This window comes from Ensifer adhaerens, assembly GCF_020035535.1.
Classification (GTDB): domain Bacteria; phylum Pseudomonadota; class Alphaproteobacteria; order Rhizobiales; family Rhizobiaceae; genus Ensifer.
In genome coordinates this window covers 692,501-923,186 of sequence record NZ_CP083350.1, presented here as the reverse complement: position 1 = coordinate 923,186, position 230,686 = coordinate 692,501, and the positions used below count along the sequence as shown (strand labels likewise).

Sequence of the window (230,686 nt, the reverse complement as noted above, 5' to 3'; positions counted from 1 at the left end):
CGGCGCCGTCGGTGGTCCGAAGTGGGATGCGGTGCCTTATGAGGTTCGCCCGGAAGCCGGTCTGCTGCGTCTGCGCAAGGATCTCGAACTCTTCGCCAACCTGCGCCCGGCGATCTGCTACCCGGCGCTGGCCGCCGCTTCCTCGCTGAAGCCCGAGCTGGTCGAGGGCCTCGACATCCTGATCGTGCGCGAACTGACCGGTGGCGTCTATTTCGGTGAACCGAAGGAGATCATCGATCTCGGCAACGGCCAGAAGCGCGGCATCGACACCCAGGTCTATGACACCTACGAGATCGAGCGCATCGCCGGCGTCGCCTTCGAACTGGCCCGCACCCGGAACAACCGCGTCTGCTCGATGGAGAAGCGCAACGTCATGAAGTCGGGCGTGCTCTGGAACCAGGTGGTGACCGAGACGCACAAGGCGAAATATGCCGACGTCCAGCTCGAGCACATGCTGGCCGACGCCGGTGGCATGCAGCTGGTGCGCCAGCCCAAGCAGTTCGACGTCATCGTCACCGACAACCTGTTCGGCGACATGCTGTCGGACGTGGCCGCGATGCTCACCGGTTCGCTCGGCATGCTGCCCTCGGCCTCGCTCGGTGCACCGGACGGTGTCAGCGGCAAGCGCAAGGCGCTCTATGAGCCGGTGCATGGCTCGGCCCCGGACATTGCCGGCAAGGGCATTGCCAACCCGATCGCCATGATCGCCTCCTTCGCCATGTGCCTGCGTTATTCCTTCAACCTCACAAAGGAAGCCGACAATCTGGAAAAGGCGATCGCCAACGTGCTCGACCAGGGCATCCGCACCGGCGACATCATGGCCGAAGGGGCCAGGAGGGTCGGCACGAGCGAAATGGGCGACGCCATCCTCGCCGAGTTCGAGGCGCTGTCTGCTTAAACCAAAGCTGGCACCCGAAGGCGTCGACCCGCACCTGCCGAAAGCCACGAGAAACAAACACCTCCGGAGCGCATCCGGAGGTGTTTTTTTGCGTTTCACGACTTCGTACAAACAATTGCGCGCTGTACTGCGACGCCGCAGAGGGGAGGAGGCAACGAAATCTTCCCTCATTTCTGTGCCTTTCACAGAAATCCAGCAGGCCCAAGTCCTTGGGCCGAAAGGGTCTTTCGACCCGATAGGCGTCGGGTCGCTGGATCCCCGCCACAAGGGCGAGGATGAGGGCGATTGGCTGGCTTCTCTCGGAAATCGAAAACCTCCGGGCCGAGCAGCGGCCGTCGCCGATGATGTTGCGCCGCAAGCCAGCCAGCGGCCGCGTGGCTCAAATCGTGATGCCACCGTCAATATTGATCGCCTGCCCGGTGATGAAGGCTGCCTCGTCGGAAGCCAGGAAGGCGCAGATGGCGGCGACCTCTTCCACCGTCCCAAACCGGCCGGCCGGCTGGCGGCTGATGAAGGACCGGTAGGCCTCGTCCCGGCTTCCAAGCTTTTCGCCGAGTTCGCCGATGCGCTCTTCCAGGGAGGGCGAAGCGACAGTGCCGGGGCAGACCGAATTGCAGCGGATGCCCTGAGAAACGTAGTCAGCAGCCACCGCCTTGGTGAGACCGATGACGCCACCCTTGGCGGCGCCATAGGCGGCACGCCGCGGGAAACCCTTGATCGAGGAGGCGACCGATCCGATGGTGATGATGCTGCCGCCACCCGCCTTCATCTTCGAGATTGCGCCGGCAATGACGTTGTAGGCGCTGTCGAGCGTAATGTTCACCGAGCGCCGCCAATCGGCGGGCGAGCATTCCTCGATCGTGCCCTGATGCACGTAGCCGACCGCGTGCACCAGGATATCGACCCGGGCGAAGGCGTCGAAATAGGCACCGACCGCCACATCATCCGTCGCATCGAGCCGCGTCGTCGTGGCCCCTTCGAGCGTGGCGAGCAGCTCGGCATTGATGTCGCTGGCGTGGACCTCGGCGCCTTCAGCCATCAGTCGTTCGGCGACCGCGCGGCCGATGCCCTGGCCGGCAGCCGTGACCACGGTAATGCGCCCTGCCAAACGTCCCGTCTTTTCCTTCATGGTGAGACCCTTCTGCATGTCTAGAGGGATTGAACGACCTGACGCTGGCGGCCGAGACCGTCGATGCCGAGTTCGACCACGTCACCGGGCCCAAGATAGCGCGGCGGCTTCTTGCCCATGCCGACGCCGGGGGGCGTGCCGGTGCAGATGAGATCGCCGGGCTCCAGCACGCAGAACTCGCTCATGTAGGAGACGATGGTCGCGACGGCGAAGATCATCCGGGCAGTCGAGCCCGCCTGCATGCGCTCGCCGTTGACGTCGAGCCACATCGACAGGGCCTGCGGGTTCGGAACCTCGTCTTTCGTCACAAGCCAGGGCCCCGTCGGGCAGAAATTCGGGAAGCTCTTGCCCTTCACCCACTGGCCGCCGCGCTCCATCTGCCAGGCACGTTCGGAGACATCGTTGACGATCGTGTAGCCGAGGACATGGTCCATAGCCTCGGCGCGCGATACGTTGAGCGCCCGCTTGCCGATGACGATGCCGAGCTCGACCTCCCAGTCCAGCTTCGACATTTTCTCGGAGTGGAGAAGCGGCGCGTTCGGGCCGCAATAGGTCCCGGCTGCCTTGTTGAAGAGGATCGGTTCGGACGGCACTGGCAGTCCCGCCTCTTCCGCATGGTCGGAGTAGTTGAGGCCGACGCACCAGATCGTACCGGGCCTTGCGACCGGCGGCAGGATGTCCGCATCGACCACCGGCATCACAGGGAGCGCCGCGAAATCGGCGCCGGAGAGCACTGCCAAGACACCAGGCAAAGTCTCCGCCGCGAAGTCCTTAACGAGCGAAGACACGTCCCGCGCCTTGCCCTCGCCATCGAGGATGCAGGGCACGGCGGAGCCGTCGACGGTGAGACGCAACAATTTCATTCTCTTGGCCTTTCAGTTGCAAATAGCTGGGCGAGCGACGGCTCAGCCGACCGGAGCGGCTTCGACGGAAAGCCGATAGCGGGTGGTGAAAGCTTGATCGGGTTCGAAGGCAATCGCCGTCGCAACGCCCGATGCCGCGATTGGATTGTCGGCCGTGGAGACCGCCGGCCCGAGATCGAAGGCGGAAGCGATCGGCTCGACGCCGAGCGCCACGTGTCGCCCGTTCCAGGGATAGGCCTTGCGTCCGCGGTTGCTGAACCAGAGCAGAAGGCTCGGAAAATGTTCCTTCTGCCATCTCAGCCGGGCGCGAAACCCCTCGTCGCGGTAGTGGAGCGTAAGGCCACCATCGATACCCGTGAGCTGCAGCAGGTCCTCGGTCTCTTCGACGAGCGGCACTTTAGACGCGTCGATGGTCACACCGCGACGTGTCTCGACCTTGCCGAGCGACGGCCACTGCCGCTCAGGCGAGAACAGAGCCGCGCCCGGTTCGACATCGCCGGGAAAACTCCAGACTTGATCATAGGTAGCCGGTTCGATGGCTACCGAACCGGGGCGGCTCGAGAGCCGGAATGTCGGGTGCAGGCCGATCGGCAGGCGGCACGGACGCCGTGCTTCGATCTCCAGGGTGATGTCGACGGCGGCCGCGTAGGGGTCCGGCACGACCTGCCGGCGAAGCAAGCGGATTGGATGGTTCTCCGGATAACGGCACTCCATCGTTATCTGGCGGTCGTCGCAGGCACCCCACGCCCAATGGGCGTTGGAACTATGGCCATGCGGCACGGCGGCGCCGGCGAAACTCTCACCGTCGACGAACCAGCCTGCAGGAAGCGTGCGGCTGGCGTCGCTGCCGAAAGGCACGCAGGGCCACTCGCCACGCAATTCTTTCAAAATTTCCGGCAGTGTCTCGCGCTCGGGGTCGTTGCCCCAGGGCGCAACGTGCAAGGGGCTGACCTGGCGCCCATCCGGCAGCAGGAACAGCGTCGGGCCGAGCATGCCGCCGAGCGACTGCACCGAGAGGCAGCCATGCGCCCAGGCAAGGGCGCGCCGCGTGGTCTCCGCGCTCACCGGCTTGCCACCCCGAACCGGTTTTCCGGCATTCCGGGTACTTCGACGCGCATGGCATAGAGGCTGCCGGCGAGACGCTCGGCTGGCCCTCCCCCAGCCGTGGTGATGTAAAGCGTCTTCAGGTCGGCGCCACCGAAAGTGCAGGTGGTGATGTTGGTGACCGGCATATCGATCGCCTCGGCAAGGCTGCCATCCGGCGCAACCCGGGCAATGCAGCCACCGCCATAGCGGCAATTCCAGACGAAGCCCTCGCTGTCGATCGCCGAGCCGTCGGGCGAACCGCGATCGAAGCCGGCGAAAAAGTTCCGCTCGTCGGAAATCGAGCCGTCCGTGGCATCATAATCGAACGCATAGATTTCGTTGGCGAGCGTATCGCCGAAATAGAAGGTGCTTCGGTCCGGGCTCCAGCAGAGCGTGTTGGAAATGCCGAGGCCATGCCGCCATTCGGTGACGGCACCATCGGGCGCGATCCGGTAGAGGATGCCTTTGCCCGGCGCAACGTCGCCGAGTTGGCCATCGGGCAGGACGTTGTTCTTCATCGAGCCTACCCAGAAGTTTCCGAGGGGATCGGAGCGACCGTCATTCAGCCGCACCCGCGGCGAACCGGGCAGGACGAAGCCGTGATCCTGCCGCCGGTCCATCTTTGGCCACCACCAGATCAGCTTCGATCCAAGCGCGACGAGCAGGCGGCCGTCCTCGCCCGTCAACGAAATCGCCACCACCGGCTCGTCGAAGAGCCACGTCCTGACCGCGCATATCGCCTCGTCATAGCGGTGGATCAGAAAGCGGTTGATATCGGTCCAGTAGAGCGCCGCCTCGTCCGCCGACCAGACGGCCCCCTCACCACAGCGGTCGCCGACGGGCGCGACACAGACAAGCTCACGGGCCATCTCCGCCTCCTATTCCGCAGCAATGCTTGTCGGGATCGAACGCGCGGGGCCGAGCGCCTCGGCGTTCTGCACCAGCGCCTTCATGTAGCCGAGCGCAAAGGCCTTGCCCGCGTGCCAGGAGGCGCTGCAGGTCATGGCCGGCGTATGGTCGGGGATCATCACCCCCTGGTAGTTTTCGTCGCGCAGGATGCGGATGATCTCGGCCATGTCGATGTCGCCTTCGTCGACGAAGGTCTCGACGTAACGCGGCATCTTTCCGCGCACGTTGCGGAAATGGATGTAGCCGATGCGGCCGGAGCGGGCGAAGCGGCGGACATGCTCGTAGATGTCGCCGCCCGGCATCTCCTGCAGTGAGCCGAGGCAAAGTTCGAGCCCGTTCGACGGCGAGTCAACGATTGACATCAGCCGATCGTATTTCTCCGGACGGTTGACGAGCCGCGCCGTGCCCCGCAGTTCCTCGGCCGGCGGATCGTCCGGGTGGGCACCGAGCACGACGCCCGCCTCCTCGGCGACCGGGACGACCTCCTTCAGGAAGTGGCTGAGGCGCTCCCAGAGATCCGCCGAACTGACGGAAACGGAGGCAGCGCCGGCGACGCCGTGACGATAGCGCATGTTCCAGATCATGCCGTCCGGGATCGGCGCATCCGGGCTTGGGGCGATGCTGTTTTCGACGCCGAAGCCGACGGATTCGGCGCCGCCTCGGGCGTAGGGGCCACGGGTCCAGCCATAGACGCCGGCGAGCGAGAAATTGTAGCCGATGCAGGGAATACCGGCGCGGCCGGCGTCGCGAATGAGCTGCTTCAGCCCCTCGATCTGCTGGGCGCGCTCAGGCCCGTCGAGCAGCACGTCATGCCAGAAGCGCGGCGAGAAGTTCTCGATCGCCGCAACCTCCAGCCCGCCGGCCCTGACATCCTTCACCAGCGCCGACAGCTCTTCGTAAGTCCAGAGCCGGTCACCGGAGCAATCACCCCAGCCGCCCTGGTCGCCACTGTCGATCTTTGGATCTTTGCCGGCGAAATAGTTGGTGAGATGCGCGACCACATGGGTCGCGCCCGCCTGCAAGGCAAACTGAAAGTTATCCGGGGTGAGTTGCTCCCGGTAGAGCCCAAGGCCGATTTTCATCTTGTCGTTTCCTGTCCGATTATTTGACGCCGATGCCGGCAGTGAGGCCGCCGTCGATGCGGAAGTCCGAGCCCGTAACGAAGGCGGCGCGATCCGAGGCGAGATAAGCGACCAGCTCGGCCACCTCCTCCGGCTCGCCGATGCGGCCGATCGGGTGCGCAGCGCCGAAGCGGGCAAAGGCGTCTGTCTCGCTGACGCCCTCGCCGCCATAGGTGCGGGCCGCAAGCGACAGCAGCGGCGTGCGCACCGAGCCTGGGCTGACCGAATTGACCCGGACCTTGGCGGCCGCATGGTCGAGCGCCATGGCCCGGGTCAGCGCATGGATCGCACCCTTGGAGGCGACATAGGCCGCGACATTCTGCTGGCAGGCATGGCCCTGCACCGAGGAGATGTTGACGATCGCGCCGCCGCCGCGCTTCATCATTTCGGGAATGCCGAAGCGGCCGGTGAGATAGATCGAGCCGACATTGACCGACAGGCAGCGCGCAAAGGTCTCGGCGCTGGTGTCAAGCACCGTGCCATAGGGATGGACGGCGGCGGCGTTGACGACGATGTCCAGTCCGCCATGGCGAAGCACCGCCTCGCGCACGGCCGCCTCAACCTCTGCTTCCACGGCGACGTCCGTCAGTCGGGTCGACATCGGCAAGTCGCGCTCTTTGGCTGTGCGGTCGAAGATCTCGTTGGTGGCGACATCGTTGCCACAGGCAAGCACGGTCGCGCCCGACGAGGCAAGCCGGATCGCCGAGGCAAGCCCGATGCCGGACGTGCCGGTGACCAGCGCGATTTTTCCCTTGAATTCAGTCATGATTGTCTCCGCGATGGATCGCGATGATCCAGGCCTGCGTCGACCCGAGATCATGAGCGTGATCGTTAGTCATAAGGGGAGCGGGATGCGGACACCCCGCGCCGGTCTCAGCGCACCCGTTCCAGGACCTGGTTCAAGAGCACGGCGCCGAGGATGATCCCGCCGCGCACGACGTATTGCCAATATTCGCTGACATTCATCAGCGTCATGCCGTTGGAGATGCAGCCGAGGAACAGCACCCCGATCAGGGTGCCCCAGATGCGGCCCTTGCCGCCGAAGAGCGAGGTGCCACCGATGATCACGGCCGCGATCACGTCGAGCTCCATGCCGGTCGCCGTCGTCCCCGTGCCGGCCCCGATCTGCGAGGCGATCAGCGTGCCGGAGACGGCAGTGAGCGCGCCCGTCAGCCCCAGCGTCAGCGCCTTCACCTTCCAGATGTCGATGCCGGAAAGGCGGGCCGCTTCCATATTGCCGCCGACGGCATAAACCTCGCGGCCGAAGCTCGTGTACTTCATCAGGAAGTGCATGGCCGCGAAGGTCAGCGCGAAGATATAGACCGGGAACGGGATGCCGAAGAGGTAACCGCCGCCGAGGAAATCGAAACCGACCGGGAAGGACGACATCGGGAAGCCGCCGGTGATCAGGTTGGCGACACCGCGCAGCGCTGCGAAAAGCGCCAGCGTAGTGATGAAGGTCGGCACGTTGAACCACTGCCGGAAACGGCCGGTGAGATAGCCGAGCGAGAAGCCGAGCAGAAGTGCCACCGCGAAGCCGACGGTGACCGCGCCCCAATCACCGAACGTGTCGGTGAAACGGTCGGCGAACCAGGCAACGATGCAGCCGGCAAGTGCTGCGCCTGCGCCAACGGAGAGATCGATCTCGCCACTGATGATGACGGCGGTCATGCCGAAGGCGATGATACCGAGCATCGACACCGTGCGCAGCACGTTCAAGACGTTGCTGGTGGAGGCAAAGCCCGGTGCGACGAAGATCAGGAAGATCACCAGCGTGGCGAGAATGATCTCCATCGGGTAGGTTTTCAGAAACTTGAGCGGCGTGTTCTGCCCGCCTGTTTCCGTGGTCTGGCTCACGAGTGTCATTGCTTGGCCCCTTCCATGCACAGGCCGTAAAGTTCGGTCAGGTCGGTTTTCGTCGGATCCACCTCGGCGACGACTGCGCCGTGATGCATGACGAGGATGCGGTCGGCGACTTCCAGCACCTCCTCGAGCTCGGTCGAGACGAAAAGGCTCGCAAGGCCATCGGCGGCCTGTTGCCAGATGATGTCGAAGATCTGGCGCTTGGCCTGGACGTCGACGCCGCGGCTCGGTTCATCGAAGAACATCACCGACGGCTGCCGGTTCAGCCATTTCCCGATCACCACCTTCTGCTGGTTGCCACCCGACAGCGACGACACGGGCAGTTCCGGATCGCCGCACTTGATGTGCAGATCGGCGATCTGGCGGCGCACATGCGGCTGTTCGTGCCGGCGCGAGATGAAACCCCTGCTGGAGATCGGGCCGAGGCTCGCCATGCAGAGATTGTCGGCGGTCGAAAGCGACTGCACGAGGCCGACCTCCTTGCGATTTTCCGGCGTGTAGCCAAGCCCCGCCTTGCGCATGTCGCGCGGACTTGCGCCGGTCATGACGCGGCCATTCAGTGTGACGGAGCCGCCATCGATCCGGTCGGCGCCGAAGATCGCCCGCATCAGTTCGGTACGCCCTGCGCCGAGCAGACCGGCGATGCCGAGGATTTCGCCAGGATAGAGATCGAAGGAAACATTGTGAAAATGCCCGGAGCGGCTGAGGTCGCGCACTTCGAGCACCGGCCTGGTGCGATCGAGCGTGCGCCGTGGCGGACGCGTCGCACGGGCGGCATCGCCGAACATCATGCCGACGATCGCCGACGGCGTCGTCGCCTTCATCTCGACCGCGCCGATATAGTGGCCGTCGCGGATCACCGTGCAGGTGTCGGCAATCTCGAAAAGCTCGCTCATGCGGTGGGTGATGTAGATCATCGTCACGCCGCGGGCACGCAGGCGTTCGATCAGCGCGAAGAGCTGCTTGACCTCACGCGAGGCCAGCGCCGAGGTCGGCTCGTCCAGGAGCAGGATCGACGGGTTGAAGGACATCGCCTTGACGATCTCGACCACCTGCTGCTGGCCGACGCTGAGGGCCGAGACCGGCTGGCGGGAATCGATCGCGAGCCCCATATCGGCCAGCAATTCGCCGGCGCGCTTGTGCAGGCCCGCCCAGTCGACGACGCTGAAGCCGGCGCGTCGCTTGTGTGGCAAGCGACCGAGAAAGATGTTTTCCCCGACAGAAAGCTCCGGCACCAGCGAAAGCTCCTGGTGCACGGTGACGATGCCGGCGGCAAACGCATCGTGCGGCGAGGTGAAATGGCGATCCTCGCCATTCACGCTGATCGTGCCGGATGTCGGCTCGGTGACGCCGGCAAGAAGCTTGACGAGCGTCGACTTGCCCGAGCCGTTCTTGCCCATCAGGGCATGCACCTGGCCGGGGGCGAAGCTGTGGGTGAATTCCGAGAGGGCGACAGTCGGGCCGTAACGCTTGGTCACGGCCCGAAAGTCCAGCCGTCCCTGCACCCCTTGCAACGCGGCTGAACTCGGTTGCGAATAGCTCATGCGGATTTCCTGCTGTGCAAGACGAGGGAGTGGCGGGCGCGATGTCCCGCCGCTCGGCTGACGTCAGAACCCAATCACTTCAGGGCCTTCAGGCCTTCCTTGTAGGCCGCGACCGCCTGCGTGTCAGCGCGCGTCAGAGGCAGCACCGGCACGTTGACCTTGGTCTCGATCTTCTTGCCGTCGAGCAGGTTCTGCGCCGCTTCGATCGCCTGCTTGCCGACCTCGAGCGGCTGCTGCGCGGTCGTTGCCTGAAGCACGTTGTCGGAGTTCAAGAGCATGTTGGCGAGCTGCTCGGAACCGTCGGTGCCGAACACGAAGACCTTGCCTTCGAGGCCTGCCTTCTTGACCGCCTGCACCGCGCCGATCGTGCCGCCCTCGTTGGCGGCGTAGATCACCTGAATATCGGGATTGGCCGTCAGCATGTCGCTCGCGACGGCCAGCGCCTTTTCGGCAAGCCAGGCGTCCTGCTGGGCGACGATATCGACCTGATCATTGACGACACTCAGGAACCCGTCGACGCGGGCGTTCGACTGCTCGGGCAGGAGCGCCTTGAAGGCAAGCGTGCCGATCTTGACCTTGCCGCCGTTGCCGAGCGTCTTCAGGAAGTCGGTCGCGGCCTTGCCGGTGCCGATGCCGATATCGCGGTCCGAGCTCGTTACCGTCGCCTGGGCGACATCGCCATTGGCCGAGGTGCCGTAAGTGACGACCGTGATGCCGGCGTCACGTGCCTTCTTCAGCGCCGGCACCGAGGCATCGGCCGAGAGAGGCGCCACAACGATCGAGTTCACGCCGCGGGCAATGTAGGTGTCGATCAGTTGCGCTTCCTTCTCCAGCTTGCTGTCGCTGTTACCGGCAAGAAGCTCGTCGCCGGCAGCTTCCGCCGCCTTTTCCATGCCGATCTGGATGCCGCGGAAATACTGGTCCTGCTGGAACACGATGCCGGCGATCGCCTTGCCGCCAGCAAATGCCGCGCCCGGTGCGAAGCTGACGGTGGCAAGCAGCGCTGCAAGCGCCAGACGTTTCATGTTGCTCATATTGGTTCTCCTCCCAAGTGCCCTGTTCGTGCCGCCGGATCAACGGGCGAAAATCCGGCAAATGGTGGCCCGCACCGCCTGAAGCGCGGTCGGGCCAAATCTCCAAAAATGTTATCGTGGCTGCAGGCCGCCCGGCGGGGCATCGACGAAGCGAATGCCGAACTCCAGATGACGGCTCATCAGGTAGACATAGGCGATCCGGTCGCGGGCCCTCAGCGCCCGAATGATCTCGGCATGCGCCTCGAAGGTCGCCGCGTGCACCGGGCGCTCGGCCTTGCCGAGACGCATGACCTCCTCAATTACCGAGCGCAGCATGTGATAGGCGGCGAGCGTCGTGCGGTTGCCCGAGAGTTCGACGATCGCCGAGTGGAACTCATAGTCGCACTGTGCTGCCGCTTCGACGCTCTCGGCCTCCAGAATGCGGGCATTGATCGCATCCAGCCGGTCGAAATCGGCTTCGCGCGCTGTCAGAATGATGTGTTCACCGACACCGGTCTCGATGATGCGGCGGAAGCCCTGCAGATCGTGAAACGAGTCCGGTGAGATACCGTTGTGAAAGGCGAATAACCGGCGGATCGCTTCGCCATGGCCGCCGCTGATGACGGCGCCCACCTTCGGACGCGTCTCGACCATGCCATAGGCGCGCAGCACCTGCAGCGCCTCGCGCACGGTATTGCGGCCAGCCTGGAACTGTTCGCCGAGATCACGCTCGGTCGGCAGCGCGTCACCGATACCGAGGCCGCGCTCGGAGATCATGTCGCGGATCTGCTCAACGAGGCGATCGACGGCCGAGGTCTTTCCCGGCTCGACGGCCTCCACGCCCGACAATGCATCTTCCCGTACCGAACTGCTCACCCGCCATCCTCCCTGCGATGCTTTATTTGTTGGTCCAGATCGTATATTTCGTCAAGTGAAAATTTGAACGCTTTAGCTGAAGCGATGATTTTCGCGCGAAATCGCCGTTTCAAGGCTTGAATTGTTGGACCAATGGGACATTATTGCCGGGCGTGGTCCAACAATAGCCACGGAAGCGAGTAGGAGTTCTGCATGAGACTGATGGAAGAGTGCTTTCGCTGGTATGGGCCAAACGATCCGGTGCCGCTCGGCCACATCCGGCAGGCGGGCGCCACGGGGATCGTCTCGGCGCTGCACCACATCTATGACGGTTCGCCCTGGTCCGATGAAGCAATCCTGGAGCAGAAGGCGCTGATCGAAGCGGCCGGCATGCGCTGGAGCGTCGTCGAGAGCATTCCGGTGCACAACTCGATCAAGCTCGCGACATCAGAAAGCGCCCGCTACATCGGCTGGTACAAGGATACGCTTCGCGCCCTGGCGCGCTCGGGCATCAGCATCGTCTGCTACAATTTCATGCCGGTGGTCGATTGGACGCGCACGGAGCTGATGCAGCCCCTGGCGAACGGCGGCTATGCGCTGCGCTTCGATGCGGTCGACTTTGCCGCCTACGATCTCTTCGTGCTGAAGCGTCCGCATGTGGAGGACAGCTACTCAGAGCAGCAGATCGCCGCCGCCCGCCAGCGTCTCGACGAGATGGACCAGGCGAAAATCGACCGGATCGAGCGCAATCTGATTGCCGGTCTTCCGGCGACCGAGCGCCAATTCAACCGGGCGAGTTTCCTCGCAGCCCTCTCGGAATATGACGGCGTCACCGCCGACGCTCTGCACGCCAACCTGGCGCGGTTCCTCAGGGAGATCGTGCCGGTCGCCGAGGAAGTCGGTATCCGGCTCTGTATCCACCCGGATGACCCTGCCTTTTCCCTCTACGGTCTGCCGCGCATCGTCTCCACGCCGGCCGACGTCAGGCGCATCCTCGCCGCCGTCGACAGTCCGGCCAATGGCATCACCTTCTGCACCGGCTCCTACGGCACGCGCGCCGAAAACGATCTGCCAGCCATGGTGCGCGAGTTCGGCCCGCGCATCTACTTCGCCCACCTGCGCAATGTCCAACGCGAGGATGACGGCTCGTTCTACGAAGCCGACCATCTCGGCGGATCGAGCGATATGCCGGCGGTGATCCTTGCGCTGATGCAGGAGCAGGAGCGGCGCGTGCAGGAAAGTCGCACCGACTGGCAGATCCCGCTTCGGCCCGATCACGGACATCTGCTCGCCGACGACATCGGCAAGGAGCGGATCAATCCCGGCTATTCGCTGATCGGGCGGCTGAAGGGTCTCGCGGAAATCAGAGGCGTCATGCAGGGCATCGCGACCGCCATGGCGCATAAGGCTTGAGGGAAGAGATGATACATTTTGAAGACGATACCGCACTCTTTGCCGCCATGCGCAGCCGGCTGTTCACGGCCGTGGTTGGCGACATTCTCGACACGATGGGTCTGCAGCATCAGTTCCTGCCGCCGCAGATCAAGGCGCTTCGCGACGACATGGTCGCCGTCGGCCGCGCCATGCCGGTGCTCGAGGCCGATTTCTTCGCGACCGCTGAGGCCGGCGGCCACTCGGAATTCAGCACCAAGCCTTTTGGCTTGATGTTCCATGCGCTCGACAGCCTGAAGGAAAACGAGATCTATGTCTGTTCCGGTTCGTCGCCGCGCTACGCCGTCTGGGGCGAGTTGATGTCGACGCGGGCAATGAAACTGAAGGCAGCCGGCGCGATCTGCGACGGCTATTGCCGCGACAGCGCCGGCATTCTCGCGCTCGATTTCCCCACCTTCTGCTACGGCTCCTATGCCCAGGACCAGGGACCGCGCGGCAAGGTCGTCGACTACGGTATCCCGATCGAGATCGGCGGCATCCGCATCCGTCCGGGCGATATCCTCTTTGGCGACCGCGACGGCGTGCTCGTCATTCCGCGCGAGGCGGAGCGGGAAGCGATCGCGCTGGCGCTGGAAAAGGCCGAAACCGAAAGCAAGGTGCGCCTGGCGATCGAAGCCGGCATGAGCACCGTCGAGGCGTTCGAACGCTTCGGCGTCATGTGACAAAAGGCGGTGAGGCCCGGGAGCCGGCGCCTCACCGCAACCGGCTGAGATCCACGGGACGGTTGTTGATGATCGCCTCCATGGAGAAGAAGCCCGTGACCGTGGCGAGATCGAAGTTCGTGATGAGCTTCTGATAGAAGGCGTCGTAGCCGCCCATGCCACGGGTCACCACCTTGATCAGATAGTCCCAGTCCCCACCGATCCTGTAGAAGTCGATCACTTCCGGCAGCCGCTCGACATGCTGGCGGAATCCGTCACTCCACTCCTTGGAGTGATGACGCGTGCGGATCATGACGATCACCGTCAGATTCAGCCCCAAGGCACTGAGATCGATGTCGCAGTGCGAGCCCCGGATCATGCCGATCGACTGCAGGCGCTGCAGGCGCCGCCAGCAGGCATTTTGCGACAGCCCCACTCTCTCGGCCAGTTCACGTTGCGAGAGGCTCGAATCCTTTTGCAGCAACGTCATGATCTTCAGATCAAAACTATCGATTTTTGATAATTCGTCGATCATGTGACCCAATGTGGCGCCGCTGCTGCAGTAAGATAGGTGAATTTTTTGACCATGAAGGGGAATATAATCTCTGTCAATGTTCGCTCCGAGGAGTAAGCGAGATGATTGCCCCTGCCGTCCACCATCAGCCCTGCGAGACCCTTACACCCCTCGCCCGTTTCCGTCAGGCTTTGAACGGCCCAGGCGTGGTTTCCAACCTGCGTGACGATCTCGTCGGCGCAAAGGCGCAGATCGCCGGTCCCTATGGCATGAAGACGCTCGTCTATGCCGACTATGTCGCTTCCGGCCGGGCACTGCGCGTGATCGAAAACTTCGTGCTCGACGAAGTCCTGCCCTATTACGCCAACAGCCATACGGAAGCCTCCTATTGCGGGGGCTTCATGACCCGGATGCGCCGCGAAGCGCGCACGCTGATCGGCGAATTCTGCGGCGCGACGGCTGACCATGCGGTCATCTTCACCGGCTCCGGCGCGACCTCCGGCATCAACCGCCTCGTCAAGCTGTTCGGCGTTGCCGAAACCGTGGCGGCAGGAAAGCACGTCCGGGTCATCATCGGCCCCTATGAGCACCATTCCAACATTCTGCCCTGGCGCGAGAGCGGCGCCGAAATCGTCGAGCTCGCCGAATGCGCATCGGGCGGACCGGACCTCGGCGGTCTCGAACGGGCGCTCCGCCCTGGCGAAGCTGATCTCACCATCTGCACCCTCTCGGCTGGGTCGAACATCACCGGCATTACCAGTGACGTGGCCACGATCACCAGGATGGTCAAAACCGCCGGCGCGAAGATGATCTGGGACTATGCCGGCGCCGGCCCCTATGTTCCGATTGCCATGTCGCCCGTTTCAGGTGCCGAGATCGACGCGATCGTCGTCTCGCCGCACAAGTTCATCGGCGGCCCGGGCGCTTCCGGCATCCTGATCGTTCGCCGCGACGGCGTCACGACCGACAAGCCGACCTGGCCGGGCGGCGGCACGGTGAAATTCGTCTCGCCTGATACCCACGACTACAGCGCCAACCTCGAGGCCCGCGAGGAAGCCGGTACGCCGAATGTCGTCGGCGACATCCGCGCGGCCCTTGCCTTCATCGTCAAGCATGCGATCGGCCTTGAGCAGATGGGACGCCGCAACCGCGAGCTGGCGAAACAGGCGTTTGCCGCCTGGAAGGCCATCCCGCAACTTGAACTGCTCGGCCTTCAGGAACCGGATCGTCTGCCGATATTCTCCTTCCGCATCCGCAATGGCAAAGGTGGCTACGTCCACCAGCAGCTCGTCACCCGCATGCTGAGCGATCGCTTCGGTATCCAGGCGCGCGGCGGCTGCGCCTGCGCCGGACCCTACGTTCACCGGCTGCTGTCGATCGATCCCGAACACTCCGAACAGATCCGCCAGGCGATCCTCGCCGGCGAGGAAATCGAGAAGCCGGGTTTCACGCGGCTGAACTTCAGCGTGCTGCTGTCGGATGAAAAAGTGAAATACATCCTTGATTGCGTCACGCAGCTGGCCGCCGACGCGCCGTCCTTCGAAGCTGACTACGATTTTGACTCCGCCCGCGCGATCTTCTTCCCGTGTGCAACGGCTGAGGAGGCTCTCGCCTATGCATAAGCCCGATGTGACCGGCTTCTACGATCCCCGCACCGGCAGCATCCAATATGTCGTGGCCGATCCGGCGACGGGCAAATGCGCGATCATCGACCCGGTGCTCGATTTCGACGAGAAGTCGGGCTCGACCGCCACGCGCAATGCCGATGCGATCCTCGATCATATCTCAGCCAAGGGGCTGACCGCTGAGTGGATCCTCGACACCCATCCCCATGCAGATCACTTCTCAGCGGCGCGCTATCTCAAAGCGAAGACCGGCGCGCCGACGGCGATCGGCGAGCACGTGAAAGGCGTGCAGCGGATCTGGAAAGACATCTACAACTGGCCGGATTTCGCCTGCGACGGCTCGCAATGGGACCGGCTGTTCGTCGACGGCGAGAGCTTCCGCATCGGTGAACTCAAGGCGCGTGTCATCCATTCGCCCGGACATACGCTCGCCTCGATCTCTTATGTGATCGGCGACGCGGCCTTCATCCACGACACACTGTTCATGCCCGACAGCGGCTCGGCCCGCGCCGATTTTCCAGGCGGCAGTGCTGCCGATCTCTGGCGCTCGATCCAGGCCATTCTGGCGCTGCCGGACGAAACCCGGCTCTTTACCGGTCATGACTATTGCCCTGGCGGCCGCGAGGCGCGCTGGGAAAGCACGGTCGCCGAGCAGAGGGCCGCGAACCCGCACATCGCCGGCAAGACCGAGGCCGATTTCGTCAAACTGCGCGAGGCACGCGACCGCACCCTGCCGATGCCGAAGCTCATACTGCACGCTCTGCAGGTGAACGTGCGCGGCGGCGAGCTCCCGACCGCCGAGGACAATGGCCGGCGTTACCTGAAGATACCGCTCGACGCGCTTCCCGGCTCGGTTTGGGGGTAGCGGCATCGTGGTGGATCCCTTCCAGCAGATGTTGCTTGCGATCGGCTCCGGTTCGCTCACCGGCTTCACGCTCGGTCTGATCGGCGGCGGCGGCTCGATCCTTGCGACGCCGCTCCTGATCTATGTCGTCGGTATCCGCGACGTGCACACCGCGCTCGGCACCGGCGCGCTCGCGGTTTCGGCCAACGCCTACCTCAACCTGATCAGCCATGCGCTTCGCGGCCATCTCTGGTGGCGCTGCGCCCTGATCTTCACCGTTGCCGGCTCGCTCGGCGCTTTTTTCGGCTCTAGCCTCGGCAAACTGATCGACGGCCAGCGGCTGCTGTTCCTCTTCGGCCTGGTGATGATGTTCGTCAGCTTCGCCATGCGGAAGGTCAAATGCGACACGGCGGCGACACCGCAATCGCTTTCGCTCGGGACGCACGGCAAGACCGGCCTGACGGCCCTTTTGACCGGTACCTGTTCCGGCTTTTTCGGCATCGGCGGCGGTTTCCTCATCGTTCCCGGACTGCTGTTTGCGACCGGCATGCCGCTGATCAATGCGGTCGGCACATCGCTTCTCGCCGTCGGTACATTCGGCCTGACGACGGCGATCAACTACGCGGCCTCGGGATTGGTGGACTGGCGCATCGCCGGCTACTTCATCGCCGGCGGCATTGGTGGCGGCGTGATCGGCACCATCGTTTCCACCCGGCTCGCAACCCAGCGGGACACGCTGACCAAGATTTTCCGCGCGATCATCTTTTCCGTCAGCCTCTATGTCCTTTGGCGCAGCTACGGCGCAGTGTGATCTCCTCCACCGGCCCTTAGCCGGCGACGCTTGACCTCAAAGCCCGTTCCGATGCTATCACTGAGCATCGCCGGGATCGGCGTCAGGCGTTCTGCCCCTCTTTTCGGCCAGGACGCCGCCACGATCCAACGGGTAAGGAGCGAGGGGCCGACCATGTTCGATCTGATCATCCGCAACGCCAACCTTCCGGACGGGCGACAGGGTTTCGATGTCGGCGTCAAGGGCGGCAAGATCGCCACGATCGAGAAGGCTCTTGTCGCAACGGCCGGCGGCGAAATCGATGCCACCGGCCGCCTGCTCAGCCCGCCGTTCTGCGATCCGCATTTTCACATGGACGCGACGCTGTCGCTCGGCCTGCCGCGTATGAACGTCTCCGGCACGCTGCTGGAAGGCATCGCGCTTTGGGGCGAACTGCGCCCGTTGCTGACCAAGGAGGCGCTGGTCGAGCGGGCGCTGCGCTATTGCGACCTCGCGGTCAGCCAGGGCCTTCTTGCCATCCGCAGCCACGTCGACACGTCCGATCCGCGGCTGGTGACGGCCGAAGCGCTCTTGGAGGTGAAAGAGAAGATCGCGCCCTATATCGACCTGCAGCTCGTCGCCTTCCCGCAGGACGGCTATTTTCGCGCGGCTGACGGCGAGGCGTCACTGAACCGCGCGCTCGACATGGGCATCGGCATCGTCGGCGGCATCCCGCATTTCGAGCGCACGATGGAAGATGGCGCCCGCTCGGTGGAGGCGCTTTGCCGGATCGCCGCAGACCGTGGCCTGCCGGTCGACATGCATTGCGACGAGACCGACGATCCGATGTCGCGCCACATCGAGACGCTGGCGGCGCAAACGGTCCGCTTTGGTCTTCAAGGCCACGTCGCCGGTTCGCACCTGACCTCGATGCATTCGATGGACAACTACTACGTCTCCAAGCTCATTCCACTGATGGCGGAGGCTAAGATCAACGTGATCCCCAATCCGCTCATCAACATCATGCTGCAGGGACGCCACGACAGCTATCCGAAGCGGCGCGGCATGACGCGGGTGAAGGAATTGATGGTGGCGGGGCTCAACGTCTCCTTCGGGCACGACTGCGTCATGGATCCCTGGTACTCGATGGGATCGGGCGACATGCTAGAAGTGGCTCACATGGCCATCCATGTGACACAGATGGGCGGGATCGAGGATAAACGCAAGATCTTCGATGCCATCACCGTGAATACGGCGAAAACCATGGGCCTTGAAGGATACGGCCTCGACGTCGGCTGCAAGGCCGATCTCGTCTTGCTGCAGGCAGCCGATGTCAGTGAAGCCCTGCGGCTGAAGCCGAACCGGCTTTTCGTCATCAAGGCCGGCAAGGTCATCGCCAGGACGGCGCCGCGCATCGGCGAACTCTTCCTCGACGGGCGGCCGGCCTCCATCGACATCGGGCTGGACTATATCCCACAGGCGACGGGGCGTTGAGCATCAGAGGCGGCGGACTTCAATCCTCGAAGTCGCCGAAGACGTTCTGCAATCGGGTGAGCTGTGCAACGCGCTCACCGACTTCGTCGCCGAGCACGACGATGACGTTGCTCAAGAGCAGGTCCATGACCGCGACCGTTGTCGCGGCTCCGTCCCAGAGCGGGCCGTGCGATCCGGGCACGATGAGGCAGATGTCGGAAACTTCGGGCGCCCAAGGGCAGAATTCGTCGGTGAAGAGGATAACCTTGACGCCCGCCCGGCGCGCCTCCTCCGCCAACGGCCGCGCCTTTGCGGCGAAACGGCGAACGTCGTGCAGGAACAGCACCCGACCCTCGACGGAACCGTCGAGCAACTCGGCATAGGTGCCGTTGAGGCCGTCGACGAACTGCACTCGCGACCGGGTATAGGAAAGCTGGCTGGCGAAATATTGCGCGATGCCGCGCACGTTCTGATACGCCGCGACATAGACCTCGCTGGCGGAGATCAACGCATCGATCGCCTGCTGCCATTCCGGCGCGGTCGTCAGCTCGTAGATCATGCCGAGATTGTCGATCTGTTGCTGGATCAGACCGGCAAGCAACTTACCTTCGCGATTGTCGTCGCGAAGTCGACCAACCGATCCCTTCACCTGCCAGGCCGGATTGTTGGAGCCGTCGCGCCTGAGCTCCAGCTTCAGCTCATCGAGACCGTCGAAGCCCATGCGCCGGAGATAGCGCCCGACCGTCATCGGCGAAACCTCAAGCCGGGTCGCGATCGAGCGCGCCGTCTCGAAGGGAATATCGGCGAGATTACGCTCGATGTAGTTGGCGATGAGCTTGTCCGATTTCGAGCGCCTGAGCTCGTCGCTACGCACCAGCTTCAGGATTCGCTGTGCCACGTCCCCTCCCATTGCATGATCAGAGTGGGATGTCGGCAAGAATGCGCCGTACACCCCTCTCCGTCGCATCGCACATTTATTGCGCCGTCTTCACCTTGGTCCAGACCCGATCGAGCTGGCGCACGGCAGGGCCGAGATCTTCGAAGATCTGCAGTTTCTGCATGGTTTCCGGCGGCGGATTGATTTCCTTGCTATTCTTGATCTGCTCGGGGGTCAATTGCCGCGCCGGGACGTTGGCCGTGCCGTTCGTCTGCTGCTCGATGTTGAGCGCCGCCACTTCCGGACGGGTGTAGAACTGCATGAACTTGATGGCGTTCTCCTTGTTCGGCGCGGTCTTCAGAACGCAGATATCCTCCTGGTACATCGTCGCGCCTTCCTCCGGGATCACGTAGCCGAGATCCTTCGGATTGGCGAAGACGTCGACCATCGAGCCGACGAAAAAGTGACCGGCCGCCACGTCGCCGGCCGCGACCATCGGGCGGGTGTCATAGGTGAAGGCAGCGACATCAGGCTTCATGGCGATGATCGTATCGGCCGCCTGCTGCAATTCGGCGGGGTCGGTGGAGTTGACCTTGTGGCCATTGAGGATCAGGCCGACCGACAGCACCTCGCGCATGTCGTCGAGCAGCGTGAATTTCAGACCCTTGGCCTTCACCGTCTCGATCAGGTCGCGCCAGCCGGTCACGTCCTTGCCGAGCAATGTTCGGTTGTAGAGAATGCCGACCGTCCCGAACGCATAGGGCAGGCAATATTCGCCCTTCGGGTCGCTCTTGGCGCGCAGGAACGTCGGGTCGATGTTCTTGAAGCCCTCATAGGCGTTGATGTCGGTCTTTTCGAGCAGGTCGAGCTTGGCCATGATGTCCTGCATATGTACCGACGGGAAGACGATGTCATAGCCCGTGGCGCCGCCCTGGATTTTCGCCAGCATCTCCTCGTTGGAGGAATAGGTCGAGAGATTGACCTTGATCTGGGTCTCCTCCTCGAACTTCTTCAGCACGGCCGGATTGATGTATTCGCCCCAGTTGTAGATGTTGAGCTCGGCTGCTTGCGTCGTCCCGAACAGGGCGGTCAGCGCCGCCAGGGAAAGTGCCACAGTGCGTGCACGGGTCGCGAAAGCTCTCCTGCCTCCGCGGGTCGTCCCGTTTGTCATCGTCATTGAAATTCTCCTCTGATGGTTCTGGCCGGACGGCCTGGCACGGCCTTTGCCGGCCGCTTCCGGATCACGGCTTCTCGTGGCCGTTGACTCCGATAGGCAAATGGTATCCATATATCGAAAACGCACAAGCGTTATTTGCATAACATTTTGGGGAACAGAAGTATGCAGAATTCCATCGTCCGGCTGGTGGAGGCGAGCAAGGCCTTTGCCACTCCGGAAGGCGGCACCGTGACCGCTCTCGACCGAATCAATCTCGATGTCCGCCGCAACGAATTCCTGACCTTGCTCGGCCCTTCCGGTTGCGGCAAGACCACACTGCTGCAGGCAATCAGCGGCTTCGTCGAACTCGACGGCGGCTCGATCCTGATCGACGGCGAGGACATGACGGACCGGCCGCCCTATCGCCGCCCGGTCAACACCGTCTTTCAGAACTACGCCCTGTTTCCGCATATGACGGTCGGCGAAAACGTCGCCTATTCGCTGGAGGTCGTGGGCATTGCCAAACCGCAGCGTCGCGAAAAGGTCGCGAGCGCCCTGAAGATGGTCGGGCTCGAAGGCATGGAAGCACGCAAGCCGCGCCAGCTCTCAGGCGGCCAGCAGCAGCGGGTGGCGCTCGCCCGCGCCATCATCGCCCGGCCGAAGCTGCTGCTGCTCGACGAACCGCTGTCGGCGCTCGACAAAAACCTGCGCCAGGCGATGCAGATCGAACTCAAAACGCTGCAGGACGAGCTCGGCATCTCCTTCATTTTCGTCACCCACGACCAGCAGGAAGCGCTGACGATGTCGGATCGTGTCGCGGTACTGTCAGGTGGTCGGATCCAGCAGCTCGACACCCCACGCGCCATCTACGACCACCCGGTCAACACCTTCGTCGCGACTTTCATCGGCGCCAGCAACCTGTTCGAAGGCAGGCTCGACGGCGACCGGCTGATGACGGCCGACGGAATGGCGATCCGCCACCAGCCCTGCGACCGGAAAATCCCGACAATGGCGACGGCATTGATCCGGCCGGAGCAGTTCTTCCTCGCCGAGGACAACGCCCCCTTCCCGACGATCGACGTCGACCTCGACCAGATCGTCTTCGTCGGCTCGACCTTCGAGCTGTTCGGCCGAACCGCCGAGGGCCGAAAGGTCGTGGCCGAAGTCCCGGCCAACCGCCGCAATCTCGTCGGCACGGTCGAGCGCACCCGCAAGGCGCGTCTCGCCTATGATCCGGCCGCCGTGCACCTGATCGGCGAAAGGGAAGGTGCCTGAGATGTCGATCGCCAGCCGCCGCCGCTTTCAACTCGGCCTCCTGCTCGGGCCGGTCTCCGCCTTTCTCGCCGTCTTCTTCCTCGGCCCGCTCGCAATCATGGTCGTGACCAGCTTCCTGGCACCGGGCCTTTATGGCGGGGTGGAGTGGACCTTCTATCCGCACAATTTCGGGCGCATCCTCGGCTTCGCCGATCCGATGTTCGAGGAGTTCGATCCGATCTACATCGCGATCTTCCTGCGCTCGGTCGAGATCGCCGCGCTCACGGTGCTTGCAACCATTCTCGTATGCTATCCCGCCGCCTTCTGCATCGCCCGGCTCTCGGAGCGCTGGAAGAACTTCTGCCTGTTCCTGATCACGCTGCCCTTCTTCACCAGCCTGATCGTACGGCTTTTCGTCTGGGTGCTGATCCTGCGCCAGACCGGCCTCGTCAACGAAGTGCTTTTGTCCATCGGGCTGATCGATCGGCCGCTCGACCTGATCTACACCAAGGGCGCGATCATCCTTGGCATGACCTATGTGTTCATTCCCTTCATGTTCATGCCGGTTTACGCCAGCGTCGAGAAACTCGACTGGACGCTGGTGCGCGCCTCGCTCGATCTCGGCGCCGGCCCGGTGCGCACCTTCTGGCGCATCATCCTGCCGTTGACGGCTCCCGGCATTGCCGGCGGCGCGATCATCGTCTTCATCCCGGCGCTCGGCAACTTCGTCGTGCCGGCGGTGCTCGGCGGCGCGAAGGTGATGATGTTCGGCAATCTGATCGAGCAGCAGTTCCTCGCCGCCCGCAACTGGCCGTTCGGCGCGGCGCTGGCGATGATGGTGATGAGCGTCATGCTGATCATGATGGTCGTCCACGTGGTGCTTTCCGGTCGGCGTAGCGCCGCCGCGGCCCTGGCACGGTGAGGTGACCCATGAAGATCGCTCGATCCCTCTTTAACGGCGGCCTTGTCGCCTATACCGGCCTCTTCTTCGCCTTCATCTACATTCCGCTCGTCGTCATCGCCGTCTATTCGTTCAACGCCAATCCGGTGAACATGATGACCTGGACGGGCTTCACCACCGAATGGTACGCGCAGGTGCTCGGCTTCAAGACGAAGGTTTCCGAAAGCGCGCTCTATATCGAATCGACCGGGCAACTGCTGCAGGCGGTGTGGAACAGCCTGGTCATCGCCGCCTCCACGACCGCGATTGCGACCGTCTTCGGCACGGCGATAGCCATCGCCCTCTATCGGTTCCAATTCGTCGGCCAGCGCTTCTACCGGGTGGTGATGTTCATGCCGATGCTGATGCCGGATATCGTGCTCGGCATCGCGCTCCTGATCTTCTTCGTCAATTCCGGCATCAATCTCGGCCTGACGACGATCATCATCGGCCAGTGCACCTTCCTGATCTCCTACGTCTTCATCGTCGTCTCAGCCCGCCTTGCCGGTATGGACCGCACGCTGGAACACGCGTCAGCCGATCTCGGCGCCAACGAATGGATGACATTTCGCCGGGTGGTGCTGCCGCAGCTTTTTCCGGCGATCGTCGGCGGCGCGCTGCTCGCCTTCATCATCTCGATGGATGACCTCGTCATCACCTATTTCATCGCCGGCGTCGACGTCACCACGCTGCCGATGTTCATCTTCTCCATGCTTCGGCGCGGCATCAAACCAGAGATCAACGCCATCGCCGTGATGATGCTGACCTTCTCCTTCGTCGTCGCCTCGCTCGGCCTTTACCTTCGCTCCCGGCAGAAATGATCATGAACGACAAAAGCTCTACACCCTCCGGCGCCCGCGCCCGCGACATCGGCCTGCCCTTTTCCGGCCGCACTGGCCGCTTCAATGCCATCACCGATGTCGAAGGCATCGCCGTCGGTTTCCGCACCATCGAGGAGCAGACGCCGCGACCCGGCCGCAAACGCCCGGTGCGCACCGGCGTCACCGCAATCCTGCCGCATGTCGAATCGGAAACGCCGGTCCCGGTCTATGCCGGCGTGCACCGGTTCAACGGCAACGGCGAGATGACCGGCACCCATTGGATCGAAGACGGCGGCTTCTTCCTCGGGCCCGTGATGATCACCAACACCCACGCCGTCGGCATGACGCATCACGCCACCATCCAATGGATGCTGGAGCGCTACAAATCGACTTATGACACGGATGATTTCCTCTGGCTGATGCCCGTGGTCGCCGAGACCTATGACGGGGTCTTGAACGACATCAACGGTCAGCCGATCACCGAAGCCGACGTGCGCGCGGCACTCGACAGCGCCATGTCAGGTCCGGTTCAGGAAGGCAATTGTGGTGGCGGCACCGGCATGATCGCCTATGGCTTCAAGGGCGGCACCGGAACGGCGTCGCGCGTCGTCCAATTCGGTGGCCGCGACTACACGATCGGCACGCTGGTTCAGGCCAATCACGGCCAGCGTGACTGGCTGACCATCCGCGGCGTTCCGGTCGGCGAACACATGCGCGACGGCACGCCGCAAAGCCAGATGCAGGAGCGCGGCTCGATCATCGTCGTGATCGCCACCGACCTGCCGATGGCGCCGCATCAGTTGAAGCGTCTGGCGCGACGGGCAGCGATCGGCATCGGCCGCAACGGTACGCCCGGCGGCAACAATTCCGGCGATATCTTCCTCGCCTTTTCGACCGCCAACACACAGCCGATGGCGCACAAGGCGCCGCCGCGCCTGTCGCTGGAGATCGTCAACGACGAGTTGCTCGATCCGGTCTATCTCGCAACCGTCGACAGCGTCGAGGAAGCAGTGGTCAATGCGATGATCGCAGCGGAGGACTCCGGCGGCACGCCGCATGACCGCTTCAAGATCCAGGCGATCCGGCACGAACCGCTGATGGAGGTGATGCGGGCTTACGGCCGATAGCCGGCAGCCACCGTGACCAGAGAGCTTTCCCCGGAGCCGCTGACTTAGCCGGCGCTGGAACTCACCCGCGCCCGGCGCCAGTCGCTGGGCGCCTCTCCCACGCGCAATCGGAAAAAGCGCGAGAAATAGGCGGGATCGGCAAAGCCGATCTCATAGGCGATATCTTCGAGCGGCCGCACGGTGAAGAGCAGCAGGCGCTTTGCCTCCAGCAGGCGGCGCTCGTTGATCAGTTCCTTGACCTGCATGCCGAAGGCGTCCCGGCTGGCCTTCGCGATGAGATGCGGCGTCGTCGCCAGCGCGTCTGTGTATTTCCCGACGGTCCAGTTTTCGCGGAAGTGCACATCGATGAGCCGACGAAGTTCCGTTGCCAGCGCTGCCTCAGTCTGCTGGCCGACCGACATGGCGGATGCCAGGCGGGCGATCTGGGTCAGGACGGCGGCAACTAGGGACGCGAGCATCTGTTGGGTGCCGGCCGCGCCGCCGGCATATTCATCAGCAACGATTTCGAGCAACTCGGCAAGACGGCACCAGTCCCGGTCTTTGCCATCGCCACGGATCATCGTGGGCCTATCGAGCGCCAGCGTCGTGTTCTCCCGAATGGAGAGCAACGCTTCGTCGGCGACCGAGACGACGACGGCGTCGCTGGTCTGTGGATCGACGGAAAAGCCATGCACGATGCCGCTTGGCACGAAGCTGACGGCCGGTGCGGAAAAGTCCAATGGCCTGTCGTCGATGAAGTAGGTGCCGCGGCCGCTCAGCCAGAAGGTGATCTGCCCCATCTGGTCATGCTTGTGCGCTTTCACCTCTCCCTGATGCAGAGCTCGCCGCGCCATGACTGTCTCGACGTGGAAGAACCCCGGTTCGAGCTGTTGCTCCGGTTCGCCGTAAACGAAGAAGCTGGGGATGGTGTCGGTCATGTTTCACCGGAAAAAGTCCAAGTCATTTTGCCATTCTGTCCATGGCAGCGGACGATTTCAACGCCTAGCCTTGACGAAACTCAAGGAGGAGAAAATGAGAGCAGAGGATTTCCGCGCCGACCGGACGCGGCCCTTCACCGGCGCCGAGTATCTGGAAAGCCTGCGCGACGGGCGCGAGGTTTATATCAACGGCGAGCGCGTGCACGACGTCACCAGCCACCCCGCCATGCGCAACTCCGCCCGCTCGCTTGCAAGGCTCTATGACGCCCTGCACGATCCCGCGAAGAAGGACATCCTCACCTCGCCGACCGACACCGGCTCCGGTGGCTACACCCACAAGTATTTCCGCGTCGCCCGCTCGCCCGCCGACCTAGCCGCACAGCAGGGCGCGATCGCCGAATGGGCGCGCATGTCCTACGGCTGGATGGGCCGCACCGCCGACTACAAGGCGGCGCTGATGAACACGCTCGGCGCCAACGCCAACTGGTACGGGCCGTTCAAGGACAATGCGCTTGCCTGGCACAAACGCGCCCAGGAAGCGGCACTCTTCATGAACCACGCGATCGTCAATCCGCCGATCGACCGCCACAAGCCGGCGGATGCGGTGAAAGACGTCTTCGTCCACATCACCAAGGAAACCGATGCCGGCATCCACGTCTCCGGCGCCAAGGTGGTCGCGACCTCCTCGGCTCTGACGCACTATAATTTCCTGGCGCAAAGCTCCGCGACGGTGACGGAGGACCCCTCGCTTTCGGTCATGTTCATCGTCCCGATGAACGCGCCGGGCATCAAGATGTTTTGTCGCGTCTCCTACGAGCAGACCGCCAATGCGGTCGGCCATCCCTTCGACTATCCGCTGTCGTCGCGCTTTGACGAGAACGACGCGATCCTGGTGCTCGACAACGTCTTCGTGCCCTGGGAAGACGTGTTGGTGCTGCGCGACGCCGCCAAGATCCTCTCCTTCCACCCGGCCTCCGGCTTCATGCACGGCTATTGCTTCCAGGGCTGCACCCGTTTCGCCGTGAAGCTCGACTTCCTTGCAGGCCTGCTTGCCAAGGCCTTGAGGGCCACCGGGGGCGATGCGTTCCGCGGCAACCAGGCGGCGCTCGGCGAGGTCATCGCGCTTCGCCACATGTTCTGGAGCTTCTCCAACGCCATGGCGCACAACCCCATTCCCTGGGCCGACGGCGCCGTGCTTCCCAATCTCGAAGCCGCCCTTTCCTATCGTACCTTCATGTCGGAGGCCTATCCGCGTGTCGTCGAGACGATCCGAAAGGTCGTAGCCTCCGGCCTCATCTACCTGCCGTCCTCGGCGCGCGACTTCGGCAACCCGGAGATCGATCGTTACCTGGCGCAATATGTGCGCGGCTCGAACGACATGGGCCACATCGAGCGCATCAAGATCATGAAGCTGCTGTGGGATGCGACGGGAACGGAGTTCGGCGGACGGCATGCGCTCTACGAACTCAACTATGCCGGCGCGCCGGAGGAAGTGCGGCTGCAAGTCCTGAAGGGGGCCGAGCGCGGCGGGCGGCTGAAGGAGATGGAGGCGCTTGTCGACCAGTGCATGGCCGACTACGACGAAAACGGCTGGACCGGAAACACTTGGCTACCGCCGCTTGACGGTGGACAGCCTCTTCGCAACGCGGCCGAATGAGGTTCGCCATGGAACCGCTTGTCTCGAAGACGGAGTTTCGCAACGCCATGGCGCGGGTGTGTGCGCCGGTCAACGTCATCACCACAAACGGACCCGCCGGACGCGGCGGGTTCACCGCCACCGCCATGTGCTCGGTGACCGACGAGCCGCCAACGCTGCTCGTCTGCATGAACCGGAATTCCACCCAATGCGGGTTGTTCATCGACAACAGGCGCTTCTGCGTCAATGTGCTCAGCCACGACCACCGGGACCTCGCCGGCCATTTCGCCGGCGCGACGCAGGATATGGCGGCCCGCTATGCGGCGGCCGACTGGGTGGAGATGACCTCCGGCAGCTTCGCGGTCAAGGATGCGATCGTTTCGCTCGACTGCGAGCTCTCCGAGGCGCGGCTGCTCGGAACGCATCACATCCTGATCGGCCGCGTTGTCGGCATCCGTTCGCGCAGCGACGGCAACGCGCTGCTCTACTTCGACCGCAACTATGTGCACGTGCCGACCCAGCTCGGAAGTTTCGGCGGCTAAACAAAGGCGGAGGATCCGCCGCCCTGCCACAAACGTGGTCTCACAATGTCGGCTTTCGCCACAGAGCCGACGCAATCCACATCCACTTGCTGTTCAGCGCCTTTTGTTTTTTCCGTAAAACGCGTCTATTTGCCTGACGCGCAGTGAGAAAGGAAAACGGAATGGTGGTTGCTGAGCCAGCCGGACGGCCGACGGCGGACGCCAAAGGCAGGGAATTCGATCGCCTCGCAGCCCTTGGACACCTCGACATTCTCGACACGCCCAGGGATGAAGGCCTTGAACGCGTCGTGCGGCTGATCAAGCAGGTCTTCGCCATCGAGATCGGCATCGTCTCCCTCATCGATGCACATCGCCAATGGTACAAGGCCTGCTCCGGACTTTCGGCCGACGAGGTTCCGCGCAAAGATACGTTCTGCCGATACGTCGTCGCCTCCGACGAACCCCTGGTCGTCAACGACGCCACGAAGGACCCGCGCTTTTCACAGCATCCGGCCGTGACCGGTCCGGAACATATCCGGTTCTACGCGGGCGTCCCGCTCAAGACCAAGGACGGACACACGGTCGGAACCGTGTGCGCGATCGACCGCGCGCCGAGACACTTCACGAGCAAGGATCTGACGATCCTGACGGAACTTGCGGGCGTGGCGATGGATCGGATCGATCTGCTCCGGTCGGCCGCGACGGATGGGCTGACGGGAACGCTGACGCGACGGGCCTTCCGCGAGGAGGCGGACAAGCTGGTCTCGCTCGCCATACGGCACCAACACGACGTGTCTTGCATCGTCCTCGACGTCGACCATTTCAAGCGGGTCAACGATACGCACGGGCATGCGGCCGGGGACGACGTCTTGAGGGCCGTTGCCTCGATCTGCCAGTCCAAACTGCGGGCAAGCGACCTCTTCGGACGGCTCGGCGGCGAGGAATTCGCCATCATGCTGCCGCATGTCGACGCGACAGGCGCGCTGGCCGCTGCTGAAAAGCTGAGGGCGGCCATTGCCGCGCAAACGATCCACGGTGAATTTGGTCAGCTCGCAGTCACCGCAAGCTTCGGCACGGCCGCGCTGTCGCTCAAGAGCAGGGATATCGGCACATTGCTCGCCCAAGCGGACGCGGCGATGTATCTCGCCAAGGCCGGAGGGCGGAACCGCTGCGTCGAGTGGAGCAGCCTCGAAGTCGGCTACCCGCTAGGCCCCCGTCAGCGTGTACTGAAGGCCGGCACCATTCTTTTCGACGACAGACACTCAAAGATGGAATGCACAATCCGCTCGCTTGGTGCCGATGGTGCCGCGGTTACGGTTTCGAACTCAGCCGGTATACCGCCGGAACTCGTTCTGGTGGTCGCCGGCGATGGCTTCGAAACCAAGTGCCAGGTGGTGGCTCGGGACCGGCAGAACCTCGAACTCGCCTTCGGATAGCCGTTCAAGAGCATCGATCACTATGACTGACGAAGGGGCGCCGGTTGGGCACCCCTTCTTGCATCTTCGCGGGATGCTACTTCGCGGCAGCCTCCAGTCCCTTCGGCGACGGTTCCGCCTTGCCCTGGAACTTCTTGAACAGGAAGAAGTAGAGCTTGATGTACTGACCGACGAGAATCGCGTTCAGGATCGTGCCTTCGCGGATGAACTTGACCTCGGCGAGGAAGAGTAGACCGATACAGGCCGACAGAACCAGCAGCGTGCAGTCGAAGCCCGTCTTGATGTTGCCCCACTTCCAGCCGGTGCGCTTGAAGATCGTGTTGACGAACATGTCGATCGGCATCAGCACGAGATTGGCGCGGATCATCAGGAACAGGCCGAAGGCGAGCGCCGCGTCGGCAAAGACCAGCAATGCCACCCGGACTGGATAGGCCTCGAGCTTGATGAACTCGGTGATCCCCAGGTTGAAGTCCAGGAAGACCGCCAGCACGAAGGCCGGGATCAGCGACGCGAAGTTCTTGAGCTTGAAGTCCTTGGGCAGGACCAGATAGGTAAGAAACAGCATGATCAGTTCGAGCATGAAGTTGTAGGTGCCCTGGCTGAAGGGCGGATAGACCAGTGTCATGGTCCGCGTCAGGCTGCTCTGGGGTGAAATGCCGATGCCGGCCCGGATCGCCAGGCTGACGCCGAAGGTCAGCACATAGATGCCGACGACATACATGATCCAGCGCCGCGTCAGGCTGCCGGTATCGACGATTTCGGCTTCCGCCGCATTGTGTGCCATTGTTTCCTCCCTCGAAACGATGCGGAGCTTCTTACCCCGCCTGCCCATCGCCCCCTCAGCGATGCGCCATTTAATCCTTCGGCATGTCCGGCCATTGTCGCGGAAGCACGCCACTTTCCAAGCAGACGGACGCCGAAACGCCCGTCTGCTTTTCTGAATGGCTCTAGGCCATGAAGCGGAAGCGATGCAACGAGATGAACAGGCTGAGCAGCTTGTTGACCACCGGTTCGCCTTCGTTGCGGTTGCCGAGAGCTTCGAGCGCCGCATCGATCGCCGCGGCACTGGCCGTCAGTTGCTCGACGCTCATGTTCGCCATGACCCCGTAGATCTCGAGCGGCATGACGGCCTTCTCCACCTTGTCCTCGGTGACGATGCAGGCGCCGGCATGGGTATCGACCCGCTTGAGGCAATGGCACATCTCGGCGCTGTCCTGGCCGACGACGACGAAATAGGGCTTCGGTGCCGGCCAAAAGGTCGCCACCGCGCCATGATCGACGTGCACACCCTTGAACAGCCCGTTCACCACGTGGCGCTTGCCGTCGGCATAGCGCTGAACGACCGACAGCCGGCTCAGCTTTTTGCCCTCGTGCTCGGCAACGACCTTGCCATCCTTCAGCGCAACCCAGATCTCCTGGTAGAATTTGGCATGGCCGCGACCGTAGACATCGAACAGATAGACCTTGGCCTGCGTGCCGTCTTCCGACACCTCCAGTGGCACGATGTCCAGTTGCTCAGGGGTCAGATCGGCAAGACCGGTAACGCCGTCCTTGCACATGCCGGAATAGTCGATCTCGGCATTCTTCAGCAGCTTGCGGTCCTTTGCGACCAGTTCGCCATCCTTGAACACGTAGAGCGGATTGATCTTCGACAGGCTGTCGGTCAAGACGATATCGGCGAAGCGGCCGGGCGTCAGCGAACCGATCTTGTCTTCCATGTGGAACGAACGTGCGGTGTTGTAGGTCGCCATCTTGATCGCGTGGATCGGGTTGATGCCCATCTCGGCGCACAGCGAAATGATCCAGTCCATGTGGCCCATGGTCAGCAGGCGCTCGATCGAGATGTTGTCGGTGCACAACATGAAATTATCGGTCGGCCATTTCCGGTCGACGATGGCGCGCAGCAGCACCTTGATCACCTCGCTGCTGCCGACCCCGAACTTGATATGCGTCGGGAAGCCGTAGCGAATGCTCTTCTCGATGTCCTTCTCGTTCCAGACGTCGTGATTGTTGGAAACGCCGATGGCCGGCAGGTAGTTGAGGACCATGTCAGAGAGTGCAGTGACGCCCCAGTGGCCGTTCATGAAGCCGCCTTTGGCGCGGACCCAGGCCGCCTTGCGGAAATCGTCGTCGTTGCCGGAACTGTAGGTGAAGTGCTCGAACTCCCCGAGGCCGATCACCGGTTCCATCTTGAGTACGGCTTCCGTCACCGATGCCGCGGTCTTCTTGCCTGGCGCGAAGGCATAGAGCCGGTAGGGCAACTGCTCATAGTCCCGGAAGAGGCTTTCGGCGGCTTCGATGCCTTCCTTGCCGGCGGCGCTGAGCAGATCCAGGCATTCGGCGTAGATCGTCGTCGTGCCGCAGGGCACCATCGCCTCGGCGAGCGCGGTCGGGTGCGCGAGCTGGGATTCGAAGTGGATATGCGCGTCGATCAGGCCGGGGATCGCGTACAGGCCCTTGCCGTCGAAGACTTGCCTGACCTTCAAGACGGTCTCGTCGGGGTTCAGCGCGACGATGCGCTTGTCATAGACGAGTATGGATCCCTGATAGACGGTCTCGCCGTGGACATCGAGGATGTTGAGATTCTTCAGAAGAAGATCCGCTTCCCTCTCGCCGTTCAGGATATCGAAGATGGCGCGCACCTTTTCATAATGCGCGGCTTCAGTCTGGTTCACGAATAATCCTCCACTTTCGTAGTCGTCGGCGCCTTTTGACAAACCCGCGATCCGCGCCAGCGGTTGCGGTGTCGGCAGCACGCCCCTCGCCAACCATAAGAAGTCATTGCACCGCTTCCGAAAAGCAGTATTTTCTGATCGTATCGTTCGCTTTTCGAGAACACTAGATCCGAGGAAGACCATGCTGCATTCACGTGTGCTGCGCTATATCGACGAGGTGGCGCGCTCAGGCTCGATCCGCGGGGCGAGCGAACGGCTGAACGTTGCTGCCTCGGCCATCAACAAGCACGTGCTGCAGCTCGAGGAGGACATCGGCGAACCGCTGTTCGAGCGGCTGCCGCGCGGCCTCAGGCTGACGCCGGCCGGCGAAATCCTTGTCGCGCATGTGCGCCGGACGATGAAGGAATATAGCCAGGTCGAGGCCGAGATCCGCGATATCAAGGCGCTGCAGAGCGGCGAGGTGATCATCGCCACGATGAATGGCCTTGCCGGCGGCATCGTGCCGAAGGTCGCTGCGATCTTCGGAGCCCGCCACCCGCGTCTCAAGATCACGATCCGGGTGATGTTTGCGCGCGAGATCGTTCAGGCAGTGGCCGACGGCGAGGTCGACCTCGGCTTTGCCTTCAGTCTCCCGCCGACGCCGCAGGTGGAGACTCTCTGGAAGATGGACACCCGCCTCGGCGCGGTCGTTGCTCCGGAACATCCGCTCGCCGGCATGGAATCATTGCCGCTGGCCTACTGTCAGCCATACCCGCTGATCTTTGCGGACAAGTCGATGCAGATTCATGGCATCGTCGCCGACGCCTTCGTGCAGGCTGGGCTGACTGTCGAGCCCAGCTTTCTTACCAATTCGATCGAGGCGATGAAGTTCCTGGCCGCGGCCGGCGATGGCATCGCCTTCCTCAGCAAGTTCGATATCACCGAGGAACAGCGCAATGGCGTGCTGACCTACCTGCAGATCCGCGACCGGACCTTTGCGAAGAACGTTCTTTCCCTGGTGCAGCGGGAAAGACGCGGCCATGGCCTCGCCGCCGCGATGTTTGCCGAGGAAATCATCCGGGCTTTGCGGGCGACGATGGAATAGCCGGCTCCCCTGCTCAGGACAGATGCGGCCTCGCTCCCCTCGTCAGAGCTGGATCCAGGCGGCCTTCAGATCTGTGTATTTGTCGAGCGCGTGCAGCGACTTGTCGTGACCGTTGCCCGACTGCCTGACGCCACCGAGCGGCACCGTGTTGTCGGCGCCGCCATAGGTGTTGACGTGGACGACGCCGGCGCGGATGCCGCGCACCATGCGGTGCGCCCGCGAAAGGTTCGCGGTCCAGACGGCTGACGCCAGGCCATAGTCGGTGGCATTGGCGATCTTCAGCGCATCGGCTTCGTCGTCAAACGGGATGATAGCCAGCACCGGACCAAAGACCTCCTCCTTCGCCAGCTTCATATCGGGCAGAACGTCGAAGACTGTCGGCTGCATGTAAGTGCCGCCGGATTCTTCGAGGATACGCTTGCCGCCCCAGCGCAGCGTTGCGCCTTCCGCCTCCGCCTCGCCGACAAACTCTAGGTTCTTGGCGAGTTGGGCTTCGCTGGATATCGCACCCGCCTCGGTCGAAAGAAGCAGCGGGTCGCCGACCTTCATGGATGCAGCGATCGCTGCCACCTTGTCGGCGAAGGTTTCGTGGATGGATCGCTCGACCAGAAGCCTGGAGCCGGCGACACAAACCTGGCCGGAGTTGCGGAAGATGCCATAGGCGGAGATGCGAGCCGCCTGGTCGAGGTCCGGCGCGTCGGCAAAGACGACGTTCGGCGACTTGCCGCCGAGTTCCAGATAGACGCGCTTCAGGTTCGAGCGGGCGGAATATTCGAGCAACCGACGACCGACGCCGCCGGAGCCTGTGAAAGCCAGAACATCGATATCGCCATGGAGACCGATCGCCTCGCCCGTCGTCGTTCCGCGGCCGGTGACGACATTCAGCACGCCTTCGGGCAGGCCGGCCTCGGCGCAGATTTCGGCGAGTCTCAGCAAGCTGAGCGAGGCCCCCTCGGCCGGTTTCAGCACGACCGAGTTGCCGGCGGCAAGCGCCGGCGCGATCTTCCAGGCGCCGATCATCATCGGGAAGTTCCAGGGCACGATCGCGGCGACAACACCGATCGGTTCGCGATGCACGAGGCCGAGAATGTTTTCCGCGGTCGGGGCGATTTCGCCATAGACCTTGTCCAGCGCCTCGGCATAGTAGCGGAAGGTGCCGGCGGCACTGCCGGGCTCCGCTTTCAGCGCCATCGAGATTTCGGTGCCGTTGTCGCGTACGCCGAGAACGGCCAGTTCCAGCGCCTGCCCCTCGATGATCTCGGCAATGCGGGTAAGAACCTTTTTGCGTTGCGCCGGCGGAGCCTTCGACCAACTTCCCTTCTCGAAGGCAGCGCGCGCCGAGCGAACCGCGACATCGACATCACCGGCTGCCGCATCCGCAATCGTCGTCAGATGCCTGCCGTCGATCGGCGAGACGACATCGAGGCTTTGATCGGAGAGGCTCTCCTGCCAACGCCCCCCGATGAACAGCTTCTGCGCTGCGACGGGAAGGCTTCGCAACTGGTCGATCTTATCCTGCATGATGTCTGGTCCCGTTTGACTTGCGAGGACGGCGGCAAGCCGCCGTCCCCAAACCTGGAAGATAGGCCGATCCGGACGGAAATCCGCGCACCGGTAATCAGACCTCCTGGCCGGCGCCCAGGCGAGCGAATTCGAGCGGATTACCCGATTTCAGCGAGGCCGCGAGTGCAAGACCGATGACCCCGAAGATCACCACGAGCCCCGGCAGGAACACGGCGAGCATGCCGGTGGCGCCGGCGAGATCGCCGAAATTGGCCGCGATCGCGATGATGACGGCAACGAGGATCAAGCCGGTGATAACAGGAATGACTTTGGTAACCAGCGGGTTCGTCTCAAGCCCGGGATTGCGGCCGAAGAAGGCGACGATGGCAAAGGCGGTGAAGGCCATCAGCGTCATGACGGCGAGCGTGCCGACATTGGTGAGCCACGAGAAGAGCGCCAGCACCGGGTCCTGTCCCGTTGCCGCAAAGAGCGCGACGACGAGGACGGCAATGACGGTCTGGATCAGCGAGCCGACATGCGGGCTGTGGTAGACCGGATGCGTGACGCCGATCGAGGCGGGCAGCAGGCGTTCGCGGCCAGCGACGTAAAGGTAGCGGGCGACACCGTTGTGGAACGCCAGCACGCCGGCAAACAGGCTGGTGACGAAGAGCACGTTCATCAACGGCGGCAGCCAGCCACCGGCATAACGTTCGGCGAGGCCGAAGAGGAAGGTGGTCGGATCGGCAAGGCCCTGCAGTTCCGGCACGAGCTTGTCGGCGCCGGCGGCGTTCACCATCAGCCAGGACGTGAACATGTAGAAAACGCCGATGATCAGCACCGAGATATAGGTCGCACGCGGCACGGTCTTTTCGGGATCTCGCGCCTCTTCGCTGTAGATCGTCGTTGCCTCGAAGCCGATGAAGGCGGCGAAGCAGAAGAGAATGCCGATCGACGGCGAACCGGAGAGGATCGCTGAGGGCGTGAACGAGACCGTACCCAAACCGCCGTCGCCACCCTTGGCGAGGATCGCGACGTCGATGACGAGCACGACGAGATATTCGAGGATGACGAGGACGGTCAGCACCTTGGCGGAGAGATCGACGCGGCGGTAGCCGAGAATGCCGACTGCGGCGATGCCGACGAAGGTCCAGACCCACCAGGGCAGATCAATCCCCAAGCCGGCGAAGAGCCCCGCCGTTGCGGCTCCGAACAGGCCGAAGACGCCGATCTGCATGGCGTTATAGGCAAGAATCGCGATCATCGCCGCGGCACCGCCCATCAACCCACCGAGGCCCTGGGCCGTATAGGCATAGAAGGCACCGGCATTGCGGATGTGCCTCGCCATGGCGACATAGCCGACGGAAAATAGAAGCAGGATCGCGGTGACGATCAGGAAGGTGCCGGGAATGCCCGCACCATTTCCGAGCAGCATCGACAGTGGAACGCCGCCGGCAACCGCGGTCAGCGGTGCGGCGGCGGAAACGACGAGAAAGGTGACGGCGCCGACGCCGAGGGCGTTCTTGCGCAATTGGTTCGCCCCGGTCACGGGCGAGGGTGAATTTGTCATGGTCTTGGCTCCCCTTGCTGGCGCGAACGCCTTTTCGCCTCCGGTCCTTCTCTCCGGCGGCGGCTCCCTGAAGCGGACTTGAGGCGCGGGGCTTGCTTTTTGTCTTTGCCGCGCAAGTTGTTCGGTTCATTATTTGAACCTCAGCTTCAAATATAGACTTGCAAATTGCATCTGGCCCTGTCAAGTTATTTCGCATGTTAAGTATCTCGACCCAAAACGACCGGGAGAGCGGGTCTACCGCTCCTTAGGAGGGAACAGGCGAGAGGACTGACGGGGCGCTCGACAACGGAGGAATGGATGAGCACCATCGGTAAGGCCCTGACTTTGCTCGACGCGATCTCGCGCCTTGAGAAGGAGGCGGGCTTGAGCGATATCGCCCGCCACTGCGGGCTCGACAAGGCGACGGCCAGACGCTTCCTCGTGGAACTGGAAAAACACGGCTTCGTCGAGCAGGACATGGAAACGCGGCGTTATCGCCTCGGCGGCGCGCCGGTGCGGCTCGCCCGCATCCGCGAGACGCGCTTTCCCTATCTGAGCGTGGCGACGCCTTTTGCGCGGGAACTCGCGGGTCTTGCGGGCGAGACCGTTCACCTCTCCGAATACTCAGCCGGCCGCCTGTCGACCATTCATGTGGAGGACTCGCAGCGCGCCCATCGTGTCATCGTCGATGTCGGCAGCATCCTGCCCTTCCATGCGACGGCATCCGGCCTCGGCTTTCTCGCTTTCTGCCCGCAGAAAGACATCGACGCGACCCTGTCGGCGCCGCTGAAGGCCTTCACCGACCACACGCTGACGGACCCTGCAGCCTTGCGCCAGACGCTCGGCGAAACCCTGCGGCGCGGTTACTCGATCTGCCATCACGGGCTCGAAACCGGCGTCGTCAGCGTCGCCGCGCCGATCCGTGCGCCCGGCAGCACGCCGGTCGGCGCGATCGCGATCGCCGCACCCGCCACGCGGGCCGACAAGGAGACAGTGGAACAGATGGGCCGCGCCGCTATGGCTGCGGCAAGACGCATTTCCGAAAGACTTTTCGGGTTGGAGCAGGTTGCTGCCGATCCGCTGGCAAGGAGGGCCGGCTGATGAATGCAATGAACCGTCTCCCCAATATCCTGGTCGTGGGTACGGGAGACACCAAATGCGACGAACTCCAGTTCATGGCGTCCGTCATCCGCGAAGCCGGCGGACTGCCCGTGATGATGGATGTCAGCATCCTCGGCGATCCATCCTACCAGCCGGAGTACTCCCGCCACGACATTGCCGAAGCGGCCGGGGTCACGATCACAGCCATCGTCGAAAGTGGTGACGAACATAGCGCCATGGCGCTGATGGCAGAGGGTGCTTCCGCCCTCACCCGCTCGCTCTATGAGGCTGGTCAAGCCGATGGCGTCATCATTCTCGGCGGCTCCATGGGCACTGATCTCGCACTCGACGTTGCCGCGGCGCTACCGCTCGGCGTCCCGAAATTCATCGTCTCGACGATCGCCTATTCGCACCTCTTGCCGCCCGAACGCATCGCGCCCGACCTGATGATGATCCTCTGGGCCGGCGGGCTCTACGGCCTCAATGGCATCTGTCGTTCGGTGCTCTCCCAGGCCTGCGGTGCCGTCGTCGGTGCCGCCCGCTTCGGCACGAAGCCGGACGGATCACGACCGCTGATCGGCATGACCTCGCTCGGCTCGAGCTGCCTCAAATACATGAAACACCTGAAACCCGAGCTCGAACGCCGCGGCTATGACGTCGCCGTCTTCCATTCGACCGGCATGGGCGGCCGCGCCTTCGAGGCGATCGCTGCCGAGAAGGGTTTTACAGCCGTCTTCGACTTCTGCATCCAGGAGGTCAGCAACCACCACCATGGTACGGTCGTCACGTCAGGACCGGACCGACTGGAAAATGCCGGACGCTCCGGCATACCGCAGATCGTCGCACCCGGTGCCGTCGACATGGTCGACCTGCCCGCCTGGCAACCGGTCCCCGAAGCCTTCGCCGACCGCCCTTACCATGCCCACAACCGGCTACTCGGCTCGGTGACAACCTCGGCCGAAGGGCGGCGCGAGATCGCTCGCGTCATCGGCGGCAAACTGACCGGCACCCGCGCCGAGGTCGCCTTCATCCTGCCACTTCGGGGCATCCAGGAATGGGATCAGCCGGAGGAGCCGCTGCATGAGCCGGAAGCCCTCGACGCCTTCATCGACGAGATGCGCCGGTCTATTCCGTCAGCCGTCGCGCTGCACGAGATCGACAGCCACATCAATGCGCCTGAGTTTTCGAAGGCAGCACTCGCGATCTTCGACGATTGGGTGGCGCGCGGGATCGTGCCCGAGGGCCGGCCATGACGAACTCCATGCCCGGAACGATGACCGACAAAGCATTGATCCTCGATTTCGGCGGCGTCGTCACCCGTACGCTGTTTGAAACCCACGATGTGACTGAGCGCGCGCTCGGACTTCAGCCGGGCACGCTCACCTGGCGCGGCCCCTTCGATCCCGCAACCGATCCTCTTTGGGCCGCCATGCAGCGGCGCGAGATCACCGAACGGGACTATTGGACGACACGAACCCGCGAGGTCGGACAGTTGCTCGGCGAGGACTGGAGCGACATGAAGACCTTCGTGCAGCGTGCGCGCGGGGCCGAACCGGAACTCGTGCTTCGCCCCGAGGCACGCGACGCGATCCTGACCGCCCACAGGGCCGGCATCCGGCTCGCCATCCTCTCCAACGAGCTCGACCTGTTCTATGGCGTCGCGTTCCGCGAGCGCTTCCCGCTGATCGAGCTCTTCGAGACGATCGTAGACGCCACCTACACGAATATCCTGAAGCCCGATCCGCGCGCCTACGAACTGGTACTGAGCCAGCTCAAATTGCCGCGCGAGGCCTGCGTCTTCGTGGATGACCAGTTGAAGAACATCGAGGGTGCGCGGGCCGTCGGCCTGCCTCACGTCCATTTCGACGTCACCCGACCCGCAGAAAGCTATGCCGGAGCGCTTCAGATGCTCGGCCTTGAACTGACAGGAGCATAACCATGCGCGAAACCAACTTCCTCATCGAGAACAACGCCCGCCATCTCTGGCATCCGATGGCGCATCCGGCCGAGATGCAGGCAACTCCGCCGCGCATCATCAATGCCGGCGAAGGCGTCGAGATCGTCGACATCCATGGCAAGAAGGTGCTCGATGGGGTCGGCGGTCTCTGGAACGTCAATCTCGGCTATTCCTGCGAACCCGTGAAGGAGGCGATCCGCCGCCAGCTCGACGAGCTGCCCTACTATTCGACCTTTCGCGGCACTACCAATTCGCCGCTGATCGAGCTCTCCTACGAGCTCGCCGAATGGTTTCGCGAGGATGGACTCACCCGATCGTTCTTCACCTCGGGTGGGTCGGACTCGGTCGAGACCTGCCTCAGGCTGGCCCGCCAGTATCACAAGCTCAACGGCCAGCCGGAGCGCACCAAATTCGTTGCGCTAAAAAAAGGCTATCATGGCACCCATTTCGGCGGCGCCTCGGTCAACGGCAACGCCAATTTCCGTCGCAACTACGAGCCGCTGCTTCCGGGCGTCTTCCATCTGCCGGCACCCTACACCTATCGCAACCCCTTCGACACGACCGATGGTGCCGCCATCGCCAAGGGGATCGCACGGCTGTTCGAAGATGAGATCGCCTTCCAGGGCGCCGACACGATCGCAGCACTGATCATGGAACCGGTGCTCGGCGCAGGAGGTGTGATCGTGCCGCACGAGACCTTCATGCCGCTGATGCGCGAGATCTGCGACCGGCACGGCATCCTGCTCATCGCCGACGAGGTGATCACCGCCTTCGGCCGCACCGGCGCCTGGACAGGCTCGCGTCTCTTCGGCGTGAAACCGGATTTCATGTCGACCGCGAAGGCGATCACCAATGGCTACTATCCCTTCGGCGCCGTGATGATCGCTGAAAAGGTGGCGCAGGTGTTCGAAAGCAACAAGACGGCCACCGGATCGATCGGCCACGGCTACACCTATTCCGGCCATCCGGTCGGCGCGGCCGCAGCGCTCGCAACGCTGAAGGAGACGCGCAAACAGAACGTGGCGGCGAATGCCGGCGCGCGGGGCGTGGAACTGATGGCCGGCCTCGATGCGCTCAAGGACCGGCACGAACTGATTGGCGACGTGCGCGGCAAGGGTCTGATGTGCGCGCTCGAACTGGTCTCCGATCGCGAGAAGAAGACTGGTGCTGCGAAGGATGTGGTGCAGAAAGTCCAAGACGTGACCTATGACGCCGGCGTCATGGTGCGCACGTCAGGCGCCAATATCATCCTCTCGCCGCCGCTGATCATTACCGCGAACGACGTCGCCCGCATTCTGACGGCTCTCGATGCCGGCCTCACCGCCGCTAGAGGATAGGACCATGGCCGATAACGCGGATCTGATCGCGCGCCGCAAGCAGCTGCTCGGGCGCAACATGTCGCTGTTTTACGAGGAGCCGGTGCATCTCGTGCGTGGCGAAGGCGTCTGGCTCTATGATGCCGACGGCCGCCGCTATCTCGACTGCTACAACAATGTGCCGCATGTCGGCCATTGCCACCCGCGGGTGACGGAGGCAATCGCCTGGCAAGCATCGACCCTCAATACCCATACGCGCTACCTGCACGAGGGCATTCTCGACTATGTCGAGCGGCTGACCGGCACCTTCGATAAAAGCCTCGACACGGCGATCCTCACTTGTACCGGCAGCGAGGCGAACGATGTGGCGCTGCGCATGGCCCAAGCCGTGACCGGCAGGACCGGGGTGATCGCCACCGACCACACCTATCACGGCAACACCGCCGCCGTGTCGCAGCTTTCAACCCGCATGCCGCCGGTCGGCGGCTTCGGCGGCCATGTACGCCACGTGCCGGCGCCCGACAGCTACCGGCCACTCGGCGGCAAGCCGGGCGCTGCCTTTGCGGCGGCCTTCACTGCCGAGGTAGAGGCGGCGATCGCCTCGCTTGAGCAGAGCCCGCATGGGTTTTCCGCGCTGATCATCGATCCCTTCTTCGCCAACGAAGGATTTCCCGATTTGCCCTCCGGCTTTCTCGACGGCGCTGTCGCCGCCGTCAGAAAGGCGGGCGGTCTTGTCATCGCCGACGAAGTGCAGCCGGGCTTTGGCCGAACCGGCGGGCATATGTGGGGGCACCAGAAGGCGGGCATCGTTCCGGATATCGTCACGCTCGGAAAACCGATGGGCAATGGCCACCCGATCGGCGGCGTGGTCGCAGGCGCCGACACGCTCAACGCCTTTCGCAAGGCGTTTCGCTACTTCAACACCTTCGGCGGCAACCCCGTATCCTGCGCTGCGGCCATGGCGGTGCTGGATGTGATCGAAGACGAGAAGCTCATCGAGAACGCCGCCGATATCGGCGCCTATGCCAAGGTGGGTCTAACTCGACTTGCCGAGAAACATGGTGTGATCGGCGACATCAGGGGCAGCGGCCTGTTTTTTGGAGCCGAGCTCGTCGCCGACCGCGCCGAAAAAACGCCTGCAAGCGATCTCGCGACCAAAGTGATCAACGACATGCGGCAGCGCGGCGTGCTGATGGGCAAGCTCGGCATCCACCAATGCACGACGAAGATCCGGCCACCGATGCCCTTCACCCGCGACAATGCCGATCTCATGCTGTCGACGCTCGACGACGTGCTTTCGGGTCTGTGAGCCGACGATGGTCGCCGACCTGCCTCCGCACTTTCGCGCCGCGCTCGACAGGCGGGCCTGCCAGGCGCTCGCACACTGGGGCGTCGCCAACCAACGGCCGGAACTTCTGAAATACCGGGAAAACGCGGTGTTTAGCGTCCAGCTCGCCGATGGCCGACCGGCGGCGCTGCGGCTGCACCGCGCCGGCTATCACGGCGAGGATGCGCTCCGCTCGGAACTTCAATGGATGGCAGCGCTCGGCGATGGCGGTCTCGCTGTGCCGCAACCGGTCGCCACGGGAGGCGGACAGTTGCTCGTCGCGCTTCCGAAAGAAGGAGCGTTTACCGCGCAGCACGCCGATGTGATCGGCTGGATGGATGGCGAACCGCTGGGGGAGAGTGGGAAACCGCTAGCCCACTCGCCCGAAAGGCTCGCCCAGATCTTTTCGACACTCGGCGCCTCCATGGCCGAGATGCATACGCTCGCGGACCGCTGGATACCGCCGGACGGTTTCAGCAGGCCGTCCTGGCATGCTGACGGCCTGCTCGGCCAGCAGCCCTTGTGGGGCCGGTTCTGGGACTGCGAAGGCCTGTCTTCGGCCCAGATCGCTGCGCTTTCGGCCTTGCGGAACGATCTCGCGCTGCAGCTTGCAACGCTTCCGACTCCGGCTAAAGACTTCGGCCTCATTCACGCAGACCTGGTTCGGGAAAACGTGCTCGTCACCGAAAGCGGGGTGACCTTCATCGATTTCGACGATGCCGGCCACGGCTTTCGCCTTTTTGATATCGCCACGGCGCTTCTGAAGAACCGTCGCGAGCCGGCCTATGCCACGATTGAGGCCGCTCTCATCCTTGGCTATCGCAGCCGCCGCAACCTCACGGATGAGGCGCTCTCCTGGCTGCCGCTGTTTCTCGTGCTTCGCAGCCTCACCTATATCGGCTGGTTCGCCGCCCGGCCGGAACTACCGGGCGCGCGCGAACGCGTCCTGCGCTACGCAGACGAGACGCTGGCGCTTGCGGAAGAACAGGGCTTCAGATGACGGGGATGCTGTCGAAGCACTCAGTCGTTAAGGCTGGCGAGTTCGTCGAGCATATCGAGCAGGACTTCGACGCGCTCGTGGCCGTAGCGGGTTTCGAGCTCCTCGTAGATCGCCCGGCTTTCCGGGCTCACGTCGGCGATCACCCGCATGCCCTCCGGCGCGATCTCGAGCAGAACGCGCCTGCCGTCATCGGCGTCCTTATGCTTGGTGATCAGGCCGCGCTCCTCGAGCGAGCGAATGATGCGCGTCAGGCTCGGCGCCAGGATGAAGGCCTTGTCGGCCATCTCGGACGCATCGACCCGGCCGGCTTCGGCGAGAATGCGGATCACCCGCCACTGCTGCTCGGTGATGTCATGGCGCGCGAGCATCGGGCGGAAATGCGCCATGACGGCTTCGCGCGCCCGCAGAAGCGCGATCGGCAACGATCGGCGCGTATTGTGCGGCAAAAGGGCGTCGGGACCGAGATCGGTCTTGGTTTTCTCGCTCATGGGCGTTCTATCGGACATTTTCCTTCATTCCGCAATCGGCAGGCACGGGCAGCGCCTCGCGCTGCTTGACACCGCCATCAATTTTGTTAACGTGTTAAATATATGAGAGCGCATCGGGAGGAAAGATGCCGCATCTGACAATCGAATATTCCGGCAATCTCGACGGCCACGTCGACTTTGCAAAGCTGTGCCGTACGGTCCACGCCTCCATCCTTGGCACCGGCCTCTTCGAGCTCGGCGCCGTCAGGGTGCGCACGATCCAGAGCCGCGACTACGCGGTCGCCGACCTGTTGCCGGAGAATGGCTTCATCGACATGTCCTTCCGCATCGGCCGTGGCCGCACGGAAGCCGAAAAGAAATCGACGGGTGACGCCATATTCCAGGCCGTCAGCGACGAACTTTCCGAGCTTTTCGCCACGCCGCATTTCGCCCTCAGCCTCGAGATCCGCGAGATCGATCCGGATCTGAGCTGGAAGAAAAACGCCATTCACCCCAGGCTGCGCGCCGCCAAGGGCTGAGCGCACCCCTCCACAAATACACAGCAGCGCGCGGCGAAAGCCTGCGCCAGCATCGGAGAACACCATGTCCAAGCTCGATGAAAACCTCGCCAAGGCGGAACGCTACCTTGCCCGCTTTAAGAGCGAAGGCGTGCTCAACCATATCAACGGTGAGGCCGTTCCTTCGCTTGATGGCGAGACCTTCGAGACGGTCTCCCCGATCGACCTGAAGCCGCTGGCGAAGATCGCGCGCGGCAAGGCAGCCGATATCGACCGCGCCGCGAAGGCAGCGAAAGCGGCCTTCGCCGAATGGGCGTCCATGCCCGGCGATACGCGCAAGAAGCTGCTGCATAAAATTGCCGATGCGATCGTTGCGCGCGCCGAGGAGATCGCCTTCGTCGAATGCATGGACACTGGACAGTCGCTGAAGTTCATGGCCAAGGCGGCGCTGCGCGGTGCGGAAAACTTCCGCTTCTTCGCTGACCGGGCGCCGGAAGCGCGCGACGGCAAGGTGCTGCGCGCCTCTGGCCAGATCAACATGACGACGCGCGTGCCGATCGGCCCGGTCGGCATCATCACCCCCTGGAACACGCCGTTCATGCTCTCGACCTGGAAGATCGCCCCGGCGCTCGCCGCCGGCTGCACGGTCGTCCACAAGCCGGCGGAATTCTCGCCGCTGACCGCACGGCTGCTGGTGGAGATCGCCGAGGAGGCAGGCCTGCCGAAAGGTGTCTGGAACCTGGTCAACGGTTTCGGCGAAGACGCCGGCCGGGCGCTGACCGAACACCCCGATATCAAGGCGATCGGCTTCGTCGGCGAAAGCCGCACCGGCTCGATGATCATGAAGCAGGGTGCCGACACGCTGAAGCGCGTCCACTTCGAACTCGGCGGCAAGAACCCTGTCATCGTCTTTGCCGACGCCGATCTGGAGCGCGCTGCCGATGCCGCCGTCTTCATGATCTATTCGCTGAACGGCGAACGCTGCACCTCGTCCTCGCGGCTCCTGGTCGAGAACAGCATCTACGACCGGTTCACGGCCCTCGTTGCCGAGAAAGCCAAGCGCATCAAGGTCGGCCATCCGCTCGACCCCGAAACCGTCGTCGGCCCGCTCATCCATCCGGTCCATGAGAAGAAGGTGCTCGACTACATCCGCATCGGCCGCGAGGAGGGTGCGACGGTTGCAGCCGGCGGCGAGAAGTTCGCCGGTCCCGGCGGCGGCTGCTACGTGACCCCGACGCTCTTTACCGGCGCCAACAACGGCATGCGCATTGCCCAGGAGGAAATCTTCGGGCCGGTGCTGACCGCCATCCCCTTCAAGGACGAGGCGGAGGCGCTGGCGCTTGCCAACGACACGCAATACGGCCTGACCGGCTATCTCTGGACCTCGGACGTTACCCGCGCCTTCCGCTTTACCGACAACCTCGAAGCCGGGATGATCTGGGTGAACTCGGAAAACGTGCGCCACTTGCCGACGCCGTTCGGCGGCGTCAAGAGTTCGGGCATCGGCCGCGACGGCGGCGACTGGTCGTTCGATTTTTACATGGAAACCAAGAACATCGCCTTTGCCAGCTCGGCGCACGCGATCGCCAAGCTCGGCGGCTGAGCGCGCTGGCAGACATCTGGAGGAGACATCAATGCCCTTGCCGAAACCGAACCTTCACCCGCCCTTCAACATCGTGCGGCTGAGCCATGTGGAGCTCGCGGTCACCGATCTTGCCAAATCGCGCGCCTTCTATGTCGACGTGCTTGGCCTGCAGGTTACCGACGAGACGGCGGACACCATCTATCTGCGAGCGATGGAGGAGCGCGGCCACCACTGCATCATCCTCAAGAAGGCCGCAACGGCAGAGGCACGCGACCTCGGCTTCAAGATCTATGGCGACGAGGACCTCGACAAGGCAGCCCACTTCTTTAAAGGCAAGGACCTGCCGGTCGAGTGGATCGAGCGTCCCTATCAGTCGCGGACCTTCCGGACCCGCGACCCGCAGGGCATCCCGCTCGAATTCTATTCAAAGATGGACCGCCTGCCGCCGATCCACCAGAAATACGCGCTCTATCGCGGCGTGAAGCCGTTGCGCATCGACCACTTCAACTGCTTCTCGCCCAATGTCGACGAGGCGGTCGCCTTCTACAACGAGATCGGTTTCCGTGTGACAGAATATACCGCCGACGAGGAGACGGGGCGCCTCTGGGCCGCCTGGACCCACCGCAAGGGCGGCGTACACGACATCGCCTTTACCAACGGCCGCGGGCCGCGGCTGCATCACACCGCCTTCTGGGTGCCGACGCCGCTCAACATCATCGACCTGCTCGACCTGATGTCGACGTCCGGCTGGCTCGCCAACATCGAGCGCGGCCCGGGCCGGCATGGCATCTCCAACGCCTTCTTCCTCTATGTCCGCGACCCGGACGGCCACCGCATCGAGATCTATTGCTCCGACTACCAGACCGTCGACCCGGATCTGGAGCCGATCAAATGGGATCTGAAGGACCCGCAGCGCCAGACGCTCTGGGGCGCGCCGGCACCGAAATCCTGGTTCGAGGAAGGCAGCGCCTTTGCTGGTGCTGAGGCGAGGGACTCGATCCTCAAGGCGCAACCGATCATCGCGCCGTGATGATTGGAAACAGGGCGCACATCTAAGGCTGACGGAGGAACAGGGTGGACCAGAAGAGTTTTGGAGAATGGTCGCTGAAGGCGGCGAAATGGGGCGCCGACTACCGCGCGTCGCTGCGGGATCGTCCGGTGCGGGCACAGACGGCACCGGGCGCCATCGCCGCCCAGATACCGGCGCAGCCGCCGCGGACCGGTGAGGACATGCAGGCGATTTTCGAGGACTTCGAGAAGATCATCGTGCCCGGCATGACCCATTGGCAGCATCCGCGTTTCTTCGCCTATTTTCCGGCCAACGCCGCACCGGTTTCCGTCGTTGCCGAATATCTCGTCACCGCCATGGCGGCGCAGTGCATGCTCTGGCAGACCTCGCCGGCGGCGACCGAGCTTGAGACGAAAGTGCTCGACTGGCTGCGCCAGGCGATCGGCTTGCCCGAAGGCTTCTCCGGCGTGATCCAGGATTCAGCCTCCTCGGCGACGCTCTCGGCCGTGCTTGTCATGCGCGAGAAGGCACTGGCCTGGCAGGGCAACAAGAAGGGCCTCGCCAGCCAGCCACAGCTGCGCATCTATTCCTCCGATCAGGTTCACACCTCGATCGACCGGGCGATCTGGGTCTCGGGCGTCGGCGAGGAAAACCTCGTGCGCATCCCGGCGAAGGGACCGCGACGCGCGATGGACTGCCAGGCACTCGAAGCGGCGATCCTTAAGGACAAGGCGGCGGGCCTCATGCCGGCCGGCGTCATCGCCTGCACCGGCGGCACCAGCACTGGCGCCTGCGACGACATCGCCGAGGTCGTGCGGGTCGCCCATACGCACGGTCTCTATGTCCATGTCGATGCCGCCTGGGCCGGTGCCGCGATGATCTGCGAGGAGTTTCGCGAGCTCTGGGCGGGCGTCGAGCAGGCGGATTCGATCGTCTTCAATCCGCACAAGTGGCTCGGCGCACAGTTCGACTGCTCGGCGCATTTCATCCGCAGCCCGGATGATCTGGTGAAGACGCTGGCGATCCAGCCGGAATACCTAAAGACCCACGGCCGCGACGGCATCATCAACTATTCCGAATGGACGATCCCGCTCGGCCGGCGTTTCCGCGCGCTGAAACTCTGGTTCCTACTGCGCTTCCACGGCCTCGAAGGACTGCAGATGATGATCCGAAACCATGTGCGCTGGTCGGAGCAACTGGCGCAACGGCTGAGCAGCCACAAGGATTTCGAGATCGTCACGCCGCCGATGCTGTCGCTGTTTTCGTTCCGTCATCGCAGCCAGGGCGATGCGGACGCCCATAACATCGCGCTGGTCAACGCGATCAATGACGACGGCCGTATCTACCTGACCCAGACCCGCGTCGACGGCCACGTCGCAATCCGCTTCCAGGCCGGCCAGTTCGACATGACGGAGGAAGACGCCGACACCGCCTTCGAGGTGATCACCGAAGTCGCCGCCGCGCTGAACAAACACCAGCAGAACACGGAGGCCGCTCTATGAACCATCCCCGTTTCGTAAGCTTTTCGGCCGGCGGAAAAACCGGCTACGGTCTCGTTTCCGGCGATGGGATCATCGACCTTTCGAAGCGGCATGGAACGACGTGGCCGACGTTGCGTGAAGTGATCGAAGCCGGCGCCCTTGCCCGGCTTGCCGATGAAGCAGCGGGGCTGATGCCCGAGCTTTCGCTCGACGAGATCCGCTACGAGATCCCGGTGCCGGCGCCGGAAAAAATCATCTGCGTCGGCGTCAACTTCCCCGACCGCAACGAAGAATACAAGGACGGCCAGGCGGCACCTTCCAATCCTTCGCTTTTCATCCGTTTTCCGCGCTCCTTCACCGGGCACGGCCAGCCGCTGATCCGCCCGCCCGAAAGCCTTCAGCTCGATTATGAAGGCGAGATCGTCATCGTCATCGGCAAGGGCGGCCGACGCATTCCTGAGGCGAGCGCACTCGACCATATCGCGGCACTTTCGCTCTCAAACGAAGGCACGATCCGCGACTGGGTGCGCCACGCCAAGTTCAATGTCACCCAGGGCAAGAATTTTGACCGCACCGGCTCGATCGGCCCCTGGCTGGTGCCTTTCACCGACGAGGCCCAGCTTGCCGACATCAAGCTCGAAACCCGGGTCAACGGTGAGGTGCGCCAGCAGGACCGCACCAGCCGGATGATCTTCTCCTTCCGCAAGATCATCAACTACGTCTCGACGTTTACGGCGCTGGTTCCCGGCGACGTTATCGTCACCGGCACGCCGACCGGGGCCGGCGCCCGCTTCGATCCGCCGATCTGGCTGAAGCCGGGCGATATCGTCGAGGTCGAGGCCGAGGGCATCGGCACGCTCATCAACCCTGTCGCGGACGAGGCCTGAACCATGCTCGACAAGAACCAGATCGAGGCGGCCGCGACGGTACTCGATACCGCCGAACGCGACCGCGTCCAGACCGGACTGCTGTCGCTCAGGCACCCCGAGATGACCATGGACGACGCCTATGCGGTGCAGGCCGCCTGGGTGAAGAAGAAGATCGCCGGGGGACGCCGGGTGATCGGCTGGAAGATCGGCCTCACCTCCAAGGCGATGCAATATGCGCTCAACATCGACATCCCGGATTCGGGTGTGCTCTTCGACGACATGCTGTTTGAGGACGGCGCGCGCATTCCGGGCAATCGTTTCATTCAGCCGCGCATCGAGGCCGAGATCGCCTTCGTGATGAAGGCGCCGCTCGCGGGCCCCAGCGTCACCGTCTTCGACGTCTTGAACGCCACCGACTATGTGACGCCGGCGCTCGAAATCCTCGATACGCGGATCCTGCGCGTCGATCCGGAAACGAAGAAGGCGCGCACGATCGTCGATACCATTTCGGACAATGCCGCCAATGCCGGCATTGTGCTCGGCGGCCGGCAGATGCGGCCCGATGCGGTCGACATGCGCTGGATGGGCGCGATCGTCTCGCGCAATGCCGAGGTCGAAGAGACAGGACTGGGCGCCGGCGTGCTCAACCACCCGGCCCGCGGCATCGCCTGGCTCGCCAATCGCCTGGCGCTCTACGGCGACCGTATCGAGACCGGCCAGATCGTGCTTGCCGGCTCCTTCATCCGCCCGGTCGAGGCCCGCCACGGCGACACCATTGTCGCCGATTTCGGCCCGTCCGGCACCGTCAGCTGCTTCTTCGAATAGGACCGACCATGCCCGCTCCGCGCAATCCGTTCAAACAGGCCCTCGCCGAGAAGCGTCCGCAGATCGGCCTCTGGCTGGCGCTCGCCAATCCCTATACGGCCGAGATCTGCGGCGGTGCCGGGTTCGACTGGCTGCTGCTGGACGCCGAGCATGCGCCGAACGACTTGCCGCTTCTGGCGACACAGCTCCAGGCGCTTTCGGCCTCGCCGAGCCATGCCATCGTCCGACCGCCCATCGGCGAGACCTGGATGATCAAGCAGATCCTCGACATCGGCGCGCAGACGCTTCTGGTGCCGATGGTTGAAAGCGCCGAGCAGGCCCGCGCCCTGGTGCGCGCCGTCCGCTACCCGCCACACGGCGTGCGCGGCGTCGGCGCGGCCCTTGCCCGAGCCTCCGCCTTCAACCGCATCCCGGATTATCTGCAGACAGCCAATGAGGAGACCTGCCTGCTCGTGCAGATCGAAAGCCGGGCCGGGCTTGCCGCCCTCGACGAGATCGCCACGACCGACGGCGTCGACGGCGTCTTCATCGGGCCGGCGGATCTGGCAGCCGACATGGGCTTCCTCGGCAAGCCGGGCGCGCCCGAGGTTCAACAGGCAGTCGAAGCGGCGCTTATTCGCATCCAGTCGCACGGCAAGGCGGCCGGTATTCTCACCTCCGACCACGCGCTCGCACGCCGCTATCTCGAGCTCGGCGCCACCTTCGTCGCCGTCGGCAACGACGTGAGCCTGCTGGTTGGTGCAACGTCCAAGCTCGCCGCGGAGTTCAAGGGTAATAGTGGCGATGCCGGAACGACGGGGCGTTCGGGCGGGACTTACTAGGATACCGGCGATCTCGTGCCGCCGCCCGATAGACGGAGCCAAGCACTAAACATCATCGACTCTAGATTCAATCTCTATGATTAAATCTGATTAAAGGAGATGCACATGGAAACGAAAGTGCTAACGGCGCACGTTCCGCTGTCGCTTGCAGAAAAGGTGGATCAGCTTGCGGCTCGCCTGGAGCCACGCGGCTGGATCATCAAGCAGGCGCTTGCGACCTGGGTCAACCAGGAAGAAGAGCGACGCCGTTTGACGCTTGAGGCGCTTGCCGATGGCGATGCCGGAAACGTCATCGATCATCAGGCCATGCAGGCCTGGGCCGACAGCCTCGATAGCGACAAACCGCTCCCCGTTCCGCAATGATGGAACTGAAATGGACGGCAAAGGCCTCGTCCGATTTGCGGCGCCTTTTCGAATTCCTGGCGCCCGTCAACAGGAGGGGGCGGCACGGACGGTGCAGTCCCTGATTTCCGCGCCGTCCCATCTGATCGAACAGCCTCGCCTCGGGGAACGCCTGGACGAATTCGCGCCCCGCGAAGTTCGTCGCTTGCTCGTTGGACACTAAGAGATGCGCTACGAGATAAAGCAGTCAACGACCTTTATCTTGCGCATCTGGCACACACGCGAAGACCGCTGAGCCAAGATGTTTCCGCTCGACACACCGCCACCGAATCCAGTTTGAGGAATCATGACGCGGGAGTATAGCGGTCTGACGCCCATCTTCATTGGATTCCCGCCATGACCGATACCGTTCTCGACCGCTTCCTTCGTTATGTCGTCATCGACACCCAGTCTGACGCCAGGTCGAAGACCCAGCCTTCCACGGAAAAGCAGAAGAACCTCGGGCGGGTGCTCGTCGAGGAATTGCTGGCGATCGGCCTTGCCGACGCGCATCTCGATGAAAACGGCTATGTGTACGCTACAATTCCTTCGAACGTGGAAAAGCCGGTGCCGGTTATCTGCTGGTGCTCGCACATGGACACGGCGCCGGATTTCACTGGCACCAACGTCAAGCCGCAGATCGTCCGCAACTATCAGGGCGGCGATATCAGGCTCACGGGCGATCCGCAGCAAGTGATCCGGGTCGCCGACCATCCGGTCCTCAACGACCAGATCGGCAATGACATCGTTACGACCGACGGCACGACGCTGCTCGGCGCCGACGACAAGGCCGGTCTTGCCGAGATCGTCACAGCCGCGCAGGTCCTCATCGACAATCCCGATATCAAACACGGCACGATCAAGCTCCTCTTCACCACCGACGAGGAGATCGGCCGCGGTGTCGACAAGGTCGACTTGAAGAAGCTCGGCGCCGAGTTCTGCTATACGGTCGACGGCGAAACCGCCGGTCATATCGAGGACGAGACCTTCTCCGCCGATGGCGTCGAGATCGTCATTCATGGCGTCGCCATCCATCCGGGCTTTGCCAAGGACAAGATGGAAAACGCCATCAAGATCGCCGGCAATATCATTAGCCGGCTGCCGCGCGAGGTTTCGCCCGAGGGCACCGAGGGCCGCAACGGCTTCGTGCATCCAACCGGCGTGTCCGGCTCCATGGACAAGGCCCAGCTCGGCCTTATCGTACGCGATTTCGACGAAGCCGGCTTGGCCTCTAAGGAAACGATGCTCGAAGGCATCGTCAAGGACGTCATGGCGGCCTATCCGGGCTCGACCTACAGTTTCGAAGTCAAGCAGCAATATCGCAACATGAAGGCCATCCTCGACCGTCACCCGGAGATCGTCGAGAATGCCATCGAGGCGATCCGCCGCGCCGGCATGCAGCCGGTGCGCGGCAGTATTCGCGGCGGCACCGACGGCTCGCGGCTCTCCTTCATGGGCCTGCCGTCTGCCAACCTTTTTGCCGGCGGTCATGCTTTCCACTCACCGCTAGAATGGGTCAGCCACCAGGACATGGAGCGGAGCGTGAAGACGCTGGTCGAACTGGCAAAGATCTGGGCGGAGCGCGCCTGAGATAATTCCAGAAAACGGACGGCTCGGGCGTCGCAGACAGCCGCCCTTTTCTCCAAGGGAGACGACCGATAGCCACGAGGCGAGCGAGGACCAGGCGATGAGGACGGCGCGAGGCTCCAAACGCGCGTCGGCAAAGGCCGCTTCGCTCGCGACCAACCCGCCAACCTTCGAGCACATCGTCACCGGCGTCAACGAGACCTTCCTCTGGCGTCTCGACAACTACCCTTGGGAGCGCAATGTCTGGAACTTCCATCCGGAGATCGAGATCCATCTCATCCGGAACGCCTCGGGCCTTGCCTTCGTCGGCGATCATATCGGCCAGTTCGGGCCGGGCTATCTGACCGTCATCGGCAGCAACCTGCCGCATGACTGGGTGACGGTCACGGAACCCGGCGAGGTGATCGAAGGACGCGATATCGTCATCCAGTTTCACCCGGACCGGATGCGCGAAATCACCGACACACTGCCAGAATTCGCAGAGCTCGAAGCGTTCTTCACCCGAGCCGAACGCGGCCTGGTGTTTCATGGTGACGCCTGCACCAAGGGCGCGGATCTGATCGAACGCATGGGCAACCTGAAAGGGCTTTCGCGCCTCACGCTGTTCATCCAGTTGCTCGATCTTCTGGTCAACACCGAGGAATACGAGCTGCTCTCCTCGCCGGAGTTCGCGCCGGAACTCGACCAGCAGTCGCTCGACGTGCTGCGCGGCGCGCTGGCCTTCATCTACGAGAACATTGCCACGGAAATCCACCTTGCCGACCTCGCCAGACGCGCCGGCATGAGCGAGACTGCGTTTTCCCGTTTCTTCAAGAAGAACACCGGCAACACCTTTACCGACCACGTCAACAAGCTGCGTATCTGGCAGGCGTGCAAGCTCTTGGCCGAAACCGACATGCCGATCACAGACATCTGCTTCGAGGTCGGCTACCTCAACATCTCCAATTTCAATCGCACCTTCCTCAGGCAGCACAAGATGACGCCATCGGCCTACCGGCGTCTGACAGGGCAGCGCCGTACTTCCCGTTCTTAGGTGGAGCTTTCGGGGGAGGCAACGATGAATCCTTGCATTTGCTGCGTTGCAAATAGTCTTCCAAGAGCAGAATTGCGCATGAAAGTATAGAATCGGCGCATCGCGCACGCTAGTTCGGTGCGCCACAGAGCCTATCATCGAACCCAGCGAAACGGTTCGCTATGAGGAAAAACGCACCGGATCTGAGGAGTATCCGGCGCGCATCGCAGACCTGGGGAGGTCTTTTCACAATGACAAAAGCCAAGACGCTCGTTTCGAGCATCGCCTTCGCATGCTTTTTTTCCACTGGCCTGACGACGCTTGCGGTCGCTGCCGAATGCTCGGGCACGATCAAGGTGCTCGCCCAGCCGCGCGACGGGCTGACGCTTCTCGAGGACTACAAGTCCGAGTTCGAGACGCTATCCGGCGGCGCGTCCTTCGAGATCGACTATCTCAACGAAAACGACCGGCGCGCCAAGACCAAGGCCGACGCCTCGACCATCGGCAAGTACAACGTCTACTACATCGACGAAGCCAACGTGGCGCTCTTCGCCTCGGCCGGCTGGGTCGCGCCGCTCATGGATTATTATCCAGCGGACTACGACTATGCCGATTTCGATCCCGGCCGGCAGAAGGTTGCGACCTATGACGGCAAGGTCTGGTTTGCGCCGATCACCGGCGGCGGCGACCTGATGGTCTACCGCAAGGACCTGCTGGAAGCGGCTGGCATCACGCCGCCGAAGACGCTCGACGAATACATCGCCGCGGTGAAGAAGCTCAACCGGCCCGACCAGGGCATCTACGGCACGGCGCTGCGCGGCCAGCGTGGTTCCGGCGCCAATGTCTGGCGCTGGATGCCCTTCTTCAAGGGGTTCGGCGGCAACTGGTTCGACGGCAAGACGCCCGTCTTCGACGGCGAACAGGCGGTCAAGGCGACCGAAACCTATCTCGAACTCTTCAAGTACTCGGCACCGGGCAGCCAGACTGGCGGTTGGGACGAGGCGGTCGGTGCTTTTACCTCCGGCCAGGTGGCGATGCTGATCGAATCCACCCCGCTCGTCGGCATGGCGATTGATCCGAAGTCCTCCAAAGTGGCGGGCAAGGTCGGCTACCTGCCGCCTCCGGCACCACTGACGGGCGGCGGCTACGGCCATGGTCTCGCGATCGGCATGAAGGCCAACAAGGACGAGGCCTCCAAGGCCTGCGCCGGTCTGTTCGTAGCTTGGGCGACATCGAAGGAAAACGAGGCCCGGCGGCTCGAAGCTGGACAGTTTAGCGAACTCAATCGCACCAGCATCATGACCAGCCCGAAATTCGCCGAACTCTACGGCCCCGATCTCGGCCAGGCGCTCGCCGATACCGGCAAGGTCACCGCCGTCAACTTCTGGCAGAACCCGCAATGGCCTGATCTTGGCGACCGCTGGGGTATCATCCTCGAAGAGCTGATCACCGGAACGCGCACCGACATCAAGGAAGGCCTCGACGAGCTCGACGGCTTTGCCAAGGACCTGGTTGCCCGCAGCCAGTAAGCCACTTCCTCCCAAGGGGCCATCGGTCGGTAACGCCGCCGGTGGCCCACACCATCGGGAGCGCCTCTCGCGCTCAGCCGTAGGACATCATCACATGAAGCAGAAAAACAGCCTGCCGGCGGTCTTCCTCACCCCGGCCATGGGGATCCTCGCCGTGCTCGCTCTCGTGCCGACGGCCTATGCGATCTACATATCCTTCCAGAACCGGGAGCTCAGCCGTCCGGACGGCAGCTTCGTCGGATTCGCCAACTATATCGACCTCTTCTCGGACCGCCGCTTCGTCAACGCCATCGGCGTCTCGCTCACCTGGGAAGCGGTGACCGTCGGAATGACCCTCGTCATCGCCGTTGGCCTCGGCATTCTGCTCTTCGAATGCGTGTCGCCGCGCACGCGCAATCTGCTGGCGCTGTTGTTTCTGGTGCCCGTGATCCTGCCGCGGGTTTCGGCCGCCTTCGTCTGGAAGTTCGCCTTCCATCCCCTCTATGGCATCGCCACCTATCCCTATAAGGCGATCACCGGTCAGCCGCTCGACCTGCTCTCCAATCCGGCAACGGCACTTGCGACGGTTGCATTGGTCGACGTCTGGCAATGGGGACTGTTCTTCGCCGTCATCGTGCTGAAGCTCCTGGAAACGCTGCCGCCCCAGCCGTTCGAAGCCGCCCGCCTCGACCACGCTCGCACCTGGGAAGTCTACGCCTTCATCGCGCTGCCTATGCTGAAGGCGCCGCTGATCTCGCTCGCCTTCGTCAAGATGATCGAGTCGCTGCGCGCCTTCGACCTGATCTACGTCATGACGCGCGGCGGCCCCGGGATCACGACCGAAACGCTCGATATGTACGCCTTCTCGCAGGGTTTCATCGAGTCCGGCCGCATTTCCTACGCGTCCAGCATGGCGGTTCTGATGATGATCGCCACGTCGATCGCCTTCACCTTCATCTGGAAGAGGGTTCAGTGATGACCGCCCACGCCCTTGGCCGCCTCTTTGGCCGATTGATCCTTGCCGCCGCCGCCTTCTCGGCCGTGTTTCCGATGTTCTGGACCGCGCTCAACGCCTTCAAGAACCGCGTCGACATCGTGACGCCGACACCGCTTTTCTTCTTCGAGCCGACATTCGACAACTTCGCCTATGTGCTCGGTCGCGAAAGCGTCTTTGCCGGTCTCGTCAATTCGCTGCTGATTTCGGGCGCCTCGGTGCTGATCGGTGCCACCTTTGGCCTGCCCGCCGCCTATGCCATCGCGCGCTATCCCAACCGCTGGTCGCGCGACATCCAGTTCTTCGTTCTGTCGCTGCGCTTCCTGCCGCCTGTGGCGATCGCCATTCCGCTGATGGTGATCTGGCTCGATTTCGGCCTCTATGACACCCGCCTGTCGATGATCGTCACCTATTCGCTGCTGACGCTCGCGACCGTCATCTGGCTGAGCGTCCCGGCCTTCGCCCGGGTGCCGAAGGAAGTCGAGGAGGCCGCCCGCGTCGATGGCTATGGCCCCTACGCGATCTTCTTCCTCATCGCTCTGCCCATAGCACTGCGGTCGCTCATCGGCGCCGTCGCCTTTGCCTTCGTGCTCGTCTGGAACGAGTTCCTGATCGCGCTGATGCTGACGACGTCGGACGCGAAGACATTGCCGATCGTCGCCTCGGAGCTGACGCAGCTCGGCCGCGATGTGCCCTGGGGCATCCTCAACGCGTCCGTCGTGCTGCTCTCCATCCCTCCGCTGCTCTTCATCGGGGTTCTAAGCGGCATGCTCAACAGCGCCTTCAAGCGCAAGACCCAATGAACACCAAGACTGCGAAAACCAAGACACTGAAAACAAGGAAATCCTTCATGCAAGCGTTGGTCCTCGAGCAAAAAGGCGTGCTCTCGCTCCGCGAGATCGATCTTCCGCTGGAACTCGGCCCCGATGACGTCAAGATCGCCATCCACACGGTCGGCGTCTGCGGCAGCGACGTGCATTATTACACCCATGGCGCCATCGGCCCCTATGTGGTGCGCGAGCCGATGGTGCTCGGCCACGAAGCCGCCGGCACCGTGGTCGCGCTCGGCAGCAATGTCAAAACGCTCGACGTTGGTGACCGCGTCTGCATGGAACCGGGAGTTCCCGATCTTTCGTCCCGCGCCTCCAAGCTCGGCATCTACAATGTCGATCCCAAGGTGCGCTTCTGGGCGACGCCGCCAGTACACGGGGTGCTGGCGCCCTTCGCCATCCATCCGGCCGCCTTCACCTACAAGCTTCCGGACAACGTCTCCTTTGCCGAAGGCGCCATGGTCGAACCCTTCGCGATCGGCATGCAGGCCGCCGCCCGCGCCCGGATCGCACCCGGCGATGTCGCCGCGGTGATCGGCTGCGGGCCAATCGGCATCATGGTGGCGCTTGCAGCCCTTGCCGGCGGCTGCAGCCGCGTCTTCATCTCCGATTTCAGCGCCGAGAAACTGGCGATCGCCGCGCAATATCCGGGCATCACCCCGGTCAACATCGCCGAGCGCTCCTTTGCCGATGTGATTGCCACTGAAACCGACGGCTGGGGCGCCGATGTCGTCTTCGAGGCAAGCGGCAGTGCCAAGGCGTTCTTCGGTATCTTCGATCTCGTTCGCCCGGGCGGTGCCATCGTGCTGGTCGGTCTGCCGATCGAGGCCGTCCAGTTCGACGTACCGGGCGCGATCTCAAAGGAGATCCGCATCGAAACAGTGTTCCGATACGCCAACATCTTCGATCGTGCGCTGCAGTTGATCGCGTCGGGCAAGGTCGACCTGAAGCCGCTGATCACCGACACGTTCCGGTTCGAAGACAGCATTCGGGCTTTCGAACGTGCTGCTTCCGCGCGGCCGACCGACATCAAGCTGCAGATCCGCATGGACAGTGGGAAGGATTGAGCCATGGCGAACATCGTCTGTTCCAACGTCGACAAGCAATACGGTGCCGTTGATGTCATCAGGGATTTCAACCTCGATGTCGCCGATCACGAATTCATCGTGTTTCTCGGCCCATCCGGCTGCGGCAAGTCTACGCTTCTGCGCATGATTGCCGGTCTTGAGGACATCTCCGGCGGCACTGTCTCGATCGGTGGCCGGACAGTGAACGACCTGCCGCCGCGCGACCGCGGCGTCGCCATGGTCTTCCAGAACTATGCGCTCTACCCGCACATGACGATCTACGACAACATCGCCTTCGGGCTGAAGCGCATGAAAGTCTCAAAGGCGGAGATCGACACCCGGATCCGCACTGTTTCGGCAACGCTCGGCCTCGAGCCCTATCTCGCCCGCAAGCCGACCGAATTGTCCGGCGGCCAGCAGCAGCGCGTCGCGATCGCCCGCGCGATGATCAAGACGCCGCGCGTCTTCCTCTTTGACGAGCCGCTGTCCAATCTCGATGCCAAGCTGCGCAATCACATGCGTGTCGAGATCGCGCGGCTGCACCAGAAGCTGAAGACCACGACGATCTATGTGACGCACGATCAGTTGGAGGCGATGACGCTCGCCGACAGGATCGTCTTGATGAAGGGCGGGGCGATCGAACAGGTCGGCACGCCCGCAGAAATCTACGAGCGGCCCCGCACCCTGTTCGTTGCCGGTTTCATCGGCACGCCCAACATGAACTTCATCGACGTCACGGCCGAGAAGACCGAAGGCGGCTGGTTACTGCGCAGCGCCGGCGGCAACTTCGTGGTCTCGGATGAAAAATTCGCGCTGCGCCATGGCCAGCAACTGGTGCTCGGTATCCGCCCCGCCGATCTCAAGATCGCGGATGCGGGCTCCAGTCACATGTCGGGCATTGCCGATCTCGTCGAGTTTCACGGCAACGACGCGCTGGTGACGTTCCTTTTCGCCGGCAAGGAAATCGGCGCTCTGGTCAAGGCGGGCGGGAGCCCGAAACCCGGCGATGCCGTGTCCTTCTCGATCGAACCGGAGAGCCTGCATCTGTTTGACCGCGAAAGCGGCATCTCCCTGCTGAAATCCTGAGCCGGTTTCAGCTTGGATTGGCGAATGAGGCGGCCGAGAAAGGTCCGGCCGTCATCATCGTAAAATCGAAAGGCGCGCGAACGTCGGCATCGAGCACATATTGCCGATGAACCCGAAGGAAATCGCGCTTGATCCTGCGATAGCGTTCCGGCGAAAGCATGTGCCTGAGCCGTATGAAGACGATCGGCGGCTGCGGCGCATCAGGGTATCCGGCGAGTGCGACGACCCGGCATCGGTAGAAATTGATCGCATCCGTCAGGCATTGGACGTCGAACCAGAAGATTTCCTTCACACGGGCAATGGCGCCGACGCGGGTCCGAAGAACCTCGGCATTGCGCAACAGCGCACATTGCAGGATCGCGCCGCCGAGGGTGACGAAGATGATCCGTTTCCGCTCGAACAAATCCGGTTCCCTTTCCACCAAGGCGCCGATGACCTGTGTGGCAACGCTGGCGCCCATACTGTGGGAGGTGATGACATATTCGTCAGCCGGCTCGCTGAGGGCTGCCCGCGCGGATGCCAAGCCCTCTTCAACCCATTGTTTCAAATACTGTTTTTCGAATCTGGCAACAGCAACGGCCAGTTCCCAGTCGGAAAAGAGATGTAGGGCATGCCATCTCTCGGTCCAGGGGAGAAAGAGCTTGAAGAAGGCGACATAAGCAACGATTGCGCTCAGGGCTAGAACTGGAGGATCCAGCCCAAGCCAGTAGGGAGCGGTGGCGATCAGCAGGCTCAGCCCCATCCCGATCGCGATGAGCAGGAACGGGAAGAGGAAGAACAACCCGAAGCGCCACGCATGCCGGAAGTAGGACAAGGCACCGCCTTCCCAGACCACGCGCGCGGCGTTCAGGTAGCCCGCTGCCATTCTGTGCAACGTCGACCGGCCGTTCAGCCTTCTCACGATTTCATTGTGATCGAAGACGTAGACGCGGGTCATCGTTCGCCAATCGACGCCTTGACTGTCCACGTCGAAGTAGCGGCTGGGCCCCTCGATCTGTACCGGCCCCACCTCGACCTCGAAGTCGTAAAGCTTGGCGGTCTTTTCCGCCGATCGTTTGTAGCGTGCCTGGTGCTTGACGGCATCCAGAGGCTCAAAGCCCGGAAAGTGCAGCACAATTCGTCTCGTGACGTGCCCGGAAGGTTTGTCGAATGACAAGTGGATGATCTTTCAATAGGCGCAAAACGCCCGCCCTCGCCTCCCCCGAAGAAAGCAAGAGCGGGCGCTCGAAGAGCGCCGGGTGGTCCCAGCCTGCCGGAGAGGTCAACAATCTCGGTGTCGAGAATATGGCCGAAGGAAGCGATATATCTGTGCCGGCAAGATTTTTTGATGCGGCCGATCCGAGATGCGACTTCCGCCTGCACGCTGGAGGCGCTGTCTGAACCCGCTAGTTTCGGTCTTTATGGGTTCCCTATGCGCAGGTCCCAACTTCCCATGCGATTTCCTATCTTGGTTCGCGCTAACAGCAACCGGCGCAAATGCCGCATTGGTCCCCGATGGCTCCGCCTTCTTAGCGCCGTTTTTCGATGGCTTGAGACGCGCCGTGCCGCCGGGAACATCGCCCAACTGCGGCACGCACCAGCATCACAGAGCGCGATCTGACTGCGGCCGGTGGACGACGATCCGTGATGCGTCTGCAGGCAACGACCAAGCAACGGCATAGAAGCCTCGGTACCGGCCCTCCCCGGTTCCGGAAACGTCTTATAACGAGCGAGACAATGAAATTCAGGAACGGGTTCAAACTCACCGCCAAAGCGAGCCGCCGCCTGCCGACCGAATATTTCATGCTGGCGGATATCGAATTCGAAGGGGCTGTCATCGGATATCTCGCCGGCCGACCCATCCGCGAGTCTGTGTCCGACCGCGACGGCCTGCGCTACCGTTTCGTCGGCGTAGCACCGCGCCTGCCTGGCGGCGGATTTGACGTGCTGGCGCTCCGCGCCGGCGAATGGATCGTATTGCCAGGTCTGGTCTATGCGGCCGATGCCAAAGAAGGTGCGTCGCGGAACAAAGCGAACCGCGCTGCCTGACGGCTGATCGCCTGAGGATCACGACGCATCGTTTTCGGGCCCCGCCGCTCACAACTTCGATCGCGCAGCGTTTTTCCTGACGGATTCAAATATTGCCTCGATTTGGGGCCTGCAGGAGCCTGTCCGCTCTGCTGTAGACTTCCGCTTCGATAGCGTCGGCGGTGCTCCCAACGGCGATACCGGCCGCGGCGTTGTGAAAGACGTCCGCAAGGAACTGGGCCTTCAACAGGTTATCAGTCGCTCGAATTTCGACGAAAGCGTAACACAGAACTCTCAGGATCGTTTTGTATGAGCCACGCTTGTCGTGGTCGTTCTGCAAATCTTCGTCCAATGCAGATGCCTTTATTGTCCTGATCCGTCTGTGAATTCGCGTCCGGCGGTCAGCGCCGCGCCCTCGCAATGTCCCTGTAATCTTGCAGCCTTAGCAACCGGTATCTCGCTGCACCACTCTGGTCTCACGATCGATCATGAGGAGCGGCAGCTCATTGAACGACTGCAGGCTTTTGCGCTTCCGCAAGGACGCTCGGGGCCGCGGAAAACCGGGATCCGTCATGTTCTTCAGCAAGGGGCGCCGCGCCCTCGCATGCCTCGTCGCCGCCACCATTTTTCTGACCGGTTGCGCTTCCGACGCGATGAAAACCTATATCGGCCAACCGGTCGAATCCGTCATCATCGATTACGGTCCGCCCACCAACATTCTTGATCTCAGTTGGAACGAGCGGGCCTACCAATGGCGCAAGATCTCTACGAATGTCGTCTCCGGCACGTCGAGCGGTGAAATCAGAGACACTCGGCGCGGAATGCGCTACGAGGAGTACACGACGCCGGGCTATGTCGAGGAACAGGAGTGCTTCTACACCTTCTATGCCCGGATGCAGCAAGGCCGCTGGTACATCACCAACTTCCGTCAGCCGAAGCTGGAATGTGAATGATGGCTGCCGCCTCTCTCACGGGGCGGATGGAAATTATCATAACCGTTTGAATTCATATATATATTCCGCTCAAAGATACGAGCGATCGGGAGAACTGGCATGCGCATTCTGCTGCTGGAAGACGAGCCGGAGATGGCCTCGGCCCTGAAGGCGGCGCTGGAGCGGCGCCAGGTAATCGTCGACCACGTCTCGACGCTGGCCGATGCCGAGGCCGTCGCGGAACTCTGGCCCTATGACGTCGTCGTGCTCGATCGCCGCGTCCCGGATGGCGAGGGCCTTGACCTCATACCGAAACTGCGCAGTCTCGGGGTCGGGGCACCGATATTGATGCTGACGGCCTTGGGGTCGATCAACGACCGGGTCGCCGGGCTCGATGCCGGTGCCGACGACTATCTGTCCAAGCCGTTTGCCGTCGAAGAGCTGATGGCCCGGCTGCGGGCGCTCGCCCGCCGCCCGGTCTCATTGAAAGCCGAGCAGACCAAGGTCGGAAGGCTTATCTACGACTTCCACCACCGTGAAGCCGCAGTGGATGACAAGCCGCTCGATCTCCTGCGCAGAGAACGCCTTGCGCTCGAAGCCTTGATGCGTCGCCCCGGCCGAACCGTGCTCAGGGCGACTTTAGAGGAATCGGTCTACGCCATGGACGACGAGATCGAGTCCAATGCGCTCGACTCGCATCTGTCGCGCCTGCGCCGCAAGCTCGATGACGTCGGTGCCGGCGTCGAGATCAGAGCCATCCGCAACCTCGGCTATCTCCTGCGCGCTACGACATGACGAAAGCTCGGCCCCGCTCGCTACAATGGGTGCTCGTGCGCCGCCTCATCCTGCTTCAGGCGGCAACCCTGTTTGTCTTCATCGGCCTGCTTTTCGTTGCGCTCTTCATTGCCCAACCGCGCCTCGTCGTCGAAAACGAAGCAGCTTTGGATATTCTCTACCGTGCGGTCGGGCGCGATGCGGACGGCACCCTGATGGTGCGGAAAACCGAAGAGTTGGGCGATCTTCGGCAATCCTATCCCAACCTGTGGTTCGTCATCCGAGATATGGCAGGCCAGGTCCTGCAAGAGGGAGATGTTCCCGCCCCCTATTTGGAAAAAGGCGGCGATCTGCTCCAGCGCGTAGAGGGAGCCTCACTGCTGTTCGACGACGGTGGCAAACTACCGGACGCCATCCTGCGGAACGTCGACACCGATGCCGGCCGGGTTCAGATCATCACCTCGACCGTTTCGTCGCGTCGTGACGATGGCCCGCTGGATGTACAGATCGGCATCAACATCGACGTCGCGCGCGACCTCGACGGCAAGACGGCATGGACCGAGGTGGTGCCGATGATCGCGCTGCTCATCCTCTGCTTTCTGCTGCCGATCATTCTGGTCATGGGCGTAACCACGCTGGTCACGGCGCCGGCCGTCGTTCGGCGCTCCCTGGCGAGCCTCATCTCGACGGCCGACCAGGCCGGCCGCATCGACATCGACAATCGCGCGGTTCAACTCGAAACCGAAAAGGTACCGACCGAGATCGCACCTTTAGTGCAGGCCTTCAACAAGGCGCTGGCGCGGCTAGGCGAGGGGTATGACCAGCGCAACCGATTTCTCACCGACGCTGCACACGAGTTGCGTACCCCGATCGCGATCCTCAGAACCCGTGCCGAACTTCTGCAGGAAGCCCCTGAAAGTGCGCGTTTGAGGCTGGATATCGAGCGTCTTTCGCATCTCGCCCAACAACTCCTCGACCGGCAGGTGCTCGAGCACGCCGGTGGCGCCCTAGAGGTGGTGGATCTCGTTGCGATGGCAAGAACCATCGCTGCTGACTTTGCGCCGCTGGCGTTCGAGGCCGGCTACGAGCTTGCTTTCGAAACCGCGGTGCCGAACGTGCCCGTCAACGCGCGGCCACGCCAGATCGAGCAGGCCGTCGCCAATCTCCTGCGCAATGCCATCGAGCATGGCGGCGGCACCGGCACGATCACCGTGCTGGTCAATGCCGAGCGCGGCCTCGAAATCCAGGACGAAGGCCCCGGAATTCCTGCAGAGGAGCGCGAGCGCGTTTTCGAGCCTTTCTATCGCTTGCGTCCACGCTCTACCGGCGCCGGTCTAGGGCTCAACCTGGCACGGGAGATCGCCCGCCTGCACGGCGGTCGGATCGACATCCTTGCCGGCCCGTGGCGGGGTGCTCGTGTTCGGTTGCAATTGCCACTTCTTGACGGCGGACGCTCGGCGCAGCAATCGGTACCGGCATCCGTTTAACCTGCCACCTGACCGTTTTCTCAAAAGCTTTCGGCTTCCCCCTTATCAAGGCGCCGCTGATGCTCCACATTTGCAACGACACATCGCGAACGTTCGCCGGAAGAACGGCTGAGAGTTCGACCAGAATGGAGAATTGCAAATGCAGATGTCTTCGCAAGCCCCCTCGCCTTCGCTTGAGGAAGGACACTGGCCGGCTCGACGCCGGAGCGTGCTCGACTGGCTGATCATCGAAACGCGTAACGAGCGGTTCATCGACAACATCCTCGTTGAAATGTGCGAGCGGCTGCAGGCAGCCGGCGTCCCGGTTGCGCGTGCGACGTTGCATTTCCGGATCAATCATCCGCAGTGGCTCGGCGCCCGTATCCTCTGGCGCAAGGGTTTGGCCGAGGGTGAAATCGACCTCTACGACTATGGCACCCAGAACACCGCGCTCTACCTCAATAGCCCGCTCTATGTAATCAACAATGGCGGCGCGGAGGTTCGCACGAACCTGGAGGCCCTGACGGACGAGCATTCCCAAAACTCGCTCTATGTCGACCTGAAGGCCGAAGGCCTGACCGAATACATAGCCTGGCCGCTCGAACACACGCTTGGCAAACGCCATGTCGTCACCTTCGCCACCGACCGAAAGGGCGGATTCGAGGAAGAGCACGTCGCCTTTCTCTTGGATCTTCTACCCGCTTTGGCCCTCGTCAGCGAAATCCGGTTGAAAAACCGGTTCGTGCGGACGCTGCTCGAAACCTATGTCGGCCCACATGCCAGCGAACAGATTCTTGCCGGCGCCACGACACGTGGCAGCGGCGTTACCGTCGGCGCAGCTATTCTGATCTGCGACCTGCGAAACTTCACCAAGCTCTCGGATCTTTGGCCGCGCGACGACGTGATCGATCTGCTCAATGCCTATTTCGACGCGATGTCGGAACCGATCGAGCGGCATGGCGGCGAGATCCTCAAATTCATGGGCGATGGCCTGCTGGCGATCTTTCCGCTCAGCAACCCGAATGCCGCCGAAAACCTGCTGCAGGCGATCCGCGAGGCGGAAGCGGCAATCGCTCTTCTCAACAAGGACAACCTCGAAAAGGGCCGCGAGCCCTTTGGTTACGGGATCGGAGTCCATGTTGGTGACGTGATGTACGGCAATATCGGCTCACGCCGCCGGCTGGACTTCACGGTGATCGGCCCCGCGGTCAATATCGCCTCCCGGCTTGAGAGCCTGACCAAGGAAACGAAACGACCGGTGCTTCTGTCGCGGGCCTTCGTGGAGATGGCCGGATGCGCATCCAGCATGGAGCATCTCGGCTCCTATCCCGTCAGAGGGATAGGCGAGCCGATCGAGGTCTTTGCCTTTTCCGGCAACGGCCCGGCCCCTGTCTTGCGCGTCGTTGGAGAGTAGCCCGTTGTCCGCGGACAACTGTCGGACCCGAAATAGAAAAATGTGTTAGCCGGCTACCCGATCGGGCTCGGCGCGAACTGGGCAACGAGTTCGTGGCGATCGCCGGGATAGGTCAGCCGGACATGCGTCACCGGCGCACGGCCGCTCCAAGTGCGGCGCTCGATGACCAGGCAGGCGGTGCCGGTCGAAATGTCGAGCGCCTGGGCCGCCAGTTTGTTCGCCGCAACCGCCCGAATGCGGTGTTCCGCCGTACTCCACGGCACCTTGCCGAGCAGCCACGAACCAGGCGCCGCAGTTTCAAACAGTTCCGCCTCCGCCTCCGGCACCGCCGCCAGGCTGATCAGGCGTTCCTCGAAACAAAACGGACGCCCGCCGGCAAAATGCCGACACGTAACATCGAGCAGCCTCGCCGATGTCGGAAGATCCAGCCGTTCGACGTCGCGGGTCTCCACACTGCGAAGCTTTCGCTCGTCCAGACGAAAACTGTAGTCGAGCCCCAGAGATTGGACTTCGAGCTTGACGTCGTGGATTTCCATGACCGCCGACTGAACCTGCGGAAAGGTGACATAGCTGCCCGACTTGCGTCTGCGCTCGATCAATCCGCGCTTGACCAGTTCGGTCAGCGCCTTGTTCACGGTCATCCGTGAGCAGCCGTATTGTTCCGTCAGTTCGTGTTCGAATGGAATTCGGTGGCCCGGCGGCCATTCTCCGGAGAGGATGCGCCCCTCCACGTCCCCGAGTATCCGCTGATGCAAGGATAAGGGCTGCCCTTGATTGTCGACAGCACCGTCAGGATGATCGTTCGAACCGGTTCGGTCTTGCTTGGTGTCCATGACACCGAACTTAATCATTTCGCGGCGGCGAAACAGCCCTTCTCTCGCTGTTTCGCGCTTTTCCACCATGGCCGCGGACACTTCGCTCGATGTTGACAGCTGTCAACGTCCGCAATTCACTCACCAGATGATCAATAGAGGAGATGCCAAGGCGTCAGGAATGCTCGCGCCCACTCCTGATTGCGATCAGACTCTTCACAGTCGGCTTTCTCAACCGGAACCGCCGGCGCAATCTCCACTCTCGATTGCCGCGTCGCCTTCGGCGGCGGCGGCGCCAGATAACCAAGGGTCATTCCACCTAGATAGAACATATCGGACCTTCTCGCGTCACGCCTCTGATGAACACAATCGTGACACAATCAGCCCGCCTGTCAATAGTCTATAAATTCTATACTCTTTTAGAGCTTCTTTTATCGCCTGCGAAGACGGCAGCGAACGCCACCGACGCTTGCCGCGATCACGCAGTTGTCCGCGGACAACCGGGTGCCAAAACCAGCTCATTAGCCGCCAAAACAGGCCCCTGGGTATAAATCGCTATGCGTTTGTAAATCCGAACCGAATCGGAGCATAGTGCATCTGCGCATATTGTTCCGATATGACGATATTTGCGCAGTTTTCGGGGAACCCAATGTTGCAACAGAAAATTCAAGGTCACGACGAACAGGAGCATCTGCCGACGCTTCTGGCTGCCGATGCTTTGGAACTGGCACATCAGTTGCAGCAGCATCAAAAAAAGATCTTTCCTCCACAGGCCCAAAAGGCAATGCGCCTCTTCAGCCCTGCCGAGGCCGCCGCCTTCATTGGAATCGGTGAAGGCTATCTGAGGCAGGTGGCTTCAGAGGGCCACGGCCCGGCGCCCTTGTCAAACGGTCGGCGGATGTATGCGGTCGAAGATATTGAGCGCATCCGTCGCGTTCTCGACGACGGCGGCAAATCCGGGAAATACATCCCGCACCGTCGCGGCGACGAGAAGCTTCAGGTCATATCGGTCATGAATTTCAAGGGTGGATCGGCGAAGACGACGACATCCGCTCACCTTGCCCAATATCTGGCCCTTCGCGGCTATCGCACCCTGGCGATCGACCTTGATCCACAGGCTTCGCTCTCTGCCCTCTTCGGCCATCAGCCGGAACTGGACGTTGGCGAAGGCGAAACGCTTTACGGCGCGATCCGTTACGACGAGCCGCGGCCGATCGCCGACATCGTCCGTTCGACCTACACGGCGAACCTTCACCTCATCCCCGGCAATCTCGAGCTCATGGAATTCGAGCACGAGACCCCGAAGGCGATGATGATGGGTGGTGCCGCCGAGACCCTGTTTTTCGCACGCATTGGCGACGTTTTGGCGGAAATCGAGAGTTTCTACGATATCGTCGTCATCGACTGCCCGCCGCAGCTCGGCTTTCTCACCATGTCGGCGCTCTGCGCCGCAACGTCCGTTCTCATCACCGTGCATCCGCAAATGCTCGACGTCATGTCGATGTCGCAGTTCCTGTCGATGACGAGCGAATTGATGAGTGTCGTCGAGAAAGCCGGAGGCCGCACAAGCTACGACTGGATGCGCTATCTCGGCACGCGATTCGAGCCGAATGACGGTCCGCAGAGCCAGATGACCGGCTTCATGCGTGCCATTTTCGGCAATCGCATGCTGCAGAGCGCGATGGTGAAGTCGACAGCTATCTCCGATGCCGGCGTGACGAAGCAGACGCTCTATGAAGTCGAGCGCTCGCAATTCGTCCGCGGCACCTACGACCGCGCCATGGATTCTCTGAACCAGGTCAATGGCGAGATCGAAGAACTGATCCGCCAGGTTTGGGGGAGGAAGTAATCCATGGCCCGCAAGAATCTGATTGGAATTACGGACGACACCGCCGGCAACGACGCGAAAGCGGAACGCTTGGCCAAAGGCCGGCCAATCGCCGGTCTGAGTGTGGGCGCGCGGCCAGCAAGTGCCGTCGGCGGCATCACTCGTTCGCTTTCGAACATCACTCAGAAAGTTGAGCGCGCCCAGGAACTGGAGCGCCAACTTGCTGAAGGATTGACGATCGTCGATCTCGATCCCGCACTCATCGACGCTTCATTCATCGTCGATCGCCTCGAGATCGGGGCAGATGCGCAATCCGCACTCGCAGAACAGATACGCGAGCACGGTCAACAGGTTCCGATCCTCGTGCGTCCGCATCCGGAAACCGATGGACGCTACCAGGTCGCTTACGGCCATCGCCGATTGGCCGCCGCGCGCTCGCTCGGCGGCAAGGTGCGCGCAGTTGTCCGCGATCTCAGCGATGAACAGTTGGTCGTCTCCCAGGGGCAGGAAAACAACACCCGAACGGATCTGTCATTCATCGAGCGGTCGCTCTTTGCCACTCGCCTTGAGGACCGCGGTTTTTCCCGTGAGATCATCATGTCCTCGCTCGGCGTCGATAAGGCCGCACTTTCCAAGATGATTTCCGTCGTTCGTCGGCTACCGACCACACTGATTGAGGCGATTGGGCCGGCACCGTCGGTCGGTCGTCGCCGTTGGTTCGACCTCGCCGAACTGCTTGCCGAAGCAGGAAAATGCGAAGCTGCCGACGTCTTTGTCAAAGACAACCAATTCCAGGCGGCGGGAAGCGATCAGCGTTTTGATGCGCTTTGCGCCTTCCTGAGCACCTCCAGGGCGCGCACCAGAGCCATCGCATGGGTAGCGCCCGACGATACAACCCCGGTCCGGATCCGCGAAACGGATGGCGAGACAACGCTGTCCTTCAACAGGAAGAAGGCGCCGGGTTTCGCAGATTTCGTGAGGCAGAGGCTCAAATCTCTGTACCTCGAATATCAAGAGGAAACAGGAGACTAAACAGAGCAAAAGAAAAAGGCTTCCGAACGACTAGCGCTGCGGAAACCCTTCTCTCGTGTAGCAACTAGAGAATCCCATTTCCGCGAATCGGTGTCAAGAGTTTTCAACGTCGTTTCGGCGAACGAATTTCTTTTGCCTTGAAAAAGGTGAAGGCGAATGGATTGTGGGATTGTCACGACGCCCTTCGGGCGGCGGGCGATGTCGCTTGGGATGTTGGCACACCAACTTTCCAGCGCTTCGGCCGTCGACGAAGGCAAGGTCGACAAATGGAAATTATTTCGAACGGTTTGCGCCACCAAGTCGAGCCTTGGGGTTTCCGATCGTTCGCTTGCCGTCTTGAACGCATTGCTGTCGTTCTACCCGAAGACGGAAATTGCGGCAGCGGACGGCCTCGTAGTGTTTCCGTCTAATGCTCAGCTGTCTCTGAGAACCCACGGCATGGCCGAGACGACGCTCCGGCGGCATCTTGCCACACTGGTCGAGGCTGGCCTCATTCTCCGGCGCGATAGCCCGAACGGTAAGCGTTACGCGCGCCGCGACCGCAAGGGGGCGATCGGCCAGGCATTCGGGTTCGATCTTGCTCCGTTGCTCTCTCGCGCAGCCGAGTTCGAAGCCGAGGCCGCTCGTCTGGAAGCAGACCGGCGATATCTTCAGATGATGCGGGAACGCATGAGCCTCTGCCGCCGTGACGTTGCCAAGCTGGTCGATCTGTTGCGCCCATCTGACCTCGCCTATGCAGAAGAGGCGGAAACGCGCTGCCAGGCTGCCTATATGTCGCTCTCGCGCAAGCCCTCCATCGCTGAGATCGAACGCCTCCTTCCGGTTCTCGTCCAGCTACAGGACGAATTGACTAATCGTCTGGAAAATCTACTGAAAACACAAAATACGGCTGCCAATGAACGCCAAAATGAGCGGCACATACAGAATTCAGAATCCGATTATCTTTCTGAATCTGAACCGGCTGATGAGAGAGCGGGGGTGAGATCTTCGCCCAATGCCTCGACGGGTGTAGCGGAGATGGATCAGAATGCGGATGATCTGCCTGCAGGTATCGAAACATCGTCGCCGCCGGCACGTCTTAGGCACCAGCCCGCGTCCCCTGCCCTAAACTCTCCAGCACCGCTGCCGCTGGTCTTGAAAGCCTGCCCGCAAATCCGCGACTACGGCCCATCCGGTCGTGTCGACAGCTGGCGCGATCTCATCACAGCCACAACCGTCGTCAAAAACATGCTAGGGATCAGCCCAGACGCCTACAACGACGCCTGCGCTACACTGGGGCCGGAAACAACCGCGACAGTGCTGGCCTGCCTTCTGGAGCGAGCTGAGCACATACATTCAGCCGGCGCCTATCTGCGTGACCTTACGCGTCGTGCAAAGAACCAATCGTTCGCGGTCTCGGCAATGCTATCGGCACGCTTACGTGCCCAGGCTTCCGGTGTTGCATGAATGGAGGATGACGACCGATATCGCTGGGACTGAGATGGGCTTTTAATGCGGCTACTTCGATTGCGGCAGCGACGTCTTGTATAAGGCGGACAAATGAAGGAGACTGGATATGCAAGGATTCGTTGATATCTCTGCGATATTCTAGGGTCAGAGATTCAATTTGAATCATCACCATCTCCTAGAAAACATTGATGTTTTATCCCTTCCGGAAGGAAAGGGGCAGTTTTCTTCCGTCTCCCGGATTGAGCTAACTTCAACCCTACAACGTAGCGGCTCGCATGCGTAGTCTTCGCTCAGAACAGGACAATCGGTCTGCTGCAGCGGCGCTGCTTGGGATGGAGTTCGAACGTCGATTCTGGTCCTAAGGATATCGGATTTGGGCTCCTGCTTTTCTGAACGCCGGTGTTGGCAACTGAGAGATGCGGGCTATGGATGCGAAGAGATTTCGGACCCGGCGGGAATGAGAAAAGCTTCAAATCAGCCAGCGGAATTTTTCCGGACGAGATCTGCGATAGATCGGTTCCCAGATCTGAGGCCGAGATTTTGGATCGATCCGTCGCTCACTTTCCGACACGAAGTTTGATGCGTGAAGCCAGCCGCGAGTTTTCGACGATGCTTGGTGCAGTCACAATTCAGTAAAGAGGCGCCGGAAAGGCGCACTAAGGCTAGGGTGCTCGCATCGGCCATGCCAGGACAATCAATATCGGAAGCGGTGGCACCTCCTCTGTTGGAGAGCGCCAAGTCGAGCAGATGCACGCTTTGCTCAATCGCCTCGTATGGCGCACGACGCTATTCCCTTCGTTCGCGTCGAACAGGCTTGCAAGGGCCAAATCCGGTACGGGGGCTAATGCACAGCACAAGGGCGGGCATCTATAAGATGCCGCAACAGCTCAGTACATTTGAGCGAGGTCTCTGGGGAAGTTTGAAAGAAGCGCTGGCGCAGGCAGAACGCAGCCTTGACAGCGCAGACGATCAAGGAAGTTGATCAAACCGATCTTGCGATCGCGCACCTTGCCCGCCAGGAAACGGGTACCAAGGCATGAGTGGCAGCCCAAAGAGCGAGCGTTGACAGCTGTCAACAATCGACCCATGTGGGACATGAGAGTGACGGGGTCACTCACCTCAAGAGGCCTTGCTCCGGGCCCAAACCAGGCGCACGATACACTCCACGTATGCCGATGTAAGGGGGCCTGGATGCCCTGGCCGATGCGACGCGTCACCCGCCATACTGGCTAGACGCTATCCAAATTAATGTAGATATATAGGTCTGACATCCTGCATCTGTGACGGAAACGAATATCGTGTTACGTTCCGTTTCTGCGTCAACATCCTTAGTTTGAAATGCGATACAAGCTTCCCGATCCCTATCATCCGATGCTCCTTCGGCTGCTGATTTCGGCGGAAGATAGCTTGGCGCGACTGGACGAACGAACAAACCGCCATGCGGTGGAAGATGGTTTTCGGGAACGCGGCCACTTCTTTGACGCTGCCGCTGCGCTTTGGGTTGCCGGTGAACTCGTCCATGTCGAGGATCTCGTGCTGCACGATGCCCATATGGATGCCCGTGCCCCAACGCATGAATTGACGATTGCTCATTCGGTCATACGCGCGCGGCGGCGCATCTGGCTCGGCGAACCTGACTGGGCACTTTCAGCCCACGGCCTTGCGGCCATTCGGGGAGAGCAGGTCGCCCCCGCCAATGCCAGCGGTACCTCTGCCGAGACACAACAACTGGAGCCGACGTCTTCTGCCGTGGATAGAAGCCGGATTGAAGCGGACGAAGAGGAAGACGCCAATCCGATGGCTGCCGAGTTTGCGGCGATCGATGCGGCGATCGCTCGGTCACAACAACTGCTGGAAGCGCACGACAAGGATGTGCTCGAAGTCGCCGAGCGTGCGGCCCAGGTGACTGCACAGGAACCAATGGGACAGTTGGGCCTGCTCTTTGATGAGGATTGGGACGAAGACGCTCGGATCGACGAATGGCGCCAGGTGGTGGCGACGGCAGATCAATTGCCGGCCAGCCTGGGTGCTGCGCTTCTCTTCGACGCCTGGGAGCGGATCGAACCACTGCGGCGGCAGCACTGGTTGGGCTCGCTGCTCGTTGGCGCCTATCTGAGATCACGCGGTAAGGTGACTTCGCATCTTCTCACCTTCAATGCCGGCCAGAAGGTCGTGCGCCATGAGCGACGGCGTTCGCAGGATCCCGTGACGCGATGGAGCGCATTTCTGGAAGCGATGACGCTAACGGCGGATTTGGGCCTCAAGGAACTCGACCGACTGTCGTTGGCAAAGACGCAGATGGAGATGCGTATCCGCGATCGGCGATCCAACAGCAGCCTGCCGGCGCTGATCGAGTTGGTTCTATCACGACCGATCGTTTCTGCCGCGCTGGTTGCCCAGCATGTCGGCGTCACGCCACGCGGCGCATTGAACCTCGTGCGCGAACTTGGTATTCGCGAAATGACCGGCCGCGGACGCTACCGCGGCTGGGGTGTGCTCTAGGCGTCGGCGGCATGCCCAACGGGCATGCTCGCCATCAGCCCATGGTGATCAGGATCAGCAGCACGAAGACGGTTGGAACGAGAGCCAGCGCCGGGATGATGATCGCCGGGTAGCCGAAGGCGACGATCGCGAGCAGCCAGATCAATGCGCAGTTGATCAGAAACAGCACCTTTGCCGTCTGTGATCCCTGTATGGCTTCCTTCAGCATCCAGCCGAACACCGGCACGTTATAGACAAGTCTTGCAATCATTGTGGTTCCTTTCCTGGGGGCAGTCCGGGTGGGGATGGACTGTCGGAGGTCGTCAGTTTTGGGGACGTGCACCGCTGCCCGATCGCTGCCGCGTGAAGCCGGCAGCTGCTTCGAGGCGTTCGGGATCGAGCAAGCGCATGGATTTCGGATGGCTGAAATCGATCAGGCCCTCGCGCTTGAAGCGATTGAGACAGCGGCTGACGGTCTCGACGGTAAGGCCGAGCCAGTCGGCAAGATCTGCCCGTGTGAGATGGAGGTGGAAGCTCAAGCGGGCAGGGACGGCGTTCCGGCCGCCGTGATTGAACAGGCGCGATAGCTCGACCAATGCACTTGCTACCTTCTCAGCGGCAGTCTTGCGACCGAGCAAGGTGGCATGCGCCTGCAACCGATGCAGCGTCGTCTTCAATTCACTGGCGATCGCCGGATTGGTCGCGTGAAGCTCGGCATCGCCCAGGGATTCGATACGGGCAATGCTCAGGGTCTCCGCCGTGGCGATGTTGCGTCCATCGACCGTAAAGCCGAAGAGCCGGCCGGGACCGAGCACATCGGTGATCTGCCGGCGACCGTCGTCGAGCAGTTGAGAGAGAACGATACAGCCGTCGAGCACGCGAAAGAGCGAGCGATTGCGGCCGCCTTCAAAGAGCAGCGTGAAGTTTTCACCGACCACGCGGCTGCGCGCAGGAAGCCGCTGCAGGCGGGGCAACGCAAGGGGAGGGGCCACAATAGGGGCGGCAGCGGATTGAGTTTCGGGCATGGGAGATGTCCGCATTGCGGATACGTGGAGGCTTGGCGCCTCGTTGCCATCCGACATCGAAGAAGGGCGTTGACAGCTGTCAACGCAGGTTCAAAGCCTGGAAACGGCCTTGGGTGGTCCTCGTGGACTGGCATTTGGGGAATGAACCTGCGGCCCCGGCTGTACCGCTATCGCCACGACCGTTGGCGATAGGCTCCCTTGCAGGCGCTCGCCGACAGTGTCGTCCGGTAGCGTTAGCAGCGTCCAGAAAAACCGGCAGGCACTGCAGACGTGCTTCTGCGTCGGCTTTTCGTTGCCATCCCCGTCAGGGCCGGCTTGACAGAAGTCCGGTAGCGATCCGTCTGGAAGGGCGTAGAGCACGTAGTCGGATGCCGGGATCGGAGAGGAGGCAAAAGCCGGGCTAAGGTGAGCGAAACCCAGCAGGAAAAGAGCCATGGCGCACAGCGTGCGCATGGCCTTGTCCCATCTCGATTTCGTGCGACGTGTCATCGCTTGGGTTCGCTCTCGTCTCTTTCTTCGCTGAGGCAGAGATAGGCGAGCGGCTTGACAAACCTCAATGTGGCAAACCGCGCAGGGGCAGAATGCCGCAGTTAAGAGAACGCGGCGCATCCGGGTGGATGCGCCGCGTATTAACATATTGATATATATTGATAATGTCGAGAAAATGGCTGGCAGGGATCAGTCTTCCTCGACAAAAACCTCCTGGCGCTTGGCCTTTACACTCGGCAGGAACACGACGATGAGCACCAGGGCCGCAATCAGAAGCAGGATGGCGCTGATAGGCCTTGTAACGAAGGTCGTCGGGTCGCCGCGCGACAGGATCATGGCCCGGCGAAGGTTTTCCTCAAGCAGCGGCCCGAGCACGAAGCCGAGCAGCAGCGGCGCCGGTTCGCAGCGCAGCTTCAACAGCAGGTAGCCGACGAGGCCGAAGAAGGCGACGGCATAGAGGTCGTAGACGTTGGAGTTGACGCTGTAGACGCCGATCGAGCAGAACGCCATGATGATCGGGAACAGCACGTAGTAGGGGATCTTGAGCAGCTTCACCCAGAGCCCGATCAGGGGCAGGTTCAGGACCACCAGCATCAGGTTGCCGATCCACATCGAGGCAATGATGCCCCAGAAGAGCGCCGGCTGCTCGGTGGCGACGTTCGGACCGGGTACGATGCCCTGGATGATCATCGCGCCGATCATCAAAGCCATGACCGGGTTGGCCGGTATGCCGAGGGTCAGGAGCGGAATGAACGAGGTTTGGGCGCCGGCATTGTTGGCGCTTTCCGGCCCAGCGACGCCAGCGATGGCGCCATGGCCGAACTCTTCAGGACGATCAGAGACCCGCTTCTCCACCGTATAGGAGGCGAAGGCGGCAAGGATCGCACCGCCACCCGGCAGGATGCCGAGCGCCGAGCCGATGATGGTGCCGCGCACGATCGGCGCGAACATGCGCTTGAAGTCGTCACGGGTCGGCATCAGGTCGGTGACCTTCGCCATCAGCACTTCGCGGGTGCGCTCGTTTTCGAGGTTGCGCAGGATCTCGGCGATGCCGAAGACGCCGACCGCAAGCGCCACGAAGTTCAGCCCGTCGGCGTATTCGCGGATGCCGAGGGTGAAGCGCGGCGTACCGGAGTAGATATCGGTGCCGACCAGCCCGAGCAGCAGGCCGAGTGCTACCATGGCCAGGGCTTTGGTGATCGAGCCATGGGCGAGTGCGATCGAGGAAACGAGGCCGACGATCATCAGCGAGAAGTATTCGGCTGCGCCGAATTTCAGCGCGATCTCGGTCAGTGGTGGCGCGAAGACGGCAACTAGGAAGGTCGAGACGGTGCCGGCGAAGAATGAGCCGAGTGCCGCGATGGCAAGCGCTGCGCCGGCGCGGCCTTTGCGGGCCATCTGGTAGCCGTCGATTGCAGTGACCGCCGAGGAGGATTCACCCGGCATGTTGATCAGGATCGCGGTGGTCGAACCACCATACTGGGCGCCGTAGTAGATGCCGGCCAGCATGATCAGCGACGAGACCGGCTCAAGCTGGAAGGTGATCGGCAGCAGCATGGCGATGGTCGCCGTGGCGCCAATGCCTGGAAGCACGCCAATCAAGGTGCCGAGCAGAACGCCGATCAGGCAGAAGAGCAGGTTGGCAGGGGATGCGGCGGTCGCAAAACCGAGGGCGAGATTGCTGAAGAGTTCCATCGGGCGTCTCCTAGAACCGGACCCAAGGGCCAATGAGCTGGAACGGCAAGCCCAGGCCATAGCTGAACACCGCGACCGAGAAGGCCGTGAGCGTCAGGGAAAGCGCCAGTGCCATGAGCGGCTTCATCCGACCGGATGCGAAACAGGCGATCAGCGCCGTGAAGAACAGCGCCGGCACGAAGCCGAGGCCGCGGACCGTGAGACCGAAGAAGACGGGCGCCGGCAGGATGAAGGCCATGCCGCGCAGCGCGATCGGGCCTATGGGCTCGCCCTGGACACGGGTGGACTGCACGAGGATCACGATGCCGAGCAGCGTCAGAATGAGCGAGAGGACCAGCGGGAAATAGCCAGGGCCCATGCGAAAGGCGGTGCCCAGCTCGAGATTGAAAGCCTGCCAGGCGAAGCACAGCCCGACCGCTGTCAATATCCCGCCGCAGAGCGCATTGGTGGTGTCGAAGGAGAGTGATTTCATCGTGTCCCCATATGTTCTGGCGGGGCAGCCGGCCGAGGCGTGTCTGACGGCCTCCCGCATTGGCGTTGCCGGCTTTATGCCGGGTTCGCGCATTGGGCGGCAGGTTGACAGCTGTCAACGGCAGTTGACGGCGTTTGATCCCTCTCCGGGCACCGTCACAGCAGTCCCAATGTCAGAGACGCCGCGCTCCCGGGTGAACCGGCGCGCGGCGCGGCGAGCGGGTCTATCAGTCGGCGTATTGGCCGGCTGCTTCGATTACCGGCTTCCAGCGTGCGATTTCGCCTTCAAGCTTCGCCTTCAGCGCGGCCGGTGTGGCATCGGCTTCCGACGAGGGCTCCGTGCCGAGTTCGCCGAAGCGGGCGACGACGTTCGGATCCTTGAGCGCAACCTGCAGCGACTTGGACAGGCGTTCGGTGACTTCGGCCGGCGTGCCCTTCGGGGCATAGATGCCGTGCCAGATGCCGACCTGAAGGTTAGGCAGACCGGCTTCGGCGGTTGTCGGCAGATCCGGGAATACCTTCAGGCGCTCGGGCGAGGTGACGGCATAGGCCTTGATCGTGCCGCCCTGGATCTGCTTCGTGGTGTTGGTCGTCTGGTCGCACATGATGTCGACCTGGCCACCGAGAAGATCGGTCATCGCGGGACCAGTCCCCTTGTAAGGTACGGTCGTCAGTGGCGTCTCGACGGCGCTCATGAACATCATGCCGCAGAGATGCGAGGCGGCGCCGATACCGGCATTGGCGACGGTGACCGTGTCCTTGTTCGCCTTGACGTAGTCGACGAGACCTTTCAGGTCGGTCGGCTCAAGGTCCTTGCGTGCGACGATGGTCATGGGCACCTCGGTGACGAGGCCGACATATTCGAAGGAGTTCAGCGTGTCATAGGCGAGCTTGCGATAAAGGGTGGCGCTCGTTGCCATGCCGATATGGTGCAGCAGCACGGTGTAGCCATCCGGATCGGCCTGTGCGACGCGGCCGGCGCCAAGCGTGCCGCCAGCGCCGCCGACGTTCTCGACGATGATCTGCTGGCCGAGATCCTTGGACATGGATTCAGCGACCAGGCGCGCAACCGTATCCGTCGGGCCACCGGCGGAGAAGGGCACGACCATGGTGATCGAGCGTTCGGGGTAGGTTTGTGCATTGGCGGAAACGGCGAAAAGCGACAGGGCGGCAACAGCGCCGAACAGGGCATTCAGGGTTTTCATCTCTTCCTCCCGGATGAAACATCGGCCCGCCGGCAAGGTTTCCTCCCGCGCCGGTTCTGGGTGCCCCATTTGCAAACGCAAACTTTGCGCAGACAACGGCTTAGGGGGGGCACGGCGCGTATTTGTCCGGCGCGGGCTTTGATTTGGGTGGATTTGGAAACATGCGGCCAATCGCATGGGTGGATTTCCACCCATCACCGGTGATGCGGTGTGCCCGTTTGTGTTCAAGGACGCGCGGATGCCCTCGCTTGTTTCCAGTGTCCGGGTGTGTTGCACTACCCCCGGGGGAGGCCGAGCCTTCACAGTGAGCACTCGCCCATGGGAATGGTTGGATGCGCAAACTGGCCGCTGTTCTTTGTATCGATATCGCCGGCTACAGCAAGCTGATGGGGCGCGATGAGGCCGGTACCCTCGCCCGCGTCAAGGCGGCCTTTGCGGCATTCGATCCGACGCTTGCGCAGCACCACGGCCGCGTCGTCAAGCTGATGGGCGACGGCGCCCTGATCGAGTTCGCAAGCGCGGTCGACGCGACCGTCTGCGCGATGGCGCTTCATGGGGTGGCCACGGCGACCGATCCGTTGCTCCGCTTTCGCATGGGGCTGAACCTGGGTGATGTGATCGTCGAAGACGGTGATCTCTTTGGGGAAGGGGTCAATATCGCGGCGCGGCTGCAGACGCTTGCCGAGCCCGGCGGCATCATCCTCTCCGAAGCGGTCCGGGAGCACGTCGCCGGAAAGCTGAACATCAGACTCGATGATCTCGGGCCGATGTCCCTCAAGAACATCGAGCGTCCCGTCCGCGCTTTCGCCGTCCAACCCGGGGTGCCGGCAGAGGCGAAAGGAAAGCGCGAACGGATCGGTATCTGTGTCCTGCCCTTCACCAATATGAGCGGCGATCCGGAGCAGGACTATTTCAGCGCGGGCGTGACCGAGGACATCATCATCGACCTCAGCAAGCTCTCGGCGCTCTCGGTCGTCTCGCGGGCGACCTCTTTCGGTTTGAAGGCACAGCGCGCGCGGGTCGTCGCGCAGCAACTGAACGTCGCCTACATCCTCGAAGGCAGCGTGCGCAAGGCCGGTGATCGGATCCGCCTGGCGGCGCAGCTGATCGATGGGGCAAACGAGGCAACGGTCTGGGCCGAGCGCTTCGACCGAGACATCAAGGACGTGTTGTTGCTGCAGTCGGACCTGGCGAGCGCCGTCGTCGAGGCGCTCCGGCTTCAGCTCCTGCCGGCGGAGCGCCAGGCATTGGAGCGCAAGGCGCCGACCGATCCGGAGGCGTACAAGCTCTTCCTCCTGGCGCGCGAATACAACATCACAGGATCCGAAAGACACCTGCCGCTGATCATCCGGCTCTGCCGCCGCGTGACCGAGCTGGAGCCCGCCAATGCACGGGCCTGGGCCCTTCTTGGCGAAACCCTCAATCGTCTCGGGCGCAGCATCGGTGGTGGGGAAACGGGCGAGCTGGAAATCGATCGCGCTCTCGAACTCGACCCCGGCCTCGCCAGCGCTCATGCCGCAAAGGCGTTGCAGTTTTTATACCGGGGACAGTTTGGGGAGGCGGAGCGGCAATGCGCCATTGCGCTGCAGCTTGAGCCAGACGACTACGCCACCAATCTCGCCGCCGGGCGAACCTTCATCATGCAGCGCCGCTACGATGACGCCATTCGCCACTTCGAGCGGGCCGCAGCGCTGGCGCCAGCGGACTACAACGCCGCGGCCATGGCGATCCAATGTTACCAGGGCAAGGGCGACGAACAGGCGGCACGGGAGGCCTGTCGCCGGGCTCTGGCCAGGATCGAGCGCATCGTCGCGGCCGAACCGGATCATAGCGGCGCAATCGGGCACGGTGCCGGTATCCTCGCCCTCCTTGGTGATCGCGAGAGGGCCAGCGAATGGGCATCGCGGGCCAGTCTGCTGGAGCCTGACAATATCCAGCTGCAGGCAAACCTGGTTTGTGCCTGGGCGATCAGCGGCGACGCGGAAGCGGCTCTGGAAGCGCTCGAGGGCATAGCGCTGAAGATGAGTCGGGAGCTGCTGGTGTGGATGGAAAACGACAATGACCTGGACAGTCTGCGTTCACTACCGCGCTTCGCACAGGTCATGCGCGCAGTGAGGGCCCGCTTCGGGAGACTACCCTCGTCTGAAAGGGATGCGCTGAATGAGGATTCGGTATAGCCCCGAGGCCGAACGTATTCACCCGAGATCGCGGTGATGTGGCGCCGCTTCCAGTCGCGCAGTCAAAGACCGGTGCGTTGCCGCAGATAGGCGATTTCCTCGCTGGTCAGGCTGCGGCTCCCACCCTTCGGCAAATCGCCAAGAGCGATCGTTCCGATCGAAACCCGCAGCAGACGCAGCACCTCGAAGCCGAGCGCATCGAGCATGCGACGGATCTGGCGGTTGCGGCCCTCCTCGAGTTCCACTTCGATCCACGTGTTCTTGTCGCCACCCCGGAGGTGAACGGCGCGGGCGGCATGCAGCATCTCGCCGCCTTCCTCGATGCCGGCAACCATCTGTCCGAGATGAGCGTCACCGATCTGCCCGGCAATCTGCACGTGGTAGACCTTGCCGAGATGCGTTTCAGGATCGAGCAGGCGCTGGGCGAGCACCGTGTCGTTGGTGAAAAGCAGAAGGCCCTCGCTTGCCTTGTCGAGGCGGCCGACGGGCGACAGGAACGCGGTGTCGCTATCGCTCAGGCAATCGAACACGGTTGGCCGGCCTTCCGGGTCGTGGCGGGTGGTCACCAGTCCACGCGGCTTGTTCAGCATCAGATAGATCTTCTGTTCGGCAAGCACCGGCTTGCCATCGACGGTGATGCGATCCTTGTCGATGTCGACCCACTGCGAAAGGTCCGCGACCTTGCGCCCACCGACGCTGACGCGTCCTTCGAGCACAAGCTTTTCGGCCTGCGTGCGCGAACAGTAGCCGAGCTTTGAAAGCGCACGGGCAACCGTCACGCGCTTGCCGGCATCTGCCACGGGGCGGCGGCCGGTATCTCGAGCGGCTGTGGGTCGCTTTTGCTTCACGCTGTGGTCTTCCGGTTTCTGGTCATGTGGCTGCCGTTGCCGAGCATTTTGCTTAGCATTGCCGCCCTCGGTCGCGGCATCAGCCGATCTTCGTGTAGTCGATCCGTCGGGCAAGCCAGCAGCCGATGGTGAGGCCGGCCACGTTGCCTTGCGGATCACGCCGCACAAGCACGGTCCAGTCTCCCGGTGCCGGTGCGTCCATCGAGCGCTTGCAGCGAAGCAGCCAGACGTCTTCGGCCAGCGGTCGCATGGCGAGCATCGCGCCGGTGCCTAGCACACCGTCGAAGCCGCCGTAGAAGACGCCATTGGTGGAGACGATATCGAGATGGGCGTCGAGCTCAGCCGAAAGATAGCGGCCGGCGATATCGGGAAGGGCTGTCCCGGAGACGCGGTCGGCGCTCACCGTCAGATTTTCGCGAGGCCGTTCCATGCGTATCGAAGCGCCCTGCTGTGTCAGCGTCACTGCAGCCGAACGGGCGCTGCCGTCGGCGCTGACGGAGAGCGTTTCGGGAGAGGTCGCAAACCGCAGCTCGACGCGGGACGGTCCGGCAGTCCTGGTGACCAGGGCGAGGCCCGTTTCCGGATCGAGATAGCTTCCGGTGTTCTCAGCGTCCCAGCTTCCGGATGCGGCCTCGGCATCCGTGTGGCCGAGAGCGACCTTCATCAACGCCACGGCCGCCGCATGGGCATCGCCTTCGTGATTGAACATCACCATGACCGAGAGGCGTTCTGCGGGGGCATAGAGCCTGCGGCAGCGGAAACCGCGTAGCGCGCCACCGTGGCCGCTGATGGCCGCATCGCCGATCGTCTCGTGTGCGAGGCCGAAACCGTACGGTGCCGGGCGGCCATCCGCATAGCTCTGCGGGGCAGCGAGGCGGCGGTAGAGTCCGTCCGCGTCGTCACGCGTCCTGTCGATGAAACGCTCCCAGGCCAGCATGTCGTCAAGCGAGGCGGAAACACCGGCGTCGCCTGCCCAGTAGATGCGGTTGAGCGCCTCGAAATAGCCCGTCGTCTCGTTGCCTTCGTAGCCGACGATACCGTCCGGCGGCAGGCTCGTGTCCGGTGTCAGGGCGGCTGTCTGCATCGCCGCGGGATCGAAGACCGAGCGCTGATAGAGTTCCGCCATCGAGCGGCCGGTATGCTCCTCGATGAGGTCGGCGAGAATGCGGAAGTTGCCGTTGGAATAGGAATAGCGGGTGCCGGGCTCGAAATGCGTCGAGCGCGCCCTGGAGAGCAGCGGTCGGGCATCCTCGCGCCGGAAGATGCCGTCGTGGCTGGCGCCTTGCAGCACCGTCAACGCCCAGTAGTCGCGAAGTCCGGACTGGTTGTGGCAGAGGTGCGCAGCGGTCGGGCGCTTGCCTTCAAGCAAGGGGAGATAGGCGTCGAGTGCGCGGTCGAGCTTTTGCGGATGGCCGATCGTATCCAGCAGAACGGCGCAGGTCAGTTGCTTGGTGACCGAGCAGATCGGGATCCGCGTCGCCATCGTCATCGGCTTGCGAGCCGCCAGGTCGGCATAGCCCCAGGCATGTCGGAAGAGGACCTCCCCATCCCTGACCACGCCGGCAACGCCGCCCGGTCCCGGGTAGTGTTGCGGCAAGGCCGCGATGGCGCGTTCAAGGACGGAAAGATCAGGAGTGTTCATGGCGCTGAAGGATCGATCGGACGGAGGGCAGGGGGCGAATTTACATCGTTCGTATCGCCCCCTCCTTCCGCATGCAATGCCTGCGGCTCCACGGTCGTATCAGCCGGCGCCTGCCTGCGCGTGATAGAGGCGGCTATAGGCGCCCTTGGCGGCGAGCAGCGTTTCATGCGGCCCCTGCTCGCGAATGCCACTGCCGTCGACGACGACGATGCGATCGGCATCGCGGATCGTTGCCAGCCGGTGCGCGATGATCAGCGTGGTGCGGCCCTTGGAGAGTTCGGCCAGCGACTGCTGGATCGCCCTTTCCGTTTCGGTATCGAGCGCCGAGGTTGCTTCGTCGAGGATGAGGATCGCCGGGTTCTTGAGGAACATGCGGGCGATTGCCAGCCTCTGCTTCTGTCCGCCGGAGAGCTTTACACCGCGCTCGCCGATCACGGTGTCCATGCCCTCCGGCAAGGCCTGGATCATGCCGTCGAGCTTGGCGCGCCGCGCGGCATCAAGGATGTCCTCTTCGCTGGCCCCGAGCCGTCCATAGGCGATGTTGTCGCGGATCGTGCCGGCAAAGAGGAAGACGTCCTGCTGCACGATGCCGATCTGGCCGCGCAGCGACGAAAGCGTGATGTCGCGAATGTCGATGCCATCGACAGTGATCGAACCTTCGCTGACCTCGTAAAAGCGCGGCAGCAGCGAGCAGATGGTCGTCTTGCCGGCGCCTGACGGGCCGACGAAGGCGATGGTCTCGCCGGCATGGATCGCGAGGTCGATGTTCTGGATAATCGGCTTTTCGGCGCTGTAGCCGAACGAGACGCCGCGATAGGTGATGTCGCCCTTGAGTCCGGCGACGTCGGCAGCACCCGGCCGGTCCTCGATATCGGGTTCGGTCTCCATCAGTTCGAGGAAGCGTTTGAAGCCGGCGATGCCCTTGGGATAGGTCTCGATGACCGAATTGATCTTTTCGACCGGTCGGAAGAACACGCCGACCAAAAGCAGGAAGCTGACGAAGCCGCCGTTCGTCAGTTCGCCCGTCAGCACGAAATAGCAGCCGGTGATCATCACTATCAACTGCGTCAGCCGCATGCTCATGTAGCTGAGCGACGTGCTGGCAGCCATGATGCGATAGGCTTCGAGCTTGGTACGGCGGTAGTTCTGGTTGTCGGTCTCGAACAGGCTGCGCTCATGCGCCTCGTTGGCGAAGGCCTGCACCACCCGCATGCCGCCGACATTCTCCTCGATGCGGGCGTTGAAGTCGCCGATCCGGCCGTAGAGGCTGCGGAAATTGCGGGTCATTCGCCCGCCATAACGGCTGGTGACCCAGGCCGTCAGCGGCACCACGGCGGCGGTGATCAGCGCCAGTTGCCAATGCACCATCAGCATCAGCAACAGCGCGCCGATGAAGGTCATGATCGCGATGAACAGATCTTCCGGCCCGTGGTGGGCGACTTCGCCGATTTCTTCCAGGTCCTTCGTCAGGCGGCCGACCAGATGGCCAGTCTTCTGATTGTCGAAGTACGAGAAGGAGAGCTTCTGCAGATGGTCGAAGGCCATCCGTCGCATGTCCGTCTCGATGTTGATGCCCAGCATGTGGCCCCAATAGGTGACCGTCGCCATCAGGCCCGTATTGAGCAGATAGACGAGCAGAAGACCGGCCGAGGACAAGAGGATCAGCGTCCATTCCTGGCTTGGCAAGAGCTGGTCGACGAACAGCTTCACCGCGATCGGGAAGCCGAGTTCAAGCAGGCCGGACAAGACGGCGCAGGAAAAGTCGAGAATGAACAGGCCGCGATAGGGGCGGTAAAACGCGAAGAAACGCTTCAACATGGAGGTGCACTCACTGGGGGGCGGCGACCGAGGGTCGGTATAAATATGAATTCCAATGTCATGTTTTGTGCCGGAAACCAACCCAGAAAAGCGGAAAACCGTGTCTTGTATTTGACGGGGGCGACATCTTCCGTCTCGTAAAAGGTCAATCGGTATTTGTCGGGGTCGGCGGGAAGGAAACGTTAACCATAAGCTTCGTAGAAAAGGAAATCACCAGAGTGCTTCGCCTTCGATCGGGGACATCGGAGGCGTGTGGGGCGCTCGATTTATCGACAAGCGTGAGGCGTCTTCATGCGTTCGCGTCAACGCACGAAGCTCCAGGGGGCGAATGAGACGATGGCAGCCAATCAATCAGTAAAAGCCACGGAATCCGATGTGAGCACGATCGTTCCGTTTCCGGTGGCAAGGAGATTGACCGCCATCCGCAGCGCCGCCGCCGAGCTTGAAGATCTGCATGGCGCCGAAGCCCTGCAATTCTGGCGCCGCCGCTGCCGCGCCCTTGCCGACGAACTGTTTGCCTGCGGCTGCTCGGAAGAGGAAGTCCGCCGGCAGGTGATGGACTTCCAGGGTGAGGTTCAGGCCGAGCTACAGCACCGCCACCTCTCGCGCGTCTCTCAGGGCGTGATGAGCCAGTAACGGCTCGCTTCTTCAGTTTATCGGCAGTTCCGGATCCCAGGTGAAGAGTTCCTTTGCCCGGGCAATGCCGCGCAGCGCGAAACGGCCCAGCGACACCGCATGGACCTGATGTTCCGGCGGGCAGGCTTCGACGAAATCAGACGACATGATCATGTGCCGCTCGACCGACCGGCACATTGAGGAGATGCGGCTTACTTCGTTGACCGCCGGGCCGACGACGGTGAAATCAAGCCGAGTCTGGCTGCCGATATTGCCATAGAACACTTCGCCGATATGAAGCCCGAGATAGACCTCGGTGGTCGGCTTGCCTTCGTCCTGCCGGCGGGCATCGAGTTCCGCGAGCATACGGCGCAACTGCCGTTCGGCGGCGATTGCGTTGGCGCAGGCGGTTCCCGGGTCGTCGGCATTGAAGATCGCCAGAACACCATCGCCGATCAGCTTCAGCACGCTACCGCCATGGTCGTGAATGGCGGTGATCACGGTTCCCGAATAATCGTTGAGAAGCGGGATGATCTCGTCGGGTGCCGCGGTGTCGGAGATGCGCGTATAGCCGCGCAGGTCGGAAAACCACATGACTGTTTCGATGCGTTCGGCCGAACCGCGAGCAATGCTGCCCTTGACGACGCGCTGGCCGGCGTCGGCCCCGAGATAGACATCGGCAAGCGTGCTGATGATGCGCACGCATGAGCCGGCCTTCACCGCCAGCGCAAGCGTCGGCAGCAGGATCCGGAGCGCTGCGATGTCGTCCTCGCTGAAGCCGCCGTCGCTCCGCGTCGTCCAATAGGAATAGAAACAGTCCATCTCGCCGACGCGGCCCTGGTCGGTGAAGTGGTGGATCATGCTGACGCAGTCGGTGTGGCCCTCGTCCTTCAGCCGGTCGAGGATGTTGTAGGTCGTGCCTTCGTCGGCCGAAAGCCGGATGCGGCGCTCGGCAGTCCGGTCGCGCAGCATGTGGTAGAAGATCGAGTTCTGCCAGTTCAGCAGCGCCTCGCCCGTGGTCGTCGAACCATATTGGATGACCTCCGGGGTGATGTCGCTTTCATCGTTCCACTGAAAGGCGCGTCCCTCGAATTCGGGATGCAGCGTATCGATCAGCCCGAGCGCGCGGGCAAGGTCGAGACCGGCTGCCCGGCATTGCTCGCAGAAGCCGGCAAACAGCTCCGGCTCGTCCAGTCCCTTCAGGCCCTGTTCTGAAAGCCAGAGCACGATATCGCGTAGCTGTTGGTCGTTCATGGCGCATCCCGCTCGGCCGAGGTCGACTGCCTGATGATGTGGTGCACCATCCATAGCCGAACCAGGGCTCAGAGCGAAAGATGCAGTTTGCCCGCCTCGCTTTCCGCCGGCACGGCGCAACAGATGAGCGCTTCGCCTTCGGCGACCGGGAAGGAGGGCTGCGAGGGATAGGTTACCTTGCCCTCCAGCACCGGTGTCCGGCAGGTGCCGCAACTGCCGTTGCGGCAGCCGTATTCCGGGTTCAATCCTCGCGCCTCTGCCAGATCGAGCAAGGTGCCTTCGCCCGGCTGCCAGCGCGCCTCCTTGCTCGACTTGGCAAAGACGACGTGAACGGGGGCACTGGCCGCCGGCTCCATCGCCGGGGCAGAACCGCCGTCTGGCCGCCGAGTCAACGACGACAGCCCGAAGGCTTCCGCATGGATGCGAGCATCGGCGATGTTGAGCGCACGCAGACCGTCATAGAGCGCCTGCGTGAAGGTTGCCGGGCCGCAGAGATAGAAGTCGTAGTCGTCGAAGGGCAAGGCGGCCTTCAGGTGGCTGAGATCGATGCGGCCGGCGACGTCATAATCCTGCCCTTCGGTCGCGGTCTCCGGCTGGCTGAGGGCGCGTATGAGACGAATATTGCCTTGCCCCTCCTCGACCAGCGCGCCGATCTCCCGGTCGAAGGCGCGCTCCTCAAGGGTGCGGGCGGCCTGGAAAAGCCAGGTCGGACGCGTGCGGCGCTTGCGGCGGCCCTCGTGGACAATGTGCTGCAGCATCGCAATCATAGGGGTGATGCCGACGCCGGCGCCGATCAGTACCGCCGGCCGCCGCTGCGTGCCATCGATGGTGAAGCTGCCGGCCGGCGCACGCGCCTCGATCCGGTCGCCCGGTTTCAGCTGGTGCAGGTGCCGAGAGACGGTGCCGTCCTTCTTGACGCTGATGCGATAGAGCGCATCGGTCGGAGCGGAAGAGAGCGTATAGCTTCTGACAACAGCCTTGCCGTCCGCATCGATCTTCAGCCGGATTGGCAGGTGCTGGCCGGCCTGATGTGCCATCAGGCCTAGGCCATCGTCAGGCGCGAGGTAGAGCGAGCGGATCGTCGAGCTTTCCTCTTCGATGCGCGCAACCCGGAACGGCCGCCATTCCTCGGCCAGGGCTGCGGCCTGCAGGCGCACCTTCGCCTGTCCCCAATCGCCCGTCGTCAGCAGGCTGGGCGACCAACCGCCCTCCTCGAAAGCCCAGCGAAGCGGCAGGCCATCCTGGCGATAGACGACCCGTTCAGGCCGGAATCGCCAGAGGCGTTCCGCGCCCTGGAACGCGGCGACCTCGGGCGAAGACAGGATGACCTCGGCGCTGCCGGTCAACTGCAGCATGTCGCCGGTCGCAAAGTCCACGAACAGCAGGCCGGCGCGTGGATTGACCATGAAGTTGCCGAGCGTGTTGAAGAACAGATTGCCGGAGAAATCGGGGATCGTGAGAACGTCATCTTCGCCGATCTCGACGAAGCCGGCCTTGCCGCCGCGATGGGAGACATCGACCTGCCGCTCACCGGTCTCACGATCGACATAGGAGGCGACGAAGAAGGTGTCGGCATTGGCGATGATCTCCCGGGCGGGATCATCGAGACCCGCGCTGCGGATCGGCCGTTGCGATGCCGGTTGATAAGGATCGCGGGAGAAGGAAAACTGCCGAAGCTGGATATATTGCGGGCAGTTGCCGAAGCTCTGGCGTACGCGAATGGTGAAACCGTCGTCGCCGTCGCGCAGGACCGCGCCGTTGAGCCGGTTCCGGCGCCGGGTTTCAAGCTGGATTCCAAGCATGCCAATCGAGTGTGCGTCGTCCATGCCGGCATCTGCCGGATCATCGGGATCACGGGGTAGACGGACGTCGAGGTTCCAGGCATCGGGTGCCCGCATGAAGCCGGGGCCCGCTGCGCGCATCGTCGCCCAGACGTCGCCCTTGGCATCGACGGCGCCGAAGACGGCGAACGGCAGCATCGGGAAGAACTGCTGGTGCTGCTCGGGCATGAAGCTGCGGACGAAATTGCGCCCCGTCGCATCCATGCGCTCGGCGACGCCGAGGCTGCGCTGGATGGCGAGTTCGCCCTCGTGCCAGGGAGAGTCCGGCCGCTTCGGTTGTGCATTGTCCGGCATGATCTGAAACCTCGTTGGGGGAGGGCCCGGGACAGCATGGTCGCCCCGGACCGGTTCGTCAGGCGGCGAGGCCGACGGCCGTCTTCTGGAAGCCGACGAAGCCGGGCAGACGCTCGATGCGGGCAAGCCAGCCACGGACCTGGGGGTAGTCGGAGAGATCGACATTGCCTTCTGGCGCGGCGGAGACGTAGCTATAAAGGGAAACGTCGGCGATGGTCGGCCGGGCGCCGAGCAGGAAGTCGCGGCCGTTCAGTTCCGCATCGATTTGCGCCAGCACGCGATGCGCCCGGGCGATGGCCTCTTCCGCCCGCAGATTGGCGCCGAACACCGTGACGAGCCGGGCAGCCGCCGGACCGAAGGCGATATCGCCGGCGGCAACCGAGAGCCATTTCTGCACCTTGGCGGCCAAGGCCGGATCTTCCGGCAGCCAATCGATGCGGCCGAGCTTCTTGGCGAGATACACGAGGATTGCGTTGCTGTCGGCGATAACGGTGCCGTCATCGTCGAGAACCGGAACCTGGCCGAAGGGGTTGAGCTTCAGGAACTCCGGCTCCTTGTGCGCCCGGGCCTTGAGATCGACGTCGACCAGTTCGTGCGGCACGCCGAGCAGCGACAGGAAGAGCTGAGCCCGGTGCGAGTGGCCGGACAGCGGATGGCGATAGAGTTTCATGGGAGATGTCCCTCGAAGAGCATGAGAACCGTCGCGGCCCTCCGACGGTTCGGGATGAACCGCCTTCGAGATCAATCTATGACTTTCCAATTTTTGGCAGTAGACTGCAGAAATGATAGTCTGATTCCCGTTTTTTGGAAGGAAGCATGGATCGTCTCGACGCCATGGGGGTTCTGCTTGCTGTCATCGACGGCGGCAGCCTGTCGGCGGCATCGCGACAGCTCAAGATGCCGCTTGCCACGGTCAGCCGGAAGGTCTCGGAGCTCGAGGCGCATCTGGGCGCCCAGCTGATCACCCGCACGAACCGCAAGATCCTTTTGACCGAAGCCGGCCGCGCCTATGTCGAGGCCGCAAAGGAAATCCTGGCGCGGGTCGAGGAGGCGGAAAGGGTGGCTGCCGGCGAATATAGTGCCGTGAAGGGCGATCTGACCATCTCCGCCCCGATTGTCTTCGGCCGCCTGCACGTCCTTCCCGTCGTCGTGGACTTCCTGAAGGCCCATCCCCAGGTCGACATGCGGCTGGCGCTGGGCGACCGTTTTGCCAATCTCGTTGACGACCATATCGACGTGGCACTTCGGATCGGCAACCTTCCCGACAGCAATCTGGTGGCGACCAAGCTCGGCTCGGTCCGCCGCGTGGTCTATGCAAGCCCCGGCTATGTCGCGCAGCACGGCGCGCCCGGCCATCCGAGCGAACTCGCCGAGCACGACTGCATCACCTTCGAAAACGTCACGGCCGCCCATGTCTGGCGCTTCCTCGACGATGGGCGCGAACTGGCGGCGCCGATCCGGTCGCGGCTGATCGTCAACACGGCGGAATCGGCAGTCGATGCCGCCATCGCCGGCCTCGGCCTGACACGGGTGCTTTCCTATCAGGTGGCGCGTCCGGTTTCTGAAGGGTTGCTCGTTCCGTTGCTGGAGGTGTTCGAGCACCCGCCGCTGCCGGTGCAGCTGGTTTATCTGCCGCAGGGTCTGGTGCCGATGAAGCTCAGGGCCTTCGTGGATTTTGCGGTGCCGCGGCTGCGCGGGGTCCTGCGCTGAAGCGCGCTACGCTCTTTGCGTCACACACGTCAGCCGCCGGTTCCGCGCCTTACTCAATCCCCTTGCGGACGCTCGCCAGCGGTTGGTCGGACATGGCGCGCATAGGTTCGTCCGACGCGAATTTCGCTGCCGTCGGAGAGGAGGGCGATGAGGGCTGCGAAGGGGGCCTGCTTCAACCCGACGATACAGTCACGTCGCACGATAGAGCTGCGGTGAAGCCTTAGAAACGCCGCCGGGTCGAGGCGGCGTTCGAGCGAAGCCAGGCTTTCGTGATGCAGATAGGACCGGCCCTCGATGTGAATGCGGACATAGTCGCGCTCCGCCTGGAAACGCACGACCCGCTCGAGCGCAATGCGAACGAATTCGCCGCGGGATTTGATCCACAGATCGGCCGATTGGGTTTCGTGTTTGCGCAGCGCCTGTCGCAAAGCCTGCACGGTTTCGTTGAGCTCCAACACGCGTTCGGTGCTGGTGCGGGCCGCGATCGTCACACGCGCCCGCTCGATCGCGGTGCGCAGGCGGCTGGCTTCGATCGGCTTGGTGACATAGTCGACGGCGGCGGCCTCGAAGGCGCGAAGCGCATAGTGATCGAAGGCGGTCACGAAGACGACCGCAGGCGCGTTGCTGCCCACCTGCTCCAGGATGTCGAAGCCGGTGCCGCCGGGCATCTGGATATCGAGCAGGATGACATCCGGCTGCAGTTCGGCGATCAGGCTGCAGGCTTGCTGGACGTTTCCGGCCGTTCCCAGCACTTCGACACCTGGCAATGCGCCGAGCAACCGCAGCAAGCGTCGCCTGGCGAGCGGTTCATCGTCGATGATGAGGACCGAGAGAGGAATTGTCTGGATTTCGTTCATGCAAGCCTCAGCGGCATTGTGATCGCTGCTCTGAAACGCCTCGGCGTTACGAGCCCGGATACACAGGCGCCGACCCCGGGAAAGCGTGCCTCGACGCGATCTGCGACATTCTTGAGGCCGATCCCGGTGCCGGAGGTCTGGCGCCGCACCGCATCGGCCTCTGCGGCGATATCGTTCTCGACGGTGATTTCGATGGCGTGGCCGACTTTGGCCGCGCTGATGACGATCTCGACCTGTTCGGGCGAACGGCCGACGCCATGCTTGACGGCGTTTTCGATGAGCGGCTGCAGGATCAGGCTCGGCACCAGCGCCTCTTCCAGGCCGCTGGCAATGTCCATCCTGAGCTTCATCCGGTCGGAGTAGCGCTCGCCTTCGATGTGAAGGTAGCCGGCTTGCAGGGCGAGTTCATCCGCAAGCCTCACGTCGTGCAACGGATCGAGTTCGAGCGTCGTGCGCAGAAAGTTGGAAAGCGACATCACCATGCGTGTCGCAGCAACGGTCTGCCCTTCCTCGATCAGTCCGGTGATGGAGTTCAGCGTGTTGAACAGGAAATGCGGATTGACCTGGTAGCGCAGCGCCCGCATTTGCGCGGCGAGTGCCTCTTCGCGCGTGATCGCCAGGCGGCGCTCGCGTTCGCGCAGCTCGAAACTGTAGAGCAGTGCGACGAAGAAGAACGACCACCCCACGAACGTCGCCATGCTGTAGACGAGCGTATACCCAATGCTGGTCCAGTCGACCGTGATCGGATCGGGGCGCAGGATGAGAAGATAGAGCATGAAGTCGACGCCGGTATTGGCAAAGGCGGCCACGAGGGAGGTCGCAAAGCCGACGACGATCTTGATGGCGATGTGCTGATATCGGACGCTGAACATCGCCGCGGCGATGCCATAGGAAAGGGTCATGCCGCAGATCATCAGCAGCAGTTTGCCCGGCGCCGACATGATCGGATCGATCCCGAGTATGCCCCACAGGATGCTGCTGATGAGGAATTCGACGAACCAGTAGAGGAAGCCGAGCCAGAGCGTCGCGCGCCGGACGCTGGCGACATAGGCGCCTTCGTCCGCTGATTTCGGTTCATCCTGTGGTTTCATGCCATTTTTATGGTTCAAGCGGGCGCCGATGTCGATTGCCGTTCGTCGGCGAAATCGAGCCGTTTGCAGAAAGCCCCAGCGCTTCGGTGCTGTTCGCGGGATGCGAGTGTCGGTTCGCATGCGCGGTTGCTGCTTCGAACCAGGCTCAGGTCATAGGACCCGCAAGGGCATGGTGGTCGATGCGCGACATCGGCACGGAGCCACCACACCGGACGTGAAGGGCCCATTTCCGGAGACATGCATTGATGCAGTCGGCGACGTTCTTGAGCCCGGTGCCGGCCGAAGGAAAGCGTCGCCCGGCGAACACATGCGGCATACGCCGTTTCATCCACTGAAACCGTGCCATTCGTTCGCGCCATGCAAGGTTTTCTCCGCCAAGGTGTCACGCTTGTCGATTGACGCTCGTCGGCGAAATCAAGCCGTTTGCAGAAAGACATAGCCCTTCAGCGTTGCAATTTGCCGTTTGCAGAAAGCCGAATTCTCCCTCTTCGCGAGCTTGCTATAGCCGGCCCATGACCCGCGCTTTCCCAGCGAATCCATTCGCTTGGGGGTGGTGCGCCCATCGATGCAAAGGAAAAGGGGCAGACATTGAATACCTGTGCGAAGGCGGACGTTTTGAGGATCAACCTTCTGAGTTCGACGGCGCTCGGTCGCGCCGGCCTGCTCTCTCTGGCTCTGGCCGCCGTGCCGTTTGTGCCGTCGCCGGCCAAGGCTGTCGATCTGGTCATTCCCAATGATACGACCTGGTCCAGCGACCATACGGTGAACGGCAAGCTGGTGGTTCGCGGAGGACCGGCCGGCGCGACGCTGACGATCAACAACGGTGCCAAGGTTGAAAGCACCCACGGTTACATCGCGGACGGCAGAGGCTCGGTTGCCACCGTCGTCGTTTCCGGTCCTGGTTCGTCCTGGGACATCGTCGATGCCAATCCCAACGGCTATCGCGCGCTCTTCATCGGCGGGTTCGAAAACGGCATCTATGGTGGCAAGGGCACGTTGATCGTGGAAAACGGCGGCAAGGTCTCTGCCAAGGAAACCTATGTCGGTTCCCTGCAGGAGGGCGATGGAACGCTCGTCGTGCGCGGTGCCGGTTCCATGCTCACCACCGATTATCTGGGTATCGCCGACGGTGCGCTGACCCTCAACACCGCCACGGTCCGGATCGAGAATGGCGGCCTCGTCAATTCCAAGACGGCCTACTTCGAAAACGGCACGGTTCTGGTGACCGGCGAGAATTCGCGTTGGGTCAACACGGGCGAGCTCACGATCGGCGACAGCTTCACCGTCGAGAAGGGCGCTGTCGTTTCGACCAATACCGCGGTGCTCGAGGAGAATGAAAGCACGGACACCATCCAGGCCGTCATCGATGGCGCGGGCAGCGAGCTCAAGGTTGCCGATACGTTGACGATCGGCGACAGCGGCAGGGTCAATCTATCCATCGCCAACGGCGCCAAGCTTTCGGTTGGTGGCGACATCGTGCTTTCGGGCGTCGGCGGCATCAACAATGAGGGCATGGGAAATCTGACGATCGGCGGAAAGGTCGATCTCAACAACATCGCCGAGCCCATCGCCCAACAGGCACAGGCGGCAGGCACGGTCAATTCTTCTGCCAAGATCGATTTCGGCCCGCGCAGAGGCTACGTCAATTTCAACCATACGAACACGGGCTATGAGTTCGCCAACGCGATGGTCGGCAAGGGCACGATCACCAACTTCTCGGGCGAGACCATCGTCGGCGGTGACCTGTCGAAGTTCTATGGCAAGGTGAATGTCGCCGGCGGCAAGCTGGTCCTGAAAAGCAACCTCGACACGATCGATAACGACCCGGATAACGGCCCGTTGGATTACAGCGAAACGCGGTTCGAAGTCACCGGTGGCACGCTCATCGTCGATGGTGAGACGGGACGGGTACAGGGTGATCGCTTCTACACCAACGAGGTGAACGTGTTCGGCGAGATGAACCGCATACGCGATCCGAACTCGACCTCTTTCGGCAGGCTCGGTGGCTCCGGCACGGTTGGCGACACGTTTATCGACAAGAATGCGATCATTTCCCCCGGCAACAATTCGACCGGCACGCTGACGATTATGGGCCGGCTGGATATGGCCGGCGGTTCGATCTACGAGGCTGACATTGCCGGCGACGGCCGCTCCGACTGGATCGTCGTCAAGAGCATAGGCACCAACGAAAACACCGGCATCGCCAAGATCGGCAGCGGTACCAATGTTCAGGTCACCGCCCTCGACGCCAACACCAGCTACAAGACTGGCCAGACCTACACGATCCTGACCGCCGACCGGGCGATTGAGGGCAAGTTCGCCGAAGCGATCTCGAAGTCTGCCTTCCTCGAAGTCTCACTCGACCAGAAGGAAAAGCAGCTCGATCTGAAGATCAAGGTCAAGAACGGCGGTACGAATCCCGGCGGGGAGCCGAAGCCCGGCGAACCCAAACCCGGTGAACCCAAGCCCGGTGAGCCGAAACCCGGCGAACCCGAGCCCGGCGTCTTCGAAGGCGAGGCTTCGACAGGCAATCAGCGGCGGACGGCGCTCGCCCTCAATACGCTTGGCCAGAATGGTCCGTCGCTCGCGCTCTACAACTCCCTTATCCTGCTCGATGGCGATGCTGCGCGTCGTGCCTTCGACCAGCTGTCCGGCGAGGTCCATGCTTCGGCGCAGACGGCGTTGATCAATGACAGCAGCCTGTTGCGCAATGCCGCCAACAACCGCATTCGCGACGCTTTCGGCGATGTCGGGGCCGCGAGTGTTCCGGTTCTTGGCTACGGCCCGGAGGACAAGATCACCACCGGTGCCGTCGCCGCCGTCAACGCCGTTCCTGCCGCGCCGCCGGCGATGGTCGGCTGGGGCCAGGTGTTCGGCTCCTGGACCAACACGGACGGCAACGGCAATGCTGGCGGCCTCGACCAGTCGACCGGCGGTTTCATCACCGGCTTTGATGCCGCGGTTTCGGATAACGCGCTCGTGGGCATCATGGCCGGCTACAGCCGCACCAACTTCGATGTCGACAACCGTGCTTCAAGCGGTGACAGCGACAACTACCACCTGGGTGTCTATAGCGGTGGCCATTGGGGCGATGTCGCGCTCAGGTCGGGCCTTGCCTACACCTGGCATTCGATCAACACCTCGCGCAGCGTTGCCTTCCCCGGTTTCTCCGACCAACTGAAGGCCGATTATGACGCGGGCACCTTCCAGGCTTTCGGCGAAGTCGGTTACCGCATCGACCTGCCGAGCGTGGCGCTCGAGCCCTTCGCAAACCTCGCCTATGTCAGCCTGCACACCGATGGCTTCACCGAGCGCGGTGCCGCGGCGGCACTCTCGAGCAAGAGCAACACGACCGACACGACCTTCACGACGCTCGGTTTGCGCGCTTCTGCTCCGCTCAGCCTCGGTACGACAGACGCGAAGATGCGCGGCATGCTCGGCTGGCAGCACGCCTTTGGCGACACGACGCCGTTCTCGACCATGGCATTCGGTACGGGCAGCGCCTTCTCGGTGGCCGGTACGCCGATTGCCGAAGATGCGGCGATCATCGAGGCCGGCATCGATTTCGCACTGACCGGCAATACGAGCCTCGGTATCACCTATACCGGGCAGTTCGGCTCCGGCACGACGCAGAACGCGGTCGATGCCAAGCTTGATGTGCGCTTCTGATGCGCCGGCTCGTCTGGCTATCGACAGTGCTGATGGCGACATTCGTCGCCATCAGCACGCTTTACGGAGAGGACGCGGCGGCCGGCAAGGCTGCCGCGCCGTCCGAGCTTTCCGAAACCTACGAGGACTGGAGCGTCGCCTGCGCCGAGGTGGAGGGCAAGAAGCATTGCATCCTGTCGCAGCGACAGTTTCACAAGAGCGGCCAGCACGTGCTGACGCTCGAGCTTCGGCCGGCGGAAAACGCCGGTCTGGCGGGGAGCCTCGCGCTTCCCTTTGGCCTCTATCTCGAAAAGGGCGTCACCCTCGGTGTCGATGACGCGACCGGCGGCAAGCCGACTCCCTTCCGCACCTGCCTGCCCATCGGCTGCATCGTTTCGTTGACGTTTACCGAAGGGACGGTCGCACTGCTGCGCAGCGGAACGGCGCTGAAGATCGGCGCCTTTGCGAGCGATACGGAAAAGGACGTGGCATTCTCGGTGTCGCTCAAGGGCTTTGCCGCGGCCTTGGATCGCGTGCTTGTGCTCTCCGGCAAGGCGTAAGCCGCGACCTTGCGTGATGCTCGATGGCTGCGAATGCGCATTCAGGGTGCGGTGGGTTCGTCCCACCCGCCTTTTAGGGCTGCATCGACCGAGCACACCAGGCCTGCGGGGTGGTAGCTGATCTCGACCTGGCCATTCAGTTCGGCCGCCAACAGGGTTTGAATCAGGCGCGAACCGAACCCCTTGCGCGATGGCTGCTCTACCCGCGGCCCGCCGGATTCCTGCCAACGCAGCGTCAGCCGGGTCGGCGTACCCGCCTGCAGCGACCACATGATCGAGACCTGCCCGTCCCCCGTCGAAAGGGCGCCGTATTTGGCGGCATTTGTGGCGAGCTCGTGCAGCGCCAGGGACAGCGACACCACCATCCGCGGCGGTACCTGAATCTGCGGACCGGAGACGACAAACCGCTCCTGCGAGTAGGGGGAGATCGCCTGGTTGATGATCGCCTGCAGCTCCGCCCGTTCCCAGTTTCCGTGGGTTAGAAGGTCGTGAGCCCGCGCCATCGAAACCAACCGCGCTTCGAAGGCCTGCACCTCTCCGGCGTCGGTCGCATCGCTGCGACCGAGCGTCTGCCGGGCAATGGCCAGCACGGTCGCAAACACATTCTTGACGCGGTGGTTCAGTTCGCCGACCAGGACGGTCTGAAGGCGCTCCGCCTCCTTCCGCACGGTTATGTCGTGGGCCAGTTTCGAGGCGCCGACGATGCTGCCATAGGCGTCGTAGATCGGCGAGACGCTGAGCAGGACATCGACGCTTCGCCCATCCTTGTGGAGCCGTTTGGTCTCGTATGGCTCGACCTTGAGGCCAGCGTTGACCTGCCTGAGGATGGCCGGCTCCTCGTCGATGCGATCCTCGGGAACGAGCGTCATGACGGAGCGGCCGACCATTTCCTCGGCCGAATAGCCGTAGAGCCTTTCGGCCCCGGCGTTCCACGTCGTGATCCTCATCCTGAGATCGATGCCGAGAATGGCGTCGTTGGAGGACGCGATGATCGCCGCAAGGCGACGCTCGACCTCCTGGGCCCGCTTGCGCTCGGTGATGTCGACGATGACGGCCGCCGCCTCGCGAAAATTGCCGCGCTCGTCGCGAAGCGCCGAGACGGAACTCGTCACCCAGACGAGACTGCCGTCCTTGCGCAAATAGCGCTTCTCGATTTCGTAGCTTTGGCCGGTGCTCGCCATCGTCTTGAACCGGCGGGCGCTTTCGGCGACGTCTTCGGGAAAGGTGATGTCGTGCATCCGCATCGTCAGCAGTTCGGCTTCGCTATAGCCGACGATTTCGCAGAAGCGATTGTTGACCAGCAGGAAGCGTCCAGTCAGGTCCATCTGGCCGATGCCGGCGGCCGACTGTGAGAAGATGGCGCGCAGCCGCTCCTCGTTGGCCTGCAGCGCGGCTTCGAACCTCACGCGCTCCGTCGTTTCGTTGACGATGCAGAAAACGCCCCGCACCTTCTGTTCCTCGTCGCGAACGGGCGAATACGAAATATCGAAATAGGCCGTTTCGGGATAACCGTGACGCTCGATGTAGAACGGACGATCTTTCGCGACCACCGTTTCGCCGCGCTCCAGCACGCGCCGCAACAAAGGTTCGAGGTCGCTCCAGAGTTCTCCCCAGTTTTCGCGGGCCGGCCGCCCCAGCGCCCCCGGGTGCTTGTCTCCGATGGTGGGCGCATAGGCGTCATTATAGAGGGCGACGAACTCCTCGCCCCAGAACATCACGATCTGCGCTTGCGCCGGCAACATGATGTCGACCGCAGCCGCCAGGCATGGCGGCCAGTCCTCCATCGGGCCCAGCGGGCTATCGACCCAGCGGTAAGAGTGGATCAATCGATCCATTTCTCCTGTTGCTATGGAAGGGGCGCTGCTGTGCAGGGTCAGGTTCCTCGCTTGAATGGCCCGTGCACTTCAACCCTTTGAGAAACCTAGGTCAATACGCAAAATGAAATGCTGGCAGGCGCAGCTGGCGCAATGTGTCCATGGCGCGCACCGGCCCTTCAATGGGCGCCCCCTGCACCGGCGCCGCCAAGCCGGATCTTCCGGGTAAGGAGCAGGGCGATGGCGGCGAGTGCCAACACGGTGCCGATGACCGCGAAGGTATCGCTGAACCCCAGTATCAGGGCCTGACGGTGGACCGTCGCGCCGATTGCTGCGATCGCCTTGTGTTGCGCAACGGCGGCATCGGACACGCCATGCGCCATGAAATGCTGTGTCAGATCACCGATCCTGTCGCGCACCTCGTCGCGGTAGAGCGTCACGTTCTGGCCGATGATGTTGGAGTGAAACTGTTCCCGCTTGGTCAGCACCGTCGCGAGCATCGCCGTGCCGACCGCGCCGCCGAGGTTGCGCAGCATGTTCGACAGGCCGGAGGCCGCGGCTGCTTCGCTCGGCGCAATGCCGGCGGTCGTGATCACTGTGATCGGCGTCAGCACCAGCGCCTGGCCGATGGCGCGCACGATATTGGGCAGGAAGAGCTGATCGCCGGCGCTGTCGAGTGACAGGGTCGTGTTCATGAAACAGCTGGCCGCAAAGATGCTGATGCCGACGAAGCCGATGTAGCGGGCGTCGAAGCGCTTCATCAGCGCCGGCACGAGCGGAATGATGAGTAGCTGCGGCAAGCCGGTCCAGGCCAGTACGAAACCGATCTGCTCGGCATTGTAACGCTGAACCTGACCCAGATACTGCGGCAGGATGTAGACGGTGCCGAACAGCGCCACGCCGACCAGAACATTGACGAGAACGCCGACGCCGAAGTTGCGCTGTTTCAGCAGGCGCAGCTGGACCAGCGGCCTTTCGACCTTGAACTCGATGACGACGAAGGCGGCCAGAAACAGGGCTGCGATCAGGGCGAGCTTGACAATGAACGGCGACTGAAACCAGTCGTCCTTGTTGCCTTCCTCGAGCACGGTCTGCAGTGTCGCAAGGCCGATCGCCATGGTGACGATGCCGGCCCAGTCGCCCTGCCGCAGCAGCGGCAGGTTCATGGGTTTCTTTTCGAGCGTGAGGTAGAGCGCAACCACCATGACGATGCTCGGCGGCGTGTTGACGAAGAAGATCGACTGCCAGCCGTAGTTCTCGGTCAGATAGCCGCCGATGGTGGGACCGATCGCCGGCGCAAACGTGACGGACAGCGCAAACAGCGCCAGGCCCAACGGTTGCTGCGCCTTCGGTAGCCGGGTCAGCACCATGGTGAAGGCCATGGGGATGAGCACGCCGCCGGCAAAGCCCTGCAGGCCGCGCAGCACGATCATCGAGCCGAGGTCATGGGCGAAGGCGCAAGCCGCGGAAAAGATGGGGAACAGTACGGCATTCGCCAGGATGTAGCGTCGGAACGAAAACACGCGGCTCAGATAGTCGGTAAGCGGGATCACCACGATCTCGCCGATGAGATAGGAGGTCGATATCCAGGCACCGTTGTCGACACCGGTGCCGATGCCGCCTTCGATATTCAGCAGCGAGGCGTTGGTGATCTGGATGTTCAGGATCGCCATGAACGCGCCGATCAACCCCGCAAGCACTGCGATCCAGGCCGTCGTGTTTGCTTTTTCGGACCGGGCATCCGCAACCGGCAGTATGCCGGGAGACGCCGTGTGTGCAATGGTGGACATCATACCCTCCCGCCATGTCTGGCCGGTGCGATGGGCTTCTCGCCGCCCTCAATAGGTGCCTGGCGTTGTCGATGCGACCTCGGTGGCGGTCTGCTTGATATCGATCGTCGGATAGACCGACATGCCTGGGCGCAAGGTCACCGATCGCGGGCCGCCGTGGTCAAGGACGATCTTGACCGGGATGCGCTGCACCACCTTCGTGAAGTTGCCCGTCGCATTGTCGGGCGGCAGCAGTGCAAATTCCTGCCCGCTCGCCGGCGAGATGCTGTCGACGTGACCCTCGAAGACCTGTCCGGGGAAAGTGTCCACTTCGATCGTCACCGCCTGGCCGGGATGGACGTCGGTGAGTTGGGTTTCCTTGTAGTTGGCGACGATGTACGCCGCTTCCGTCGGAACGACCGCCATCAGCTGCGTGCCGGCCTGCACATATTGGCCCACCCGCAGGGTGCGATTGCCGATCACGCCGTCGATGGGGGCGGAAAGGGCGGTGTAGGATAGGTTCAGGCGGGCCTGGCTCCGCGTCGCCTTGGCGCTGTCGAGTGCGGCCTTCGCCTGCGCGACCTCGGCCTTGATCACGTCGAGTTGCTTGGTCTCATTGGCAAGTGCCGCCGTGTCACGCGTGACCGCGGCACGGGCGGCTGTAATGCGCGAGGCTGCCTGTTGGGCATTCTGGATGGTGCCGAAGCCCTGTCTGGCAAGCTCGGAGTAGCGCTTGTCGTCCTGCTCGGCAAAGGTCTGGTCGGCCTTGTCGGCCTCGACGGTCGCCTTGGCGGCATCGATGGCGGATTGCTGAGCCACCAGGGCCGACAGCTTGTTGGCGATGTTGGCTTCTGCTGCCTCGACCTCGGCCATGGCCCGTTCGAGGCTCACCTTGAAGTCGCGATCGTCGATACGGGCGAGGATCTGCCCTGCCTTTACCCGTTCGTTGTCGGCCACGAGGACTTCGGCGATGTGGCCGGAGACCTTGGGCGCTATCGTCGTGCTGTCAGCCTTCACATAGGCGTCGTCGGTCGACACCTGGAAGCGGCCTGTCGTCCAGTACCCCCACCCGAAATCGGCGGTGGCGGCGAGCGCGGCGACGGCCACGGAGGCGAAGAGCAGGCCACGCAACCGCCGCTTCCCGGGCATGTTCTCGGCTGGCGCTACGGCAGGCGGGATCGCCGGCAGCTCCTCCGGCGACCGGAGGGACGGCATTGCCTCCGCGGTGGGCGACGGGCTTGCGATGATCGCGACTGGCGTGTGCTGGTTCATGACCGGTTCCTTTCCCCGGTGCGGCAGGCGCTCCAAAACGCCGTTCGCCAAATTAGGAAAACTATTGCTTTCTAAAATGCGCGCAAGGAACCTGCTTGTCAATAAAATTTGGAAAGCTGCGGTATTCCTTAATTCGAAAGCTCCGATGCGGCGCCTGTGAGAGCGCGTGCGCCTGACCTGACCCAAGCGGGATCAGGGCGCGACAGCCAAGCAAGGCCGGCAAAGCAACCGACTTTGCCGACCTCTTTAACCCTCGCGACCAACTTGGCGTCTCAATTCTCCGCCCCCGGCGGAGATCACGTCTGCGTGTTGCCCTACGCCGATGCCGCGATTGCGGCTCTTGTTCCGGCAAGGTCCCGGTAGCCCGCACCCGGATGCGGCGCTGCGAGCCTTGGCCCGACGCGGAAGAGCTTTTCCCTGAGGGTGCCCTCGCGATAGTCGGTCTTGTAGACGCCGCGCTTCTGCAACTCCGGCACCAGCAGATCGACGGCGTCTTCGAAGGTCTCGGGCGTTACCGCATAGGCGAGGTTGAAACCATCGACATCCGTGTCCTCGACCCACTCCTGCAGCAGGTCTGCGACGGTGGAGGGCGAGCCGACAAAGACCGGTCCGAAGCCGCCGATGCCCACCCACTCGGCCATCTCGCGAACGGTCCAGATCCGGTCCGGATCGATGGTCGTGAAGGTTTCGACGGCCGATTGCACCGCGTTTGTGTAGCGGTGACGCAGAGGCTCGTCCGGGGCGAACTGGCCGAAGTCGATGCCCGTCCAGCCGGAGATCAGCGCCAGCGCGCCCTCGTAGGAGACGTGGCTGCGGTATTCGTCGAACTTCTTCTTCGCCTCGGCATCGGTTTCCCCGAGGATCACCGTCTGCAGATTGAAGGCGAGGATTTCGCGCGGGTTGCGGCCGGCGCGCAGAGCCGCGTCCCGGACGTTGGCGACGTAGCGCTTGAGCACCGCCTTCGAGGGTGCGGCGACGAAGATGCATTCGGCATGTGCCCCGGCGAAGTCCTTGCCCCGGCTTGAGGAGCCCGCCTGGTAGAGCACCGGCGTGCGTTGCGGCGACGGTTCGCTGAGGTGGATGCCGGGAACGGTGAAATGGCGGCCGCGGTGATTGACCGGGTGCACCTTGTCGGGATGCGTGAAGATGCCGGTTGCCCGGTCGCGCACGACAGCACTGTCTTCCCAGCTCCCTTCCCAGAGCTTGTAGCAAACCTCCAGATATTCCTCGGCCAGATCATACCGGTCGTCATGGCGCGCCTGCTGCGCCTGGCCGACATTGAGGGCGCCGCTGTTAAGGTAGGAGGTGACGATGTTCCAGCCGATCCGCCCCTTGGTCAGATGGTCGAGTGTCGAGATGCGGCGGGCGAAGGTGTAGGGATGCTCGAAGGAAAGCGAAGCCGTCAGGCCGAAGCCGAGATGGGCGGTTTCGTAGGCCATCGTCGGCACGAGCTGTAATGGATCGTTGACCGGGACCTGGGCCGAATGGCGAAGAGCTGCGTCTGCGTTGCCGTTCAGCACGTCGTAGACCCCAAGCACGTCGGCGATGAATAGCCCGTCGAACTTGCCGCGCTCGAGCGTCTTTGCCAGGTTCACCCAGTAATCGAGATCCTTGTAGCGCGAGGACTGATCGCGAGGGTGGGTCCAGAGCCCCGGCGACTGATGGCCGACGCAACTCATGTCAAAGGCATTCAGCCGGATTTCGCGACTCATGGAGCTCTCCTGCGGACAAGGTTGGGCATCGCCCGAAACGCAACTACGCCTCGGGCCGTTTGTGCACGGTCGATGGGATCAAAGCGCGCCGTTCTTCGGCGGCTTGACGCCGTTCAGGTGGTAGTTGCCGACGACGTGATGTTTCCAGCGCACCGGGTCGTGCAGCGTGTGGGTGCGGGCGTTGCGCCAATGCCGGTCGAGATTGAGGTCGATCTTCGTCGATGCGGTTCCTGAGAGTTCGAACAGTGTGTTGCTCGCTTCGAGCGCGATTTCGGTCGTCAGAACCTTCGCCGCGGCGACGGCAAGCGTTGCCTCGACGACGCTTTCCTCGGTGCCGTTGATCTGGGCGACGTCGACCTTCTTGCCGGCGCGCTCGACGGTTGCCGTTGCTGCTTCCAGGCGGATGGCAAGCTGGCCGATGCGGGCGATCGTCAGGGGATCGTCGGCAGCACGCTCGACGCCACTGTCCATCCAGGGGCGCGCATGGTTGCGCACGAAATCAAGCGTTTCGGCAAAGGCTGCCCTGGCGATGCCGAGGTCGATGCCGGCGTGGATGATCTGGCCGACGGAGCCGATCGTCGTCGGGCGCTCGAAGCCGCGATGGTGGCGCACAACGGCATCGGCGGCGACATAGACGTTTTGCAGCACGGTTGTGCCGCTGCCGGTCGTGCGCTGGCCGAAGCCGTCCCAGTCATCGATGATCTGTAGTCCTTCGACGCCGCGCGGCAAGAAGGACATGGTCAGCTTCTCGTTCGGATCGAGGGCGAAGACCACGATCCATTCGGCGAACAGCACGCCGGTCGAATAATATTTGCGCCCGTTCAGCCGGAAGCCGGGCCCATCGGGCGTCAGCCGCGTCGCATAGTCGCCGACGGTCTTCGTGCCGCGTTCGGAAAGGGCGTTGCCGAAACGGTCGCCGGCTAGCGCACGGCCAAAGAAGAAGGCCTTCTGTTCTTCGGTGCCGTCGGTGCGCAGCGCCTCCAGAATGTAGAAATGGTTCTGCGGGATCTGACCGATCGAGGAATCAGCTTCCGAGAGGATGGCGGTGATTTCCGCCAACACCGCATTGGAGACGTCTATGCCGTCGTATTCCGGCGGCACGGTGATCGCGAGCAGGCCGGATTGCGCCAGTGCATCGAGCTCGTCGAAGGGCAGGATGCGATCGGTATCCCGTTCGTTGGCGCTCTTTGCGAACTCGGCCGCCAGTTCGCGGGCGATCGACAGCGCTTCTTCCTCGCTTTCGATCCGGTGCGCCGGGGCTCGTGTTTTCTCGGATAGCCGCGAGATCGTTCCCATGTGACTGCTCCCTGTCGATTGAGGTGCATATCAGTGAAATATCTGGTCAGATCAGGTAAGATAGTATATTCTATAGAAATTATCGATTTGAGTATTTCGTTCCTGCCGCGATGTCGACCCGGTGTTTACCTTCAGGGCTGGATCGGTAATATCGAGTCGGGGGGAGACCGTGGAACGATACCTTGGTCGAGGCACGCGACGGGTATGCGTGCCAATTTCCCGCCAAAATTGACTGCAGCTCAGGGAACTATTACCCGATTTGCGCATTGCGTCTTCGCCTGCAGTTTAACCAGTCGCGTGGCCTCAGAGTATCGGCCACCCGGCATGAACGCAAATACATGCTGACAGAATTGGCCATTCGCGTTTCCCGGCCTTTACCACTGAAGGAGACACAAATGACGAATTTCCTGCCTGCTCTACATGAAGGGCACGCCTCCATCACGCTGCAGAACCTGTTTCGCGATGCTCTGGAGGCCTATGACGACTGGGGCGCAAGCATGCCCGAGCCGCTCGTTGCGTTCGAAGGCAAGCTGCTTCCGATCAGCGATGTCTTCGAATGGATGAAACCTTGCACCGACATCATGCCGGCAAACCTCATCGGCATCGTCACGGATCGGCTGAACAAGCCCTGGAGCGGTGACGGTCCGCTCGATGAAATGACCGTGTCGACTGCGGCACGGGTCATGGCTGTCTTGACCAGACGCCAGTTGCGCGACTTCGGGCGCGGCTCGATCGAGGTTTTCGCCGAGCGTTTCAACCATCCGGTGCGCGCCAACGCCTGATCACTGATCCAGGGGGAGCGCGTTCGCGCGCTCCCCACCCATGGCGAACCGTTCGGCGATCGATTTCGTCGTGCCTTATTTTCACACCTCTTCCTTGCTGGATCGCCTTCCCGTAAATACGGGAGCTAGCTGATGTTCGAACGAACCGGGGGCGGCGTGAATTTTCGACAATTGGAAGTGCTGCGCACGCTCCTGGCGACCGGGTCGACGATCGCCGCCGCCAAGACCATGGGGCTCAGCCAGTCCGGTGTCAGCCGGCTGCTGCAACAGCTCGAGGAAGACCTCTCGCTGACGCTCTTCGCGCGCGACAAGGGCCGGCTGATCCCGACGCCTGAGGCGATGAAACTCGCCGAGGATGCCGAGCACATTCTGCTCGGGATCGACCGTTTCACCAACCTGGCGCAGGACCTGCGCAGTGGCGCCGTGGGCCCAGAGGTCGTGCGCATCGGCCTGCCGAACAGCATGTCCGAAACCTTCGCGCCGGCGATGCTGGCCGACTATGCCAAGGATTTTCCGGGCGTGCGCATCGAGACCTTCTTCGACACGACGGTCGCGATCGCCCGCCTCGTCGAGCAACGCGTCATCGACTTCGGTTTCCTGCGCTATGAGGGGCAATTGAGCGCCGGCATCGAAATGCAGCCGGTCGCGACGGGCGTTAGCGTTTGTGTGATGGAGAAGGGGCATGCGCTCGCAGCGCTCGATACGATCACGCCCAAGGAACTGCGTGGCGTCCCTCTGATTCTGATCGGCCGCCGCCGGCCGACGCGTGTCATGCTCGACGAGATCTTCCGCAAGGCCGGCGTGCCGCAAAAGGTCAAGATCGAGACCCACAGCAACAGTTCCGCCTGCGCCTACGCCGCCTATGGTCTTGGGGTCGCCATTATCAGCAGCTTCTTTGCCAATCTGCACCGCCATCTGCCGATCGAGATTCGGCCATTCTCGCCGCACCTGACTCAGGATTTTGGTGTTGCGACTGCGGCCGGCGTTCCCTTGTCGCTTGCCGCCCAGGCGATGATCGACCGCCTGAAGCGCCAGGTCGCTGCCGTTCACGAGCTGTGAGCGGCTGCGCGGATCGGCTCGCCTGAAGCATGTAACCCTCCGCTTTAGCTATATTATATTGCGCATCGAATGGCCCTTTGATGCTCGCTCGGCGTGTCATGTCCTTGTCATAGACATATGACGTTTACTCATAATATTGCGCCATTTTTTTCATTCGGTCATAGTTTCGATAACAAAAGCCGGGGGGCTGGAGAATCGCGATAACGCGTATGGCCAGCCTCAGTACGGGGAACCCATGATCAAGTTCATTCTCAATCGCGTCGTGATGGCGATACCGACGATCATTATCGTCTCGGTTGCCGTCTTCACGCTTGTCCGCCTCATTCCCGGTGATCCCGCAGCGCTGATGCTCGGCGATATGGCCGAACCGCAGCAGATTGCCGCGTTGCGCACGGAGCTCGGTCTTGATCGCAGCATCCCGGAGCAATTCGTCATCTGGGCGGGCAACATCCTCTCCGGGGATTTCGGCACCTCGATCGTCACCGGCGAGCCGGTGCTGCATCTGGTCGTCAGCCGTTTCTTCGTCAGCGCCGAGATCGTCGTCATCGCCGTGTTCCTGGCGAGCCTCATCGCGGTGCCGGCCGGCGTGATTGCCGCCTGGCGACAGAATAGCCTGACCGATCTCGCGCTCGTCGGCACGGCCACCGTGCTTTTGTCGATCCCGACCTTCTGGCTCGGTCTCCTCCTGCTGCTCGCCTTCGGCCTGAAGCTTGGCTGGCTGCCGGTGCTCGGCTACGTGCCGATCTCGGAGAATTGGAAGGCCGGTCTTCTCTATCTGGTGCTGCCGGTCATGACACTCGTCATCCACGAGATGGGCGTGATCATCCGCATGGCGCGTGCCTCAACGCTCGAAGTGCTGCGGCTCGACTACATCACCCATGCCCGTGCCAAAGGTCTCTCGGAGAGTGCTGTTCTCTGGCGCCACGCCTTCAAGAATGCCTTCGGCCCGACCTGGACGATGATCGGCCTGATCCTCGGCAATCTGCTCGGTGGCATCGCCGTCATCGAGACGGTCTTCACCATCCCCGGGCTTGGCCGACTGATGGTCGACGGCATTTTCCAGCGCGACTATCCGGTCATCCAGGGCTGCCTGCTGCTCGTCGCCTTCTCCTATGTCGTCGTCAACCTCGTGGTCGACCTTCTCTATCCTCTCTTCGATCCGCGGGTGGTGGCAGAATGAGAAAGTTCACTTTCAACGGCGTCATCGGTGGCGGCCTGATCGGCTTGCTCGTCTTCGTCGCAGCTGTCGGCCTGTTCTGGACGCCCTATGATCCGATGGCCCTCGGCTTCACGTCGCGCCTTGCAGCACCCGGTGCGGCGCACTGGCTCGGAACCGACGAGTTCGGCCGCGATGTCGCGAGCCGGCTCATGGTCGGCGCGCGCGCCAGCGTCTGGATCGGCTTCCTGACCGTCACCTTCGCGGTCGTCTTCGGTACGTTCATCGGCATCGTCAGCGGCTATGCGCGTGGCTGGGTCGATGGCGTGATCATGGCGATCAACAACGCCCTTTTGGCGTTCCCCGGCATCCTGCTTGCGCTCGGTCTGCTCGCCGTCTTCGGCGCCAACCAGTATGGCATCATCTTCGCGCTCGGCATCGCCTACACGCCGTCGATGGCGCGCGTGGTGCGCGGCGCCGTGTTGTCGCTGCGGGAGCGCGAGTTCATCGAGGCGTCGCGGGTCATGGGCAATGGCGAGATCTATACGATGCTGCGCCACATTCTGCCGAACTGCGTGGCGCCGATCACGGTGCTTGCGACCTCGATGTTCGGCTGGGCGATCCTCTCGGAAAGTGCGCTTTCCTTCCTCGGGCTCGGGGTGCCGCCACCGGCGCCCACCTGGGGCAACATGCTCGCTGCCGGCCGCCCGTTCATCGAACAGGCCGTCTGGCTTGGCTTCTTCCCTGGTCTCTGCATCGCTCTCACCCTGCTCGGCATCAACCTCCTCGGTGATGCTCTGCGCGACAAGCTCGACCCCCGCATGCGAGGCCTGAAATGACCGGCAAGACCCTCTTAAGCGTTGAAGGCCTCTCGCTGGCCGTCACCCATACCGGCAACCATGTGGTCAAGAGCGTCAGCTTCGACGTCGCTCCCGGCGAGATCGTCGGCATCGTCGGCGAAAGCGGCTCCGGCAAGACGCTCGCGACGCGGGCGATCATCGGCCTCATCCCGCCGGCGGTGCGCCATGTCGGCGGAAAGGTCCTCTATCGGGGCAACGACGTGTTCGGCATGAAGGACCGGGATCTCCGCGAGCTTCGCGGCGGCGAGGTCGGCGTCGTCTTCCAGGAGCCGATGACCTCGCTCAATCCCTCGATGACCATCGGCCGGCAGCTCGAAGAAGGGTTGATCCTGCACACCAAGATGTCGGTCGAGGAACGCCGCACCGCGATCCTCTCGATGCTTGGTCGCGTCGGCATCCGCGAGCCGGAGCGGGCGTTGACCGCCTATCCGCACGAGTTCTCCGGCGGCATGCGCCAGCGCATCATGCTGGCCTCGGTCATGCTCTTGAAGCCGGCTTTGCTGATCGCCGACGAGCCGACCACCGCGCTCGATGCGGTCGTCCAGCGCGACGTTATGGAGCTTATGGTCGAATTGACCCAGGCCGAGGGCACGGCGGTGCTTTTGATCAGCCATGACCTGCCGATGGTCGCCCGCTACACACACCGCTTCGTGGTGATGGAGAAGGGCGTCGTCGTCGAGCAGGGGCTGACGGAAGAGATCCTGCAGGCACCACAGCATCCCTATACCCGCAAGCTGCTTTCGTCGCTGCCGTACCGCGGCGCGGCGCGTGAGCTCGACATGACCCGCACGCCGATGGTTTCGGCGCGAAACATCGTGGTCGAATATCCCGGCCGCAAGGGGCTGTTTCGCAAGCACGAGCCGAAGCGTGCGCTGCACGGCGTCAGCGTCGATATCCATGTCGGTGAGGTCGTGGCGCTTGTCGGCGGCTCCGGCTCCGGCAAGACGACGCTCGGCCGCACTATAGCCGGCCTCGTCCAGCAGGCGGAAGGCGAGATCCTGTTCCAGGGGCGCGAGCGCAATGCCGACTGGCGCGACTATCGGCTCAACTGCCAGATGGTCTTCCAGGATCCCTATTCCTCGCTCGATCCACGCATGACCATTCAGGCGCTGGTCGAAGAGGCGCTGCGGCTGGTGCCGGATCTCGACACGCCGGCCAAGCGTCGCCGTGCACTCGAAACGCTTGAGGAAGTCGGACTCAGCGCCGATTTCGCCAATCGTTATCCCCATGAGCTCTCGGGGGGCCAGCGCCAGCGCGTGGCGATCGCCCGTGCGATTGCGCGGCGGCCAAAATTTTTGATCGCCGACGAGCCGGTTTCCGCGCTCGATGTTACGGTCCGGGCCCAGGTGCTGGAACTCTTCTCGAACCTGCAGAAGCGCTACGGCTTCTCGTGCCTGTTCATCAGCCACGACCTCGGCGTCGTCGAGCAGGTGGCCGATCGGGTCATCGTCATGCAGGACGGGCGCGTCATCGAGGAGGGCGACCGCGACCGGATCTTCGACGCGCCCAAGGAGCCCTACACCCGCAAGCTTCTGTCTGCGATCCCGGCGCTCGATCTCAACGAGACCGGCGGTGTCACCCTCAAATGGCGTCTGGAGGCCTGAGATGAGCAACGAACTCAAGTCTGGCGCGCTTGCGGCCGAGCTCAACGCTATCGCCGCTGCCGAACCCTTCGTCACCCGTTTCCTGGTGCGCAACCTTCAGACCGGCGAAACCATCGGTCGCGGCGAGCATGAGGAGACGCCATCGGCCAGCACCCGCAAGACCTCGATCATGATGGCAGCGCTGAAGGCGGTGGCCGAAGGGCGGCTTAGCCTCGATGAGCCGATCACTTACGAAGCACGTCTCAGCAAGGAAGTGGCGAGCGGCATGTTCCGCTACCTGACGCCCGGCATCGTCATTTCGCTGCGCGATGCCATCGTCGGCATGATGGTGCTGAGCGACAATGTCTGTACCAAAATGGTGTTCGAGCGCCTGACGCTCGAAGAGGTCGACAGCTACTGCAAGGCGCTCGGCATGGTGGGCACGCACCACCGTTTCCTCATTCCGCCGCTGGCGCTGAAGCCCGACCATTCGCTGGCCGACGTCACCACGACGACGGCCGCCGACCAGGTGATGCTCCTGGAACTGATCCTCGCCGCTGAGCATGATGCCACGGCTGCCGCCAGGCTTGGCATTACGGTCGAACTCGCCGCCTTTGCCGTGCAGACGCTGAAGAACCAGGTGCTGCGTTACGGCATCCGCTCGCGACTGCCCTTCGATACGGTCGCCGCCTGCAAGGGTGGTCGCGGCAAACGCGGCCGCATGGATGCCGGCGTCGTCTATCGCGACGGCAAGCCGCTCTATGCCATCGCCGCCTTTACAGACGGCGTGCCTGCGCTGATGTCCGACGGCACGCCCGGCTACACCATCGCGCTCGAAACGATCGGCAAGCTGTCACAGGCCTGCTGGCGCGCTTTTTGAACCACACACCAACAATCAGAAAAGAGAGAGGAACCATGAAGACCATACTTTTGGCCGGAACCATGCTGATGAGCGCGATCGCGCTCGGCCACGCACGCGACCTGACGGTCGCCCAGAGCTCGGACATCCGCAGCAACGAGCCCGGCGTCAACCGTGACGGCAACACAGACTCGGTGATCTTCCACATCGTTGAAGGTCTCGTCGGCTACGCCGAAAACGGCGAAGTGAAGCCGCTGCTCGCAAAGGGCTTCGAGGTTTCCGCCGATGGCCTGACCTATACGTTCAAGCTGCGCGACGACGTCAAGTTCCACAACGGCAAGCCGCTGACCGCGGAAGACGTGGTCTGGAACTGGAACCGCTACATGAAGCCGGAGACCAAGTGGACCTGTGCCGGCGACTTCGACGGCAGCAAGTCGATCAAGGTGACGAACGTGGCCGCAGCCGATGGATCCACCGTCACCATGAGCATCGAGCAGCCGTCCGCCGTCTTCCTCGGCCTGATGGCGCGGCCGGAATGCGGTTACACTGGTATCGTCTCGAAGGATTCCGTCGGTGCCGACGGCGCCTTTGCCGCACCCATCGGAACCGGACCGTTCAAGTGGGCCGAGTGGAAGAAGGGCGAGTATGTGCGGCTCGAAAAGTACGCCGACTACGTCTCGCCCGCCAATGAAGGCAAGCCGGACGGCATGGTCGGCTCGAAGCGGCCGCTTGTGGATGGCATCAAGTTCATGGTGATCCCGGACGCTTCGACGGTAAAGACGGGCCTCCTCTCCGGCGCGCTGGATACCGCTGAAATCTCGGCTGATCTCATCGCCGAGTTCAAGGACAGCGACACGATGCAGCTCATCGTCAAGCGCAACAACGGCAAGAACCTGCTCTACTTCCAGACCCGCGACAAGGTGCTGAGCAATGTGGCGGTGCGCCGTGCCATGGCCGAGGCGTTCGATCTCGACCAGCTCGTTGCCGCCGTCTCCAACGGCACTGGCGAAGCCAACGCGTCGATGGTCTCCGCGGACTCGATCTTCTATTCGGACGTCCAGAAAACCAAGATCCCGATGGATCTTGAAAAGGCGAAGAAGAACCTCGCCGACGCCGGCTACAAGGGCGAGCAGATCACCATCATCGCCAACAAGCGCGGCAACGTGCCGAGCTTCCCGGCTGCCGTCGTCGCCCAGGCGATGATGCAGCAGGTCGGCCTCAACGTGCAGATCGAGGTGCTCGACTACGCGACCCAGGTCGATCGCCGTCGTTCCGGCAACTATCAGGTGATTTCGCAGTCGGTCGCCCCGCGCCTCGACCCGGCACTGATGTACAGCTTCTACGTCGGAAACAAGGACAAGAACGCATCGCTGATGTGGGACAATCCGAAGGCGATCGAACTGATGAAGGCGGCTTACGTCGAGGCCGACCAGGCCAAGCGTCAGGCGATCTTCGACGAATTCCACAAGCTGATGCTCGAGGAAGTCCCGGGGATCTTCATGTACGACATGGTCGATATCTGGGGCGCCACCAAGAAGCTGCATGGTGAGCCCGTGTGGCAGTCCAACACCCGCCTTTGGGAAGTGACCCTCGACGACTGATCCGGCCTCGGCCCGATCCGACCAATGAGATGGCGGCCGCTCGGTCGCCATCTTCGATCCACCGATAGCAAAACTGATGCGACCGCGCCCCGCGCCGTTGCAAAAGGAAGATTCATGCCAAAATCATCCGCCCTGACTGCCCTTGTCGAAACCGTCGAGGCGCTGAAGCCCGAATTCGCCGCCATGAGCGATGCCATATGGGACCATGCGGAGCTGAGCTTCCACGAGGAACAGTCCGCAGCGGCCCAGACCGCCATGCTGGAGAAGTACGGGTTTCGCCTGACGCGCGGGCTCGCCGAAATCGCCACCGCCTTCGTCGGCGAGATCGGTGAGGGCGGCCCGGTGATCGCCTTCCTCGGCGAGTTCGATGCGCTGGCCGGGCTTAGCCAGGTGGCGGGCGTTGCCGAGGCGCAGGCGGCGGTCGAGGGTGGCACGGGTCATGGTTGCGGCCACAATCTGCTTGGCACCGGCTCGCTGCTCGCTGCCGTCGCGCTTGCCCGCTACCTCAAGGAGAACAGGCTGCCGGGCACGATACGCTATTACGGTTGCCCCGGCGAAGAGGGTGGTTCCGGCAAGACCTTCATGGCGCGCGCCGGCGTCTTTGCCGATGTCGACACGGCGTTGACCTGGCATCCGGCGCCCTTCAATGGCGTTCGCTCGACCAACAATCTCGCCGTCCTCGAAATCTACTACCGCTTCAAGGGCGTGGCCGCGCATGCATCGAATGGCGCCCATCTCGGCCGCAGCGCGCTCGATGCCCTGGAACTGATGAATGTCGGCGTCAACTTCCTAAGGGAGCACATGCCGCAGGATTGCCGCGTGCACTATGCGATCACCGATGCCGGCGGCAAGGCTGCAAACGTCGTTCAGGCCCGCGCCGAGGCGCTCTATCTCGTACGCGCGCCGCAGATGCCGGACGCCTTAGCGCTTGCCGCCCGCATCGACAAGATCGCCAAGGGAGCGGCGATGATGACGGAGACCGAGGTCGAGATCGTCTTCGACCGGGCGGCGACGAACCTCCTGCCCAACATCGCTCTGGAAACTGCAATCCACGAGAACATGGTGGCGCTGGGGCCGGTTCCCTTCGACGAGGCGGATATCGCGTTTGCCAAGGACATCCAGACGACGCTGACCCAGGAGGCGATCTCGAGCAGCATCCGCCTCTATCAGATCAAGGGCGACGTTTTCGCCAACAGCCGTCTCGACGGCTCGACAGGCCTGCACCTCGGCTTGCGCGACTTCGAGGGGCAGTCGCATTTTCGTGCCGGCTCGACCGATGTCGGCGATGTCAGCTGGAATACCCCGACCGCACAGTGCTGGGCGCCCGCCTGGGCGATCGGCACTGCGCCGCACACCTGGCAGGTCGTCGCGCAGGGCAAGAGCCCGGCCGCCCACAAGGCATTCGCCCACGCCGCGAAGTCATTGGCGGCCACGGGTCTCGACCTGATCCTCGATGCCGACCTGCTGGCACGTGCAAAGGCGGAGTGGCGCGAAAAAACGGAGGATAAACCCTATCAGTGCCCGATCCCGACCCACATCGGTCCCAAGCTCTGATTGCTAATTGACGGCTTTATCGAACGCCCGCGCCGCAGTCGCGGGCGTTTTCTTTTGCGAGATTGGCACCTTCGGCACATCGCTCGCATCCGCCTCCGATCGCGGCCGGACTCTTGACGCGAATCATAAGCTCGGGCATCTCTGTTACGGAGTTTTTCGAATAAGTGCTGATTGGCCGTATTTGAATATAATCTCTGTTAATGCCCTTCGGTCGCGTCGGACCGTCAGGTGCATGCAAGGAGTAGGGCGGAATGAATATGACGGCAACCCAGGCAAGGCAGGGCGCGGATCACTCCCAGGCCCGCCGTCCGGCCGACGAAGCGATCGCGGCGGATGCGCGCGCTCTTTCCGAACAGTTGAAGGCGATGCGCGAACGGCTTTTCCCGCCGACGGCGATGAAGACGCTTCGAAGCTTCACCTCCGGCGAGGCGGCCAAGCTGATCGGCGTTTCGGACGGCTATCTGCGCCAGCTTTCGCTTGCCGGAGAAGGTCCGCAGCCGGACACGGGCCTCGGCGGTCGCCGCTCCTATTCGCTGTCCGATATCAACGCGCTCCGCCGGCACTTGGCCGAACAGGCGCTTGCCAAGGGCAACGCCGCCAAGGCGCGCAGCTATCTGAAATGGCGCGACGCTGAAGCCGGCGAGCATCTGCAGGTGATCTCGGTCACCAACTTCAAAGGTGGCTCCGGCAAGACGACCTCGTCGGTCCACATTGCGCAATATCTGGCCATGACCGGTCACCGGGTGCTTGCCGTCGACCTCGACCCGCAGGCGTCGCTTTCGGCCCTCTTCGGCTACCAGCCGGAGCTCGATCTCACCGGCAACGACACGCTCTATGGCGCGATCCGCTACGATGCCGAAGCCCGCCCGCTCAAGGACATCATCCGCAAGACCTACTTCGACGGTCTCGATCTCGTTCCCGGCAATCTCGAGCTTCAGGAATTCGAACACACGACGCCGCAGGCACTCAGCGCCCGCCACAACGGCAGCGATGCCGGCCCGCTGTTCTTTGCCCGCGTGCAGACGGCGCTCGCCAGCGTCGCCGACGACTACGATGTCGTCATCATCGATTGCCCGCCGCAGCTCGGTTATCTGACGCTCTCGGCCCTTTGCGCGTCGACCTCCGTCATCGTCACCGTGCATCCGCAGATGCTCGACGTCGCGTCGATGAACCAGTTCCTCTACATGACGTCGGACCTTCTCAGTGTCGTGCGCGAAGCCGGCGGTGAACTGAACTTCGACTTCCTGCGCTATCTCGTCACCCGCTTCGAGCCGAACGACGGACCGCAGGCACAGATCGTCGGCTTCATGCGCTCGCTTTTCGGTGAGCGCGTACTGACCTCGGCCATGGTGAAGTCGACGGCGGTCTCTGATGCCGGCCTGACGAAGCAGACGCTGTACGAGGTCGGGCGCGAGAATTTCACGCGCGCCACCTACGACCGCGCGGTCGAATCGCTGAACGCCGTCAACGGCGAGATCGAAGCACTCATTCATGCAGCATGGGGGCGCTGATCGGTATGGCTGGTAACCGCAAGAACGAACTGCGCGCCCTGTTCTCCGGCAACGTTCCGCCGGCAGGACCGGCAGCATCGGCTGACGACACGCAATCTGCCGCAGCAACGAACGCCCAGCCCGGCAACCCTGCGACGACCAAGGCACCGCTTGCCGAAGTTCCCCGCGCGGCCTCCGGCGCGATCAAGGCCATGGGTCTTTCGCTCGGCAGCATCACCCGTGAGGCGGAAGAGGCGCGTGCACTGCGCGAAGCCTTGCACCAGGGCGAGCGCGTGGTCGAACTCGATCCGGACCTGATCGATGCTTCCTTCGTCGAGGACCGTCTGACCGACGGCGAAACCGATGATCCGGACTTCCTGGCCCTTGCCGACAGCATTCGCGACAGCGGACAGCAGTCGCCGATCCTTGTGCGCCCGCATCCGGAGAAGCAGGGCCGCTACCAGACGGCCTATGGCCACCGGCGCCTCAACGCGGTCCGCAGCCTCGGCATCAAGGTCAAGGCGATCGTCCGGCCGCTGACAGACGACGAGCTGGTGCTCGCGCAGGGCAAGGAGAACGCCGAGCGGCGCAATCTCTCCTTCATCGAGCGGGCGATGTTTGCCTCGGCACTTGCCGACCGCGGTTTCGATCGCAAGGTGATCGGCGAGGCGCTTGCCGTGCAGAAGAGCGAGTTGTCGCGTCTGATCCAGGTGGCCGAAGGCGTGCCGCCGGTCATCGCCCGCGCCATCGGCCCGGCGCCCAAGGTCGGCCGCGAGCGCTGGATGGCGTTCGGGGCACTGCTTGAAGACGAGGCCGCCGTTCAGGTCGCGCAGGAGGAGTGCCGCTCCCGCCGCTTCCTCGAAGCGGAAAGCGATCACCGTTTCCAGATCCTCTTCACCCGGCTGTCGCGCAAGCCGAAGCCGGAAACGGTAAAACCGGAAACGCTGGTCGATGCTGGCGGGCGGGCCTTTGCCAAGCTCAAGCGCGACGGCAAGAATGTCCGCATCGAGTTTGCCGCCGACGTCGATCCGGCCTTCATCGACGAAGTGGCCGAGTTGCTTGCCAGGCATCATGCGATGTTTGCGTCCGGCCGCGAAGGCTGACCGACTGCCGTTATTTCCGGGTCTAGTCGGGCCGGCGTGATGCTCTCACGCCGGCCCGATTCGTTTTCACAGCGAGGCTGGTAGTCTGCCACCACAGGTGGCCGGTCGAAGACGGAGACGGCGCCGTTCCCAAAGAAATATTTTCGACCGCGCGGCGTTGGCGACTGTCCGTCGCGCCCGCCTTGGCGGGCCGGGCCTTGGCGTGGCTTCCGGCCCACAGCGAGGCAACAATCGATCGCGGGTGACGGTCCGAAACGGGGCGTTGGAAGGGAGTTGTTAACCTTCATTTCCTATCGCTTAGGAGGCCCCGCGGCGATGTCTCTAGCTCTTCCAGGACCCATGCGTATTCCCAGGACAAACTTCTCACAGGCTGCTTTGCATGATGCAAACCAGGCGGATTATTTCGATGGTCCGCATGACGATGCGTTGAGCGGTATGCCCACCCATGAGGCGGACTCCGCCGACCCCTATCAGTTGTATGAGGCGCCGGCCGCCCCCCGCAGGCCAGCCAACCAGCAAACCGAAACCGTAAACCGTGCTGTCCGTCTTTACGGGCAGGGATCGGCCTATGCGCCGGCACAGGTGACGACGATGACGAGCGAACCCCTGCCGACTCTTTCCGAGATCGCCGGCCACTACGGCGATTCGACGTGGGAGAGCCATTTCTTCCTGGCGCCGAACGTGCGTTTCACCCGTACGCCGGAGCGCGAATTCATGAAGCGGCGCGCACCGCAGGTCGAGGAAAGCGAAGCGGCGAGAGAAGAAGCCTCGGCAACCGAAGTCGAAGCGGTAACCGTCGAGGTGACGGTCGAGCCTGCGCCGGTTTCCGTGGAAACCGTCGAGCCCCCTATGGCGGCTCCGGTTGAGCCGACGCAGACGGAAGCGCCGGCGACCGCCGTCGAAGATGCGCCGCAGCCCGAGGCCACACTGCCATCCTATAGTCCGTCCGAACTGTTGCGGATGCTGACGAACCAGCTGCCGACCTGGACCGCGGCGCAAAACACGATCGAACCGGCGATGCTCGAGCGTGTCGAAGCTCCGACCGATGACGGTGCAGTACTTGCGCCGGTTCTGACGCCGCCGCTCGCCGTTTCGGTGCCGGTCGCTGAGGTGCAGCCCGCGCCCGCTCAGGCCACAGCCGACGCTCCCGTCGATCAGAGCGCTGCGCATTCTGTCTTCCTGTCGGATTTCGCCTTCTTCGAATTCGGCCCGGCCGATGATGCCGAGGTTGCCGGCGCGGAAGCCGCGCATCCGAAGCCGTTTGTCGAGACGACCGCCCCGACACCGATGACACCCGTCGTCGCTCCCGCCGCCGTTGCGCCCGCCTTGGTCACGCCGCCGGCGCCCGTGCGCCCGGTTGAAATCCGCCGCATGCCGCCGACGGCGATCACCTCGTTGTTCCGCGTCGTCGACGTCCGCGGCGCAAAGCCGGAGGATGTGCCAGCACAGCAACCGCTTGCTGTCACCGCTGACGCCGTTGCCGACGTCGCGTCGGCACCCGTTGCCGTGGCTGAAGCGCCAGTGTCTGTAGCCGCTGCGGAAATCATCGAGGCCGAACCCGTCGAAATCGAGCAACCGGCGCCGGTCGCCACGAAGGCGGCGATCACCATGCCGGCGCAGGTCACCCGCGCCCCCAGCAACATGCCGGCCATCGGTTCGACCGACCGTGCTCCGAGCGCCGACGGCTACGAATTCCCATCCGAAGAGTTGTTGCAGGAAGCGCCCGTCGGCCAGGGCTTCTTCATGACGCAGGAGCAGCTGGAACAGAATGCCGGCCTGCTCGAAAGCGTGCTCGAAGATTTCGGCGTCAAGGGCGAGATCATCCATGTTCGCCCCGGCCCGGTCGTCACGCTCTATGAATTCGAGCCGGCGCCTGGCGTGAAATCGTCGCGCGTCATCAATCTTGCCGACGACATCGCCCGCTCCATGTCGGCCCTTTCGGCCCGCGTCGCTGTCGTTCCCGGCCGCAACGTCATCGGTATCGAACTGCCGAACGCCACCCGTGAGACTGTCTATTTCCGCGAGCTGATCGAATCCGTCGATTTCCGCAAGACCGGCTACAAGCTGGCGCTTTGCCTCGGCAAGACGATCGGTGGTGAGCCTGTCATTGCCGAGCTCGCGAAGATGCCGCATCTGCTGGTCGCCGGCACCACCGGCTCGGGCAAGTCGGTGGCGATCAACACCATGATCCTGTCGCTGCTCTATCGGCTGAGCCCGGACCAGTGCCGCCTGATCATGGTCGATCCGAAGATGCTCGAGCTCTCCGTCTATGACGGCATTCCGCATCTGCTCACCCCCGTCGTTACCGACCCGAAGAAGGCGGTCATGGCGCTGAAGTGGGCCGTGCGCGAGATGGAAGATCGTTATCGCAAGATGTCGCGGCTCGGTGTCCGCAATATCGACGGCTACAACCAGCGCGCCGCCGCCGCCCGTGAAAAGGGTGAGCCAGTGATGTGCACGGTCCAGACCGGCTTCGAGAAGGGCACCGGCGAGCCGTTGTTCGAGCAGCAGGAAATGGATCTGGCGCCGATGCCCTACATCGTCGTCATCGTCGACGAGATGGCCGATCTGATGATGGTCGCCGGCAAGGAGATCGAAGGCGCGATCCAGCGCCTGGCGCAGATGGCGCGTGCGGCCGGTATCCACCTGATCATGGCGACGCAGCGTCCTTCGGTCGACGTCATTACCGGCACGATCAAGGCGAACTTCCCGACCCGCATCTCGTTCCAGGTGACCTCGAAGATCGACAGCCGCACGATCCTTGGCGAACAGGGCGCCGAACAGCTGCTCGGCCAGGGCGACATGCTGCACATGCAAGGCGGCGGACGCATCGCCCGTGTCCACGGTCCCTTCGTTTCCGACCTCGAAGTCGAACACGTGGTCGCGCATCTGAAGACCCAGGGGCGTCCGGAATACCTCGAGACCGTCACGGCCGACGAGGAGGAAGAAGAGCCCGAAGAAGAGACGCCGGTCTTCGACAAGAGCGCGCTTGCCTCCGAAGACGGCAACGAGCTCTACGACCAGGCGGTCAAGGTGGTCTTGCGCGACAAGAAGTGCTCGACGTCCTACATCCAGCGCCGCCTCGGCGTCGGTTACAACCGTGCCGCTTCGCTGGTCGAGCGCATGGAGAAGGAAGGCCTCGTCGGCCCGGCAAACCATGTCGGCAAGCGCGAGATCATCTACGGCAACCGCGATCACATGAGCGCGCCCGACAACGACGACATGGATTGAGGGATTCCGCCCTTGGGCGAACCTCAGGCTTGAACAAAAACCGGCCGCGAAGCCCGCGCTTCGCGGCCTTTTGTTTGCGTGGAAGCTGCAGAGACGGAAGTGACGGCGCAACATATGGCGCGAGCGTGACCTACTTCACCGCGAACGCAGCGTCTGAAATTCTGGGTCGGGCTCCCCAATCCTGCTCGGTCATGGCATCAAAACTGCCGTAGTATAGCTCGTCATCGCAGTTCCAGACGCAGAGAATCGGAACGTTGCCGCTAACGAGAGCGAGACCGACGACGGTACTATTCGCATCGATGATCTTGCTTGTCGCCTCGATCGTTCGCTCTGTGGCGGGGAACCGGTCGAGCAACTGGTGGACCTCAACGGCCCCCCATTCCGCCATGCCATATGGACCCTCAGGAGGGCGGTCGTCGACCGGTCGGAGAACTCGATGCGAAGAGAGATCGGATTGGTCCAATTCAAGACCACATTGAAGCTGAACAAATTCGCGCTGATCTATTGTATCTTCATTCCGGCGATGACGAAGGCGGCGTAGTAGTTGGGCCCGTAGTGGACCCGCAGGCCGGGTGCGCCATTTTCCCGGCCGCGGCGGCTTGATGGAATTTTGTCGACGGCCCGTCGGTTCGGTGCCGCAAGGGCAAGGTGGAAATCCGGCCCCTCGTCCTTCCCGGCGGAGCTTGATCGCCAGCTTGTCCCCGCCCCCTGGAGCGCCATAGCCGACGACCTGGTCAGCCTCGCCCGGCCGAATGTCGTCCCAGACCCGCACATAGCCAAGCGGCGCCAATGCGGTATCGTAGAACCGGGCCGCGCGCTCGATGTCGGCGACGCCGAAGGATATATGATGAAGCGTGGCGGTCAAATCCGGTTGCTCGATAGGCTGCAACAGATACCGGACTGCGAAGGTCTGCAATTCCTTCTGAAACGAAAGGCTCTTCAAAAGGCAGCCAGGATCGCGCATGACTCTGCACGACACGGCCCGTTCTGTTCTCCTAGCGCGTATTGGGAGCAAGGCCACCCGGCATTCGCGTCCTCTCTTTAAAATAAAAACGTTTTTATTTTTCTTGAAAACGTTTTTATTGGCTGTTACCTCTATGCTCAAGGAGATGCTGACGCCTGGGAGGGTGCATGGCGACGGAGATGCACAGGGCGCGGCGCACACCGACGCCGACGATCAAGACCCTGGCCGAGATGACGGGCTATTCCATCGCCACGATCTCGAAGGCGTTGCGCGAGTCCCCCGTGGTCGCCCCGGCGACAAGAGACATCATCTACAAGGCGGCGCGGGAGGTCGGCTACCAGGCGAACGCCCGTGGCATGGCACTGCGTACCGGCAAGAGCTTTCAAGCCGCGGTGCTGATGCCGGTGACTGCCGCGCGCGATTATGAATGGGACGGCGTCGAATACACCCAGACCTTGAGCGGCATCAGCCAGGCGCTCGACGGTACGGACTATCGCATGTCGGTGCATGTCATCCGCGACGCCGCCGACGGCGCCGAAGCGGCGCGCCGCATCGTCGATCAGGGACTTGCCGACGGGCTGATCTTCTCCGGCATTCTCGCCGAAGATCCCCGCATCGATCTGCTCGTCACCGAGCACTTTCCCTTCGTCTCCATGGGCCGCTGCCGCAAGGATCTCGACTATGCCCATGTCGACATCGACAACGAATGGGCCGCGCATGCGGCGACCGCGCGGCTGATCGCGGGCGGCCACCGTCGGATTGCGCTGGTCAATCCTGAGCGGCGGCTGTCCTATGCGCTCGACAGGATCGACGGCTTCGTCCGGGCGTTTCGCGAGGCAGGTCTCGACGCGCCGATGGACCTGATCGCCGAAGGCGATCTCTCGACCCATTTCGGCCGGCAAGCGGCCATTGACTTCCTGCAGGTCGAGGAGACCCCGACCGCCTTCGTCTGCATCAACGAATCCACCACGCTCGGCGTGCTCTCGGGGCTCGGCAGTCTTGGGCGCCAGATCGGCGTCGATGTCGACGTCATCGCCTATGACGATATCAATGTCAGTGCCTATTTCACGCCGCCGATCACCACCTTCTACCAGCCGATCGAGGTGCTCGGCCGCACGCTCGGGCAGTTCCTGTTGCGCCGGATGGAGGGGGACGACCCCGTGGCGCTGCGGCAGGTGTTCAGGCCAACGTTGATCGCACGGCAGCCCGACAATCTCGGCGGCCGCCTGATCCAAAGTTAATCATCCAAGGAGGAGAACCATGAAGAAACTGATGATTGCCCTGGCCATTGCGGCCCTTGCTTCGAGCGTGTCCCATGCCGCCGATCTCGGCGGCAAGCTGCTGAAGGTCGGATCCGACACCACCTCGCCGCCGATGGAGAGCATCGATCCGGCCACCGGACAGGTCGTTGGCTTCGACGTCGACGTGGTCAACGCAGTCTGCGCCAAGATCAACTGCCAGGCAGAGTTCATCACGACCGGCTGGGACGGCATCTTCGCAGCCCTCGACCAGGGCAGCTTCGATCTCGTCGCATCGGGCGTCTCGATCACCGAGGAACGCAAGAAGGCGATGGATTTTTCCGATCCCTACATTGTCAACAGCCAGGCCGTGCTGATGCGGGCTGACGATCAGGGCATCACGCTTACAGCCTTCAAGGAGGCCGGCAGAAAGCTCTCTGCCCAGGCGAACACGACCGATGCCCAGGTCGCCGAGAGTGTCGTCGGCAAGGAGAACGTCGCCGCTTACGATACGTTCAGCGCCGCCATTATCGCGCTGAAAAACAAGGACGTCGACGGCGTCGTCATCAACGGCGCCAATGCGGCCGCCTACGAGCGTGAGTTTGCCGGCGAGCTCGTCGTCGCCATCAAGGACCTGGAATCCGATCCGCTCGGCCTCGTCTTCCGCAAGGGCGACGAAAACGTCGCGGCCTTCAACGAGGGCCTGAAGATGATCAAGGACGACGGCACGCTCGACCAACTCGTCAACAAGTATTGGGGCCTGAAGTAAGTTCTCAATGCCGATCGGACCCGGAGCATGCTCCGGGTCCTCCGTCTGTCTAATCTATGCCCCCGGAGGAATGAATGTCGTTCCTGAGAAGCGTGCGTCCGAGCAATCTCATCATCCTGACCGCGCTGCCCTTCATCATCTATCTCTTCATTTCCTCCGGCGACTATCAGCGCTCGTTGAAGGCGATCCTCGGTGTCGAAAACGGCTCGTCAGCCTTCGTGCCGGGCTTTCTGGCGCTGGCGATCGCGTTCGCCTCGGGTATCGCCGTGCTCGTGCTGTCGCGCGCGAAAGCGCCGCGTCCGCGCTTGGCAAACGTGGCGGCGCTGCTCAATCTCGCTGCGGCCGCCGTTCTCGTCATCGGCCACAATATCCATCCCTTCATCGCATCCGTCGTCGCCAATGGCGTCGATCCGTTCAAGTCTACGCTGATCGTCAAGGGCATGACCCCGCGGCAACTGACCGAAGCTGCGGATCTGATGGTGCAGGGTGTCGAGGCCTGGCTGTTTCCTGCCTATTTCGCCGTTACCCTGGCTGGCCTCGGTCTCCATTTCCTGAGCGGCCGTGACGATGCCCCTTCCGATGGAAAGGCGCGGCGCGTCGCCCGCTGGATGATCGGCCTGGTCAACGGCGCCGGTCTCGTCTTCGTCTTCTTCTTCGCCCACATCGCCTTTGCGGCCGGTGTGGCGACCACCATTCGTGCGGCGATCGCCGCCTATCTTCTCGCAGCGCTCATGGGGCTCGTCTGGGTCGGGCTGCTGCAACTGCATTCGACGGTCAGGACGAGCCTCTATTTCTCGATTGCCACGCTGGTGCTGGCCGTTTCAGCCGGCTGGTTCCTCATGCAGCCGCGCGACACCTACGTGTTGGCCGGTACGCTGGACGGCAAGGTCGGTATCGTCACCAACACGCCGGCGGGCCTGATCAGCGCCGTGCGCTTCGGCCAGTATGACGGTGCACCGCAGACGGAAACACCGGTGCGCACCTTTGTCGGCCCGGCCGAGGCGCTCGCCTCGATAGCCAAGAGCGAGGGCGTTTCGGGGGCGCTGCTGCCAGCTGCTTCCGCGCCGGCTGATATGCCCGTCCTCTGGAAGACCGAGGCACTGAACGACCGCGATCGTGCCGCCGGCGTCACCGTCGCCGTCCTTGCGATCATCCTTGGCCTACTCACTTTCGGCGGCTACCTGCATCAGCGCCATCCGCTGGCGATCGGATCGGAGTTCATCGTCGACACGATCCGCGGCATTCCGATGCTGGTGATCGTGCTCTATGTCGGCCTGCCCTTGAGCGGGGCGCTGAAGGACGCGACGCAAGGGGTTCTCGATCCGCCGAACCTCATGCGCGGCATCGTCGCCATGGCGCTTGCTTATTCGGCCTATCTTGCCGAAATCTTCCGCTCGGGCATCAACGCCATCCCCGTCGGCCAGGTCGAAGCGGCACGCAGTATCGGCCTCAACCGCTGGCAGACGGCGCGCCTCGTCGTGCTGCCGCAGGCTTTCCGCATCATCATTCCACCGCTCGGCAACGAACTGATCGCGATCCTCAAGGACACGTCGCTACTGTCGATCCTGTCGATCCGCGACATCACCCAGCGCATGCGCGAGTTCCAGTCGGCAAGCTTTCTGCCGTTTGCACCCTATAACTCGGCGGCGATCTTCTACATCTTCCTGACGCTGGCCGCGGCCAGCCTCGTCAACATGATCGAGCGGAAATATGACATCAAGCACCGCTAGACCCCGCACGGTGCTGATCACTGGCACCTCCCGCGGGCTCGGCGCGGAGCTCGCGCGGCTCTACACCGAGGACGGTTGGCGGGTGGTCGCCTGCCAGCGGGGACCGGTCCCGACTGAAGGGGTGACGGATCGGCTGGCGCTGGACGTTGCCGATCCGGCATCGATCAACGCTCTGGGGCTATCGCTCCAGGGCGTCGCGATCGATCTCCTGATCAACAATGCGGCTGTGCGCGGCGATATCGGCGGCCTCGCGACGCTGGAGCCGGATGATTTTCTCGATGTGATGCGGGTCAACGCGCTAGCGCCGCTGCTGGTGACGCGGGCGCTCCTTTCGAACCTGCGCGCCGGCGAACATAGCGTCGTCGCCAATATCAGCAGCCGCGCCGGGTCGCTCGCCGAAGGCACGCTCGACGATGACGACGGCGACTATGCCTATCGCTGCTCCAAGGCGGCGCTGAACATGGCGACGGTCAAGCTCGCGCAGGATTTGAAGGCCGACGGGATCTCCGTCGTCTCGCTGCATCCCGGCTGGGTGCAGACGGACATGGGCGGCAGCGAGGCCGTCGTTTCGGTGGAAGCGAGCGCGGCCGGGCTGAAGGCGATCATCGACAGCACAGGTTTGGCCGATAGCGGCAGTTTCCGCGCCTATGACGGGCGGCGGGTTTCGTGGTGACAGGACAGGCAGGCAAAATGGCAGAGCGTGATTTGAGAACCGAGCAGGAACTGGCGATGATCCGTGCCTGGCTCAAGGAGACCTACGGCATCGATGCGAGCCTCTCGCCGCTGCCGGGTGAGCACGATCTCAATTATCGCGTCACTGCCACCGATGGTGGCGAGTTCCTGCTGAAGCTGCATGCGGCCGGTGATGCGGACGAACTCGACATGCAGGTGGCGGTGCTTGAACACCTTGCCGCCAAATCGACGGATCTGTCGATTTCCCGCGCGTTTCGCGATCGCTCCGGAGCTGTCACAAGCGGGATCGAGCTTCGCGGCCGGCGCATGGCGCGGCTTCTTTCCTGGCTGCAGGGCGATATCTGGGCCAAGGCGGCAGTGCGCAATGTCGCCAGCGCCGAGAGCCTCGGTCGCCTGCTGGCCGGGCTCGACCGCAGCCTCGAAGGGTTCGTCCATGCCGGCGCGAAGCGGTTTTATGCCTGGGACATTGGACGCGCCGACATGCACCGCAAGCATGTGGAATTGATCGACGGCGCGGACAAGCGCGCGGCAGTCGATGCGATTCTGGATCATTTCGCCACAACGGTTCTGCCGCGCCTTGCGACCTGCCCGGTGCAGGTCATTCACAACGACGCCAACGACTACAACGTGCTGCTCGACAATGACGGAATGGTCAGCGGCCTGCTCGATTTCGGCGACATGGTCGAGACCTGGCGCGTCATCGAGGTCGCCGTTGCATCGGCCTACGCGCTGATCGCTTCTGACGACCCGGTTGGCACGATTGCTGCCCTCGCCGGGGCCTACCATCAGGTCAATCCGCTAACCGAAACGGAAGTCGAGCTGGTCTTTGATCTCGTCAAGACCCGCTACGCCGTCAGCATGCGCATGGCGGCAAAGCAGATCCGCGACAATCCCGAGAATACGTATCTGCTCGTCAGCCAGGAGGATGTCTGGCGCGAGTTGAGCCGCCTGCAATGCGAAAATCGCGTGATTGCCATCGCGCGCATCCGCGATGCCTGCGGCCTTGCGCCTATCCCGCATGCCGCGGAAGTGGTTCGCTGGCTGGAAAGGAACGCGCATGAATTCGCGCCGATCGTTCGCCCTTCGGTCAAAAAGCCGAAGGTGAAGGTGTTCGATTTCTCCGCCGCCGGCCCGGAGGCCGCGCAATGGTCGAGCCTCAACGCGGCGGAAGCCGACGCCCGTATTGCGGCGCAGATCGGCAGCGACGGCGCCACCTTCGGCATCGGCCTCTATGGCGAGGACCGTGGTATCTATCAGGGCGACGCCTATGCGACGGCAATCGAGGGTGCTAGGCGCTCGGTGCACCTCGGCGTTGACATCTTCGCGCCGGCAGACGAGCCGGTCTCGGCGTCTTTTGCCGGCAAGGTCGCTTTCATTCATGACGATGCCGTCGCGCATGGTTTCGGTCCGACCGTACTTCTCGAGCACGACATCGAAAACGGCGTTCGCTTCTGGACGCTCTACGGCCACCTGTCGCGCGACAGCATTGCCAAGCTCTCCGAGGGGCAGGCGATCGCCAAGGGCGAAGTCTTCGCGGCCTTCGGTGCCGCGGACGAAAACGGCAACTGGGCGCCGCATCTGCATTTCCAGGTCGTCACTGACCATCTCGGCCTTGGCGGCCGCATGCATGGCGTCGGTGTCGGCGACCAGTGGGAGGTCTGGCGCGAGGTGAGCCCGGACCCGAGCGTGGTCCTCGGCCTTTCGGTCCCGGTTTCGGTGATCGTCCCGCGCGACAAGGCCTTTCTCGTGCGTGAGCGCCATCGTCGTATCGGCCGGTCGCTGAGCATTGCCTATAGCGCTGCACCGTTGAAGATCGTCGGCGGCGAGGGCGCGCATCTGATCGACGAGGAAGGCACGCGTTGGCTCGACATGGTCAATAATGTCTGCCACGTCGGCCATTGCCACCCGCGCGTCGTCAAAGCCGCGCAGACGCAGATGCAGCGGCTGAACACCAATTCGCGCTACCTGCACGATTCGCTGGTCGAATATTCCCGCAGGCTCGCCGCGCAGTTTCCGGACCCGCTCAACGTCTGCTTCTTCGTCAATTCCGGTAGCGAGGCGAACGACCTCGCGATCCGGCTGGCGCGTGCCTATACCGGCAATCGCGATATCATCACCGTCGACCACGCCTATCATGGCCATTTGTCGAGCCTGATCGACGTCAGCCCCTACAAATTCGCCGGCAAGGGCGGGGAGGGGCAGGCGGCGCATGTGAAGGTCGCCGAAATGCCGGATCTCTATCGCGGGCGCTTTCGCTATGGCGATGTGGATGCGGGCCTGAAATATGCCGAAGACGTGCGCAACCAGGTTGCGGCTCTCGCTGCCGCTGGTCGACGCCCGGCGCTGTTCTTCAGCGAAGGCATTCTTGGAACCGGCGGGCAGCTATCGCTGCCGGAGGGGTATCTACGCGAGGCCTATGCGCATGTGCGCGCCGCCGGTGGCCTCTGCCTTGCCGACGAGGTACAGGTCGGCTTCGGCCGTGTGGGCAGGCACATGTGGGCGCATGAACTCCAGGGCGTCGTGCCTGATATCGTCACCATGGGCAAGCCGATCGGCAACGGCCACCCGATGGCGGCGGTCGTCACGACCGAAGCGATCGCGGCCTCGTTTGCCAACGGCATGGAGTATTTCAACACCTTCGGCGGCAATCCGGTCTCGGCCGAGATCGGCCTTGCCGTGCTCGACGTCATCCGTGACGAGCGGCTGATGCATCATTGCCGCGTCGTCGGCGACAGGCTGATGGACGGTGCACGGGCACTCGCTCAAAAGCACGCGATCATCGGCGACGTCAGAGGGCACGGCCTCTTCAACGGCATCGAGCTGGTGCGTGACCGCGAAACGCAGGAGCCGGCTGCGCGTGAGCTCGATTTCGTCATTGCCGAGATGAAGCGCAAGCACCGCATTCTCCTGAGCAGCGAGGGGCCGCACCACAATGTGCTGAAGGTGAAGCCGCCGGCGCCCTTCAGTGCTGAGGATTGCGACCGTTTCCTCGATGCATTGGACGATACGCTTGGGCGGTTGGCTTCGAGATGACGTCAATTCCGGGCGGAAATCGGCTTCACATTTTTCCCGGAATTGCTCTAACCATCTGACGAAAAAGTCAAAACGGCCGCCCTCAGGTGGCCGTTTTGCTGTCTACCGTGTCTTCAGCGGTAAAATCCGATCGACGCGATTTTTCGCTTTACAAGAAAGTTAAACGTTTTTATCGTGCATATAAACGTTTAACTTTGTGCTGCGACCGGGCTGATGGTCATAGCAGTGCACCGCCGGCAGGGAGGGCCCGTTGGCAGCGATCCGCATCGACAATTTGCGCAAAGGCTTTGGTTCGCTCGAAGTCTTGAAGGGTATCAACCTCGATATCGCCGATGGCGAGTTCGTCTGCTTCCTCGGTCCGTCCGGCTGCGGCAAGAGCACGCTGCTGCGCTCGATCGCCGGTCTCGAGGATCTCGATGGTGGCTCGATCCACCTTGGTGACCGCGACATCACCGACGTCGCCTCGGCCAAGCGCGATATCGCCATGGTCTTCCAGAACTACGCGCTCTATCCGCACATGAACGTGCGCAAGAACCTGTCCTTCGGCCTGGCGCTGAACGGCATGAAGCGCGACGAGATTGATCGGCGCGTCGACAATGCTGCCGACATCCTGCGCATCAAGGAGCTGCTTGCCCGCAAGCCGCGCCAGCTCTCGGGCGGCCAGCGTCAGCGCGTGGCGATCGGCCGCGCGATCGTGCGTGAACCGAAACTCTTTCTGCTCGACGAGCCGCTGTCGAACCTCGATGCCGGGCTTCGTGTCACCATGCGCGTCGAACTGGCGGCGCTGCATGAGCGTCTCGGCGTGACGATGATCTACGTCACCCACGACCAGGTGGAAGCGATGACGCTTTCCGATCGTGTCGTGGTGCTCGACAAGGGCAAGGTCAGCCAGTTCGGCACGCCGCTCGAACTCTTCTACCAGCCGGCCAACCTTTTCGTTGCCGGCTTCATCGGTTCGCCGCGCATGAACTTCGTGACGACCGAGGTGACATCGCAGGCCGATACTTCGGTGACGCTTGCCGGCGGAGGTCTCGCCCATCCGCTCACGCTCGAAATGCTCACGGCCGCACCGGTCGCCAAGCCCAAGTCGGTGACGCTCGGCATTCGTCCGGACAAGATCGAGCTGGTTTCGGCCGAGGAAGGTCACCTCGTCGGCGATGTGCGCCTGGTCGAACGGCTCGGCACCGAAAGTCACGTCCATATCAGCCTTGAAAACGGCGGCGACATGACCGCGGTCGTGCGTGGCACGCATCCGGTTTCCGCCCGCGAGCGCGTGCACCTGCGTCTGCCGGCCGAGCATTGCCATCTGTTCGATGGCGAGGGGCAGGCGGTCGCGCGCAGGCTCGATGTCGAGACGCAGGCGCTCATCAATCAGGAAAAGGCAAAGCGGGTCGCGTAACCCGTATGAGGAGGAGAAGCATGCTTAACAGGAAGTCGATCATCGGCTCGCTGATGGTTCTGGCGATGGCCGGAACCGCAACGGCCCGCGCGGAAGAAGTGCTGCGTTTTGCGACCTGGGACACGGATGAAAGCCTGGCGATCCAGCAGGAAATCGCCAAGAAGTTCGAGGAAAAGCACCCGGGCGTGAAGGTTCAGGTCGAGCCCTACGCAGACGGCTACGATCAGAAGCTGATCGCCGCCTTCGGCGCCGGCAACCCGCCTGACGTCATGTATATGTGGAACTTCCCGCAGTACTACACGTCGCTGAAGCCGCTCGACGATCTGATCGCCAAGGACGCGGCCGAGATCAAGCCGGACGATTTCCCGAAGGGTCTGATGAACACGGTTCGTGTCGAGGGCAAGACCTACGGCATGCCGTCGGGCTTCACCACGCAAGTCGTCTTCTACAACAAGGACATGTTCGCCAAGGCCGGCGTCGAGGAGCCGAAGGACGGCTGGACCTGGGACGACCTGCGCGCCAAGGCTGCCAAGTTCCGTGACGAGCCGAACAAGGTTTACGGCTTTGCCGTCGACGCCAAGCCGGATCCGTACGACTTCGAGCAGTTCCTCTGGTCGAACGGCACGAAATACATCTCCGACGACGGCAAGCAGATCGACGGCTACATGAACAGCGATGCGGCTGCGCAGGTGCTCGACATGTTCGGCGATATGGCCAAGAAGCAGGAAGCGATCACGCTGAACCTCGGCGACGACACGTCGGGCAGCACGCTCTTCAAGGGCGGCAAGATCGCCATGTTCCAGAGCGCCATGTGGTCGAAGTCCGGCATCGATGCATCCGGCATCAAGTATGGCGTGGCGCCGCTGCCGAAGTTCGGCGACAAGACCGCGCATTCGGCGCTCGGCGTCTCGGCGATCTCGATCGCCAAGGATGCGGCCCATCCGGACCTCGCCTGGGAATTCGTCAAGTTCTTCTCGTCGCCCGAAGCCGTTGCCATGCGCGTCAACGACCTGCCGGTTCGCACCAGCGTCGCGGAAGAAAAGGGCATGACCAAGGACCCGATCTACAAGCCCTTCTTCGACATCCTCGCGACCTCCAACACCGAGACCCATGCGTTCCTGAAGAACGCCAACTGGGGCAAGGTCCAGGACAATCTCGCCCGTGCCATCGAGGCGACGATGATCGATCAGGGCAATGCCAAGCAGCATCTCGACGAGGCGGTTGCCCGCTCGAAGCGGCTGATCAAGTAAGAAAAGGGAGCCCGGGGAGATGGACATGACCTATGCAACAGCGGCGGAGCCGACGGTGGTCAAGCGCAAGCGCTCAGGCTTCGCCCGCCACATCGCGGCCTATCTGTTCATCTCCCCGTGGATTCTCGGGTTCCTGTTCTTCACGCTCGGTCCGCTCGTTTTCTCGCTGACGATGAGCTTCTATGACTGGCCTGTCGTCGGCGAGCGCAGCTTCGTCGGCCTCGAGAACTACCGCTCCATGCTCTTCGAGGACCCGCAGTTCTGGGAAAGCCTCTGGATCACGGTGAAGTTCGCGGCGATCTACGTGCCGTTCAACATCGTCATGTCGTTCCTACTGGCGCTGATGCTGCACCACATCACCTTCGCCAGCGGCTTCTTCCGCACTGCCTTCTACCTGCCGAGCGTCATTTCCGGCGTCGCGCTGGTGACGATCTGGAGCTGGATCTACAGCCGGGAATACGGCCTGCTGAACTTCATGCTGTCCTTCGTCGGCATCGAGGGGCCGAACTGGCTCGGCGACCCGAACCTGGCGATCGTCGCCATCATCATCGCCAGCCTCTGGGGGCTTGGCGGCACCATGCTGATCCTTCTGACGGGCCTGAAAGCGATCCCGAAGGAACTCTACGAGGCGGCGACGGTTTCGGGCGTTCCCGGCTGGGCGCAGATGCTGTTCATCACGCTCCCGATGCTCGGGCCGATGCTGCTCTTCACCTTCATCACCTCGATCATCTCCGCCTTCCAGCAGTTGACGATCGCGCTGCTTCTGACCAAGGGCGGCCCGCTCGGCTCCACCTATTTCTTCGCCATGTACATCTACGACAACGCCTTCAAGTATTTCGACATGGGCTACGCCGCCGCCGGCTCCTGGGTGATGTTCATCATCGTGCTTCTGCTCAGCCTCGGCGTCATGCGCTGGTCGGCCGCCTGGGTCTATTACGAAGGCGAAGTTCGCCAGAACGATGGAGAGCACAATGCGTAAGACCCTGCTCTATTCCGCGCTCATCCTGCTCTCGGCGCTGTTCATCGCGCCGTTCTACTGGACCTTCATGACGGCAATCAAAAGCTCAGCCGAGCTCTACCAGTTCCCGCCGGTCTTCTGGCCGTCGGAATGGCATTGGGAGAACTTTGCCGCCGCCTGGAACAAGCAGCCCTTCGGCACCTACCTCACCAATTCGCTGATCGTCGTGGTGCTGTCGACCATTGGCCAGCTGATCTCCTCGTCGCTCGTTGCCTATGGCTTTGCCCGGTTCCGTTTCCCCGGCCGTGACCCACTGTTTATTCTGCTGCTTGCCACCATGATGATCCCGTGGGACGTGAAAATGATCCCGCTCTACATGGAGTTCAACCTGCTCGGCTGGATCAACACGCTGAAGCCCTTGATCGTGCCCGCCTATTTCGCCGACGCCTTCTTCGTCTTCCTGCTGCGCCAGTACATCATGACCGTGCCGATGGAGATCGATGAAGCCGCGCGCATGGACGGCGCCAACGCTTTCGACATCTACTGGCGCATCCATCTGCCGCTGATGATGCCGGCCTTGGTGCTGGTCGGCACCTTCCACTTCATGAACGCCTGGAACGACTATCTCGGCCCGTTGATCTTCCTCAACGATCAGTCGAAATACACGCTGACGCTCGGGCTTTCGATGTTCAAGGGCCTGCACGAGGTGGATGTGACGTCTATCGCCGCGATCACCGTCATCCTCTGCCTGCCGCCGCTGGCACTCTTCTTCGTCGCCCAGCGCTACATCATGGATGGCGCGGTCGGCTCGTCGGTGAAGGGATAAGGGCATGCTGTTCGATATCGAATTTGTCCCCTTCAGCCGCAGGGGCCGGTTCCTGACGCTCTCGATGATGCGGGTACCGGGTCGCGACGGCGAGCGAGCGCTTTATCTGCGCCACGTTGCCGGCGGCGACGAGCGGCCGTCGCTCGGCCGCCTCTGCCGCGTCGAGTTTCTCGATGCAGCCGGGATGACCGCGACGCCCGTGCTCGTGCTTTCCCCGGAACGGCTCGATGCTCGCATCGGCGAGGGCGAGGTGACGTTTGTCATCGGCGAAGGGGAGCGGCTGCATATTGCCGGCAAGCGGGCCGGCGTGCGCTTCCATCTCGAAGGCTCGCGTTACGACTATGTCTACCGCACGCCTCAAGGCGAGGATTGCCTGGTCGCCGCGGTCGAGAACGTCAAGTTCATTCCGCGGGCTATCACCGGCAACCTGAAGGTTACCGGCGCCTGGCAGCACGATCATTCCGAAGACGTGTCCTTCGCGTTTTCGGGGGCCGGGGCTTTCGAGGGCAATGTCGATTTCTTCCGCACCGTGCCGCCTTTGGGCCGTCCGGGTCACTTCGCCGAGGCGCTTTCCGGTGCTGCGGCCGAATTCGCCGAATGGTATGCACGTGTTCCCAAGGGCGTTGAAGGCCGGGACGAGGCGCATTGTCTCGCAAGTTATCTGCTTTGGGCCAATGGCGTTCCAGCAGGTGGCGCGCTGACGCGGCCGGCGATCTACATGTCGAAGAACCACATGATCAACATCTGGAGCTGGGACAACGCCTTCTCCGCTCTCGGTGTGGCTGCCTTCGATCCGGATCTCGCCTTCGATCAGTTCGCAGCAATCTTCGACCATCAGGACGCCTCCGGCCTGCTGCCGGACTACATCAACGACCGCGACGTGCTGTTCGCCTTCACCAAGCCGCCGGTACATGGCTGGGCGGTGTCGCTGATCGCGGCTGCCGACCCGAGCTTCCTGACGGCAGAGCGCAAGTCTTACCTGCGCGACGCCATCGGCAAGCAGTTGGATTACTGGCTGACCTACGGCCGCGGGGATGCGACGAGCCTGCCGTCCTATTTCCACGGCAACGACAGCGGCTGGGACAACGCCACGTTCTTTGCCGAAGGCGGCCCGGTGATCTCGCCGGATTTGCCTGTTTTCCTGATCCTTGCCTGCGAGACGCTGGCGGATCTGCTGGAAGACGACACGGAACGCCAAGCGACGTGGCGGCGGAAAGCTGACGACCTGCAGGCGTTGCTGTTCGAGCGCCTCTGGACCGGTGAGACCTTTGGCGCGCGGCTCGCCGCGGATCCAGAGCGGATACTGCCGGGCGAAAACCTCATCCAGTTCATGCCGCTGCTGCTCGGTTCGCGTCTGACGCCTGACATGCGCGAGAAGCTTGTCGCGCGGCTCGTGGCCGGCGGTTTCATCACCGAATGGGGACCGGCAACTGAAAGCCCGAAGAGTTCCTTCTACGAGGACGACGGTTACTGGCGCGGGCCGATCTGGGCGCCGACGACGATGCTTCTGTGGGACGGTCTGCGCCGGCAAGGGAAGATTGAACTTGCGCATGAGGTCGCGGAAAAGTTCTGTTCACTTGCGAGCAAAAGCGGTATGGCCGAAAACTTCGACGCGCGCTCGGGGAGGGGCCTTCGCGATCGCGCATTCGCCTGGACATCCGCAGTCTATCTTGTGCTGGCAGCATCGCTCAGCGCTGACAACCCGTGACGAGCAGAACCGCCATGCAGAGACCGACGATCAAGACCATTGCGCAGGAGACGGGGCTTTCCATCGCCACCGTTTCCAAGGCCCTGAAGCATTCGCCTCAGGTTCGCCCGGAGACGCGCGCGATCGTAATCGAGGCGGCGGAACGCGTCGGCTACGAGCTCAACATGCATGGCGTGCAGTTGCGCACCGGCAAGACCTATCAGGTCGCAGCCATCATGACCGCGCCGGGCCCGAAGCAGAACGAATGGGAAGGCGTCGAATACGCCCAGCTCCTGAGCGGCATTTCCTGGGCGCTCGAAGACAGCCCCTATCGCGTCTCGCTCTATGCGGTCCGGAATTTTGAAGAAAGCCAGGCGGTCATCAAGCAGATCGTATCGCTGAAAAAGGCCGACGGCATCATCATCTCCGGCACGCGCGCCGACGATCCACGCATCCGCACCATGCAGGCGGCGGACTTCCCGTTCGTCACCTACGGCACCAGCATTCACAATGCGCCGCATGCCTATGTCGATGCCGACAACGAGCAGATGATCCGGGTGTCGATGGCGCGGCTCACCGAGCGCGGCCATCGCCGCATCGCGCTGCTCAATCCGCTCTCGGACCTGAGCTACGGCATCACTCGGCTCGAGGCCTACAAACATGCGCTTGAAGTCGCAGGCCTCCCCTATGATCCGGCGCTCGTCGCCCATGGCCGGCTGACGCCGGCCTTCGGCCGCGAGAACGTGCTGACCATGTCGGAGCTGAGCGATCCGCCGACCGCCTATATCTGCGCCAACGAAGCCTCCGCACTCGGCGCTTTCTCGGGCTTCCATGAGCGCGGGCTGGTGCACGGCCGTGACGCGGTGATCAACGCCACCGACGATCTCAATGTCAGCCAGTATTTCGCGCCGCCGATCACCACCTACTATCTGCCGATCAGCGAACCGAGCAGCCTGCTCGGCGCCTACATCCTCAGGCGCATGGAGGGCGAGCCGCCGGAGGCGCTGCAGACGCTTCTGATGCCGAACCTGATCGAGCGCTGCGACGACCGCTTGAACCCGAACCGTTGACGAATTTCGCGCCCAATCTGGGCGCTCTTTCATGTCTTTGAATATAAACGTTTATATTTCAAGGCCGTACTGACAAACCCGAGGCCGGACCCAACCGGCCGAGAGAATGACGAAGGACCGGACCCGTGCACATGCCCCTGACGAGATCGAACCGCTTCAACGCCAAAGAGCAGCAGACCGACATGCTGGAACTCGGCGTCTGCTACTATCCGGAGCAGTGGCCGCGCGAAAAATGGGAAGAGGATGCCCGCCGCATGGTCGAGCTCGGCCTTGCTTGGGTGCGCATCGGTGAATTCGCCTGGGCGAAGATCGAGCCCCGCTCGGGCGAGTTCCATTGGGAGTGGCTGGACGACGCCATCGAGGTACTCGGCAATGCAGGCCTCAAGGTGATCTTGGGAACGCCGACCGCCGCACCGCCGAAGTGGCTGATCGATCGCAATCCGGACATCCTGCCGGTCGACGTCAAGGGTGTGGTGCGCAAGTTCGGCGCCCGCCGCCACTATTGCTTCTCCAGCCGCCGCTACCGCATCGAGGCGGCACGCATTTCCGAAGCCATGGCCGAGCGCTATGGCAAGAACACTTTCGTCCATGCCTGGCAGACGGATAACGAGTACGGCGACCACGACACGATCTACAGCTATTCCGACGAGGCGCTGCGCGCCTTCCGCGAATGGCTCGAAGTCCGTTATGGCACGGTCGAGGAGCTGAACCGCGCCTGGGGTACGGCCTTCTGGGCGATGAACTATCTGAGCTTCGACGAGGTCGAGCTTCCGAACAACCTCGTGGAAGAGCCGAGCCCGACCCATATCGTCGACTACATCCGCTTCTCCTCCGACCAGGTGAAGAGCTTCAACAAGGCACAGGTCGACATCATCCGCAAGCATTCTCCGGGCCGCCCGGTCACGCACAATTTCATGTCGCAGAACACCGACTTCGATCACTATAAGGTCGGCGAGGACATCGATATCGCGTCATGGGACGTCTATCCGATGGGCGGTCTGCTCAACGGCCGTCTCTCGTCGGAAGACAAGGGCCGGTATCTGCGCGTCGGCGATCCGGACCAACCGGCCTTCAACCACGACCTCTACCGCGCCGTCGGCAACGGCCGCGTTTGGGTGATGGAGCAACAGCCGGGCCCGGTGAACTGGGCCTCGCACAACCAGTCGCCGGCCGACGGCATGGTTCGCCTCTGGACCTGGCTTGCCTATGCCCATGGCGTCGATATGGTCTCCTATTTCCGCTGGCGGCAGGTGCCGTTCGCGCAGGAGCAGTTCCATGCCGGCCTGCTCCTGCCGAACAGCGAGGCCGACCAGGGCTATCTCGAAGTCGCGCAGGTGGCCGAGGAGATGAAGCGTCTGCCGAAGGGTGAGCGCCGCGAGAAGGCGAAGGTCGCGATCCTGCTCGACTACAATTCGCGCTGGGCGACGCGTGCGCTGCCGCAGGGCAGCACCTATCTGGCGTCGCAGATCGCGCTCGACTGGTATTCGACGGTTGCCCGCCTTGGAGTCGACGTCGATTTCATCGGCCAGCACTCGGACCTCGACGGCTACCAGCTGGTGCTGGCACCCGACCTCGTCATTCCCGACCAGGCCTTCGTTCAGAAGCTTGCGGCCTCCGGTGCCAAGGTGCTTTTCGGACCGCGCAGCGGCAGCAAAACCGAGGACATGCACATCCCCGAGGGCCTGCCGCCGGGCCCGCTCGCCTCACTGATCGACGTCAGCGTCGCCCGCGTCGAGTCGCTGCCGGAGTTTCACGGTGAAAGTGTACTCTACGGCAACGAGACCTATCCGGCCGGCGTTTGGCGCGAAACGGTCCGCACCAACGAAACCGTGCTTGCGACCTTCGAGGGCGACTATCGCAATGGCGCTCCGGCGCTCGTCGGCAATGACAAGGCGCGCTACATGGCAACCGGCGCTCGCGGCGGGCTCCTGGACAAGGTGATTGGCGATGCGCTCGGCTGGGCCTCGGTCGAAGCGCTGGCCGATCTCGGCGATCTGCGCATCACCCGCCGCGGCAAGCTCGCTTTCGCCTTCAACTACGGCAAGACGGCCGTGGACGTGCCGGCGTCTGCGGGCGCAACCTTCCACGTCGGCGGCCGTAAGCTCGGCCCCGTCGACGTTGCGATCTGGTCGGAATAGCACAGGGCGGAGAGGCCGCTTCGAACGCTGACAGTGGTGTTTGGCGGGAGAGCCCTCAATCTGCTTCATCCTCGCCCTCGTGGCGGGGATCCAGCGACCCGACGTCCGTCGGGTCAGAGACTCTCTCGGCCCAAGTCCTTGGGCCTGCTGGATTCCTGTGACAAGCACAGGAATGACGGAGAAATTGGCTGCCTCCGGCTTTTCAATCGCTCGAATCAACGAGCCCGTCCTTACCAAAGGACGGGCTCGTTGCGTTAGACGGTATTGTTTCCGCGGTCAGACCCGCTCCAGCGCCACCGCGATGCCCTGCCCGACGCCGATGCACATGGTCGAGAGCGAATAGCGCCCGCCGGTTTCCTGCAGCTCGAGTGCTGCCGTACCAGTGATGCGGGCGCCGGACATGCCGAGCGGGTGGCCGAGCGCGATGGCGCCGCCGTTGCGGTTGACGCGCTGATCGTCGTCGGCAATGCCGAGGTCGCGAAGAACGGCAAGGCCCTGCGAGGCGAAGGCTTCGTTGAGCTCGATGACATCGAACTGCGGCTGCTTCAGCCCGAGGCGCGCCATCAGTTTCTTCGACGCTGGCGCCGGTCCCATGCCCATGATGCGTGGCGGCACGCCGGCGGCAGCACCGCCGAGAACGCGCGCGATCGGCCTGAGCCCGTACTTCTTTATGGCCGCTTCCGAGGCGATGATCAGGGCGGTCGCGCCGTCGTTGACGCCGGAGGCGTTGCCGGCCGTCACCGTGCCGCCTTCCTTTTTGAAGGGCGTGCCGAGCTTGGCGAGCGCCTCCATCGTCGTTGCGCGCGGGTGCTCGTCGCGATCGACAATGACAGGCTCGCCCTTTCGCTGTGGGATCGTCACGGCAACGATCTCCTTCGCCAGCCGGCCGTTGCCCTGCGCGGCAGCAGCCTTCGCCTGGCTGCGGACGGCGAAGGCATCCTGGTCCTCGCGGCTGACATGGAAATCCGCGGCGACGTTCTCGCCGGTCTCGGGCATGGAATCGACACCGTATTGTTTCTTCATGACCGGATTGATGAAGCGCCAGCCGATGGTCGTGTCGTAGATCTCGGCATTGCGGGAGAAGGCGGTGTCGGCCTTCGGCATCACGAAGGGTGCACGCGACATGCTTTCGACGCCCCCGGCGATCATCAGCTCGGCCTCGCCCGCCTTGATGGCGCGGGCCGCCGCGATGACCGCATCCATGCCGGAGCCGCAGAGGCGGTTGATCGTGGTCCCGGTCACGCCGACCGGTAGACCGGCCAAGAGCAGCGACATGCGCGCGACGTTGCGATTGTCCTCGCCCGCCTGGTTGGCACAGCCGAAGATCACGTCGTCGACGGCGTCCCAGTCGACGTCGGCGTTGCGTTCGAGCAGCGCCTTCAGCGGGATCGCGCCGAGATCGTCGGCCCGGACGGAGGAGAGCGAGCCGCCGAAACGGCCGATTGGGGTGCGGATGTAGTCGCAGATGAAAGCCTCGGCCATCATGCAGCCTCCTTTTTGCCCTGGTGCGCCTTCTTGGTGCGGGCATTGATGTCGCGAAGGGTGGTCAGTTCCAGGTCGGTTGGAGCCGGCGTCTCGATCACTTGATCCGCGAACTTGATCGCCCAGCCGCAATTCTCGACGATCTGCTCGCGCGTAACACCCGGATGGATGGAAACGACGGTCAGTTCCTTGGTCTGCGGATCCGGTTCGAGGATGCAGAGGTCTGTGATGACGCGGGTCGGTCCCTTGGTCTTCATGCCGAGCCGTTCGCGGTGGTCGCCACCTTCGCCATGGCCCATGGAGGTGATGAAGGGAAGCTTCTCGACAAAGCCGCGCTTTGAGAGCGCCATGGTGATGAAGATGCGGCCGCAATTGGAGGCGATCTCCGGCGCGCCGCCGCCGCCGGGGAGGCGCACTTTCGGATGGTCATAGGGGCCGACGACCGTGGTGTTGAGATTGGCGAACCTGTCGATCTGGGCGCCGCCGAGAAAGCCGGTGGTGATGCGGCCGCCCTGCAGCCAGTAACGGAACATTTCCGGCACGGAGACGGTGAAGAGGGCGGTGTCGCAGAGTTCGCCGTCGCCGATCGAAAGCGGCAGCACGTCCGGCTTGGTCCCGACCGTGCCGCTTTCGTAGATCAGCGTGATATCCGGCGCATGCGTCAGCCGCGCGACGTTGCAGGCGGCAGACGGCGCGCCGATGCCGACGAAGCAGACGTCGTCGTTGGAAAGCGCCCGGGCGGCGGCGATCGTCATCATTTCGGTGGGGGTAAAATCGCTCATCCTATCCTCCCTCAGGCCGCTTTGGCCGGTCTGCTGCCGGCATGCTTGGCGAAATCTTCCGGTCTGGAGTCGAGCACGTTTTCCTTGATCCAGGCGGTGAAGCTGTCGCGGTCGCGGGCGATCTCGTCCCAGCCAATGTAGAAGGCGTTGGAGCGCGGATAGTAGCCGTGCGCGTAGGACGGGAAGGCGCCGCCCGGAACATGGGCAACGGATGTGACCGCCCAGCTGGGCAGAACGAGGGAATTGGGCGACGGCGGGTTGAGCTCGTCGACGATCTCCTCGACCGTGACGATCGAGCGCTTGGCGGCAAGAACCGCCTCCTTCTGCACGCCGACGATGCCTTCGATCAGCACGTTGCCCTTCCTGTCGGCGCGTTGCGCATGAATGATCGTGACGTCAGGGCGGATCGCCGGCACGGCGGCGAGCACTTCGCCGGTAAACGGGCAGGTGACCGACTTGATATTAGGGTTCACCTTCGGCAGGTCGGCGCCAATGTAGCCACGCAGCGCCGCAAACGGCAGGTTGGCGGCGCCCGCTTCATAGGCATTGGCCATAGCCGCGTGGGAATGTTCCTCGATCTCCAGCGGGCGCGGCCACTGGTTTTCGACGGCGTCACGGAAGCGATGCAGCGAGCCGACGCCCGGATTGCCGCCCCAGGAAAACTTCATGCCGCGCGCCGCACCAACGCCGATCAGCTGGTCGTAGAGAATATCGGGCGTCATGCGCACGAGATAGAGGTCCTTGCGACCCTGGCGGATCACCTCATGGCCTGCGGCATAGGGGATCAGATGGGTGAAGCCTTCCATGGCGACGGTGTCGCCATCCCTGACATTGTCGCCGACGGCCTCGGCGAGCGAAACGATCTTCGCCATGTTTCCTCTCTTCGTCTGCTGTTGTGTTGGCGCCTGCGGCCTGTCTGGCGGCGACGACTAGCTCTTCCGCATGCCAATAAGCGCCGATCGTCCGGATCGGTCAAATATTTTGTGCGATATTTGACTTTTGTTCGTATATCGCACAAAATCGAATGGCGTGATTTGGGAGGCAAGGATGCGGGAAACAGATTTCGTCAGCGGTTTTGCGCGGGGCTTGACGGTGATCGAAGCCTTCGATGAAACGCGGCCGAAGCTGTCGATCGCCGAGGCGTCCAAGATCACCGGGCTTGACCGGGCGACGGTGCGCCGATCGCTGTTGACCCTCTCCGAGCTCGGCTATGCCGACTATGACGGCAAGTTCTTCGCGCTGACGCCGAAGATCCTGCGCCTCGGCCATGCCTACTTGTCAGCTACACCGCTACCGACGATCATCCAGCCCTATCTCGATCAGCTTTCGGATCGCGCCGGCCAGAGCGCCTCGGCCTCGGTGCTGGACGGAGCCGAAATCGTCTATATCGCCCGCGCCTCGCAGAAGCGGGTGATGTCGATCAACCTGACGACCGGCTCGCGCCTGCCCGCCTATTGCGCCTCCATGGGGCGAGTGTGGCTCGCAGCACTGCCGGAACAAGAGGCGCGAGAGATCCTTTCACGATCGAACCTCAAGGCGAACACGCCCTATACGAAAACGGATCCGGAGGACCTGATGGCCGAGTTCCGCCGCGTGCGCGACCAGGGCTACGCGCTGATCGATCAGGAACTGGAGCTTGGTCTCTGCTCGATTGCCGTGCCGCTCGAGAACGATCGCGGCCGGATCGTTGCGGCGCTGAACATCGGTGCGCCGGCCGCACATGTGGCCGCAGCGGAGATGGTGGAGCGCTATCTGCCGCTGCTCAAGGAGACACAGGCGGCGCTGCGTGTGGTTCTGAGATAGCACCGTCGAGCCTGGCGCTTGACCTTGCGCGCCGTCGCCCTTCTTATTCCCACTTGGCGAGTGAATTCGGGCCGGGGAGAAGAGCATCATGACCGACGACACGCATCCGCCGGAAACCAAGCTCACGACGACGAAGCGGCGCTGGGCCGCCGATGGCAAGTTCCTGACCGGAAAGGTCACCCGACCGGAAGACGAACGGCTGCCGCCGGGCCAGCATCTGGTCAAGGACTGGCCGGTACTCGACCTCGGTCAGCAGCCGATCATTCGAACGGAAAGCTGGCGGCTGGATGTTAGGGGGGTGGTCGAGCATCCCTTGTCGCTCGGCTGGGCTGATTTCAGGGCTCTGCCGCAAAGCGACAGGCTTTCGGACATGCACTGCGTCACCACCTGGTCGCGCTATGACAATCGCTGGCAGGGTGTCGCGACCCGCGACCTCTTGGACCAGGTGATGCCGAAGCCCGAGGCGAGCCACGTCATGCTGACGAGCTATGACGGCTACACGACCAATTTGCCGCTCGAGGACTTCGCCGCGGAAGATGCGATCCTGGCGACGGAGTGGGAGGGGCAGCCGATCACCCGAACCCACGGCGGGCCGATGCGGCTGATCGTTCCGCACCTCTATTTGTGGAAGAGCGCCAAGTGGCTGACGCGGATCGATTTTCGCGCCGGCGACGCCGCCGGTTTCTGGGAGAAGAACGGCTATCACATGCGCGGCGATCCGTGGCGGGAGGAGCGCTATTCCGGCGACTGATAGCATCGCCGCGCCTCAAGGTTTTGCCGGCGCCATCAGCGACTGCAGCCCTGCGAGCTGATAGCGCCAGAAGAGGTCGATCGCGACCTGAATGGATGGTGCGTCCTCGTGCGCTCCGAGCGTGTCGGCGATCGTGTCTATGGTTCTGGTGAAGGTGCGCTCGAGCATGAAGCGCATCAGCGGCGAGAGCGCTGCTTCGCCCTGGGTCTCGATCATGTATCGCGACGCAAGCCGGGTCATCTCGCGCACCATCAGGCCTCTGACATGGGCAAAGCGTGTGCCGTCCGCGCCGCGAAGCAGGATCAGGACGGCGAACCGCTGTTCGATCCAGAAGGACAGAAGGGCCCGGGCAGGCTCCGAGCCCCGGGCATCTGCCGTCAGCCAGTTGCCGATCGAGCGCAGCTCCCGCACGCGGGCGCGCAAAAGCCGCAGCAATTTCCCGGCAAGAGATGGCGTCACGACCTCATGGAACAGAGCCTCCTTGTCGGCGAAATATTTGTAGATGTTGCTGGGGCTCGTACCGGCGCGCTCCGCGACATCGGCAAGCTTTGCCTTCTCGAAGCCCTGCTCGGCGAATACCGCAGCCGCGGCCGCAATGAGCCGCTCGCGCACTTCCTGTTTCAGGCGCTGAGGCATGAGAGCCTTTCCGAAAGCGCGACCAGTCTTGGCTGCCAGGGCATAGCTTCTTCCAGCTGGAAGGCAAGCGAGAAGAGCAGCGCATCCTCGCCCGTTGCAGCGGCGAAGTGGCACCCGAGCGGCAGTCCGTCCTGCGTCCAGCAAAGCGGCACCGACATGGCCGGCCATCCGGCGAAGGAAGCCACATTGGTGAAGCCGGCGAGCCGTTCGGTGAAGGCGATGAGTTGGTCCGGATCCTCAGTCGGGCCCTCCGTCCCAAGCGGGAAGGCGGAGAAGGGAACGGTGGGCGAGAGCAGCACGTCATAGGCGGCGATCGTCCGGTTTGCCTGTGCTTCGGCGATCGCCGTCGCCCTCATGGCGTCCGCGATGGCTGCCTCCGGCAGTCGCCGCGCGCGTCGGACGAGCTCGACAGTATATGGCTCGAACAGGGCCTCGTCGAAGGCACCGCCCATCATGGCCGCGATCTGGTCGAACAGGCCGGCGAGGGCGGTGCCGGTCAGCGCGAAGAATGCCTGGCTGATTTCCCGCGCGTCGACATCGGGGCCATCGCACGCGATGACGTCGTGGCCGAGCGCCTCGCAGACCGAAATGGCGGTGTTCAGCGCGTCTTCGCCTGATGCGGAAACGCCGTGCCCGAAGGCATCGCGCCGATAGACGCCGATGCGCAGCCGCTTCCGTGATCCGCGCTTCAGGTCGTCGATCGAGGGCAGGGCTTGGGGCACGTCCTTGCGTTCCGTTGCGGCAAGCCAGGTGGCGCTGTCGCGTACCGATCGACTGACGCAATGGTCGCCGATCAGCCGCGCCGTGGGCATGGTCGGCGGCAGGCCGGCATTCACCGTGCGGTCGCGGCTCGGCTTGAAGCCGAAGAGCCCGCAGAAGGAGGAAGGCCCACGGATCGATCCGCCACCGTCGGACGCGTGGGCGATCGGCACCATGCCGGAGGCGACGGCCGCGACGGCGCCCCCCGACGATCCGCCCGTCGAAAGGGACGGGTTCCAGGGGTTCTTCGTCGCGCCATGGGCGAGTGTCTCTGTGGTGCCGAGCAGGCCGAACTCCGATGTCGTCGATTTGCCGAGGACAATCAGGCCGGCCGCGTCGAGCGCCGCGGTATATTCCGATCCGCCTTGAGCGGGTTGCCCCTTGAACAACCGGGAGCCGAAACCGGCATGGTGGCCGGGATAGCCGAGCAGGTCTTTCAGCAGTGTCGGCACGCCGGCAAAAGGCATGCCCGCCGTCGGCCGCATCTCCCGGGCTTGTTTGCGGGCAAGATCGAAGTCGCTGGAGGCAAGGACGTTGAGGTGCGGGTTCAGCCGTTCGATGCGCTTTATCGCGGCATCGACGAGTTCAAGCGGAGAGACCGCGCCGGTTGATACAAGTCGGGCCTGATCGGTTGCGTCCAGTGATGCCAGGCTTTCCAATTGGTCCGGCGAGGCTTCGCTGTTCATCGGGCGCATCGGCGCGTCTCCTTCTGACTGTGAAAAGAGAATTTCAGATTCTCTTTTCACAGTCAATGAAAGGTTGCTTCGGCCTGTGTCCGGTTGCATCCTTCGGCTTTCCGCAATGCTCGTGTAATCCGCTCCCCTCAAAGTTCGGCAATGACGTTTCAAACAAGGACGGTTGTCGATGCGGTTGGTCGTCTTGCCAATGTGGATGCTGCTGTTCGGTGCGGGCTCGAGTCATGCCGACGACAAAGGGCTGTGGATTGCGGACGATCCGCAGCGGACCGCACAGCATCTGTACGATCCCTGTCGTGATGGTCGGTTAAGTGACGGAAAACCGCGCACATGCACCGAGATCCGGCACATGTATGTCGGCAAGAGGTGGGGCGATCGGTCCGAGCCGGACTATCGCCTGGATGCATGTTCCGATGGGCGCGTCAGCGACGGCCGCCCGCGCACATGCCGCGAATTGCTGGATTGGATGGAGCGTCGTTGATGATTTCAGAGCGCCGCCGCGCCCTTGCGAAGGCCGGGTACCTGCTAAAGCGAATGTTGCGATACCTGTCCTGGCCTCTGGTGTTCTTTTCCGGGCTGTTGGGTTCGTACTTCGCCTTTGCAAGCACCCACCCGATGATCGCTTTCGCGACGGTCTATGCCGCCGCAGTCTTTGCCCTGTTCCTTCTCGAGCGCTACATCCCCTACGAGCGGCGCTGGCTCTTATCAGATGGCGAGACGGTGAACGACATCGGGCATACGCTGGCGACGAAGGGGCTGCTGCAACTGGCGGGCCTGATCGCCGCCGTCTTCCCCATGTATGCCGCCAACATCCTGCAGCCGCTTGCCGCGCTGAAGTTCGGGCTTTGGCCGGCCGATTGGCCGATGATGGTTCAGGTGGCGCTGGCGGTGGTGATCGCCGAACTGGGTCTCTATTGGGCGCATCGCATCGCCCATGAAAAGCTGTTCTTCTGGCGGTTTCACGCCCTGCATCACAGCGTCGTGCGGCTCTGGGTCATCAATACCGGCCGTTTCCACGTTGCCGATTCGCTCTTCAAGCTCGCAATGAGCCAGATCCCGCTTTATTTCCTCGGCGCGCCGCTTCATGTTTTCTGGTGGCTTGGGGCCGTTACGGCGTTCATGGGCATCCTTACGCATTGCAATGTCGATATGCGCACCGGTGTCTTCGACTATGTCTTCAGCACACCGCGCCTGCATCGCTGGCACCATTCGAAGGATCTGAGCGAAGGCAACATGAACTACGGCGAGAACGTCGTGATCTGGGATCTGATTTTCAGGACCTACTATAACCCCAACCGCCCATCCTCCACCGACATCGGCATCAAGGGGCAGATCGCGCCGGGCTTTCTGAAGCAATTGGCCCAGCCCTTTACCAAGGAAGGCGTTCGCCAGATTCTGGGTCGCCCGGGCCGAGGCTCGTGATGGCCTCGAGGCCGCACCCGATCGTCTGACCGGGTGCGGCGCTGGACGACTAGGAGGCAAAGGCCGGCTTGCGTTCGCCGATCCTCAGCACATAGTAGATCGCCCCGCCGATCGCGACGCCGAAGAACCAGCCATAGATTCCCCACCAGGCCGGCAGGACGTTGGTGAATGTCGGCAGGATCGACGAGAACAGAGCGCCGATCGCAAAGGCGACGAAGGCGCTGCCGTGCCATCCGCCCTGGAAGCGGAACTCGCCATCCTCATGGTAGAGCGCTTCGACGTTCAGTTGCCCCCTGCGGATGAGATAGTAGTCGACCATCATCACCCCGAAGATCGGCCCCATCGTCGACCCGATGAAGTTGACGAAATGCGCCGCACCCGTTTCCCAAGGGGCGAAGGGATAGAGGACGAGGGCTATCAAGGCTGCGATATAGCCGCCGCGCTTGAAGTTGATCTGCCGCGGAAAGACGTTGGCGAAATCGAAGGCGGGCGACACGAAGTTCGCCACCACGTTGATGCCAAGCGTTGCCACCGCAAAGGTGAGAGCCGCAAGCAGCGCCAGGAACCAGCTGTCGAATTTCGCCGAAATCTGGTCCGGGTGCAGCAGCACTTCGCCATAGACGGCAAAGGCGGCCGTCGTCGTCACGCCGGCAACGAGGCAGAAGGCAAGCAGATTGATCGGCAGGCCCCAGAGATTGCCCTTGCGCAGCGTCTTTACGTCCGTCGCATAACGCGAGAAGTCGCAGAAGTTCAGATAGAGCGCTGCGAAATAGGTGATCCAGGTGGCGGCGACTGCCGCAAGTGCGGGGAAGCTGCCGGGCTCCCAGGGCACGCCCGCATCCCTGGTTTTCTCGATGAGCACGTCGCGCGGAATTTCCGAGCCGAAGGAGAAGGTGCCCGATTTGACGATCAGGTAGACGGCAAGGATCAGCATCATGATCCAGACCGCGGGGCCAGCCCAGTCCTGAAACTTGCGCACGGTCTCCATGCCGCGCTGGATGATCAACAGTTGCAGCGACCAGACGACGACGTAGCAGATGACCTCGAGCGTCGAGTGGCCGAGCATGTGGCTGTTCTGGTGGAAGGCCAGCATGCTTTCGTTGCGGACGAGAAGGGCGACGATCGCGCCCGAGGCGGCGGCCGTCTGTGCGCCATACCAGAAGCAGGCGACGACGGCGCGCACCAGCGCCGGCACGTTTGCGCCGAAGGTGCCGAAGGAGGCGCGCGCGAGTACCGGGAAGGGCACACCGGTACGAACGCCCGCATTGCCGACGAGGCTCATCAGGAAGAAGATCACCAGCGATCCGATGCCGATCGCGATGACGAAGTTCACGAAGCTGCCGCAGAGCAGGAACAGACTTGCTGCGAGGTAATAGCCCCACAGGCTATGCACGTCGGATGTCCATACATTGAAGATGCTGAAAGCGCCCCAACGGCGCTCCTCGGCCGGTGCCAGATCCTCGTTATACAACGAGGGCGACGGATCGCGTACTGCCATGTCTTCCTCCGTATATCCTCCGGGTCCCCCTCGGACCCGAGCCTTGATTCTGCTCCCGTTTTGAGTCGTTGCAAAAGTCTTTTTGGATTGTATGCAATTTCCGCGCAGGGCGATGTTGTTGGCGGGTCAGGCGCCGAGCCTGTCCCGCTCTGCCAGCCGCCAGGCGCGGGGTGTCACGCCCGTCTGGCGCAGGAAGAAACGGGAGAAATAGGCGGGATCGGCGAAGCCAAGGCGGAAGCTGATTTCCTGGACGCTGGCGCGGGTGAAAACGAGTTCGCGCCGCGCCTCACCGACAAGCTTTTGCGCGATCATCTCGTGAGCGCTGAGACCGGCGATCGCGCGCGTGATCCGGTTGAGATGGGTCGGCGACAGGCCGAGCTCGCGGGCATAGGCGGCGGCCGGCCAATGCGAGCGGTGGTGCTGCTGCAAAAGCGCCTGGAAGCGCTGGACTCTTCGTTCGTTTTCACTGTCGGCTGTATCGTCCCGCTCGTCGCTCGCTTCGTCGAGGCGCGCTGTCAGCGTCAGGACGGAGGTAAGATACGCATCCAGCAGGTCTGCGCGATTGCTGCGGCTGGTCTCCCATTCCTTGGCCAAACGTGTGAGGGTCGCGGCGATATAGGCCGCATCCTCGCGGTCATCGAGCCGGGTCATATGCGGCGCCGCGAGCCAGGAGCCGAGCCGGTTGCGCTCGCCGGGTGATGTCTTCAGATGGGACGCCAGAATGGTGAAGACGAAGCCGTCGATGTTGCGCGAGAAGCGGAAGCCGTGGTTAAGCGCCGGCGGAACGGTGATGACCATAGGCGGTTCGATCATGTGCACGCCACTGCCAAAGACCGCATCGCCCGAGCCGCCGGCAATGTACAAGATCTGAAAGAAGCTCTCGTGCCGGTGCAGCCCGATTTCCCAGTGGTAGAGGCTGCTTCGTGACGGGATGGTCTCGCAATGCAGCCAGAAATCCGGCCGTTCACCGGTCTTTTCTCCATAGAGTTCGTAGGTCGGAACCGTCTTCTTCATGTCGCGCGCTCTGAAGCCATGTTCGATTTGTGCAATTTCATGTCGGCTTTGTCCATTGAGAGCGAAGCCGGCCGCGCGCAGATTTTGTCAAAAGACAATTCTGCCGAAAGACAATGCCGGAGGAGAGCATGCGCACCAAGGTCGTCATCATCGGGTCGGGTCCATCGGGGCTGCTGCTTGGGCAATTGCTGACGGAGGCCGGCATCGACAATGTCATCCTCGATCGCGTGAGCAAGGACTATATCCTCGGCCGCGTGCGCGCCGGCGTGCTGGAGGAAGGGACGGTCGGTTTGATGGATCGCGCCAGGGCCGGCGCGCGGATGCACAAGGAGGGGCTGCCGCATGACGGCTTCTCGCTCGCCTTCGACGGCCGTGACCACCGCATCGATCTGTTGCATCTCACCGGCGGCAAACGCGTGATGGTCTATGGCCAGACGGAACTGACGCGCGACCTGATGGAGCGCCGCGAACAATCCGGCGCGACGACGATCTATGAGGTCGCCCATGTCGAGCCGCATGATTTTGACGGCCATCTGCCCTACGTCACCTTTGAGAAGGATGGCGCAACCCAGCGCATCGACTGCGACTTCATCGCTGGCTGCGACGGCTTTCACGGTGTCAGCCGCAAGTCAGTGCCCGAAAAGGCGTTGCACACCTTCGAAAAGGTCTACCCCTTCGGCTGGCTCGGTATCCTCGCCGACGTGCCGCCGGTCGATCACGAACTTATTTATGCCAACCATCCGCGTGGCTTTGCGCTTTGCTCGATGCGCTCCCAGACGCGCAGCCGCTACTACATTCAATGCGCGGTGAGCGAAAAGATCGAAGACTGGTCCGACGACCGCTTCTGGGATGAGTTGCGCCGGCGGCTGCCGCAGCATCATGCCGAGGCGATGGTGACCGGACCGTCTTTCGAGAAGTCGATCGCGCCGCTCCGATCATTTGTCGCCGAGCCGATGCGTTTCGGCCGGCTCTTTCTGGTCGGCGATGCCGCCCATATCGTTCCGCCGACGGGCGCGAAGGGGCTGAATCTCGCGGCCAGCGACGTGCATTATCTCTTCGAAGGGCTGCTCGAGCACTATCAGGACCGCTCGAATGCCGGCGTCGACGCTTACTCCGCACGGGCCCTTGCGCGCGTCTGGAAGGCGGTGCGTTTCTCCTGGTGGATGACGACGATGCTGCACCGCTTTCCGGACACCGGGGATTTCGACCAGCGCATCCAGGAAGCCGAGCTCGACTACCTCACCCATTCGGTTGCCGCCGAGACGGTGCTTGCCGAGAATTATGTTGGGCTGCCGTACTGACGTTTCGCCGCGCCGTCAGTTCCACTCGTTCCTGAGCAGGCCGTAGATCGCCGTGTCCCAACGGGCGTTACCGACCTTGGCCGAGGATCGCCGCACGCCTTCCTCGCGAAAGCCGAGGCTGCGGTAGGTGCGGATTGCCGCCTCGTTGAACGTGTAGACGTTGAGTTCCAGTCGCTCGAAGGCAGGGTTGGCGAAGAAGCGGCTGGTTACCTCGCGCAGGAATGGCTGGGCGAGGCCCCGGCCGCGCATGCGCGGATTGATGGCGACCCGGCTGAGACGGCCGAGACCGTTCTGCCAATCGAGTGCTACCTGCGCATGGCCGGCAAGCTTGTCGTCGACCAGACCGGCGAACATGGACCGCCCGGGTTCGGCGCCAAAGGTTTCCGCGATCATGGCATCGAGCTGCCCCGCCTCGAGCGGGAAGGACAGGCCGGGGCCGCCCCATTGCACCAGCGCTTCGAGGTTCGAGAACCAGTCGAGCATTTCGGGAATGTGGCTTTGGGAAAAGCCTTCAACGAGAAGCGGAGAGGTCGGCATCAGGTCACCAGTCTGTCGGGCCCGCAATCTCGGTTGCCGGCCGGGGCTTGTAAAGCCGCGAATTCCGGGCATGCGGCTCAGAGTTTGGAGGCGACGTCGGTGGCCGCCTCGCGAATGGTCTGCATCAGGATGGACAGGGCCAGTGTCGGTGCCGCATCGGCGCGCATGGTAAGCCCAACCGGGCCCTTGGTCTCGCTGGTGTCGATTGGCAGGATGGCGATCGTTCCATCGTCGACGTCGCTGGCGACCACGCCGGCCGAAATGATCCAGATCGCATCGCTCGCCCGGACGAAGGCGCGGCCAAAGGCGTCGGACACGGTCTCGATCTGGTTCGGCAGGCTGGCGATGCCGTTGGTGATCAGGAAGCGCTCGACGAAAGGGCGAATGATCGAGGCGCGCGTCGGCATCAGCACCGGGAAATCCGCAAGCCGTGCAAAGGTGGAATGCGCGCCTGAAAGCAGCGGATGCCCGGCGCGCACGGCAAAAACCACTTGCTCGGAATAGAGGTGCTCGAAGGAAAAGCCCGTCATTTTCTCCGGTGCCGCAAGCCGCCCGACGACCAGATCAAGATCGCCGACGCGCAATTGCTCGAGGAGCACGGCGTTTTCGCCGGTGACGATCTTGATGCGGGCGCCGGTATCCTCCTTGAGGAAGAGCGTCATGGCGAGCGGCATGATCCGTGTCGAGACCGTCGGCAGCGCGCCGACCCTGACCGGAACGCCGTCGCCGTCGCGTTCCTGCGAGACGGAATCGAGCCCCTGCCGCAGGGCCGTCAGCGCTGCACCGGCGTGGCGCAGGAACACCTCGCCATAACGTGTTATCTTGATACCGCGCCCGTCGCGCTCGAAGACCGCGACGCCAAGTACCTCTTCGAGCTCGCGGATCGTCTTGGTTACGGCCGGTTGGCTGACATGCAGCAGTTCGGCCGCCTTCATGACGCTCTTCTGCCGGGAGACCTCGACAAAAGTCTGCAGATGGCGAAACTTGACCCGGGCGTCGATCATGGAATTCATAACCCTCAAGTTAATGAAATGCCATGAAATATCATTTTACCTAACCAGATTAAATATCCAATTTGGTGGCGGAGGAGAGAGCCCGTGCAGTTTGCCCGCATCAACGACATCACGATCCACTACCAGGTGATCGGCGCGACCGGCGACCGTCCGGTGCTGGTTTTTGCCAATTCGCTCGGCACGGATTTTCGTATCTGGCGCGACGTTATCGTCCGGCTCGCCGGCGATTATGCCATCGTCCTCTATGACAAGCGCGGCCATGGCCTCTCCGATATCGGTCCGATCCCTTACGCGATCGAGGATCACGCCAACGACCTAGCCGGCCTGCTCGATATGCTCTCGGTCAAGCAGGCGATCGTCTGCGGTCTTTCGGTCGGCGGGTTGATTGCGCAGTCGCTCTACCAGCGCCGGCCCGATCTTGTGCGTGCGCTGGTACTTTGCGACACGGCACACAAGATCGGTACGGCCGAGATGTGGGCGGCGCGCATCGCTGCCATCGAGGAACACGGCATCGAAGGGATCGCCGACGGTGTGCTCGAACGCTGGTTCACCCCGGCCTTCCGCCGGCCAGAAAACACCGCCTATGCCGGCTACCGCAACATGCTAGTGCGCCAGCCGGTGACCGGATACATCGCCACCTGCGCCGCCATCCGCGATGCCGATTACACCGAGGCCGCCGCCCGCATCGCGGTGCCCACGCTCTGTGTCGTCGGCGACCAGGACGGCTCGACGCCGCCGGATGTGGTGCTTGCGACTGCCCGCCTCATCCCGGGAGCCCGCTACGAAGTCATCCGCGATGCCGGTCACATTCCCTGCGTCGAAAACCCTGAAACCTTGACCGCGGTGCTTCGCGCCTTCTTTGAAATCGCAATGCATGGAGACAAGACCCATGAGTGACGCTTCTGCGCCCTCCGACCGCTATCGCCAGGGCATGGCCACGCGCCGGGCCGTGCTCGGCGACAATCACGTGGATCGGACGCAGTCGGGTTCCACCGAATTCGATCGCCCCTTTCAGGAGTTGATCACCGAAGCGGCCTGGGGCCATGTCTGGTCCCGGCCGACCTGGACGAAGCGCGAGCGCTCGATCGTGACGATCGCCCTGCTCGCCGCCCTCGGCCAGGACGACGAGGTGGCCATGCACGTGCGGGCGACGACCAACACCGGCGCAAGCCGCGAGGATATCTGCGAGGCGCTGCTGCATGTGGCGATCTATGCCGGCGTGCCGGCGGCCAACCACGCGATCAAGATCGCCAAGCAGGTGTTCGCCGAGATCGATGCCGGCAAGGCGGCCTGACGGGAGAAGATGATGTCCGACAGAACGAACGGAAAGCCGGAGACCGGCGCCTTCTTCCCGCGCGACCGTGAGTGGCACGCGCCGGCGCTGACGCCGGGCTACAAGACCTCGGTGCTGCGCTCGCCGCAGAAGGCGCTCCTGTCGCTCGACGGCACGATCTCGGAAATCACCGGTCCGGTCTTCGGTCATTCTATGATCGGCGAACTCGACAACGATCTGATCCACAATTTCGCGCGGGCGGGCGAAAGCGCCATCGGCGAGCGCATCATCGTTCATGGCCGGGTACTCGACGAGCGCGGGCGCGCGGTGCCGGGGGCGTTGCTGGAATTCTGGCAGGCCAATGCCGGCGGCCGATACCGCCACAAGAAGGAAAGCTATCTCGCGCCGCTCGACCCGAACTTCGGCGGCTGCGGCCGCACGATCACCGATGAAGACGGCTTTTACAGCTTCCGTACGATCAAGCCGGGCCCCTATCCCTGGCCAAATGGCGTCAACGACTGGCGTCCGGCCCACATTCATTTCTCGGTCTTCGGCCACGGTTTTGCGCAGCGTCTGATCACCCAGATGTATTTCGAGGGTGACCCGATGATCTGGAAGTGTCCGATCGTCAACACGATCCCCGATCGCCAGGCGATCGAACAACTGATCGCGCCGCTCGACTGGGCAAACACGATCCCGTTCGATGCCCGTGCTTACAAATTCGACATCGTGCTGCGCGGACGCCGCTCGACGCTGTTCGAGAACCGGCTGGAGGGCAACTGATGGTGCAGCAACTTGGATATCTCAAGGAGACGCCCTCGCAGACTGCCGGTCCCTATGTGCATATCGGGCTGACGCCGAATTTCTGCGGCATTGGCGGCGTCTATGAAACGGACCTCGGCACACGGATGGTGAACGATGAGACGCTCGGCGAGCGTATCAACATAACCGGCCGCGTGATCGATGGGGCCGGTGCGCCGCTGAAGGACGCGCTCATCGAGATCTGGCAGGCGGACGCGGCAGGTTTCCATAACTCGCCAACCGAAATGCGCGGCTCGGCGGACCCGAACTTCTCCGGCTGGGGGCGCTGTCCGACCGGCGCCGAAGACGGCGTCTTCGCCTTCGAGACCGTAAAGCCTGGGCGCGTACCGTTCAAGGACGGCCGACCGATGGCGCCGCACATCACCTTCTGGATCGTCGCTCGCGGCATCAATATCGGGCTGCACACGCGCATGTACTTCCCCGAAGAGACGGAAGCGAATGCTCTCGATCCGCTCCTCGCGCGGATTGAACATCGCCATCGCGTTGCGACGCTTGTCGCAACCGGAGCGGCGCCTAATTATGTTTTTGACATTCACCTGCAGGGTGAGAAGGAAACGGTCTTCCTCGACATCTGAACAGGAATGTCACGCCTGGACATGGGGGCTTGGATGCCCTCATGCAGCAGGTGGCATTTCGTTCGGCAAGCAGAAACGGGGAAACCATGACCTATTCCGCCTTCGACCATCCTTATCTCTCGGGGCTTCTGGGTGATGAGGCGGTTGCCGCCGAGTTTTCGGCCTCCGCCGACATCCACGCGATGCTCGCCTTCGAGGCGGCGCTGGCACGGGCGGAAGCCGTGCACGGGATCATCCCGGCGAGCGCGGCCGACCGAATTACCGAGGCTTGCCGTGCTTTCTCGCCCGATGTGATCGCGCTCAAGCGCGCCATGGGTGTGGATGGGGTGGTCGTGCCGGAACTCGTCCGGCAATTGCGCGCTGCCGTCGGTCGTGAGGTTGCCGAATATGTGCACTATGGCGCGACCAGCCAGGACGTCATCGACACCAGCCTGATGTTGCGGATGAAGGCGGTTGCCGAGCTTTTCGCCGTCCGCCTCGGCAATGTCGTCTCGGTGCTCGAAGAATGCGACAGCGAATGGGGCGATCATTCGCTGATGGGGCGGACCCGGATGCAGGCGGCAATCCCGATCACGGTATCGGACCGGCTGCGCAGCTGGATCGAGCCGCTGCTCGACCATAAGGACCGTCTTGAGGCGATGGACCGCGATCTCTTCGCCGTCCAGTTCGGAGGCGCTGCCGGGACGCTCGATAAACTTGAGGGCCGGGCCGACGACGTGCGTGCGACGCTTGCAGAAGAACTGGGGCTCGCCGATTTTCCGCAATGGCATAGCCAGCGTTCCGAGGTGGCGGACTTTGCCAATGCGCTTTCGCTGGTGACCGGCAGCCTCGGCAAGTTCGGCCAGGATATCGCGTTGATGGCGCAGCAGGGCGATGAAATCGAGCTCGCCGGTGGCGGTGCTTCCTCGGCAATGGCCCACAAGCAGAACCCGGTCGCGGCCGAGGTTCTGGTGTCATTGGCGCGGTTCAATGCGACCCAGCTCTCCGGTATGCATCATGCGCTGGTCCACGAGCAGGAACGCTCCGGGGCGGCGTGGACGCTCGAATGGCTGATCATGCCGCAGATGGCCGGGGCGACCGCGGCCGCTCTTCGCCTGGCTGCCGAACTTGCGAGCAACATACGCCGCCTCGGCAGCGCCTGAGGGCGCTGGCCGCCTGTTGCTCAGCGCGCCGCGCGCAACATCGAACGATAACGAACCTGGCTGTTCTTGAGATGCTGGCGCATGGCGCTGCGCGCCTGCTCCTCGTCGCCGTCCTGGATCGCGACGAGAATGGCCTCGTGCTCAGCGATCAGTCGCGACAACTCCTCTGACGCCAGCACGGTTTCTTCGCCGCTCTCCGATACTGCCCGGCGGGGAATGAGCGCCGTGCCCAGCATCTGCAGGAATTGGCCGAAGCGCGGGTTGTTGGTCGCCTGGGCGATCGCGAGATGGAAGTTGAAATCGGCCTCCGCAGTCGGGCGTCCTTCGGCGGCGCTCGCGCAGAAGCTGTCGAACGCCTCGACGATCTTTTCTTCCTGCGCCGGCGAGCGACGAAGGGCCGCCAGTGCGGCCGCGTCACCTTCGACTGCAGTTCTGAGCTCCAGCATTTCTATCAGCGAGGAGACGCGCGCCAGATCGATGCCGTGGAACGGCATTGCCGCCGTCGGAGCCGGTTCCAGCACGAAGACCCCGATGCCGTGCCTCGCTTCGACCAGCCCGCCGGAGCGCAGTGCCGCGATTGCTTCGCGCACGACCGTGCGGCTCACGCCGAACTCCTGGGTAAGCTGCGCCTCCGAAGGCAGGCGATCGCCCGGCTTGTAGTGCCCGCTGCTGATCTGGCCGCTGAGGGCATCCGTCATTTTGGCCACCAGCGTCCTGCCTTGTGGCGTTGTGTTGTCGGGGGCGGTGACGTTGCTCATGGGCGTGGCCGTTTCTCGAACTTGGTTTGCGTTTCTGGATACGCCATTGCCGATCCTCGGCGCAATCCACTGCCAAGGCTTGAGGCCTATTCCTCGAAGATCGGGTCATCGACGAAAGCGCCGCCCTGATAGCGCACGAGCGCGTCGCTCGGCTGCGGTTTCGGGCTATTGGCGGCAACCTTGTCGCGGAAAACCTCGGCATTGTCCTTCGGTCGCCAGCCGAGCCATCCGATGTGCGAATTGTCCCACCAGCCGGCGTCGTTGGCCGACGCGCCCCAGATGACCGGGCAGCCGAGAACGGGCGCGCGGAACACGGCCTCGGTCAGGGAGGCGAAATCGTCGTGCGAGAGCCAGGTGGAGAGCATGCGGTAGTTGACCGGTTCCGGCACGCAGGAGCCGATCCGGAGCAGGGCAGTCTCCTGGCCGAACTTGTCGAAATACATCCGGGCAAGCGCTTCGCCGAAGCATTTGGAGACGCCGTAAAGTCCGTCCGGCCGATAAGGCGCATCTGGGCCGAGCCGTTCGCTCTGCGGGTAGTAGCCGATCGTGTGGTTGGTGCTGGCGAACAGGATGCGTGGCTGATGGTGGGCGCGAGCCGCCTCGTAGAGGTTGTAGAGGCCGAGGATGTTGGCGTCGAGAATCTCCGAGAAGGGCCGCTCGACGGAGATGCCGCCGAGATGCACGATCGCATCGCAACCGGCCACGAGACTGTTGACGGCGCTGGCATCGGCGAGGTCGCACTGAACGCATTCTTCGTTTTCGGCGGGCGGATCGAGCGGCGCCCGATCAGACAGACGGATTGTCTTGGCCAGTGGCGCGAGCTTTTTACGCATGACGCGACCCAGTTGGCCCGCTGCACCGGTGATCAGAAGTCGTTCCATCGCCTGTCCTCCCTCATGCCGGCGAAAGGGCGTCCCACTCGCATTTTTCAGCATGTCATACAATATCGGCTAACATATAATACATCTTTCGCGCAATACCGGTGCGTCGCCCATGCATTGCATTCTGCGGCGATGCGTTCCGCATGCAACGTGGTCTTTGCGAGAAGAAAGCCAAATCCATCTGTCATATGACAACATATATTATGAGATATTGACATGTGTGTGATGACTTGCTTAGTAAGGCGCGTCGAGTTTTAGGGAGGCCCCCACGAAATGACCCCTGAAGAGATCAAGGCCGCGCTAGGTTCAGGCCTCCTTTCCTTCCCGGTGACGCATTTCGATGCCGAGGGCCGTTTCGCGCCGGACAGCTACCGGGCGCATGTCGAATGGCTGGCCGGCTACAGGGCGCCGGTGCTGTTTGCCGCCGGTGGCACTGGCGAGTTCTTCTCGCTGAAGCCGGACGAAATCCCCGGCATCGTCCGGGCCGCCAAGGATGTTGCCGGCGATACGGCGATCGTATCCGGCTGCGGCTACGGCACCGAGATGGCGGTCGATATCGCCCGCTCGGTCGAGCGTGTCGGCGCCGACGGCATCCTGCTTCTGCCGCACTACCTGATCGATGCGCCGCAGGAAGGTCTCTACGCCCATGTGAAGAAGATCTGCCAGTCGGTCGGCATCGGCGTCATGGTCTATAACCGCGACAACTCGGTGCTGCAGGCCGATACGCTGGCGCGTCTCTGCGACGAATGCCCGAACCTGATCGGCTTCAAGGACGGCACCGGCGATATCGGTCTGGTGCGCCAGGTCACCGCCAAGATGGGCGACCGGCTGATGTATCTCGGCGGCATGCCGACGGCCGAGCTCTTTGCCGAAGCCTATCTCGGCGCCGGCTTCACCACCTATTCGTCGGCCGTCTTCAACTTCGTGCCCGGTCTTGCCAACGAGTTCTACGCCGCCCTTCGCAGCGGCGACCGCGCCACCTGCGAGCGCATCCTCACGGATTTCTTCTATCCGTTCATGGCGATCCGCAACCGCGCCAAGGGCTATGCGGTGTCGGCGATCAAGGCGGGCGTGCGGCTGCAGGGTTTCAATGCCGGTCCGGTCCGTGCGCCGCTCAAGGACCTCAGCGACGACGAAGTCGCAATGCTCGACGCGCTGATCGGCGCAAACAAGCGCCACAAGTGAGCGCGGGGGATAGCCCATGAAGATCGTCGCCGTCCGCACCCACCTCCTCGAACATCGCCTGGCCGTGCCCTTCGAAAGCGCGTCCATGCGCTTTGATCGCCGCGCCCATGTGCTGGTGGAGATCGAATGCGACGATGGGACTATCGGCTGGGGCGAATGCCTGGGGCCGGCGCGGCCGAATGCCGCCGTGGTCGCGGCCTATTCCCCCTGGCTGATCGGTCAGGATCCGCGCCAGACGGAAAAGCTCTGGGCGATCCTCTACAATGCGCTTCGTGATCAGGGGCAGCGCGGTCTGACGATCACGGCGCTGTCCGGCATCGACATCGCGCTCTGGGACATCAAGGGCAAACACTACGGCGCCTCGGTCTCCATGCTGCTCGGCGGCCGCTGGCGCGAAAGCGTTCGCGCCTACGCCACCGGCAGCTTCAAGCGCGATGGCGTCGATCGCGTCTCCGACAATGCGTTGGAGATGGCGGAGCGGCGGGCGCAGGGCTTTCACGCCTGCAAGATCAAGATCGGTTTCGGCGTCGACGAAGACCTGCGCGTCATCCGCGCGGTGCGTGAGGCGATCGGCGACGACATGCGGCTGATGATCGACGCCAATCACGGCTACACGGTTACGGAGGCGGTCCGGCTCGGCAAGGCTGCGGCCGAGTACGACATCGACTGGTTCGAGGAGCCGGTCGTTCCGGAACAGCTTTCCGCCTATCGCGAAGTCAGGGCGGGCCAGCCGATACCGATCGCCGGCGGCGAGACCTGGCACACGCGCTACGGCATGTGGCCGGCGATCGAAAGCCGCGCCGTCGATATCGTGCAGCCGGACCTCTGCGGTTGTGGCGGATTCTCCGAAATGGCGAAGATCGCAAGCCTTGCGACCCTGCATGGCGTTCGGGTGGTTCCGCATGTCTGGGGCACCGCCGTTCACCTTGCCGCAGCACTGCAGTTCATGGCGGCGATGACGCCCGACCCGGTGCGGGTAAACCCGATCGAGCCGATCATGGAGTTCGATCGCACCGACAATCCGTTCCGGCAGGCTGTGTTGAAGACGCCGATCGAAGCGGTCAACGGCGTCGTCGCCATCCCCGACGCACCCGGTCTCGGGATCGAGATCAATCGCGACGCACTCGCCCAGTTCAAGATGCCCGAGATCGCAAAATGATCGAACGCATCCTGACCGGCCGCCCGCCTGAACCCCGCCTGCCGAAGGGCACGGTCGATACGCAGATGCACATGTACCTGCCGGGCTTCCCCTCGCTTCCGGGAGGTCCGCCTTTGCCTGTCGAACCGTTGCCGGATGCTTTGGCCTATCGCCAGGTGATGGCCTGGCTCGGCATCGACAGGGTGATCATCACCCAGGGCAACGCCCACCAGCGGGACAATGCCAATACGCTCGCCTGCGTGGCCGAGATGGGGGATACCGCGCGTGCCGTCGTCGTCATCGACGAAACCACGTCCGATGCGGACATGCGCGCACTCGGCGAAGCCGGTGCCGTCGGTGCGCGCATCATGGACCTGCCGGGTGGAGCGGTGGGGCTCGATGCGCTGGAGGCGGTCGATGCGCGGGCCCATGCTGCGGACTGGATGATCGCCGTGCAGTTCGACGGCAACAGGCTGCGCGATCACCTGCCGCGGCTGGAGCGTATGCGGTCGCGCTGGGTGTTCGATCATCACGGCAAGTTCTTTGCCGGGCTCGATCCGGATGGACCCGAGATCGTGGCGCTCCTGAAGCTGATCGATCGCGGCAATGTCTGGTTCAAGTTCGCGGGTGTCTACGAAAGTTCGCGCGCGGGTTGGCCCTATGAGGACGTGGCCGCCTTCTCGCGCAGGATCGCGGATCACGCCCCGGAACGCATCATCTGGGGCTCGAACTGGCCGCACAACATGATCCGGAAATCGGAAGATTATCCTGATGACGCGCGGCTCGCCGAACTGGTGCTCGGCTGGCTTGGCGATGACCGGGCACGGCATCTGGCCCTCGTCGAAAACCCGGAACGCCTGTTCAAACTGCCCGCCTTCGCGGCGGCGTGATTTCTGCCCGCGACGGGAGCTGGGAGGCTCCCTGTCGGGCCCGAGGACATGGAGATTTCGAATGCCGGCCCGGAGGGGCAGCAACTCGGTCTTGGGAGAGGCCGAAGCACGACTAGAGGAGGAGGAAAACATGAAGAAAATTGCAAGCATGCTTTGCGTCGCCATGGGGCTGGCGTTTGCCGGCACAGCGGCGCAGGCGCAGGAAATCACCCTGCGTTCGGCGGACATCCATCCGGACGGCTACCCGACGGTCGAGGCCGTCAAATACATGGGGCAACTGCTCTCCGAGCGCACCAACGGGCGGATCAAAGTCGAGGTCATGAACAATGGCGTGCTCGGCGGCGAGAAGGACACGATCGAGCAGACACGCTTCGGCGTCATCGACATGAACCGTGTGAACGCCGCGCCGTTCAACAACCTCGTCAAGGAGACGATGGTTCTCGGCATGCCGTTCCTGTTCCGCTCCACCGAGCACATGCACAAGACGGTGGATGGCCCGATCGGCGACGAGGTGTTGGCAGCGTTCGAGCCCCATGGTCTCATCGGCCTGGCTTTCTACGATTCGGGCGCCCGTTCCTTCTACACCACCAAAAAGCCGATCGAAAAACTGGCCGATCTCAAGGGCCTGAAGATCCGCGTGCAGCAATCCGATCTCTGGATCGCCATGATGCAGGCCTTCGGCGCCAACCCCACGCCGATGCCGATGGGTGAGGTCTACTCTTCGCTTGAGACCGGGGTCGTCGATGGCGCCGAGAACAACTGGCCGTCCTACGAGTCCGCCCGCCATTTCGAGGTCGCCAAGAACTATTCGCTCACCGAACATTCGCTCAACCCTGAAATCCTGGTCATTTCCAAGATGAGCTGGGACAAGCTTTCCCCCGAGGATCAGGCCCTGGTTCGCCAGGCGGCCAAGGACTCCGTCGGCAAGATGCGCGAGCTCTGGAGCGCCCGCGAAAAGGTCTCAGAAGAAAAGGTCCGCGCCGCCGGTGCGAACGTCATCAAGGTCGACAAGGAAGAGTTCGCCGCCGCCATGGGCCCGGTCTACGACCAGTTCGTCAGCGACCCGAAACTCAAGGACCTCCTCGAGCGGGTGAAGGCAGTCAAGTGACGGCAGTGGGGCCGGTTCCAGGATTGGAGCCGGCCTTCGCAACTGTTCATCGGATCGCCTTTGCGGAGGAGGAAGAGACATGCGTCGTTTCATGCGGGCGGTACGCCCGCTTCTCGGGGCGCTGAGCCGCGCGTCGCTCTACATTGCCGGTGCCGGCATGGTCGCCATGACATTGATCGTCGGCTGGCAGGTCTTTGCCCGCTACGTGTTGAACGACTCGCCAAGCTGGTCTGAACCCCTGGCCCTTCATCTGATGGCCTGGTTCATCATGCTGGGTGCCGCCGTCGGCGTGCGCGAAAGCGTGCATCTCGGCCTCGATGTCATCCGTCATGTGATGAAGCCCTCGGTGCAGATAGCCATGGATCTGGCGAGCCTTGGCCTGATCGTCGTCTTCGGCGCATCCATGGCCTATTACGGGCTGCTTTTGTGCGCCGGCACATGGACGGCGACGATCCCCGTTCTCGGATGGCCGGGAGGGGTCGACTTCTTTCCGCTCATTGTCGGCGGCTTGATGATTGCCCTGTTTGCTGCAGAGCGTTTCATCGATCTGGTTCTGGGTGTCGACGTCGCCGCAGACGTTGTCGTGCAGGAGATGGCCTGAATGGCTTACACTATCCTTTTCGGGGTCTTCACCCTCCTGATGTTCATCGGCATGCCGATCGCCTTCTGCCTGGGCATCGCGTCGTTTGCCACCGTGCTCTATCTCGGCCTGCCGCCGGTGGTGGTGTTCCAGCAATTGAATTCCGGCATGAACATCTTCGCCATGATGGCGATCCCGTTCTTCATTTTCGCCGGCGACCTGATGGTGCGTGGCGGCATCGCCAATCGGCTGATCCAGTTTGCCGCCGGCCTCGTCGGCCATCTGCGCGGCGGTCTCGGCCAGGTCAACATCGTCGCCTCGACGCTCTTCGGCGGCATTTCCGGTTCGGCGGTGGCGGACGCCTCGGCGGTCGGCGGTCTGATGATCCCGCAGATGGCAAAGCGCGGCTATGACCGCGACTATGCCGTCAACGTCACGGTCAACGCAGCGATCATCGCGCTGATGATCCCGCCGTCGCACAACATGATCCTCTATTCGATCGCAGCCGGCGGCAATGTCTCCGTCGCCGACCTCTTCACCGCCGGCATTATTCCGGGACTGCTACTCGCGCTGTCGCTGATGGTGACCGCCTATATCGTTGCAAGACGCAGGGGCTACCCGGCCGAGCCGTTTCCTGGCTTCGCGAAGGTCTTCTACTACCTGCTCGCATCCTTCCCCGGCATCGTCCTGATCGGCATCATCTTCGGCGGCGTGCGCTCCGGTGTCTTCACAGCCACCGAAAGCTCCTGCATTGCGGTGCTCTACGCCTTCCTGGTCGCCATGCTCGTCTATCGCGAGCTGGACTGGGCAGGCTTTATCGAGGCGGTGATGGGGGCGGTGCGGACCACTGCCATGGTGCTGCTGGTCATCGGCATGGCGGCGTCCTTCGGTTGGTTGATGGCGTTCCTGCAGGTGCAGGCGCTGATGATCAGCGCGATCGGCGCGATCTCGGAAAACCCGATCATCGTGTTGCTCGTGATCAACATCATCCTGCTGTTCCTTGGCACCTTCATGGACATGGCGCCGATGGTGATCATCTGCACGCCCGTGCTTCTTCCCGTGGTCAAGGCCTTCGGCATCGATCCCGTGCATTTCGGGGTGGTGATGATCCTCAATGCCGGCATCGGCCTCAACACACCACCGGTGGGAACGGTGCTCTTCGTCGGCTGCGCCGTCGGCGGGATTTCCATTCGCGAGGCGATGCGCACCATCTGGCCTTTCTTCGGTGCCAGCATCGCGGTGCTGTTGGCGGTGACCTACATTCCGGCCCTGTCGCTGTGGCTGCCCTCGGTCTTTCGGTGAGTTGAACCTTCGCGCTGCTTCCGGGCTCGGTCTCTCTGCCGGGCCCGAACTACGCTTGCGGTGGGCGCGCTATTCGTTTCCGTTGGCAGCCGCGCATTGCCGCTCCAGTCGTTTCAGGAAGACGCCGATTTCCTTTGCCGCCTGCAGATCGCCCTTCCGCTCCGCAACTGCTCGCCCCTCGCGCCAGACCTGGATGGCCTCCTGGTGACGGCCGAGCTTGTGCAGGATTGCGCCGCGCAGCTTCCAGGCTGCCGAATAGTCCGGGTCGAAGACGATTGCCCGCTCGGTATGGGCAAGAGCGGTATCGAGATCGGCCTCCTGAAGGCAGATGCTGCCGAGCGTGAAACGCAACAGGGCGTCATCCCTGCCGTCCTGTAAGAGCTTTTCGAGCACTTGCCGCATTGCGTCCTCCTAAGCGATCGACCGATCAGGCCGCAGGTTTGCTTGGGACGATGGTCGCATGCCCGTTGCTCAGCTGCGTCGGCAACGATCTCGCCCTGTCGAGAGACTGATATCGCAGGCGGTTCCAGATCAAGGGGTCGGCATGGGTGGAAGTCTCGGTTGCGACAATTGTTCCGACGAACAGCATGTGGTCGCCGACCTCGATCGAGGCGGTGAGCAGGCAGTCGAGCGCAGCGGCGGCTCCCAGAAGCCTTGGCCGTCCGCTCGGCCAGTCGGCCCATACGCCGATGAGGTAACGCTTGGACGCTTCGATCTTGCCGGCGAAAGCATCCGCGATCAGGTCCTGTCCCTCTGCCAGCATGGCAAGCGAGAACCCCTGTTCTGCGGCAATCAGCGCGGCAAGAGGACTGTCCGCCCTGATCGAAACGACGATCGACGGCGGGTTGGCGGAAAGCGAGAAGGTGGCCGTCACCGTGCGGCCGAGACTTTCGGCGCCCTTGCCGGCGCTTGCCACGCAGACCGTGGCGGCGAGATGCGACAGCGTGTTGGCGAACTCCGGTTTCGACACGGCCATGTCGGCGTGGGCGTCGATCTCGACGGAAAGCGGAGGTGTCTGGCGCATGGGTCTTGTTCCAACTGAGGATAACCCGTGGCGGCGGGGAGACGCCACGGGGTCTGCAGAAGCCCAGGCTCAGGCGGGGGCGAGGGGGCTGCTGCAAATTCTCTGCCAACCGATCCGCAAGCCGGTCCGGCGTCGCGGCGCTCGGCGGTCTGTCAGGCGGACTTCAATTCCGCTTCGGCGAACTCGTAGTTGGCAAGCTTGTCGAGGAAGTTCGACGTGTAGTCTGGCCGGCGGTTGCGGTAGTCGATGTAATAGGCGTGTTCCCAGACATCGAGACCGAGCAGCGCCTTGCCTTCGTTGGTGGCAACCGGATTGGAGCCGTTGGCGGTCTTCGTCACCTTGAGCTTACCGTCGGTGCCGAGCACGAGCCAGGCCCAGCCCGAGCCGAACTGGCCGGTTGCGGCCGCCTTGAAGGCATCCTTGAAGCTGGCGACGCTGCCGAAGTCTTCGGTGATCTTCTTTTCGAGCGCGCCGGGGATCTGGCCGCCCTTCGGTGAAAGGTTGTTCCAGAACAGGATGTGGTTCCAGTGCTGGCCGGCATTGTTGAAGACCGGGGCCAGTTCCGCCTTGCCGTGGCTGAGGCGGATGATCTCCTCCAGCGACAGGCCGGCGAGCGATGCGTCTTTCTCGACGAAACCGTTCAGGGCCGTGACATAGGCCTGGTGATGCTTGCCGTGATGGAACTCGATCGTCTCGGCGCTCATGCCGTTTACGGCGAGCGCACCGGGAGCATAGGGAAGGGCGGGAAGTTCGAAGGCCATGATCAATTCCTTTGCGGGCGGGACACTCTCGACGGATCACTTGTCTGCGAACGGAGGAGAGTGTATTTAGCAAGACAATTCTTTATAAATCGGCGCGCGAGAATATGTCAAGCGATCCCTTGTTAAATCTAGAGCAAAGCAGCGGCCGCACGCCGGGCGAGCGCATCAGGCTGGCGCTCAAGCTGCATGGCCCGCAGACGGCGGCTGCGCTCGGCAAACGTCTGACGATCACCGGTGAGGCCGTGCGCCAGCAGCTTGTCCGCCTTGCCGAAGATGGCTTCGTCGTCTCATGGTCGGAGGCGAAAGGTGTCGGTCGTCCCTCGCAATTCTGGGGGCTGACTGCAGCCGGCCATGCGGAGTTCCCCGATACGCATGCGGAGCTTACCGTCCAGCTCTTGCGGACGATCCGGCAGACGCTGGGCGAGGGGGCGATCGACCGGCTGATTGCAGCGCGAGAGGACGAGACCCGGCAAAACTACAGCGCGGCGATGGCGGAGAAGGCGGGCCTGCGTGAACGGGTAGACGAGTTGGTGCGGCTACGGTCACAGGAAGGCTATATGGCGGCCTGCGAGGATCCCGGCGACGGTACGCTGCTGTTCGTCGAGAACCATTGTCCGATCTGTGCCGCCGCGACCAGTTGCCAGGGCTTCTGTCGGGCGGAGTTGAGCGTGTTCCGCGCGGTGCTCGGCCCCGGTGTCGAGGTCGAGCGCGCCGAGCACATTCTCGCCGGCGCGCGCCGCTGCGCCTATATCGTCAGGCTGGTGGATCGCGCCGCCTGAACCGCCGCGACAAGGGCTGACGCAGCGCCGGGCCGAAGGCCGGCGCAGCGTCAAATCTGTTCCCGTTAGCGTGCGCCCATACGCAGGGCACCGTCGAGGCGGATGACTTCCCCGTTCAACATGCGGTTCTCACAGATGTGCTGCACGAGTGCCGCAAACTCGTCCGGTTTGCCGAGGCGCTGCGGGAAGGGCACGCTCTTGCCGAGCGAATCCTGCACGTCCTGCGGCATGCCGGCCATCATCGGCGTTTCGAAGATGCCAGGCGCAATGGCGACGACGCGGATGCCATGGCGCGCGAGTTCACGCGCAATCGGCAAGGTCATCGAGACGACGCCGCCCTTGGATGCAGCATAGGCGGCCTGGCCGATCTGGCCGTCGAAGGCTGCAACGGATGCCGTGTTGACGATGACGCCGCGCTCGCCGTCCTCGCCCGGCTCCTCCCGCTGGATCGCCTCGGAGGCAAGCCGCAGCATGTTGAAGGTGCCGATCAGGTTGATACCGACCGCGCGCGAAAAGCTCTCCAGCCGATGCGGGCCGTCGCGGCCGAGCACCTTTTCGCCGGGCGCGATGCCGGCACAGTTCACCAGTACATGGAGATGACCGAAGCGAGCCAGCGCTGCGGCAACGGCGGCGGCGCCATCCGCTTCATTGGTGACATCCGTCTTCTGGAAGAGGGCGTTGCTGCCGAGTTCCTCGGCCATCTTCTGGCCGGCCGCGGCGTTGACGTCGGCAAGGACCACGCGGGCACCCCCGCCATGCAGCCGCCGGGCGACGGCAGCGCCAAGGCCCGAACCGCCACCGGTCACGATAAAGACTTTTCCATCGATCAGCATGCAAGGCTCCTCCCGTACCGGATCGTGTTGCTACGACATAACGTCGCCGGGACGTGAAGCCAAGTGCAGTGATGTCGCGTTGTTCCGGCCCAGCCGACGAGGCTCACGTCCAGCAAGCGGCTCTCAGAAATCCGCAACGAGGTGCGGCTCGCGTTCAGGCCCGAAGCGCGGCTGGACACCGAGGAAGGAGCCGGCGCGGCTGATGATTTCCCTCACGACCGGAGCAGCGGTATGGGCTGCCTGACGCCCCCCTCTTTCGCCCGTCAGCGGCGCATCCACGATCGAAAGAACGATGTAGCGTGGGTTATCCATGGGGAAGCCGGCGAGAAATGCGTTGAAGTTGAGGTTCGTGGCGTATCGACCGTTGATGACCTTGTCGGCGGTTCCGGTCTTGCCGCCCACATGGAAGCCGGGCACCTGGGCGTGGCGGCCGGAGCCCACCTGGCCGTTGCGGTTGTAAAGATAGCGCATGTCGGCGCTCGTCGTCGCCTGCAGCACTTGCTGCGCCTGTGCCTTCGCCGTCTCAGCGGATCTCGGAAGGAATGTCGGAGAAATCAGGTTGCCACCGTTCAGGAGAGCGGCAGCGGCGACGGCGGTTTGCAGCGGTGTGGTCGCTACGCCGTGCCCGAAGGATATGGTCACCGAATTGATCTTCTTCCAGCTGCGCGGCTGCGTCGGCGTTGCTGCGCCCGGCAGCTCGGTTTCCATCTTGGAAAGAAGCCCGAGCTTGGTGAGAAAGGCCTGGTGTCCCTCGATGCCGACCATGTCCGCCACGGCGGCGGTTCCGATATTGGAGGAATACTGAAAGACCTCGGGAATGGTGAGGGGGCGATACTTGCCGCGAAAATCCTTGATGGTGAAGCCGCCCATGCGGATAGGTCGCGATGCGTCGACCACGGAGTTGAGGCTGATCTTGCCGGCGTCCAGGCCCATCGCCAGCGTGAAGCTCTTGAACGTCGAGCCCATCTCGAACGTCGCATTGCTCATCCGGTTAAACCAGCCCTTTTCGTATTCCTTGTCGACCTTGCCGTCTGGCAGTGTCCGCGAAGGCTGGTTCGGATCGTAGTCGGGCACCGAAGCCATCGCGACGACTTCACCGGTCTCCACATCCAGAACGACGGCGCCGGCGGCTTCTGCCTGATAGTCGATCATGGCGCGCGCAACCGCTTCCCGGACGATGCTCTGGACGCGAAGATCGATCGAAAGCCTGACCGGCTCGAGCGGGGTGTTGCCGGTTAATCCCGCCGCGCGGAGATCGGCAAGGCCCTGCTGATCGATGTAGCGCTCCATGCCCTGCAGGCCCTGATTGTCGACGTTGACGTGCCCGAGGATATGCGATGCCGTCGAGCCGCCCGGATAGAAGCGCCGCTTCTCCGGCCGGAAGCCGATGCCGGGAATGCCAAGCGCCAGGATGTCCGCCTGCTGGCGCGGCGTGAGCTGCCGTCTCAACCATTGGAAGGCGGTGCCGGAGCGAAGCTTCCGGTGCGTGTCGCGCCAATCGAGATTGGGGATGACGGTCGCGAGCTTCTCGACGACTTCGTCCGCATCCACGATCTTCCGCGGCTCGGCATAGAGCGACACCATGTTGACGTCGGTGGCGAGCAGCTCTCCATGCCGGTCGATGATGTCTGGGCGAGAGGCGACGGCATGGTTGGTGGCGTTGATCCACGCGGTATCGACCGGTTTTTCCAGTCCGTACTGGATCAGGCGGCCCACGATCACCAGAAAGATCACGGCAAAGCCGGCGATGATGATGCCGAGCCGTTGCCTGGCCTGTGTTCTGCGGCCCAGGGTGGTGCCGACGACCGCTCCGCTTTTGCCACTGACGTTTCGTTTCAGGGAAAAATGGGCCCGGCTTTTCAGCCGGACGGCGAGAGAGATCAATGTCATTCCGAACGCATCCAGATCTAAGCCAACCGAAGCCAAGGGATCGGTCTGCCAGGCGGCACACCGAAGGAAGGCAATCGGGCGGGTATTAAAAGAGGATAGGCTTTGCCTGTGCGGCTAAAATTGTTCGGTATTTCCTAACAACAGATTAACCCTTGCGCGTTCTGGTTGCTGTTCCACAGGCAATTGGCGGCGAGCCGCCTCGATATCGGACCACCAGCCAAGTCGGGAAGGACTTCTCGGGGTCCCCAACATGGAACGCGCAAAGCCGCAACTAGCGCTGCGCGATCGGCGTTATCTCGATGATCTTGATGCCGACGGCGTTGCTGGATTCGTCGTAGACGATCTCGCCTCGGCCGATGACCATGCCATTGACTTTGAGCTCGACCGGATCGCCGAAATTGCGGTCGAGATGGATCGTGTCATCGGGATGGAGTTTCGAGATCTGAGAGACGGTCAGCCTGGCGCGACCTATGATTGCCTCGATCGCCAGCGGGATACCCTGGACCGCTCGCTCGCTCATGACCGACCGGCTCTCAAGCGCAGGGCTCACATCGAGTTCGACCAGCTCATCCTGTAGCTTCTTGTTAATCATTCTGCACCATCCAAAGCACTGATTCACGACTCTTTAACAAAGAGTTGCGCCAGTTCGCCCTGGGTAGCAACCGTGGCTAAATGGGGGTTCTTCCTGCCTCGCAAGCGAGCGTTAACAAACAGTTAACATCCACAACGCGCGACCGGCAGAAGGCCTCAAAGCGTCACCGCGTTCCAGTTTCCGTCCCGTTTTTGGAAACCGATCATGCGGCGGCCGTTCGGCAACTTGTCGCCGAGTCGCACGACATAGACGTAGCCCTCGTACACCATCAGCCCCTGATCGCCGTTGCTATAGAGGATCTCGAAAGCTGGCGGGCTGTCCGGGGAAGCGCCTGCATCTGTCGACGGTTCGACCGCGGCCACTTCCGACGGAGCGCTTCGGGGGCCAGCGAAATAGAAGAATGACGACGCAACGGCAGCGACGCAGAGGAAGGCGCCGACCAGCGCTGGCACCAGGTGCACCTTGAAACCCTTTGGCGTCGGCTGAGGTGTGGCAACACTCACGTTCGTTCCCCGATTCGATCAATACGTCCATCGAGACCGTTCTCAGGCGAGGCCCCGGCAGCCGTTACAGACAATGCTGTTGGTGGACGGCCGGATCGGCCTTGCTGAACCGTTCCCTGCTTCAATCCGAAGAGGTCACGACCTCTCCGAATCAGCAGCATGCCCATTCGCCGGTGTCAGGGACATACGGTCCCGGTCGTTTCCACACCTTTTGAGTGTCCACAAGATCGGCCCCACTTCGCCTTCAAGTAGGGCCGATCAGATGCTTTGCCAGGGGATATGCTCCGGTGCCCTCAGGCTGCTTCGCGCTTGCCGCTCTGGATGAGCCGCAGCCATGGGGTCAGGTGGAAGACGCTCATCAGCATGTACATCACCGTCATCCCGCCGATCTGCAGTCCCTGTTCGCCGGCGCATAGCATCTGCCCGACGTCCGCGCCGCCTGCGCCGACCAGGATCGCCATCAGCGCGAAGGTCGGCGCGGCCGCAAGGGCGAGCCCGTCGGCCACCCTCCGTGCTGCCGTCCGGGGAAGGTCCCGTGCGCCGACAGAGAGGCTCGCGCTCATCGCGCCGAGCTCGCGTCCTGGCTTCGCATCGCTGCCTCGCCGGCGTCCGAGACCTCGACCCAGCGCTGATCGGGTGCAGCGCCTTCGACATAGCTGTCGTTCCAGTTCCACCACTTGTAGGTCGGGGTCTGGGGATAGCCTTCCGGAGAGTCTTCCCAGACTTCCTGCCGGCCGAGCGGCGTGATGTCGAGATAGTTCCAGGTGCCGCCCATCTGTTCGTCACCACGGTTGTTGATGAAGTAGGTCCGGAACAGCCTGTCGCCGTCGCGGAAGAACACGTTGTGGCCGTGCCACTCGTCGACACCGAAATCGAGGTCGAAGCTGTCAGTGATGGTGTACCACGGCATCGTCCAGCCCATGCGCGCCTTCAACCGCGCGATGTCCGCTTGCGGCGCGCGCGAAGTGAAGACCAGCGTGGTGTCGCGGGCATTGAGGTGGGAGAGATGCGCGACCTGGTCGGCGACCATGGAGCAGCCGCGGCAAGCGTTCTCGGGCCAGCCATGGACGCCCGGTTCGTAGAAAGCGCGATAGACGATCAACTGGTGCCGGCCGGCAAAAAGATCCAGCAGGCTCTCCCTACCCGCAGGCCCTTCGAAGACATATTCCTTCGTGACGGCCATCCATGGCATGCGCCGGCGCTCGGCAGCGAGCGCATCGCGGGCATGCGTGTGTGCCTTTTCCCTGACAAGCAGGCTCTGGCGCGCCTCTTCCCAGGCCTGTTGCGGAACCACCTGCGGCTTCGGCATGGCGGGCTGGCCGGTTGCATTCTCGACTGTCTTGTTCATGGCGTTCAATCTCCTCGTTTTTGTCGATGCCTGCATCGCGCGGCCGGAGCGCCGGAATACAGGTCATCGCGCCGTCATCGAGGGTAGTTTGGCACCGCCGATCAAATGCCGGGAGTAACAACTGTGACGGTATTATTCCGGGCGGCTCGATGGGCGCGTGTGGGGCGGCGACCCCGCCGCCCAAGAGCCTAGCTAGCCGCGGTTCGCCGGCGAAGAAACCGGCAAAAGCCTTTACCCTTCGGCAGCTGCAATCGATTGGTCGGATAGACGATTTAGACGCCGCGCTTAGCGAGCTTGTGGTGCCAGCATTCGTACGAGCTTGCCTTGGGCGCGGCGGGTTGGTGATGGAGGACGGCAAGGCGCCGAAACGCGCGCATGGCTGCCAACAGGCCCATAATTTCCCCAGAGTAAAATATCTATTCTCCGTATCGCTGATTATTCGCGATCCGGCCAGCAATAAGGTGAGGCCAGCTTCCTGATGTTCGGGAAATGCAGAAAAGGAGTTCACCATGTTCAACACCGCAACGCTTGGCCGTACGGTCGCGGTCTCCCTTGTGGCCGGCTTGCTGGGAAGTGCCGCTTTCGCGCAGGATGTCGGCAAGAGCCCCTGGGGGCAGAAGGACGAGATCGGACGCCTCAACCTGATTACGCCAGCTTCTCGCGCTGCGATCCTGTCGCGCATCGAGGGCACCGGGTCCTACGACCTTGCCGTCGAATATTTCATCGGCATGCCAAGCTGGGAGGCGGCCGGTGATCCGCCATACCAGATGTGGATGACGCACACGCCGCATGGCACGGCCGTTTCCGATCCGATGAAGGTCGGCAAGGAGATGAACCAGCATGTCAGCTATTCCGGCTCGGCCGTTTCGATGTACGCGCATATGGGCACGCATATCGATGCGCTCAATCATTTTGGCCTGAACGGCAAGATCTGGAACGGCTACGCGGCGGCCGATTACCTCGGAGACCAGGGCTGGACCGTCACGGGTGCGGAGAAATTGCCGCCGATCGTAGCGCGCGGCGTCCTGATCGATGTTGCGGCGGCGAAAGGCTTGCAGATGCTGCCGGAGAACTATCGCATCACCCGCAAGGATCTTCAGGAGGCGCTCGACAGCCAGGGCATCAAGCTTCAGGAAGGCGATGTGGCGTTGATCCGTACCGGGCGCATGCAGCATTACGAAGACAAGTCCGCCTACATGAGCAATCCGCCCGGACTCAGCATCGACGCGGCGAAGTTTCTGGTCGAAGACGGCGGCGCCATGGTCGTCGGTGCCGACAATCTGAGCTTCGAAGCGTTCCCGGCCGAAACCGCAGACAACTACATCCCGGTCCACACCTATCTCCTTGCCCAGCAGGGCGCACCGATCATCGAGCTCATCAATCTCGAAGAACTGTCGAAGGAGCGGATCTACGAGTTCGCTTTTGTCGGCGCATCGCTCAAGTTCCGCGGGGCGGATGCCGCACCGATCCGCCCTGTCGCCTTCCCGTTGCGCTAGGAACTGAGGCAGCGTGGGTGCCGTTGCCTTGAATGGCAGAACCACCCGAGGACTAAAAGGAGGCGCTGCGGATTTCCGCGGCGCCTCCTCCGTGTCATCCGGAGCGGGCGTGTTTATTGCCAGTCGTTGAAGCGCAGGCTTACTCTCGGGGAGCGACCGTCTGGGCGCTTCTGCGGTGCGCCTTTACTCGACGACGGCGGGTATCTCCGTCTCGGCGCGGCCGCGCAATGGTTTCTCCGGCATCTGATGGAACATCGCCAGCGACAATATCATGGCCGCGGTGCAAGCGGCGAAAATATAGGCGAATGGCAGGGCCGAGGCAGTCGTGGCATTGATCGTCTGGATGGCTTCGCCACCGAGCGGCAGGCCATTGCCGAGCGCGATAGCGCCGAGGATGGCAACGCCGAGGGCGCCGCCCAGCGACCGCAGGAAAGTCAGAACGCCGGTTGCGACGCCAAGATGCGTCTGGTCGACGGCGTTCTGGACGGAAATGGTTGCGACCGGAAAGGTCATGCCGGAGCCGAAACCCGCGCCCGAGGTCAGCAGCACCAGCACGGATAGGGTCGTGCGCCCGGCAAGAGCCGCCAGCGCGGCCAGACAGACAAAGCTGAGGAGGCTGCCGAGGACCGCCATCCTTTTGTAGTGGACAAGGCGCGGTATCGTCCGCGCGCTGGTCGTAGCTCCGCACACGGTGCCGAGCAGCAGGCCGAGCATGATCAGCCCCGAGCCGCCGGCGGTGAGGCCGTGGAACGACTGTGCATAAACGGGAAGATAGACGGAGAGGCCGACATTGGCGCCCTGTGCCAGAAACATTGCCAGGGTTCCGAAGCGCACGATGGGATTGCTGAGCACTTCGAGCGAGATGAGGGGTTCGGCCACACGCCGGAGGCGCAGGGCAAACGCGGTCCAAAGAACGGCCGAAGAACCGAGCAATCCGGCGATCTCCGGCGAAAGCCATGCATAGCGGCTGCCGCCCCAATTCAGAGCCAGCAGCAGAAGTGCCGTTGCCGCGACGAGCAAGGTGGCTCCCGCCCCGTCGATCCGGTGCGCCCGGGTTATGACGGGCAGCTTCTTCAGCGGATTGCTGATGATCGCCATGGCCGCAAGCCCGAGCGGAATGTTGATCCAGAAGATCAGCGACCAGTGCAAGTGCTCGGCAAAGGTACCGCCCAGCAGTGGCCCGGCGATGCTTGCCACCGCCCATGTCCCGGATATCCAGGCGGCATAACGGGCACGCTCGCGCGGCGGAACGAGATCGCCGATCACGGTTTGCGAGAGGGCAAAGAGACCGCCGCCGCCCAGGCCCTGGACCGCGCGGCCGATGATCAGCGTCAGCATGTTCGGCGCCAGCGCGCTGATCAGCGATCCCGCAAGGAAGATGATCACGGCGGCGAAGATCGTCGGCCGCCGCCCGTGAATGTCGGAAATCTTGCCGTAAAGCGGCGCCATGGCCGTCGCGGTCAGGAGATAGGCTGTCACCACCCACGGCAGATAGTCGCTGTGCCCGAGCGCCTTGCCGATCGTGGGCATGGCGGGCGCCACGATCGTCTGGTCGAGTGCGGCCAGGAGCATGGAGAGGAGCACGCCCGCGATGATGACGTTTTTTTCCTGCTCCGAGAGAGTGGGCGTCACCACAGTCGTTTCATTCGGGGGGCGTATCTCGTTCATGCAGGCGGTCCGATGCGGTCATTTCGATTTTGACGAGAGGCATTCAGAATGCCTGGGCGGGCGATAGTCAACCGTCCGAGCGGTCAGGACGTTCGCCGTTCCTTGATGGAGGCAAGCAAAGCGGCGCCGACCCGCGTTGCAGCGCGTCTAGCTACTCCGGTGCTGCGCCATCAAATTCGCCTGCAGGACCACCACGACGAGCAGGAAACCGCCGCGAATGACTGATTGCCAGTAGGCCGAAAGCGAGATCCAGCCGAGGCCGTTTTCGAAGTTCAGGATGTTGAACACCATGGCGAGCAATAGCGCGCCTGCCAAGGTGGCGCCGACGGAACCGGAACCGCCCGACAGCAGCGTGCCGCCGACGACAACGGAGGCGATCGCGAAGAGTTCCCAGCCCACACCCTCCGTCGGCTGCCCGGCGCCGAACTGCGAGGCAAGGATGACGCCGGCAAGACCGGCAAGCGTGCCTGAGGCGAGATAGACGCCGGCAAGCGCGCGCTCGACCTTCAGGCCCATCAGGCCGGCGGTCGCCTCACCGTCACCGATCGCCAAGATATGGCGGCCGATAGGAAGCTTCTCGAGCACGAGCCAGCCGAGCACATAGGCGGCAAGCGCGATCCAGGCGGGGATGGGAAAGCCGAGAGAGTCGTCCTGGCCGATCACGGTGAAACCGGTGTCGTAGGAAACCGAGACCGACTGGTTGTCGGCGAGCAAAAGGCCGGTACCATAGGCGGCAAGCATCGTCGCGAGCGTGGCGATGAAGGGCTGGATGCGCATCCTCGTGATGATGAAGCCATTGAGCGCGCCGACCGCGAAGCCGGCCGCCATGCCGCCAATGAGCCCGGCAGCCCAATGATAGGGGGAGAGCAAGGCTGCGACCACGCTTGCCATCGCCGCCGTGCCGCCGACCGACAGGTCGATGCCGCCTGTGATGATGACGAAGGCCATGCCGAGCGCGATCAAGGCGAACATCGAGTTGTAGCGCAGGAAACTCAGGATGTTGTAGGGCGACAGGAAGTTGTCGTAGCGCAGCGCCCCGAAGAGAATGAGGCCGGCGAGCGCCAGGATGACGCCGAGCCGGGCGAGGTCGCCGGAATTCTTGACCAGGAAGAGGCGAAGGATCGTTTGCATCGTGGTAGCCCCTAGTGTCTGCCGGCGCGCTGCTGGATAAAGACGGCGGTGACGATCAGCCCGGCCTTGACGATGAGCGCCGCCGCGTCCGGCACGCCGTTGGCGAGCAGCGTGTAGCGCACCAACTGAATGACGAATGCGCCGAGCACCGTGCCGATGACGTTGGCCCGCCCTCCGGTTAGAAGCGTGCCGCCGACGGCGACCGCAGCGATCGCATCGAGTTCCATGCCGAGGCCGACGAGGTTCGCGTCGCTCGCCGAGTTGCGGGCAACGACGATGAGGCCGGCCACGCCGGCAAGCGCGCCGCTTATCATGTAGACGAAGAGTTTGACCCGTTTCACCGGTATGCCGGTCAGGCGGGCGGCTTTCTCGTTGCCGCCAACGGCGATGATCTGCCGGCCGATCACGGTGTAGCGGATCATCGCGAATGCCGCCGCGACGATGACGATCATCAGCACGACCTGGGCCGGAACGCCGGCGATGCGACCGAGTGCGATGAACTGGAAGCCTTCATTTTTGAAGACCTGTAGATTGCCGTTGGTCATCACCTGGGCGATGCCACGGCCGGCGATGAACAGCACCAGCGTGGCGATGATCGGCTGGATCGAAAAGCGGGTAACGAGGAAGCCGTTGAAGAGACCGAAGAGGGCGGCGGCGGCAACCGGCAAGAGGAAGGCGAGGGTGACTGCGAGCGCCATGTTGTCCACCGGCCAGAACTGACCCATGAAGATCATCGGCGCCAGGGCGCCGGCAATCGCCATCAGCGAACCGACGGACAGGTCGATGCCGCCGGTGGCAATGACGAGCGTCATGCCGGTCGCGACGATAACGATGGTTGCAACCTGGGTCAGGTTCACATTCAGCGTCTGCAGAGACAGGAAGTTCGGCGTGACAGCGACGTTGAAGAGGATAAGCGCGAGAAAGGCGACGAAGGTGCCGTAGCGGCTCGCCAGCGTCATGAGTCGGCTACCGGACGAAAGGGTTCCCGATGGTTGTGGGGCTGGGGTCTCGATCGTCGTCATGTCATTCTTCCTGGTGGGCCATGGCGGCAAGCAGCGCCGTCTCGCTCAAATCCTTGCGCGGCAGGGTCGCGACCGACGTGCCGTCGCTCAAGACCGTCACACGGTCGGCGGCGGCGAGAAGTTCCTCAAGCTCCGACGAGATCATCAGCACGCTCAGGCCCTCGTCGGCGAGGCTGCGCAGAAGCTTCAGGATTTCCGATTTCGCGCCGATGTCGATGCCGCGCGTCGGTTCGTCGACGATCAGCACCCGCGGGTCGGTGGCAAGCCACCGGGCGAGCAGCACCTTCTGCTGGTTGCCGCCGGAGAGTTCCTTGATCGGCTGATCGGGGGAGGCGCATTTGACCCCGAGGGCGCGAATATAGCGGCTAACGATCTCGTCCTGTCGCGCACGGTCGACAATGCCCGCTTTCTTCAGCTTCGGCAGCAAGGCGAGCGTCATGTTCTCGCGGATGCTCATGTCGGGCACGATGCCGTCGATCTTTCGGTCTTCGGAAACGAGACCGATGCCGTCGGCAATCGCGTCAGCCGGTTCGCGGTAGTTGCGATCCCGTCCCTTCATGCGGATCGTGCCGCGCTCCATCCTGTCGGCGCCGAAGATCAGGCGCGCGGTTTCCGTGCGGCCGGAGCCGAGCAGGCCGGCAAGGCCGGAGATCTCGCCCTCCCGCACTTCAAGGCTGACGTCGCGCACGCGCACGCCCGCGCCGGCCTTGTCGAGTTCGAGCCGGACCGGGCGTTCAAGGGTCGCGGCTTCGGGCGCCATCGCCTGAAAGGCGGCAAGCTCCTTGCCGAGCATATGGCGCACCAGCGCCATCTTGGGCATGTCCGCCATCGGGCTTTTCGCAACCGTCTGGCCATCGCGCATGATCGTCACGCGGTCGCAGATTTCATAGAGTTCGTCGAGCCGGTGGCCGATGAAGATGACGGCGACGCCCGAGCGTTTCAGCGTGCGGATCGTCTCGAACAGAATCGCGACCTCGCGCTCGTCGAGCGAGGAGGTCGGCTCGTCCATGATGACGAGGCGGGCGCTTTGCGTCACAGCGCGGGCGATCGCCACCATCTGCCGCGTCGCCGCATCGAAATGAGCGACCGGACGATCGACGTCGATCGTCAGGTTGAAGGTTTTGAGCACCTCTTCGGCGCCGCGCCGCATGGCGCCATGGTCGATCATGCCGAAGCGTTTGGGCTCGCGGGAGAGGTAGATGTTCTCCGCCACCGAACGCTGCGGGGCGAGATTGATCTCCTGGTAGATCGTGGCGATCCCGGCGGCCTGCGCCTGCGCGGGCATCGAGAAATCGACATCCTGGCCGTCGAAGGTGATGTTGCCTTCGTCCCGGCGATAGACGCCGGTCAGGATCTTGATGAGCGTTGACTTGCCGGCGCCGTTCTGGCCGACGAGCGCCATGACCTCTGCCGCTTCGACGTCGAGCGAGGCGGATTTCAGTGCCGGAACGCCGGCGAACGCTTTGGAAATGCCCTGCATGGACAGAAGCATGGGTCTCCTCCCTATCTTCGCCATCCGCCGCCCCTGAGGCTGGGCGTCATCAGCCTACACGTGAACGGGCCGAAGGTCATGCCGGGACCGCTGTCGTCAAAAAGACGGCCGAGACGGTTGTGCCGTCCCGGCCGCAGAGGCTCGGGGAGAATGGATCAATAGGCGTTGGCGAGTTCGGCAGCCGCGTTGGAGGCGTCGTAGAACTTGTCGTCGTTGATGATCATCGCGTCGATTTTCTCGCCCTTGGCGTAGCGCATCATCGTCTCGAAGGCCTTCGGTCCGAAGCGCGGGTTGCACTCGACGACCGCGGCGATCTTGCCGTCGACGACCGCCTGCACGGCTTCCTTGCCGCCGTCGATCGACAGGACGAGAACGTCCTTGCCGGGGACCTTGCCGGCCGCTTCGAGTGCGGCGATCGCGCCGATCGCCATTTCGTCGTTATGGGCGTAGATCACGTCCGCATCCGGATGGGCCTGAAGCAGGGCTTCGGCCACCTGGCGTCCCTTGTCTCGGGCGAAATCGCCGGTCTGCGATGCGACGATCTCGAAGCCGCCGGCCGCCTTGATCGCCTCGTCAAAGCCCTTTTTGCGGTCGTTGGCGGGCGACGATCCGGTCGTGCCTTCGAGTTCGATGATCTTCGACTTGCCATTGGCGTTCTTTGCCAGCCACTCGGCAACGCGTTTGCCTTCCTCGACGAAGTTCGAGCCGATGAAGGTCAGATAGTCCTGGCCGGCCTTGGCCAGCGACGGATCGACCGAACGATCGAGCAGGATCACCGGAATGCCGGCCTTCTTGGCGGCCATGACGGCGGGGATCAGCGGCTTTTCTTCGCGCGGTGCGAGGAAGATCACGTCGACGCCCTGAGCGATCATCGAGTTGACGTCGGCGACCTGCTTGGCGGCGGAACCGGCAGCATCCGTATAGACGAGCTGGAAGCCGAGCTTTTCAGCTTCGGCCTTCATGCTGTTCGTCTGGGCGATGCGCCAGGGATTGTTGGATTCGGTCTGCGCAAAGCCGACCTTGTATTTGTCCTTCTGCTCGAGCTTCGGCACTTCGGCGATCGCGACGCCCGCAAGGGCTAGCGCGCCGACGGCCGTGGCCGCAAGCATGAAAGTACGACGCGAAATCGTAGTCATAATCGGGTTCTCCTCCCAGATTTGGCCGGTGCTCCTCTACCGGACGTGAGCATTTTGGGCTTCACATCTCCAAATCTTGCGCTAATAATATTAGCAGTCAAGGCCAAAAATTATGAGCACTTGCAAAAGCCCGCGTGCAGTGCAATGCACGCATGAGGGTAAGGAGCACGCATGGCCAAGGGAAACGGGCGCAGTCCGGAAAAAAGGGGCGAAGGTCGCCCGACGATGACGGATGTCGCCAGGATAGCCGGCGTTTCCCAGTCAAGCGTTTCCCTGGTGCTGAACGAGATGTCGGGTTCGCGCATCTCGCCCGAAACGCAGCAGAAGGTGCGCGAAGCTGCTCATAAAATCGGTTATAAATTGCCGGCGACCCGAGGCCCGGTTGCAGCGGCGCCGGCGGTCGAGAAGGACACGATCGCCTTCATCGTCGATGAAATCTCCACCAGCCCGCACCCGGTCGTCAGCCTCGACGGCATCCGCGACTATGCTTTCGAGCAAGGCATGCTGGTTTCGGCGCATGTGACCCGCTCCAATCCGGAACTCGAAGAGGCGGTGCTGCGCTCGGTCTTGAGAGACCCTTCGATCGCCGGCGTCATCTACGCAACGATCTTTACCCGTAAGGTTGCCGTGCCTGAGGCGCTGGCGCCGCTGCCGACGGTGCTTCTCAATTGCTACTGCGAACCGCGTCAACATGTGGCCGTCGTGCCGGGCGAGGTCGCCGGCGGTTTTGCCGCTACCGCACATCTGACGGCGCTCGGCCACAAGCGCATCGGTTTCATCAATGGTGAGCGCTGGATGGATGCGGCTGCGGATCGTCTCAAGGGCTACAAGCAGGCGCTTGCTTCCGCCGACATCGCCTTCGACGAGACGCTCGTGAGGGACGGCGACTGGCTGCCGCTGCGCGGCTACGAGGCCGGGCTGGACCTGCTCTCCATGCCCAACCCGCCGACCGCGATCTTCTGTGGCAACGACCTGATGGCGATCGGCGTAATGGAGGCGGCCCAGGAGAAGGGGCTGCGCGTGCCGGCCGATCTCTCGGTCATGGGCTATGACGACCAGGAACTGGCGCGCTACACCCATCCGCCGCTCTCGACGCTGGTGCTGCCCAACTACGAGATGGGGCAGAGGGTCGCGGAGATCCTGATCGACATGGCCATTCACGGCAAGCACATGCGCCCGATGACGATCAAGGTCGACGGGCCGCTGGTGGTTCGTGAAACCACCTCCGGCTGGCCCGCCCGGGCCGCCGCGGCTGGAAAGCGATAGGGCCGCCCCTTTCAGGAAATCGGACCTGCGCCGTCAGGCCTCCGGCTTATCGGCATAGGCGAGAGTGTAGGCTTCGCTGAGCGCCTCATCCAGCGAGCGTCCCGCACGATAAGGAGAAAGCGTCGCCGGTCGCACGATGCTGGTATTGAGGCGCGAACAGCGCTCGGGGGCGCCAAGGACGGTGTGCACCGGCAGGCGCTCCGCATAAACGGGCAGATCGTAGTCCTCCTCGTCGTCGACCAGGCCCTTGGACCTGATCTTGGCCGAGGCCCGTTCGATTTCCATGACGATCACCGCTGTTGCCTTGATCTCCTGCACAGTGCTCGGGCGCAGCGTTGCGGTGCGATCCGGAAAGAACCGATCCACCATCATCGTCAACGCGCGCAGCTTCTCCGTCTGGTTCTCGACCAGACGGGCGGTTCCGAACGCCATGACCGAGCGGTAATCGGCTGAGTGGTTGAAACCGGAGCGGGCAAGCACGAGGCTGTCGAGATGCGTCACCGTCAGGCAGGCCGGCTCCCCCGCGGAGAGGTTGCGCAACATGCGGCTGGCGCTGCTGCCATGCCAATAGAGGTGCCGTCCTTCCCGCCAGAAGAGCGTCGGCGTGCAGAAAGGCTGACCGTCGATGACATAGGCGACGTGGGCGAGAGCTGCCGCGTCGAGCAGTCTGTGCACGGTCTCGTGGTCATAGAAGCCACGATCATGGCGGCGCTTGACGCGGTTGACCGTATCGACGGGGTAGGTGGGAGCGGAATGTTCGGTCACGGCTGGTTCCTTTCAGGCTTGCTTCCTGAAGGTTCGCATGCGCAGACTGGTTTGAAATAGGTCCACTTCCGTTAGCCTCATGCCAACCACTTTTCATCCAAGACAGGAATCGGCCTTCCCGCCGATCGAACTCGACGGCTCGATCCGCAACCAGTCGCTTCGCGTCCATAGCGGCTTGCGCGCCGCCATCGTCGACGGGCTGCTCCCGCCCGGTTCCCGCCTGCCGTCGAGCCGCGAGCTTTCCAGCCAGCTTGGTATAAGCCGCAACATGATCGTTGCCGCCTATGAGCACCTGGTGAACGACGGGTTGATCGAAGCCCGTCACGGCTCGGGCACCTATGTCTCGTCCAGCCTGCCGACACCGCCATCCATCGCGGCGGCGCCGGATATCGCGCTGACCTTTGGCGGCCGGCCGCCCTTTGCTCTTGGCCAGACCCATGTGGAGCCGGCCTTCCTTGCGCGACTGGCCGCGGCAACCCGGCGCCATATTGCCGAAGCGAGCGCGGACGACCTTGCCTATGGCGATCCGCGCGGCAGCTTGCATTTGCGGCGACAGATCGCAGACTTCCTGGCCGTCAACCGAGGCATCCGCTGCGATCCCGGGTGCGTTGTCATCGTCAGCGGCACCCAGCACGGCCTGAGGCTCTGTGTCGATGCACTGCTTGAGCCCGGAGATTGGGCATGGGTCGAGGAACCCGGCTATGGCGCGTCGCGCTCGACACTCACGGCGGCGGGGATGCGGCCCGTACCGGTGCCGGTCGACGGGGCAGGGATCGATGTTGCCGCGGGCACTGCGCGAAACCCGCGCGCCAAGGCTGCCTATGTCACGCCTTCGCACCAGTTTCCCACCGGCGTGAAGATGGCAATGGACCGGCGTGTGGCGCTGATCGAATGGGCGGAGGCAGCCGGCGCCTGGATCTTCGAGGACGACTACGACAGCGAGTTTCGCTATTCGGGTCCGCCGCTGACGGCGCTGGCGGGACTGGCGCCGGACCGCGTCGTCTATCTCGGAACCTGCGCCAAGACGCTGTTTCCGGGGCTGCGGCTGGGCTACGTTGTGGTGCCTCCGGGAGCGTTAGAACGGGTCCTGACGCGGCGCGCCGCCTTTGACCGGTTCATGCCGGTGTTCCTGCAGAACGCCGTGGCCGATCTTCTGGCGGACGGATCGGTTGCGTCCCAATTGCGCAAGAGCCAGCGGCGCTACCGTGCCGCTCGCGATCAACTGGCCGAAATCGTCAGCGCCACGTCCCGCGGGACGCTGTGCCCGGATATCCCTGAGCAGGGCCTTCACATGATCGTCCGGCCGCGCGACGGGCTGGCGCCAGGCTTGTCGCAAGTGATCCGAGCGGAAGCGAAGATCGACGCGGTGCTATTGTGCGAAACCTTCATGCAGCGAAGCGATGCCGAAGGGCTCATCCTCGGGTTTTCGGGATATGAAACGGGTGCGCTTCGGGCTGCGGCCGCGCGACTGGGAACGGCCGCGCTCAAACTGGCCACCGGCTTTGGGCGGTAACCATCCCCCGCGGCACTTTCAAATGGCGGGCAGTACCGCCCGCACATGATCCGCAAGCGCCTTCACCGCAGATGACGGGCGCGGCTCGGCAAATTCCAGCGCAATGCCGATCGTCGGCAGCTTCGGCAATCCGGCCGAAATGATGTGCAGATCGGAGGGGACGGAGGTTCTCGTCAGGACGGCGATAGCATGGCCGGAGCGGGCAAATGCGATGAGCCCGGCGAGGCTGTTGCTTGCAAAGGCGACACGGTAACGTCGATCGATCGCTTCCATCGCGTCGCAGGCTGCCCGGTAGTCGAGCGTCGTCGGGGCCGACAAGGCAAGGGGCAGGGCGACACGGTCGAGGATTTCCGGCTGCGCAACCTTGCCGACCCACACGAAGTCTTCGGTTCGAATGACCTCGCCGTTTGCGGCGTCGGCGATTGAAACCAGCGCCAGGTCGACCTGCCGCCGCAGCAGCATCGGGCGCAACTCCGTGGTCGGAGCACAGACCATGCGCAATTCCACCTCCGGGTGCTGATCGAGAAAGCGTTCGATGATCCCTGGAAGGAAAGCGATCGAGTAATCTTCCGGGCAGCCCAGGGTGACGGAGCCCTTGAGGCCTTTGCCTTCCATCTCCGCCAGGATTTCGTCGTGCCCGGCAAGAAGGTACTCGGCATGGACCAGCAGTTTTTCACCCGCTGCCGTCAGCCGCACGCCCGATCCGGTGCGGTGGAAGAGGGCCTGTTCGAGAAAGTCCTCGAGGCGCTGCATCTGCATGCTGAGCGTCGATTGCGTTCGCCCGACCTGCTGGGAGGCAAGGCTGATGGAGCCCGTCCGCGCGATGACGGCGAAGTTCCTGAGCAGCGCAAGGTCGAGGTTTCTCATCATATCAAATTATCCGATACCGGAGCGGAATACTATCAATTTGCCTGAAACTGAAATGCCCGTTAGCCATTGAGGACCGCCAACGAGGAGCATTCTGATGTCGCTGAATTCCGATCCGGCGTTCTGGGCCGCCGCCAACAAACACCTCACGCGCTATGGCCCCGGTTTCGAGTCGATCATCGTGGATCGGGCGGAAGGAAGTTTTGTTTACGATGCGGACGGTCGTGCCATCCTGGATTTCACCTCCGGACAGATGAGTGGTGTTCTCGGCCACACCCACCCGGACATCGTTGCGACCGTCGAGCGGCAGATGCGGACAGTCGCCCATCTCTTCAGCGGCATGCTGTCGAGGCCCGTGGTCGAACTTGCCACGCGTCTTGCCGCAATTGCGCCGGGGCTCGATCGGGTTCAACTGCTGACGACCGGCGCTGAATCGAACGAGGCGGCCATTCGCATGGCCAAGCTGGTGACCGGCGGGCATGAAGTCGTCGCCTTCGCGCAGAGCTGGCATGGCATGACGGGCGCTGCCGCCTCGGCGACTTATAGCGCCGGGCGAAAGGGTTACGGTCCCGCGGCCGCCGGCTCGTTTGTAATACCGGCGCCGAATTCCTATCGGCCGCGCTTTACCCACCCGGATGGCAGCAACGACTGGCAGACGGAGCTCGATGACGCCTTCGCGCTCATCGACCGGCAGTCGACGGGCAGCCTTGCGGCGTTCATCGCCGAACCGATCCTTTCGAGCGGCGGGATCCTCGAACTTCCGCCGGGGTATCTCGCAGCACTCAAGCGCAAGTGCGAAGAACGCGGCATGCTGCTCATCCTCGACGAGGCGCAGACTGGCGTCGGCCGGACGGGGCATATGTTTGCCTTCCAGCGCGACGGCGTGACGCCGGACATTCTCACCCTGTCGAAGACCTTGGGCGCCGGACTGCCGCTTGCCGCCGTGATGACGACGGCGGAAATCGAACAGAAGGCGCATGAAAGAGGTTTCCTCTTCTATACCACCCATGTCTCCGACCCATTGCCGGCGGCGGTCGGCGTGACGGTGCTCGATGTGATCGAGCGTGATGGCCTTGTCGAACAGGCGATTGCGCGCGGCGAGCGGCTGCGCGAGGGGCTTCAATCATTGCAGCAAAGATTCGAGTGCGTCGGCGATATCAGGGGACGCGGCCTTCTTCTTGGGCTCGAAGTTGTCGCGGACCGGCAGACGAAGGCGCCGGGCTTCGAGCTCGGTGCAAGGGTTATGGAAGAAGCGATGCGGCGCGGCCTCAGCATGAACATCGTCAAGCTTCCCGGCATGGGCGGCGTGTTTCGCATTGCTCCTCCCTTGACCGTAACGCCGGAAGAAATCGATCGCGGGCTGGAGATCCTGTCGGACGCGATTGGGGTGGCGGCCAGCGCCCTCTGAGCGTGAACGGCGATCGTTTCCACCCTCGCAACCGTGCGACGGTGGAAACGTCGCCAGTGCCCGACAGCTTGTGAAGGCCCCGGATGATCATCCCAGATTTGGCGAAATCTGGCCTGAAGACAACCATAGGAAAAGCTGATAGCTGTTCTGCATCCTTGAGGGGAAATGCAAGAGGTCTGGGGCAGAACCGATGACGTCATACACTCTGACATGCGTAAACAACTCGCAGCTTTCCGGCAGTTTCGCCGTCTTCCAGAGGCCGCCCGAAACCATGGGTCCGACGGACGTCCTGTCGCTCGCCTGGTTGGCCCGGCCGACCGCGCCCGACAGCCGCGTCACCTTCGCCTGGAGCCCCGATTACTGCTTCATCTGGTCGGAGACCGGTCTGCTGCAGCCGGGGATCTCGTTTTCGGCATCGCAGGTGAAGCCGGCAGACCCCGGCGGTGAAAACCTGATTCAGCTCACCCAGGACGCAGTCGGAGCGACGACCTTCAGCAATCCGGGCGCCAGCGGGACGCCTGGGTCACTTACGATAGAACAGCTGTCGAACGTCGTCCCCAATCGGACGTCCGTTGGGATCGGAATGGCTGGATCCGGTACGTTCGTTGTGCAGGGAGCGCCGAACATGACGGCTGTCTTCACGCCGCACCCGAACTATTGGGTGGTTTTCGGCAACTACGAGATCGGAGCCGTGCTCGACTTCGAGGAGGTCACGGGCGCCGTCGAGGTCGTCTATGGTGGCTCTCTGACGTCGCGGACTGCAACGCTTGGCCTCGACAATCTCATTACCGTCGAGTGACCGTGTTTAGCGATTGAATATGGATGCGCAAAGCCGCCGTTTGAAGCGCTTGGGAGGTGCGGCGAGGTAGGGACGTTGTCTTGCCCTCGTTTATCCGCTGGCCTTCGACCCGGCATGCCTGTGGTCCCTATTCATTCTTATCGACCAATACGGTGGATCGCATGTGGGTGCGACCGACTTGCCACCATATTGTTCTTTTCGGGAATCAACGTGAAGGGTGACTTCGTCACCACGGTGCGCAGCTCACGCGGGCGCGACGGTTTGCCGGAAAACATAACCGTTGAATTATGATTTTGGCCCCATATTTCATTTTTACATTACCGTTTGGCATGGCAAGTTGACTGCTATCAAATCAACGGGGTTTGCGAAGACGATGCGGGTTCGGGAGCGATCGGCGTCGCAGGGAGGAAATATGAAACGGATGATTCTGGCAGCGGTTGCAGCTTTGGCCATGAGCAGTGCTGCCTATGCCGACACGATCAAGATCGGTGTTGTCGGACCCTTCTCCGGCCCGTTCGCGCTTCAGGGCAAGAACTTCAAGGCCGGTATCGATGCCTATATGGCACTGAACGGCAGCAAGGTCGGCGACGATGATATCGAGATCATCTATCGCGACGTGCCGCAGGCCGACCCCGCTCAGTCCAAGGCGCTGGCGCAGGAACTGGTCGTGAAGGAAGGCGTGCAGTATCTCGCCGGCTTCTACTTCACACCGGATGCGATGGCGGTCACACCGCTGCTCACCCAGGCGAACGTGCCGCTCGTCATCATGAACGCGGCGACCTCGGCGATCGTCACCAAGAGCCCGCTCATCGTGCGCACCTCCTTCACCACCTGGCAGACCTCGACGCCGATCGCCAAGGTTGCCAAGGACGCCGGCGTTTCCAAGGTCATCTCCGTCGTCAGCGACTACGGCCCAGGCGTGGACGCCGAGAACGCCTTCAAAGCGGGCTTCGAAGCGGCCGGCGGCCAGGTGGTCGAAGCGATCCGCATGCCGCTTGCGACCAACGACTTCTCGCCGATCATGCAACGCATCAAGGATTCCGGCGCCGAGGGCGTCTTCGCCTTCCTGCCGTCCGGTCCGACGACTCTCGGCTTCGTCAAGGCCTTCAAGGAGAACGGTCTGAAGGACGGCGGCATCAAGTTCTTCGCCCCCGGCGACCTGACGCAGGAATCCGACCTGCCGGCCCTTGGCGAGGCTGCGCTCGGCATCCAGACGACCTTCCACTACGCGGTCTCGCACGACTCGCCGGAGAACAAGGCTTTCGTCGAGGCTGCCGGCAAGGCGATCGGCAACTCGGCCGAACTCTCTTTCCCCTCGGTCGGCGCCTATGACGGCATGCATGTGATCTACAAGATGATTGAGGCGACCGGCGGTAAGCAGGATGCGGCCAAGGCGGTCGAAGCCGTGAAGGGCCTTTCCTGGGTCAGCCCGCGCGGCCCCGTGACCATCGATCCGGATTCGCGTCACATCACCCAGAACATCTATCTGCGTGAAGTCGCCAAGGCCGATGACGGCACCTACTACAACAAGGAAATCCAGACCTTCGAGAAGCAGGGCGATCCCGGTCTCGCTGCGCTGAAGTAGTCGACCTGGGGCGGGTGCCCACGCGCCCGCCGACACCGATGATGCTTTGACCGGTTGCTATTGAGAGCGACCGGCGCGCCTGCGGCGCCGCGAATGCTGGCGCCTGACTGCCGCTCCGCGCATATAATGCGCTCCGAATCCGGCGCAGCCAAATTTGGAAGAAAGGGCAACGGATAGCCCCATGCAAACCGTCCTCAGCATCGCGATCGACGCCCTTGCCTATGGCATGGTGCTCTTCGTCATCTCCATCGGTCTTTCGGTCACCATGGGCCTGATGCGCGTGGTCAATCTCGCGCATGGCGCCTTCGCCATGATCGGCGGCTACATCGCCTCCTATGCGGCGCGCGATCTCGGTCTTGCCTATGGCTTTGCCGTGCTGCTTGCGATCTTCGGCACCATCATCATCGCCGTACCGATCGAGCGGCTGCTCTATCGGCGGATCTACGGCGCACCGGAACTGACCCAGGTGCTGATGACCATTGGTATTACGTTCTGCATCATCGGCATTGCCAACTATGTCTTCGGCCCGACGCTGAAGACCGTGCCGCTGCCAAGCGAATTGCAGGGATCCGTCGACCTTGGCTTCCGGGCGATCGCCACGCACCGCATCTTCGCGATCGTCTGCGGCCTCGCGGTCGCTGCTGGCCTCTGGTACGCGATCGAAAAGACCGCCTTCGGCGTCAAGCTGCGGGCCTCGGTCGACAACGCGGCGATGGCGGCCGCCCTCGGTGTCCGCACGGAAATCGTCTATGCGGTGAGCTTTGCGGTTGCCGTCGGGCTCGCCGCTTTCGGCGGCGTCGTGGGCGCGGAGCTTCTGCCGGTCGAACCCTATTACGCGTTGCGCTACATGGTGACGTTCCTGGTCGTCGTCTCCGTCGGCGGCGCCGGCTCTATCCCGGGCGCGCTCGTTGCCTGCCTGCTGCTCGGCGCGATCGATACGACCGGCCGTTATCTCATGCCGGAATTCGGCGAGTTCTTCTTCTATCTGGCCGTGATCGCGATCATCTGCGTGTTCCCGCGCGGGCTCGCCGGGAGGGCCAAGGGATGACCATGACGACGACGAACGACATGATTGCTGCATCGCCCGTGCGCCGGCGGTTCGGCGGTGGAGACCTCATAGGATTGGCCGTAATCTTGCTGGTCGCGTTGATCGGCTATTTCCTCTTTCCCAACAATCTGGCGCTTCTGACGCGGATCATCGCAGCCGCTCTCCTGGTGTTGTCGCTCGATCTCGTCACCGGCTATTGCGGTGTCGCGACGCTTGGCCATGCCGCGCTCTTCGGCGCCGGCGCTTATGCAGCGGGCATCGCCTCGGCGCATTACGGCATCAACGATCCGCTGGCGATGCTCGCCTTCGGTATCTTGGCCGGCGCGGTGGCCGGGCTCGTCTGCGGTGTCGTCATCCTGCGCGCCCACGGCCTGCCGCAACTGGTGCTGTCGATCGCGCTCATCCATCTCTTCCACGAACTCGCCAACAAGGCCTCCTCCTGGACCGGTGGCAGCGACGGCCTTTCCGGGATCGCGCCGACGGCACTTCTCGGCCTCTACGAGTTCGATCTCTGGGGCCGCACGGCCTATGTCTTCGGCGTGGCGCTGCTTGCCATCGTCTTCGTCGCGCTGCGCCTGATCGTGCGCTCGCCCTTCGGCATGCTGTGCCGGGGCATCAAGGAGGATCCCGTCCGTATTCGCTCCATGGGTGCGTCGCCGAAAATCGCGCTGACGAAAATGTACGTCATATCCGGAGCCGTTGCCGGCGTCGGCGGCGCGCTGAACGCGATCTCCACCCAGGTCGTCGGCCTCGACAGCCTCTCCTTCACCATGTCGGCCGAAAGCCTGGTCATGCTGGTGCTCGGCGGTACGGGCTCGCTCTTCGGTGCGCTCACGGGCACTGTCGTTTTCATGTTCTTCGAGGACGTGGTCTCGGCGGCCAATCCCTTCCACTGGTTGACGATGGTCGGCGCGCTGTTGATCGCCGTCGTGCTCTTTGCGCCGAAGGGCATCTATGGCACCGCGGCTGCGTTCTTTGCCCGCCGCAAGGAGGCACAGTGATGCAGCCGATCTTCGAAGTCCACAATCTGAAGCGCGCCTTCGGCGGGCTCGCGGTCACCAATGACGTCAGCCTCAGCATCGCGCCTGGTGACCGGGTCGCGCTGATCGGGCCGAATGGCGCTGGCAAGACGACCTTCGTCAATCTCGTGACCGGCAATCTCAAGCCGGATTCCGGCGAGGTCCGTATCGGTGGCGAGGTGGTGACCGGTATCGACGCCATCGGCCGGGTGCGAAGGGGGCTCGTCCGCTCGTTCCAGGTGACGCGGCTCTTTGCCGATATGACGCCGGCCGAGCACGTTGCTCTTGCCGTGTTGCAGCGGAGCGGCCGCTCCGGCCGGCTCTTCGGCAATTTTCTCGGCATGCCCGACGTCATGGACGAGGTCCAGGAGCTTCTCGGCAAGCTCGGTCTCAAGGCGTTGATGCACCGCAAGGTGAGCGAGATTGCCTATGGCCAGCAACGCCTGCTGGAGATCGCCGTCGCGCTGGCGCTGAAACCGAGGGTGCTGCTGCTCGACGAGCCTGCCGCCGGCGTGCCGCAGAGCGACACCGGTCGCATCGAGCAGGCGCTCGCCGACCTGCCGGCAGATCTCGCCGTCTTGATGATCGAGCATGACATGGATCTCGTTTTCCGCTTTGCCAAGCGCGTGGTGGTGTTGGCTGCGGGCGCGATCATCTTCGACGGTTCGCCGTCTGATGTGACGAAGGATCCGCGCGTGCGGGAAGCCTATCTGGGGAGCTATGCCAATGCCAGCCACGCCGCTTGAGGTGGAAAACCTGTCCGCAGGCTACGGCCCGACGCGGGTGCTCGAAGGCGTCTCATTCGCCGTTCCGGCTGGCGCCCGCCTTGCCGTGCTCGGCCGCAACGGCATGGGCAAGACGACGCTGCTTGCGACGCTCGCCGGCCAGACGCGGCGGTATGACGGACGCATCCGCATGGGCAGCACGGATGTGACGGCGTTGCCGAGCGCCTCACGCGCCATGCAAGGCCTCGGTTTCGTGCCGCAGGCGCGGTGCGTCTTCCCGACGCTGACCGTCGAGGAGAATCTGTTCGTCGGCCTCAAGAGCCGTCCGAAAAGTGCGATCCAAGAAGCCTACGATATGTTCCCGCGGCTGTACGAGCGGCGGCGCAATCTCGGCAGCCAGCTCTCCGGCGGCGAGCAGCAGATGCTGTCGACGGCGCGCTCGATCCTTGGCCGCCCATCCATCCTGCTTCTCGACGAGCCGCTGGAGGGCCTGGCGCCTGTCATCTGCGAGGAACTGATGAAGGCCTTCGCCGAACTGGCCAAGACCGGGGACATGACCATCCTGCTGGTGGAGCAACGCATCCAGAGCGCACTCGACTTTGCCGATCAGGTGATCGTGCTCGAGCGTGGGCGCATCGCCTGGAGCGGAAGGCCGGAGGCACTTGCTGGCGATCATGATGCAGTCGAACGGCTGCTGGGGGTCGGTGGCCTGCACTGAATCGGAGGCGGCTCACCTCGGTTCTTGTTTAGGGGCATCGAGACGGCCGCGCTCACGCTCGTAGTAGCGTGCGAGCGGTGGCAGGGCATTTTTCAGCTGGTCGAAAACTCCGTCCTGCATCTGCAGCGCGCCGTCATATTTGGCTTGCACGAAGGACCGGTGGCGATCGAGCGCTTCCTTCTTGGCGCCGACGGCGACTGTGAAGACGGGGGACACGGTGCTGCGCCCCTTGACGGTGATGCGGTCGAGTTCCGCAATCGGGAAGTTTTTTTCAACGAGACGCGCGGTCTCTTCGCCAAGAAGCAGGGAGATGCCGTAATCCTTGGACGCACCTTCGAGACGCGAGGCGAGATTGACGGCATCGCCGAGGGCGGAATAGTCGAAGCGCTGATGTGAGCCCATGTTGCCGACGACGCATTCACCGGTGTTAATGCCAATGCCGATCCGCAGCGTTTGTGCGGGCCGGCGCTCCCGCTTCGCCTCGGTCTCCAGTTCTTCGTTGACCCGCGCCAGTGCCGCAAGCATGTCGAGCGCCGCACGCACGGCGTGGACCGCATGGTCGGGGTCGTCAAGCGGCGCGTTCCAGAAGGCCATCAGGCAGTCGCCGATGTATTTGTCGATGGTGCCGCCCTGTTTCAGCACCGCATCCGACAGCGGCGTCAGCAGGCGGTTGACGAGCGTCGTCAACCGCTCCGGGTCGTCTTTCATTTCCTCGGCGATGGTGGTGAAGCCGCGGATATCGCAAAAGAGGATCGACAGCGTCCGCCGTTCGCCGCCGAGTTTCAGGTGCGACGGGTCTTTTGCGAGCCGTTCGACAAGGGCGGGGGACAGATACTGCTGGAACGCGCGGGTGATTTCGCGGCGGCGTCGGCGCTCGTCGGCGTAGTCCAGGCCCGCCTGCCCGGCAGCCACCGTACCGAAGGCCAGCCCCGGGCCGAGCGGCGAGAGGAAAACATGGCCGAGGCGCATGGCTACATAACTCGCAAGAACGATGAGGCTCAGCGCGACGATGGTGTATCCGAGCGTGCGCCATCCCGTTGTCCTCAGCACCGCGAAGGCGGCCAGGATGGCGGCAAACGTGATCGCCGCAATCACGACGGGCCGCGGAGCTCGCTGAATGAAAAGGTCGTGCGCCAGGTTGTCGTAGATCGTCGCCTGCATCTCGACGCCGGAGACGAGCTTGTTCGAGTGCACGGTATCGGAGGTCGCGAAGGCGTCCGCGCCACCATCGGCGATCGACGGTGCATTCTGCAGGCTGAGCCCGACAAGCACGACCCGATCGCGGAAAGTGCCCTCCGGCAGGAAGTTGGCGGGATCGAGCGCCTGGTAATAGGAGACGGTGGGATAGGTCCGCGCCGGTCCGAAGACCTGAATAAGGGCATCCGCCGGCGGAGGTTGCGTTCGCATGCCCGCGATCTCGGCGAGAACAGCGGCAAAGCCGTCGGGGTAGTCCGGGACGGAGCGCAGCGTGCCGTCGCCACCAAGATTGACTGACGCGATCCCGGTGCTGGCACCCTTGGCGGTGAAGCGGGCTAGCGGCTCGGTGCGCACGAACTGGTCGGCCTGCGGCGCTTCCACAAGCGTCTGGTCACCGGCGAGAACGACGTCGTTACCAAGCGCGCCCTCCAGCGCGTCATCGTTGACCGGATCGGCCGAAGGCTCGGCGAAAATGACGTCGACGCCAATCGCGCGGGCGCCAGCCTTGCGCAGTGCTTCGATGAGGCGGGCGTGCAGCGCACGTGGCCACGGCCATTGCTGGCCGATCTCGGCCATGGATGGCTCGTCGATGGCAACGACGATGGGGCTGTTTTCTGGGAGCGACGGTGTGCCGACGGTCGACAGATAATCGAAGCTGCGCAATTCGTTGAGCAGCCAGGCATTGGACAAGGTCGCAAGCGAAAGCGCGATGCTGACGAAGGCGGCGAGCCCCAGCAGCTTCAGCCGCCGCAGCGCCAGGCGACGCCTATCCAACTGTCCGTATCGGCCGCCCGATGCCTGCACGGCGACGTGCTCCTTGATCAGAACCGCACCTTGACCGTGCCCTTGAACGTCGGCCCCCAACCGGGAATGCCGTCTCTAAGCTCGAAGTCCTCGTCAAGCAGATTGAAGGCCGCAAGGTCGACTTCGATCTGTTTGTCGAAGGGTTCCCATTGCAGCGATGCGTCGAGCGTCCAGAAATCTTCGAGCGTTACCCCGCCAGCCGGCCGCGAGCCGATATAGTTGGCGGCGATCGTCGCCTTGACGTTGGCGGTGTTGACCCAGGTCAGCGCCACTTGGCCGGTGTTTTCTGGTACGAAGAGAAGTTCGTCCAACTGGTTGACGGTGTGCTCCTTGACGTCGGCTTCCGTATGGGCGGCCGTCAGGGAAAGGCCGAAGCCGTGACCGATCGCAAAGTTCGCCGTCGCGGCGAACCGGTCTAGCCCGACCTTTTCATAGTCCAGATTGACCGGGGACAGTGGGACATTGAGCGACAGTTCGTGCACTTCCTGGTGCTGATAGTCGAGTGCAGTAAAGAGCCAGTTGTTCCACTCCGCGTCCCAGCGGAGTGCCAGGGTGTCGGCGTAGCCTTCCGCGCCGAAGCGAAGCTGGTTGGGCTGCAGGGCAACAATGCCGATCGGGGCGAGGGTGGCGACGTCGAAATTCAGGCCGTCGCGCATGGCGGCGGCGCGCAGCCAATGCCCTTCCGCCGGCGCCCATGCAATGCCGAGCTTTGGCTCAAGGCGGACATCGCCGTCGTTGACATCCTCGATGTAGCGGGCAAACAGTGCGCCTTCCGTCTTCAGGTCCGGTGTGATTTCGTAGATCGTGTCGACATAGGCCTTGGCAACGGTCTGTGTCGCCGAGGACGAGCCGGATCCGATGAAGGGGATGTTGTTGCTTCCGATCCTTATCGCCAGCGGATCGAAGATATCGAACGAACTGTCGGAGCGAACGACGCCGCCTTCGATCCCGTAGCGCCAGGTGAAGTCGCCGTCTCCGTAAAGGTGGTTGACGGCGGCAATATAGGTTTTCTGCCTGTCCTCGCTGCGAATGGTGGCGAGGTCGGGGAAGCTTAGGCGTGAGCCGCTGACCTTCTCGTTTTCCACGACGTCCTGATCGGAAAAGAAAAAGGCTGCATTGGCGATGTTGCGATAGCCGAAAGTGTGGCTCCAGGCCACACCTGACAAAAGTCGGTCGGCCTTGTCGTCAAGGAAGTTGTCGAAGCCGGTGGCCGGATAGTCGAGGACGCTCTTGTCGTCATCGAACTTGCCATAATTGGCATAGGCGATGATCCGGTCGTCTGGCGTCGGCGAGGCGGTCAGATAGCCGTTGCCGCCGAGCAGGCGTGTCTCGCGCTCGATCGCCAGGCCCTGACCGAGGTCGATGGTGTCGCGCGGCTCCTCCCAGTGGAGATTGCCATAGACGCTGATCGGGAAGGGCGAAAAGGTCAGCCCACGCAGTTCCGCTTCGCCGATCCAGCCGGTGTGATCGTTGTCGGCGATGATGCCGCCGCCAAGCGCGGCTTCGAAGAACGGCCGCTGGACAATGTTGGCCGTGCGCTCGCGGCTCGCCAGCATGTGCGGTTCGATCAGCAGGCCCTGGAAAAACGCGGAGAAGCTCTGCGGGTTGGCAGTGTTGACGACCGGGCTACCATCGAAGTCATAGTCGTTGAACAGCGGATTGACGCTGCCGCGGATCGCCTGGTCGACATAGCTCGATCCCGTGAACGGGTCGAAGACGGCGTCGCCGTAATATTGCCCCCACGCGTTCAACCCCTGCAGCCGGAAGGCATCGTTGAGCGTCGAGCCGGCATCTTGGTTGGCTCCAAGCGGCGCACTTTCGCCGCCGCGCGCCCGAGTCCGGCGCATGAGCTCCTGGGCATAGCGGATCGCCGCATCGGAATCGTATTCGTCGATCGCGATGGCGGTGCGCATCTGCATGATGACCGGATCGTTCGGATCGAGGCGATCGGCATTGTCGAGCGCTTGCGCGGCGGGGATGCGGTCGCCCTTTTCGTAGTAGGCACCTGCCAGCAGCAATTGGGCATTGGAATAGGCAGGATTGGCGGTCGAGCCGGCAAGCAGGTCGTTCAGGGCCTTCTCCAGTTCGCCGGTCTGCATGTGGTAGCGCCCGCGCGCGACCAGGGTGATGTCAAAGGAAGGGTCGGCGGCCAGGGCCGCGTCGATCTCAGCCTTCGCTTCCTTCATCCGGTTTTCGTCGAGATAGAGGATCGAGAGATTGGCGTGGTAGAGCGGGTCTGCCGGGTCGAGTTCGACCGCTTTGCGGAACGCTCTTTCGGCGCCGCGATTGTCGCCCCGATCGCTCTTCGCCAAGCCTATCCAGTTCCAGATGGACGCGTCGCCGGGTGTGATTTCTACGGCGCGCTCAAGGTCCGCCAGCGCGCCGCGCCGATCATTTTCAATGAGCAAACGATATTTGGCGCGGGATTCGAGTGCGGTTGGATCGTCGGGATCGTTCGCAAGCGCCTTTTCGATGCCATCGCGCATTTCGTCGCGATCGTCGAGCAGCATGGCGAATTGCGCGCGAGCCGCTGGAAGGAACGGATCGTCGGGGTACTGCTTTTCCGCTTTCTTGATCGTGTCGATTGCCGCACGGATATCGGTGCGGAAGCCCGCGGTCCAGGCCGCGGCAAAGGCGCCGTAGGCTCCCGCCGCCTGAGACGGGGGCTCCTCGACGCGATCCGGATTTGCCAGCGCGCGTGCAAAATAGCCGCCATAGGCAGCGACAGAGCGGCGATTGGCGTCGAGCCCCGGAGCGGCCTTGGCAAAGAGCTGTGCCGCATCGGTGTAGCGGTTCTCTGAGCCGGCAATCAGCGCTTCGACGAGATAGGCGCGCGCGGCTTGAGATCGGCTAAGGCCCAGATGCCGAGCCTGCTCAAGCGCGGCCGTGGCCTGCGCCCGTCCGTCGAACTGCAGTTGGATTTCGGCGAGCGTCAGCCAATCTTCCGCCGAACGGGACGTCTCCGGCCTGGCTTCGATCCGTTCGCGCTGGTTGCGCATGTCACGCACCTTCAGCGGCGTCGGCGGCATCAAGGCGAACGCATCGCGCAGCGACAGATGGAAGAGCATCTGTTCGCGGTCCTTCGGCGTCACGACCACCACCTTGGACGGCGCCTTGCCGATCGCCGCGACTGCGCCTTCGCCTTGAGCGACGGTGACGCTGCCAAGCTCGTTGCTGAGTTCGACCACGCCTTCAAGCACGGTCAGCGAGGTGGTGTCGCCAGCAACCGTCAGTGTCCAGTCGGTGCCGCGAATGGCGGCCGTTGCCGCCGGCGTGTCGATGGTGAGGCCCTGGCCGCCACGTTCGGCACGGGCCCAGATCGTACCCGATTGCAGTTCGAGATTGGTATCACCGCCCGTGCCCATACGCTTGACGCGCAATGCGGTATTGCGGCCGAGCCGGATCTGCGTGTGGTCGGAAAAGAGAACGGCAAGTGCGCCGGTTGCGTTGGTGCGCAGCACGTCTCCGGACAGCAAATCCTGGGCGAGGTCGACGAAGCGCCAGTTGGAGACGTCGACGAAACGAACTTCTTCGCCGGACTTGCGGGCGATCACCGATCCGGCAACGGGCGGCGTTCGCTGGACCGGTTCAGCGAATACTATGCTTGGACAGAGTATCGCTGCCGTAGCGAGCAGTACCCGACGTCTTTGCCGCCCCATGTTAGTTCCCGTCTCCACCCCACCGTGGATTCAGTGAATTTCGACCAAGTCAAAGTCAATAGTGTTCGAATATTCTAAGTTGTTTTCCAAGCAATGTGTCTTATTCGGGAAACAGCTGTCGGCGGTCTGTTCGCATTGCTGCAATATTGGGGGCGCCGAATGACGAAGGGCGCCCGTCGGGCGCCCTCAGAGTTGCCGTAGGTGGGGCGGTTGCTGCCCCGCTGAAAAATCAGACGGAAGCCTTGACCCGCTCCCAGGCATTCATCAGGTGTCGCCCGAGAACCTCGGATAGCTTTGCCTTGTCGCGGGCTTCGAGCGCGACGATCATCTCCTCGTGCTCGGCAACGGCCGCTGCCCATTTCTCCGGTCCTTCGTGACCGATGAAGCGGATGCGCTTCAGCCGCGTCTGCAGAACGGCATGCATATCGGCCAGCGCAGCATTTGCTGCGAGCTGGACGATGGCCGAATGGATCTGCTGGTTGAGCTTGTAATACTGCAGGCGGTCGCTCGCCTTGTAGCGCTGCACCATTTCGTCGTGGAGAGCGCGCACTTCGGCAATGCCGGCATCGCTCGCCGCGTCGCAGGCAAGCTTGCCGGCAAGCTCCTCCAGCGTCTGCAGGACTGTCAGCATGTCGTGCACGTCCTTGGCGCTGAAGCGCTTGACGACGGCGCCGCGGCTCGGAACGAGCTCCACCAGTCCCTCGCTCGCCAGATACTTGATGGCTTCGCGCAGTGGCGTGCGGGACACGCCGAGCTGCTCGCCGAGTTGGCCTTCATGCAGGCGGGTACCGGGCGACAGGTCGCCTTCGATGATCATGTCGCGCAGGTGGCTGACCAGCGTGTCATGCAGCGCCGTGCGCCTGATCGGGCCTGGACCGCCGTCCGGCCGCCTCTCCAGAGATGTGATTTCGTTCATTGTTTTGCTTCTGCGTCTGGCGACTGGGTGTCGACCGTCTGTTCCCGTTCGCGCCGATTGAATCAGCGCTGTCTCATTAAAGCATGGAGACGGGCTTCGCCACCGTCAACAGAAAATGCTGCATACAGAATACAAAAGACTTGATGCAGAATTTTGAATAACGTATGACGGCAGCCGAAAGAATGAAGTGGAGGACATCTCTCATGACGACCAACGGTGCTGCCGGTAACGGCGCGCGTCCTGTCATTGCGCTCGCCATGGGCGATCCGGCCGGCATCAGCCCGGAGCTCACGGCCAAGCTGTTGGCGCTTACCGATATCCGTGAAGCCGCGCACATCATCGCCATCGGCGATCGCCGGATCTTGGACGAGGGTGCGAAGACTGCTGGTGTGACGCTCGATCTCGAGCCGTCCAGCCTCGAAGATCTCGACAAGGCAGGCACGTCGCGCCACGTTTTCGTCGATCTCGCTCATCTCGATCCGGCCGACGTCGTTCGCGGCGAGGCGACGCTTGCGGGCGGCACCTTTGCGACCCGCAACTTCCGCACCGCGCTCGAGCTCGCGCATGCGGGCAAGGCCGACGCCGTCTGCTTCACGCCCTTCAACAAGAAAGCCATGCGGTTTGCCTATCCGGGCTATGACGACGAAATCCGCTTTGTTGCCGATGTTCTCGGCTTCACCGGCAAGGTTCGCGAGTTCAACGTCCTCGAAAAGGTCTGGAACGCCCGCGTCACGTCGCACATTCCGCTCAAGGAAGTCGCTGACAACCTCTCGGTCGACGGCATCATCGCCGAGCTTGAACTAACCCAGGCCTGCCTCAGGGAAGCCGGTCACGAAGAGGCAAGGATCGCGGTCGCCGGTCTCAACCCGCACGCCGGTGACGGCGGCAGCTTCGGCATGGAAGAAATCGATATCATCGAGCCGGCCGTCGAAAAGGCGAAGTCGCTTGGCTTCAACGTCGAAGGTCCGTTCCCGGCGGATACGGTTTTCGGGCGGGCTCTCAAGGAAGGCTACGATGCCGTCCTCACCATGTACCACGACCAGGGCCAGATCGCGATGAAGCTGATGGGCTTCGACAAGGGCGTGACCATGATGGGCGGCCTGCCCTTCGCGCTCTGCACGCCGGCCCACGGCACTGCCTACGACATCGCCGGCAAGGGCATTGCCGACCTCGGCGCGAGCCGCGAAGCGCTACTGCTTGCCGTGCGCATGGCGAAGAAAAAGGCGGCTCTCAAGGCTGCGGCCTGATTTCGCACGCTTTCACGCAATAACGGCGCAGGAGGAGGTCTTGCGCCGCAGAACCACAAACGGGAGGACCCGACTTGAAGAATACCGTCTCCATCGCATGCATCATGGCAGCCGTCTTCGGCGTTGCTGCTCCGGCCGCAGCCTTCGAACCCGATCGCCCGGTTGAATTCGTCGTCACGGCAGGTCCGGGCGGCGGCACTGACATCTTCGCCCGTACGATCCAGGCAATCATCGGCAAGTACGAGCTGATGAAGGCTCCTGTTGTCGTCACCAACAAGGGCAGCGCCGGTGGCGCCGAAGGTTTCGTCTACACGGCGACCAACAAGGGCGACGCCTACAAGCTCGCATTCGGCACCAACAACGCCTACCTTCTGCCGGTTCGCGCCAAGGTTCCCTACAAGGCTGAAGATCTGACACCGGTGGCGGCGCTCGCCTCTGACGAGTTCATTCTCTGGGTAAACGGCAAGGCGTCCTACAACACCGCCGCAGACTTCGCCGCCAAGGCGAAGGAAGGCGGTCTCAAGATCGGCGGCAGCCAGTCGAAGGATGTCGACCAGATCCTGACCTCGATGATCAACGAAGCGACTGGCGCTACGATCAACTACATCCCGTTCAAGAGCGGTGGTGAAGCGGCTGTTCAGCTTGCCGGCGAACACCTCGACGCCAACGTCAACAACCCGAGCGAAAACCTCGGCCAGTGGCAGGCCGGCATGGTCAAGCCGCTCTGCGTCTTCAAGAGCGTCAAGCTCTCCAACGAAACCAAGGTCGCCGGCGACAAGGCCTGGAGCGATATTCCGACCTGCAAGGAATCGGGCATCGCCATCGACAACTACTCCATGCCGCGCACGGTCTGGCTGCCGGCTGGCGTTGACCAGGATGCGGTCAAGTTCTATGCGGACCTGATGCGCAAGGTTTCGGAAACGCCGGAATGGGCGAAGTACCTCGCCGACACCTCGCAGTCGCCTGCCTACATTGCCGGCGACGACTTCAAGGCCGCCATCGAGATGGATGGTGCTGCTGTCGGCGAAGTGCTGAAGCGCGAAGGTTGGCTCGCCAACTAAGGCGGGACATTGAGGCGGGTGCCTTCGGGCGCCCGTCATTCGCTTTGAAAGGTCACGATCATGAGCGAGAACGGTGCGAATGGGGTTTCCCGCTTCGCGGTTGAGCTTGGCGTTGCTGCGCTGACCGGCGCCTTTGGCGTGGCGGTCTGCTACGGATCCCTCGATATCGGTGCGGGATGGACCGAATTCGGGCCGGAAGCCGGCTATTTTCCCTTCTATGTCGGTCTGCTGATCCTTCTCGGAAGCGTTGCGAACGCCATCCACGCTTTCGTCAAGCATCGCGGCACGGGCGAAATCTTCATCGACAGTCACCGCGCCAAGGTGGTCTCGTCGTTTCTGTTGCCGCTGATTGCCTTTGCCGGTGTTTCCGCCTGGCTCGGCCTCTATGTCGGCACGGCGCTCTACATCGCAGGCACGATGTTCTTCCAGGGGCGTTACAAATGGTGGATCGCCTTGCCGTCCGGCGTCGCGGTCTCGCTGTTCTTCTTCGTCGTATTTGAGATCGGCTTCAAGGTTCCGCTGCTCAAGGGGCCGGTCGAGGCCTGGTTCGGAATCTACTGAGGGCATGTCGCGCAAATAACGACACGCAGACAATCAAAGACTTAAAGCGCAGGGAGCGGATCCGAGAGATCGCGACGCGCTTTGAGCCCCGGGAGGAATGACATGGAAAATATCGGTCTCCTGATCGATGGCTTCGGCCACATCCTCAGCTGGAACCATATCCTGCTGATGATGGTCGGCGTCACGCTCGGCATTCTGGTCGGCGTGCTGCCGGGCCTTGGCGCGCCGAATGGCGTGTCGCTCCTGTTGCCGCTGACCTTCTCGATGGACCCGATCTCCGCCATCATCCTGCTCTCCTGCATGTATTGGGGCGCACTTTTTGGCGGGTCGACTACATCGATCCTCTTCAACATTCCCGGCGAACCCTCGTCGGTGGCGACGACCTTCGACGGCTACCCGATGGCGAAAGCCGGGCAGGCAAGCCGCGCGCTGACGCTCGCCTTCGTGTCGGCCGGCATCGGCGCGCTCGCCGGCGTCGTGATGATCACGCTGCTGTCCGGCTGGGTCGCAAACTTCGCGTTGCGCTTCTCTTCGCCCGAATATTTCGCCGTCTACTTCCTGGCCTTTGCAAGCTTCATTTCCATGGGCGCGCAATCGCCCTTCAAGACGCTCGTCTCGATGATGCTCGGCTTCGCGCTTGCCTCCATCGGCATGGACACGATCTCCGGCGACTTGCGCCTCACCTTCGATATCCCGACCCTGATCAAGGGCGTCAGCTTCCTGATCGCCGTCATGGGTCTCTTCGGCATCGGCGAACTCCTGCTGACGACGGAAGAAGGCTTGCGCTTCGAGGGCATCAAGGCGCGCGTCAAGCTCGTCGAGATCGGCCGCACGCTCGTCGAGATCCCACGCTACTGGTTCACGATCCTGCGCTCGACGATCATCGGTATCTGGATGGGCATCACGCCGGCCGGCCCGACGGCCGCCTCGTTCATGAGCTACGGCGTTGCCCGCCGCTCGGCGCGCGACAAGTCGAAGTTCGGCAAGGGCGACCCGCGTGGCGTCGTCGCACCCGAAACCGCCGACCACTCCGCCGGCACTTCGGCGCTGCTTCCGATGCTGGCGCTCGGCGTCCCCGGTTCGGCAACGGCTGCCGTCATGATGGGCGGCCTGATGATCTGGGGCCTGACACCCGGACCGATGCTCTTCACCGAGCGGCCGGATTTCGTCTGGGGCCTCATTGCCTCGATGTATCTCGGCAACGTGGTCGCCGTCTTCCTGGTGATCGCTACCGTGCCGCTCTATGCCTCGATCCTGCGCGTACCCTTTGCGATCATCGGCCCGATCATCGTCGCCGTCATCTTCTCCGGTGCCTACCAGGTGGCAAATTCGGTCTTCGACATCTTTCTGGTCATCGGCTTCGGCTTGCTCGGCTACGTGTTCAAGAAGCTCGATTACCCGCTGGCGCCGCTGGTTCTCGCCATGGTGCTTGGCGACAAGGCCGAAGATGCCTTCCGCCAGTCGATGCTTCTCTCCGGCGGCAGCCTCAACATCTTCTGGTCGAACCCGCTGGTTTCCTCGCTGATGGCGCTCGCCCTTGCCCTTCTGCTGTCGCCGCTCGTCTTCGGACTGATCGGCCTGGTTCGCAAGCGCAAGCATGATGCCCACCCGCATGGTGACGGCAGCGCGGCGGCTTGACGGAGCCGCCGCACCCCAACGACCGCACGATTCCAGGAAAAAAGTCTCGCAGCTTTCCATTCGCAGTTGCGTTGCTTCAAAGAGTTGGATCATTTCATCGTTTCGCTGAAGCGTCGAAATGATCTGGCAAATGGTGAGGAAAGAACCATGGCGAACACATCGCGCAAATGGACCCGTGAAACCTGGCCGATTGCGGCCGCCATGATCCAGTATCCGAACGTGCTGGCAGACGGCAGTTCGGTGCAGGAGCAATCGGCCGAGCAATGGGCCGAAACGCTCGCCGACGTCGTTGATGCCGGCTTCACCGAACTCGACCCGACCGACAGCTGGATCCGGCTCGCCGATCTCTCGCCGGCGCGGCGCGACAGTTTCGTCAAGCTGACCCGCGACCTCGGCCTCGCCATGCCCGCGATCTCGACTTCGCGGCGCAGCGTGATCGACCCGGAGCATGGCGACGAGTACCTTGCCTACGGCCACCGGGTCATCGAAACCGCGGCGGCGATCGGCGCGGGCTCTGTTTCCTTCGGCTTCTTCGGCCCACTGACAGAGGCACAGAAGAAGGCGCTCTGGTTCTGGACGGTCGACGGCGTGAAGAACCCTGACGACCCCGCCATCTGGCAGAAGGCCGTTCAGCGCATTCGCGAACTCGGCCGCCATGCCGAGGAACTCGGTATCGAGCTGGCGCTGGAAATGTACGAGGATACCTATATCGGCTCGGCCGACAGCGCCGTGCGCTTCGTCACCGATGTCGGCTTGCAGAATGTCGGCATCAATGCCGATCTCGGCAACCTTGTTCGTCTCCACCGTCCGGTCGAGCACTGGCAACAGATGATGGCCAAGGTTGCCCCCTTCGCCAAGTACTGGCACGTCAAGAACTACTACCGCACCGAGGACGAGACGTCGGGCCTGGTGGTCACCCATCCGGCGCCGCTGGAGTTCGGTGTGATCAACTACCGCGCCGCGATCCGCATGGCGCTTGCCCACGGCTACAACAGCCCGTTCCTTTGCGAACATTACGGCGGCGACGGTCTCTCCGTCAGCGCTGCCAACCGGGACTATCTGAGGCGCATCCTGCCTCGCGAATAAGGGAAGAGACGCGATGACCACCATCTTTGACGCACCGGAAGAGTTCGCCACGACCGCGCTTGCCGGGTTCAGTTCGATCTACGCGCGCAATGTCCGTCTCGTGAAAGGCGGCGTCGTCCGCTCGACCAAGGTGCCGAAGGGAAAAGTCGCCGTCGTCATCGGCGGCGGCTCCGGGCATTATCCGGCTTTTGCCGGCTATGTCGGGCCGGGCATGGCGGATGCGGCCGTTGCCGGCGATGTTTTCGCTTCTCCGTCGACCGCGGCCGTTGCCCGCGTCTGCCGTCAGGCCAGTCAGGGCGGTGGCGTGCTGCTCGGCTTTGGCAACTATGCCGGCGACGTTCTGAACTTCGGTGTTGCGGCCGAGCGCCTGCGCGCTGAAGGCATCGACGTGCGCATCGTGCCGGTGACGGACGACGTGGCCAGTGCATCGGCCGAAACGCCGGCCAAGCGCCGCGGCATTGCCGGCGACCTCGTCGTCTTCAAGATTGCGGGGGCGGCTGCGGAAGCCGGCCTCAATCTGGATGAGGTCGAGCGCGTCACCCGCCTTGCCAACGATCGCACGGTTTCTTTCGGGGTCGCCTTCGGCGGCTGCACGCTTCCGGGCGCCAAGGCGCCGCTCTTCACCGTGCCGAAGGGCGAGATGGCGCTTGGTCTCGGCATCCACGGTGAGCCGGGCATCCGCGAAGAAAAGATGGTTTCGACGAGCGAGTTCGCCAGGCTTCTGGTCGGCAAGCTGCTGGCCGAACGCCCGGCGGATGTCCGCAAGGTTGCCCCTCTCCTGAACGGTCTCGGTTCGACGAAGTACGAGGAACTCTTCGTGCTTTGGGTCGCGGTCGAGAAGGAACTGAAGGCGGCAGGCCTCGAGATCGTCGATCCCGAATGCGGTGAATTCGTCACCAGCCTGGACATGCAGGGCTGCTCGCTGACGCTGATGTGGCTGAACGACGAACTTGAGACCTATTGGCGCGCTGCCTGCGACGCACCGGTGCTGCGCAAGGGCACGATCATCGCGGCCGAGCCCGCGACCGACGAGATCGAGAACGAGGACGGCCCGGCGACGTTCGCTCCTGCCTCAGACGCCTCGAAGGAGAGCGGCAAGTGCATTGCGCAGCTGATCGCTGCGCTCGCCGAAGCGCTGAAGCAGGCCGAAGAAGAACTCGGCCGCATCGATGCCTTTGCCGGAGATGGCGACCACGGCCAGGGCATGCGCCGCGGTTCGGCCGCAGCCGACGAGGCGGCAAAGGCGGCGGTCGCTGCCGGCGCCGGAGCGGCAAGCGTCCTGGCTGCGGCAGGCGATGCCTGGGCGGATCGCGCCGGCGGCACGTCGGGTGCGATCTGGGGCCTGTTGCTGCGTTCGTGGAGCAATGCCTTTGACGACCAGACGGCGCCTTCGGATGCAGCCATTGTCGATGGCGCACGCCTGGCGCTCGATGGCGTCACCCGCCTCGGCCGTGCGCGCGTCGGCGACAAGACACTCGTCGACGCGCTGGTGCCCTTTGTCGAGGCACTGGAGCGCGAGTTTGCCGCCGGCAAGCGCCTGATCGAGGCGTGGCAGGTTGCCGCCAAGGCTGCAACCGATGCGGCCGAGGCGACCTCCAGCCTGACGCCGAAACTCGGCCGGGCGCGCCCGCTCGCCGAAAAGAGCATTGGCCATCCGGATGCCGGCGCGGTCTCGTTGGCGCTGACGGCCCGTGTTGCCGACGGCTTCCTGGGGCAGCGCCGCTAAGGATGATGTTTCGATACCTGCGATCGGGCGGCAGCCGCGCCGTCCGATCGCAAATCTCGCGCGCGTGAGTGCCCTTTTGCAAGGGCGAATTTTCCGCCCTGGGACGGACTTTTCAGCGGGTCTTGGGGATAGAAAACCACGGCGGAGCGCGCCCGCGGTCGTGGCTTTTTCAACACAATCTCTGGTCATCGTTGGGGAAACCCCATCAATTTTCTCGGCTAACCAAGACTTGCCACGGAATTGCCCGAAGGCGGGCTATGGCTGTGCTTTCCTGCAGCGTGCGCTATGTGTTCTTGAGTTCGTGTGCCGCCGGTCAAATGCCAATCATTTCTGACGTTCCGAGAAGGAGACAAGAATGAAAAAGAGTTTTGCCGTGAAGGTGTCCGCAGCGTCTCTGGTTCTCGCTGGCGCGATCGCCGCAAACGCTGCCGATCTCGCGACAGTTCAACCGCAGCCGGAGCCGGATACCACCAATGGCGTCAAGATCGGCTACCTTGATTGCAACATCGCCGGCGGTGTCGGCTATGTGCTTGGGTCTGCCAAGGAAGTCGATTGCGTCTTCCGCTCGACCATGGGCGCGGAAGCATCTGATCATTACTCCGGCGCCATCCGCAAGATGGGCGTCGATGTTGGCTTCACCACGCAGAGCCGCCTGATCTGGGCCGTGTTCGCGCCGACCGCGGGTTATCACCGTGGCTCGCTCGGTGGCCTCTACCAGGGGGCAACCGCGGAAGCGACCGTCGGCGCCGGCGTTGGCGCCAACATCCTGGTGGGCGGCACGTCCGGCTCGATCCATCTGCAGACGATCAGCCTCACCGGCCAGATCGGCCTCAACCTCGCCGCAACCGGCACCTCGATGACGCTGACGGCCGTCAACTAAGGTCGCGATTGTCGGCCGTTGAATCCTCCCGCAACTGGCCCGACATGATCTGAAAAACACAAGGGCACCGCGGCTCGGATTGGGCTGCGGTGCCTTTGCATTTGAGCTGTTGCCATTCGCAGATTCCCGTTAAGGAGGGCGGGTAGAGTTGTGCGCCGTGAAAGGCGAACGTCGAGGGTTTGGATTGAACAAAAGCCTTTGTCTGGGCGCAGTTGCCCTTTGCCTCGCGTCAGCACCGGGCAGCGCGTTTACCGAATGGCAGGCGGTCGAAAAGGAAGCGCCTTATGTGATCTCCGGGCAGACGGGGGCGGACCTCTATGCCTCGATCGGCGAACGGGGGCCGAAAGCCGGGATCGGCCGGGCGATCGCTCACACCAATTTCAAATTGACCTGGACGCGGAAGTACGAACAGCAGGGCGGGGCCTGCGTGCTGACGACGGCAAGGCCAAAGCTGATCATCACCTACACACTGCCGAAGCCCGCAAAGACGCTGCCCGCGGGCACGCGCGAGAACTGGGACGTCTTCATTGCAGGCGTGCGCAAGCACGAACTCGTGCACGGCGACTTCATCAAGGAAATGGTGCGGGCGATCGAGCAGGCGACGCTGGGGCTGACCGTCCCCGATGATCCGAAGTGCCAGAAGATCCGGACGGAAATGACCAAGCGCCTCGGCGCGCTCTCGCAGACCCAGCGCCAGCGCAGCCGCGACTTCGACCAGGTGGAACTGACGGATGGTGGCAATATTCATCGGTTGATCTTGAAGCTGGTGAACGGGCCCTAGACCGCATTGCCTCATGCGTACCCGGCGGTCAGCCTTCGCAAGACTCGAACCGAACATATGGCGGGAGCACGAAGAATTCCTGGGTGTACTCGAAGGCGCTCAAACGATCTTTGTCGTGAACACGCACCACGTGCTTGGCACATGCCATGGAATAAGCCGCAAGACCGCCGAAAACCGTATAGATAACCTGCTTGTCTTTTCGGATTTCTTCGACGGGAAGGGGAAAGTCGGCGCAATCCTTCGTTTCGTCTTCTAGGCTTTCGCCTTCAGCCGTCTTGAGCTTCAAATTGCACATGGGAACGACGTCTGAGCAATAGATCTCTCCTCGCTTTTGCGGACATGAGGTTGTGTCAGCGAATGTCGACGTGGATGAAAGCGCGCTGATGGTTAGCAGCATGATGATGCGAAGGCGGTTCACGAGTTTCGGCTCCGGGTGGCAAATCAGGCATTCCAGAGCGCGATTATCGTGACCAGCCGATTCGCCCCAATGAGGCGCCGAACTTGCGCTCGGCGCCTGTAATTGCTCAGCAGTAACGCACCAAAAATTCCTCGGCCGTCAGTTCGCGGAAGTCGTCAAGCGCGCGGCGGAGGCGTTGGTGGTCCCAGTCCCACCATGAGAGTGCGTCCATCCGTTCGCCGATGCCTTCATTGAAGCGAGCGCGGATGAGTTTTGCGGGCACGCCGCCGACGATGGTGTAGGGCTCGACGTCCTTCGAGACGACTGCGCCGGCGCCGATGACAGCACCGTTGCCGACCGTGACGCCCGGCAGGATGGTGGCGCCGTGGCCGATCCAGACGTCATGGCCGATCGTCACCCGGTTCGACCGCCGCCAGGCAAAAAGGTCGTGGTCGAGTTCGGTGTCGTCCCAATAATTCGGCGCGCGATAGGTGAAATGGTGCAGCGTCGCGCGCCAGGTCGGGTGGTTGGTGGCGTTGATGCGCACGGCGGCGGCGATATTGACGAACTTGCCGATCGTCGCACACCAGATCGAACCGTCCTGCATCATGTAGGAGTAGTCGCCGAACTCGACCTCGTCGAGGCGCGAGCGCTCCTGCACTTCGGTGTAGCGGCCGAGCGTCGAATTGTTGACGCTCGCTGTCGGATGGATGAAGGGCTCGAGTCCTAGCTTCTGGCTCATGCGGCGGCCTTTCGCGGTGAGAAGGCCGAGACATCGAGGATGCGGTCGGCAACGGCATCGCGCACTTCCTCGTCATGGAAGATGCCGATCAGTGCTGTACCTTTGGCCTTCTTCTCGGCGATCAACTCGACCACGACCGCCCGGTTCTTCGCGTCGAGCGAAGCGGTCGGCTCGTCGAGCAACAGGATCTTGTGCTCAGTGATGAAGCCGCGGGCGATGTTGACGCGCTGCTGCTCGCCGCCGGAGAAGGTCGCCGGCGGAAGGCCCCAGAGTTCGCGCGGCAGGTTCAGCTTGCTCAGGAGTTCGGCTGCGCGTGTGCGGGCTTCCTCGATCGGTGTACCGCGGGCCTGCAGCGGCTCGGCAACGATGTCGAGGGAGGAGACGCGCGGCACGACCCGCAGGAACTGGCTGACATAGCCAAGCGTCGTGCGCCGGACTTCGAGCACGGTGCGCGGCTCGGCGGTTGCGAGATTCACGAGTTTGCCGTCGTGATCCATCAGGATCTGGCCTTCGTCGACGCCGTAATTGCCGTAGAGCATTTTCAGGATCGAGCTTTTACCGACGCCGGAGGGGCCACCGAGAACGACGCATTCGCCGGCCTTCACCGAGAAGGAGACGTTGGCGACGACCGGCCGGCGGATACCGTCACGCAGGTGCATGGTGAAGCTTTTTGCGACTTCGGAAACAACAAGGGGCGTGGCCATGGTTTACACCTGCAGGATGGATGAAACGAGGAGCTGGGTATAGGGCTCGCGCGGATCGTCGAGCACCCGGTCGGTCAGGCCCTGTTCGATGACGGCGCCATCCTTCATCACCATCATGCGGTGTGAGAGAAGGCGGGCGACGGCGAGATCGTGGGTGACGATGATGGCGGCAAGCCCGAGGTCGTGCACGAGACCGCGCACCAGGTCGAGCAGGCGCGCCTGGACAGACACGTCGAGACCGCCGGTCGGCTCGTCCATGAAGACGAGGCGGGGGGAGGTCACGAGGTTGCGGGCGATCTGCAGGCGCTGGCGCATGCCGCCGGAGAAGGCGCGCGGCTGGTCGTCGATGCGGTCGACGCCGATCTCCACCCGCTCCAGCCAATCGCTGGCGGTGGCGCGAATGTTGCCGTAGTGGCGATCGCCGACGGCCATCAGCCGTTCGCCGACATTGGCGCCAGCCGAAACCGTCATGCGCAGACCATCGGCCGGGTTCTGGTGCACGAAGCCCCAGTCCGTGCGCATGAGGAACCGGCGCTCGGCTTCGCCCATGCGCGCGAGGTCGCGGTACTGACCGTCGCGCATGTGATATTCGACGATGCCGGAGGTCGGCATCAGGCGGGTCGAGAGGCACGAAAGAAGCGTCGTCTTGCCGGAACCGGATTCGCCGACGATGGCCAGCACCTCGCCCGCATAGAGCTCGAAGGAGACGTTGCGGCAGCCGATGCGGCTTCCGTAGAACTTCGAGACGTCGTTCACTTTCAGAAGCGGGAGCGTACTCATTCTGCGGCTTCCTTTCGGGCAAGCATGTGACCTGCATGGCCGCAGGCGCGGCGGTCTTCGCAATGATCGGTGTCGGAGCAGACGAACATGCGCCCGCCCTTGTCGTCGAGAATGACCTCGTCGAGATAGACGTCCTCGGCGCCGCAGAGTGCGCAGGGCTTGTCGAAGCTCTGGATCTCGAACGGATGGTCGTCGAAATCGAGGCTGACGACATCGGTATAGGGCGGCACGGCATAGATCCGCTTTTCGCGGCCGGCACCGAAGAGCTGCAGCGCTTCCGACATGTGCATCTTCGGATTGTCGAATTTCGGCGTCGGCGACGGGTCCATCACGTAACGCCCCTCGACCTTGACCGGATAGGCATAGGTGGTGGCGATATGACCGTTGCGGGCGATGTCCTCGTAGAGCTTCACATGCATCAGCCCGTATTCCTCGAGCGCATGCATCTTTCGCGTCTCGGTCTCGCGCGGCTCGAGGAAGCGCAAGGGTTCCGGGATCGGCACCTGGTAGACGAGCGTCTGGCCTTCGGTGAGCTTTTCCTCCGGAATGCGGTGGCGCGTCTGGATGATCGTCGCTTCCTTCGTCTTGGTTGTGACCGCGACATTGGCGACCTTCTGGAAGAAGGCGCGGATCGAGACAGCGTTGGTGGTGTCGTCGGCGCCCTGGTCGATGACCTTCAGGACGTCCTGCGGACCGAGGATCGAGGCGGTGACCTGGACGCCGCCGGTGCCCCAGCCATAGGGCATCGGCATTTCACGCGAGGCGAAGGGCACCTGATAGCCGGGAATAGCGATCGCTTTCAGGATCGCGCGGCGGATCATGCGCTTCGTTTGTTCGTCCAGATAGGCGAAATTATAGGTAGCAAGGTCGTTCATCGCCGATTACCCTTGAGTGTGTCGACCGCGGATGGGGCCAGGATTTGAGCGAGATTTTCGTCTGGGTGGTTGGGATCTTTGTGCTGTGCTCTGCGGTTGCCGGCCTGTTCGGCATAGCCCGTCGGCCACAGCGCGAACCGGATCGCAGAGTGCGCAAGAGCGACGGATCCGGGGATGCCGGGTTCGCCCCCGCCGCTGACGGTGGCGATTGCGGCGGCGGGGATGGTGGCGGTGATTGAACCGCTAGGGCTGGCGGTATGCCCGATCATTCGGCCGCCTCCCGCTGTTCCTTCACCGTGTCGCCGGCATGGGCCGCCTCGTAGTCGCGCCGCATACGGCGGACGAGGTCGAGTTCGGCCTGGAAGTCGACATAGTGCGGCAGCTTCAGGTGCTCGACGAAGCCGGTCGCCTGGACGTTGTCGGCGTGCGAGATGACGAATTCCTGGTCCTGGGCGGGTGCGACGACATCTTCGCTGAACTCGTCGGTGCGCAGTGCCCGGTCGACCAGCGACATCGACATCGCCTTGCGTTCGCTCTGGCCGAAGACGAGGCCGTAGCCGCGGGTAAATTGCGGCGGCTGCTTGGCCGAGCCCTTGAACTGGTTGACCATCTGGCATTCGGTGACGCGGATGGCGCCGAGCGAGACGGCAAAGCCGAGTTCCGGCAAGTCGAGCTCGACTTCCACTTCGCCGATGCGGACTTCGCCGACGAAAGGATGGGTGCGGCCGTAGCCGCGCTGAGTGGAGTAGGCAAGCGCCAGCAGGAAGCCTTCGTCGCCGCGGGCGAGCGCCTGCAGGCGGAGGTCCCGGGCCATCGGAAATTCCATCGGCTCGCGGGTCAGGTCGCCCATGACATGGCCCTCGGGCATCTGGCCGTCACCCTCGATCAGGCCTTCGCCGTCAAGAATGTCCGAGACGCGCATCACGTGTTCGCCAGGCTCCTTGACCGCCGGCTCCGCGACGGTTTCGTCGGAGATCAGGGAGGGATCGAGCAGGCGGTGGGTGTAGTCGAAGGTGGGGCCGAGCAATTGGCCGCCGGGCAGATCCTTGTAGGTTGCCGAAACGCGGCGCTCGACCTTCATGTTGGCGGTGTCGACCGGCTCGGAATAGCCGAAGCGCGGCAGGGTCGTGCGATAGGCCCGCAGGATGAAGATCGCCTCGATCATGTCGCCGCGGGCCTGGCGAACGGCAAGCGCTGCGAGCGCGCGATCATAGAGCGAGGCTTCCGCCATCACCCGGTCGACGGCAAGACCGAGCTGCTCGACCACCTGGTCGGTGGTGATCGAGGGAAGGTTGCGGTCGCCGCGGCGGCGGTCGGCGAGAAGGCGGTGCGCATTGGCAATGGCGGCTTCCCCGCCCTTGACGGCTACATACATGGTTCACGCCTCCTTGAGCGAAAGACGGGTTGTACGTGGCAGGCAGACGAGCTTGTCGCCGGCGGTCAGCACGAGATCGACGCCACGCGGAAAGATCGCGCGATTGGCGGTCCAGAATTCGAGAAAGACTTCCGGCAGGCCCTTCACTGCAACCTCCGTCTCGTCCTTGATGCCGGGACCCTTGGCGACGAATGCCTGGCCGCCGGTCAGCGCTTCGACTTCGATGACGAGCGTCGTCGAACGATCCGGATATTCCTGCGTGCCGAGCGAGAACTGGTCGAAGCCCGGGAAGGCGGCGGCCTTTTCGATGAAGGCGAAGCGGGCTTCGGTCTTGCTGGTGGTGACCGCGGCGCCCGTATGGAACGCGATCCACTGCGGAACCGCCGACTTGCCGAGCGCCGGCGTCAGCCAGACGGGCGTATCATGGTCGCAGAGCGTGAGGGCAACCGCGCCAGCGGCCGCACCGAGCGGAGCAGGAGGCGTGCTCGTCGAAGCGAGGCGCTTGGCCGTGCCCGGACGGGCGAAACCGTCCATCAGGTCGCGAAAGACGGATTGGGCAGCAAAGACCGGATCGGCAAAGGCGCCGGCGTAAATCTGCGATTGGCTGGCCATCAGTCGTCTCCCCGGACCATGGTGAAAAAGTCGACGCGGGTTGCAGCAGTCTCTTCCGCCTTGCGGCGTTCTTCCTGCGCGAGCCGTTCGGCAACGCGGCCAAGCAGAGCCTCGACGCTGGCCTTGTCGCCGTCACGCTGGGACAGTGCATCGAAGATCGCCGCGAGCCGTGCGCGCTGCCGATCGGTGCCGAGCATCTGGCCGTGGCCGATTTCGCCGGTCGAAAGGCGGATGGTGGCGCGCGAGACTGTCGCCTCGCCGAGATTGAAGGGATCGCCGCCACCGCCGATGCGGCCACGGACCATGACGAGACCGGTTTCCGGACCGCGAACCGGATGAACCTCCGGCTTGTCGGCCAGCGCTTCCCAAGCGGCGGTGAGCTCGTCGAGGGTTGCGCGGGCGAAGAGCCCCATGGCCTTCTTGCGCGCCGGATCCGGCGGGCTTTCCTGTTTCAGCTTCGCATCCATCATTTTCACCTCAAATGTCTATTGATCTAGACAACTGTACATCTTATACTTTTCCATAACGTCCGCAAATGACAGGCTTGTGACATGCCAATGCGAAAAGACCCGGCAATGCGAAAAGTGGTGGAGCGCCAGACCGGCGTCGCCCTGTGGCGACAGATCGCCGACCGGATCCGCTTGGCAATCAGCAATGGCGACTATGACGCGACCGGCATGGTGCCGCCGGAAACGGTGCTTGCCGGTGAGTTCGGCGTCAACCGGCACACGGTCAGAAGCGCACTGGCGGCGCTTGCCGAAGAGGGGCTGGTGCGTGCCGTCCAGGGGCGCGGCACGATGATCGAGCGCAAGGAAAGGGTGAGTTATCCGATCTCGAAGCGCACGCGATTCTCACAGGGTCTCGGCCACCAGGTGAAGGAAATCGGCTCGCGGCTGCTCGGCCACGCCGAATTGCCGGCAACCGGCGAAGTGGCGAGCGCGCTTGCCATCAGACCCGGTGATCCGGTGATCGAACTCAGGACCGTCAGCAGCGGCGATGGCCGACCGCTGTCAGTGTCGTCGAGCTACTATCCGGCGCACCGCTTTCCGCGCATGGCCGAGGAGTTTGAACGGTTGCATTCCGTCACCAAGGCCTTTGCCGCCCATGGGCTTGACGACTATGTGCGCGCCTCGACCGAAATCGTCGCCCGCCATGCCGACGCCGAGGAGCTTTCGATGCTGAAGCTCTCCCCTGGCGCAATCGTGCTCGAGGCGCAATCGCTCAATGCCGATCTCGACGGCAAACCGATCGAGTATTCCCGCACCCGCTTTGCCGCTGACCGGATGAAGCTGCGGATCGAGACATAGGAGCGCGTCGCCAACCGCCTCGCGGCGACAAGGCCACATCCAGTCACAAGCGCGCGATCGACGAAATAAGGCGGACAGGCCGCATTTCCGACGCGTTTTTGCCGCATCAAAGGCCTGCATCAGGAACCGCGCATTGGGAATTCTCTAAAGGGAGAATGGTAATGGCGACGTGGCGACCCGATCCCTCCTTCTATCCATCACCGCGCATGGCGGCCAAGGCACCAAAGGAAACGCTCGCCTATGTGGCGGCGTTCGATCCGGACCGAAGAAGGCCGGATGCCATCGCGGTTGTCGATGTCGATCCGGCCTCTCCGAACTATTCGCAAATCGTCGGCCAGGTCGAGATGCCGAATGTCGGCGACGAGTTGCATCATTTCGGCTGGAACGCCTGTTCCTCGTGCCTCTGCCCCAACGCGCCGCATCCACATGTCGAGCGGCGCTATCTGGTGGTGCCGGGCCTGAGGTCCTCTCGCCTGCACATCATCGACACCAAGCCGGACCCGCGCAATCCGAAGATCGTCCGGGTGATCGAGCCCGCGGAAATTGCCGAGAAGGCAAATTATTCGCGGCTGCACACCACCCATTGCGGACCTGAAGGCATCTACGTCAACGCACTCGCCGACCGCGACGGCAAGGCGCCTGGCGGCATCTTCCTGCTCGACCATCAGAGCTTCGACGTGCTCGGGCAATGGGAAATGGATCGAGGGCCGCAGAAGCTCGCCTATGATTTCTGGTGGCATCTCGGCCATGACACGATGATCACCAGCGAATGGGGCACGCCGGATACCTTCGAGAACGGGCTGGTTCCGGAGGTGCTGCTCGGCTCGAAATACGGCCGGCGCTTGCATTTCTGGGATCTGCACAAGCGCAAGCACCTGCAGGAGATCGATTTCGGTGAGGAACACCAACTCGTCTTCGAACTGCGCCCGGCCCATGATCCGACCAAGGCCTATGGTTTCGTCGGCTGCGTCATCAGCCTGAAGGATCTCTCGGCATCGATCTGGACCTGGTATCGCGACGGCGACCGCTGGGCGGTCAAGAAGGTGATCGAGATTCCGGCGGAACCGGCCGATCCGGATCTCCTGCCGCCGGTGCTGAAAGGCTTCAGCGCCGTCGCGCCGCTCGTCACTGATATAGATCTGTCGATGGACGACCGGTTCCTTTACGTCTCCTGCTGGGGCACCGGAGACATGATCCAGTACGACGTATCCGACCCCTTTGCGCCAAAGGAAACGGGCCGGGTGCGGATCGGCGGCATCGTTTCGCGTGCGCGCCATCCGAAGACGAAGAATGGCGCTCTGAACGGCGGACCGCAAATGGTCGAGATCAGCCGGGACTGCAAGCGGGTCTATTTCACCAATTCGCTCTACGGCGCCATCGATCCGCAGTTCTATCCCGATGGAATCGACGGCTGGATGGTCAAACTCGATGTCGCCGACGGTGGTGGGATCGCCTTCGACGAGAAGTTTTTCGTCGACTGGCCGAAAGGCCATCGCCCGCACCAGGTTCGCCTCGAAGGCGGGGACTGCTCGTCCGATTCCTATTGCTATCCATAGGGAGGGGTGGCCGTGCGGCTCTGCTTGGACGAATGACGACCGTCTGGCCGTGGCTTTCGATTGTCGCCCTCGGCGCCTTTCACGGCATAAATCCGGCGATGGGCTGGCTCTTTGCCGTGGCGCTCGGTCTTCACCGCCAGAGCCGCCGGATCGTCTGGCTGTCGCTTGCGCCGATCGCGGTGGGGCACACCGTCTCGGCCAGCCTGACGCTGGCGGTTGTCGTCATGTTCGGCGCAGTGCTGGAGCCGCTCCATTTCAGGCTGGTCGCGGCTCTGCTCATTCTCAGTGTCGCTGCCTACGGCGCGCTCTACGGACACCGTCATCGGGTGAGGGTCGGCATGCGGGTCGGCATGGCCGGTCTCGGCCTCTGGTCTTTCCTGATGGCGACGAGCCATGGGGCGGGCCTGATGCTGGTGCCGGCGGCCCTCAGCCTTTGCGTGGCGGATCGTCCTGGCGATCTTGCAATCTCAGGCTCGCTTCCGGTCGCGTTCGCCGCCGTTGCGGTTCATGGCGCAGCAATGCTGGCCGTCGTCGCGGTGGTGGCGACCTCCGTCTTCGAGTGGCTTGGCCTTGCGGTGCTCCGCTCGACATGGATCAACTTCGATCGCCTGTGGACGTTGGCGCTCGGCGCAACCGGCATCGTGCTCTTGGTTCAATGACGAAATGGCCGCCGATGGAGCCCGCACGGGCCCGTCTAGTTTAGCCCTTTCACGTAACTGATGTAGCCGCGCACATCGGTGGCCGGCCCGGTGTAGGCGTCGCCAAGTGTCTCCTCCATTTTCGTGACATAGGTCTTCGCCCAACCCGGCAACGGGTAGTCGATCGCCGCCAGGAATTCGAGCGTTGCCGCCAGCCGGATGTCGGCGATGGAGGGCCTGGCCCCGCCGATGAAGGGCTTGTCGCCGATATAGAACGTGCGAAAGACGTCAAGCGGTTCGGCAAGTGCTTCAACTGCTGCGCGGCGCGCCCTCTCCTTCGTCTCTGCGTCCGCATCGCTGCAGCCAACTTCACCCGGATAGAGCGGGAAGTTCAAAACCGGATAGGTGGCCCGGGCGAGGTAGGGATAGAAGGTGCCGATCAGATAGAACATGGCGCTGTCGATCATGGCGCGGGTCTCTGGGTCCTTCGGATAGAACTGGTCGAGCCCATGCTTGTTGCAAAGGTACTGCATGATCGCGCAGCTCTCCCACAGTGCGCCTTTGGGCAGGTCCGCGGTCTCCATCATCGGCGTGAGATGCGAAGGCGCTTTCGCCAGATACTCGGCCGTGCGCGTCTGGCCATAGACATCCTGCTCGTTGAAATCGAGTTTGGCGGCCCTCAGGAAGACGCGCGCCGTCATGTTGTTGACGCTGGGCTTGATCACGTTGAGCTTGATTGCAGACATGTCACTCCTCCCTTTGCCCGCGATCCTGCGGTTCCGGCTCGCTCGCCGGCCCGGTCGCGTGCGTTGAACGACAGGCGGTGGGCCACCAAGGGCCTATCGCGACCGATAAGGATCCTTCGGCTCCCGGTCGGGCGACAGCGTCGGCCGGGTACGCTCGATCAGCGTCTCGATGGCGTCGGCCAGGTGCACCTCGGCGATGTTGTAGTCGCCGCGTGCGACCCTGACCTTGTGTGCCTCCATCAGCACCTCGGCGTGGCTGTGGCCCGGCGGCGGCTCGAAGCGATAGGAGGCAAGTTCGACCAGCAGCCCGAGCGGATCCTCGAAATAGATCGAATCCATGAAGCCGCGATCCTTGACGCCACTGTGCCGGATGTTTCGCTCGTTGAGCCGCTCCACCGCCTGGGTAAACGTCGCGCGCGAAACAGCGAAGGCGATGTGGTGTACACAGCCGATATCCGTCGCAGTGCGCTCGGGGTCGGGCTTGCGGTTCTCGTCGGTGAAGATGGTAATCAGCCGGCCATCGCCCGGGTCAAAATAGAGGTGGCTTTCGCTTGCCCGGTCGAGATTCGGCTGCTCGAAGATGAAGGGCATGCCGAGAAGCCCCTCCCAGAAATCGATCGACGTCTGTCGGTCGGCGCCGACGAGCGTGATGTGATGAACCCCTTGCGATTGCAGCTTTCGCATCAAAGGCCTCCCTCATGAAGCGGAGGACGGCGGATGAAACGGTACCTGGTTTCACCCCTTTCCGCTCCACTCGATTGTCGTCCGTCGTGCCAAGAAGGCAAGCGCCAATGCAGGGGGAAATCGGCCGGGGAAGCGATCCATATCTCGGCTATTCCATCTGGGTTGCTGTCGATGTATCGTGCAATCAGTGCATGTACGAGCAGTGCCCTATGACGGTCTCAAAGACGGTTGGCGACGATCAGGGAGTTGAGGCGTGAAGTTTCTCTGCAGGGTCGGCATGGCCGGCCTAACGTTCCTCGCGCTTGCAGTGGCCGCGCAGGCGGATGGCCATGCCTTTGCCGGGCAATGGCGACAACTGACGTCGACGGCCGGCGACTGTAGCAAGTGCTATATCGGTTTCGTCAGACACGGCGGCCTGCTGACCGTCACGAGCAACACGGGCTGGCAGGCCGTCGTGAAGATTGAAGGGTTCGCCGACGTGGAGCTTGCGGTCGGCAAGGGGCGGTGGATGCCGACCGTTTCCGGCGTGTACGGCGGCAGGCCTTTTAGTATCCAGTTCGTTCGCCGCGGCGAGCGGTTGCAGATGCATATGGTGGCCTCGCAAGCAAACGGCGAGCCTTTGCCCATTCGCGCGACTTTCGAAAAAGGGCCGCCTAACACCGACCCGCGCCGTCAGGTGGTGCCGATCGAGATGCAACGGATCTAGATGCTGTTGAACTGAGACGGTCCGACAAACACGCTCGCGCCGATACGCGTGTTTTGATTTTCCGCGCGAACCTCCCTATCTTCCGGTTGCAACATCCGAGGGCGGACGGAGGACAAATGCCGGTCGTGCCACGATCGAAAATCAGGCAGCGCCTTTTGATCATGCTGGTCACCGGAATCGGCGGCATGGCGGCGGCTGCGGTCTCCTTTGCGACGGCAGTCTATGATGCGGCCAACCCGGCGCCCGCCGTAAGCGCTGCCAAGGGTGAGGCGGTCGATACCGGCCGGTGGCTGGTGACGATCAACGACGCCACCATGGCCTCCGTGCCGCCGACCGGCACCAAGCCATTCGAGCCGAAGCGATTCCTGATGGTGGATCTCGACCTCGACAACCGATCGGTCGCCACCAGCAATGCCTTCATGAACCTGATTACGATCAGGGACGGGCAGGAAGTCGTATCGCCGAAGCCGATCTATTATCTCGCCAGGGACAAATGGATCGCCAGTGCGGTCAACCCGAACATGCCGGAGAAGCTGATCGCGGTCTGGGAGTGGCCGCCGGATCGTCCGGAGCCGGAAAAGCTTTCGCTGTCCATCGGCAAACAGATCTACAAGCCACGTGACAACCTCTACGGCGCACCAAATTGGTTCGACGACGGCGAGGCTGCGGTGGTTGAATTGGCGGTCAGCCAAGCTGCGGAGACGACGGAGCAATGATATCGGCTTTCCGCACGCTGCTCCTTTGTGGGCTTGCAATCGCCGTGCTCTATGCGATGCGAAACAACACGCCCGGCTACGGCGACATCACTGCGCCGATCGCCATTCGCGGTGCAGCCGGCGAACGGGTGGAAACCCGGGACTTCGCTTTCGGTGCGGCCAACGTGCATCTGGCGCGCCAGGTTAAGGTCGAGAGCTTCGGACGCGTCAAGGACTATTCCTCATCCGGCGTCTGGTTGATCATCGAAGGCGCTGCCGTCGCCAAGACGGAAACCATGACGCTGACATCCGCACAATGGCTGGCAGGCAATGGCCTGCGCTATGAACTCAGCCAGCGGTTCTCGACCGTGCCCGGCTATCTGCTGACGGAAAGGCTGGAGCCGGGCCTGCCGAAGCCGGTGCTTCTTGCCTTCGAGCTTCCCGAAGCCGCCGTCGCCAGCGGCACGCTGCTGGTCTCTCGAAGCCGTGTGATGCCGCTGGCGGAGGAGCTTTGGATAATGCTCGGTGACAAGCAGCCAGTGGATATAAAGCCGTCCGTCACCATTGGGCGCAGCAGCAGCGGCACGCCCTGGACGCTTGCTGCGCGCTGAGGAGGGACCGGCATGAGCGAGAAACGCACCTTCTGGACCTGCCTGCTGGCGCTGATGGTCGCGCTACCGCTCGCCTTTGTCGTCCGTGCATGGGAGAGCCTTCGAGAGAGCCATTGGCTGAGTACCGCCAAGGCGGAAATCGTCGTCGAGGTTGGCGTGACGCAGGCCTTCGCCGGTGGACAGTGGAAGCTCCTCGACATGAGACGTCTGCCGCGCACCAATGACGCGCGCGTCATTCTCGCCGAATTCGAGGCGTCGCCGACCGATCGAGCCGTGCTGTTGCAGGGAGCCTGCCTCGTCCGGCTGATCGACGACAAAGGGCGCCGGTTCGAACCCGTCTCCCTGACAGAACCGATCGTCCGGAAGATGTATCCGGACGTGGCCGAGTGGCCGCGTTGCGGTGGCGCGGCTTTCAGCGATGCCAAGGACGGCACCGCAGTTCGCATGGCCGAGAGCTTCATCGTTCCCGCGGAGGCACGTGATCTTTCGCTGCGGATCGAGTTTCCCGGCGCCAGCGACGAGACCCTGATCTTCAAGTGGACGCGTAGCTGATTTCGCTCTTCTCGGCCTGGCGGGACACGGCGTGTTCGAGCATCGCCGCCAGCAAGGTGATGCGCAGGGCGTCGAGCACGATGCCGCCATCGAGATCGCTGGGGCTGCCGATGAGAAGGCCGAGAACATCGAAGACGAACTGCCAACTCTGCAGGTCGCCCATGCTGAACGTTCGCGTCGCCGCGTACCAAATCCAGGCGCCCATCCAGGCAATGGCGCGGTAGGCGATGATGAAGGTAAAAAGGGTCGCGAGCCCCGAACCGAGCGTCAGCTTCAAGCAAGTCCAGATCGGGCTGTAACGGGAGCGGTAATCGCTGATGAAGTGGTCGAGGAAATCGGCAACCCATTTGCGAAAGGTTCTGGCTCCGCGTCGCCGTGGCGGTGACGGCTTCGTGCGCGGTGCCGGGTTCAAAAGTTCGTAGCCGTTGATGATTGCCGCCATGACCAGCCAGATGATCGGAAGAAGCGCGTAAAAGAACAGGCCCTCCGCCTGCGCATTCCAATCGGGCTTTCTCAGTTCCACCGGTACGAAGGTCTCGGCAGCATGCGCAATGCCGGTGAAGGTGAGTTCGTTCATGCCGAGAAGCTTGCCGGCGCCGAGCCAGCTGATGAACTGGTCCTTTCAGACAGACAGGCCATAAAGACCGATGAAGATCCAACTCGCGTCTGCGGCGACCACCAGCAGGCGCCAGAAGGGAGCCTCACTGCGCTTGCTCATGCGTTTTGCGCCCCAGCGCACCAGCCAGCACAGCGCGATCGACACGAGTACGCCCCGCGATCTCGATATGTCGAAAAAGTCAGCCGCCTCGCCCAAGGCAACGGCATTGAGCGCCAAGCGCGAATATTCGCGAACCGTATCGCCCAGGAAGCCCCAGGCGGCATAATAGGCAAAGAACGGCAGGATGGCGGCGGCGGTCACGGCGATCAGCCGGCGGTCGGCTTTCGGTGCCGCGCTCGCGGCACGCGCTGCCGCCGGCTGCTGCCGGAGCGCTTCGAGTGCGGGCAGGCCCGGTCGAAGCGCCATGAACATCAGAACAATGACGACGAGCTTTGCCAGCACGACGAAAGACAGTGTCACCATACCGCCGAGCGGATGCTCCAGGCCGATGAAGACTGCGGCACGCATCAGGAGATCATGCGTGATGTAGCCGCAGGTCCCGATCAAGAGAAGCTGCGGCCAGAAGCGAACGAACAGGCGCCCCATCAGAGCAAAGGGTCCGAAGACTTCGGCAATCGACGTCATGAACACAACATAGTTGCGTAGATCGGCGCCGACAACCGTGCGGAGTTGGCGGAGGGGCAAACGCCCTCCGCCCCGACCCGTCAGATATTGCGGCGCTTGCCTTCGATCAGATCGAGCACCGCGCGTGCGGCATCGAGCACATTGGTGCCCGGGCCGAAGACGGCCGACACGCCATTGTCCATCAGGTAGTCATAGTCCTGACGGGGGATTACGCCGCCGCAGATGACGATCACATCCTCGCCGCCGCGTTTCTTCAAGGCTTCCGCCAGCTGCGGCATCAGCGTCTTGTGGCCGGCAGCAAGCGAGGAGACGCCAATGACGTTGACCTTGCTCTTAAGCGCCATGTCGGCGGCTTCGTCCGGTGTCTGAAACAGCGGGCCGGCGAGCACGTCGAAGCCGATATCTCCGAAGGCGGAGGCGATGACCTTGGCGCCGCGGTCGTGGCCGTCCTGGCCGAGCTTAGCGACCATGATTTTCGGCTTGCGGCCGAGCTTTGCGGAGACCTCGTCGAGGCGTCCGGAAAGAACGTCAAGCTCCGGCTCGCCCTCATAGGCCTTGCCATAGATCTTGCTGACGACCTTGGGTGTTGCCGCGTGATCGCCGAATGCGCCGCGCATCGCGTCCGAGATTTCGCCGACGGTGGCGCGTGCGCGAGCGGCTTCCACGGCCGCCGCAAGCAGATTGCCTTCGCCGCTCTTTGCCACCGCGGAGAGCGCGTCCAGCGTTTCTCTCACCCTGACGCCGTCGCGGCGACGCTTGGTCTCCTCGATCCGGCGGATCTGCGCGGCGCGCACGGCGCTGTTGTCGATCTCCAGAATGTCGATCGGCTCCTCGTTGTCGAGCCGGTACTTGTTGACGCCGACGATGATCTCCTCGCCCTTGTCGACGGCGGCCTGACGGCGCGTTGCCGCCTCCTCGATCAGACGCTTCGGTAGGCCGGCGTTGACCGCACGGGTCATGCCTCCCATCGCCTCGACCTCCTCGATCAGCGCCCAGGCCTTTTCGGCGAGTTCATTGGTCAGGCTCTCGACGTAATAGGAACCGGCCAGCGGATCGACGACTTTGGTGACGCCGGTCTCGTGTTGCAGGATCAGTTGCGTGTTGCGGGCGATGCGCGCGGAAAACTCCGTCGGCAGCGCGATCGCCTCGTCGAAGGAGTTGGTATGCAGCGATTGCGTGCCGCCGAGGGCTGCCGACATCGCCTCGAAGGCGGTGCGGATGATGTTGTTGTAGGGATCCTGTTCCTGCAGCGAAACACCGGACGTCTGGCAATGGGTGCGCAGCATCAGCGACGACGGCTTCTTCGGCTCGAACTCCTGCATGATCCGCGTCCACAGCAGGCGTGCTGCCCGAAGCTTCGCCGCTTCCATGAAGAAGTTCATACCGATCGCGAAGAAGAAGGAAAGTCGGCCGGCGAACTCATCGACGTTCAGCCCCTTGGCGAGGGCGGCGCGCACATATTCGCGCCCGTCGGCAAGCGTGAAGGCGAGTTCCTGCACCAGCGTCGCGCCGGCCTCCTGCATGTGATAGCCGGAGATCGAGATCGAATTGAACTTCGGCATCTCCTTCGCCGTATACTCGATGATATCCGCGACGATGCGCATCGAGGGTTCCGGCGGATAGATATAGGTGTTGCGGACCATGAACTCCTTGAGGATGTCGTTCTGGATGGTCCCCGAGAGCTTGTCGCGCGAAACGCCCTGTTCTTCGCCTGCGACGATGAACGAGGCTAGGATCGGGATCACCGCGCCGTTCATGGTCATCGACACCGACATCTCCTCGAGCGGAATGCCGTCGAACAGGATCTTCATATCCTCGACCGAGTCGATCGCAACCCCCGCCTTGCCGACATCGCCTTCGACGCGTGGATGGTCGCTGTCATAGCCGCGATGGGTAGCAAGGTCGAAAGCAACCGAGAGGCCCTTCTGTCCGGCCGCAAGGTTCTTCCGGTAGAAGGCGTTGGACGCCTCTGCCGTGGAGAAGCCGGCATATTGGCGGATCGTCCAGGGACGCCCGGCATACATGGTCGCGCGCGGCCCGCGCACGAAAGGCTCGAAGCCCGGCAGCGAAGAAAGATGATCGATGCCGTCGAGGTCGCCGGCCGTATAGAGCGGCTTCACCGCAATGCCCTCGGGCGTCTGCCAGGTGAGGCTTTCAGGCGCCGCCTTCAGTTCACGCTCGGCGAGCGTTTCCCAGTCCTTGATGGTTTTTTCGGTCATCGGATGCTCTCCTGGATGATGGCGTCGACGGCCGTCGCCATCACTCGAATTCCATGATCAGTTCGTCAACCGCGAGGCTGGCGCCGGCGGCGACCGCCACACGCTTGACCACGGCCCGCTTCTCGGCGCGCAGGATGTTCTCCATCTTCATCGCCTCGACCACTGCGAGCGCCTGGCCGGCTTCGACGGTGTCTCCGGCCTTGGCCGAGACCGAGGTGATGACGCCCGGCATCGGGCAGAGCAGCATGCGCGAGGTGTCCGGCGGCAGCTTCTTCGGCATCAGCCGCGCCAGTTCCGCAACGCGCGGGCTTCTGACGTGGGTGATGACGTCGATGCCGCGCCAGCGGAGCCGGATGGCGGTTCCGACCAGATCGACTTTGACGCTCAAGGGTTCATTGTCGATGTTGAAGGTGGCAAGCGTGCGGCCGGGCGCCCAGTCGCCGGCGATGGTGAGCGGCACGCCATCGGCGAAACTCACATAGGAACCGTCTGCGGATGAACCGGCCGTTACCGCGAGATCATGATCGGCAAGGCTGACCACCCAGTCATGGCCGACGACGCGGCGATGATTGCCGATCGTGCCGGAAATCTGGCTGGCGCGCTCCTGCTGCACCTGGTTGATCGAGACGGCGACGGCCGCGATCTTGCGAAGCGACTGCTCGTCGGCCGCAACGCCGTGAAAGCCGTCGGCAAATTCCTCGGCGATATAGGCGGTCGTCAGCCGGCCTTCGCGGAAGCGCTGCTGCTGCATGACCGCTGAAAGGAAGGGCAGGTTGTGGCCGATGCCTTCGACCTCGAACTGATCGAGCGCGTCGGCCATGGCGTCTACCGCCGTCTGCCGATCCGGTGCCCAGGTGCAGAGCTTGGCGATCATCGGGTCGTAGAACATCGAGATCTCGCCGCCCTCGAAAACGCCGGTATCGTTGCGCGTCACCGTTCCGTTGTCGCTTGTGCCCTCGACCGGGGGACGATAGCGCGTCAGCCGGCCGATCGACGGCAGGAAGTTGCGATAGGGGTCTTCGGCATAGAGCCGGCTTTCGATCGCCCAGCCGTTGAGCTTTACGTCGGCCTGGCCAAAAGCGAGTTTCTCACCGGCGGCAACCCGGATCATCTGCTCGACGAGATCGAGCCCGGTGATGAGCTCAGTCACCGGATGCTCCACCTGCAGGCGGGTGTTCATTTCGAGGAAGTAGAAGTTGCGCTTGCCGTCGACGATGAATTCGACCGTGCCGGCCGAATGGTAGCCAACGGCCTTGGCGAGCGCGACCGCCTGTTCGCCCATGGCCTTACGGGTCTCGGCGTCAAGGAACGGTGAGGGGGCTTCCTCGATGACCTTCTGGTTGCGGCGCTGGATCGAGCACTCGCGCTCGCCGAGATAGAGCGTGTTGCCGTGTTTGTCGCCGAGCACCTGGATCTCGATATGGCGCGGCTCGGTCACGAACTTTTCGATGAAGATGCGGTCGTCGCCAAACGCGTTCTTTGCCTCGTTCTTCGAAGACTGGAAGCCTTCGCGCGCCTCCTGATCGTTCCAGGCGATGCGCATGCCCTTGCCGCCGCCACCGGCCGACGCCTTGATCATCACGGGATAGCCGATCGACGCGGCGATCCGCACGGCCTCGTCAGCATCCTCGATCAGGCCCATATGGCCGGGAACCGTGGAGACACCCGCTGCAGCTGCGAGCTTCTTCGAGGTGATCTTGTCGCCCATCGCCTGGATCGCGCCAACCGGCGGGCCGATGAAGGCGACACCTTCCTTTTCCAGCGCTTGCGCAAAGGCGGCGTTTTCCGAGAGGAAACCGTAACCCGGATGAACCGCATCGGCGCCGGTCTTGCGGATCGCGTCGATGATCTTGTCGATGACGATATAGGACTGCGCCGAGGGCGAGGGGCCGATATGCACGGCTTCATCCGCCATGCGCACATGCATCGCGTCGCGGTCGGCGTCGGAATAGACGGCGACCGTTGCAATACCGAGCTTTTTCGCGGTCTTGATGACGCGGCAGGCGATTTCACCACGGTTGGCGATGAGGATTTTCTTGAACATCTTGTTACTTTCTCAAATCCTTGGGGGCGGCGTCAGCGTTTGAACTTGCGGCGATAGGGCAGAAGCGCGATCGAGGATGCCGCAGCCGCACCGCCGAAGAGCAGCGCGAACGGTACGACGACCATGAGGGTGGCAAGCACTGGGCTCGTGGAGCGGATGATGTGCGTGCCGACCGCGCCGATGTTGAGCCAGATCAGCACGCCGGCCGTGATTGCCCCGATCGTGACGCCAATCAGCGCGTTGACGGTCATGTAGCGCAGCATCTGCCAGTGGTCGCGTCGGGCCTCTTCCGGCGTCATCACGCGTTCCGGCTCCCGTTCCATCGTCGCCTCCATTAGAGCGGGATCGTGTCGTGTTTGCGCCAGCGAACATCGACCTGCTTGTTGCGCAGCGATGCAAAGGCCCGGGCGATGCGGCGACGCGACGAATGCGGCATGATCACCTCGTCGATGAAGCCACGCTCGGCCGCCACGAACGGGTTGGCGAAGCGCTCCTCATACTCTTTCGTGCGCGCGGCGATCTTCTCGGCATCGCCGAGTTCGGAGCGGTAGAGGATTTCGGTCGCGCCTTTGGCGCCCATCACAGCAATTTCGGCGGTCGGCCAGGCATAATTGACGTCGGCGCCGATGTGCTTGGAGGCCATGACGTCGTAGGCGCCGCCATAGGCCTTGCGGGTGATCAGCGTCACCATCGGCACGGTCGCCTGGCTATAGGCAAAGAGCAGCTTGGCGCCGTGCTTGATGACGCCGCCATACTCCTGCGCGGTGCCGGGCAGGAAGCCGGGCACGTCGACCAGCGTCAGGATCGGGATCGAGAAGGCATCGCAGAAGCGCACGAAACGCGCGGCCTTGCGCGAACTGTCGATGTCGAGGCAGCCGGCGAGCACCATCGGCTGGTTGGCGACGACACCGACCGTCTGGCCTTCCATGCGGATGAAGCCGGTAATGATGTTGCGGGCAAAGCTCTGCTGCAACTCGAAGAAATCACCTTCGTCGGCGAGCGCCAGGATCAGTTCCTTCATGTCGTAGGGCTTGGTGGCGCTATCGGGGATCAGGCTGTCCAAACGCATTTCGAGCCGCGCCGGATCGTCATGGAAGGGGCGGATCGGCGGCTTCTCTCGGTTGTTGAGCGGCAGGAAATCGAAGAGCAGGCGCACATGCTCAAGCGTTTCGATGTCGTTCTCGTAGGCTGCGTCGGCGACGGAGGACTTTTTTGTGTGCGTGCCCGCACCGCCGAGTTCTTCGGCCGTGACGATCTCGTTGGTCACGGTCTTTACGACGTCGGGCCCGGTCACGAACATGTAGGACGAGTCACGCACCATGAAGATGAAGTCGGTCATGGCAGGCGAATAGACGGCTCCACCGGCGCAGGGTCCCATGATGACCGAGATCTGCGGGATGACGCCCGAGGCTTCGGCATTGCGGCGGAAGACCTCGGCATAGCCGGCAAGGGACGCCACGCCTTCCTGGATGCGCGCGCCGCCCGAGTCGTTGAGGCCGATGACCGGCGCCCCGTTGCGAACCGCCATATCCATGATCTTGCAGATCTTCTGCGCATGCGTTTCCGAGAGCGAACCGCCGAGCACCGTAAAGTCCTGCGAGAAGACATAGACCTGGCGGCCGTTGATCGTGCCCCAGCCGGTGACGACGCCGTCGCCCGCGACCTTCTGGCCTTCCATGCCGAAGTCGACGCAGCGGTGCGTGACATACATGTCGTATTCTTCGAAGGAGCCTTCATCGAGCAGCACCTCGATACGTTCGCGCGCCGTCAGCTTGCCCTTGCCGTGCTGGGCGTCGATCCGCCGCTGGCCGCCGCCGGCTCTTGCTTCCGCCCGGCGGGCTTCGACCTGTTCTAGTATGGCGCGCATGGTGCCCTCCCGATTTTTTGATGCCCGGCTTTTTCAACGATTGTGCAGAGGCGCTTCGACCTTCGCAATAGCGTCGAAGGTTGGATGGAAAAACGTCCCTTCATGTGCAAATGTGAAATAGAGAAATTTGTGAAACGTAAATTGCAAAGTTGCAAACATGGCAATCGGCAAGCTCTATATCGGCCGCAAGGTCAGGGAATTGCGGGAGGCGAACAAGGCAACCCAGGGCCAGTTCGCCGAACGAATTGGTATTTCCACCAGCTATCTCAACCAGATCGAGAACAACCAGCGGCCGGTTTCGGCCGCGGTGCTACTGGCGCTCGCCGAGAAGTTCCAGATCGATATCGCGGAACTTTCGACTGGAGAGGGCGATCGCCTGCTTTCGGCGCTCTCGGAAGCGCTCAGCGACCCCCTGTTCGAGACCTATTCGGCAAGCCTGCAGGAGTTGAAGCTCGTCGCCCAGAATGCGCCGGGGCTCGCGCATGCGCTGATCACCTGCCACCAGGCCTACCGCCGCAACAGCGAACAGCTCGCAAGCATCGACGACACGATCGGCCGCGGCGGCCCCTTCGTCGAAACCACGCCCTATGAGGAAGTGCGCGACTTCTTCCATTTCGTCGACAACTACATCCACGAGATCGATATGCTCGCAGAGCGGCTTGCCGGCGAACTCGGGCTCGGCGAGGGCGACAACCACGCAGCGCTGGCAGCCTATCTGGAGCAGCGCCATGGCGTCCGCGTCGTGCGCGGTGCCGCCGGCGACGAGGCGATCCGTCGCTTCGATCCGCGTGCCCGTATCCTGACGCTCAACCCTTATGCACCGGCGGCGACGCGCGACTTTCAGATCGCCCTGCAGATCGCTCAGCTCCATGCCCGCGAGGAGATCGACCGGGTGGCCGGCAGCGCCGGTTTCCGCACCGAAGAGGCTTATGAGATCTGTCGCATCGGCCTGCAGAACTACTTCGCCGGCGCACTGATCCTGCCCTACCAGGCGTTCTTAAAGGCCGCCCGCGACCTGAGGCACGATATCGAGCTGCTCGCCGCCCGTTTCGGCGCGTCATTGGAGCAGGTTTGCCACCGCCTTTCGACCCTGCAGCGGCCGGGGCAGAAGGGCATTCCGATCTTCTTTGCCCGCATCGATCGCGCCGGCAATATCACCAAGCGCCACAGCGCCGCGAAACTGCAATTCGCCCGCTTCGGCGCCGCCTGTCCGCTCTGGAACGTGCATCAGGCCTTCGAGACGCCGGGCCGCATCATCCGTCAGCTGGCTGAAACGCCGGACGGAGTTCGCTACCTCTGTCTTGCCACCCAGATCACCAAGGGGGGCGGTGGTTTCCGTGCCGCGCAGCCGCGCTATGCGCTGGCGCTCGGCTGCGAGGTCTCCTACGCCGATGCCTTCGTCTATGCCGATGACATGGACCTCGGCAACCGCGCCGCCTTCGACCCGATCGGCATTTCCTGCCGTATCTGCGAACGGACGAAATGCGCGAGCCGCGCCGTACCGCCATTGAAGCGTCGCCTGATTGTGGATCATGACTTACGCGGCGCTCTGCCGTATCGTCTAAGCGAGAGTTGATCGGGATCGTCTGTTCATTTTTGAACAGAGCCTGTGAGAAGTTGCATCTGGGCCTGCCCGAAGTTTGGTGTAACTAGGCCTCAATTGCCTGCAGCGCCGCGCGACTTCCGAGACGCGCAAAGGTCGCTGCAGCGCTCTGAGTTGCTGCAGGCTTAAAAGAAGCCTGCAGCCGGTATGCGGTCAGGGAGGACATGCATATGGATTTTCGCCTGTCGGAGGAGCAGGAGGCCATTCGTCAGATGGCGCTCGATTTCGCCCGCGACGAGATCGCCCCTCACGCGATCGACTGGGATCAGCAGAAGCATTTTCCGGTCGACACGCTGCGCGGTGCCGCAGCACTCGGCATGGCCGGCATCTATGTCCGTGACGATGTCGGCGGCACGGGCCTGACCCGGCTTGATGCTGCGATCATCATCGAAGCCTTGGCGACCGGCTGCCCGGCTGTCGCCTCCTTCATGTCGATCCACAACATGTGCGCCGGAATGATCGACCGCTATGGCACCGAAGAGCAGCGCCAACGGCTGTTGCCCAAGCTCCTGACGATGGACGTGCTTGCGAGCTACTGCCTGACCGAGCCCGGTTCCGGTTCGGATGCCGCTGCCTTGAAGACCAAGGCGGTAAAGGATGGTGATGATTATGTCCTGACGGGCCAGAAGCAGTTCATTTCTGGCGCCGGCGAATCCGGTCTCTACGTGATCATGGCGCGCACCGGCGAGGACGGTCCCAAGGGCATCTCGACCTTCATCGTCGAGAAGGACGCGCCGGGGCTTACCTTCGGTGCCAACGAGAAGAAGATGGGCTGGCACGTGCAGCCGACCCGCGCCGTCATCCTCGACGGTGTGCGGGTGCCCGCGGAAAACCGCCTCGGGGGCGAAGGCGACGGCTTCAAGATCGCCATGGGCGGGCTCGATGGCGGTCGCTTGAACATTGCCGCCGCGTCGCTTGGTGGTGCTCAATCCGCCTTCGAAAAGGCGCTCGCCTACGTTCAGGAGCGTCGCGCCTTCGGCAAGGCGATCGGCGAATTCCAGGCGCTGCAGTTCCGTCTCGCCGACATGGCGACCGATCTCGAAATCGCCAGGACCTTCCTGTGGCGCGCCGCTTCGGCGCTCGATGCCGGTGATGCGGAGGCGACGAAACTCTGCGCCATGGCCAAGCGCTTCGTCACCGATCGCTGCTTCGCCGTTGCCAACGACGCGCTGCAGCTTCATGGCGGCTACGGCTATCTCGCCGACTATGGCGTCGAGAAGATTGTCCGGGACCTTCGGGTGCACCAGATTCTCGAGGGCACTAACGAAATCATGCGTCTCATCGTGGCGCGTTCGCTTATCGGCCGGAAATAGGCCAGAAACGGGAAGACCGCTCATGGAAATGCAGACGCCAGCACCGGAAGTGATCGTCGCGCGCCAGGGGGCGATAGGCAGGATCCGGCTGAACCGCACGCGCGCACTCAACAGTCTCAATGTCCCGATGATCCGGCTGATCGCAGCGGCGCTGACCGAATTCGAGAACGATCCGCAGGTTGCGGCCGTGGTTGTCACGGGCGAGGGCGAGCGCGGGCTCTGCGCCGGCGGCGATATCCGCATGATCTATGAATGCGGCCGTGAGCGCCCGGCAGAGGGCGCTCAGTTCTGGCGCGAGGAGTTCGTCGTCAACAGCCGCATCTCCGGCTACCGCAAGCCCTATATCGCCATCATGGACGGCATCGTCATGGGCGGCGGCGTCGGGATTTCCGCTCATGGCAGCCACCGCATTGTGACCGAGCGCACCCGGCTGGCAATGCCCGAGACCGGGATCGGCTACTTCCCGGATGTCGGCGCGACCTGGCTGCTGCCGAAGGCACCCGGCGAGTTCGGCACCTATCTGGGCCTCACCGGCCGGGATATCGTGGCGGCCGACGCGATCCGTGCACGGCTCGCAGATCGTTTCGTTGGCTCGAACAAGCTGGAAGCACTCATCGCCGAACTTGCAGCGCAGCCGTCGACGGCAAATGGCGCGGATATCGACGCGGTGATTGCAAAGCACGCGTCGGAAGCGCCGGCAACGCCGCTTCAGGGGCAACTTGCGCTGATCGACCGATGCTTTGCCTTCGATACGGTTGAAGAGATTCTGGCGGCACTTGAGGTTGATGGTTCTGATTTCGCGAGGGAAACGCTGGCTCTGCTGAACTCGCGTTCCGCACTCAGCATGAAGCTGACGCTCGATCTCCTGCGCGCCGGCCGTCGCAGCGCGTCGCTGAACGAATGTCTTGAACGGGAATATTCGGCGACGCTCGGCATGCTCGGCAATCCCGACTTTTACGAGGGTGTGCGGGCCGCGGTGATCGACAAGGACCGTAATCCGAAATGGAGTGTCGGGCTGGCCGACGTTACGCCTGCCATGCTTGCGCGTTTCGCCGGGAAGGACCACCCGCCACTGTTCTAGCGCCGGAGGATGGGCGCCTTTTCGGCCAGGCCGAGTTTCAATGCGAGGAGGAATGACATGACGAAGATCGCCTTTATCGGGCTCGGCAACATGGGCGGGCCGATGGCCGCCAATCTGGTCAAGGCGGGCCATGCGGTCAGCGGCTTCGACCTGTCGGAAGCGTCGCGCAACGCGGCGGCAAAGACCGGAGTCTCCGTCGCCGGCTCGATTGCGCAGGCGGTGCGCGGGGCCGAATGCGTGATCACCATGCTGCCCGCCGGTGCCCATGTTCTCTATGTCTGGGACGAACTTCTCGGTTTCGTCGACCCGGGCACGCTCCTGATCGACAGCTCGACAATCGACGTCGACAGCGCCCGCAAGGCGCATGCGCTCTCGGAAAAGATCGGCTGCCCCTCGCTCGATGCCCCTGTGTCCGGTGGAACTGGCGGTGCTGCGGCCGGCACGCTGACTTTCATGGTCGGTGGTAGCGACGAGGCCTTCGCCCGCGGTAAGCCTTTGCTCGATGCCATGGGCAAGAAGATCGTCCATTGCGGCGGAACCGGTGCAGGCCAGGCGGCGAAGATCTGCAACAACATGATCCTCGGCATTTCCATGGCCGGTGTCTGCGAAGCCTTTGTGCTGGCGGAACGCCTGGGTCTGTCGCACCAGGCATTGTTTGACGTGGCTTCGACGTCGTCCGGACAATGCTGGTCTCTGACGACCTATTGTCCGGTACCGGGTCCGGTGCCGACCTCGCCTGCCAACAACGACTATAAGCCGGGTTTTGCCGCAAGCCTGATGCTGAAGGATCTGAAGCTATCGCAGCAGGCAGCAAGTGCAGCCGGTGCAACGACGCCGATGGGCGCGCAGGCCGCGCAGCTCTATTCGATGTTCGAGAAGCT

206 protein-coding genes and 2 pseudogenes (2 of these 208 cut by a window edge) are annotated in these 230,686 nt (G+C 62.9%); 120 read left to right on the top strand and 88 right to left on the bottom strand.

The window, feature by feature from the left end; all coding sequences use genetic code 11:
• Positions 1-898, top strand: the 3' portion of a protein-coding gene (leuB, locus tag LAC81_RS24620; protein WP_223729769.1) for a 3-isopropylmalate dehydrogenase. The gene continues 212 nt to the left of window position 1, outside the view; the window shows 898 of its 1,110 coding nt (coding positions 213-1,110); the start codon falls outside the window, past its left edge; its stop codon occupies positions 896-898.
• Between the two features lie 379 nt (positions 899-1,277).
• On the opposite strand, the gene LAC81_RS24615 is transcribed toward leuB, so the two are convergent.
• The 10 genes from LAC81_RS24615 to LAC81_RS24570 form a co-directional block, all read right to left on the bottom strand.
• Positions 1,278-2,027 carry an SDR family oxidoreductase gene (locus LAC81_RS24615; protein WP_223729768.1) on the bottom strand — a complete coding sequence of 250 codons (750 nt, stop codon included), beginning with the start codon at positions 2,025-2,027 and terminating at the stop codon, positions 1,278-1,280.
• A gap of 20 nt (positions 2,028-2,047) precedes the next feature.
• Positions 2,048-2,890 carry a fumarylacetoacetate hydrolase family protein gene (locus tag LAC81_RS24610; protein WP_223729767.1) on the bottom strand — a complete coding sequence of 281 codons (843 nt, stop codon included), beginning with the start codon at positions 2,888-2,890 and terminating at the stop codon, positions 2,048-2,050.
• A 42-nt stretch (positions 2,891-2,932) separates the two neighbouring features.
• The gene (locus tag LAC81_RS24605; RefSeq protein WP_223729766.1) at positions 2,933-3,955 is read right to left on the bottom strand and encodes a hypothetical protein; all 1,023 of its coding nucleotides are present in this window, start codon (positions 3,953-3,955) and stop codon (positions 2,933-2,935) included.
• Positions 3,952-4,845 carry an SMP-30/gluconolactonase/LRE family protein gene (locus LAC81_RS24600; RefSeq protein WP_223729765.1) on the bottom strand — a complete coding sequence of 298 codons (894 nt, stop codon included), beginning with the start codon at positions 4,843-4,845 and terminating at the stop codon, positions 3,952-3,954. Before LAC81_RS24600 ends, LAC81_RS24605 begins: the two co-directional genes overlap by 4 nt.
• A gap of 9 nt (positions 4,846-4,854) precedes the next feature.
• On the bottom strand, positions 4,855-5,967 hold the full coding sequence (locus LAC81_RS24595; protein ID WP_223729764.1) for a mannonate dehydratase: 1,113 nt from the start codon (positions 5,965-5,967) through the stop codon (positions 4,855-4,857).
• Between the two features lie 19 nt (positions 5,968-5,986).
• Positions 5,987-6,772, bottom strand: coding sequence for an SDR family NAD(P)-dependent oxidoreductase (locus tag LAC81_RS24590; protein WP_223729763.1), 786 nt, complete (start codon positions 6,770-6,772; stop codon positions 5,987-5,989).
• 107 nt (positions 6,773-6,879) lie between these two features.
• Entirely contained in the window at positions 6,880-7,872 is a 993-nt protein-coding gene (locus LAC81_RS24585) for an ABC transporter permease (protein WP_223729762.1), read from the bottom strand.
• The gene (locus LAC81_RS24580; protein WP_223729761.1) at positions 7,869-9,413 is read right to left on the bottom strand and encodes a sugar ABC transporter ATP-binding protein; all 1,545 of its coding nucleotides are present in this window, start codon (positions 9,411-9,413) and stop codon (positions 7,869-7,871) included. Before LAC81_RS24580 ends, LAC81_RS24585 begins: the two co-directional genes overlap by 4 nt.
• A 74-nt stretch (positions 9,414-9,487) precedes the next feature.
• Positions 9,488-10,447, bottom strand: a complete 960-nt coding sequence (locus LAC81_RS24575) for a substrate-binding domain-containing protein (RefSeq protein ID WP_052201675.1) — start codon at positions 10,445-10,447, stop codon at positions 9,488-9,490.
• Positions 10,448-10,558: 111 nt separating this feature from the next.
• The gene (locus LAC81_RS24570) at positions 10,559-11,302 is read right to left on the bottom strand and encodes a FadR/GntR family transcriptional regulator (protein WP_223729760.1); all 744 of its coding nucleotides are present in this window, start codon (positions 11,300-11,302) and stop codon (positions 10,559-10,561) included.
• Between the two features lie 201 nt (positions 11,303-11,503).
• Between LAC81_RS24570 and uxuA the strand changes: the two genes are divergently transcribed.
• Both uxuA and LAC81_RS24560 read left to right on the top strand, forming a co-directional pair.
• Positions 11,504-12,694 (top strand): mannonate dehydratase, encoded by a 1,191-nt coding sequence (gene uxuA / locus LAC81_RS24565; protein WP_223730316.1) that lies wholly within the window; start codon positions 11,504-11,506, stop codon positions 12,692-12,694.
• 8 nt (positions 12,695-12,702) lie between these two features.
• Positions 12,703-13,395, top strand: coding sequence for an RraA family protein (locus LAC81_RS24560; protein WP_223729759.1), 693 nt, complete (start codon positions 12,703-12,705; stop codon positions 13,393-13,395).
• Positions 13,396-13,426: 31 nt separating this feature from the next.
• Here LAC81_RS24560 and LAC81_RS24555 read toward each other — a convergent pair whose 3' ends face one another.
• Positions 13,427-13,909: an Lrp/AsnC family transcriptional regulator gene (locus tag LAC81_RS24555; protein ID WP_223729758.1), complete on the bottom strand. Its 483-nt coding sequence runs from the start codon at positions 13,907-13,909 to the stop codon at positions 13,427-13,429.
• A gap of 101 nt (positions 13,910-14,010) precedes the next feature.
• Between LAC81_RS24555 and LAC81_RS24550 the strand changes: the two genes are divergently transcribed.
• From LAC81_RS24550 to LAC81_RS24535, 4 genes are all read left to right on the top strand, one after another.
• Complete coding sequence (locus LAC81_RS24550; protein ID WP_223729757.1) at positions 14,011-15,510, top strand: aminotransferase class V-fold PLP-dependent enzyme; 1,500 nt, start codon at positions 14,011-14,013, stop codon at positions 15,508-15,510.
• Positions 15,503-16,378, top strand: a complete 876-nt coding sequence (locus LAC81_RS24545; RefSeq protein ID WP_223729756.1) for an MBL fold metallo-hydrolase — start codon at positions 15,503-15,505, stop codon at positions 16,376-16,378. The genes LAC81_RS24550 and LAC81_RS24545 overlap by 8 nt, the downstream gene beginning before the upstream one ends.
• A 28-nt stretch (positions 16,379-16,406) precedes the next feature.
• On the top strand, positions 16,407-17,168 hold the full coding sequence (locus tag LAC81_RS24540; protein ID WP_223730315.1) for a sulfite exporter TauE/SafE family protein: 762 nt from the start codon (positions 16,407-16,409) through the stop codon (positions 17,166-17,168).
• 153 nt (positions 17,169-17,321) lie between these two features.
• On the top strand, positions 17,322-18,620 hold the full coding sequence (locus LAC81_RS24535) for an amidohydrolase family protein (RefSeq protein WP_223729755.1): 1,299 nt from the start codon (positions 17,322-17,324) through the stop codon (positions 18,618-18,620).
• A gap of 19 nt (positions 18,621-18,639) precedes the next feature.
• Here the strand turns inward: LAC81_RS24535 and LAC81_RS24530 are convergent, their stop codons facing one another.
• Both LAC81_RS24530 and LAC81_RS24525 read right to left on the bottom strand, forming a co-directional pair.
• Entirely contained in the window at positions 18,640-19,497 is an 858-nt protein-coding gene (locus tag LAC81_RS24530; protein WP_113539463.1) for a MurR/RpiR family transcriptional regulator, read from the bottom strand.
• Positions 19,498-19,573: 76 nt separating this feature from the next.
• A complete protein-coding gene (locus LAC81_RS24525) occupies positions 19,574-20,653 on the bottom strand; it encodes a polyamine ABC transporter substrate-binding protein (RefSeq protein ID WP_223729754.1) in 1,080 nt (359 codons plus the stop codon).
• Between the two features lie 162 nt (positions 20,654-20,815).
• Here LAC81_RS24525 and LAC81_RS24520 point away from each other — a divergent pair, with 162 nt between their 5' ends.
• The 4 genes from LAC81_RS24520 to LAC81_RS24505 are packed head-to-tail and all read left to right on the top strand — an operon-like array spanning position 20,816 to position 24,774.
• Positions 20,816-21,907 carry an ABC transporter ATP-binding protein gene (locus tag LAC81_RS24520; protein WP_223729753.1) on the top strand — a complete coding sequence of 364 codons (1,092 nt, stop codon included), beginning with the start codon at positions 20,816-20,818 and terminating at the stop codon, positions 21,905-21,907.
• Between the two features lies 1 nt (position 21,908).
• Positions 21,909-22,808, top strand: coding sequence for an ABC transporter permease (locus LAC81_RS24515; protein ID WP_223729752.1), 900 nt, complete (start codon positions 21,909-21,911; stop codon positions 22,806-22,808).
• A gap of 8 nt (positions 22,809-22,816) precedes the next feature.
• Positions 22,817-23,647, top strand: coding sequence for an ABC transporter permease (locus LAC81_RS24510; RefSeq protein WP_223729751.1), 831 nt, complete (start codon positions 22,817-22,819; stop codon positions 23,645-23,647).
• A 2-nt stretch (positions 23,648-23,649) separates the two neighbouring features.
• Entirely contained in the window at positions 23,650-24,774 is a 1,125-nt protein-coding gene (locus LAC81_RS24505) for a P1 family peptidase (RefSeq protein ID WP_223729750.1), read from the top strand.
• Positions 24,775-24,818: 44 nt separating this feature from the next.
• Here the strand turns inward: LAC81_RS24505 and LAC81_RS24500 are convergent, their stop codons facing one another.
• Positions 24,819-25,691, bottom strand: coding sequence for a helix-turn-helix domain-containing protein (locus tag LAC81_RS24500; RefSeq protein ID WP_223729749.1), 873 nt, complete (start codon positions 25,689-25,691; stop codon positions 24,819-24,821).
• 94 nt (positions 25,692-25,785) lie between these two features.
• On the opposite strand from LAC81_RS24500, the gene LAC81_RS24495 reads away from it, so the two are divergent.
• The 3 genes from LAC81_RS24495 (at position 25,786) to LAC81_RS24485 (ending at position 29,284) form a co-directional block, all read left to right on the top strand.
• Positions 25,786-27,348 carry a 4-hydroxyphenylacetate 3-hydroxylase family protein gene (locus tag LAC81_RS24495; protein WP_223729748.1) on the top strand — a complete coding sequence of 521 codons (1,563 nt, stop codon included), beginning with the start codon at positions 25,786-25,788 and terminating at the stop codon, positions 27,346-27,348.
• 8 nt (positions 27,349-27,356) lie between these two features.
• Entirely contained in the window at positions 27,357-27,869 is a 513-nt protein-coding gene (locus LAC81_RS24490) for a flavin reductase (RefSeq protein ID WP_223729747.1), read from the top strand.
• A gap of 161 nt (positions 27,870-28,030) precedes the next feature.
• Positions 28,031-29,284: a sensor domain-containing diguanylate cyclase gene (locus LAC81_RS24485; protein WP_223729746.1), complete on the top strand. Its 1,254-nt coding sequence runs from the start codon at positions 28,031-28,033 to the stop codon at positions 29,282-29,284.
• Between the two features lie 76 nt (positions 29,285-29,360).
• Here the strand turns inward: LAC81_RS24485 and LAC81_RS24480 are convergent, their stop codons facing one another.
• Both LAC81_RS24480 and LAC81_RS24475 read right to left on the bottom strand, forming a co-directional pair.
• Positions 29,361-30,068 carry a YczE/YyaS/YitT family protein gene (locus LAC81_RS24480; RefSeq protein ID WP_223729745.1) on the bottom strand — a complete coding sequence of 236 codons (708 nt, stop codon included), beginning with the start codon at positions 30,066-30,068 and terminating at the stop codon, positions 29,361-29,363.
• 163 nt (positions 30,069-30,231) lie between these two features.
• Positions 30,232-31,959 (bottom strand): amidohydrolase family protein, encoded by a 1,728-nt coding sequence (locus LAC81_RS24475; protein WP_223729744.1) that lies wholly within the window; start codon positions 31,957-31,959, stop codon positions 30,232-30,234.
• Between the two features lie 181 nt (positions 31,960-32,140).
• On the opposite strand from LAC81_RS24475, the gene LAC81_RS24470 reads away from it, so the two are divergent.
• On the top strand, positions 32,141-33,043 hold the full coding sequence (locus LAC81_RS24470) for a LysR family transcriptional regulator (RefSeq protein ID WP_223729743.1): 903 nt from the start codon (positions 32,141-32,143) through the stop codon (positions 33,041-33,043).
• Positions 33,044-33,085: 42 nt separating this feature from the next.
• Here LAC81_RS24470 and LAC81_RS24465 read toward each other — a convergent pair whose 3' ends face one another.
• Together LAC81_RS24465 and LAC81_RS24460 are read right to left on the bottom strand one after the other, a co-directional pair.
• Positions 33,086-34,564 (bottom strand): aldehyde dehydrogenase, encoded by a 1,479-nt coding sequence (locus tag LAC81_RS24465; protein ID WP_223729742.1) that lies wholly within the window; start codon positions 34,562-34,564, stop codon positions 33,086-33,088.
• A 97-nt stretch (positions 34,565-34,661) separates the two neighbouring features.
• Positions 34,662-36,113 carry an APC family permease gene (locus tag LAC81_RS24460; protein ID WP_223729741.1) on the bottom strand — a complete coding sequence of 484 codons (1,452 nt, stop codon included), beginning with the start codon at positions 36,111-36,113 and terminating at the stop codon, positions 34,662-34,664.
• Between the two features lie 297 nt (positions 36,114-36,410).
• Here LAC81_RS24460 and LAC81_RS24455 point away from each other — a divergent pair, with 297 nt between their 5' ends.
• Genes LAC81_RS24455 through LAC81_RS24430 form a run of 6 tightly spaced genes read left to right on the top strand, consistent with a single transcriptional unit; the run spans position 36,411 to position 42,793 of the window.
• Positions 36,411-37,193: an IclR family transcriptional regulator gene (locus LAC81_RS24455; RefSeq protein WP_223729740.1), complete on the top strand. Its 783-nt coding sequence runs from the start codon at positions 36,411-36,413 to the stop codon at positions 37,191-37,193.
• Complete coding sequence (locus LAC81_RS24450) at positions 37,193-38,446, top strand: Tm-1-like ATP-binding domain-containing protein (protein WP_223729739.1); 1,254 nt, start codon at positions 37,193-37,195, stop codon at positions 38,444-38,446. The genes LAC81_RS24455 and LAC81_RS24450 overlap by 1 nt, the downstream gene beginning before the upstream one ends.
• A gap of 20 nt (positions 38,447-38,466) precedes the next feature.
• On the top strand, positions 38,467-39,129 hold the full coding sequence (locus LAC81_RS24445) for an HAD family hydrolase (RefSeq protein WP_223730314.1): 663 nt from the start codon (positions 38,467-38,469) through the stop codon (positions 39,127-39,129).
• A 2-nt stretch (positions 39,130-39,131) separates the two neighbouring features.
• Positions 39,132-40,487, top strand: a complete 1,356-nt coding sequence (locus LAC81_RS24440; protein ID WP_223729738.1) for an aspartate aminotransferase family protein — start codon at positions 39,132-39,134, stop codon at positions 40,485-40,487.
• A 4-nt stretch (positions 40,488-40,491) separates the two neighbouring features.
• Positions 40,492-41,775: an aspartate aminotransferase family protein gene (locus LAC81_RS24435; RefSeq protein WP_223729737.1), complete on the top strand. Its 1,284-nt coding sequence runs from the start codon at positions 40,492-40,494 to the stop codon at positions 41,773-41,775.
• Positions 41,776-41,782: 7 nt separating this feature from the next.
• The gene (locus tag LAC81_RS24430) at positions 41,783-42,793 is read left to right on the top strand and encodes a phosphotransferase (protein WP_223729736.1); all 1,011 of its coding nucleotides are present in this window, start codon (positions 41,783-41,785) and stop codon (positions 42,791-42,793) included.
• 20 nt (positions 42,794-42,813) lie between these two features.
• Here LAC81_RS24430 and hpaR read toward each other — a convergent pair whose 3' ends face one another.
• Complete coding sequence (gene hpaR / locus LAC81_RS24425) at positions 42,814-43,299, bottom strand: homoprotocatechuate degradation operon regulator HpaR (RefSeq protein WP_223729735.1); 486 nt, start codon at positions 43,297-43,299, stop codon at positions 42,814-42,816.
• A 107-nt stretch (positions 43,300-43,406) separates the two neighbouring features.
• Here hpaR and LAC81_RS24420 point away from each other — a divergent pair, with 107 nt between their 5' ends.
• From LAC81_RS24420 to LAC81_RS24345, 16 genes and pseudogenes are all read left to right on the top strand, one after another.
• Positions 43,407-43,799, top strand: a complete 393-nt coding sequence (locus LAC81_RS24420; RefSeq protein WP_223729734.1) for a 5-carboxymethyl-2-hydroxymuconate Delta-isomerase — start codon at positions 43,407-43,409, stop codon at positions 43,797-43,799.
• Between the two features lie 64 nt (positions 43,800-43,863).
• Positions 43,864-45,381 carry a 5-carboxymethyl-2-hydroxymuconate semialdehyde dehydrogenase gene (gene hpaE, locus LAC81_RS24415; RefSeq protein WP_223729733.1) on the top strand — a complete coding sequence of 506 codons (1,518 nt, stop codon included), beginning with the start codon at positions 43,864-43,866 and terminating at the stop codon, positions 45,379-45,381.
• Between the two features lie 31 nt (positions 45,382-45,412).
• Positions 45,413-46,393 carry a 3,4-dihydroxyphenylacetate 2,3-dioxygenase gene (gene hpaD, locus LAC81_RS24410; RefSeq protein ID WP_223729732.1) on the top strand — a complete coding sequence of 327 codons (981 nt, stop codon included), beginning with the start codon at positions 45,413-45,415 and terminating at the stop codon, positions 46,391-46,393.
• Between the two features lie 44 nt (positions 46,394-46,437).
• Positions 46,438-47,874: a pyridoxal phosphate-dependent decarboxylase family protein gene (locus LAC81_RS24405; RefSeq protein ID WP_223729731.1), complete on the top strand. Its 1,437-nt coding sequence runs from the start codon at positions 46,438-46,440 to the stop codon at positions 47,872-47,874.
• Positions 47,871-48,740, top strand: a complete 870-nt coding sequence (locus LAC81_RS24400; protein WP_223729730.1) for a fumarylacetoacetate hydrolase family protein — start codon at positions 47,871-47,873, stop codon at positions 48,738-48,740. Before LAC81_RS24405 ends, LAC81_RS24400 begins: the two co-directional genes overlap by 4 nt.
• Before the next feature lie 3 nt (positions 48,741-48,743).
• Positions 48,744-49,547: a 2-oxo-hept-4-ene-1,7-dioate hydratase gene (hpaH, locus tag LAC81_RS24395; RefSeq protein ID WP_223729729.1), complete on the top strand. Its 804-nt coding sequence runs from the start codon at positions 48,744-48,746 to the stop codon at positions 49,545-49,547.
• 8 nt (positions 49,548-49,555) lie between these two features.
• Complete coding sequence (hpaI, locus tag LAC81_RS24390) at positions 49,556-50,368, top strand: 4-hydroxy-2-oxoheptanedioate aldolase (RefSeq protein WP_223729728.1); 813 nt, start codon at positions 49,556-49,558, stop codon at positions 50,366-50,368.
• A 105-nt stretch (positions 50,369-50,473) separates the two neighbouring features.
• On the top strand, positions 50,474-50,731 hold the full coding sequence (locus LAC81_RS24385; RefSeq protein WP_223729727.1) for a CopG family ribbon-helix-helix protein: 258 nt from the start codon (positions 50,474-50,476) through the stop codon (positions 50,729-50,731).
• Positions 50,731-51,005 (top strand): annotated as a pseudogene (locus LAC81_RS24380) (type II toxin-antitoxin system RelE/ParE family toxin). Before LAC81_RS24385 ends, LAC81_RS24380 begins: the two are co-directional and overlap by 1 nt.
• 101 nt (positions 51,006-51,106) lie before the next feature.
• Positions 51,107-52,339, top strand: coding sequence for a peptidase T (gene pepT, locus LAC81_RS24375; RefSeq protein WP_223729726.1), 1,233 nt, complete (start codon positions 51,107-51,109; stop codon positions 52,337-52,339).
• A 97-nt stretch (positions 52,340-52,436) separates the two neighbouring features.
• The gene (locus LAC81_RS24370) at positions 52,437-53,369 is read left to right on the top strand and encodes a helix-turn-helix domain-containing protein (protein WP_223729725.1); all 933 of its coding nucleotides are present in this window, start codon (positions 52,437-52,439) and stop codon (positions 53,367-53,369) included.
• 230 nt (positions 53,370-53,599) lie between these two features.
• Entirely contained in the window at positions 53,600-54,877 is a 1,278-nt protein-coding gene (locus LAC81_RS24365; protein ID WP_223729724.1) for an ABC transporter substrate-binding protein, read from the top strand.
• Between the two features lie 94 nt (positions 54,878-54,971).
• Positions 54,972-55,832 carry a carbohydrate ABC transporter permease gene (locus tag LAC81_RS24360; RefSeq protein ID WP_223729723.1) on the top strand — a complete coding sequence of 287 codons (861 nt, stop codon included), beginning with the start codon at positions 54,972-54,974 and terminating at the stop codon, positions 55,830-55,832.
• On the top strand, positions 55,832-56,653 hold the full coding sequence (locus tag LAC81_RS24355; protein WP_223729722.1) for a carbohydrate ABC transporter permease: 822 nt from the start codon (positions 55,832-55,834) through the stop codon (positions 56,651-56,653). The genes LAC81_RS24360 and LAC81_RS24355 overlap by 1 nt, the downstream gene beginning before the upstream one ends.
• Before the next feature lie 47 nt (positions 56,654-56,700).
• A complete protein-coding gene (locus LAC81_RS24350; protein WP_223729721.1) occupies positions 56,701-57,747 on the top strand; it encodes an NAD(P)-dependent alcohol dehydrogenase in 1,047 nt (348 codons plus the stop codon).
• 3 nt (positions 57,748-57,750) lie between these two features.
• Positions 57,751-58,833 carry an ABC transporter ATP-binding protein gene (locus LAC81_RS24345; RefSeq protein ID WP_223729720.1) on the top strand — a complete coding sequence of 361 codons (1,083 nt, stop codon included), beginning with the start codon at positions 57,751-57,753 and terminating at the stop codon, positions 58,831-58,833.
• Positions 58,834-58,840: 7 nt separating this feature from the next.
• Here LAC81_RS24345 and LAC81_RS24340 read toward each other — a convergent pair whose 3' ends face one another.
• On the bottom strand, positions 58,841-59,947 hold the full coding sequence (locus LAC81_RS24340) for a hypothetical protein (RefSeq protein ID WP_223729719.1): 1,107 nt from the start codon (positions 59,945-59,947) through the stop codon (positions 58,841-58,843).
• 509 nt (positions 59,948-60,456) lie between these two features.
• Here LAC81_RS24340 and LAC81_RS24335 point away from each other — a divergent pair.
• The 5 genes from LAC81_RS24335 to LAC81_RS24315 all read left to right on the top strand — a co-directional run bounded on the left by LAC81_RS24335 (position 60,457) and on the right by LAC81_RS24315 (position 65,426).
• On the top strand, positions 60,457-60,861 hold the full coding sequence (locus tag LAC81_RS24335; RefSeq protein WP_419195874.1) for a hypothetical protein: 405 nt from the start codon (positions 60,457-60,459) through the stop codon (positions 60,859-60,861).
• Between the two features lie 551 nt (positions 60,862-61,412).
• Entirely contained in the window at positions 61,413-61,793 is a 381-nt protein-coding gene (locus tag LAC81_RS24330) for a hypothetical protein (protein WP_223729718.1), read from the top strand.
• 99 nt (positions 61,794-61,892) lie between these two features.
• On the top strand, positions 61,893-62,567 hold the full coding sequence (locus tag LAC81_RS24325; protein WP_223729717.1) for a response regulator transcription factor: 675 nt from the start codon (positions 61,893-61,895) through the stop codon (positions 62,565-62,567).
• Entirely contained in the window at positions 62,564-64,033 is a 1,470-nt protein-coding gene (locus tag LAC81_RS24320; protein ID WP_223729716.1) for a sensor histidine kinase, read from the top strand. The genes LAC81_RS24325 and LAC81_RS24320 overlap by 4 nt, the downstream gene beginning before the upstream one ends.
• Before the next feature lie 139 nt (positions 64,034-64,172).
• Positions 64,173-65,426 carry an adenylate/guanylate cyclase domain-containing protein gene (locus LAC81_RS24315; protein ID WP_223729715.1) on the top strand — a complete coding sequence of 418 codons (1,254 nt, stop codon included), beginning with the start codon at positions 64,173-64,175 and terminating at the stop codon, positions 65,424-65,426.
• 53 nt (positions 65,427-65,479) lie between these two features.
• Here the strand turns inward: LAC81_RS24315 and hutC are convergent, their stop codons facing one another.
• Entirely contained in the window at positions 65,480-66,259 is a 780-nt protein-coding gene (hutC, locus tag LAC81_RS24310; RefSeq protein ID WP_223729714.1) for a histidine utilization repressor, read from the bottom strand.
• A gap of 631 nt (positions 66,260-66,890) precedes the next feature.
• On the opposite strand from hutC, the gene repA (LAC81_RS24305) reads away from it, so the two are divergent.
• The 4 genes from repA (LAC81_RS24305) to LAC81_RS24290 all read left to right on the top strand — a co-directional run bounded on the left by repA (LAC81_RS24305) (position 66,891) and on the right by LAC81_RS24290 (position 73,049).
• Entirely contained in the window at positions 66,891-68,087 is a 1,197-nt protein-coding gene (gene repA, locus LAC81_RS24305; protein ID WP_419195889.1) for a plasmid partitioning protein RepA, read from the top strand.
• Between the two features lie 3 nt (positions 68,088-68,090).
• A complete protein-coding gene (repB, locus tag LAC81_RS24300; RefSeq protein WP_223729712.1) occupies positions 68,091-69,098 on the top strand; it encodes a plasmid partitioning protein RepB in 1,008 nt (335 codons plus the stop codon).
• A 156-nt stretch (positions 69,099-69,254) separates the two neighbouring features.
• Complete coding sequence (repC, locus tag LAC81_RS24295) at positions 69,255-70,544, top strand: plasmid replication protein RepC (RefSeq protein ID WP_223729711.1); 1,290 nt, start codon at positions 69,255-69,257, stop codon at positions 70,542-70,544.
• A gap of 1,341 nt (positions 70,545-71,885) precedes the next feature.
• Positions 71,886-73,049, top strand: a complete 1,164-nt coding sequence (locus LAC81_RS24290) for an RHE_PE00001 family protein (RefSeq protein WP_223729710.1) — start codon at positions 71,886-71,888, stop codon at positions 73,047-73,049.
• 34 nt (positions 73,050-73,083) lie between these two features.
• On the opposite strand, the gene LAC81_RS24285 is transcribed toward LAC81_RS24290, so the two are convergent.
• The 5 genes from LAC81_RS24285 to LAC81_RS24265 all read right to left on the bottom strand — a co-directional run bounded on the left by LAC81_RS24285 (position 73,084) and on the right by LAC81_RS24265 (position 77,913).
• A complete protein-coding gene (locus LAC81_RS24285) occupies positions 73,084-73,299 on the bottom strand; it encodes a hypothetical protein (protein WP_113539508.1) in 216 nt (71 codons plus the stop codon).
• 52 nt (positions 73,300-73,351) lie between these two features.
• The gene (locus LAC81_RS24280; protein WP_223729709.1) at positions 73,352-74,053 is read right to left on the bottom strand and encodes a Crp/Fnr family transcriptional regulator; all 702 of its coding nucleotides are present in this window, start codon (positions 74,051-74,053) and stop codon (positions 73,352-73,354) included.
• Positions 74,054-74,731: 678 nt separating this feature from the next.
• Entirely contained in the window at positions 74,732-76,237 is a 1,506-nt protein-coding gene (locus tag LAC81_RS24275) for a tripartite tricarboxylate transporter permease (protein WP_223729708.1), read from the bottom strand.
• Between the two features lie 10 nt (positions 76,238-76,247).
• Positions 76,248-76,709: a tripartite tricarboxylate transporter TctB family protein gene (locus LAC81_RS24270; RefSeq protein WP_223729707.1), complete on the bottom strand. Its 462-nt coding sequence runs from the start codon at positions 76,707-76,709 to the stop codon at positions 76,248-76,250.
• A gap of 226 nt (positions 76,710-76,935) precedes the next feature.
• Positions 76,936-77,913 (bottom strand): tripartite tricarboxylate transporter substrate-binding protein, encoded by a 978-nt coding sequence (locus LAC81_RS24265; RefSeq protein WP_223729706.1) that lies wholly within the window; start codon positions 77,911-77,913, stop codon positions 76,936-76,938.
• 332 nt (positions 77,914-78,245) lie between these two features.
• Between LAC81_RS24265 and LAC81_RS24260 the strand changes: the two genes are divergently transcribed.
• Positions 78,246-80,090, top strand: coding sequence for a TPR end-of-group domain-containing protein (locus LAC81_RS24260; protein WP_223729705.1), 1,845 nt, complete (start codon positions 78,246-78,248; stop codon positions 80,088-80,090).
• Between the two features lie 62 nt (positions 80,091-80,152).
• Here LAC81_RS24260 and LAC81_RS24255 read toward each other — a convergent pair whose 3' ends face one another.
• The 3 genes from LAC81_RS24255 to LAC81_RS24245 form a co-directional block, all read right to left on the bottom strand.
• Positions 80,153-80,938, bottom strand: coding sequence for a pseudouridine synthase (locus LAC81_RS24255; protein WP_223729704.1), 786 nt, complete (start codon positions 80,936-80,938; stop codon positions 80,153-80,155).
• 79 nt (positions 80,939-81,017) lie between these two features.
• On the bottom strand, positions 81,018-82,580 hold the full coding sequence (locus tag LAC81_RS24250) for a D-aminopeptidase (protein ID WP_223729703.1): 1,563 nt from the start codon (positions 82,578-82,580) through the stop codon (positions 81,018-81,020).
• Positions 82,581-82,679: 99 nt separating this feature from the next.
• Complete coding sequence (locus LAC81_RS24245) at positions 82,680-84,398, bottom strand: ABC transporter ATP-binding protein (protein ID WP_223729702.1); 1,719 nt, start codon at positions 84,396-84,398, stop codon at positions 82,680-82,682.
• Between the two features lie 375 nt (positions 84,399-84,773).
• Here LAC81_RS24245 and LAC81_RS24240 point away from each other — a divergent pair, with 375 nt between their 5' ends.
• Positions 84,774-85,034 carry a DUF6074 family protein gene (locus LAC81_RS24240; RefSeq protein ID WP_223729701.1) on the top strand — a complete coding sequence of 87 codons (261 nt, stop codon included), beginning with the start codon at positions 84,774-84,776 and terminating at the stop codon, positions 85,032-85,034.
• Positions 85,035-85,046: 12 nt separating this feature from the next.
• Here the strand turns inward: LAC81_RS24240 and LAC81_RS24235 are convergent, their stop codons facing one another.
• The 3 genes from LAC81_RS24235 to LAC81_RS24225 form a co-directional block, all read right to left on the bottom strand.
• Complete coding sequence (locus LAC81_RS24235) at positions 85,047-86,267, bottom strand: adenylate/guanylate cyclase domain-containing protein (RefSeq protein WP_113539570.1); 1,221 nt, start codon at positions 86,265-86,267, stop codon at positions 85,047-85,049.
• A gap of 68 nt (positions 86,268-86,335) precedes the next feature.
• The gene (locus LAC81_RS24230; protein ID WP_223729700.1) at positions 86,336-88,402 is read right to left on the bottom strand and encodes a pyridoxamine 5'-phosphate oxidase family protein; all 2,067 of its coding nucleotides are present in this window, start codon (positions 88,400-88,402) and stop codon (positions 86,336-86,338) included.
• 58 nt (positions 88,403-88,460) lie between these two features.
• Complete coding sequence (locus LAC81_RS24225; RefSeq protein WP_223729699.1) at positions 88,461-89,072, bottom strand: glutathione S-transferase family protein; 612 nt, start codon at positions 89,070-89,072, stop codon at positions 88,461-88,463.
• Between the two features lie 146 nt (positions 89,073-89,218).
• On the opposite strand from LAC81_RS24225, the gene LAC81_RS24220 reads away from it, so the two are divergent.
• Positions 89,219-90,112 (top strand): LysR family transcriptional regulator, encoded by an 894-nt coding sequence (locus LAC81_RS24220; protein WP_223729698.1) that lies wholly within the window; start codon positions 89,219-89,221, stop codon positions 90,110-90,112.
• 53 nt (positions 90,113-90,165) lie between these two features.
• Here LAC81_RS24220 and LAC81_RS24215 read toward each other — a convergent pair whose 3' ends face one another.
• Together LAC81_RS24215 and LAC81_RS24210 are read right to left on the bottom strand one after the other, a co-directional pair.
• Complete coding sequence (locus LAC81_RS24215; protein ID WP_223729697.1) at positions 90,166-90,969, bottom strand: LytR/AlgR family response regulator transcription factor; 804 nt, start codon at positions 90,967-90,969, stop codon at positions 90,166-90,168.
• Positions 90,966-92,060 carry a sensor histidine kinase gene (locus LAC81_RS24210; protein ID WP_223729696.1) on the bottom strand — a complete coding sequence of 365 codons (1,095 nt, stop codon included), beginning with the start codon at positions 92,058-92,060 and terminating at the stop codon, positions 90,966-90,968. Before LAC81_RS24210 ends, LAC81_RS24215 begins: the two co-directional genes overlap by 4 nt.
• A 588-nt stretch (positions 92,061-92,648) precedes the next feature.
• Here LAC81_RS24210 and LAC81_RS24205 point away from each other — a divergent pair.
• Both LAC81_RS24205 and LAC81_RS24200 read left to right on the top strand, forming a co-directional pair.
• Entirely contained in the window at positions 92,649-95,729 is a 3,081-nt protein-coding gene (locus tag LAC81_RS24205) for an autotransporter domain-containing protein (protein ID WP_223729695.1), read from the top strand.
• The gene (locus tag LAC81_RS24200) at positions 95,729-96,268 is read left to right on the top strand and encodes an invasion associated locus B family protein (RefSeq protein ID WP_223729694.1); all 540 of its coding nucleotides are present in this window, start codon (positions 95,729-95,731) and stop codon (positions 96,266-96,268) included. Before LAC81_RS24205 ends, LAC81_RS24200 begins: the two co-directional genes overlap by 1 nt.
• A gap of 41 nt (positions 96,269-96,309) precedes the next feature.
• On the opposite strand, the gene LAC81_RS24195 is transcribed toward LAC81_RS24200, so the two are convergent.
• From LAC81_RS24195 to LAC81_RS24175, 5 genes are all read right to left on the bottom strand, one after another.
• Positions 96,310-98,103, bottom strand: coding sequence for a PAS domain S-box protein (locus tag LAC81_RS24195; RefSeq protein ID WP_223729693.1), 1,794 nt, complete (start codon positions 98,101-98,103; stop codon positions 96,310-96,312).
• A 158-nt stretch (positions 98,104-98,261) separates the two neighbouring features.
• Positions 98,262-99,872 carry an MDR family MFS transporter gene (locus LAC81_RS24190; protein WP_223729692.1) on the bottom strand — a complete coding sequence of 537 codons (1,611 nt, stop codon included), beginning with the start codon at positions 99,870-99,872 and terminating at the stop codon, positions 98,262-98,264.
• Between the two features lie 48 nt (positions 99,873-99,920).
• Positions 99,921-101,123, bottom strand: coding sequence for an HlyD family secretion protein (locus tag LAC81_RS24185; RefSeq protein WP_419195875.1), 1,203 nt, complete (start codon positions 101,121-101,123; stop codon positions 99,921-99,923).
• Between the two features lie 314 nt (positions 101,124-101,437).
• A complete protein-coding gene (locus LAC81_RS24180) occupies positions 101,438-102,835 on the bottom strand; it encodes an LLM class flavin-dependent oxidoreductase (RefSeq protein WP_223729691.1) in 1,398 nt (465 codons plus the stop codon).
• A gap of 78 nt (positions 102,836-102,913) precedes the next feature.
• The gene (locus tag LAC81_RS24175; protein WP_223729690.1) at positions 102,914-104,131 is read right to left on the bottom strand and encodes an SfnB family sulfur acquisition oxidoreductase; all 1,218 of its coding nucleotides are present in this window, start codon (positions 104,129-104,131) and stop codon (positions 102,914-102,916) included.
• A 395-nt stretch (positions 104,132-104,526) separates the two neighbouring features.
• Here LAC81_RS24175 and LAC81_RS24170 point away from each other — a divergent pair, with 395 nt between their 5' ends.
• The 11 genes from LAC81_RS24170 to LAC81_RS24120 all read left to right on the top strand — a co-directional run bounded on the left by LAC81_RS24170 (position 104,527) and on the right by LAC81_RS24120 (position 119,409).
• Positions 104,527-104,913, top strand: a complete 387-nt coding sequence (locus tag LAC81_RS24170) for a hypothetical protein (RefSeq protein WP_223729689.1) — start codon at positions 104,527-104,529, stop codon at positions 104,911-104,913.
• 156 nt (positions 104,914-105,069) lie between these two features.
• On the top strand, positions 105,070-105,972 hold the full coding sequence (locus LAC81_RS24165; RefSeq protein ID WP_223730311.1) for a LysR family transcriptional regulator: 903 nt from the start codon (positions 105,070-105,072) through the stop codon (positions 105,970-105,972).
• A gap of 235 nt (positions 105,973-106,207) precedes the next feature.
• Positions 106,208-107,152: an ABC transporter permease gene (locus LAC81_RS24160; RefSeq protein WP_223729688.1), complete on the top strand. Its 945-nt coding sequence runs from the start codon at positions 106,208-106,210 to the stop codon at positions 107,150-107,152.
• On the top strand, positions 107,149-107,967 hold the full coding sequence (locus LAC81_RS24155; RefSeq protein ID WP_223729687.1) for an ABC transporter permease: 819 nt from the start codon (positions 107,149-107,151) through the stop codon (positions 107,965-107,967). The genes LAC81_RS24160 and LAC81_RS24155 overlap by 4 nt, the downstream gene beginning before the upstream one ends.
• Positions 107,964-109,592, top strand: coding sequence for an ABC transporter ATP-binding protein (locus tag LAC81_RS24150; RefSeq protein ID WP_223729686.1), 1,629 nt, complete (start codon positions 107,964-107,966; stop codon positions 109,590-109,592). Before LAC81_RS24155 ends, LAC81_RS24150 begins: the two co-directional genes overlap by 4 nt.
• 1 nt (position 109,593) lies before the next feature.
• Positions 109,594-110,451, top strand: a complete 858-nt coding sequence (locus LAC81_RS24145) for a serine hydrolase (RefSeq protein WP_223729685.1) — start codon at positions 109,594-109,596, stop codon at positions 110,449-110,451.
• A gap of 35 nt (positions 110,452-110,486) precedes the next feature.
• The gene (locus LAC81_RS24140; protein WP_223729684.1) at positions 110,487-112,031 is read left to right on the top strand and encodes an ABC transporter substrate-binding protein; all 1,545 of its coding nucleotides are present in this window, start codon (positions 110,487-110,489) and stop codon (positions 112,029-112,031) included.
• 114 nt (positions 112,032-112,145) lie between these two features.
• Positions 112,146-113,585, top strand: a complete 1,440-nt coding sequence (locus tag LAC81_RS24135; RefSeq protein WP_223729683.1) for a M20 family metallopeptidase — start codon at positions 112,146-112,148, stop codon at positions 113,583-113,585.
• A gap of 257 nt (positions 113,586-113,842) precedes the next feature.
• On the top strand, positions 113,843-115,096 hold the full coding sequence (gene repA, locus LAC81_RS24130) for a plasmid partitioning protein RepA (RefSeq protein WP_113539573.1): 1,254 nt from the start codon (positions 113,843-113,845) through the stop codon (positions 115,094-115,096).
• Between the two features lie 5 nt (positions 115,097-115,101).
• Entirely contained in the window at positions 115,102-116,178 is a 1,077-nt protein-coding gene (gene repB / locus LAC81_RS24125; RefSeq protein WP_223729682.1) for a plasmid partitioning protein RepB, read from the top strand.
• Between the two features lie 339 nt (positions 116,179-116,517).
• Entirely contained in the window at positions 116,518-119,409 is a 2,892-nt protein-coding gene (locus LAC81_RS24120; protein WP_223729681.1) for a DNA translocase FtsK, read from the top strand.
• Between the two features lie 130 nt (positions 119,410-119,539).
• Here LAC81_RS24120 and LAC81_RS24115 read toward each other — a convergent pair whose 3' ends face one another.
• On the bottom strand, positions 119,540-119,797 hold the full coding sequence (locus tag LAC81_RS24115; protein ID WP_223729680.1) for a hypothetical protein: 258 nt from the start codon (positions 119,795-119,797) through the stop codon (positions 119,540-119,542).
• Positions 119,798-119,910: 113 nt separating this feature from the next.
• Positions 119,911-120,274: pseudogene (locus tag LAC81_RS24110) on the bottom strand (VOC family protein).
• A gap of 266 nt (positions 120,275-120,540) precedes the next feature.
• On the opposite strand from LAC81_RS24110, the gene LAC81_RS24105 reads away from it, so the two are divergent.
• The 12 genes from LAC81_RS24105 (at position 120,541) to LAC81_RS24050 (ending at position 137,164) form a co-directional block, all read left to right on the top strand.
• Positions 120,541-121,614, top strand: a complete 1,074-nt coding sequence (locus LAC81_RS24105; protein WP_223729679.1) for a LacI family DNA-binding transcriptional regulator — start codon at positions 120,541-120,543, stop codon at positions 121,612-121,614.
• Positions 121,615-121,633: 19 nt separating this feature from the next.
• A complete protein-coding gene (locus LAC81_RS24100; protein WP_113539539.1) occupies positions 121,634-122,380 on the top strand; it encodes a transporter substrate-binding domain-containing protein in 747 nt (248 codons plus the stop codon).
• Between the two features lie 74 nt (positions 122,381-122,454).
• Positions 122,455-124,110, top strand: coding sequence for an amino acid ABC transporter permease (locus tag LAC81_RS24095; protein ID WP_223729678.1), 1,656 nt, complete (start codon positions 122,455-122,457; stop codon positions 124,108-124,110).
• 10 nt (positions 124,111-124,120) lie between these two features.
• Entirely contained in the window at positions 124,121-124,783 is a 663-nt protein-coding gene (locus tag LAC81_RS24090) for an SDR family oxidoreductase (RefSeq protein WP_328717879.1), read from the top strand.
• Between the two features lie 17 nt (positions 124,784-124,800).
• Positions 124,801-127,836, top strand: a complete 3,036-nt coding sequence (locus LAC81_RS24085) for an aminotransferase class III-fold pyridoxal phosphate-dependent enzyme (RefSeq protein WP_223729676.1) — start codon at positions 124,801-124,803, stop codon at positions 127,834-127,836.
• A gap of 250 nt (positions 127,837-128,086) precedes the next feature.
• Complete coding sequence (locus tag LAC81_RS24080) at positions 128,087-129,235, top strand: ABC transporter ATP-binding protein (protein WP_223729675.1); 1,149 nt, start codon at positions 128,087-128,089, stop codon at positions 129,233-129,235.
• A 20-nt stretch (positions 129,236-129,255) separates the two neighbouring features.
• Positions 129,256-130,485 (top strand): ABC transporter substrate-binding protein, encoded by a 1,230-nt coding sequence (locus tag LAC81_RS24075; RefSeq protein WP_223729674.1) that lies wholly within the window; start codon positions 129,256-129,258, stop codon positions 130,483-130,485.
• Positions 130,486-130,504: 19 nt separating this feature from the next.
• A complete protein-coding gene (locus LAC81_RS24070; protein ID WP_328717801.1) occupies positions 130,505-131,464 on the top strand; it encodes a carbohydrate ABC transporter permease in 960 nt (319 codons plus the stop codon).
• Complete coding sequence (locus LAC81_RS24065; protein WP_043625687.1) at positions 131,457-132,269, top strand: carbohydrate ABC transporter permease; 813 nt, start codon at positions 131,457-131,459, stop codon at positions 132,267-132,269. The genes LAC81_RS24070 and LAC81_RS24065 overlap by 8 nt, the downstream gene beginning before the upstream one ends.
• Positions 132,270-132,273: 4 nt before the next feature.
• Positions 132,274-133,977, top strand: coding sequence for an amylo-alpha-1,6-glucosidase (locus LAC81_RS24060; protein ID WP_223729672.1), 1,704 nt, complete (start codon positions 132,274-132,276; stop codon positions 133,975-133,977).
• Positions 133,978-133,991: 14 nt separating this feature from the next.
• A complete protein-coding gene (locus LAC81_RS24055; protein ID WP_223729671.1) occupies positions 133,992-135,026 on the top strand; it encodes a LacI family DNA-binding transcriptional regulator in 1,035 nt (344 codons plus the stop codon).
• 125 nt (positions 135,027-135,151) lie between these two features.
• Positions 135,152-137,164: a beta-galactosidase gene (locus tag LAC81_RS24050; protein ID WP_223729670.1), complete on the top strand. Its 2,013-nt coding sequence runs from the start codon at positions 135,152-135,154 to the stop codon at positions 137,162-137,164.
• A gap of 276 nt (positions 137,165-137,440) precedes the next feature.
• On the opposite strand, the gene pcaF is transcribed toward LAC81_RS24050, so the two are convergent.
• Genes pcaF through LAC81_RS24035 form a run of 3 tightly spaced genes read right to left on the bottom strand, consistent with a single transcriptional unit; the run spans position 137,441 to position 140,300 of the window.
• Positions 137,441-138,646 (bottom strand): 3-oxoadipyl-CoA thiolase, encoded by a 1,206-nt coding sequence (pcaF, locus tag LAC81_RS24045; protein WP_223730310.1) that lies wholly within the window; start codon positions 138,644-138,646, stop codon positions 137,441-137,443.
• On the bottom strand, positions 138,646-139,428 hold the full coding sequence (locus LAC81_RS24040) for a CoA-transferase subunit beta (RefSeq protein WP_223729669.1): 783 nt from the start codon (positions 139,426-139,428) through the stop codon (positions 138,646-138,648). Before LAC81_RS24040 ends, pcaF begins: the two co-directional genes overlap by 1 nt.
• Before the next feature lie 11 nt (positions 139,429-139,439).
• Positions 139,440-140,300, bottom strand: a complete 861-nt coding sequence (locus LAC81_RS24035) for a CoA transferase subunit A (protein WP_223729668.1) — start codon at positions 140,298-140,300, stop codon at positions 139,440-139,442.
• A gap of 175 nt (positions 140,301-140,475) precedes the next feature.
• Here LAC81_RS24035 and LAC81_RS24030 point away from each other — a divergent pair, with 175 nt between their 5' ends.
• On the top strand, positions 140,476-141,231 hold the full coding sequence (locus LAC81_RS24030) for an IclR family transcriptional regulator (protein WP_223729667.1): 756 nt from the start codon (positions 140,476-140,478) through the stop codon (positions 141,229-141,231).
• An 88-nt stretch (positions 141,232-141,319) separates the two neighbouring features.
• Positions 141,320-141,982: a sulfite oxidase-like oxidoreductase gene (locus LAC81_RS24025; protein ID WP_223729666.1), complete on the top strand. Its 663-nt coding sequence runs from the start codon at positions 141,320-141,322 to the stop codon at positions 141,980-141,982.
• A 15-nt stretch (positions 141,983-141,997) separates the two neighbouring features.
• On the opposite strand, the gene LAC81_RS24020 is transcribed toward LAC81_RS24025, so the two are convergent.
• Together LAC81_RS24020 and LAC81_RS24015 are read right to left on the bottom strand one after the other, a co-directional pair.
• On the bottom strand, positions 141,998-142,618 hold the full coding sequence (locus LAC81_RS24020) for a TetR/AcrR family transcriptional regulator (protein ID WP_223729665.1): 621 nt from the start codon (positions 142,616-142,618) through the stop codon (positions 141,998-142,000).
• Positions 142,603-144,072 (bottom strand): amidase, encoded by a 1,470-nt coding sequence (locus tag LAC81_RS24015; RefSeq protein ID WP_223729664.1) that lies wholly within the window; start codon positions 144,070-144,072, stop codon positions 142,603-142,605. The genes LAC81_RS24020 and LAC81_RS24015 overlap by 16 nt, the downstream gene beginning before the upstream one ends.
• Before the next feature lie 169 nt (positions 144,073-144,241).
• Between LAC81_RS24015 and LAC81_RS24010 the strand changes: the two genes are divergently transcribed.
• Together LAC81_RS24010 and LAC81_RS24005 are read left to right on the top strand one after the other, a co-directional pair.
• Entirely contained in the window at positions 144,242-144,553 is a 312-nt protein-coding gene (locus tag LAC81_RS24010) for a hypothetical protein (protein WP_162768859.1), read from the top strand.
• Positions 144,553-145,494, top strand: coding sequence for a sterol desaturase family protein (locus LAC81_RS24005; protein WP_223729663.1), 942 nt, complete (start codon positions 144,553-144,555; stop codon positions 145,492-145,494). The genes LAC81_RS24010 and LAC81_RS24005 overlap by 1 nt, the downstream gene beginning before the upstream one ends.
• Positions 145,495-145,543: 49 nt before the next feature.
• Here the strand turns inward: LAC81_RS24005 and LAC81_RS24000 are convergent, their stop codons facing one another.
• Entirely contained in the window at positions 145,544-146,992 is a 1,449-nt protein-coding gene (locus LAC81_RS24000) for an NCS1 family nucleobase:cation symporter-1 (protein WP_223729662.1), read from the bottom strand.
• Between the two features lie 126 nt (positions 146,993-147,118).
• On the bottom strand, positions 147,119-148,006 hold the full coding sequence (locus LAC81_RS23995) for a helix-turn-helix domain-containing protein (RefSeq protein WP_113539557.1): 888 nt from the start codon (positions 148,004-148,006) through the stop codon (positions 147,119-147,121).
• Between the two features lie 128 nt (positions 148,007-148,134).
• Here LAC81_RS23995 and pobA point away from each other — a divergent pair, with 128 nt between their 5' ends.
• The gene (gene pobA / locus LAC81_RS23990; RefSeq protein ID WP_223729661.1) at positions 148,135-149,307 is read left to right on the top strand and encodes a 4-hydroxybenzoate 3-monooxygenase; all 1,173 of its coding nucleotides are present in this window, start codon (positions 148,135-148,137) and stop codon (positions 149,305-149,307) included.
• A gap of 15 nt (positions 149,308-149,322) precedes the next feature.
• Here pobA and LAC81_RS23985 read toward each other — a convergent pair whose 3' ends face one another.
• Positions 149,323-149,844, bottom strand: coding sequence for a GNAT family N-acetyltransferase (locus tag LAC81_RS23985; RefSeq protein WP_223729660.1), 522 nt, complete (start codon positions 149,842-149,844; stop codon positions 149,323-149,325).
• A 77-nt stretch (positions 149,845-149,921) separates the two neighbouring features.
• Positions 149,922-150,848: a pca operon transcription factor PcaQ gene (pcaQ, locus tag LAC81_RS23980; protein WP_223729659.1), complete on the bottom strand. Its 927-nt coding sequence runs from the start codon at positions 150,846-150,848 to the stop codon at positions 149,922-149,924.
• A gap of 93 nt (positions 150,849-150,941) precedes the next feature.
• Between pcaQ and pcaD the strand changes: the two genes are divergently transcribed.
• The 5 genes from pcaD (at position 150,942) to LAC81_RS23955 (ending at position 154,669) form a co-directional block, all read left to right on the top strand.
• The gene (pcaD, locus tag LAC81_RS23975; RefSeq protein WP_223729658.1) at positions 150,942-151,754 is read left to right on the top strand and encodes a 3-oxoadipate enol-lactonase; all 813 of its coding nucleotides are present in this window, start codon (positions 150,942-150,944) and stop codon (positions 151,752-151,754) included.
• Positions 151,747-152,151, top strand: a complete 405-nt coding sequence (gene pcaC / locus LAC81_RS23970; RefSeq protein ID WP_113539561.1) for a 4-carboxymuconolactone decarboxylase — start codon at positions 151,747-151,749, stop codon at positions 152,149-152,151. Before pcaD ends, pcaC begins: the two co-directional genes overlap by 8 nt.
• Positions 152,152-152,163: 12 nt before the next feature.
• On the top strand, positions 152,164-152,913 hold the full coding sequence (pcaH, locus tag LAC81_RS23965) for a protocatechuate 3,4-dioxygenase subunit beta (RefSeq protein ID WP_223729657.1): 750 nt from the start codon (positions 152,164-152,166) through the stop codon (positions 152,911-152,913).
• The gene (pcaG, locus tag LAC81_RS23960) at positions 152,913-153,527 is read left to right on the top strand and encodes a protocatechuate 3,4-dioxygenase subunit alpha (RefSeq protein WP_223729656.1); all 615 of its coding nucleotides are present in this window, start codon (positions 152,913-152,915) and stop codon (positions 153,525-153,527) included. The genes pcaH and pcaG overlap by 1 nt, the downstream gene beginning before the upstream one ends.
• 86 nt (positions 153,528-153,613) lie before the next feature.
• Positions 153,614-154,669 (top strand): 3-carboxy-cis,cis-muconate cycloisomerase, encoded by a 1,056-nt coding sequence (locus LAC81_RS23955; protein ID WP_223729655.1) that lies wholly within the window; start codon positions 153,614-153,616, stop codon positions 154,667-154,669.
• Between the two features lie 20 nt (positions 154,670-154,689).
• On the opposite strand, the gene LAC81_RS23950 is transcribed toward LAC81_RS23955, so the two are convergent.
• Together LAC81_RS23950 and LAC81_RS23945 are read right to left on the bottom strand one after the other, a co-directional pair.
• Positions 154,690-155,427 (bottom strand): FadR/GntR family transcriptional regulator, encoded by a 738-nt coding sequence (locus LAC81_RS23950; RefSeq protein ID WP_223729654.1) that lies wholly within the window; start codon positions 155,425-155,427, stop codon positions 154,690-154,692.
• Between the two features lie 86 nt (positions 155,428-155,513).
• Positions 155,514-156,308 carry an NAD-dependent epimerase/dehydratase family protein gene (locus LAC81_RS23945; protein ID WP_223729653.1) on the bottom strand — a complete coding sequence of 265 codons (795 nt, stop codon included), beginning with the start codon at positions 156,306-156,308 and terminating at the stop codon, positions 155,514-155,516.
• Between the two features lie 273 nt (positions 156,309-156,581).
• On the opposite strand from LAC81_RS23945, the gene kdgD reads away from it, so the two are divergent.
• The 6 genes from kdgD (at position 156,582) to LAC81_RS23915 (ending at position 162,511) form a co-directional block, all read left to right on the top strand.
• Positions 156,582-157,493, top strand: a complete 912-nt coding sequence (gene kdgD / locus LAC81_RS23940) for a 5-dehydro-4-deoxyglucarate dehydratase (RefSeq protein WP_223729652.1) — start codon at positions 156,582-156,584, stop codon at positions 157,491-157,493.
• 16 nt (positions 157,494-157,509) lie between these two features.
• A complete protein-coding gene (locus LAC81_RS23935) occupies positions 157,510-158,652 on the top strand; it encodes a mandelate racemase/muconate lactonizing enzyme family protein (RefSeq protein ID WP_223729651.1) in 1,143 nt (380 codons plus the stop codon).
• The gene (locus LAC81_RS23930) at positions 158,649-159,521 is read left to right on the top strand and encodes an amidohydrolase family protein (protein ID WP_223729650.1); all 873 of its coding nucleotides are present in this window, start codon (positions 158,649-158,651) and stop codon (positions 159,519-159,521) included. Before LAC81_RS23935 ends, LAC81_RS23930 begins: the two co-directional genes overlap by 4 nt.
• A gap of 130 nt (positions 159,522-159,651) precedes the next feature.
• Positions 159,652-160,629 (top strand): TRAP transporter substrate-binding protein, encoded by a 978-nt coding sequence (locus LAC81_RS23925; protein ID WP_113538791.1) that lies wholly within the window; start codon positions 159,652-159,654, stop codon positions 160,627-160,629.
• A 79-nt stretch (positions 160,630-160,708) separates the two neighbouring features.
• Positions 160,709-161,230 carry a TRAP transporter small permease gene (locus LAC81_RS23920; RefSeq protein ID WP_223729649.1) on the top strand — a complete coding sequence of 174 codons (522 nt, stop codon included), beginning with the start codon at positions 160,709-160,711 and terminating at the stop codon, positions 161,228-161,230.
• Positions 161,231-162,511, top strand: a complete 1,281-nt coding sequence (locus LAC81_RS23915; RefSeq protein WP_223729648.1) for a TRAP transporter large permease — start codon at positions 161,231-161,233, stop codon at positions 162,509-162,511.
• A gap of 69 nt (positions 162,512-162,580) precedes the next feature.
• Here LAC81_RS23915 and LAC81_RS23910 read toward each other — a convergent pair whose 3' ends face one another.
• The 3 genes from LAC81_RS23910 to LAC81_RS23900 all read right to left on the bottom strand — a co-directional run bounded on the left by LAC81_RS23910 (position 162,581) and on the right by LAC81_RS23900 (position 164,296).
• The gene (locus tag LAC81_RS23910; protein ID WP_223729647.1) at positions 162,581-162,913 is read right to left on the bottom strand and encodes a tetratricopeptide repeat protein; all 333 of its coding nucleotides are present in this window, start codon (positions 162,911-162,913) and stop codon (positions 162,581-162,583) included.
• A 25-nt stretch (positions 162,914-162,938) separates the two neighbouring features.
• The gene (locus LAC81_RS23905; RefSeq protein WP_223729646.1) at positions 162,939-163,535 is read right to left on the bottom strand and encodes a flavin reductase family protein; all 597 of its coding nucleotides are present in this window, start codon (positions 163,533-163,535) and stop codon (positions 162,939-162,941) included.
• A gap of 152 nt (positions 163,536-163,687) precedes the next feature.
• Complete coding sequence (locus tag LAC81_RS23900; RefSeq protein ID WP_223729645.1) at positions 163,688-164,296, bottom strand: superoxide dismutase; 609 nt, start codon at positions 164,294-164,296, stop codon at positions 163,688-163,690.
• 104 nt (positions 164,297-164,400) lie between these two features.
• Between LAC81_RS23900 and LAC81_RS23895 the strand changes: the two genes are divergently transcribed.
• Positions 164,401-165,075 (top strand): helix-turn-helix transcriptional regulator, encoded by a 675-nt coding sequence (locus tag LAC81_RS23895; protein ID WP_223729644.1) that lies wholly within the window; start codon positions 164,401-164,403, stop codon positions 165,073-165,075.
• A gap of 65 nt (positions 165,076-165,140) precedes the next feature.
• Here LAC81_RS23895 and LAC81_RS23890 read toward each other — a convergent pair whose 3' ends face one another.
• The 6 genes from LAC81_RS23890 to LAC81_RS23865 form a co-directional block, all read right to left on the bottom strand.
• Complete coding sequence (locus tag LAC81_RS23890; protein WP_223729643.1) at positions 165,141-165,908, bottom strand: 3-hydroxyacyl-CoA dehydrogenase; 768 nt, start codon at positions 165,906-165,908, stop codon at positions 165,141-165,143.
• Positions 165,909-166,031: 123 nt separating this feature from the next.
• Positions 166,032-167,798, bottom strand: coding sequence for a peptidoglycan D,D-transpeptidase FtsI family protein (locus tag LAC81_RS23885; RefSeq protein WP_223729642.1), 1,767 nt, complete (start codon positions 167,796-167,798; stop codon positions 166,032-166,034).
• Positions 167,799-168,069: 271 nt separating this feature from the next.
• Positions 168,070-168,390, bottom strand: coding sequence for a FliM/FliN family flagellar motor switch protein (locus LAC81_RS23880; RefSeq protein ID WP_223729641.1), 321 nt, complete (start codon positions 168,388-168,390; stop codon positions 168,070-168,072).
• Between the two features lie 155 nt (positions 168,391-168,545).
• A complete protein-coding gene (locus tag LAC81_RS23875) occupies positions 168,546-168,893 on the bottom strand; it encodes a hypothetical protein (protein WP_223729640.1) in 348 nt (115 codons plus the stop codon).
• Between the two features lie 293 nt (positions 168,894-169,186).
• Positions 169,187-169,456, bottom strand: coding sequence for a hypothetical protein (locus LAC81_RS23870; protein WP_113538782.1), 270 nt, complete (start codon positions 169,454-169,456; stop codon positions 169,187-169,189).
• Positions 169,453-170,241 carry a DUF899 domain-containing protein gene (locus tag LAC81_RS23865; protein ID WP_223729639.1) on the bottom strand — a complete coding sequence of 263 codons (789 nt, stop codon included), beginning with the start codon at positions 170,239-170,241 and terminating at the stop codon, positions 169,453-169,455. The genes LAC81_RS23870 and LAC81_RS23865 overlap by 4 nt, the downstream gene beginning before the upstream one ends.
• 509 nt (positions 170,242-170,750) lie before the next feature.
• Between LAC81_RS23865 and LAC81_RS23860 the strand changes: the two genes are divergently transcribed.
• Positions 170,751-171,737, top strand: a complete 987-nt coding sequence (locus LAC81_RS23860; RefSeq protein ID WP_223729638.1) for a cyclase family protein — start codon at positions 170,751-170,753, stop codon at positions 171,735-171,737.
• A gap of 183 nt (positions 171,738-171,920) precedes the next feature.
• On the opposite strand, the gene LAC81_RS23855 is transcribed toward LAC81_RS23860, so the two are convergent.
• The 5 genes from LAC81_RS23855 to LAC81_RS23835 form a co-directional block, all read right to left on the bottom strand.
• Positions 171,921-173,405 (bottom strand): MDR family MFS transporter, encoded by a 1,485-nt coding sequence (locus LAC81_RS23855; RefSeq protein ID WP_223729637.1) that lies wholly within the window; start codon positions 173,403-173,405, stop codon positions 171,921-171,923.
• 147 nt (positions 173,406-173,552) lie between these two features.
• The gene (locus tag LAC81_RS23850; RefSeq protein WP_223729636.1) at positions 173,553-174,536 is read right to left on the bottom strand and encodes an ABC transporter permease; all 984 of its coding nucleotides are present in this window, start codon (positions 174,534-174,536) and stop codon (positions 173,553-173,555) included.
• Between the two features lie 11 nt (positions 174,537-174,547).
• Entirely contained in the window at positions 174,548-175,558 is a 1,011-nt protein-coding gene (locus LAC81_RS23845) for an ABC transporter permease (protein WP_223729635.1), read from the bottom strand.
• Between the two features lies 1 nt (position 175,559).
• Positions 175,560-177,050, bottom strand: coding sequence for a sugar ABC transporter ATP-binding protein (locus LAC81_RS23840; RefSeq protein WP_223729634.1), 1,491 nt, complete (start codon positions 177,048-177,050; stop codon positions 175,560-175,562).
• A 155-nt stretch (positions 177,051-177,205) separates the two neighbouring features.
• Positions 177,206-178,186, bottom strand: a complete 981-nt coding sequence (locus LAC81_RS23835; RefSeq protein ID WP_113538775.1) for an ABC transporter substrate-binding protein — start codon at positions 178,184-178,186, stop codon at positions 177,206-177,208.
• A 171-nt stretch (positions 178,187-178,357) separates the two neighbouring features.
• Here LAC81_RS23835 and LAC81_RS23830 point away from each other — a divergent pair, with 171 nt between their 5' ends.
• The gene (locus LAC81_RS23830) at positions 178,358-179,452 is read left to right on the top strand and encodes a LacI family DNA-binding transcriptional regulator (RefSeq protein ID WP_223729633.1); all 1,095 of its coding nucleotides are present in this window, start codon (positions 178,358-178,360) and stop codon (positions 179,450-179,452) included.
• Between the two features lie 33 nt (positions 179,453-179,485).
• Here the strand turns inward: LAC81_RS23830 and LAC81_RS23825 are convergent, their stop codons facing one another.
• On the bottom strand, positions 179,486-180,217 hold the full coding sequence (locus tag LAC81_RS23825; RefSeq protein WP_223729632.1) for a pyridoxamine 5'-phosphate oxidase family protein: 732 nt from the start codon (positions 180,215-180,217) through the stop codon (positions 179,486-179,488).
• A gap of 79 nt (positions 180,218-180,296) precedes the next feature.
• Between LAC81_RS23825 and LAC81_RS23820 the strand changes: the two genes are divergently transcribed.
• Positions 180,297-181,730, top strand: coding sequence for a PLP-dependent aminotransferase family protein (locus tag LAC81_RS23820; protein ID WP_223729631.1), 1,434 nt, complete (start codon positions 180,297-180,299; stop codon positions 181,728-181,730).
• Between the two features lie 18 nt (positions 181,731-181,748).
• Here LAC81_RS23820 and LAC81_RS23815 read toward each other — a convergent pair whose 3' ends face one another.
• A complete protein-coding gene (locus LAC81_RS23815; RefSeq protein ID WP_223729630.1) occupies positions 181,749-182,600 on the bottom strand; it encodes a LysR family transcriptional regulator in 852 nt (283 codons plus the stop codon).
• Between the two features lie 94 nt (positions 182,601-182,694).
• Here LAC81_RS23815 and LAC81_RS23810 point away from each other — a divergent pair, with 94 nt between their 5' ends.
• The 7 genes from LAC81_RS23810 (at position 182,695) to LAC81_RS23780 (ending at position 189,899) form a co-directional block, all read left to right on the top strand.
• A complete protein-coding gene (locus LAC81_RS23810; RefSeq protein WP_223729629.1) occupies positions 182,695-184,005 on the top strand; it encodes an aspartate aminotransferase family protein in 1,311 nt (436 codons plus the stop codon).
• A gap of 190 nt (positions 184,006-184,195) precedes the next feature.
• On the top strand, positions 184,196-184,804 hold the full coding sequence (locus LAC81_RS23805; RefSeq protein ID WP_113538770.1) for a hypothetical protein: 609 nt from the start codon (positions 184,196-184,198) through the stop codon (positions 184,802-184,804).
• Positions 184,805-185,216: 412 nt separating this feature from the next.
• Positions 185,217-186,389 carry an ABC transporter substrate-binding protein gene (locus tag LAC81_RS23800; RefSeq protein ID WP_223729628.1) on the top strand — a complete coding sequence of 391 codons (1,173 nt, stop codon included), beginning with the start codon at positions 185,217-185,219 and terminating at the stop codon, positions 186,387-186,389.
• Positions 186,390-186,570: 181 nt separating this feature from the next.
• Positions 186,571-187,437, top strand: coding sequence for a branched-chain amino acid ABC transporter permease (locus LAC81_RS23795; protein WP_223729627.1), 867 nt, complete (start codon positions 186,571-186,573; stop codon positions 187,435-187,437).
• A complete protein-coding gene (locus LAC81_RS23790; RefSeq protein WP_419195876.1) occupies positions 187,434-188,438 on the top strand; it encodes a branched-chain amino acid ABC transporter permease in 1,005 nt (334 codons plus the stop codon). Before LAC81_RS23795 ends, LAC81_RS23790 begins: the two co-directional genes overlap by 4 nt.
• Complete coding sequence (locus LAC81_RS23785) at positions 188,438-189,202, top strand: ABC transporter ATP-binding protein (protein WP_223729626.1); 765 nt, start codon at positions 188,438-188,440, stop codon at positions 189,200-189,202. The genes LAC81_RS23790 and LAC81_RS23785 overlap by 1 nt, the downstream gene beginning before the upstream one ends.
• The gene (locus tag LAC81_RS23780; RefSeq protein ID WP_223729625.1) at positions 189,183-189,899 is read left to right on the top strand and encodes an ABC transporter ATP-binding protein; all 717 of its coding nucleotides are present in this window, start codon (positions 189,183-189,185) and stop codon (positions 189,897-189,899) included. The genes LAC81_RS23785 and LAC81_RS23780 overlap by 20 nt, the downstream gene beginning before the upstream one ends.
• A 12-nt stretch (positions 189,900-189,911) precedes the next feature.
• Here LAC81_RS23780 and LAC81_RS23775 read toward each other — a convergent pair whose 3' ends face one another.
• From LAC81_RS23775 to LAC81_RS23765, 3 genes are all read right to left on the bottom strand, one after another.
• Positions 189,912-191,870 (bottom strand): CHASE2 domain-containing protein, encoded by a 1,959-nt coding sequence (locus LAC81_RS23775; RefSeq protein WP_223729624.1) that lies wholly within the window; start codon positions 191,868-191,870, stop codon positions 189,912-189,914.
• A gap of 47 nt (positions 191,871-191,917) precedes the next feature.
• Positions 191,918-195,559 carry a FecR domain-containing protein gene (locus tag LAC81_RS23770; RefSeq protein WP_223729623.1) on the bottom strand — a complete coding sequence of 1,214 codons (3,642 nt, stop codon included), beginning with the start codon at positions 195,557-195,559 and terminating at the stop codon, positions 191,918-191,920.
• 229 nt (positions 195,560-195,788) lie between these two features.
• Positions 195,789-196,475 carry a GntR family transcriptional regulator gene (locus tag LAC81_RS23765; protein WP_113538763.1) on the bottom strand — a complete coding sequence of 229 codons (687 nt, stop codon included), beginning with the start codon at positions 196,473-196,475 and terminating at the stop codon, positions 195,789-195,791.
• A gap of 203 nt (positions 196,476-196,678) precedes the next feature.
• Here LAC81_RS23765 and LAC81_RS23760 point away from each other — a divergent pair, with 203 nt between their 5' ends.
• The 8 genes from LAC81_RS23760 to LAC81_RS23725 all read left to right on the top strand — a co-directional run bounded on the left by LAC81_RS23760 (position 196,679) and on the right by LAC81_RS23725 (position 205,455).
• Positions 196,679-197,722, top strand: a complete 1,044-nt coding sequence (locus LAC81_RS23760; protein WP_223729622.1) for a 4-hydroxythreonine-4-phosphate dehydrogenase PdxA — start codon at positions 196,679-196,681, stop codon at positions 197,720-197,722.
• Positions 197,723-197,796: 74 nt separating this feature from the next.
• The gene (locus LAC81_RS23755) at positions 197,797-198,783 is read left to right on the top strand and encodes a Bug family tripartite tricarboxylate transporter substrate binding protein (RefSeq protein ID WP_223729621.1); all 987 of its coding nucleotides are present in this window, start codon (positions 197,797-197,799) and stop codon (positions 198,781-198,783) included.
• Positions 198,784-198,843: 60 nt separating this feature from the next.
• On the top strand, positions 198,844-199,344 hold the full coding sequence (locus tag LAC81_RS23750) for a tripartite tricarboxylate transporter TctB family protein (RefSeq protein WP_223729620.1): 501 nt from the start codon (positions 198,844-198,846) through the stop codon (positions 199,342-199,344).
• 102 nt (positions 199,345-199,446) lie between these two features.
• The gene (locus LAC81_RS23745; RefSeq protein ID WP_223729619.1) at positions 199,447-200,982 is read left to right on the top strand and encodes a tripartite tricarboxylate transporter permease; all 1,536 of its coding nucleotides are present in this window, start codon (positions 199,447-199,449) and stop codon (positions 200,980-200,982) included.
• Positions 200,983-201,129: 147 nt separating this feature from the next.
• Positions 201,130-202,068 (top strand): sugar phosphate isomerase/epimerase family protein, encoded by a 939-nt coding sequence (locus LAC81_RS23740; protein WP_223729618.1) that lies wholly within the window; start codon positions 201,130-201,132, stop codon positions 202,066-202,068.
• Between the two features lie 13 nt (positions 202,069-202,081).
• Entirely contained in the window at positions 202,082-203,794 is a 1,713-nt protein-coding gene (locus LAC81_RS23735; protein WP_223729617.1) for a dihydroxyacetone kinase family protein, read from the top strand.
• 355 nt (positions 203,795-204,149) lie between these two features.
• A complete protein-coding gene (locus tag LAC81_RS23730; RefSeq protein ID WP_223729616.1) occupies positions 204,150-204,674 on the top strand; it encodes a DUF992 domain-containing protein in 525 nt (174 codons plus the stop codon).
• A gap of 184 nt (positions 204,675-204,858) precedes the next feature.
• Positions 204,859-205,455 (top strand): DUF922 domain-containing Zn-dependent protease, encoded by a 597-nt coding sequence (locus LAC81_RS23725; protein WP_223729615.1) that lies wholly within the window; start codon positions 204,859-204,861, stop codon positions 205,453-205,455.
• A gap of 28 nt (positions 205,456-205,483) precedes the next feature.
• On the opposite strand, the gene LAC81_RS23720 is transcribed toward LAC81_RS23725, so the two are convergent.
• From LAC81_RS23720 to phnG, 9 genes are all read right to left on the bottom strand, one after another.
• Positions 205,484-205,873, bottom strand: a complete 390-nt coding sequence (locus LAC81_RS23720) for a hypothetical protein (protein WP_223729614.1) — start codon at positions 205,871-205,873, stop codon at positions 205,484-205,486.
• Between the two features lie 106 nt (positions 205,874-205,979).
• Complete coding sequence (locus LAC81_RS23715) at positions 205,980-206,594, bottom strand: DapH/DapD/GlmU-related protein (protein ID WP_223729613.1); 615 nt, start codon at positions 206,592-206,594, stop codon at positions 205,980-205,982.
• Complete coding sequence (gene phnL, locus LAC81_RS23710; RefSeq protein ID WP_223729612.1) at positions 206,591-207,298, bottom strand: phosphonate C-P lyase system protein PhnL; 708 nt, start codon at positions 207,296-207,298, stop codon at positions 206,591-206,593. The genes LAC81_RS23715 and phnL overlap by 4 nt, the downstream gene beginning before the upstream one ends.
• 3 nt (positions 207,299-207,301) lie before the next feature.
• Positions 207,302-208,078: a phosphonate C-P lyase system protein PhnK gene (phnK, locus tag LAC81_RS23705; RefSeq protein WP_110880800.1), complete on the bottom strand. Its 777-nt coding sequence runs from the start codon at positions 208,076-208,078 to the stop codon at positions 207,302-207,304.
• Positions 208,075-208,953, bottom strand: a complete 879-nt coding sequence (locus LAC81_RS23700) for an alpha-D-ribose 1-methylphosphonate 5-phosphate C-P-lyase PhnJ (RefSeq protein WP_223729611.1) — start codon at positions 208,951-208,953, stop codon at positions 208,075-208,077. The genes phnK and LAC81_RS23700 overlap by 4 nt, the downstream gene beginning before the upstream one ends.
• Complete coding sequence (locus LAC81_RS23695; RefSeq protein ID WP_223729610.1) at positions 208,950-209,222, bottom strand: hypothetical protein; 273 nt, start codon at positions 209,220-209,222, stop codon at positions 208,950-208,952. The genes LAC81_RS23700 and LAC81_RS23695 overlap by 4 nt, the downstream gene beginning before the upstream one ends.
• Positions 209,219-210,328, bottom strand: coding sequence for a carbon-phosphorus lyase complex subunit PhnI (locus tag LAC81_RS23690; RefSeq protein WP_223729609.1), 1,110 nt, complete (start codon positions 210,326-210,328; stop codon positions 209,219-209,221). Before LAC81_RS23690 ends, LAC81_RS23695 begins: the two co-directional genes overlap by 4 nt.
• A 3-nt stretch (positions 210,329-210,331) precedes the next feature.
• A complete protein-coding gene (gene phnH / locus LAC81_RS23685; RefSeq protein WP_223729608.1) occupies positions 210,332-210,940 on the bottom strand; it encodes a phosphonate C-P lyase system protein PhnH in 609 nt (202 codons plus the stop codon).
• Positions 210,940-211,407, bottom strand: a complete 468-nt coding sequence (gene phnG / locus LAC81_RS23680; RefSeq protein WP_223730308.1) for a phosphonate C-P lyase system protein PhnG — start codon at positions 211,405-211,407, stop codon at positions 210,940-210,942. Before phnG ends, phnH begins: the two co-directional genes overlap by 1 nt.
• Before the next feature lie 108 nt (positions 211,408-211,515).
• On the opposite strand from phnG, the gene phnF reads away from it, so the two are divergent.
• The 3 genes from phnF to LAC81_RS23665 all read left to right on the top strand — a co-directional run bounded on the left by phnF (position 211,516) and on the right by LAC81_RS23665 (position 214,462).
• Positions 211,516-212,247: a phosphonate metabolism transcriptional regulator PhnF gene (gene phnF, locus LAC81_RS23675; protein ID WP_223729607.1), complete on the top strand. Its 732-nt coding sequence runs from the start codon at positions 211,516-211,518 to the stop codon at positions 212,245-212,247.
• A 161-nt stretch (positions 212,248-212,408) separates the two neighbouring features.
• Positions 212,409-213,803, top strand: a complete 1,395-nt coding sequence (locus LAC81_RS23670) for a selenium-binding family protein (RefSeq protein ID WP_223729606.1) — start codon at positions 212,409-212,411, stop codon at positions 213,801-213,803.
• Positions 213,804-213,835: 32 nt separating this feature from the next.
• Positions 213,836-214,462 carry a hypothetical protein gene (locus tag LAC81_RS23665; protein WP_223729605.1) on the top strand — a complete coding sequence of 209 codons (627 nt, stop codon included), beginning with the start codon at positions 213,836-213,838 and terminating at the stop codon, positions 214,460-214,462.
• A gap of 35 nt (positions 214,463-214,497) precedes the next feature.
• Here the strand turns inward: LAC81_RS23665 and LAC81_RS23660 are convergent, their stop codons facing one another.
• Positions 214,498-215,187, bottom strand: a complete 690-nt coding sequence (locus tag LAC81_RS23660) for a glutathione S-transferase family protein (protein WP_113538745.1) — start codon at positions 215,185-215,187, stop codon at positions 214,498-214,500.
• A gap of 93 nt (positions 215,188-215,280) precedes the next feature.
• Positions 215,281-215,871 (bottom strand): VOC family protein, encoded by a 591-nt coding sequence (locus LAC81_RS23655; RefSeq protein ID WP_223729604.1) that lies wholly within the window; start codon positions 215,869-215,871, stop codon positions 215,281-215,283.
• 253 nt (positions 215,872-216,124) lie between these two features.
• Here LAC81_RS23655 and LAC81_RS23650 point away from each other — a divergent pair, with 253 nt between their 5' ends.
• The 4 genes from LAC81_RS23650 (at position 216,125) to LAC81_RS23635 (ending at position 218,435) form a co-directional block, all read left to right on the top strand.
• Entirely contained in the window at positions 216,125-216,577 is a 453-nt protein-coding gene (locus LAC81_RS23650) for a hypothetical protein (protein ID WP_223729603.1), read from the top strand.
• 116 nt (positions 216,578-216,693) lie between these two features.
• Positions 216,694-217,293 (top strand): hypothetical protein, encoded by a 600-nt coding sequence (locus tag LAC81_RS23645; RefSeq protein WP_223729602.1) that lies wholly within the window; start codon positions 216,694-216,696, stop codon positions 217,291-217,293.
• The gene (locus LAC81_RS23640; RefSeq protein WP_223729601.1) at positions 217,290-217,883 is read left to right on the top strand and encodes a hypothetical protein; all 594 of its coding nucleotides are present in this window, start codon (positions 217,290-217,292) and stop codon (positions 217,881-217,883) included. The genes LAC81_RS23645 and LAC81_RS23640 overlap by 4 nt, the downstream gene beginning before the upstream one ends.
• A gap of 12 nt (positions 217,884-217,895) precedes the next feature.
• Positions 217,896-218,435 carry a hypothetical protein gene (locus LAC81_RS23635; protein ID WP_223729600.1) on the top strand — a complete coding sequence of 180 codons (540 nt, stop codon included), beginning with the start codon at positions 217,896-217,898 and terminating at the stop codon, positions 218,433-218,435.
• Here the strand turns inward: LAC81_RS23635 and LAC81_RS23630 are convergent.
• Genes LAC81_RS23630 through LAC81_RS23605 form a run of 6 tightly spaced genes read right to left on the bottom strand, consistent with a single transcriptional unit; the run spans position 218,416 to position 225,808 of the window.
• Positions 218,416-219,012: a hypothetical protein gene (locus tag LAC81_RS23630; protein WP_223729599.1), complete on the bottom strand. Its 597-nt coding sequence runs from the start codon at positions 219,010-219,012 to the stop codon at positions 218,416-218,418. The genes LAC81_RS23635 and LAC81_RS23630 overlap by 20 nt on opposite strands.
• A 45-nt stretch (positions 219,013-219,057) precedes the next feature.
• Complete coding sequence (locus LAC81_RS23625; protein ID WP_223729598.1) at positions 219,058-219,738, bottom strand: hypothetical protein; 681 nt, start codon at positions 219,736-219,738, stop codon at positions 219,058-219,060.
• Positions 219,739-219,758: 20 nt separating this feature from the next.
• Positions 219,759-221,897, bottom strand: coding sequence for a methylmalonyl-CoA mutase (gene scpA / locus LAC81_RS23620; RefSeq protein ID WP_223729597.1), 2,139 nt, complete (start codon positions 221,895-221,897; stop codon positions 219,759-219,761).
• Between the two features lie 40 nt (positions 221,898-221,937).
• A complete protein-coding gene (locus tag LAC81_RS23615) occupies positions 221,938-223,941 on the bottom strand; it encodes an acetyl-CoA carboxylase biotin carboxylase subunit (RefSeq protein ID WP_223729596.1) in 2,004 nt (667 codons plus the stop codon).
• Positions 223,942-223,973: 32 nt separating this feature from the next.
• Positions 223,974-224,264, bottom strand: a complete 291-nt coding sequence (locus tag LAC81_RS23610; protein WP_223729595.1) for a hypothetical protein — start codon at positions 224,262-224,264, stop codon at positions 223,974-223,976.
• Between the two features lie 11 nt (positions 224,265-224,275).
• Positions 224,276-225,808, bottom strand: a complete 1,533-nt coding sequence (locus LAC81_RS23605) for an acyl-CoA carboxylase subunit beta (protein ID WP_223729594.1) — start codon at positions 225,806-225,808, stop codon at positions 224,276-224,278.
• Positions 225,809-225,965: 157 nt separating this feature from the next.
• Here LAC81_RS23605 and LAC81_RS23600 point away from each other — a divergent pair, with 157 nt between their 5' ends.
• The 4 genes from LAC81_RS23600 to mmsB form a co-directional block, all read left to right on the top strand.
• Positions 225,966-227,384, top strand: a complete 1,419-nt coding sequence (locus LAC81_RS23600; protein ID WP_223729593.1) for a helix-turn-helix domain-containing protein — start codon at positions 225,966-225,968, stop codon at positions 227,382-227,384.
• A gap of 197 nt (positions 227,385-227,581) precedes the next feature.
• Entirely contained in the window at positions 227,582-228,724 is a 1,143-nt protein-coding gene (locus LAC81_RS23595) for an isobutyryl-CoA dehydrogenase (RefSeq protein ID WP_223729592.1), read from the top strand.
• A 22-nt stretch (positions 228,725-228,746) separates the two neighbouring features.
• On the top strand, positions 228,747-229,805 hold the full coding sequence (locus tag LAC81_RS23590; RefSeq protein WP_223729591.1) for an enoyl-CoA hydratase/isomerase family protein: 1,059 nt from the start codon (positions 228,747-228,749) through the stop codon (positions 229,803-229,805).
• A gap of 57 nt (positions 229,806-229,862) precedes the next feature.
• A protein-coding gene (mmsB, locus tag LAC81_RS23585) for a 3-hydroxyisobutyrate dehydrogenase (protein ID WP_223729590.1) crosses the window boundary here: on the top strand, positions 229,863-230,686 show its 5' portion. The gene runs 73 nt beyond the window's last position; only the first 824 of its 897 coding nucleotides appear in the window; the start codon lies at positions 229,863-229,865; its stop codon lies off the right edge, out of view.

Coding starts and splice junctions, on each gene's coding strand:
- LAC81_RS24535 (WP_223729755.1), top strand. CDS start 17,322: ATGTTCGATCTGATCATCCGCAACGCCAACCTTCCGGACGGGCGACAG.
- LAC81_RS24355 (WP_223729722.1), top strand. CDS start 55,832: ATGACCGCCCACGCCCTTGGCCGCCTCTTTGGCCGATTGATCCTTGCC.
- pcaH (WP_223729657.1), top strand. CDS start 152,164: ATGTCCGACAGAACGAACGGAAAGCCGGAGACCGGCGCCTTCTTCCCG.
- LAC81_RS24450 (WP_223729739.1), top strand. CDS start 37,193: ATGAATGCAATGAACCGTCTCCCCAATATCCTGGTCGTGGGTACGGGA.
- LAC81_RS24320 (WP_223729716.1), top strand. CDS start 62,564: ATGACGAAAGCTCGGCCCCGCTCGCTACAATGGGTGCTCGTGCGCCGC.
- LAC81_RS23895 (WP_223729644.1), top strand. CDS start 164,401: ATGTCAAGCGATCCCTTGTTAAATCTAGAGCAAAGCAGCGGCCGCACG.
- LAC81_RS23985 (WP_223729660.1), bottom strand. CDS start 149,844: ATGCCGACCTCTCCGCTTCTCGTTGAAGGCTTTTCCCAAAGCCACATT.
- LAC81_RS24055 (WP_223729671.1), top strand. CDS start 133,992: ATGCAGAGACCGACGATCAAGACCATTGCGCAGGAGACGGGGCTTTCC.
- LAC81_RS23740 (WP_223729618.1), top strand. CDS start 201,130: ATGGCGAACACATCGCGCAAATGGACCCGTGAAACCTGGCCGATTGCG.
- LAC81_RS24460 (WP_223729741.1), bottom strand. CDS start 36,113: ATGACAAATTCACCCTCGCCCGTGACCGGGGCGAACCAATTGCGCAAG.
- LAC81_RS23860 (WP_223729638.1), top strand. CDS start 170,751: ATGTTCAACACCGCAACGCTTGGCCGTACGGTCGCGGTCTCCCTTGTG.
- LAC81_RS23785 (WP_223729626.1), top strand. CDS start 188,438: ATGCAGCCGATCTTCGAAGTCCACAATCTGAAGCGCGCCTTCGGCGGG.
- LAC81_RS23865 (WP_223729639.1), bottom strand. CDS start 170,241: ATGAACAAGACAGTCGAGAATGCAACCGGCCAGCCCGCCATGCCGAAG.
- LAC81_RS23935 (WP_223729651.1), top strand. CDS start 157,510: ATGAAGATCGTCGCCGTCCGCACCCACCTCCTCGAACATCGCCTGGCC.
- repC (WP_223729711.1), top strand. CDS start 69,255: ATGGATTGTGGGATTGTCACGACGCCCTTCGGGCGGCGGGCGATGTCG.
- LAC81_RS24575 (WP_052201675.1), bottom strand. CDS start 10,447: ATGAGCAACATGAAACGTCTGGCGCTTGCAGCGCTGCTTGCCACCGTC.
- LAC81_RS24590 (WP_223729763.1), bottom strand. CDS start 6,772: ATGACTGAATTCAAGGGAAAAATCGCGCTGGTCACCGGCACGTCCGGC.
- LAC81_RS23945 (WP_223729653.1), bottom strand. CDS start 156,308: ATGGAACGACTTCTGATCACCGGTGCAGCGGGCCAACTGGGTCGCGTC.
- LAC81_RS24325 (WP_223729717.1), top strand. CDS start 61,893: ATGCGCATTCTGCTGCTGGAAGACGAGCCGGAGATGGCCTCGGCCCTG.
- LAC81_RS24520 (WP_223729753.1), top strand. CDS start 20,816: ATGCAGAATTCCATCGTCCGGCTGGTGGAGGCGAGCAAGGCCTTTGCC.
- LAC81_RS24070 (WP_328717801.1), top strand. CDS start 130,505: ATGGACATGACCTATGCAACAGCGGCGGAGCCGACGGTGGTCAAGCGC.
- LAC81_RS24025 (WP_223729666.1), top strand. CDS start 141,320: ATGACCGACGACACGCATCCGCCGGAAACCAAGCTCACGACGACGAAG.
- LAC81_RS24120 (WP_223729681.1), top strand. CDS start 116,518: ATGCGTATTCCCAGGACAAACTTCTCACAGGCTGCTTTGCATGATGCA.
- LAC81_RS24155 (WP_223729687.1), top strand. CDS start 107,149: ATGAGAAAGTTCACTTTCAACGGCGTCATCGGTGGCGGCCTGATCGGC.
- LAC81_RS23840 (WP_223729634.1), bottom strand. CDS start 177,050: ATGCTTCTGTCCATGCAGGGCATTTCCAAAGCGTTCGCCGGCGTTCCG.
- LAC81_RS24035 (WP_223729668.1), bottom strand. CDS start 140,300: ATGGCGAAGATCGTTTCGCTCGCCGAGGCCGTCGGCGACAATGTCAGG.
- hpaR (WP_223729735.1), bottom strand. CDS start 43,299: ATGTCCGATAGAACGCCCATGAGCGAGAAAACCAAGACCGATCTCGGT.
- LAC81_RS24230 (WP_223729700.1), bottom strand. CDS start 88,402: ATGCCGGACAATGCACAACCGAAGCGGCCGGACTCTCCCTGGCACGAG.
- LAC81_RS24245 (WP_223729702.1), bottom strand. CDS start 84,398: ATGTTGAAGCGTTTCTTCGCGTTTTACCGCCCCTATCGCGGCCTGTTC.
- hpaI (WP_223729728.1), top strand. CDS start 49,556: ATGCCCGCTCCGCGCAATCCGTTCAAACAGGCCCTCGCCGAGAAGCGT.
- pcaG (WP_223729656.1), top strand. CDS start 152,913: ATGGTGCAGCAACTTGGATATCTCAAGGAGACGCCCTCGCAGACTGCC.
- LAC81_RS23770 (WP_223729623.1), bottom strand. CDS start 195,559: ATGGGGCGGCAAAGACGTCGGGTACTGCTCGCTACGGCAGCGATACTC.
- pepT (WP_223729726.1), top strand. CDS start 51,107: ATGACCGATACCGTTCTCGACCGCTTCCTTCGTTATGTCGTCATCGAC.
- LAC81_RS23600 (WP_223729593.1), top strand. CDS start 225,966: ATGGCAATCGGCAAGCTCTATATCGGCCGCAAGGTCAGGGAATTGCGG.
- LAC81_RS23800 (WP_223729628.1), top strand. CDS start 185,217: ATGAAACGGATGATTCTGGCAGCGGTTGCAGCTTTGGCCATGAGCAGT.
- LAC81_RS24180 (WP_223729691.1), bottom strand. CDS start 102,835: ATGAGTCGCGAAATCCGGCTGAATGCCTTTGACATGAGTTGCGTCGGC.
- LAC81_RS24455 (WP_223729740.1), top strand. CDS start 36,411: ATGAGCACCATCGGTAAGGCCCTGACTTTGCTCGACGCGATCTCGCGC.
- scpA (WP_223729597.1), bottom strand. CDS start 221,897: ATGACCGAAAAAACCATCAAGGACTGGGAAACGCTCGCCGAGCGTGAA.
- LAC81_RS24345 (WP_223729720.1), top strand. CDS start 57,751: ATGGCGAACATCGTCTGTTCCAACGTCGACAAGCAATACGGTGCCGTT.
- LAC81_RS24150 (WP_223729686.1), top strand. CDS start 107,964: ATGACCGGCAAGACCCTCTTAAGCGTTGAAGGCCTCTCGCTGGCCGTC.
- LAC81_RS23930 (WP_223729650.1), top strand. CDS start 158,649: ATGATCGAACGCATCCTGACCGGCCGCCCGCCTGAACCCCGCCTGCCG.
- LAC81_RS24260 (WP_223729705.1), top strand. CDS start 78,246: ATGCGCAAACTGGCCGCTGTTCTTTGTATCGATATCGCCGGCTACAGC.
- LAC81_RS24610 (WP_223729767.1), bottom strand. CDS start 2,890: ATGAAATTGTTGCGTCTCACCGTCGACGGCTCCGCCGTGCCCTGCATC.
- LAC81_RS24190 (WP_223729692.1), bottom strand. CDS start 99,872: ATGTCCACCATTGCACACACGGCGTCTCCCGGCATACTGCCGGTTGCG.
- LAC81_RS23855 (WP_223729637.1), bottom strand. CDS start 173,405: ATGAACGAGATACGCCCCCCGAATGAAACGACTGTGGTGACGCCCACT.
- LAC81_RS23810 (WP_223729629.1), top strand. CDS start 182,695: ATGTCGCTGAATTCCGATCCGGCGTTCTGGGCCGCCGCCAACAAACAC.
- LAC81_RS24470 (WP_223729743.1), top strand. CDS start 32,141: ATGCTGCATTCACGTGTGCTGCGCTATATCGACGAGGTGGCGCGCTCA.
- LAC81_RS24060 (WP_223729672.1), top strand. CDS start 132,274: ATGCTGTTCGATATCGAATTTGTCCCCTTCAGCCGCAGGGGCCGGTTC.
- LAC81_RS24480 (WP_223729745.1), bottom strand. CDS start 30,068: ATGGCACACAATGCGGCGGAAGCCGAAATCGTCGATACCGGCAGCCTG.
- LAC81_RS24580 (WP_223729761.1), bottom strand. CDS start 9,413: ATGAGCTATTCGCAACCGAGTTCAGCCGCGTTGCAAGGGGTGCAGGGA.
- LAC81_RS23670 (WP_223729606.1), top strand. CDS start 212,409: ATGGCGACGTGGCGACCCGATCCCTCCTTCTATCCATCACCGCGCATG.
- LAC81_RS23900 (WP_223729645.1), bottom strand. CDS start 164,296: ATGGCCTTCGAACTTCCCGCCCTTCCCTATGCTCCCGGTGCGCTCGCC.
- LAC81_RS24095 (WP_223729678.1), top strand. CDS start 122,455: ATGTCGTTCCTGAGAAGCGTGCGTCCGAGCAATCTCATCATCCTGACC.
- uxuA (WP_223730316.1), top strand. CDS start 11,504: ATGGAAGAGTGCTTTCGCTGGTATGGGCCAAACGATCCGGTGCCGCTC.
- LAC81_RS23915 (WP_223729648.1), top strand. CDS start 161,231: ATGGCTTACACTATCCTTTTCGGGGTCTTCACCCTCCTGATGTTCATC.
- LAC81_RS23665 (WP_223729605.1), top strand. CDS start 213,836: ATGACGACCGTCTGGCCGTGGCTTTCGATTGTCGCCCTCGGCGCCTTT.
- phnF (WP_223729607.1), top strand. CDS start 211,516: ATGCGAAAAGTGGTGGAGCGCCAGACCGGCGTCGCCCTGTGGCGACAG.
- LAC81_RS24385 (WP_223729727.1), top strand. CDS start 50,474: ATGGAAACGAAAGTGCTAACGGCGCACGTTCCGCTGTCGCTTGCAGAA.
- phnL (WP_223729612.1), bottom strand. CDS start 207,298: ATGGCCACGCCCCTTGTTGTTTCCGAAGTCGCAAAAAGCTTCACCATG.
- LAC81_RS23950 (WP_223729654.1), bottom strand. CDS start 155,427: ATGAGCAACGTCACCGCCCCCGACAACACAACGCCACAAGGCAGGACG.
- LAC81_RS24550 (WP_223729757.1), top strand. CDS start 14,011: ATGATTGCCCCTGCCGTCCACCATCAGCCCTGCGAGACCCTTACACCC.
- LAC81_RS24200 (WP_223729694.1), top strand. CDS start 95,729: ATGCGCCGGCTCGTCTGGCTATCGACAGTGCTGATGGCGACATTCGTC.
- LAC81_RS24215 (WP_223729697.1), bottom strand. CDS start 90,969: ATGAACGAAATCCAGACAATTCCTCTCTCGGTCCTCATCATCGACGAT.
- pcaC (WP_113539561.1), top strand. CDS start 151,747: ATGAGTGACGCTTCTGCGCCCTCCGACCGCTATCGCCAGGGCATGGCC.
- LAC81_RS23925 (WP_113538791.1), top strand. CDS start 159,652: ATGAAGAAAATTGCAAGCATGCTTTGCGTCGCCATGGGGCTGGCGTTT.
- LAC81_RS23845 (WP_223729635.1), bottom strand. CDS start 175,558: ATGACGACGATCGAGACCCCAGCCCCACAACCATCGGGAACCCTTTCG.
- repB (WP_223729712.1), top strand. CDS start 68,091: ATGGCCCGCAAGAATCTGATTGGAATTACGGACGACACCGCCGGCAAC.
- LAC81_RS23885 (WP_223729642.1), bottom strand. CDS start 167,798: ATGACATTGATCTCTCTCGCCGTCCGGCTGAAAAGCCGGGCCCATTTT.
- LAC81_RS24555 (WP_223729758.1), bottom strand. CDS start 13,909: ATGATCGACGAATTATCAAAAATCGATAGTTTTGATCTGAAGATCATG.
- LAC81_RS23605 (WP_223729594.1), bottom strand. CDS start 225,808: ATGCGCGCCATACTAGAACAGGTCGAAGCCCGCCGGGCGGAAGCAAGA.
- LAC81_RS24500 (WP_223729749.1), bottom strand. CDS start 25,691: ATGACCGACACCATCCCCAGCTTCTTCGTTTACGGCGAACCGGAGCAA.
- LAC81_RS23590 (WP_223729591.1), top strand. CDS start 228,747: ATGGAAATGCAGACGCCAGCACCGGAAGTGATCGTCGCGCGCCAGGGG.
- LAC81_RS23780 (WP_223729625.1), top strand. CDS start 189,183: ATGCCAGCCACGCCGCTTGAGGTGGAAAACCTGTCCGCAGGCTACGGC.
- LAC81_RS24225 (WP_223729699.1), bottom strand. CDS start 89,072: ATGAAACTCTATCGCCATCCGCTGTCCGGCCACTCGCACCGGGCTCAG.
- LAC81_RS23715 (WP_223729613.1), bottom strand. CDS start 206,594: ATGAGCCAGAAGCTAGGACTCGAGCCCTTCATCCATCCGACAGCGAGC.
- LAC81_RS24265 (WP_223729706.1), bottom strand. CDS start 77,913: ATGAAAACCCTGAATGCCCTGTTCGGCGCTGTTGCCGCCCTGTCGCTT.
- LAC81_RS24020 (WP_223729665.1), bottom strand. CDS start 142,618: ATGCCTCAGCGCCTGAAACAGGAAGTGCGCGAGCGGCTCATTGCGGCC.
- LAC81_RS24545 (WP_223729756.1), top strand. CDS start 15,503: ATGCATAAGCCCGATGTGACCGGCTTCTACGATCCCCGCACCGGCAGC.
- LAC81_RS24490 (WP_223729747.1), top strand. CDS start 27,357: ATGGAACCGCTTGTCTCGAAGACGGAGTTTCGCAACGCCATGGCGCGG.
- LAC81_RS23995 (WP_113539557.1), bottom strand. CDS start 148,006: ATGAAGAAGACGGTTCCGACCTACGAACTCTATGGAGAAAAGACCGGT.
- LAC81_RS24440 (WP_223729738.1), top strand. CDS start 39,132: ATGCGCGAAACCAACTTCCTCATCGAGAACAACGCCCGCCATCTCTGG.
- LAC81_RS24365 (WP_223729724.1), top strand. CDS start 53,600: ATGACAAAAGCCAAGACGCTCGTTTCGAGCATCGCCTTCGCATGCTTT.
- LAC81_RS24105 (WP_223729679.1), top strand. CDS start 120,541: ATGGCGACGGAGATGCACAGGGCGCGGCGCACACCGACGCCGACGATC.
- LAC81_RS24065 (WP_043625687.1), top strand. CDS start 131,457: ATGCGTAAGACCCTGCTCTATTCCGCGCTCATCCTGCTCTCGGCGCTG.
- LAC81_RS24015 (WP_223729664.1), bottom strand. CDS start 144,072: ATGCGCCCGATGAACAGCGAAGCCTCGCCGGACCAATTGGAAAGCCTG.
- LAC81_RS24270 (WP_223729707.1), bottom strand. CDS start 76,709: ATGAAATCACTCTCCTTCGACACCACCAATGCGCTCTGCGGCGGGATA.
- LAC81_RS24210 (WP_223729696.1), bottom strand. CDS start 92,060: ATGAAACCACAGGATGAACCGAAATCAGCGGACGAAGGCGCCTATGTC.
- LAC81_RS24100 (WP_113539539.1), top strand. CDS start 121,634: ATGAAGAAACTGATGATTGCCCTGGCCATTGCGGCCCTTGCTTCGAGC.
- LAC81_RS24400 (WP_223729730.1), top strand. CDS start 47,871: ATGAACCATCCCCGTTTCGTAAGCTTTTCGGCCGGCGGAAAAACCGGC.
- LAC81_RS24280 (WP_223729709.1), bottom strand. CDS start 74,053: ATGCCCGAAACTCAATCCGCTGCCGCCCCTATTGTGGCCCCTCCCCTT.
- LAC81_RS24315 (WP_223729715.1), top strand. CDS start 64,173: ATGCAGATGTCTTCGCAAGCCCCCTCGCCTTCGCTTGAGGAAGGACAC.
- LAC81_RS24505 (WP_223729750.1), top strand. CDS start 23,650: ATGAACGACAAAAGCTCTACACCCTCCGGCGCCCGCGCCCGCGACATC.
- LAC81_RS23735 (WP_223729617.1), top strand. CDS start 202,082: ATGACCACCATCTTTGACGCACCGGAAGAGTTCGCCACGACCGCGCTT.
- LAC81_RS24495 (WP_223729748.1), top strand. CDS start 25,786: ATGAGAGCAGAGGATTTCCGCGCCGACCGGACGCGGCCCTTCACCGGC.
- LAC81_RS24030 (WP_223729667.1), top strand. CDS start 140,476: ATGCGGGAAACAGATTTCGTCAGCGGTTTTGCGCGGGGCTTGACGGTG.
- LAC81_RS23745 (WP_223729619.1), top strand. CDS start 199,447: ATGGAAAATATCGGTCTCCTGATCGATGGCTTCGGCCACATCCTCAGC.
- LAC81_RS23635 (WP_223729600.1), top strand. CDS start 217,896: ATGAGCGAGAAACGCACCTTCTGGACCTGCCTGCTGGCGCTGATGGTC.
- LAC81_RS23890 (WP_223729643.1), bottom strand. CDS start 165,908: ATGCTGATCGATGGAAAAGTCTTTATCGTGACCGGTGGCGGTTCGGGC.
- LAC81_RS24290 (WP_223729710.1), top strand. CDS start 71,886: ATGCGATACAAGCTTCCCGATCCCTATCATCCGATGCTCCTTCGGCTG.
- LAC81_RS23795 (WP_223729627.1), top strand. CDS start 186,571: ATGCAAACCGTCCTCAGCATCGCGATCGACGCCCTTGCCTATGGCATG.
- LAC81_RS23750 (WP_223729620.1), top strand. CDS start 198,844: ATGAGCGAGAACGGTGCGAATGGGGTTTCCCGCTTCGCGGTTGAGCTT.
- LAC81_RS24350 (WP_223729721.1), top strand. CDS start 56,701: ATGCAAGCGTTGGTCCTCGAGCAAAAAGGCGTGCTCTCGCTCCGCGAG.
- kdgD (WP_223729652.1), top strand. CDS start 156,582: ATGACCCCTGAAGAGATCAAGGCCGCGCTAGGTTCAGGCCTCCTTTCC.
- LAC81_RS23835 (WP_113538775.1), bottom strand. CDS start 178,186: ATGACTACGATTTCGCGTCGTACTTTCATGCTTGCGGCCACGGCCGTC.
- LAC81_RS24445 (WP_223730314.1), top strand. CDS start 38,467: ATGACCGACAAAGCATTGATCCTCGATTTCGGCGGCGTCGTCACCCGT.
- LAC81_RS24005 (WP_223729663.1), top strand. CDS start 144,553: ATGATTTCAGAGCGCCGCCGCGCCCTTGCGAAGGCCGGGTACCTGCTA.
- LAC81_RS24420 (WP_223729734.1), top strand. CDS start 43,407: ATGCCGCATCTGACAATCGAATATTCCGGCAATCTCGACGGCCACGTC.
- LAC81_RS24485 (WP_223729746.1), top strand. CDS start 28,031: ATGGTGGTTGCTGAGCCAGCCGGACGGCCGACGGCGGACGCCAAAGGC.
- LAC81_RS23610 (WP_223729595.1), bottom strand. CDS start 224,264: ATGGAACGGGAGCCGGAACGCGTGATGACGCCGGAAGAGGCCCGACGC.
- LAC81_RS24115 (WP_223729680.1), bottom strand. CDS start 119,797: ATGGCGGAATGGGGGGCCGTTGAGGTCCACCAGTTGCTCGACCGGTTC.
- LAC81_RS24435 (WP_223729737.1), top strand. CDS start 40,492: ATGGCCGATAACGCGGATCTGATCGCGCGCCGCAAGCAGCTGCTCGGG.
- LAC81_RS23695 (WP_223729610.1), bottom strand. CDS start 209,222: ATGATCGGGCATACCGCCAGCCCTAGCGGTTCAATCACCGCCACCATC.
- pobA (WP_223729661.1), top strand. CDS start 148,135: ATGCGCACCAAGGTCGTCATCATCGGGTCGGGTCCATCGGGGCTGCTG.
- LAC81_RS24430 (WP_223729736.1), top strand. CDS start 41,783: ATGGTCGCCGACCTGCCTCCGCACTTTCGCGCCGCGCTCGACAGGCGG.
- LAC81_RS24010 (WP_162768859.1), top strand. CDS start 144,242: ATGCGGTTGGTCGTCTTGCCAATGTGGATGCTGCTGTTCGGTGCGGGC.
- LAC81_RS23690 (WP_223729609.1), bottom strand. CDS start 210,328: ATGTATGTAGCCGTCAAGGGCGGGGAAGCCGCCATTGCCAATGCGCAC.
- pcaQ (WP_223729659.1), bottom strand. CDS start 150,848: ATGATCGACGCCCGGGTCAAGTTTCGCCATCTGCAGACTTTTGTCGAG.
- LAC81_RS23760 (WP_223729622.1), top strand. CDS start 196,679: ATGACGACCAACGGTGCTGCCGGTAACGGCGCGCGTCCTGTCATTGCG.
- LAC81_RS24140 (WP_223729684.1), top strand. CDS start 110,487: ATGAAGACCATACTTTTGGCCGGAACCATGCTGATGAGCGCGATCGCG.
- LAC81_RS23640 (WP_223729601.1), top strand. CDS start 217,290: ATGATATCGGCTTTCCGCACGCTGCTCCTTTGTGGGCTTGCAATCGCC.
- LAC81_RS24185 (WP_419195875.1), bottom strand. CDS start 101,123: ATGAACCAGCACACGCCAGTCGCGATCATCGCAAGCCCGTCGCCCACC.
- phnH (WP_223729608.1), bottom strand. CDS start 210,940: ATGGCCAGCCAATCGCAGATTTACGCCGGCGCCTTTGCCGATCCGGTC.
- LAC81_RS24145 (WP_223729685.1), top strand. CDS start 109,594: ATGAGCAACGAACTCAAGTCTGGCGCGCTTGCGGCCGAGCTCAACGCT.
- LAC81_RS23700 (WP_223729611.1), bottom strand. CDS start 208,953: ATGAACGACCTTGCTACCTATAATTTCGCCTATCTGGACGAACAAACG.
- LAC81_RS24250 (WP_223729703.1), bottom strand. CDS start 82,580: ATGAACACTCCTGATCTTTCCGTCCTTGAACGCGCCATCGCGGCCTTG.
- LAC81_RS23660 (WP_113538745.1), bottom strand. CDS start 215,187: ATGTCTGCAATCAAGCTCAACGTGATCAAGCCCAGCGTCAACAACATG.
- LAC81_RS24275 (WP_223729708.1), bottom strand. CDS start 76,237: ATGGAACTCTTCAGCAATCTCGCCCTCGGTTTTGCGACCGCCGCATCC.
- LAC81_RS23655 (WP_223729604.1), bottom strand. CDS start 215,871: ATGCGAAAGCTGCAATCGCAAGGGGTTCATCACATCACGCTCGTCGGC.
- LAC81_RS24170 (WP_223729689.1), top strand. CDS start 104,527: ATGACGAATTTCCTGCCTGCTCTACATGAAGGGCACGCCTCCATCACG.
- repB (WP_223729682.1), top strand. CDS start 115,102: ATGGCTGGTAACCGCAAGAACGAACTGCGCGCCCTGTTCTCCGGCAAC.
- LAC81_RS24585 (WP_223729762.1), bottom strand. CDS start 7,872: ATGACACTCGTGAGCCAGACCACGGAAACAGGCGGGCAGAACACGCCG.
- LAC81_RS24195 (WP_223729693.1), bottom strand. CDS start 98,103: ATGGATCGATTGATCCACTCTTACCGCTGGGTCGATAGCCCGCTGGGC.
- LAC81_RS23910 (WP_223729647.1), bottom strand. CDS start 162,913: ATGCGGCAAGTGCTCGAAAAGCTCTTACAGGACGGCAGGGATGACGCC.
- LAC81_RS24285 (WP_113539508.1), bottom strand. CDS start 73,299: ATGATTGCAAGACTTGTCTATAACGTGCCGGTGTTCGGCTGGATGCTG.
- LAC81_RS24560 (WP_223729759.1), top strand. CDS start 12,703: ATGATACATTTTGAAGACGATACCGCACTCTTTGCCGCCATGCGCAGC.
- repA (WP_113539573.1), top strand. CDS start 113,843: ATGACGGCAACCCAGGCAAGGCAGGGCGCGGATCACTCCCAGGCCCGC.
- LAC81_RS24525 (WP_223729754.1), bottom strand. CDS start 20,653: ATGACGATGACAAACGGGACGACCCGCGGAGGCAGGAGAGCTTTCGCG.
- LAC81_RS23905 (WP_223729646.1), bottom strand. CDS start 163,535: ATGCGCCAGACACCTCCGCTTTCCGTCGAGATCGACGCCCACGCCGAC.
- LAC81_RS23730 (WP_223729616.1), top strand. CDS start 204,150: ATGAAAAAGAGTTTTGCCGTGAAGGTGTCCGCAGCGTCTCTGGTTCTC.
- LAC81_RS23765 (WP_113538763.1), bottom strand. CDS start 196,475: ATGAACGAAATCACATCTCTGGAGAGGCGGCCGGACGGCGGTCCAGGC.
- LAC81_RS23790 (WP_419195876.1), top strand. CDS start 187,434: ATGACCATGACGACGACGAACGACATGATTGCTGCATCGCCCGTGCGC.
- LAC81_RS24085 (WP_223729676.1), top strand. CDS start 124,801: ATGGCAGAGCGTGATTTGAGAACCGAGCAGGAACTGGCGATGATCCGT.
- LAC81_RS24515 (WP_223729752.1), top strand. CDS start 21,909: ATGTCGATCGCCAGCCGCCGCCGCTTTCAACTCGGCCTCCTGCTCGGG.
- LAC81_RS24360 (WP_223729723.1), top strand. CDS start 54,972: ATGAAGCAGAAAAACAGCCTGCCGGCGGTCTTCCTCACCCCGGCCATG.
- hpaH (WP_223729729.1), top strand. CDS start 48,744: ATGCTCGACAAGAACCAGATCGAGGCGGCCGCGACGGTACTCGATACC.
- LAC81_RS24160 (WP_223729688.1), top strand. CDS start 106,208: ATGATCAAGTTCATTCTCAATCGCGTCGTGATGGCGATACCGACGATC.
- LAC81_RS24000 (WP_223729662.1), bottom strand. CDS start 146,992: ATGGCAGTACGCGATCCGTCGCCCTCGTTGTATAACGAGGATCTGGCA.
- LAC81_RS23920 (WP_223729649.1), top strand. CDS start 160,709: ATGCGTCGTTTCATGCGGGCGGTACGCCCGCTTCTCGGGGCGCTGAGC.
- phnG (WP_223730308.1), bottom strand. CDS start 211,407: ATGGATGCGAAGCTGAAACAGGAAAGCCCGCCGGATCCGGCGCGCAAG.
- LAC81_RS24330 (WP_223729718.1), top strand. CDS start 61,413: ATGTTCTTCAGCAAGGGGCGCCGCGCCCTCGCATGCCTCGTCGCCGCC.
- LAC81_RS23645 (WP_223729602.1), top strand. CDS start 216,694: ATGCCGGTCGTGCCACGATCGAAAATCAGGCAGCGCCTTTTGATCATG.
- hutC (WP_223729714.1), bottom strand. CDS start 66,259: ATGGACACCAAGCAAGACCGAACCGGTTCGAACGATCATCCTGACGGT.
- LAC81_RS23830 (WP_223729633.1), top strand. CDS start 178,358: ATGGCCAAGGGAAACGGGCGCAGTCCGGAAAAAAGGGGCGAAGGTCGC.
- LAC81_RS23815 (WP_223729630.1), bottom strand. CDS start 182,600: ATGATGAGAAACCTCGACCTTGCGCTGCTCAGGAACTTCGCCGTCATC.
- LAC81_RS24540 (WP_223730315.1), top strand. CDS start 16,407: ATGTTGCTTGCGATCGGCTCCGGTTCGCTCACCGGCTTCACGCTCGGT.
- LAC81_RS24135 (WP_223729683.1), top strand. CDS start 112,146: ATGCCAAAATCATCCGCCCTGACTGCCCTTGTCGAAACCGTCGAGGCG.
- LAC81_RS24235 (WP_113539570.1), bottom strand. CDS start 86,267: ATGAACGACCAACAGCTACGCGATATCGTGCTCTGGCTTTCAGAACAG.
- LAC81_RS23805 (WP_113538770.1), top strand. CDS start 184,196: ATGACGTCATACACTCTGACATGCGTAAACAACTCGCAGCTTTCCGGC.
- LAC81_RS24175 (WP_223729690.1), bottom strand. CDS start 104,131: ATGGGAACGATCTCGCGGCTATCCGAGAAAACACGAGCCCCGGCGCAC.
- LAC81_RS24600 (WP_223729765.1), bottom strand. CDS start 4,845: ATGGCCCGTGAGCTTGTCTGTGTCGCGCCCGTCGGCGACCGCTGTGGT.
- LAC81_RS23870 (WP_113538782.1), bottom strand. CDS start 169,456: ATGAGCGCGAGCCTCTCTGTCGGCGCACGGGACCTTCCCCGGACGGCA.
- LAC81_RS23820 (WP_223729631.1), top strand. CDS start 180,297: ATGCCAACCACTTTTCATCCAAGACAGGAATCGGCCTTCCCGCCGATC.
- hpaD (WP_223729732.1), top strand. CDS start 45,413: ATGCCCTTGCCGAAACCGAACCTTCACCCGCCCTTCAACATCGTGCGG.
- LAC81_RS24075 (WP_223729674.1), top strand. CDS start 129,256: ATGCTTAACAGGAAGTCGATCATCGGCTCGCTGATGGTTCTGGCGATG.
- LAC81_RS23595 (WP_223729592.1), top strand. CDS start 227,582: ATGGATTTTCGCCTGTCGGAGGAGCAGGAGGCCATTCGTCAGATGGCG.
- LAC81_RS24220 (WP_223729698.1), top strand. CDS start 89,219: ATGGATCGTCTCGACGCCATGGGGGTTCTGCTTGCTGTCATCGACGGC.
- LAC81_RS23850 (WP_223729636.1), bottom strand. CDS start 174,536: ATGCAAACGATCCTTCGCCTCTTCCTGGTCAAGAATTCCGGCGACCTC.
- LAC81_RS24465 (WP_223729742.1), bottom strand. CDS start 34,564: ATGCAGGATAAGATCGACCAGTTGCGAAGCCTTCCCGTCGCAGCGCAG.
- LAC81_RS23615 (WP_223729596.1), bottom strand. CDS start 223,941: ATGTTCAAGAAAATCCTCATCGCCAACCGTGGTGAAATCGCCTGCCGC.
- LAC81_RS24595 (WP_223729764.1), bottom strand. CDS start 5,967: ATGAAAATCGGCCTTGGGCTCTACCGGGAGCAACTCACCCCGGATAAC.
- LAC81_RS24040 (WP_223729669.1), bottom strand. CDS start 139,428: ATGAGCGATTTTACCCCCACCGAAATGATGACGATCGCCGCCGCCCGG.
- LAC81_RS23630 (WP_223729599.1), bottom strand. CDS start 219,012: ATGAACGAACTCACCTTCACCGGCATTGCGCATGCTGCCGAGACCTTC.
- hpaE (WP_223729733.1), top strand. CDS start 43,864: ATGTCCAAGCTCGATGAAAACCTCGCCAAGGCGGAACGCTACCTTGCC.
- LAC81_RS24615 (WP_223729768.1), bottom strand. CDS start 2,027: ATGAAGGAAAAGACGGGACGTTTGGCAGGGCGCATTACCGTGGTCACG.
- LAC81_RS23955 (WP_223729655.1), top strand. CDS start 153,614: ATGACCTATTCCGCCTTCGACCATCCTTATCTCTCGGGGCTTCTGGGT.
- phnK (WP_110880800.1), bottom strand. CDS start 208,078: ATGAGTACGCTCCCGCTTCTGAAAGTGAACGACGTCTCGAAGTTCTAC.
- LAC81_RS24510 (WP_223729751.1), top strand. CDS start 22,817: ATGAAGATCGCTCGATCCCTCTTTAACGGCGGCCTTGTCGCCTATACC.
- pcaF (WP_223730310.1), bottom strand. CDS start 138,646: ATGGCCGAGGCTTTCATCTGCGACTACATCCGCACCCCAATCGGCCGT.
- LAC81_RS23880 (WP_223729641.1), bottom strand. CDS start 168,390: ATGATTAACAAGAAGCTACAGGATGAGCTGGTCGAACTCGATGTGAGC.
- LAC81_RS24370 (WP_223729725.1), top strand. CDS start 52,437: ATGAGGACGGCGCGAGGCTCCAAACGCGCGTCGGCAAAGGCCGCTTCG.